General features: G+C 64.0%; 224 protein-coding genes and 5 tRNA genes (2 of these 229 cut by a window edge). 107 read left to right on the top strand and 122 right to left on the bottom strand.

Annotated elements, in window-relative coordinates; all coding sequences use genetic code 11:
* From I2488_RS04770 to I2488_RS04750, 5 genes are all read left to right on the top strand, one after another.
* Positions 1–854: the final stretch of a penicillin-binding protein 1A gene (locus tag I2488_RS04770; protein WP_196274655.1), read on the top strand. The gene continues 1,681 nt to the left of window position 1, outside the view; 854 of the gene's 2,535 nt are visible here — the last part of the coding sequence; its start codon lies beyond the left edge, outside the window; it ends in the stop codon at positions 852–854.
* A 70-nt stretch (positions 855–924) separates the two neighbouring features.
* A complete protein-coding gene (locus I2488_RS04765) occupies positions 925–1,476 on the top strand; it encodes a peroxiredoxin (RefSeq protein ID WP_196274654.1) in 552 nt (183 codons plus the stop codon).
* An 89-nt stretch (positions 1,477–1,565) separates the two neighbouring features.
* Positions 1,566–2,693 carry a peptide chain release factor 2 gene (prfB, locus tag I2488_RS04760; protein WP_196274653.1) on the top strand — a complete coding sequence of 376 codons (1,128 nt, stop codon included), beginning with the start codon at positions 1,566–1,568 and terminating at the stop codon, positions 2,691–2,693.
* Positions 2,693–3,463 carry a class I SAM-dependent methyltransferase gene (locus I2488_RS04755; RefSeq protein WP_196274652.1) on the top strand — a complete coding sequence of 257 codons (771 nt, stop codon included), beginning with the start codon at positions 2,693–2,695 and terminating at the stop codon, positions 3,461–3,463. Before prfB ends, I2488_RS04755 begins: the two co-directional genes overlap by 1 nt.
* Positions 3,463–4,872 carry an NAD(P)H-dependent flavin oxidoreductase gene (locus tag I2488_RS04750; RefSeq protein ID WP_196274651.1) on the top strand — a complete coding sequence of 470 codons (1,410 nt, stop codon included), beginning with the start codon at positions 3,463–3,465 and terminating at the stop codon, positions 4,870–4,872. Before I2488_RS04755 ends, I2488_RS04750 begins: the two co-directional genes overlap by 1 nt.
* Here I2488_RS04750 and I2488_RS04745 read toward each other — a convergent pair.
* The 5 genes from I2488_RS04745 to I2488_RS04725 all read right to left on the bottom strand — a co-directional run bounded on the left by I2488_RS04745 (position 4,859) and on the right by I2488_RS04725 (position 9,317).
* On the bottom strand, positions 4,859–5,416 hold the full coding sequence (locus I2488_RS04745; protein WP_196274650.1) for a YkgJ family cysteine cluster protein: 558 nt from the start codon (positions 5,414–5,416) through the stop codon (positions 4,859–4,861). The two genes, I2488_RS04750 and I2488_RS04745, sit on opposite strands and share 14 nt — an antisense overlap.
* Before the next feature lie 110 nt (positions 5,417–5,526).
* A complete protein-coding gene (locus I2488_RS04740) occupies positions 5,527–6,075 on the bottom strand; it encodes a YkgJ family cysteine cluster protein (protein ID WP_214652188.1) in 549 nt (182 codons plus the stop codon).
* A 146-nt stretch (positions 6,076–6,221) separates the two neighbouring features.
* On the bottom strand, positions 6,222–6,764 hold the full coding sequence (locus I2488_RS04735; RefSeq protein ID WP_196274648.1) for a YkgJ family cysteine cluster protein: 543 nt from the start codon (positions 6,762–6,764) through the stop codon (positions 6,222–6,224).
* 71 nt (positions 6,765–6,835) lie between these two features.
* Positions 6,836–8,146: an ammonium transporter gene (locus tag I2488_RS04730; protein WP_196274647.1), complete on the bottom strand. Its 1,311-nt coding sequence runs from the start codon at positions 8,144–8,146 to the stop codon at positions 6,836–6,838.
* Positions 8,147–8,297: 151 nt separating this feature from the next.
* Positions 8,298–9,317: a 2-hydroxyacid dehydrogenase gene (locus I2488_RS04725; protein WP_196274646.1), complete on the bottom strand. Its 1,020-nt coding sequence runs from the start codon at positions 9,315–9,317 to the stop codon at positions 8,298–8,300.
* A gap of 115 nt (positions 9,318–9,432) precedes the next feature.
* Here I2488_RS04725 and I2488_RS04720 point away from each other — a divergent pair, with 115 nt between their 5' ends.
* Positions 9,433–9,921, top strand: coding sequence for an SH3 domain-containing protein (locus I2488_RS04720; RefSeq protein WP_196274645.1), 489 nt, complete (start codon positions 9,433–9,435; stop codon positions 9,919–9,921).
* Positions 9,922–9,997: 76 nt separating this feature from the next.
* On the opposite strand, the gene I2488_RS04715 is transcribed toward I2488_RS04720, so the two are convergent.
* On the bottom strand, positions 9,998–11,194 hold the full coding sequence (locus I2488_RS04715; RefSeq protein ID WP_196274644.1) for an acetyl-CoA C-acyltransferase: 1,197 nt from the start codon (positions 11,192–11,194) through the stop codon (positions 9,998–10,000).
* Positions 11,195–11,308: 114 nt separating this feature from the next.
* Between I2488_RS04715 and I2488_RS04710 the strand changes: the two genes are divergently transcribed.
* From I2488_RS04710 to I2488_RS04595, 24 genes are all read left to right on the top strand, one after another.
* Positions 11,309–12,094 (top strand): prepilin peptidase, encoded by a 786-nt coding sequence (locus tag I2488_RS04710; RefSeq protein ID WP_196274643.1) that lies wholly within the window; start codon positions 11,309–11,311, stop codon positions 12,092–12,094.
* A 24-nt stretch (positions 12,095–12,118) separates the two neighbouring features.
* A complete protein-coding gene (locus I2488_RS04705) occupies positions 12,119–13,552 on the top strand; it encodes a coniferyl aldehyde dehydrogenase (RefSeq protein WP_246465476.1) in 1,434 nt (477 codons plus the stop codon).
* Positions 13,553–13,713: 161 nt separating this feature from the next.
* Entirely contained in the window at positions 13,714–14,088 is a 375-nt protein-coding gene (locus I2488_RS04700) for an NADH-quinone oxidoreductase subunit A (RefSeq protein WP_039331365.1), read from the top strand.
* Positions 14,085–14,639, top strand: a complete 555-nt coding sequence (locus tag I2488_RS04695) for a NuoB/complex I 20 kDa subunit family protein (protein WP_425492355.1) — start codon at positions 14,085–14,087, stop codon at positions 14,637–14,639. Before I2488_RS04700 ends, I2488_RS04695 begins: the two co-directional genes overlap by 4 nt.
* A gap of 13 nt (positions 14,640–14,652) precedes the next feature.
* Positions 14,653–15,630, top strand: coding sequence for an NADH-quinone oxidoreductase subunit C (locus I2488_RS04690; RefSeq protein ID WP_196274642.1), 978 nt, complete (start codon positions 14,653–14,655; stop codon positions 15,628–15,630).
* Positions 15,627–16,838: an NADH-quinone oxidoreductase subunit D gene (locus I2488_RS04685; protein ID WP_196274641.1), complete on the top strand. Its 1,212-nt coding sequence runs from the start codon at positions 15,627–15,629 to the stop codon at positions 16,836–16,838. Before I2488_RS04690 ends, I2488_RS04685 begins: the two co-directional genes overlap by 4 nt.
* Positions 16,835–17,185 carry a nuclear transport factor 2 family protein gene (locus tag I2488_RS04680; RefSeq protein WP_196274640.1) on the top strand — a complete coding sequence of 117 codons (351 nt, stop codon included), beginning with the start codon at positions 16,835–16,837 and terminating at the stop codon, positions 17,183–17,185. Before I2488_RS04685 ends, I2488_RS04680 begins: the two co-directional genes overlap by 4 nt.
* Positions 17,182–17,379 carry a hypothetical protein gene (locus I2488_RS04675; protein WP_196274639.1) on the top strand — a complete coding sequence of 66 codons (198 nt, stop codon included), beginning with the start codon at positions 17,182–17,184 and terminating at the stop codon, positions 17,377–17,379. The genes I2488_RS04680 and I2488_RS04675 overlap by 4 nt, the downstream gene beginning before the upstream one ends.
* Complete coding sequence (locus tag I2488_RS04670) at positions 17,372–18,040, top strand: complex I 24 kDa subunit family protein (protein ID WP_196274638.1); 669 nt, start codon at positions 17,372–17,374, stop codon at positions 18,038–18,040. The genes I2488_RS04675 and I2488_RS04670 overlap by 8 nt, the downstream gene beginning before the upstream one ends.
* Before the next feature lies 1 nt (position 18,041).
* Positions 18,042–19,340 carry an NADH-quinone oxidoreductase subunit NuoF gene (nuoF, locus tag I2488_RS04665; RefSeq protein WP_196274637.1) on the top strand — a complete coding sequence of 433 codons (1,299 nt, stop codon included), beginning with the start codon at positions 18,042–18,044 and terminating at the stop codon, positions 19,338–19,340.
* Positions 19,340–21,349, top strand: a complete 2,010-nt coding sequence (gene nuoG / locus I2488_RS04660; RefSeq protein WP_196274636.1) for an NADH-quinone oxidoreductase subunit NuoG — start codon at positions 19,340–19,342, stop codon at positions 21,347–21,349. Before nuoF ends, nuoG begins: the two co-directional genes overlap by 1 nt.
* Complete coding sequence (gene nuoH, locus I2488_RS04655; protein ID WP_196274635.1) at positions 21,346–22,389, top strand: NADH-quinone oxidoreductase subunit NuoH; 1,044 nt, start codon at positions 21,346–21,348, stop codon at positions 22,387–22,389. Before nuoG ends, nuoH begins: the two co-directional genes overlap by 4 nt.
* Positions 22,389–23,183, top strand: a complete 795-nt coding sequence (locus tag I2488_RS04650) for a hypothetical protein (RefSeq protein ID WP_196274634.1) — start codon at positions 22,389–22,391, stop codon at positions 23,181–23,183. The genes nuoH and I2488_RS04650 overlap by 1 nt, the downstream gene beginning before the upstream one ends.
* A complete protein-coding gene (gene nuoI / locus I2488_RS04645) occupies positions 23,180–23,665 on the top strand; it encodes an NADH-quinone oxidoreductase subunit NuoI (RefSeq protein WP_343070981.1) in 486 nt (161 codons plus the stop codon). The genes I2488_RS04650 and nuoI overlap by 4 nt, the downstream gene beginning before the upstream one ends.
* 12 nt (positions 23,666–23,677) lie before the next feature.
* Positions 23,678–24,295, top strand: a complete 618-nt coding sequence (locus I2488_RS04640; RefSeq protein ID WP_196274632.1) for an NADH-quinone oxidoreductase subunit J — start codon at positions 23,678–23,680, stop codon at positions 24,293–24,295.
* Positions 24,295–24,600: an NADH-quinone oxidoreductase subunit NuoK gene (gene nuoK, locus I2488_RS04635; protein WP_011445933.1), complete on the top strand. Its 306-nt coding sequence runs from the start codon at positions 24,295–24,297 to the stop codon at positions 24,598–24,600. The genes I2488_RS04640 and nuoK overlap by 1 nt, the downstream gene beginning before the upstream one ends.
* Before the next feature lie 4 nt (positions 24,601–24,604).
* The gene (gene nuoL / locus I2488_RS04630) at positions 24,605–26,671 is read left to right on the top strand and encodes an NADH-quinone oxidoreductase subunit L (RefSeq protein WP_196274631.1); all 2,067 of its coding nucleotides are present in this window, start codon (positions 24,605–24,607) and stop codon (positions 26,669–26,671) included.
* A complete protein-coding gene (locus I2488_RS04625; protein WP_196274630.1) occupies positions 26,668–28,200 on the top strand; it encodes an NADH-quinone oxidoreductase subunit M in 1,533 nt (510 codons plus the stop codon). Before nuoL ends, I2488_RS04625 begins: the two co-directional genes overlap by 4 nt.
* Positions 28,200–29,663, top strand: coding sequence for an NADH-quinone oxidoreductase subunit NuoN (nuoN, locus tag I2488_RS04620; RefSeq protein ID WP_196274629.1), 1,464 nt, complete (start codon positions 28,200–28,202; stop codon positions 29,661–29,663). The genes I2488_RS04625 and nuoN overlap by 1 nt, the downstream gene beginning before the upstream one ends.
* Before the next feature lie 4 nt (positions 29,664–29,667).
* A complete protein-coding gene (locus I2488_RS04615) occupies positions 29,668–30,399 on the top strand; it encodes a biotin--[acetyl-CoA-carboxylase] ligase (RefSeq protein WP_196274628.1) in 732 nt (243 codons plus the stop codon).
* Positions 30,383–31,168 (top strand): type III pantothenate kinase, encoded by a 786-nt coding sequence (locus tag I2488_RS04610; protein ID WP_196274627.1) that lies wholly within the window; start codon positions 30,383–30,385, stop codon positions 31,166–31,168. Before I2488_RS04615 ends, I2488_RS04610 begins: the two co-directional genes overlap by 17 nt.
* Positions 31,165–32,817 carry an MBL fold metallo-hydrolase RNA specificity domain-containing protein gene (locus I2488_RS04605; protein ID WP_196274626.1) on the top strand — a complete coding sequence of 551 codons (1,653 nt, stop codon included), beginning with the start codon at positions 31,165–31,167 and terminating at the stop codon, positions 32,815–32,817. The genes I2488_RS04610 and I2488_RS04605 overlap by 4 nt, the downstream gene beginning before the upstream one ends.
* A gap of 5 nt (positions 32,818–32,822) precedes the next feature.
* Positions 32,823–33,095, top strand: coding sequence for a DUF1467 family protein (locus tag I2488_RS04600; RefSeq protein ID WP_196274625.1), 273 nt, complete (start codon positions 32,823–32,825; stop codon positions 33,093–33,095).
* 74 nt (positions 33,096–33,169) lie between these two features.
* Positions 33,170–34,603 carry a glycosyltransferase family protein gene (locus tag I2488_RS04595; RefSeq protein WP_196274624.1) on the top strand — a complete coding sequence of 478 codons (1,434 nt, stop codon included), beginning with the start codon at positions 33,170–33,172 and terminating at the stop codon, positions 34,601–34,603.
* Between the two features lie 3 nt (positions 34,604–34,606).
* Here the strand turns inward: I2488_RS04595 and phoB are convergent, their stop codons facing one another.
* The 18 genes from phoB to recJ all read right to left on the bottom strand — a co-directional run bounded on the left by phoB (position 34,607) and on the right by recJ (position 50,971).
* Positions 34,607–35,296, bottom strand: a complete 690-nt coding sequence (gene phoB, locus I2488_RS04590) for a phosphate regulon transcriptional regulator PhoB (protein ID WP_196274623.1) — start codon at positions 35,294–35,296, stop codon at positions 34,607–34,609.
* Positions 35,297–35,372: 76 nt separating this feature from the next.
* Positions 35,373–36,059, bottom strand: coding sequence for a phosphate signaling complex protein PhoU (gene phoU, locus I2488_RS04585; protein WP_196274622.1), 687 nt, complete (start codon positions 36,057–36,059; stop codon positions 35,373–35,375).
* Between the two features lie 9 nt (positions 36,060–36,068).
* Positions 36,069–36,884 (bottom strand): phosphate ABC transporter ATP-binding protein PstB, encoded by an 816-nt coding sequence (gene pstB, locus I2488_RS04580; RefSeq protein WP_196274621.1) that lies wholly within the window; start codon positions 36,882–36,884, stop codon positions 36,069–36,071.
* Position 36,885: 1 nt separating this feature from the next.
* On the bottom strand, positions 36,886–38,142 hold the full coding sequence (gene pstA, locus I2488_RS04575; protein ID WP_196274620.1) for a phosphate ABC transporter permease PstA: 1,257 nt from the start codon (positions 38,140–38,142) through the stop codon (positions 36,886–36,888).
* Positions 38,143–38,149: 7 nt separating this feature from the next.
* A complete protein-coding gene (gene pstC / locus I2488_RS04570) occupies positions 38,150–39,532 on the bottom strand; it encodes a phosphate ABC transporter permease subunit PstC (RefSeq protein ID WP_196274619.1) in 1,383 nt (460 codons plus the stop codon).
* Positions 39,533–39,555: 23 nt separating this feature from the next.
* Positions 39,556–40,596, bottom strand: a complete 1,041-nt coding sequence (locus tag I2488_RS04565; RefSeq protein ID WP_246465475.1) for a substrate-binding domain-containing protein — start codon at positions 40,594–40,596, stop codon at positions 39,556–39,558.
* Positions 40,597–40,685: 89 nt separating this feature from the next.
* On the bottom strand, positions 40,686–41,870 hold the full coding sequence (locus I2488_RS04560) for a sensor histidine kinase (RefSeq protein ID WP_196274617.1): 1,185 nt from the start codon (positions 41,868–41,870) through the stop codon (positions 40,686–40,688).
* 130 nt (positions 41,871–42,000) lie between these two features.
* Positions 42,001–42,363, bottom strand: coding sequence for an adenosylmethionine decarboxylase (gene speD / locus I2488_RS04555; protein ID WP_196274616.1), 363 nt, complete (start codon positions 42,361–42,363; stop codon positions 42,001–42,003).
* A complete protein-coding gene (locus I2488_RS04550) occupies positions 42,363–43,976 on the bottom strand; it encodes a flavin monoamine oxidase family protein (protein WP_196274615.1) in 1,614 nt (537 codons plus the stop codon). The genes speD and I2488_RS04550 overlap by 1 nt, the downstream gene beginning before the upstream one ends.
* Positions 43,966–45,516 carry a polyamine aminopropyltransferase gene (locus I2488_RS04545; RefSeq protein WP_196274614.1) on the bottom strand — a complete coding sequence of 517 codons (1,551 nt, stop codon included), beginning with the start codon at positions 45,514–45,516 and terminating at the stop codon, positions 43,966–43,968. The genes I2488_RS04550 and I2488_RS04545 overlap by 11 nt, the downstream gene beginning before the upstream one ends.
* Complete coding sequence (locus I2488_RS04540; RefSeq protein ID WP_196274613.1) at positions 45,509–45,718, bottom strand: DUF350 domain-containing protein; 210 nt, start codon at positions 45,716–45,718, stop codon at positions 45,509–45,511. The genes I2488_RS04545 and I2488_RS04540 overlap by 8 nt, the downstream gene beginning before the upstream one ends.
* A 27-nt stretch (positions 45,719–45,745) precedes the next feature.
* The gene (locus tag I2488_RS04535) at positions 45,746–45,892 is read right to left on the bottom strand and encodes a hypothetical protein (RefSeq protein ID WP_196274612.1); all 147 of its coding nucleotides are present in this window, start codon (positions 45,890–45,892) and stop codon (positions 45,746–45,748) included.
* Positions 45,889–47,139, bottom strand: a complete 1,251-nt coding sequence (locus I2488_RS04530) for a DUF4178 domain-containing protein (protein ID WP_196274611.1) — start codon at positions 47,137–47,139, stop codon at positions 45,889–45,891. Before I2488_RS04530 ends, I2488_RS04535 begins: the two co-directional genes overlap by 4 nt.
* On the bottom strand, positions 47,136–47,762 hold the full coding sequence (locus I2488_RS04525) for a DUF4178 domain-containing protein (RefSeq protein ID WP_343070980.1): 627 nt from the start codon (positions 47,760–47,762) through the stop codon (positions 47,136–47,138). Before I2488_RS04525 ends, I2488_RS04530 begins: the two co-directional genes overlap by 4 nt.
* 66 nt (positions 47,763–47,828) lie before the next feature.
* Entirely contained in the window at positions 47,829–48,815 is a 987-nt protein-coding gene (locus tag I2488_RS04520) for an SPFH domain-containing protein (protein WP_196274609.1), read from the bottom strand.
* 93 nt (positions 48,816–48,908) lie between these two features.
* A tRNA-Glu gene (locus I2488_RS04515) sits at positions 48,909–48,983 on the bottom strand.
* Between the two features lie 60 nt (positions 48,984–49,043).
* Positions 49,044–49,118, bottom strand: a tRNA-Glu gene (locus I2488_RS04510).
* An 80-nt stretch (positions 49,119–49,198) separates the two neighbouring features.
* On the bottom strand, positions 49,199–50,971 hold the full coding sequence (gene recJ / locus I2488_RS04505; RefSeq protein WP_196274608.1) for a single-stranded-DNA-specific exonuclease RecJ: 1,773 nt from the start codon (positions 50,969–50,971) through the stop codon (positions 49,199–49,201).
* 146 nt (positions 50,972–51,117) lie between these two features.
* On the opposite strand from recJ, the gene I2488_RS04500 reads away from it, so the two are divergent.
* From I2488_RS04500 to I2488_RS04485, 4 genes are all read left to right on the top strand, one after another.
* Positions 51,118–52,362: a hypothetical protein gene (locus I2488_RS04500; protein WP_246465474.1), complete on the top strand. Its 1,245-nt coding sequence runs from the start codon at positions 51,118–51,120 to the stop codon at positions 52,360–52,362.
* Positions 52,352–52,855 carry a flavodoxin family protein gene (locus tag I2488_RS04495; RefSeq protein WP_196274607.1) on the top strand — a complete coding sequence of 168 codons (504 nt, stop codon included), beginning with the start codon at positions 52,352–52,354 and terminating at the stop codon, positions 52,853–52,855. Before I2488_RS04500 ends, I2488_RS04495 begins: the two co-directional genes overlap by 11 nt.
* Positions 52,856–53,007: 152 nt before the next feature.
* Positions 53,008–53,700 carry a hypothetical protein gene (locus I2488_RS04490; protein ID WP_196274606.1) on the top strand — a complete coding sequence of 231 codons (693 nt, stop codon included), beginning with the start codon at positions 53,008–53,010 and terminating at the stop codon, positions 53,698–53,700.
* A complete protein-coding gene (locus I2488_RS04485; RefSeq protein ID WP_343070979.1) occupies positions 53,691–54,230 on the top strand; it encodes an AHH domain-containing protein in 540 nt (179 codons plus the stop codon). The genes I2488_RS04490 and I2488_RS04485 overlap by 10 nt, the downstream gene beginning before the upstream one ends.
* A gap of 7 nt (positions 54,231–54,237) precedes the next feature.
* Here I2488_RS04485 and I2488_RS04480 read toward each other — a convergent pair whose 3' ends face one another.
* From I2488_RS04480 to leuA, 3 genes are all read right to left on the bottom strand, one after another.
* On the bottom strand, positions 54,238–55,218 hold the full coding sequence (locus I2488_RS04480; protein ID WP_196274605.1) for an NAD(P)H-dependent flavin oxidoreductase: 981 nt from the start codon (positions 55,216–55,218) through the stop codon (positions 54,238–54,240).
* Positions 55,219–55,295: 77 nt separating this feature from the next.
* Positions 55,296–56,342 (bottom strand): amidohydrolase family protein, encoded by a 1,047-nt coding sequence (locus tag I2488_RS04475; RefSeq protein WP_196274604.1) that lies wholly within the window; start codon positions 56,340–56,342, stop codon positions 55,296–55,298.
* A 123-nt stretch (positions 56,343–56,465) separates the two neighbouring features.
* A complete protein-coding gene (leuA, locus tag I2488_RS04470) occupies positions 56,466–58,136 on the bottom strand; it encodes a 2-isopropylmalate synthase (protein ID WP_196274603.1) in 1,671 nt (556 codons plus the stop codon).
* 207 nt (positions 58,137–58,343) lie between these two features.
* Between leuA and I2488_RS04465 the strand changes: the two genes are divergently transcribed.
* On the top strand, positions 58,344–59,477 hold the full coding sequence (locus tag I2488_RS04465; RefSeq protein ID WP_196274602.1) for an epoxide hydrolase family protein: 1,134 nt from the start codon (positions 58,344–58,346) through the stop codon (positions 59,475–59,477).
* A 4-nt stretch (positions 59,478–59,481) separates the two neighbouring features.
* Here the strand turns inward: I2488_RS04465 and I2488_RS04460 are convergent, their stop codons facing one another.
* The 6 genes from I2488_RS04460 to miaA form a co-directional block, all read right to left on the bottom strand.
* Positions 59,482–60,141: a YceI family protein gene (locus tag I2488_RS04460; RefSeq protein WP_196274601.1), complete on the bottom strand. Its 660-nt coding sequence runs from the start codon at positions 60,139–60,141 to the stop codon at positions 59,482–59,484.
* Positions 60,142–60,260: 119 nt separating this feature from the next.
* Complete coding sequence (locus I2488_RS04455) at positions 60,261–60,515, bottom strand: I78 family peptidase inhibitor (RefSeq protein ID WP_246465496.1); 255 nt, start codon at positions 60,513–60,515, stop codon at positions 60,261–60,263.
* Positions 60,516–60,734: 219 nt separating this feature from the next.
* Positions 60,735–61,754 (bottom strand): ketol-acid reductoisomerase, encoded by a 1,020-nt coding sequence (gene ilvC, locus I2488_RS04450; protein WP_196274599.1) that lies wholly within the window; start codon positions 61,752–61,754, stop codon positions 60,735–60,737.
* Positions 61,755–61,800: 46 nt separating this feature from the next.
* Positions 61,801–62,316: an acetolactate synthase small subunit gene (ilvN, locus tag I2488_RS04445; RefSeq protein ID WP_196274598.1), complete on the bottom strand. Its 516-nt coding sequence runs from the start codon at positions 62,314–62,316 to the stop codon at positions 61,801–61,803.
* Positions 62,317–62,330: 14 nt separating this feature from the next.
* Positions 62,331–64,079, bottom strand: a complete 1,749-nt coding sequence (locus I2488_RS04440) for an acetolactate synthase 3 large subunit (protein WP_196274597.1) — start codon at positions 64,077–64,079, stop codon at positions 62,331–62,333.
* Positions 64,080–64,266: 187 nt separating this feature from the next.
* On the bottom strand, positions 64,267–65,229 hold the full coding sequence (gene miaA, locus I2488_RS04435; RefSeq protein ID WP_196274596.1) for a tRNA (adenosine(37)-N6)-dimethylallyltransferase MiaA: 963 nt from the start codon (positions 65,227–65,229) through the stop codon (positions 64,267–64,269).
* On the opposite strand from miaA, the gene serB reads away from it, so the two are divergent.
* The gene (gene serB, locus I2488_RS04430) at positions 65,222–66,106 is read left to right on the top strand and encodes a phosphoserine phosphatase SerB (RefSeq protein WP_196274595.1); all 885 of its coding nucleotides are present in this window, start codon (positions 65,222–65,224) and stop codon (positions 66,104–66,106) included. The two genes, miaA and serB, sit on opposite strands and share 8 nt — an antisense overlap.
* Here serB and I2488_RS04425 read toward each other — a convergent pair whose 3' ends face one another.
* Positions 66,107–66,691: a hypothetical protein gene (locus tag I2488_RS04425; RefSeq protein WP_196274594.1), complete on the bottom strand. Its 585-nt coding sequence runs from the start codon at positions 66,689–66,691 to the stop codon at positions 66,107–66,109.
* Between the two features lie 144 nt (positions 66,692–66,835).
* Here I2488_RS04425 and I2488_RS04420 point away from each other — a divergent pair, with 144 nt between their 5' ends.
* Positions 66,836–67,645, top strand: a complete 810-nt coding sequence (locus I2488_RS04420) for a Coq4 family protein (RefSeq protein ID WP_196274719.1) — start codon at positions 66,836–66,838, stop codon at positions 67,643–67,645.
* 3 nt (positions 67,646–67,648) lie between these two features.
* On the opposite strand, the gene I2488_RS04415 is transcribed toward I2488_RS04420, so the two are convergent.
* From I2488_RS04415 to I2488_RS04405, 3 genes are read right to left on the bottom strand one after another with little or no spacing between them, the layout of a single operon-like run.
* Positions 67,649–68,395, bottom strand: a complete 747-nt coding sequence (locus I2488_RS04415; RefSeq protein WP_196274593.1) for a DUF72 domain-containing protein — start codon at positions 68,393–68,395, stop codon at positions 67,649–67,651.
* Complete coding sequence (gene purL, locus I2488_RS04410) at positions 68,392–70,551, bottom strand: phosphoribosylformylglycinamidine synthase subunit PurL (protein ID WP_196274592.1); 2,160 nt, start codon at positions 70,549–70,551, stop codon at positions 68,392–68,394. The genes I2488_RS04415 and purL overlap by 4 nt, the downstream gene beginning before the upstream one ends.
* Before the next feature lie 42 nt (positions 70,552–70,593).
* Positions 70,594–70,989 carry a DUF2177 family protein gene (locus I2488_RS04405; protein WP_196274591.1) on the bottom strand — a complete coding sequence of 132 codons (396 nt, stop codon included), beginning with the start codon at positions 70,987–70,989 and terminating at the stop codon, positions 70,594–70,596.
* A 70-nt stretch (positions 70,990–71,059) separates the two neighbouring features.
* Between I2488_RS04405 and I2488_RS04400 the strand changes: the two genes are divergently transcribed.
* The 5 genes from I2488_RS04400 (at position 71,060) to queA (ending at position 74,597) form a co-directional block, all read left to right on the top strand.
* Positions 71,060–71,323, top strand: a complete 264-nt coding sequence (locus I2488_RS04400; protein ID WP_196274590.1) for an exodeoxyribonuclease VII small subunit — start codon at positions 71,060–71,062, stop codon at positions 71,321–71,323.
* 14 nt (positions 71,324–71,337) lie between these two features.
* The gene (locus I2488_RS04395; RefSeq protein ID WP_196274589.1) at positions 71,338–72,234 is read left to right on the top strand and encodes a polyprenyl synthetase family protein; all 897 of its coding nucleotides are present in this window, start codon (positions 71,338–71,340) and stop codon (positions 72,232–72,234) included.
* Complete coding sequence (coaD, locus tag I2488_RS04390) at positions 72,234–72,746, top strand: pantetheine-phosphate adenylyltransferase (RefSeq protein ID WP_196274588.1); 513 nt, start codon at positions 72,234–72,236, stop codon at positions 72,744–72,746. Before I2488_RS04395 ends, coaD begins: the two co-directional genes overlap by 1 nt.
* Before the next feature lie 97 nt (positions 72,747–72,843).
* On the top strand, positions 72,844–73,524 hold the full coding sequence (locus tag I2488_RS04385) for a peptidylprolyl isomerase (protein ID WP_196274587.1): 681 nt from the start codon (positions 72,844–72,846) through the stop codon (positions 73,522–73,524).
* Positions 73,525–73,565: 41 nt separating this feature from the next.
* Positions 73,566–74,597, top strand: coding sequence for a tRNA preQ1(34) S-adenosylmethionine ribosyltransferase-isomerase QueA (gene queA, locus I2488_RS04380; protein ID WP_196274586.1), 1,032 nt, complete (start codon positions 73,566–73,568; stop codon positions 74,595–74,597).
* Positions 74,598–74,613: 16 nt separating this feature from the next.
* On the opposite strand, the gene I2488_RS04375 is transcribed toward queA, so the two are convergent.
* Complete coding sequence (locus I2488_RS04375; RefSeq protein WP_196274585.1) at positions 74,614–75,633, bottom strand: hypothetical protein; 1,020 nt, start codon at positions 75,631–75,633, stop codon at positions 74,614–74,616.
* Positions 75,630–76,670 (bottom strand): GNAT family N-acetyltransferase, encoded by a 1,041-nt coding sequence (locus tag I2488_RS04370; protein ID WP_196274584.1) that lies wholly within the window; start codon positions 76,668–76,670, stop codon positions 75,630–75,632. The genes I2488_RS04375 and I2488_RS04370 overlap by 4 nt, the downstream gene beginning before the upstream one ends.
* Before the next feature lie 224 nt (positions 76,671–76,894).
* Between I2488_RS04370 and I2488_RS04365 the strand changes: the two genes are divergently transcribed.
* Positions 76,895–78,085 (top strand): cytochrome P450, encoded by a 1,191-nt coding sequence (locus I2488_RS04365; protein ID WP_196274583.1) that lies wholly within the window; start codon positions 76,895–76,897, stop codon positions 78,083–78,085.
* On the opposite strand, the gene I2488_RS04360 is transcribed toward I2488_RS04365, so the two are convergent.
* Positions 78,082–78,864, bottom strand: coding sequence for a TSUP family transporter (locus tag I2488_RS04360; protein ID WP_246465472.1), 783 nt, complete (start codon positions 78,862–78,864; stop codon positions 78,082–78,084). The two genes, I2488_RS04365 and I2488_RS04360, sit on opposite strands and share 4 nt — an antisense overlap.
* A gap of 62 nt (positions 78,865–78,926) precedes the next feature.
* Between I2488_RS04360 and tgt the strand changes: the two genes are divergently transcribed.
* A complete protein-coding gene (tgt, locus tag I2488_RS04355; RefSeq protein ID WP_196274582.1) occupies positions 78,927–80,051 on the top strand; it encodes a tRNA guanosine(34) transglycosylase Tgt in 1,125 nt (374 codons plus the stop codon).
* Here tgt and I2488_RS04350 read toward each other — a convergent pair.
* On the bottom strand, positions 80,048–80,245 hold the full coding sequence (locus I2488_RS04350; protein ID WP_196274581.1) for a hypothetical protein: 198 nt from the start codon (positions 80,243–80,245) through the stop codon (positions 80,048–80,050). The two genes, tgt and I2488_RS04350, sit on opposite strands and share 4 nt — an antisense overlap.
* A gap of 148 nt (positions 80,246–80,393) precedes the next feature.
* The gene (gene rpsD, locus I2488_RS04345) at positions 80,394–81,005 is read right to left on the bottom strand and encodes a 30S ribosomal protein S4 (RefSeq protein ID WP_039331270.1); all 612 of its coding nucleotides are present in this window, start codon (positions 81,003–81,005) and stop codon (positions 80,394–80,396) included.
* A gap of 246 nt (positions 81,006–81,251) precedes the next feature.
* On the opposite strand from rpsD, the gene I2488_RS04340 reads away from it, so the two are divergent.
* Positions 81,252–81,512, top strand: coding sequence for a chorismate mutase (locus I2488_RS04340; RefSeq protein WP_196274580.1), 261 nt, complete (start codon positions 81,252–81,254; stop codon positions 81,510–81,512).
* A gap of 2 nt (positions 81,513–81,514) precedes the next feature.
* Here I2488_RS04340 and I2488_RS04335 read toward each other — a convergent pair whose 3' ends face one another.
* Genes I2488_RS04335 through rpiB form a run of 5 tightly spaced genes read right to left on the bottom strand, consistent with a single transcriptional unit; the run spans position 81,515 to position 84,711 of the window.
* Positions 81,515–82,267 (bottom strand): RNA methyltransferase, encoded by a 753-nt coding sequence (locus tag I2488_RS04335; RefSeq protein ID WP_196274579.1) that lies wholly within the window; start codon positions 82,265–82,267, stop codon positions 81,515–81,517.
* A gap of 2 nt (positions 82,268–82,269) precedes the next feature.
* Positions 82,270–82,734 carry a transcriptional regulator NrdR gene (gene nrdR / locus I2488_RS04330; protein ID WP_196274578.1) on the bottom strand — a complete coding sequence of 155 codons (465 nt, stop codon included), beginning with the start codon at positions 82,732–82,734 and terminating at the stop codon, positions 82,270–82,272.
* 4 nt (positions 82,735–82,738) lie between these two features.
* Positions 82,739–82,945 (bottom strand): hypothetical protein, encoded by a 207-nt coding sequence (locus tag I2488_RS04325; RefSeq protein WP_196274577.1) that lies wholly within the window; start codon positions 82,943–82,945, stop codon positions 82,739–82,741.
* A gap of 4 nt (positions 82,946–82,949) precedes the next feature.
* Positions 82,950–84,260, bottom strand: coding sequence for a serine hydroxymethyltransferase (glyA, locus tag I2488_RS04320; RefSeq protein WP_196274576.1), 1,311 nt, complete (start codon positions 84,258–84,260; stop codon positions 82,950–82,952).
* Positions 84,261–84,273: 13 nt separating this feature from the next.
* Positions 84,274–84,711, bottom strand: coding sequence for a ribose 5-phosphate isomerase B (rpiB, locus tag I2488_RS04315; protein WP_196274575.1), 438 nt, complete (start codon positions 84,709–84,711; stop codon positions 84,274–84,276).
* Positions 84,712–84,910: 199 nt separating this feature from the next.
* On the opposite strand from rpiB, the gene I2488_RS04310 reads away from it, so the two are divergent.
* Complete coding sequence (locus I2488_RS04310; protein WP_196274574.1) at positions 84,911–86,203, top strand: flavin-dependent oxidoreductase; 1,293 nt, start codon at positions 84,911–84,913, stop codon at positions 86,201–86,203.
* A complete protein-coding gene (locus I2488_RS04305) occupies positions 86,200–86,655 on the top strand; it encodes a DUF3237 family protein (RefSeq protein ID WP_196274573.1) in 456 nt (151 codons plus the stop codon). The genes I2488_RS04310 and I2488_RS04305 overlap by 4 nt, the downstream gene beginning before the upstream one ends.
* Before the next feature lie 9 nt (positions 86,656–86,664).
* Here the strand turns inward: I2488_RS04305 and I2488_RS04300 are convergent, their stop codons facing one another.
* From I2488_RS04300 to I2488_RS04285, 4 genes are all read right to left on the bottom strand, one after another.
* Positions 86,665–87,270 (bottom strand): DUF2059 domain-containing protein, encoded by a 606-nt coding sequence (locus I2488_RS04300; protein WP_196274572.1) that lies wholly within the window; start codon positions 87,268–87,270, stop codon positions 86,665–86,667.
* Between the two features lie 14 nt (positions 87,271–87,284).
* Entirely contained in the window at positions 87,285–89,288 is a 2,004-nt protein-coding gene (rpoD, locus tag I2488_RS04295; protein WP_196274571.1) for an RNA polymerase sigma factor RpoD, read from the bottom strand.
* Positions 89,289–89,352: 64 nt separating this feature from the next.
* The gene (gene dnaG / locus I2488_RS04290) at positions 89,353–91,215 is read right to left on the bottom strand and encodes a DNA primase (RefSeq protein WP_196274570.1); all 1,863 of its coding nucleotides are present in this window, start codon (positions 91,213–91,215) and stop codon (positions 89,353–89,355) included.
* A 7-nt stretch (positions 91,216–91,222) separates the two neighbouring features.
* Positions 91,223–91,678: a GatB/YqeY domain-containing protein gene (locus tag I2488_RS04285; protein ID WP_196274569.1), complete on the bottom strand. Its 456-nt coding sequence runs from the start codon at positions 91,676–91,678 to the stop codon at positions 91,223–91,225.
* 160 nt (positions 91,679–91,838) lie between these two features.
* On the opposite strand from I2488_RS04285, the gene carA reads away from it, so the two are divergent.
* Together carA and I2488_RS04275 are read left to right on the top strand one after the other, a co-directional pair.
* Positions 91,839–93,014: a glutamine-hydrolyzing carbamoyl-phosphate synthase small subunit gene (gene carA / locus I2488_RS04280; protein ID WP_196274568.1), complete on the top strand. Its 1,176-nt coding sequence runs from the start codon at positions 91,839–91,841 to the stop codon at positions 93,012–93,014.
* Positions 93,011–93,424, top strand: coding sequence for a hypothetical protein (locus I2488_RS04275; protein WP_196274567.1), 414 nt, complete (start codon positions 93,011–93,013; stop codon positions 93,422–93,424). The genes carA and I2488_RS04275 overlap by 4 nt, the downstream gene beginning before the upstream one ends.
* 66 nt (positions 93,425–93,490) lie before the next feature.
* Here the strand turns inward: I2488_RS04275 and I2488_RS04270 are convergent, their stop codons facing one another.
* Both I2488_RS04270 and I2488_RS04265 read right to left on the bottom strand, forming a co-directional pair.
* Positions 93,491–93,904, bottom strand: coding sequence for a PIN domain-containing protein (locus tag I2488_RS04270; protein ID WP_196274566.1), 414 nt, complete (start codon positions 93,902–93,904; stop codon positions 93,491–93,493).
* Positions 93,901–94,167 (bottom strand): FitA-like ribbon-helix-helix domain-containing protein, encoded by a 267-nt coding sequence (locus tag I2488_RS04265; RefSeq protein ID WP_246465471.1) that lies wholly within the window; start codon positions 94,165–94,167, stop codon positions 93,901–93,903. The genes I2488_RS04270 and I2488_RS04265 overlap by 4 nt, the downstream gene beginning before the upstream one ends.
* 56 nt (positions 94,168–94,223) lie before the next feature.
* On the opposite strand from I2488_RS04265, the gene carB reads away from it, so the two are divergent.
* Both carB and greA read left to right on the top strand, forming a co-directional pair.
* Entirely contained in the window at positions 94,224–97,547 is a 3,324-nt protein-coding gene (carB, locus tag I2488_RS04260) for a carbamoyl-phosphate synthase large subunit (RefSeq protein WP_196274564.1), read from the top strand.
* 129 nt (positions 97,548–97,676) lie between these two features.
* Positions 97,677–98,153, top strand: coding sequence for a transcription elongation factor GreA (greA, locus tag I2488_RS04255; RefSeq protein WP_062342191.1), 477 nt, complete (start codon positions 97,677–97,679; stop codon positions 98,151–98,153).
* 63 nt (positions 98,154–98,216) lie between these two features.
* Here the strand turns inward: greA and I2488_RS04250 are convergent, their stop codons facing one another.
* The 5 genes from I2488_RS04250 to I2488_RS04230 all read right to left on the bottom strand — a co-directional run bounded on the left by I2488_RS04250 (position 98,217) and on the right by I2488_RS04230 (position 100,312).
* Positions 98,217–98,438: a DUF4170 domain-containing protein gene (locus I2488_RS04250; protein WP_196274563.1), complete on the bottom strand. Its 222-nt coding sequence runs from the start codon at positions 98,436–98,438 to the stop codon at positions 98,217–98,219.
* 91 nt (positions 98,439–98,529) lie between these two features.
* Positions 98,530–99,042: a hypothetical protein gene (locus I2488_RS04245; RefSeq protein ID WP_196274562.1), complete on the bottom strand. Its 513-nt coding sequence runs from the start codon at positions 99,040–99,042 to the stop codon at positions 98,530–98,532.
* A gap of 1 nt (position 99,043) precedes the next feature.
* Positions 99,044–99,328 (bottom strand): hypothetical protein, encoded by a 285-nt coding sequence (locus I2488_RS04240; protein ID WP_196274561.1) that lies wholly within the window; start codon positions 99,326–99,328, stop codon positions 99,044–99,046.
* Complete coding sequence (locus I2488_RS04235) at positions 99,325–99,705, bottom strand: phage holin family protein (protein ID WP_196274560.1); 381 nt, start codon at positions 99,703–99,705, stop codon at positions 99,325–99,327. The genes I2488_RS04240 and I2488_RS04235 overlap by 4 nt, the downstream gene beginning before the upstream one ends.
* A 28-nt stretch (positions 99,706–99,733) precedes the next feature.
* Positions 99,734–100,312: a hypothetical protein gene (locus I2488_RS04230; RefSeq protein WP_196274559.1), complete on the bottom strand. Its 579-nt coding sequence runs from the start codon at positions 100,310–100,312 to the stop codon at positions 99,734–99,736.
* Positions 100,313–100,536: 224 nt separating this feature from the next.
* On the opposite strand from I2488_RS04230, the gene eno reads away from it, so the two are divergent.
* Entirely contained in the window at positions 100,537–101,823 is a 1,287-nt protein-coding gene (gene eno / locus I2488_RS04225; RefSeq protein WP_196274558.1) for a phosphopyruvate hydratase, read from the top strand.
* A gap of 60 nt (positions 101,824–101,883) precedes the next feature.
* Here eno and I2488_RS04220 read toward each other — a convergent pair whose 3' ends face one another.
* Positions 101,884–102,411 carry a helix-turn-helix domain-containing protein gene (locus tag I2488_RS04220; RefSeq protein WP_196274557.1) on the bottom strand — a complete coding sequence of 176 codons (528 nt, stop codon included), beginning with the start codon at positions 102,409–102,411 and terminating at the stop codon, positions 101,884–101,886.
* Between the two features lie 217 nt (positions 102,412–102,628).
* The gene (locus tag I2488_RS04215; RefSeq protein ID WP_196274556.1) at positions 102,629–102,886 is read right to left on the bottom strand and encodes a hypothetical protein; all 258 of its coding nucleotides are present in this window, start codon (positions 102,884–102,886) and stop codon (positions 102,629–102,631) included.
* 82 nt (positions 102,887–102,968) lie between these two features.
* Here I2488_RS04215 and I2488_RS04210 point away from each other — a divergent pair, with 82 nt between their 5' ends.
* Genes I2488_RS04210 through I2488_RS04195 form a run of 4 tightly spaced genes read left to right on the top strand, consistent with a single transcriptional unit; the run spans position 102,969 to position 106,315 of the window.
* A complete protein-coding gene (locus tag I2488_RS04210; protein ID WP_246465470.1) occupies positions 102,969–104,114 on the top strand; it encodes a phosphotransferase family protein in 1,146 nt (381 codons plus the stop codon).
* Positions 104,114–105,205 carry an Rv3169 family protein gene (locus I2488_RS04205; RefSeq protein WP_196274555.1) on the top strand — a complete coding sequence of 364 codons (1,092 nt, stop codon included), beginning with the start codon at positions 104,114–104,116 and terminating at the stop codon, positions 105,203–105,205. The genes I2488_RS04210 and I2488_RS04205 overlap by 1 nt, the downstream gene beginning before the upstream one ends.
* A complete protein-coding gene (locus I2488_RS04200) occupies positions 105,195–105,794 on the top strand; it encodes a DUF1214 domain-containing protein (RefSeq protein WP_196274554.1) in 600 nt (199 codons plus the stop codon). Before I2488_RS04205 ends, I2488_RS04200 begins: the two co-directional genes overlap by 11 nt.
* A complete protein-coding gene (locus I2488_RS04195; protein ID WP_196274553.1) occupies positions 105,791–106,315 on the top strand; it encodes a DUF1254 domain-containing protein in 525 nt (174 codons plus the stop codon). The genes I2488_RS04200 and I2488_RS04195 overlap by 4 nt, the downstream gene beginning before the upstream one ends.
* 16 nt (positions 106,316–106,331) lie before the next feature.
* Here I2488_RS04195 and ribH read toward each other — a convergent pair whose 3' ends face one another.
* Positions 106,332–106,751, bottom strand: a complete 420-nt coding sequence (gene ribH / locus I2488_RS04190) for a 6,7-dimethyl-8-ribityllumazine synthase (protein WP_196274552.1) — start codon at positions 106,749–106,751, stop codon at positions 106,332–106,334.
* Positions 106,752–107,127: 376 nt separating this feature from the next.
* Between ribH and I2488_RS04185 the strand changes: the two genes are divergently transcribed.
* A complete protein-coding gene (locus I2488_RS04185) occupies positions 107,128–110,058 on the top strand; it encodes a TonB-dependent receptor (protein WP_196274551.1) in 2,931 nt (976 codons plus the stop codon).
* A gap of 72 nt (positions 110,059–110,130) precedes the next feature.
* Here the strand turns inward: I2488_RS04185 and I2488_RS04180 are convergent, their stop codons facing one another.
* From I2488_RS04180 to I2488_RS04145, 8 genes are all read right to left on the bottom strand, one after another.
* Positions 110,131–110,472 carry a putative quinol monooxygenase gene (locus tag I2488_RS04180; RefSeq protein ID WP_196274550.1) on the bottom strand — a complete coding sequence of 114 codons (342 nt, stop codon included), beginning with the start codon at positions 110,470–110,472 and terminating at the stop codon, positions 110,131–110,133.
* Positions 110,473–110,552: 80 nt separating this feature from the next.
* Positions 110,553–110,628 (bottom strand) — tRNA-Lys (locus I2488_RS04175).
* 46 nt (positions 110,629–110,674) lie between these two features.
* A tRNA-Lys gene (locus tag I2488_RS04170) sits at positions 110,675–110,750 on the bottom strand.
* A gap of 78 nt (positions 110,751–110,828) precedes the next feature.
* On the bottom strand, positions 110,829–111,944 hold the full coding sequence (gene rodA, locus I2488_RS04165; RefSeq protein WP_196274549.1) for a rod shape-determining protein RodA: 1,116 nt from the start codon (positions 111,942–111,944) through the stop codon (positions 110,829–110,831).
* Entirely contained in the window at positions 111,944–114,022 is a 2,079-nt protein-coding gene (gene mrdA, locus I2488_RS04160; RefSeq protein WP_196274548.1) for a penicillin-binding protein 2, read from the bottom strand. Before mrdA ends, rodA begins: the two co-directional genes overlap by 1 nt.
* Positions 114,023–114,024: 2 nt before the next feature.
* The gene (locus tag I2488_RS04155; RefSeq protein WP_196274547.1) at positions 114,025–114,576 is read right to left on the bottom strand and encodes a rod shape-determining protein MreD; all 552 of its coding nucleotides are present in this window, start codon (positions 114,574–114,576) and stop codon (positions 114,025–114,027) included.
* Positions 114,576–115,481 (bottom strand): rod shape-determining protein MreC, encoded by a 906-nt coding sequence (mreC, locus tag I2488_RS04150; protein ID WP_196274546.1) that lies wholly within the window; start codon positions 115,479–115,481, stop codon positions 114,576–114,578. The genes I2488_RS04155 and mreC overlap by 1 nt, the downstream gene beginning before the upstream one ends.
* A 75-nt stretch (positions 115,482–115,556) precedes the next feature.
* Positions 115,557–116,603 (bottom strand): rod shape-determining protein, encoded by a 1,047-nt coding sequence (locus I2488_RS04145; RefSeq protein WP_144907129.1) that lies wholly within the window; start codon positions 116,601–116,603, stop codon positions 115,557–115,559.
* A 188-nt stretch (positions 116,604–116,791) separates the two neighbouring features.
* Between I2488_RS04145 and mutL the strand changes: the two genes are divergently transcribed.
* Positions 116,792–118,588, top strand: a complete 1,797-nt coding sequence (gene mutL / locus I2488_RS04140; protein WP_196274545.1) for a DNA mismatch repair endonuclease MutL — start codon at positions 116,792–116,794, stop codon at positions 118,586–118,588.
* Positions 118,588–119,082, top strand: coding sequence for a hypothetical protein (locus I2488_RS04135; RefSeq protein ID WP_196274544.1), 495 nt, complete (start codon positions 118,588–118,590; stop codon positions 119,080–119,082). The genes mutL and I2488_RS04135 overlap by 1 nt, the downstream gene beginning before the upstream one ends.
* 4 nt (positions 119,083–119,086) lie before the next feature.
* On the opposite strand, the gene I2488_RS04130 is transcribed toward I2488_RS04135, so the two are convergent.
* Genes I2488_RS04130 through I2488_RS04120 form a run of 3 tightly spaced genes read right to left on the bottom strand, consistent with a single transcriptional unit; the run spans position 119,087 to position 121,199 of the window.
* Complete coding sequence (locus I2488_RS04130) at positions 119,087–119,533, bottom strand: MaoC family dehydratase (RefSeq protein ID WP_196274543.1); 447 nt, start codon at positions 119,531–119,533, stop codon at positions 119,087–119,089.
* Positions 119,534–119,576: 43 nt separating this feature from the next.
* Complete coding sequence (locus I2488_RS04125) at positions 119,577–120,380, bottom strand: DUF1206 domain-containing protein (protein ID WP_196274542.1); 804 nt, start codon at positions 120,378–120,380, stop codon at positions 119,577–119,579.
* Positions 120,381–120,437: 57 nt separating this feature from the next.
* Positions 120,438–121,199, bottom strand: coding sequence for a MauE/DoxX family redox-associated membrane protein (locus I2488_RS04120; RefSeq protein ID WP_196274541.1), 762 nt, complete (start codon positions 121,197–121,199; stop codon positions 120,438–120,440).
* Positions 121,200–121,243: 44 nt separating this feature from the next.
* On the opposite strand from I2488_RS04120, the gene I2488_RS04115 reads away from it, so the two are divergent.
* Positions 121,244–121,639 (top strand): MerR family transcriptional regulator, encoded by a 396-nt coding sequence (locus I2488_RS04115; RefSeq protein WP_196274540.1) that lies wholly within the window; start codon positions 121,244–121,246, stop codon positions 121,637–121,639.
* A gap of 3 nt (positions 121,640–121,642) precedes the next feature.
* Here I2488_RS04115 and ychF read toward each other — a convergent pair whose 3' ends face one another.
* Positions 121,643–122,743, bottom strand: a complete 1,101-nt coding sequence (ychF, locus tag I2488_RS04110) for a redox-regulated ATPase YchF (protein ID WP_196274539.1) — start codon at positions 122,741–122,743, stop codon at positions 121,643–121,645.
* 113 nt (positions 122,744–122,856) lie between these two features.
* Here ychF and I2488_RS04105 point away from each other — a divergent pair, with 113 nt between their 5' ends.
* Complete coding sequence (locus I2488_RS04105) at positions 122,857–124,362, top strand: tetratricopeptide repeat protein (RefSeq protein WP_196274538.1); 1,506 nt, start codon at positions 122,857–122,859, stop codon at positions 124,360–124,362.
* A gap of 60 nt (positions 124,363–124,422) precedes the next feature.
* Here I2488_RS04105 and I2488_RS04100 read toward each other — a convergent pair whose 3' ends face one another.
* A complete protein-coding gene (locus I2488_RS04100) occupies positions 124,423–125,139 on the bottom strand; it encodes a cistern family PEP-CTERM protein (RefSeq protein ID WP_196274537.1) in 717 nt (238 codons plus the stop codon).
* Between the two features lie 173 nt (positions 125,140–125,312).
* Here I2488_RS04100 and I2488_RS04095 point away from each other — a divergent pair, with 173 nt between their 5' ends.
* Positions 125,313–126,839, top strand: coding sequence for a tetratricopeptide repeat protein (locus tag I2488_RS04095; RefSeq protein WP_196274536.1), 1,527 nt, complete (start codon positions 125,313–125,315; stop codon positions 126,837–126,839).
* Positions 126,840–126,875: 36 nt separating this feature from the next.
* Here the strand turns inward: I2488_RS04095 and I2488_RS04090 are convergent, their stop codons facing one another.
* The 7 genes from I2488_RS04090 to I2488_RS04060 form a co-directional block, all read right to left on the bottom strand.
* The gene (locus I2488_RS04090) at positions 126,876–127,325 is read right to left on the bottom strand and encodes a PEP-CTERM sorting domain-containing protein (protein ID WP_196274535.1); all 450 of its coding nucleotides are present in this window, start codon (positions 127,323–127,325) and stop codon (positions 126,876–126,878) included.
* 154 nt (positions 127,326–127,479) lie between these two features.
* Positions 127,480–128,049 carry an aminoacyl-tRNA hydrolase gene (pth, locus tag I2488_RS04085; RefSeq protein ID WP_196274534.1) on the bottom strand — a complete coding sequence of 190 codons (570 nt, stop codon included), beginning with the start codon at positions 128,047–128,049 and terminating at the stop codon, positions 127,480–127,482.
* 135 nt (positions 128,050–128,184) lie between these two features.
* Positions 128,185–128,790: a 50S ribosomal protein L25/general stress protein Ctc gene (locus tag I2488_RS04080; RefSeq protein WP_196274533.1), complete on the bottom strand. Its 606-nt coding sequence runs from the start codon at positions 128,788–128,790 to the stop codon at positions 128,185–128,187.
* 119 nt (positions 128,791–128,909) lie between these two features.
* The gene (locus I2488_RS04075; RefSeq protein ID WP_196274532.1) at positions 128,910–129,827 is read right to left on the bottom strand and encodes a TraB/GumN family protein; all 918 of its coding nucleotides are present in this window, start codon (positions 129,825–129,827) and stop codon (positions 128,910–128,912) included.
* On the bottom strand, positions 129,824–130,741 hold the full coding sequence (locus I2488_RS04070) for a TraB/GumN family protein (RefSeq protein ID WP_196274531.1): 918 nt from the start codon (positions 130,739–130,741) through the stop codon (positions 129,824–129,826). The genes I2488_RS04075 and I2488_RS04070 overlap by 4 nt, the downstream gene beginning before the upstream one ends.
* Positions 130,742–130,801: 60 nt before the next feature.
* Positions 130,802–131,461: a hypothetical protein gene (locus I2488_RS04065; protein ID WP_196274530.1), complete on the bottom strand. Its 660-nt coding sequence runs from the start codon at positions 131,459–131,461 to the stop codon at positions 130,802–130,804.
* Complete coding sequence (locus tag I2488_RS04060) at positions 131,439–131,642, bottom strand: helix-turn-helix transcriptional regulator (RefSeq protein WP_039331181.1); 204 nt, start codon at positions 131,640–131,642, stop codon at positions 131,439–131,441. Before I2488_RS04060 ends, I2488_RS04065 begins: the two co-directional genes overlap by 23 nt.
* Positions 131,643–131,784: 142 nt before the next feature.
* Here I2488_RS04060 and I2488_RS04055 point away from each other — a divergent pair, with 142 nt between their 5' ends.
* The 3 genes from I2488_RS04055 to ppdK all read left to right on the top strand — a co-directional run bounded on the left by I2488_RS04055 (position 131,785) and on the right by ppdK (position 137,710).
* Positions 131,785–132,702 (top strand): glycine--tRNA ligase subunit alpha, encoded by a 918-nt coding sequence (locus I2488_RS04055; protein WP_196274529.1) that lies wholly within the window; start codon positions 131,785–131,787, stop codon positions 132,700–132,702.
* Positions 132,699–134,969 carry a glycine--tRNA ligase subunit beta gene (glyS, locus tag I2488_RS04050; RefSeq protein WP_196274528.1) on the top strand — a complete coding sequence of 757 codons (2,271 nt, stop codon included), beginning with the start codon at positions 132,699–132,701 and terminating at the stop codon, positions 134,967–134,969. The genes I2488_RS04055 and glyS overlap by 4 nt, the downstream gene beginning before the upstream one ends.
* Before the next feature lie 77 nt (positions 134,970–135,046).
* The gene (ppdK, locus tag I2488_RS04045) at positions 135,047–137,710 is read left to right on the top strand and encodes a pyruvate, phosphate dikinase (RefSeq protein ID WP_196274527.1); all 2,664 of its coding nucleotides are present in this window, start codon (positions 135,047–135,049) and stop codon (positions 137,708–137,710) included.
* A gap of 69 nt (positions 137,711–137,779) precedes the next feature.
* Here ppdK and I2488_RS04040 read toward each other — a convergent pair whose 3' ends face one another.
* A complete protein-coding gene (locus I2488_RS04040) occupies positions 137,780–138,511 on the bottom strand; it encodes a methyltransferase domain-containing protein (RefSeq protein ID WP_425492354.1) in 732 nt (243 codons plus the stop codon).
* 123 nt (positions 138,512–138,634) lie between these two features.
* On the opposite strand from I2488_RS04040, the gene I2488_RS04035 reads away from it, so the two are divergent.
* The 4 genes from I2488_RS04035 (at position 138,635) to I2488_RS04020 (ending at position 142,540) form a co-directional block, all read left to right on the top strand.
* The gene (locus I2488_RS04035; protein WP_196274525.1) at positions 138,635–139,423 is read left to right on the top strand and encodes a ComF family protein; all 789 of its coding nucleotides are present in this window, start codon (positions 138,635–138,637) and stop codon (positions 139,421–139,423) included.
* Positions 139,424–139,864: 441 nt separating this feature from the next.
* Positions 139,865–140,200 carry a phosphoribosyl-AMP cyclohydrolase gene (gene hisI, locus I2488_RS04030; protein WP_246465493.1) on the top strand — a complete coding sequence of 112 codons (336 nt, stop codon included), beginning with the start codon at positions 139,865–139,867 and terminating at the stop codon, positions 140,198–140,200.
* Positions 140,201–140,231: 31 nt separating this feature from the next.
* Positions 140,232–140,708: a MerR family transcriptional regulator gene (locus I2488_RS04025; protein WP_196274523.1), complete on the top strand. Its 477-nt coding sequence runs from the start codon at positions 140,232–140,234 to the stop codon at positions 140,706–140,708.
* A gap of 29 nt (positions 140,709–140,737) precedes the next feature.
* A complete protein-coding gene (locus I2488_RS04020; RefSeq protein ID WP_196274522.1) occupies positions 140,738–142,540 on the top strand; it encodes an acyl-CoA dehydrogenase C-terminal domain-containing protein in 1,803 nt (600 codons plus the stop codon).
* Between the two features lie 33 nt (positions 142,541–142,573).
* Here the strand turns inward: I2488_RS04020 and I2488_RS04015 are convergent, their stop codons facing one another.
* From I2488_RS04015 to I2488_RS03990, 6 genes are all read right to left on the bottom strand, one after another.
* The gene (locus I2488_RS04015) at positions 142,574–143,278 is read right to left on the bottom strand and encodes a dienelactone hydrolase family protein (protein ID WP_196274521.1); all 705 of its coding nucleotides are present in this window, start codon (positions 143,276–143,278) and stop codon (positions 142,574–142,576) included.
* A gap of 5 nt (positions 143,279–143,283) precedes the next feature.
* On the bottom strand, positions 143,284–144,201 hold the full coding sequence (gene cysK, locus I2488_RS04010) for a cysteine synthase A (protein ID WP_196274520.1): 918 nt from the start codon (positions 144,199–144,201) through the stop codon (positions 143,284–143,286).
* A gap of 54 nt (positions 144,202–144,255) precedes the next feature.
* Positions 144,256–145,551, bottom strand: coding sequence for an MFS transporter (locus tag I2488_RS04005; protein WP_343070978.1), 1,296 nt, complete (start codon positions 145,549–145,551; stop codon positions 144,256–144,258).
* 89 nt (positions 145,552–145,640) lie between these two features.
* The gene (locus I2488_RS04000) at positions 145,641–145,979 is read right to left on the bottom strand and encodes a PilZ domain-containing protein (RefSeq protein ID WP_196274519.1); all 339 of its coding nucleotides are present in this window, start codon (positions 145,977–145,979) and stop codon (positions 145,641–145,643) included.
* A 141-nt stretch (positions 145,980–146,120) separates the two neighbouring features.
* Positions 146,121–147,350, bottom strand: a complete 1,230-nt coding sequence (tyrS, locus tag I2488_RS03995) for a tyrosine--tRNA ligase (RefSeq protein ID WP_196274518.1) — start codon at positions 147,348–147,350, stop codon at positions 146,121–146,123.
* 65 nt (positions 147,351–147,415) lie between these two features.
* Positions 147,416–147,991, bottom strand: a complete 576-nt coding sequence (locus I2488_RS03990) for a hypothetical protein (protein ID WP_196274517.1) — start codon at positions 147,989–147,991, stop codon at positions 147,416–147,418.
* Between the two features lie 35 nt (positions 147,992–148,026).
* Here I2488_RS03990 and I2488_RS03985 point away from each other — a divergent pair, with 35 nt between their 5' ends.
* On the top strand, positions 148,027–148,563 hold the full coding sequence (locus I2488_RS03985; RefSeq protein ID WP_425492352.1) for a DOMON-like domain-containing protein: 537 nt from the start codon (positions 148,027–148,029) through the stop codon (positions 148,561–148,563).
* Positions 148,560–149,756: an exo-beta-N-acetylmuramidase NamZ family protein gene (locus I2488_RS03980; RefSeq protein WP_196274515.1), complete on the top strand. Its 1,197-nt coding sequence runs from the start codon at positions 148,560–148,562 to the stop codon at positions 149,754–149,756. The genes I2488_RS03985 and I2488_RS03980 overlap by 4 nt, the downstream gene beginning before the upstream one ends.
* Positions 149,757–149,770: 14 nt before the next feature.
* Here I2488_RS03980 and I2488_RS03975 read toward each other — a convergent pair whose 3' ends face one another.
* The 6 genes from I2488_RS03975 to I2488_RS03950 all read right to left on the bottom strand — a co-directional run bounded on the left by I2488_RS03975 (position 149,771) and on the right by I2488_RS03950 (position 155,989).
* Positions 149,771–151,045, bottom strand: a complete 1,275-nt coding sequence (locus I2488_RS03975) for an MFS transporter (protein WP_196274514.1) — start codon at positions 151,043–151,045, stop codon at positions 149,771–149,773.
* Between the two features lie 72 nt (positions 151,046–151,117).
* Positions 151,118–151,708, bottom strand: a complete 591-nt coding sequence (locus I2488_RS03970) for a twin-arginine translocation pathway signal protein (RefSeq protein ID WP_196274513.1) — start codon at positions 151,706–151,708, stop codon at positions 151,118–151,120.
* A 106-nt stretch (positions 151,709–151,814) separates the two neighbouring features.
* Entirely contained in the window at positions 151,815–153,368 is a 1,554-nt protein-coding gene (locus I2488_RS03965) for a tetratricopeptide repeat protein (RefSeq protein ID WP_196274512.1), read from the bottom strand.
* Between the two features lie 86 nt (positions 153,369–153,454).
* Positions 153,455–154,234, bottom strand: a complete 780-nt coding sequence (locus I2488_RS03960; protein ID WP_196274511.1) for an enoyl-CoA hydratase — start codon at positions 154,232–154,234, stop codon at positions 153,455–153,457.
* Positions 154,235–154,251: 17 nt separating this feature from the next.
* The gene (locus I2488_RS03955; RefSeq protein ID WP_196274510.1) at positions 154,252–155,433 is read right to left on the bottom strand and encodes a VWA domain-containing protein; all 1,182 of its coding nucleotides are present in this window, start codon (positions 155,431–155,433) and stop codon (positions 154,252–154,254) included.
* A gap of 136 nt (positions 155,434–155,569) precedes the next feature.
* Positions 155,570–155,989 (bottom strand): GFA family protein, encoded by a 420-nt coding sequence (locus tag I2488_RS03950; protein ID WP_196274509.1) that lies wholly within the window; start codon positions 155,987–155,989, stop codon positions 155,570–155,572.
* 92 nt (positions 155,990–156,081) lie between these two features.
* Between I2488_RS03950 and I2488_RS03945 the strand changes: the two genes are divergently transcribed.
* A complete protein-coding gene (locus I2488_RS03945; RefSeq protein WP_246465469.1) occupies positions 156,082–156,825 on the top strand; it encodes a glutathione S-transferase family protein in 744 nt (247 codons plus the stop codon).
* Positions 156,826–156,867: 42 nt separating this feature from the next.
* Here I2488_RS03945 and I2488_RS03940 read toward each other — a convergent pair whose 3' ends face one another.
* Positions 156,868–157,713, bottom strand: coding sequence for an AAA family ATPase (locus tag I2488_RS03940; protein WP_196274507.1), 846 nt, complete (start codon positions 157,711–157,713; stop codon positions 156,868–156,870).
* A gap of 241 nt (positions 157,714–157,954) precedes the next feature.
* Here I2488_RS03940 and I2488_RS03935 point away from each other — a divergent pair, with 241 nt between their 5' ends.
* Entirely contained in the window at positions 157,955–158,734 is a 780-nt protein-coding gene (locus tag I2488_RS03935; RefSeq protein ID WP_196274506.1) for a hypothetical protein, read from the top strand.
* Positions 158,735–158,813: 79 nt separating this feature from the next.
* A complete protein-coding gene (locus tag I2488_RS03930) occupies positions 158,814–159,299 on the top strand; it encodes a cupin domain-containing protein (RefSeq protein ID WP_196274505.1) in 486 nt (161 codons plus the stop codon).
* A 36-nt stretch (positions 159,300–159,335) separates the two neighbouring features.
* On the opposite strand, the gene parE is transcribed toward I2488_RS03930, so the two are convergent.
* Positions 159,336–161,336 carry a DNA topoisomerase IV subunit B gene (gene parE / locus I2488_RS03925; protein ID WP_196274504.1) on the bottom strand — a complete coding sequence of 667 codons (2,001 nt, stop codon included), beginning with the start codon at positions 161,334–161,336 and terminating at the stop codon, positions 159,336–159,338.
* A gap of 83 nt (positions 161,337–161,419) precedes the next feature.
* A complete protein-coding gene (locus I2488_RS03920; RefSeq protein ID WP_196274503.1) occupies positions 161,420–162,598 on the bottom strand; it encodes a penicillin-binding protein activator in 1,179 nt (392 codons plus the stop codon).
* Between the two features lie 50 nt (positions 162,599–162,648).
* On the opposite strand from I2488_RS03920, the gene rsmI reads away from it, so the two are divergent.
* Both rsmI and I2488_RS03910 read left to right on the top strand, forming a co-directional pair.
* A complete protein-coding gene (gene rsmI / locus I2488_RS03915; protein ID WP_196274502.1) occupies positions 162,649–163,485 on the top strand; it encodes a 16S rRNA (cytidine(1402)-2'-O)-methyltransferase in 837 nt (278 codons plus the stop codon).
* Complete coding sequence (locus I2488_RS03910; protein WP_196274501.1) at positions 163,482–163,838, top strand: YraN family protein; 357 nt, start codon at positions 163,482–163,484, stop codon at positions 163,836–163,838. The genes rsmI and I2488_RS03910 overlap by 4 nt, the downstream gene beginning before the upstream one ends.
* A 9-nt stretch (positions 163,839–163,847) precedes the next feature.
* Here I2488_RS03910 and I2488_RS03905 read toward each other — a convergent pair whose 3' ends face one another.
* Complete coding sequence (locus tag I2488_RS03905; RefSeq protein WP_196274500.1) at positions 163,848–164,036, bottom strand: hypothetical protein; 189 nt, start codon at positions 164,034–164,036, stop codon at positions 163,848–163,850.
* A 113-nt stretch (positions 164,037–164,149) separates the two neighbouring features.
* On the opposite strand from I2488_RS03905, the gene gshB reads away from it, so the two are divergent.
* From gshB to I2488_RS03890, 3 genes are all read left to right on the top strand, one after another.
* Positions 164,150–165,097: a glutathione synthase gene (gene gshB, locus I2488_RS03900; protein WP_196274499.1), complete on the top strand. Its 948-nt coding sequence runs from the start codon at positions 164,150–164,152 to the stop codon at positions 165,095–165,097.
* A 146-nt stretch (positions 165,098–165,243) separates the two neighbouring features.
* The gene (locus I2488_RS03895; protein ID WP_196274498.1) at positions 165,244–165,846 is read left to right on the top strand and encodes a DedA family protein; all 603 of its coding nucleotides are present in this window, start codon (positions 165,244–165,246) and stop codon (positions 165,844–165,846) included.
* An 82-nt stretch (positions 165,847–165,928) separates the two neighbouring features.
* Positions 165,929–166,147 carry a hypothetical protein gene (locus I2488_RS03890; RefSeq protein ID WP_196274497.1) on the top strand — a complete coding sequence of 73 codons (219 nt, stop codon included), beginning with the start codon at positions 165,929–165,931 and terminating at the stop codon, positions 166,145–166,147.
* 58 nt (positions 166,148–166,205) lie between these two features.
* Here the strand turns inward: I2488_RS03890 and accC are convergent, their stop codons facing one another.
* From accC to I2488_RS03865, 5 genes are all read right to left on the bottom strand, one after another.
* Complete coding sequence (gene accC / locus I2488_RS03885; RefSeq protein WP_196274496.1) at positions 166,206–167,552, bottom strand: acetyl-CoA carboxylase biotin carboxylase subunit; 1,347 nt, start codon at positions 167,550–167,552, stop codon at positions 166,206–166,208.
* Positions 167,553–167,562: 10 nt separating this feature from the next.
* Positions 167,563–168,051: an acetyl-CoA carboxylase biotin carboxyl carrier protein gene (gene accB, locus I2488_RS03880; protein WP_246465468.1), complete on the bottom strand. Its 489-nt coding sequence runs from the start codon at positions 168,049–168,051 to the stop codon at positions 167,563–167,565.
* A 101-nt stretch (positions 168,052–168,152) separates the two neighbouring features.
* Complete coding sequence (gene aroQ / locus I2488_RS03875; RefSeq protein ID WP_039331122.1) at positions 168,153–168,605, bottom strand: type II 3-dehydroquinate dehydratase; 453 nt, start codon at positions 168,603–168,605, stop codon at positions 168,153–168,155.
* Positions 168,606–168,680: 75 nt separating this feature from the next.
* Complete coding sequence (locus tag I2488_RS03870; RefSeq protein WP_196274495.1) at positions 168,681–169,052, bottom strand: hypothetical protein; 372 nt, start codon at positions 169,050–169,052, stop codon at positions 168,681–168,683.
* A 133-nt stretch (positions 169,053–169,185) separates the two neighbouring features.
* Positions 169,186–169,262: transfer RNA gene (locus I2488_RS03865), tRNA-Pro, on the bottom strand.
* 215 nt (positions 169,263–169,477) lie between these two features.
* On the opposite strand from I2488_RS03865, the gene yajC reads away from it, so the two are divergent.
* Genes yajC through secF form a run of 3 tightly spaced genes read left to right on the top strand, consistent with a single transcriptional unit; the run spans position 169,478 to position 172,435 of the window.
* Positions 169,478–169,807 (top strand): preprotein translocase subunit YajC, encoded by a 330-nt coding sequence (gene yajC, locus I2488_RS03860; protein ID WP_196274494.1) that lies wholly within the window; start codon positions 169,478–169,480, stop codon positions 169,805–169,807.
* Between the two features lie 27 nt (positions 169,808–169,834).
* Positions 169,835–171,442 (top strand): protein translocase subunit SecD, encoded by a 1,608-nt coding sequence (secD, locus tag I2488_RS03855; RefSeq protein ID WP_196274493.1) that lies wholly within the window; start codon positions 169,835–169,837, stop codon positions 171,440–171,442.
* Positions 171,443–171,457: 15 nt separating this feature from the next.
* A complete protein-coding gene (secF, locus tag I2488_RS03850) occupies positions 171,458–172,435 on the top strand; it encodes a protein translocase subunit SecF (protein ID WP_196274492.1) in 978 nt (325 codons plus the stop codon).
* A gap of 36 nt (positions 172,436–172,471) precedes the next feature.
* On the opposite strand, the gene I2488_RS03845 is transcribed toward secF, so the two are convergent.
* The 3 genes from I2488_RS03845 to I2488_RS03835 all read right to left on the bottom strand — a co-directional run bounded on the left by I2488_RS03845 (position 172,472) and on the right by I2488_RS03835 (position 176,161).
* Positions 172,472–173,659 carry a glycosyltransferase gene (locus I2488_RS03845; protein ID WP_196274491.1) on the bottom strand — a complete coding sequence of 396 codons (1,188 nt, stop codon included), beginning with the start codon at positions 173,657–173,659 and terminating at the stop codon, positions 172,472–172,474.
* A gap of 1 nt (position 173,660) precedes the next feature.
* Entirely contained in the window at positions 173,661–174,233 is a 573-nt protein-coding gene (locus I2488_RS03840; RefSeq protein WP_196274490.1) for a helix-turn-helix domain-containing protein, read from the bottom strand.
* Positions 174,234–174,364: 131 nt separating this feature from the next.
* Entirely contained in the window at positions 174,365–176,161 is a 1,797-nt protein-coding gene (locus I2488_RS03835; RefSeq protein ID WP_196274489.1) for an ABC-F family ATP-binding cassette domain-containing protein, read from the bottom strand.
* A 110-nt stretch (positions 176,162–176,271) separates the two neighbouring features.
* On the opposite strand from I2488_RS03835, the gene I2488_RS03830 reads away from it, so the two are divergent.
* The 4 genes from I2488_RS03830 (at position 176,272) to I2488_RS03815 (ending at position 179,559) form a co-directional block, all read left to right on the top strand.
* On the top strand, positions 176,272–176,568 hold the full coding sequence (locus tag I2488_RS03830; RefSeq protein WP_039331477.1) for a PepSY domain-containing protein: 297 nt from the start codon (positions 176,272–176,274) through the stop codon (positions 176,566–176,568).
* A gap of 96 nt (positions 176,569–176,664) precedes the next feature.
* Complete coding sequence (locus tag I2488_RS03825) at positions 176,665–177,342, top strand: response regulator transcription factor (RefSeq protein ID WP_196274488.1); 678 nt, start codon at positions 176,665–176,667, stop codon at positions 177,340–177,342.
* A 69-nt stretch (positions 177,343–177,411) separates the two neighbouring features.
* On the top strand, positions 177,412–178,737 hold the full coding sequence (locus I2488_RS03820) for a sensor histidine kinase (protein ID WP_214652204.1): 1,326 nt from the start codon (positions 177,412–177,414) through the stop codon (positions 178,735–178,737).
* 51 nt (positions 178,738–178,788) lie between these two features.
* Positions 178,789–179,559 (top strand): hypothetical protein, encoded by a 771-nt coding sequence (locus tag I2488_RS03815; protein ID WP_196274486.1) that lies wholly within the window; start codon positions 178,789–178,791, stop codon positions 179,557–179,559.
* A gap of 4 nt (positions 179,560–179,563) precedes the next feature.
* Here I2488_RS03815 and I2488_RS03810 read toward each other — a convergent pair whose 3' ends face one another.
* From I2488_RS03810 to rph, 4 genes are all read right to left on the bottom strand, one after another.
* A complete protein-coding gene (locus tag I2488_RS03810; protein WP_196274485.1) occupies positions 179,564–180,457 on the bottom strand; it encodes a tyrosine-type recombinase/integrase in 894 nt (297 codons plus the stop codon).
* Positions 180,454–181,605 carry a radical SAM family heme chaperone HemW gene (gene hemW, locus I2488_RS03805; protein WP_196274484.1) on the bottom strand — a complete coding sequence of 384 codons (1,152 nt, stop codon included), beginning with the start codon at positions 181,603–181,605 and terminating at the stop codon, positions 180,454–180,456. The genes I2488_RS03810 and hemW overlap by 4 nt, the downstream gene beginning before the upstream one ends.
* 9 nt (positions 181,606–181,614) lie before the next feature.
* Positions 181,615–182,283, bottom strand: coding sequence for an RdgB/HAM1 family non-canonical purine NTP pyrophosphatase (rdgB, locus tag I2488_RS03800; RefSeq protein ID WP_196274483.1), 669 nt, complete (start codon positions 182,281–182,283; stop codon positions 181,615–181,617).
* A gap of 140 nt (positions 182,284–182,423) precedes the next feature.
* On the bottom strand, positions 182,424–183,140 hold the full coding sequence (rph, locus tag I2488_RS03795; RefSeq protein WP_196274482.1) for a ribonuclease PH: 717 nt from the start codon (positions 183,138–183,140) through the stop codon (positions 182,424–182,426).
* A 77-nt stretch (positions 183,141–183,217) separates the two neighbouring features.
* Between rph and hrcA the strand changes: the two genes are divergently transcribed.
* Both hrcA and I2488_RS03785 read left to right on the top strand, forming a co-directional pair.
* Complete coding sequence (gene hrcA / locus I2488_RS03790; RefSeq protein WP_196274481.1) at positions 183,218–184,282, top strand: heat-inducible transcriptional repressor HrcA; 1,065 nt, start codon at positions 183,218–183,220, stop codon at positions 184,280–184,282.
* A complete protein-coding gene (locus I2488_RS03785) occupies positions 184,279–184,839 on the top strand; it encodes a nucleotide exchange factor GrpE (RefSeq protein WP_196274480.1) in 561 nt (186 codons plus the stop codon). The genes hrcA and I2488_RS03785 overlap by 4 nt, the downstream gene beginning before the upstream one ends.
* Positions 184,840–184,951: 112 nt before the next feature.
* On the opposite strand, the gene I2488_RS03780 is transcribed toward I2488_RS03785, so the two are convergent.
* Entirely contained in the window at positions 184,952–185,629 is a 678-nt protein-coding gene (locus I2488_RS03780; RefSeq protein WP_196274479.1) for a cysteine hydrolase family protein, read from the bottom strand.
* 164 nt (positions 185,630–185,793) lie between these two features.
* Here I2488_RS03780 and I2488_RS03775 point away from each other — a divergent pair, with 164 nt between their 5' ends.
* Positions 185,794–186,054 (top strand): YMGG-like glycine zipper-containing protein, encoded by a 261-nt coding sequence (locus I2488_RS03775; RefSeq protein ID WP_196274478.1) that lies wholly within the window; start codon positions 185,794–185,796, stop codon positions 186,052–186,054.
* On the opposite strand, the gene I2488_RS03770 is transcribed toward I2488_RS03775, so the two are convergent.
* On the bottom strand, positions 186,055–186,507 hold the full coding sequence (locus tag I2488_RS03770) for a vgr related protein (protein ID WP_196274477.1): 453 nt from the start codon (positions 186,505–186,507) through the stop codon (positions 186,055–186,057).
* A gap of 38 nt (positions 186,508–186,545) precedes the next feature.
* The gene (locus tag I2488_RS03765; RefSeq protein ID WP_196274476.1) at positions 186,546–187,127 is read right to left on the bottom strand and encodes a copper chaperone PCu(A)C; all 582 of its coding nucleotides are present in this window, start codon (positions 187,125–187,127) and stop codon (positions 186,546–186,548) included.
* Positions 187,128–187,294: 167 nt separating this feature from the next.
* Here I2488_RS03765 and dnaK point away from each other — a divergent pair, with 167 nt between their 5' ends.
* Positions 187,295–189,202 carry a molecular chaperone DnaK gene (dnaK, locus tag I2488_RS03760; protein WP_196274475.1) on the top strand — a complete coding sequence of 636 codons (1,908 nt, stop codon included), beginning with the start codon at positions 187,295–187,297 and terminating at the stop codon, positions 189,200–189,202.
* Between the two features lie 70 nt (positions 189,203–189,272).
* Entirely contained in the window at positions 189,273–190,406 is a 1,134-nt protein-coding gene (gene dnaJ / locus I2488_RS03755; protein WP_196274474.1) for a molecular chaperone DnaJ, read from the top strand.
* A 53-nt stretch (positions 190,407–190,459) separates the two neighbouring features.
* Here the strand turns inward: dnaJ and I2488_RS03750 are convergent, their stop codons facing one another.
* Positions 190,460–192,769, bottom strand: a complete 2,310-nt coding sequence (locus I2488_RS03750; RefSeq protein ID WP_196274473.1) for a patatin-like protein — start codon at positions 192,767–192,769, stop codon at positions 190,460–190,462.
* Positions 192,770–192,894: 125 nt separating this feature from the next.
* Here I2488_RS03750 and I2488_RS03745 point away from each other — a divergent pair, with 125 nt between their 5' ends.
* The 6 genes from I2488_RS03745 (at position 192,895) to I2488_RS03720 (ending at position 200,976) form a co-directional block, all read left to right on the top strand.
* Entirely contained in the window at positions 192,895–193,170 is a 276-nt protein-coding gene (locus I2488_RS03745; RefSeq protein ID WP_196274472.1) for a hypothetical protein, read from the top strand.
* Between the two features lie 204 nt (positions 193,171–193,374).
* A complete protein-coding gene (locus I2488_RS03740; RefSeq protein WP_196274471.1) occupies positions 193,375–194,760 on the top strand; it encodes a TIGR03013 family XrtA/PEP-CTERM system glycosyltransferase in 1,386 nt (461 codons plus the stop codon).
* Between the two features lie 9 nt (positions 194,761–194,769).
* Complete coding sequence (prsK, locus tag I2488_RS03735) at positions 194,770–196,905, top strand: XrtA/PEP-CTERM system histidine kinase PrsK (protein WP_196274470.1); 2,136 nt, start codon at positions 194,770–194,772, stop codon at positions 196,903–196,905.
* Positions 196,905–198,281, top strand: a complete 1,377-nt coding sequence (prsR, locus tag I2488_RS03730) for a PEP-CTERM-box response regulator transcription factor (RefSeq protein ID WP_196274469.1) — start codon at positions 196,905–196,907, stop codon at positions 198,279–198,281. The genes prsK and prsR overlap by 1 nt, the downstream gene beginning before the upstream one ends.
* A complete protein-coding gene (locus I2488_RS03725) occupies positions 198,247–199,842 on the top strand; it encodes a tetratricopeptide repeat protein (RefSeq protein ID WP_196274468.1) in 1,596 nt (531 codons plus the stop codon). Before prsR ends, I2488_RS03725 begins: the two co-directional genes overlap by 35 nt.
* A 72-nt stretch (positions 199,843–199,914) precedes the next feature.
* The gene (locus I2488_RS03720; protein ID WP_196274467.1) at positions 199,915–200,976 is read left to right on the top strand and encodes a CaiB/BaiF CoA transferase family protein; all 1,062 of its coding nucleotides are present in this window, start codon (positions 199,915–199,917) and stop codon (positions 200,974–200,976) included.
* Between the two features lie 4 nt (positions 200,977–200,980).
* Here the strand turns inward: I2488_RS03720 and I2488_RS03715 are convergent, their stop codons facing one another.
* Both I2488_RS03715 and panB read right to left on the bottom strand, forming a co-directional pair.
* Positions 200,981–202,048, bottom strand: a complete 1,068-nt coding sequence (locus tag I2488_RS03715) for a DUF475 domain-containing protein (RefSeq protein WP_196274466.1) — start codon at positions 202,046–202,048, stop codon at positions 200,981–200,983.
* 30 nt (positions 202,049–202,078) lie between these two features.
* Positions 202,079–202,948: a 3-methyl-2-oxobutanoate hydroxymethyltransferase gene (gene panB, locus I2488_RS03710; RefSeq protein WP_196274465.1), complete on the bottom strand. Its 870-nt coding sequence runs from the start codon at positions 202,946–202,948 to the stop codon at positions 202,079–202,081.
* Between the two features lie 205 nt (positions 202,949–203,153).
* Between panB and I2488_RS03705 the strand changes: the two genes are divergently transcribed.
* The gene (locus I2488_RS03705) at positions 203,154–204,692 is read left to right on the top strand and encodes an amino acid permease (protein ID WP_196274464.1); all 1,539 of its coding nucleotides are present in this window, start codon (positions 203,154–203,156) and stop codon (positions 204,690–204,692) included.
* A 74-nt stretch (positions 204,693–204,766) separates the two neighbouring features.
* Here the strand turns inward: I2488_RS03705 and I2488_RS03700 are convergent, their stop codons facing one another.
* Complete coding sequence (locus tag I2488_RS03700) at positions 204,767–205,249, bottom strand: pyridoxamine 5'-phosphate oxidase family protein (RefSeq protein WP_196274463.1); 483 nt, start codon at positions 205,247–205,249, stop codon at positions 204,767–204,769.
* A gap of 161 nt (positions 205,250–205,410) precedes the next feature.
* Between I2488_RS03700 and I2488_RS03695 the strand changes: the two genes are divergently transcribed.
* Positions 205,411–206,196, top strand: coding sequence for a hypothetical protein (locus I2488_RS03695; protein WP_246465466.1), 786 nt, complete (start codon positions 205,411–205,413; stop codon positions 206,194–206,196).
* Positions 206,087–207,682 carry a DNA polymerase Y family protein gene (locus I2488_RS03690; RefSeq protein WP_246465465.1) on the top strand — a complete coding sequence of 532 codons (1,596 nt, stop codon included), beginning with the start codon at positions 206,087–206,089 and terminating at the stop codon, positions 207,680–207,682. The genes I2488_RS03695 and I2488_RS03690 overlap by 110 nt, the downstream gene beginning before the upstream one ends.
* Here the strand turns inward: I2488_RS03690 and I2488_RS03685 are convergent, their stop codons facing one another.
* Complete coding sequence (locus I2488_RS03685) at positions 207,683–208,579, bottom strand: alpha/beta fold hydrolase (protein ID WP_196274462.1); 897 nt, start codon at positions 208,577–208,579, stop codon at positions 207,683–207,685.
* Between the two features lie 124 nt (positions 208,580–208,703).
* Between I2488_RS03685 and I2488_RS03680 the strand changes: the two genes are divergently transcribed.
* The 3 genes from I2488_RS03680 to I2488_RS03670 are packed head-to-tail and all read left to right on the top strand — an operon-like array spanning position 208,704 to position 214,803.
* Positions 208,704–209,951, top strand: a complete 1,248-nt coding sequence (locus tag I2488_RS03680; RefSeq protein ID WP_196274461.1) for a putative DNA modification/repair radical SAM protein — start codon at positions 208,704–208,706, stop codon at positions 209,949–209,951.
* Positions 209,948–211,387: a UdgX family uracil-DNA binding protein gene (locus tag I2488_RS03675; protein ID WP_196274460.1), complete on the top strand. Its 1,440-nt coding sequence runs from the start codon at positions 209,948–209,950 to the stop codon at positions 211,385–211,387. Before I2488_RS03680 ends, I2488_RS03675 begins: the two co-directional genes overlap by 4 nt.
* Positions 211,387–214,803 carry an error-prone DNA polymerase gene (locus I2488_RS03670; protein ID WP_196274459.1) on the top strand — a complete coding sequence of 1,139 codons (3,417 nt, stop codon included), beginning with the start codon at positions 211,387–211,389 and terminating at the stop codon, positions 214,801–214,803. The genes I2488_RS03675 and I2488_RS03670 overlap by 1 nt, the downstream gene beginning before the upstream one ends.
* Here the strand turns inward: I2488_RS03670 and I2488_RS03665 are convergent.
* On the bottom strand, positions 214,800–217,355 hold the full coding sequence (locus I2488_RS03665; RefSeq protein WP_196274458.1) for a hypothetical protein: 2,556 nt from the start codon (positions 217,353–217,355) through the stop codon (positions 214,800–214,802). The two genes, I2488_RS03670 and I2488_RS03665, sit on opposite strands and share 4 nt — an antisense overlap.
* A gap of 71 nt (positions 217,356–217,426) precedes the next feature.
* Between I2488_RS03665 and I2488_RS03660 the strand changes: the two genes are divergently transcribed.
* The 4 genes from I2488_RS03660 to I2488_RS03645 all read left to right on the top strand — a co-directional run bounded on the left by I2488_RS03660 (position 217,427) and on the right by I2488_RS03645 (position 221,526).
* Positions 217,427–217,732, top strand: coding sequence for an Hpt domain-containing protein (locus I2488_RS03660; RefSeq protein WP_196274457.1), 306 nt, complete (start codon positions 217,427–217,429; stop codon positions 217,730–217,732).
* Between the two features lie 148 nt (positions 217,733–217,880).
* Positions 217,881–219,143, top strand: coding sequence for a glycosyltransferase family protein (locus I2488_RS03655; protein WP_196274456.1), 1,263 nt, complete (start codon positions 217,881–217,883; stop codon positions 219,141–219,143).
* A 9-nt stretch (positions 219,144–219,152) separates the two neighbouring features.
* Complete coding sequence (locus tag I2488_RS03650) at positions 219,153–220,127, top strand: hypothetical protein (RefSeq protein ID WP_196274455.1); 975 nt, start codon at positions 219,153–219,155, stop codon at positions 220,125–220,127.
* Positions 220,128–220,146: 19 nt separating this feature from the next.
* The gene (locus I2488_RS03645; protein WP_196274712.1) at positions 220,147–221,526 is read left to right on the top strand and encodes a sensor histidine kinase; all 1,380 of its coding nucleotides are present in this window, start codon (positions 220,147–220,149) and stop codon (positions 221,524–221,526) included.
* A 4-nt stretch (positions 221,527–221,530) separates the two neighbouring features.
* Here I2488_RS03645 and I2488_RS03640 read toward each other — a convergent pair whose 3' ends face one another.
* The 3 genes in view from I2488_RS03640 to gltX are tightly spaced (at most 47 nt apart) and all read right to left on the bottom strand, a layout consistent with a single transcriptional unit that may run on beyond the window.
* Complete coding sequence (locus I2488_RS03640) at positions 221,531–221,722, bottom strand: hypothetical protein (RefSeq protein ID WP_196274454.1); 192 nt, start codon at positions 221,720–221,722, stop codon at positions 221,531–221,533.
* 28 nt (positions 221,723–221,750) lie between these two features.
* Positions 221,751–223,037, bottom strand: a complete 1,287-nt coding sequence (locus I2488_RS03635; RefSeq protein WP_196274453.1) for a citrate synthase — start codon at positions 223,035–223,037, stop codon at positions 221,751–221,753.
* A 47-nt stretch (positions 223,038–223,084) separates the two neighbouring features.
* Positions 223,085–223,416 carry the end of a glutamate--tRNA ligase gene (gene gltX, locus I2488_RS03630; protein ID WP_196274452.1) on the bottom strand. It continues 1,132 nt past the right edge of the window, so 332 of the gene's 1,464 nt are visible here — the last part of the coding sequence; its start codon lies off the right edge, out of view; the stop codon is at positions 223,085–223,087.

Genomic DNA, 223,416 nt, shown 5'->3' with positions numbered 1-223,416 from the left:
TGGTGCGCACGATCAAGGCGGTGGGGATCGGCGAGTACGAGCCGTATCTGTCGATGGCGCTCGGCGCGGGCGACACTACAGTGATGAAGATGGTCAACGCCTATGCCGCGCTGGCCAACCAGGGGCGGCAGCACAATCCCAGCCTGATCGACTATGTTCAGGACCGCAACGGCAAGGTGATCTGGCGCGCGGACAACCGCCGCTGCGACAACTGCTCGATGGCGCAGTGGGACGGCAGGCCGATGCCGCGCTTCAAGCCGACCGGAAAGCAGGTCATGGACCCGCGCACCGCCTATCAGGTGGTGCACATGCTTGAGGGCGTGGTGGTGCGCGGGACGGCAGTGACGCTGCGCGATCTCAACTTGCCGCTGTTCGGCAAGACCGGCACGACTTCCGGCCCGACCAACGTGTGGTTCGTGGGGGGATCGCCCGACATCATCGCGGGCGTCTATATCGGCTATGACCAGCCGCGAAGCCTTGGCGGCTACGCCCAGGGCGGGCGCATCGCGGCACCGGTGTTCAAGCAACTGGTGCAGGAAACCCGCAGCCGCTGGAAGGACATTCCTTTCGCGGTTCCCGAAGGCGTGCGCATGGTCAAAATCGACCGAGTTTCGGGCAAGCGCGTATTCGGCGGGACGCCGGAGGACGACGTCGCCAAGGCCTCGGTGATCTGGGAAGCGTTCAAGCCCGACACCGAACCAAGGCGCACGGCGCGCGAGGGCGAGGTCAGCGCGAAGCAGGCGGTGATCGATGCCTTGCGCAAGGCACGGGCAGCGCGTGGCATTCCCGATACGGGTGGCGAGGACGCGCCGGTGGAGCAGGACTTCCTCGAAGAGCAGGGCGGAATTTACTGATCTCCGGACTGCGAGGGCCTGTCCTCAAAGGCATTGGCGGGAGGGGGCGAGGTCTGTTAGCTTCGCCAGCATGACGATCCGCACCCTTGCCGCTGCCGCAGCAGCCTTCGCCCTGACCCTGAGTGCTCCGGCCTTTGCCGAATTGCCGACCGGTGCGCGAGCGCCAGACTTTGCGGCGCCGGGCGCGCTGGCAGGCAAGCCGTTCTCGTTCAAGCTGCATCAGGCGCTGAAGAAGGGGCCGGTGGTCCTGTACTTCTATCCCAAGGCTTTCACACAAGGCTGCACGCTGGAAGCACATGCCTTTGCCGAGGCCACAGCGCAGTTCAAGGCGGCGGGCGCAACGGTGATCGGCATGTCGAATGACGACGTGGCGACGCTGCAGAAGTTTTCGACCGAAGCCTGCCGCGACAAGTTTGCCGTGGCCAGTGCCAGCCCGGACCTGATCAAGGCCTACGACGTGGACCTGCGCAAGCCGGACGGATCATCGACCGGGCTGACCAAGCGCACCAGCTATGTCATCGCGAAGAATGGAAAGATCGTGATGGTCCATTCCGACATGGACTATCGCGACCATGTGAAGATGACGCTTGCCGCCGTGCGCAAGCTCAAGAAGTCTGTCTGACAGCAGACGCATTTCACGCTTGGGCTTTACATGCCTGCCCGCTTCGCTAAGCGGCGCAGTTCGTTTTGCGTTTGATCGGAGCTGTTTCCATGCGTGCCGAAGGGCAGGCCCACATCGATCGCATCAATGCCGCGCTGGCACTGGTGCGCAAGTTCCTCGACTGGGACCGCGCCGTGCGCCGTCTCGACGAGTTGAATGCTCGCGTCGAGGACCCCAAGCTGTGGGATGATCCCAAGAAGGCCGAAGAGGTGATGCGCGAGCGCCGTCGCCTCGAAGCCTCGATCGGCGCGGTGAACCAGATCTCCGCTGAAATGGCCGACGCCATCGAGTTCATCGAACTGGGCGAGATGGAAGATGACGAGGGCACCATCAACGAGGGCCTCTCGACTCTCGCAGCCCTCGCCGAACGCGCCGACAGCGACAAGATCCAGGCGCTGCTGGCGGGCGAGGCGGATGCCAACAACGCATTCCTCGAAGTCCATGCCGGTGCTGGCGGCACCGAGAGCCAGGACTGGGCCGAGATGCTGCAGCGCATGTACACGCGCTGGGCGGAGCGTCATGGCTACAAGGTCGATCTGGTCGACTACCATGCCGGTGAAGCGGCGGGCATCAAGTCTGCCACGCTGCTGATCAAGGGCGAGAACGCCTATGGCTATGCCAAGACCGAAAGTGGCGTGCATCGCCTGGTGCGCATCAGCCCCTACGACAGCTCGGCGCGGCGGCATACGTCGTTCAGCTCGGTCTGGGTCTATCCCGAGATCGACGACAACATCGAGGTCGAGATCAACCCGGCGGACCTGAAGATCGATACCTATCGCGCTTCGGGCGCGGGCGGTCAGCACGTCAATACGACGGACTCGGCGGTGCGTATCACCCACGTGCCGACCGGAATCATCGTCGCCAGCCAAAATGATCGCAGCCAGCACAAGAACCGCGCGACCGCGATGGGCATGCTGAAGGCACGCATCTACGAGGCCGAATTGGCCAAGCGTGAAGCTGCGGCGAGCGGCGAATATGCTGCCAAGACCGAGATCGGCTGGGGCCACCAGATCCGCTCCTATGTGTTGCAGCCCTATCAGCAGGTGAAGGACCTGCGCACCGGCGTGGTCAGCACCAACCCCACCGAGGTTCTCGACGGGGCGCTCGATCCGTTCATGGCGGCGGCGCTTTCGCAGAAGGTCACTGGCGAGAAGGTGACCGTGGAGGACGACGACTGATGCGCCGGGCTTCGGCCCATTGCTCAGTCGCACTCGCCGTTCTGGCATTGCTTGCGCTTGGCGCATGCAAGCCTGAGGTTGACGACAAGCGTCCCGAAACCGCGCGGGAGTTCCCGACCGCCGACCGGCCGGTTTCGGGCGTGGTCAGCAATGCCTTTTCCAACGAGCAGGAGCGTGACCGGCTTGGCGAGGCCGACATGGTCATGAACCTGGCCGGAATAAAGCCGGGCATGAGCGTGGCCGACATTGGCGCAGGCGAGGGCTACTACACGGTGCGTCTTGCCGAGCGCGTCGGCGACAATGGGCGCGTGCTGGCGCAGGACATCGATGGCGATGCGCTGCGGCGGCTGGGATCGCGCGTCGAGCATGACCGGCTGGACAACGTCTCGATCAAGCCGGGCGGAGTGGACGATCCGCGCCTGCCCGAACGCAGCTTCGATCGCGTGCTGATGATCCACATGTACCACGAGGTGACCGAGCCTTACGCTTTCCTGTGGCGGATGTGGCCATCATTGAAGGCGGGGGGCAAGATCGTGGTGGTTGATCTCGACCGTTCGACCGATCGCCATGGCATTCCTCCGGCACTGCTGATCTGCGAACTGGAAGCGGTGGGCTTTCGCTTGGATGAATTTCACCGTAAACCGGAGATCGCGGGGTATTACGCGCAGTTCGTGGCGGAGAAGAGCCGTCCCGAGCCGGGCGACATAAAGCCGTGCCGCCTGAAGGCGGCCAAGGGTGCGAGCGCGACGAGCGCGTTGAAAGGAAATTGATGTCTGCGTTCAAGGGGTTGAAGCCAATTCTCTATGGTGGCCGTGAGGTTTGGCCACTGGTCGAGGGCGGCAAGGGTGTGGCGGCGACCAACCACATGAGTTCGGGCGCCTGGGCTGCAGCCGGCGGTATCGGCACGGTCAGCGCGGTCAATGCCGACAGCTACGATGCCGAAGGCAAGATCATTCCACAGGTTTATAATGCTCTCACGCGCAAGGAACGCCACGAGGAGCTGATCAAGTACGCCATCGACGGTGCGGTCGAGCAGGTGAAGCGCGCCTATGACATTGCCTCGGGCAAGGGCGCGATCAACATCAACGTGCTGTGGGAAATGGGCGGCGCGCAAGCGGTCCTCGAAGGCGTGCTGGAGAAGACTCGCGGGCTGGTCACCGGCGTGACCTGCGGTGCGGGCATGCCCTACAAGCTTTCCGAGATCGCGGCCCGGTTCAATGTAAACTACCTGCCGATCGTCTCGTCGGGCCGAGCGTTCCGCGCACTGTGGAAGCGGGCCTATCACAAGGTCTCGCACCTGCTGGCGGCGGTGGTCTACGAAGACCCGTGGCTGGCTGGCGGACACAATGGCCTTTCGAACGCCGAGGATCCGCGCAAGCCGGAAGATCCCTATCCGCGCGTGAAGGCGCTGCGCGACGTGATGCGCGCCGAGGGCGTTTCGGACGACGTGCCGATCGTGATGGCCGGCGGCGTGTGGTTCCTGCGCGAATGGAACGACTGGATCGACAATCCGGAGCTTGGCGCAATCGCCTTCCAGTTCGGCACGCGGCCGCTGCTGACCGAGGAAAGCCCGATTCCGCAGGGGTGGAAGGACCATCTTCGCACGCTGGAGCCGGGCGACGTGCTGCTGCACCGCTTCTCGCCGACGGGGTTCTATTCCTCGGCCGTGCGCAATCCGTTCCTGCGCGCACTGGAAGCGCGGTCGGAGCGGCAGATTCCCTACTCGCGCGTCGAGGCGGGCGAGCATACCGCGCAGCTTGACGTGGGCGTGCGCGGCAAGAACTTCTGGGTGACGCCGAACGATCTGGCGCGGGCGCGCGAATGGCATGGCGCGGGTTTTGTCCACGCCCTGCGCACGCCTGACGACACAATGGTGTTCGTGACGCCGCAAGAGCGCGACGAGATCCAACAGGACCAGAAGGACTGCATGGGCTGCCTGTCGCACTGCGGGTTCTCGTCGTGGAAGGACCATGACGATTACACCACCGGTCGCCTCGCCGATCCGCGCAGCTTCTGCATCCAGAAGACCCTGCAGGACATCGCGCACGGCGGCGACATCGACAAGAACCTGATGTTCGCAGGCCACGCGGCCTATCGCTTCAAGCAGGACCCGTTCTATTCCAACAACTTCACCCCGACGGTGAAGCAGCTGGTCGACCGGATCCTTACCGGCGACTGAGTGCCGGAGCGCCTTGCGCGGTTGCGCGCAGGCGCTCTTCGCCTTGCTTGCGGAAGTGCCGGTCCAGCATCTTCTCAAGCACGAACAGCTTCACTGCTGTCTTGGCATCCTGCGGATCCAGGGTTCCACCGGACTTGACCACGGTCTCGAACCGCTCACGCGCCTCGGCCATTGTCTCGCCGGGGCGAAGGGCTTCGCGCAACTGGTCACTCGACTTGAGCGTAGCTGCGATCGTTTCGAGCGCTTGCGCTTCGGTCATCTCGTCAGCCCCGACCCGTTCCTGCAGGGTGCAGAAGTATTCTCCGCATACTCGCGGCCGCCAACGGTCGTAGATCGTGCAGGCCTTGCCGTCGAGGTGGCTGCAAGGGAAGTCGAACGCATCGGCTCCGTTCGGAGCAGTGCAAGCCCGGAAGCCATTGGCGACGGCGGTCGGGATTTCGTCGTGGTCGAGCCGGGCCACGCCATAGACCGTGCCATCGCAGCACATGCCACACGCCAGGCACAGACGGCTGGCAGTGGAAAGATCGGCATCGGCGCGGGACATTGCGCCACTCTAGGAAGCGGCCTCGTAAATCTCCATATGTGGAAGGAGATGCATTAGCCCTAAGGAAAGTAATATAAGCGGGTTCTGGAGGTTATGGCCCCAGGCAGGCTTCAAGCTTCCTTCGGACCTTCTTTGCCCGCTGGGAGATGTCCATGGTCGGCGCCTCTGAATTCGGCATCAAGGTAACGCTCGAGCGTGAACATCTTCACGACGAACCGGCTTTCTTCCGGCGTGAGGTTCGGGTGCATGCCGGCGAGTCTCCTGAATTCGTGACGGGCCTGCGACATCGGCATACCGTCCGGCAGCAACGCCTTGACCTCCTCGGCCATGCGACGGGCATTGGCAATTCGCGCGAAGGCCTGCTCTTCGGTAAGGTCCTGCTTCTCGGCCCGCTTCTGGACGCGACAGAAGTAATCGCCACAGATCGAAGGTCGCCACTGCGTGTAGCGGGTGCAGGCGGCTCCATCCAGCCAGTTGCACGCCATCAGGAAAGCAGGGGATTTGTCCATGGTGCGCATCGTGTTCATACCGATCCGCGCCGCTTCTTCCACCTCATCCTCGCGGATGATGGCATAACCATAGACGGTGCCATTGCAGCACAAACCGCAAGCCAGGCACAGCCTGCTGGCCAAGGGCAATTCCAGATCCGATCTAGCCATGGCGACGAAAATAGAGGCTGGATGCTCGTATAACTACTTATCTTCAGTCAGGGTCATGGCAAAAAATAGTTATAACTCTGCACTAACATGCAGCAGGGTTCGGGAGGTGCTAACCTAAGAGCCGAAGGCCTTCGATCGGGCGAATTTCAATCCGCAGCCGCCTTGCCGGGGCTTCTGCTGAACATCTGCTGGCCCTTGTCGCGGAAATAGCGGTCAAGCAGCAGGTCAAAGGCAGTGAGCTTGAGCAGAAAGGCCATCTCTTCCGGTGTTCGTGCCGAAGCCTGCGCGACCTTCTGTCGCCGGTCGCGCGCTTCGGCGATGGACTCGCCTATCTCCATCATGGTCTTGAGCTGTTCGCGCGATGCCAGCATTTCGCGTACGCGGCGAAACGCCTCGGCGCTGTCGATTTCACCCTTGTGCATCGCATAAAGCGTCTTGCACCGGAATGAGCGGCAGGTTTGCGGGCGCAGCGCGTAGATCTGGCAGCGCTGGCCCACCGAGTGCGGGCAGGGCTGGTGGAAGATTGCGTCGTCAGCGCGCGTTTCGAGTGTCAGCAAATCCGAAAGGGCTGCCTGCTCTTCGCGGGTGACGGGGACATAGGTGAACATGGTCCCGTCACAACACGCCGCGCAGCCGGTGCAGAGATCCTGTTCCAGCAACGGAGGGTCGGCGGCAGCTTCTGCAGTCATGCAGAGTGCTTATGGTTCCGCTCACGCAGGCGCAAGGGGTGCGGAACACCCGCCCCCTCGCGCAATCACCGTCAGTCGAACTCCCAGGCGCGCTCGCCATGGCTGGTGATGTCGAGCCCTTCGCGCTCCTCGTCTTCGCTAACGCGCATCGGAATGACCATCGACACCATCAGGGCGCAGATCACGGTCGCGATCGCGCTCCACGCTGCGACAATGCCGACGCCAAGGACCTGACCGACGAGCTGGCGCGCTAGGTCCATGCCTTCGGCAAAGCCGGTACCGCCGAACGAGGGCGAGATGAATACGCCAAGAAGGATCGAGCCAACCATGCCGCCGACGCCGTGGACCGCGAAGACGTCAAGCGAATCGTCGATCTCCAGCCGCTGCTTGACGATCTGGATCATCGGATAACAGATGCCCGCGGCAACCACGCCGAGCAGCATCGCCGAGCCCGGCGCAATGAAGCCGGCGGCCGGGGTCACCGTGGCCAGACCCGCGACGGCTCCGGTGGCGAAGCCGACCGACGTGGGCTTGCCGACGGTCATCTTTTCGATGACGAGCCAGACCAGCGCTGCGACGCAGGCGGCGAGGTGGGTGTTGATGATCGCAGCGGCTGCATCATCGTTGGCGGCGAGAGCCGAACCACCGTTGAATCCGAACCAGCCCACCCAGAGCAGGGCGGCGCCGGCCATCGTCAGCGCAGGGCTGTGCGGCAGCATGAGAGTCTTGGGGAAGCCCGCCCGCTTGCCCAGCAGCATGGCAACGACCAGCGCCGAGACGCCTGCAGTGGTGTGGACGACGATGCCTCCGGCGAAGTCCAGCGTGCCGAAGCGGGTGGCCAGCCAGCCGCCGCCCCAGATCCAGTGGGCGACAGGCGCGTAGACCAGTAGGTTCCACAACGCCGTGAAGGCAACAACCCAGCCGAAGCGCGCGCGGTCAACCCAAGCGCCGACCATGAGCGCAGGGGTGATGAGCGCAAAGCACATCTGGTAGAGCGCATAGGCGTTTTCGGGGATGGCGGTATTGGCACGCACGTTGCCGAGGTTGAGCAGCATCCAAGCGTTGCCGCTCCCGAGCCAGCCGCCCGAGACATCTCCGAAAGCCAGTGTGTAGCCGACCATGACCCAGAGGATGGAAGCAACGGCGGCGATTGCGCCGACTTGCACGAGAACTGCAAGAAAGCCCTTGGCGCGGACGAGGCCACCGTAGAACAGCGTGAGGCCCGGCATCGCCATCATCAGCACAAAGGCCGAGGAGACCAGAATCCAGGCTGTGTCGCCGGTATCGGCCACGTCCTCGACACTTACTGCACCCTGGGCGTGTGCCAGCACCGGCAGCAGCGCTGCCCCGAGGGCGACTGCCGTCGCCAGAATTCTACGCATGCAAATCACTCCCCCTCGTGCAGCGCTGCTGCACCAGATCCTCTCCGCGCGGGGCCATAAAGCAACAATGCGGCAGCGCACAAGCGCGCGCGCAAACGTTTGTTGTGCGAAATGCGACGAACGGTTTCAGTTTCGCGCGTCTGGAACGCGCTCAGACCAGCCCTTCGAGCACCTGGTCCGGCGGTCGGTGGCCGTCCGCCCAGAAGCGGATATTGGCAATGACCTTGTCGCCTGAGGCGATGCGCCCCTCGAATGTGGCGCTGCCCATGTGTGGCAGGATCGCGACGTTGTGATGGGCAAGCAGGCGGGCATCGACCTGTGGTTCGTGCTCGAAGACATCAAGCCCGGCACCACCGATACGCCCATCGACCAGCGCGGCGATCAGCGCCTCTTCCTCGATCAGCTGGCCGCGCGCGGTGTTCACGATGTAGGCGTGCGGCTTCATCAGAGCGATGCGGCGGGCATCGATCATGTGATGCGTTTCGGGCGTGGCGGGGCAGTGCAGCGACAGGATATCGGCCTCGGCCACCAGCCGATCGAGATCTGGTTCGAAGGTTGCGCCGAACATCGTCTCGAGCGCTTCCGGCAGGCGGTGGCGGCTGTTGTAGAGGACATTGAGGCCGAAGGCGCGCGCGCGGTGGGCAACCGCCTGGCCGATGCGGCCCATGCCGACGATGCCGAGAGTCTTTCCGGCAAGGCGGTGGCCGAGCATTGTCGACGGCGCCCAGCCTTCCCACTTGCCTGCGCGCAAGGTGCGTCCGCCGTAGTTGAGTCGGCGAGCTACCGATATGATCAGGGCGATGGTCATGTCGGCGGTATCGTCGGTGAAGACGCCGGGGGTGTTGGTGACGATGATCTTGCGGGCGCGGGCGGCGGCGAGGTCGATATGTTCGGTGCCTGCGCCGAAATTTGCGATCAGCCCGAGCTGCGGGCCAGCATCGGCGATCAGCGCAGCATCGATCCTGTCGGTGACGGTGGGAACGAGAACGTGGGCCGCCTGCATTGCCGCGACCAGTTCGTCGCGCGTCATCGCCTTGTCATCGCGATTGAGCGAAACATCAAACAGTTCGCTCATCCGCGTTTCGGTCTCGGGCAAGAGGCGCCGCGTGACGGCAACCCGAGGGGTGCCTTCGACACGGCGAGTAGGGCGATAGTCGGCAGAGCTCGGCATAGTGCAAAAGCTAGGCCGGGCGCAGGCTTCCGGTCAAGCATGGCGATGGCCACTCGTAGTGGACAGTAACCATCACGGTGTTGCTCTTGCCCGGTATTTTTGCGACGGCTGGGGCATGACCATGCGTTATGTCCGTGCCATTTCCTCCGGTATCGCCTCTGCTGCGCTGGCAGCGGCCGTTGTCCCGGCTTCTGCGCAAGATGCGGATGAGGGCGTGCCGTACTGGGTTTCGACTCGCAAGGACACGGCCAACATGCGTGTCGGGCCGGGGCGCGAATATCGCATCAGCTGGACCTACACCCGCAAGGGCGTGCCGATGAAGGTACTGCGCGTCATGGGTGGCTGGCGTCTGGTCGAAGATCCGGACGGAGCCCGGGGCTGGATGCTGGCCCAGTTCCTCAGCCGCGACCATACCGGCGTGGTCAAGGGCAGCATCACGGCAATGCGCGAGAACAAGGACGGCACCGGGCGCCTGCTCTGGCGCGTGGCTCCGGGCGTCATGGGCAAGATCGGCGACTGCAAGGCGGGTTGGTGCAGCTTCGACGTCGATGGACGCAAGGGATACATCAAGGCAGCGACGGTCTGGGGGGCTGGTCAGCCCTGACACGCTGACGCGACGAGTTGACACGAAAAGACCCCGGCCTCGCGACCGGGGTCTTTTGTTTATGCTGTCAGGAAGATCAGACCAGTTCGACAGCCAGCGCGGTGGCTTCGCCGCCGCCGATGCAGAGGCTGGCGACGCCCTTGGTCTTGCCGTGCTTCTTGAGCGCGGCGATCAGCGTGGTAACGATGCGAGTGCCCGAAGCGCCGATCGGATGACCTAGAGCGGTCGCGCCGCCGTGGACGTTGATCTTCTCGTGCGGGATGCCGAGGTCGTGCATTGCGAACATGGCTACGCAGGCGAAGGCTTCGTTGACCTCGAACAGGTCAACGTCCGCAATCGACCACCCGGCCTTTTCGAGCACCTTGTTGATCGCGCCGACAGGGGCGGTGGTGAAGTCCTTGGGTTCCTGCGCGTGGGCAGCAAGAGCGACGACCTTGGCAACAGGGGCAAGGCCAGCGGCCTTGGCGACGCTTTCGCGGGCAAGGACGACAGCCGCTGCACCGTCCGAGATCGACGACGAGGTAGCGGCGGTGATCGTCCCGTCCTTGGCGAAGGCGGGCTTGAGCGAGGGGATCTTGTCGGGGCGGCCCTTGCCCGGCGCTTCGTCGGTGTCGACCGTGACTTCACCGGCGCGCGTCTTGACGGTGACCGGGGCAATCTCGTCCTTGAAAGAGCCATCGGAAACAGCAGCCTGCGCCCGGCGCAGCGATTCGATGGCGTATTCGTCCTGCACTTCGCGGGTCAGCTGATACGCATTGGCGGTGTCCTGGGCGAACGTGCCCATGGCGCGGCCGGCCTCGTAGGCATCTTCGAGGCCATCGAGGAACATGTGGTCATAGGCCGTATCATGGCCGATGCGCGCGCCCGAGCGGTGCTTCTTGAGCAGGTAGGGAGCGTTGGTCATCGATTCCATGCCACCCGCAACGACGACATCGACGCTGCCCGAGGCGAGGGCTTCGGCGCCCATGATGATCGTCTGCATGCCCGAGCCGCAGACCTTGTTGACGGTGGTGGCCTGAACCGACTTGGGCAGGCCGGCCTTGATTGCCGCCTGGCGGGCAGGGGCCTGACCGAGGCCCGCGGGCAGAACGCAGCCCATGTAGATGCGCTCGATGCTGTCAGGCGAAACGCCCGCGCGTTCCACCGCAGCCTTGACGGCGGTGGCGCCAAGGTCGGTGGCGGCGACATCGGCGAGGGTGCCCTGCATCGCGCCCATGGGCGTGCGGGCATAGGACAGGATGACGACGGGATCGGCTGACGAGAACTGTGCCATGGCTTGACGGCCCCTTGCGTTTGGGTGCTGATGCGCGGGCTTGTGCGCTCCCGCGTTCATCGGCGTACATAGTGCTGCACTGCAGCGAAGGCAAATGGGGCATTGGTCCAACGCATGCTTGAACCCGCATTCTCGGCGCTGCCTGCCGGAGTTCCGCTGGTCGGTTCGGCCATTCTGGGCGCGATCGTGGGAAGCTTCCTTGGCGCGGCGCTGGAGCGATTGCCGAACGGCCGTTCGATCGTGACTGGTCGGTCGACATGCGACGGGTGTGGCAAGGCACTGACTATACCTGAACTTTTGCCGGTGCTTTCGTGGCTTATGCAGCGCGGCAAGTGTCGCGCCTGTGGTAGCAGCATCGGCGGCGGGCAACTCGCCTGCGAGCTTGGTGGTGTAGCGGTCGGGATCGGTTCGCTGTTGCTGTCGCGTGAAGGACTTGTGCTCCCCGCGATGGTACTGGGGTGGCAGTTGCTGCTGCTGGCATTGCTCGATCTGCGGCATCTGTGGCTGCCGCGCCTGCTGGTCGGGTGGCTGGCGGTGAGCGGTCTGATCGTCGCATCCGCCAAGGCCAGGGTGACGGACGATGCCTCAGTGCTCGGGATCAGCATCGCCGGCGGCGCTCTCGGCTTCCTGCTGCTCTGGCTGATCGCGCGGTTCTATCTGAAGGCACGCGGGCGCGAAGGGATGGGTTCGGGAGACCCGCCGCTGCTGGGTGCGATCGGTCTTTGGATCGGGCCGCTCGGCGTGGTCGAGACCATGCTGGGCGCCAGCATTATCGGGATCGCGGCGGCTATTGTCATGCTTGTAAGCAAGCGTAAGATCGATGCCGACACGGCTCTGCCGCTGGGAACCTGCCTTGCCGCTACGGCATGGCCGATCTTCCTGCTGCAGGGGCTGGGATAAGCCGATTCGGGGGAGTGAGGCGAGATGTTCAAGGAAACCGCGCGCGACGAGATGATGGCCGCGCTGGGCGAGCAGCGCGAGGCCTTCACGGCAGCGCGGCCCGAGTCGCTGTCAACGCGCCATGACCGGCTGGAGCGTTGCGCGAAGATGCTGCTGGCGCATGGCGAGGACTTTGCCAGGGCAATGAGCGCCGACTTTGGCCATCGTAGCCACGAGCAGTCGATGCTGACCGATATCATGCCCTCGATGAGCCTGATCCGCTATTCGCAGAAACGGATGAAGGGGTGGAGCAAGCCGGAGAAGCGACACGTCAACTTCCCGCTCAACCTGCTCGGGGCGCGGGCCGAGGTGCGGTACGAGCCGAAGGGCGTGATCGGCATCGTCGCGCCGTGGAACTTCCCGGTCGGGCTGACGATGGGGCCGCTGGCGCAGGCCTTTGCGGCGGGCAACCGCGCGATGCTGAAGCCCAGCGAGTTCACCGAGCGGACCTCCGAACTGATGGCGGAGCTTTTCCCGAAGTTCTTCGGCGAGGACGAAGTGGCGGTGATCCTCGGCGGGCCGCAGACGGGGCAGGACTTCTGCTCGCTGCCGTTTGACCACCTGCTGTTCACCGGAGCCACCTCGATCGGCCGCCACGTGCTTCATGCAGCGGCGGACAATCTGGTGCCGGTGACGCTGGAACTGGGCGGCAAGTCGCCCACGATCCTCGGACGCAGTGCCGATGTTGCCAAGGCGGCGGAGCGGATTGCATTGGGCAAGATGATGAACGCCGGGCAGATCTGCCTCGCGCCGGACTACATGCTGGTGCCTGAGGAACTGGAGCACAAGGCGATCGGCGCGGTGCAGGCGAGCGTGGCGCAGATGTATCCAACGCTGCTGGCGAATGACGACTATACCTCGGTGATCAACCGCCGCCATCGCGACCGTCTGGCGGGTCTGATCGACGATGCCGTGGCCAAGGGCGCCGAGGCGATCGTGGTCAATCCCGGGAACGAGAAATTCGAGGGATCGAACGGCAACAAGATGCCGCTGACGATCCTGCGCAACGTCAACGACGACATGAAGGTCATGCAGGACGAGATCTTCGGGCCGGTCCTGCCGGTGAAGACGTATTCGCGGATCGACCAGGCCATCGACTACGTCAACGTGCACGACCGGCCGCTGGGGCTCTATTACTTTGGCGAGGATTCGGTCGAGCGCGAGACGGTGTTGACCCGGACGATTTCCGGCGGCGTCACCGTCAACGACGTTATTTTTCATGTCTCGGCGGACGACCTGCCGTTCGGCGGAGTGGGGCCTTCGGGCATGGGCAGCTATCATGGCATCGAGGGCTTTCGCTCGTTCAGCCACGCCCGCGCAGTCTACAGCCAGCCGAAGATCGATCTCGCCAAGATTGCGGGCCTGAAGCCGCCCTATGGCGCCGCGACGGCGCGCACCCTCAAGATGCAGCTGAAGTAAGCAAGGCATACGAAAGGACGGACGGCCAGCGCGGTTCGTCCTTTCGCACGAGACGGGGAAAAGGGCGGGCAATTCCGCCCTTACCGCAATGCACACCACTTGCGCACGGGCGCTGTCGGGACTAGGGCGCACCCGAACCTGCAGCTTCGCGAGTCAGCCCTTTGGTCGATCTGTCTCAATACCTGCCGATCCTGATCTTCCTCGGGATCGCCCTGGCGCTTTCCTCGGCATTCGTGTTCCTGCCGATGGGCGTTTCCCGCTTGACCGGGGCCCACAATCCCACGGCGGAAAAGCTCAGCGAGTATGAATGCGGCTTCCCCGCGTTCGAGGACCCGCGCAGCCAGTTCGACGTGCGATTCTATCTCGTCGCGATCCTGTTCATCATCTTCGATCTCGAAGCCGCGTTCCTGTTTCCGTGGGCGGTAAGCCTGAAGGAAACCGGTTGGGCCGGGTGGACGACCATGATGGTCTTCCTCGGCGAACTGGTTATCGGCTTCATCTACGCCTGGAAGAAGGGCGCGCTGGACTGGGAATGAGCAACATGGCCACTAACCCGCTCGTTACTGCCGGTCAGGGTGCGGTTACCGCGCCCGATCAGGCGTTTTTCGACAGCCTCAATGCCGAGGTGAATGACAAGGGCTTCCTCGTCACCAGCACCGAGGAACTGTTCCAGTGGGCCCGCACCGGCTCGCTGTGGTGGATGACCTTCGGCCTTGCCTGCTGCGCGGTCGAGATGATCCACGTCAACATGCCGCGTTATGACATGGAGCGCTTCGGCGTCGCCCCGCGCGCTTCGCCGCGCCAGTCGGACGTGATGATCGTGGCCGGCACGCTGTGCAACAAGATGGCCCCGGCACTGCGCAAGGTCTACGACCAGATGTCGGACCCGAAGTACGTGATCTCGATGGGGTCGTGCGCCAATGGCGGCGGCTATTATCACTACAGCTATTCGGTGGTGCGCGGGTGCGACCGCATCGTGCCCGTGGACATCTACGTCCCCGGTTGCCCGCCGACTGCTGAAGCGCTGCTCTATGGCGTGATGCAGCTGCAGCGGAAGATCCGCCGCGCCGGCACGATCGAGCGCTGAGGAGCCAGGAACAATGACCGTTCTCCACTCCGCACCGCGCTGGTCCTCGAACGAGGGCGTGAAGGACGCGCTGGCGGCTTCGCTCGGCGCCATGCTGGTCAAGGCTGACGAGGAGCATGGCGAGATCCTGCTCACCGTGGCGCGTGACAGTGTGGCAGATGCCTTGCGTCTGCTTCGTGACGAGCACGAATACCAGCAGCTGATGGACATAGCGGGCGTCGACTACCCGAGCCGGGCCGAACGCTTCGACGTTTGCTATTGCCTGCTGTCGGTGACCAGGAACCATCGTGTGATCGTGAAGGTTTCGACCGACGAGGCGACGCCGGTGCCGACCGTGACCACGCTCTGGCCCAACGCTGGCTGGTACGAGCGCGAAGTCTACGACATGTTCGGCGTTCTCTTCGCCGGCAATTCGGACCTGCGCCGCATCCTCACCGACTATGGCTTCCAGGGGCATCCGTTCCGCAAGGACTTCCCGCTGACCGGCTATGTCGAACTGCGCTACTCGGAAGAGGACAAGCGCGTGGTCTATGAGCCGGTGCAACTGGCACAGGACCTGCGCCAGTTCGACTTCATGAGCCCGTGGGAAGGCGCGGACTACGTGCTGCCGGGTGACGAGAAGGCCGCGACCCCGCCGCCTGCACCCGCTCCGGTGGCGACAAAGCCTGACACCAAGGGCGATGCCAAGGCCGACGTGCCGAAGACGACCGACAGCAAGGCCGATACCGGCGCTGGCGAGAAGGCGAATGCCGAAGCGGCCAAGCCGGTTTCGGATTCGACGGCGACCGGCGGCACGGTTGCCGGGCAGGGACAGGGCGAACCGGTTCCGGTGAAGACGGACGCTGATGCTCCCGACGCGCCCGAGCCGACCGAGGCACGCCCCGCCAAGAAACCTCGCGCAAAGAAGACCGCCGACACCGACGGCGCAACCGAACCGGCCGACAAGCCCAAGCGGACGCGCGCGAAGAAGACCGATGGAGAAGGCGCATGAGCCTGAGCCTCGAACAGTCGCCGACCACCGGCGACGAGGTCATCACCAACTACACGATCAACTTCGGGCCCCAGCACCCGGCGGCGCACGGCGTGCTGCGCATGGTGATGGAGCTTGACGGAGAGATCATCGAGCGCATCGATCCGCACGTCGGCCTGCTGCATCGCGGCACCGAAAAGCTGATCGAGCACAAGACCTACCTGCAGGCGCTGCCCTACTTCGACCGGCTCGACTACTGCTCGCCGCTCGGCATGGAGCACTCCTATGTGCTCGCGGTCGAAAAGCTGCTGAACATCGAGGTGCCGCTGCGCGCCCAGTACCTGCGCGTGCTGTTTGCCGAGCTGACCCGCATCTGCAACCACATGCTCAACCTCGGGTCGCACGTCATGGACGTCGGCGCGATGACGCCTAACCTGTGGCTGTTCGAAATCCGCGAGGACTGCCTCAACTTCTTCGAACGCGCATCGGGCGCGCGCATGCACTCAGCTTGGTTCCGCCCCGGCGGCGTGCACCAGGACGTGCCGCTCAAGCTGCTGACCGACATCGCGGACTGGATCGACGAGCGTCTGTTCCCGCTGTTCGAAGACGCGATGAGCCTCGTCGTCGACAACCGCATCTTCAAGCAGCGCAATGTCGACATCGCTATTGTCTCGAAGGAAGATGCGCTGCGCTGGGGCTTCTCGGGTCCGATGATCCGCGGCTCGGGCATTCCGTGGGACTTGCGCAAGAGCCAGCCCTACGACGTCTATGACCGCATGGACTTTGCCGTGCCGGTGGGCACCAACGGCGATTGCTATGATCGCTTCATGGTCCGTGTCGAGGAAGTGCGCCAGTCGGCCCGCATCATGAAGCAGTGCATTGCGCAGATGCCCGAAGGCCCGATTGCCAGCACCGACCGCAAGGTGGTGCCGCCCAAGCGTGCCGAGATGAAGCAGTCGATGGAAGCGCTGATCCATCACTTCAAGCTCTACACCGAAGGCTTCCACGTTCCGGCGGGCGAAGTCTACGTGGCGACCGAAAGCCCCAAGGGCGAATTCGGCGTCTATCTGATCTCGGACGGTTCGAACAAGCCATACCGCTGCAAGATCCGCCCGACCGCGTTCAGCCACCTCCAGGCGATGGACTTCATGAGCGTAGGCCACATGCTGCCCGACGTGACCGCGATCATTGGCGCGATCGACGTGGTGTTTGGGGAGTGTGACCGGTGAGCAATCTCGAAACAGCCAAGGCGATGATCGCCGCCTACAATGCGCAGGACGTGGATACCTACGTCTCGTACATGACCGACGACGCCTGCGAGGCGAACTATCGCGGGGATGTGGTGCGTGAGGGCAAGGAGGGCACGCGCTCTGGCCTTGCCGCCGCGTTCGCGCGCTGGCCGCAGAACCATGCCGAGATCGTCGAGGCCCAAGCCATCGGCAACTACGTGCTGATGCGCGAGCATGTGACGCGCGGCCCCGCGACCGATGGTTCGGCGCTGGTCGAGCCGTTCGATGTGATCGCAGTCTATTCTTTCGAGGGCGACAAGTGCTCTCGGGTGGAGTTTATCCGGTGAAGTCCACGTTTGACCTCATGCGCCTGTGGGCCATGCTGACGGGCCTCGCGCTCGCCGCGTGGTACTTCGGCGAACTCTGGCTCGGCGCGAAGGCGACCGAGACGCTGCCCATGCTGATCGCTGCGATCGGCGGGTTCGAGCTGTTCCACTACGCGCAGGACATCCTGATCAAGCGGGGGCGGACCAATGGCTGATCGCTTCATTGAACCGGACAGCCCGGAACTGCGCGCCCGCTGGGGCGGCTTTGAATGGACGGCGGAGAATGCCGAGAAGGCCAAGCAGATTGTCGCGCGCTACCCGGCAGGGCGTCAGCGTTCGGCAGTGATGCCGCTGCTCGATCTGGCGCAGCGCCAGGTTGGGGCGGAACTGAACACCCAAGGCTGGCTGCCGATCCCGGTGATGGAATACATCGCCAAGTACCTCGACATGCCGGTGATCCGCGTGGTCGAGGTGGCGACGTTCTATACGATGTACAACATTGCGCCGATTGGCCGTTTCCACGTGCAGGTCTGCGGCACCACGCCGTGCATGTTGCGCGGGTCTGACGACATCCTCGCTGCCTGCAAGGGCAAGGGGCTGAAGAAGGGCCACACGACGGCGGACGGCATGTTCACGCTGACCGAGGTCGAGTGCATGGGCAACTGCGCCTCGGCCCCGATGGTCCAGATCAACGACGACAACTACGAAGACCTTACCGCCGCCGACATGGAGCGCATCCTTGACGAGCTGGCAGCGGGCAAGCAGCCGAAGACTGGCACGCAGCTTCCGGGTCGTTATACGGTGGAGCCGGCGGGAGCGCTCAGCAACCTGACGGCGATGGTCGATGCCAACCACGACTATCGAGGGGAGTGGTAAGATGGCCCTTCAGGACAAGGATCGCATCTTCACCAACGTCTACGGCTTCCAGCCGTGGAACCTTGCCGCTGCGCGTCAGCGCGGGGATTGGGATAATACCAAGGCCCTGATGGAGCGCGGGCAGGACGCGATCATCGAGGAAATCAAGGCTTCGGGCCTTCGCGGTCGCGGCGGTGCGGGCTTCCCCACCGGCATGAAGTGGTCGTTCATGCCCAAGGAAAGCAAGGACGGCCGTCCGAGCTTCCTGGTGATCAACGCCGACGAATCCGAACCCGGTTCGTGCAAGGACCGCGAGATCATCCGCCACGATCCGCACAAGCTGATCGAGGGCGCGCTGATCGCGGGCTATGCGATGCGCGCGCGCGCCGCCTACATCTACATTCGCGGCGAATATATCCGCGAGGCCGAGACGCTGTTCGCTGCCGTGCAGGAGGCCTATGACGCCGGCCTGATCGGCAAGAACGCGAGCGGTTCGGGCTACGATTTCGACGTCTTCGTCCATCGCGGCGCGGGCGCCTATATCTGCGGTGAAGAAACCGCGATGATCGAGAGCCTTGAAGGCAAGAAGGGCCAGCCCCGCCTCAAGCCGCCGTTCCCGGCAGGCGCAGGCCTCTATGGCTGCCCGACCACGGTCAACAACGTGGAATCGATCGCGGTTGCGCCAACCATCCTGCGTCGCGGAGCTTCGTGGTTCTCCTCGTTCGGGCGCGAGAACAACAAGGGCACCAAGCTTTTCCAGATCAGCGGCCACGTGAACCGGCCCTGCGTGGTCGAGGAAGAGATGAGCATCCCGTTCAGCGAGTTGATCGAGAAGCACTGCGGCGGCATCCGTGGCGGCAAGGACAACCTGCTCGCGGTGATCCCCGGTGGTTCGTCGGTTCCGCTGGTCCCGGCTGCCGAGATCTGGGATGCGCCAATGGACTTCGACGGTCTGCGCGCGCTGGGCTCGGGCCTTGGCACCGCGGCCGTCATCGTCATGGACAAGTCGACCGACATCGTCCGCGCGATCAGCCGCCTGTCGTACTTCTACAAGCACGAGAGCTGCGGCCAGTGCACGCCATGCCGCGAAGGAACCGGCTGGATGTGGCGCGTGATGGAACGCCTGCGCACCGGCGATGCCGACGTTGAAGAGATCGACATGCTGTTCAACGTGACCAAGCAGGTCGAAGGCCACACCATCTGTGCCTTGGGTGACGCGGCCGCTTGGCCGATCCAGGGCCTGATCCGCCACTTCCGCCCGGAGATCGAGCGCCGGATTGCCGAGAACGCTCGGCCAGCACTGTCAGAGGCAGCTGAATAATGCCCAAGGTCAAAGTCGACGGCGTAGAACTCGAAGTCCCGGCAGGCGCTACCGTCCTGCAGGCATGCGAGCTGGCCGGCAAGGAAATCCCGCGCTTCTGCTATCACGAGCGGCTGAGCATTGCCGGCAACTGCCGCATGTGCCTCGTCGAAGTGAAGCCGGGGCCGCCCAAGCCGCAGGCTTCGTGCGCGCTGCCCGCAAGCGAAGGCCAGGAGATCCGCACGGATTCCGAGATGGTCAAGAAGGCGCGGGAAGGGGTGATGGAGTTCCTCCTGATCAACCACCCGCTCGACTGCCCGATTTGCGATCAAGGCGGCGAGTGCGACCTGCAGGACCAGTCAGTTGCCTATGGCCGCGGGGCCTCGCGCTATCACGAGAACAAGCGCGCGGTGACCGAGAAGTACATGGGCCCGCTCATCAAGACGACGATGACGCGCTGCATTCACTGCACCCGCTGCGTACGCTTCTCTGAAGAAGTGGCGGGCGTGGACGAAATCGGCGCGCTCTATCGCGGCGAGACGATGCAGATCTCGACCTACCTCGAGAAGGCTGCCGCGCACGAGCTTTCGGCCAACGTGATCGACCTCTGCCCGGTCGGCGCGCTGACTTCGCGCCCCTATGCGTTCGAAGCGCGTCCGTGGGAGCTGAAGAAGACGCTGTCGATCGACGTTTCCGACGCGATCGGCTCGAACATCCGGCTCGACAGCCGTGGTCGCGAAGTGATGCGCGCCCTGCCGCGCGTCAACGACGACGTGAACGAGGAATGGCTGTCCGACCGCGGTCGCTACATGGTCGACGGGCTGACCCGCCGCCGCCTCGACAAGCCGTGGCTGCGTCGCGACGGTAAGCTGGTCGCTGCGACCTGGGCTGAGGCATTTGCGGCTGTTGCCAAGATCAATCCGGGTTCGTCAGTTGCCGTGATCGCAGGCGATCTGGTCGATTGCGAGACGATGTTCGCGGCAAAGAAGCTGGCCGGTGCGCTGGGTTCCTCGCTGCTTGAAGGCCGCCAGACCGGCTTGGCCTATGACGCGTCGAACCTTGCGGCGGTGAACTTCAACTCGACGCTGGCAGGCATCGAGGATGCCGACGCCGTGCTGATCGTCGGATCGATGATCCGCGACGAAGCGCCGCTGCTGAACACTCGCCTGCGCAAGGCGGTGAAGAAGGGCGCGAAGGTGTTCATCGTCGGCCCGCAGTGGGACCCGACCTATCCGGCGACGTTTCTGGGGGACGATCTGGCGGTGCTGGGCAACCTTCCGGCCGAAGTCAGCGATGCGTTCGGCACGGCGCAGAAGCCTGCGATCATCATCGGTGGCGCGGCTCTCGGCAAGGGCGCTCTCGGCGCTGGTCTGGCCTTTGCCGAGCAGTTCATCCTCGTGCGTGAAGGCTGGAACGGCTTCAACGTCGTGCACATGGCAGCAAGCCGCATGGGTGGCTTGATGCTCGGCTACGCGCAGACGGGCGGCATTGCCGATCTGGTTGCGGCCAAGCCGAAGATGGTGATCTCGCTGGGCGCGGATGAGGTGGACTTCACGAAGTTTGCTGGCTCGATGATCGTCCACATCGGCCATCATGGCGACAAGGCCGCGCATGCTGCCGACGTGATCCTGCCTGCCGCTGCGTTCAGCGAGAAGGACGGCACTTACGTCAACACGGAAGGCCGCGTGCAGTATGCCGAGAAGGCCGTGTTCGCGCCGGGTGATGCCCGCGAGGACTGGACGATCCTGCGCGCCATGGCAGATGCGCTTGGCGTCTCCGTCGGCTTCGACAGCTTCGAGCAGCTTCGCGCGGCGATGGTTGCCGAAGTTCCGGCATTGGGCGTTGAAGGTCTGGCCGATTACGGTTCGCTGCCTGCCGCTCCTGCCGGAGCCAAGGCCGAGGGCGTGATCGCGGGCTATCCGATCAGGGATCGCTACCTGACCAACGCCATCGCCCGTTCCAGCCCGACGCTGCAGCGCTGCTCGGCGGAACTGCTCCACGGTGAAAGCTTCGCGGAGGCCGCGGAATGACCGAGTTCTTCATGGGTCTTGGCCTCTCGTACGAGTGGGCTTGGGGCATTGCCACCATTTGCGGGATCCTGCTGATCGCATTCCCGCTGATGCTCGGCGTTGCCATGATCATCTATGCCGACCGCAAGATCTGGGCGGCGATGGCGCTGCGCAAGGGGCCGAACGTGGTGGGGCCGCTGGGCCTGCTGCAGTCGTTCGCCGACGGCTTGAAGGTGTTCCTGCAGGAAACCATCATCCCCTCCGCCGCGAACAAGGGCCTGTTCCTGATTGCGCCGATCATCACCTTCACTGTTGCGCTGATGGCCTGGGCGGTGATCCCGTTCAATTCGGGCGCGGTGCTGGCCAACATCAACGTGGGTCTGCTCTATGTCCTCGCGATCTCGTCGCTGGGCGTTTACGGCGTGGTGATCGCGGGCTGGTCGTCGAATTCGAAGTACCCGTTCTTCTCGGCGATGCGCGCCTCGGCGCAGATGATCTCCTATGAAGTCTCGATCGGCTTCATCCTGATCTGCGTGGTGCTGTGGGCCGGGACGTTCAACCTCAAGGACATCGTCGAGGCGCAGCGCGACCATGTCTGGCTGATCAACGGCTTCGTCGCGAACCCGCTGCTGTTCCCGATGTGGGTGATGTTCCTGATTTCGGGCATGGCCGAAACCGCACGCGCGCCGTTCGACCTGACCGAGGCGGAATCGGAACTGGTCGCAGGGTATCAGACCGAATATTCGTCGATGGCCTTCGCACTCTACTGGCTCGGCGAATATGCCAACGTGCTGCTGATGTGCGCGCTGAACGCCGTGCTGTTCTGGGGCGGATACCTGCCGCCGCTCGACATTCCAGTGCTGTACCTGGTGCCGGGCGTGGTCTGGCTGCTGCTCAAGATCCTGTTCTTCTTCTTCATCTTCAGCTGGGTGAAGGCAACCGTCCCGCGCTATCGCTATGACCAGCTGATGCGCCTGGGCTGGAAGGTCTTCCTGCCCGTATCGCTGCTGTTCGTGTTCCTCGTCAGCGGCTACCTCATGGCGACGAGGTATGGGGTGTAATGCCTTCACTTCTCCCTTTGATGTTGGCTGCAACCAGCTCGCCGGAGGCGGTCCAACTTTCACTGAATTGCAGTGCGTTAAATCCGCAAGCTCAGCACAAGTCGATTCAGATAGATTTAGACGAGCGAGGAGCGGGGCGCATCCTCGTGCGCTATTCAATTGACGGTGAAAAAGTTCTTGTCGCTGACAAAGTCGCTGAAACTGCACGATTTGTCGAACGTGAGGGTATGGATCGAAATTACGTTATCAATGACCCCCGCGAACCGTTAGGCATGACGCTTATAAATCGCGGAGATGAATGGGCCGTTGATCTTTACCCTGCATCTTGGAAGGCAGCATATGGCCCTTTAATTACTGGCCGCTGTATTCATGCTCAACGTACCGATGTGCCCATGTCGCAATTAGTTAGCACTACTGACCTTCCGATTGTGGTTCCACTTTTAGGGCCAGTTTCGCCGGGTGTTCGTTGGCCCTCAGTGGCCTATTCGGCAACCTGTCAGGTTACAGACGGGCGCGATGAGCAAACGATACCTTTGACAGTTTCTGTGAATGGCGATCTTAAATTTGGAAGCTTTGAGGGCAGCATGCATGGCGGCCTGGGTCTTCGGGCTGGCGGAATGACTGTCGTTCACAACAAGCTGACGAAAGATCTGCCAAATGGAGAGCAAGAAGTGCTGACGATTGTTGTCCGGCAGAGTGAGTTTTGGGTGGATTGGACAAAGGGCGCGACCGGAGGCGCTAAAAGCTGGTTTCGCGGGGTCTGCGCGGAATGGAAGCAGGAGGAGGCCCAGTGACTGCCGCCCAACTCATCAAGAGCTTCACCCTGTGGGAGTTCGTGAAGGCGCACTGGCTGACCTTGAAGTATTTCTTCAAGCCCAAGGCGACGATCAACTACCCGTTCGAGAAGAACCCGCTTTCGCCGCGCTTCCGTGGTGAGCATGCCCTGCGCCGTTATCCCAACGGCGAGGAGCGTTGCATCGCGTGCAAGCTGTGCGAAGCGGTCTGCCCGGCGCAGGCGATCACCATCGAGGCCGAACCGCGTGAGGACGGCAGCCGCCGCACCACGCGCTACGACATCGACATGACCAAGTGCATCTTCTGCGGCTTCTGCCAGGAAGCCTGCCCGGTCGATGCGATCGTCGAGGGGCCGAACTTCGAATACGCGACCGAAACGCGCGAAGAGCTGCTTTACGACAAGGCCAAGCTCCTTTCGAACGGGGACAAGTGGGAGCGGGCGATTGCCGCGAACCTTGAAGCCGATGCGCCGTATCGCTAGGGGGCCGCGCTCATGATCCAGGTGTTTGCCTTCTACCTCTTCGCCACGCTCTGCATCTTCAGCGGTGCCGTCACGATCCTCGCGCGCAATCCGGTGCATTCGGTGCTGTGGCTGATCCTCGCGTTCTTCAACGCTGCCGGCCTCATGGTGCTGGTGGGCGCAGAGTTCATCGCGATGCTGCTGGTCATCGTCTATGTCGGTGCGGTCGCGGTGCTGTTCCTGTTCGTGGTCATGATGCTCGATATCGACTTTGCCGAACTGCGCGCCGGGTTCGTGAAGAACTTTCCGCTGGGCCTCGCGCTCGCGGCGGTGCTGTTCGTCGAACTGTTCGTTGGCCTGATCGTGCGTGGTGCGGGTTCGGTGGCGCTCGGCAAGGCCGATGGCGCTTCGGCGCAGGCGGCTGATGCCTCGAACATCGAAGCGATCGGCGCGCTGCTCTACAGCCGCTACCTGTTCCTGTTCGAAGCGGCGGGCATCGTCCTGCTGGTTGCGATGATCGGCGCGATCGTGCTGACCCATCGCCAGCGCAGCGACACGCGCGGTCAGAACATCTCCAAGCAGAACGCGCGTCGCCCCGAAGAGGCGACCGTCAATCTCCAGCCGGAAGTGGGCAAGGGGGTCCAGATCTGATGATCGGCATCGAACATTACCTCGTCGTCAGCTCGATCCTGTTCGTGCTCGGCGTGCTCGGCATCTTCCTCAACCGGAAGAACGTGATCATCATCCTGATGGCGATCGAACTGATCCTGCTTTCGGTGAACCTCAACCTCGTCGCGTTCAGCGCGTTCCTGCACGACCTTGTCGGCCAGGTCTTCGCGATGTTCGTGCTGACGGTGGCTGCGGGCGAGGCCGCGATCGGGCTTGCCATCCTCGTCATCTACTTCCGTGGCCGCGGCACGATTGCCGTCGACGATGTCAACCGGATGAAGGGCTGAACCAATGTCTTCCATCCTGATCATCGTATTTCTGCCGCTTCTGGCAGCGATCATTGCAGGCCTCGGCAACAAGAAGCTCGGCGCGGTGCCTTCGAAGGTCGTGACGACCGGCGCGCTGTTCATCTCCTGCGCACTGTCGTGGCCGATCTTCCTCTCGTTCATCGGCGGGACCGCCGAGGCGAGCGTGACCCCGGTGCTGCACTGGGTGAAGTCGGGCGCGCTCGACTTCTCGTGGGCGCTGCGGGTCGACACGCTGACGGCGGTCATGCTGGTGGTCATCACCAGCGTCTCGGCGCTCGTCCACCTTTACTCGTGGGGCTACATGAGCGAGGAGCCGGACCAGCCGCGCTTCTTCGCGTATCTCTCGCTGTTCACCTTCGCCATGCTCATGCTGGTGACCGCCGACAACCTCGTGCAGATGTTCTTCGGTTGGGAAGGCGTGGGCCTTGCCTCGTACCTGCTGATCGGCTTCTGGTTCCGCAAGCCGAGCGCAAACGCCGCCGCGATGAAGGCCTTCGTGGTCAACCGCGTGGGCGACCTTGGCTTCATGATGGGTATTTTCGGGACGTTTCTGGTGTTCGGCACCGTGTCTATCCCGGCAATCCTTGAAGCCGCGCCCGGCATGGCCGGATCGACCATCGGGTTCCTGGGCTATCGCCTCGATACGATGACCGTTCTGTGCATCCTGCTGTTCATCGGCGCGATGGGCAAGTCGGCGCAGCTTGGCCTTCACACCTGGTTGCCCGATGCGATGGAGGGGCCGACCCCGGTTTCGGCCCTGATCCACGCGGCAACGATGGTGACCGCTGGCGTGTTCATGGTCTGCCGCCTTTCGCCGATGTTCGAAGTCAGCCCGACGGCGCTCGCCTTCGTGACATTCATCGGCGCCATGACTTGCATCTTTGCGGCCACGGTCGGCACAACGCAGACCGACATCAAGCGCGTGATCGCTTACTCGACCTGTTCGCAACTGGGCTACATGTTCTTCGCGGCGGGCGTTTCGGCCTACGGCGCGGCGATGTTCCACCTGTTCACGCACGCCTTCTTCAAGGCGCTCCTGTTCCTTGGCGCAGGATCGGTGATCCACGCAATGCACCATGAGCAGGACATGCGGTACTATGGCGGCCTGCGCAAAAGCATTCCGCTGACGTACTGGGCGATGATGATGGGCACGCTGGCGATCACCGGCGTCGGCGTTGTCGATGTGTTCGGCTTTGCGGGCTTCTATTCCAAGGACGCCATCCTTGAGGCGGCCTATGCCAAGGGCACGGAACTCGGTCACTTCGCTTTCTTCATGGGCATCTTCGCCGCGCTGCTGACCAGCTTCTATTCGTGGCGTCTGGTCTTCCTGACGTTCTTCGGCAAGCCGCGCTGGGAACAGTCGGAGCACATCCAGCACGCGGTCCATGACGCGCACGGTCATGGCCATGACGATCATGCGCACGGCCACGATGACCACGCGCACGCGCATCACGGCGAGCATAGCGACGGCATTCACAGTGATGGAACCGGGGGCTATCACCCGCACGAAAGTCCGCTGAATATGCTCGTTCCGCTGGGTGTGTTGTCGGTGGGCGCGGTGCTGGCGGGCTTTGTGTTCCACCACAGCTTCGTCAGCGAAGGCATTGGCCACTTCTGGAAGGGTTCGCTGGTGTTCGACGAACACCTGATACACGCGATGCACGAAGTGCCGACGTGGGTGAAGTGGGCGCCGTTTGGCGTGATGGCCACCGGCCTGCTCATTGCCTGGTATGCCTATATCAAGAATACAAAGTTCCCGGCGGCGTTCGTCGATCAGTTCGGGTTCCTCTACAAGTTCCTGCTCAACAAGTGGTACTTCGACGAACTTTATCACTACGTGTTCGTCGTTCCCGCGATTTGGCTGGGCCGGGTGTTCTGGAAGGTTGTCGATCAAGGCGTGATCGATCGCTTCGGCCCGAACGGTGCCGCATGGGTCGTGGCCCAAAGCAGCCGTGCTGCCGCCAAGCTCCAGTCGGGGTATCTCTATAGCTATGCGCTGGTCATGCTCGTCGGCCTTGTCGGCGCGATCAGCTGGGTGATCGCACAATGAACGGTTTTCCGATCCTCTCGCTGATGCTGCTGGTGCCGCTGGTTGCGGCAGTGGCCTGCCTCGTCGTGCCGCGCGAACAGGCGCGCTCCGTCGCGCTCGTCGCAACGCTGATCGACTTCGTGCTCGGGGTGATTCTCTGGGCGCAGTTCGACATTGGTGGCGCGCAGTGGCAGTTCACGGAAAGCGCCGCCCTGTTCGCTGGCTTTTCGTGGAAGCTGGGCATCGATGGCATTGCCCTGCTGCTGATTGCGCTTACCGTGTTCCTGATGCCGGTGTGCATCGGGGCCAGCTGGACGTCTATCGACAAGCGGCAGGGCGAATATTACGCGGCGTTCCTGCTCATGGAAACGCTGATGATCGGCGTTTTTGCGGCGCAGGATATCTTCCTGTTCTACATCATGTTCGAAGCCGGCCTGATCCCGATGTACCTGATCATTGGCGTGTGGGGCGGAGTGGACCGCATCTATGCCAGCTACAAGTTCTTCCTCTACACGCTGCTCGGCTCGGTGCTGATGCTGATCGCGATGTTCTGGATGGTGAACGAGGCAGGCACGACCGACATTCCGACGCTGATGGCCTACAACTTCCCGGCACAGGCGCAGACCTGGCTGTGGCTGGCGTTCTTTGCGAGCTTTGCGGTGAAGATGCCGATGTGGCCGGTGCACACCTGGCTGCCCGACGCGCACGTGCAGGCGCCTACCGGTGGTTCGGTGATCCTTGCAGGCGTGCTGCTGAAGATGGGGGGCTACGGCTTCATCCGCTTCTCGCTGCCGATGTTCCCGGAAGCTTCGGCACAGTTCGCGCCGCTGGTGTTCTTCATGTCGATGGCGGCGGTGGTGATCACCTCGCTGATCGCGCTGGTGCAGACCGACATGAAGAAGCTGATCGCCTATTCGTCGGTTGCGCACATGGCGATTGTGACGGTTGGCCTGTTCGCCTTCAATCAACAGGGCCTCGAAGGCTCGATGCTGATCATGCTCAGCCACGGTCTGGTGGCAGGCGCGCTGTTCCTCAGTGTGGGCGTGATTTACGATCGCCTGCACACGCGTGAGATTGCGCGTTACGGCGGGTTGTCGATCAACATGCCCTATTACGCCGTGTTCTTCCTGCTGTTCACGATGGCCTCCATTGGCCTGCCGGGCACGAGTGGGTTTGTGGGTGAGTTCCTGTCGCTGCTGGGGATCTACCAGATTTCCAGCTGGGTGGCGCTGATCTGCACCACCGGGATCATCCTCGGAGCAGCGTACATGCTCTACCTCTACCGTCGCGTGGCCTATGGTGAGCAGAAGAACGCCGATGCCGCCGCGATGCCTGATCTCGACAAGCGCGAGTGGGCGATGATGGTGCCGCTGGCCGCCGTGGTTCTGTGGATGGGGGTTTACCCCGAAAGCTTCATCGCCCCGATGCGCAAGGACATTGCCGCGCTCGACGCGCGCCTTGCGCAGGCCAAGCCCAAGGGCGATGCCCAACCAACTGCTGGAAAACCGATGGCAATTGCCCACGAAGCGGCGCACGGGGAGGCACACTGATGGACTTCGCCCGTTCGCTGGCGCTGACTGCGCCTGAAATTCTGCTGTCCGTATCGGGCCTTGTGCTGCTGATGGTGGCGGGATGGGGTGGCGACAAGGCCTCGCGCCTGATCTCGATTGCAGCCGTGGCCGTGTTGACGGCTTGTGCGTTCCTGACCGCGCCGACGCTGTGGGGACAGGCGATGGGGGCTGAGGTTTCGGCCTTTGGCGGGCAGCATCGGGCCGATACCTTTGCGGCGTTCGCCAAGCTGCTGATCTATGCCAGCGCTGGCGTGACGCTGATCATCGCGCAGCCGTTCTTTGACAAGGCGCGGGCGATGCGCGCGGAATTCCCGCTGCTCGTGCTTTTCGCCTCGCTCGGCATGGGGATGATGGTCTCGGCAGGCGATCTGCTGGCGCTGTACATCGGCCTCGAATTGAACAGCCTTGCCTCTTATGTGCTGGCATCGTCGCTGCGCACCGATGAACGTTCGGCGGAATCGGGACTCAAGTACTTCGTGCTGGGTTCGCTCGCTTCGGGCATTCTGCTGTTCGGCATGAGCCTGACGTATGGCTTCACCGGCACGACCAGCTTCGCCGGGATCAACGCGGCGCTTGCGGGCGGGCTGCCTACGGGCGCGACCTTTGGCCTGATCTTCATGCTGGCAGGCCTGGCCTTCAAGATCAGCGCCGCGCCGTTCCACATGTGGACGCCCGACGTTTACGAAGGCGCGCCGACGCCGGTGACCACGTTCTTTGCGACGGCATCCAAGGTTGCGGCGCTTGGTCTGCTGATGCGCGTGGCGTTCGAGGCGTTTGGTGGGCAAGCGCAGGCTTGGCAGCAGGTCGTGATCTTCATGGCGCTGCTGTCGATCGTGATCGGTGCGCTGGGCGCGATTGGCCAGAACAACATCAAGCGCCTGATGGCTTATTCGTCGATCAACAATGTCGGCTTCATCCTGATCGGCCTTGCCACGGCGACCCGCGCCGGGGCCTCGGCGATGCTGGTCTATATCGCGATCTATGTGGCGATGTCGGTAGCGGGCTTCGTTGCCGTTCTGCTTCTGCGCGACGAAAACGGCGAGCAGGTCGAGGCAATTTCCGATCTGGCTGGTCTTTCCAAGACCCGTCCGTGGATTGCGCTGGCGATGGCATCGGTGATGTTCAGCCTTGCCGGCATTCCGCCGCTGTTCGGCTTCTGGGGCAAGTTTGTTGTGTTCCAGGCTGCGGTCCAGGCAGACATGATCGTGCTCGCCGCGATCGGTATCGCTGCCTCGGTGATCGGCGCGTTCTACTACCTCAAGGTCGTCAAGGTCATGTACTTCGACGAACCGGCTGACGTGGTGAAGGGCGCAGGCGAAACGTCGCACACGGTGCTGCTGGTCCTGTCGACGCTGGCGATTTCGCCGCTTGGCTACCTCGGAACCAAGTGCGTCGGCACGTTGGCGAACTACGCTGCTGCAGCGCTGTTCCCGGTCGGCTGATCAGTTGATCGAAACCGTCGCCGACATTGCCTCGACAAATGGTGCGCTGCTCGCGCGCCTTGGCGGGGGAGAGTCCTTGGCCGAGGGTGGCTGGCTGGTGGCGGACCGGCAGAGCGCCGGACGCGGGCGGGCAGGGCGTGCGTGGAGCGACGGCTTCGGCAACTTCATGGGCTCGACCGTCGTCAATCTGCGCGGTTCGGATCCGCTGCCGCAGACGCTGGCGCTGGTTGCCGGGCTGGCTGTGCACGAGACTGTCAGTGCAATTGCTCCGGCCTTGGCAGATCTCCGGCTGAAGTGGCCAAACGATCTGCTGGTTGGCAAAGCCAAGCTGGCAGGCATTCTTCTGGAGCGCCAACGCGAAACGGTTGTCGTCGGGATCGGCGTCAATCTGGCGCAGGCTCCGCAAGTGCCCGACCGTGCGACCGCTGCGTTGCGCGATTTCGGCATCGAGATTTCGCGGGACCAGTTTGCCGCCGATCTTGCGGCGCGGTTGCGCGATGCGGTGGATCGCTGGCACTTTGGCGAATGGCCGCTGCTGCGCCAGCAATGGATTTCGCGAGCCTTGCCCACAGGGACGCTTGTTTCGGTGAAGGATAGCGACCACGGCACTATCATGGGGGCTTTTGCCGGGATCGATGATGACGGTGTTGCCCTTCTTCGCTTGGCGGACGGGGCGGTCCGTGCCATCCACGCGGGCGACATAGATATGGTGGGTTCCCATGCTTCTGGCGGTTGACGTCGGCAATACCAACATCGTCTTCGCGCTGTTCGAGGGCAGGGAGATCAAGTCGCGCTGGCGCGTGGCCACCGATCCTCGCCGGACGGCTGACGAGTACGCGGTTTGGTTGTTGCAGCTCATGCAGTTGCAGGGCTTCGATCCAAAGGCCGTGAGCAGGATCATCATCTCGACAGTCGTGCCACGTGCGCTGCACAACCTTGAGGTGCTGTCGCAGAAGTACTTCGGGCTTGACCCGCTGATCGCCGGTCAGGCGCCGGTCGAATGGGGTTTTGAGGCTGACGTTGATGAACCGCGCTCATTGGGCGCCGACCGTGCGGTCAATACCGTAGCGGCTCACGCAAAGTACGCCGGCGATCTGATCGTCGTCGATTTCGGCACGGCAACGACCTTCGATGTCGTCGACTTCAACGGAGCGTACAAGGGCGGCATCATTGCGCCGGGGATCAACCTGTCGCTCGATGCGCTCGTGACCGCAGCCGCTAAGCTGCCGCGGATTGCGATCGCTCCTCCACAGGGCAATAATCGCAGAGTCATCGGGCGAAATACCGAGGACCAGATGCAGATCGGCGTGTTCTGGGGCTATGTCGCCATGATGGAAGGCCTGATCTCGCGCCTGCGAGCGGAGATCGGCAGACCAGCCAAGATTATCGCGACAGGCGGGCTTGCCGTGCTGTTCGATGAGCATACCGAGATTTTCGATCACGTGGATACCGACCTGACACTGGACGGCCTCGCGATCCTTGCTGAAAGAGTGCCTGTTTCGTGAAGCCTGCCAAGGAACTCCTTTTCCTCGCGCTCGGCGGATCGGGCGAGATCGGGATGAACGTCAACCTTTACTGCTGTGACGGCAAGTGGCTGATGGTCGATCTCGGCATGACCTTTGCCGATCCGTACTATCCAGGCATCGACCTGGTCTTTGCCGATCTCGACTTTATCGAGCAGCGGCTCGACGATCTCGTCGGCATTGTGCTGACCCACGCGCACGAAGATCACATCGGTGCAGTGCCGTACTTCGCGCAAGACCTGGGTGTGCCGCTCTACGCGACGCCATTCACGGCCAAGCTGGTGCACGAGAAGCTGGTCGAGGCGGGGATCGAGGACGAGGTCGAACTCAATGTCATCGACCATCTTGACCGCTTCGAGCTGGGACCGTTCGGCATCCGCTATGTGCCGCTGGCGCACTCGATTGCCGAGGGCAATGCACTGCTGATCGATACGCCCCATGGCAAGATCTTCCACACCGGCGACTGGAAACTGGACGACGAGCCGCGCATCGGCACTCCGGCGACCGAAGAAGAGCTGACCGCGATCGGCGACGAAGGCGTGCTGGCTCTGGTCTGCGATTCCACCAATGTGTTCAATCCCAAGCCATCCGGTTCGGAAGGCGAGGTGCGGGCGGGGCTGCTCGAAGCGGTCGGAGCGCAGAAGGGGCGTCGCGTGGTCGTCACCACCTTTGCTTCGAACGTTGCGCGCCTGCAGACGCTGGGCGAAGTGGCGGAAGCCACCAACCGCAAGCTGTGCGTTGCTGGACGTTCACTGGATCGCATCATTCGCGTTGCGCAGTCCTGCGGCTACCTCAAGAACTTCCCGGACCTCGTCCATATGGACGATGCGATGGACATTCCACGCGGCGAACTGCTGGTGCTGGCGACCGGTGGGCAGGGTGAGCCCCGTGCAGCCTTGGCGCGTATCGCCGGCGATCAGCATCCGGTGCGGCTTGAGAAGGGCGATGTCGTCCTGTTCTCGAGCCGCCAGATTCCCGGAAACGAACTCGCCATCGGTCGCATCCAGAACGTGCTGGTGGAGAAGGGCGTGCGGATCGTGACCGACAGGCAGTCGATGATCCATGTCTCCGGCCATCCGGGCCGCCCCGAGCTGGTCGCGCTCTATGACTGGATCCGGCCCGAGATACTCGTGCCAGTGCATGGCGAAATCCGCCACATGGCCGAGCAAGCCCAGTTGGGGCTGGACGAAGGCATCCCCAAGGCGATCCTTCAGAAGAACGGTGATCTGATCCGCCTCGCACCCGATGGGCCAAAGAAGTTGTCGGAAGAGCGTGCCGGGCGTCTGGTGCTCGACGGAGATATCATCGCGCCTGCCGATGGCGAGGGCGTCGTCGCACGGCGGAAGCTTTCGCAGAACGGCCTGATCACTGCTGCTTTGGCCGTGCGCCACGATGGTCAATTGGTTTCCGACGTCGAAGTGGCCTCGATCGGTATTCCGCTGGATGAGGACATGGAAGCCTTTGTTGCCGAGGCCAAGGTCGAGGCGGCGCAGGCGGTGAAGGGCCTCAAGGGTGACCGCAAGCGCGACCGCGTGGCGGTAGCCGAAGCTGTCAGGTTGGCGGTCCGCCGCACTGGACAACGCTGGTCGGGCAAGAAACCTGTCGTGCAAGTGCTGCTGCGGGAAAGCTGAAGCCCATGAAGATCACGTCGATCATCGCCATCTATGGTCTTTTCTGGGTCATGGCCGCATTCATCGTCCTGCCATTCGGCGTGCGCACGCATGATGAGCTCGGCCAGGATAAGGTGCTCGGCCAGGCTGACAGTGCACCCGGCAACTTCGATCCACGCAAGATATCCATCCGCGCGACGATCCTTTCGGCAGTCATGTTCGTGTTCTTCTATGCGAACTATTTCAATGGCTGGATCACCGTAGCCGACCTTGATCTGACGACCTACTTCTCGCACTGACCGTGGCTGGGGGGGCTGGCAGCAACGGCGGGATCAGGCAGCGGCGGATAGACCCGGCGCTGGCGTGGCTGCTGGTGCTTGCCCTCGCGCTCCGCATTCCGATCTCGCTGTTCACGGTCTATCACCACGCCGACGAGATCTGGCAGTACATCGAGCCGGCCTACGGCCTGATCACCGGCGACTGGATCCGCACGTGGGATATCCGGCTCGGCATTCGCAGCTGGTTCATTCCGCTCGTCATGGTCGGGCCGGTATGGCTCGGGCATGCGCTCGACCCTGCGGGCGAACTGCATCTGGTGCTGCCGCGCTTGTGTATGGCGCTGGCTTCGTTGGGAACGGTCTGGGCCGGGTGGTCGCTTGGCGCCCGGATCAGCAAAACGCATGCCATAACGGCCGCGTTCGTCGCAGCAGTCTGGGTAGATTTCGCCTACTTTGCTTCGCGCACGTCAAGCGACACCTTTTCCGTTCTCGCGATCCTGCCGGGGTTGGCGCTGCTTGTGCAGTTTCGCGACACGGCAGAACGGCGCGATGCCCTGGCCGGAGCGTTCCTGCTCGGGCTCGGCTTCATTACGCGATTTCCACTGGGACCAGCGCTGGCCATTCCGTTCCTCTGGGCAGGTCGGGGCGATTTCCGACGCGTTTGGCCTCCGCTTCTGATCGGCGCAGCGGGCGGCGTCCTGTGCGATGCGCTGGCCAACCTTGCCATGGGCGAAACGCCGCTGCTGTGGATCTATAACAACGTCTTCGCCAACGTTGTTGCGGATCGCAGCCATGATTACGGCGTGGAGGCGCCGCAGTGGTATCTGCAGGTGCTCGTCTGGCAGTGGCAGTGGATTGCAGTCCTGCTGGTGCCTTCTGCGCTGCTTGGGCTGAAGCGCTATCCGATGCTCGGCGCAACAGCGCTTGCAGTGATCGCTATACACTCGGCGATTGGCCACAAGGAGTATCGGTTCATTTTGCTGGCAGTCCTGCTGATCGTATTGCTGGCAGCAATTGGTTCGGTGGACTTGGCTCGGCAGATCGCGACCTGGCGCAAGCGCGAGCTTGGCCGGACGGGAGTTGCTGTCCTCCTCGGCCTGTGGCTTGCGGCTTCGGTGCAAGTGGCTGCAACCGAACCCTTCGTGATCAACTGGGGAGTCGGCAAGGCGCCCCTGCGGGCGATGCGGACCGTGCGCAGCCAGCCGGGCTTCTGTGGGCTCGCGACCTATCGCATCCGCGACGTTCCGTTCGTTTCGCGCGCGGTGCTCAACCGCAAGGGGCAGGTGCTCCTGATCGACGGACTGGATGCCCCCAGGATCGCGATTCAGGCGCAGGCGCGTTATAATGTCGCCGTAGCGCCCGCCGAGCATATGGGCGAGTTACCCTCAGCCTACCGTTTCGTCGGCTGCATGTCGCCGAAGAAGCCGTTGTTCGAGCAGCAGTATTGCGTGTTTCGGCGCGAAGGGCCTTGCACCGAACCATCGGGCGATCTTGATTATAACGCCCAGCTGATCCGGATCGACAAGTAGGCGTCAGACGCCTTCAAGCGCGTAACCGGCGGAGCGTACGGTGCGCACCGGATCGGCCGCGCCGGGAATGGCAATGGCCTGGCGCAGGCGGCGGATGTGGACGTCCACCGTGCGCAGTTCGATGTCGCTGCCGCTGCCCCACACGGCATCAAGCAGCTGTCCGCGCGAGAACACGCGACCGGGGTGCTCCATGAAGTGCTTGAGCAGGCGGAACTCGGTAGGGCCGACCTTCATCGGTGAGCCGCGGCGCATCACGCGGTGAGCGGTCGGATCGAGCGAGAGATCGCCGACAGTAATGATTTCGCCTGCCAACGCCGGGCGAACACGGCGCAGCACGGCTCCCACGCGCGCGATGAGTTCGCGGGGAGAGAACGGCTTGGTGACGTAATCGTCCGCGCCGATCTCGAGCCCGCGAATGCGGTCGTCCTCGTCCGAACGGGCGGTGAGCATGATGATCGGAACGTGCGCCGTTGCCTTGTTGCGGCGCAGGCGGCGACACACTTCGATGCCGCTGGTGCCACCGATCATCCAGTCGAGCAGGACGAGGTCAGGCGCGTCCTCGGCGGCGAGGAGCAGGGCTTCGTCGCCATCGTCAGTGGTGCGAACGTCGTAGCCTTCGCCGCGAAACCGGTACTCGACCAGTTCGGCAAGGGCGGTATCGTCTTCAACCAGCAGCAACTTCGGAGCAGGCACGCAAACCTCCTTGACGGTCAGCTTGCCAAGACACGACGAATGTTACCGCGTTGTGACTGCACAGGAAAAGGTGCGATCACGCCGGAGGCAACACTTCCTCGCGGTCAGGCAGGTTTGCCCCTGTGGCGGCGTAATAGACCATTTCCGCGATATTCGTGGCATGGTCGCCAATACGTTCGATGTTCCGAGCTACGAACAGGAGCTGCGCCGCGCTGCTGATCGTGGCGGGGTTCTCGACCATGAAGGAAACGAGATTGCGGAAGATCGAATCGTAGAAGGCATCCACCTTTGCATCGCGCTGCACGATTTCCGCCGCAGCGACAGGGTCACGTGCAGCAAACGCCGTCAGCACATCGTGGACCATCTCGGCGGCCAGATCGTTCATTGCCGGGATCAGGGTCAGCGGCTCGAAGCGCTTGCGCCCCTCGATGATGCCGACGCGCTTGGCGATGTTCTTAGCATAATCGCCGATGCGTTCGATCACGCCGGCGATCTTGAGCGCGGCAATGACTTCGCGCAGGTCGTCCGCCATCGGCGCGCGCAAGGCAAGCACGCGGATGGCGAGCTTGTCGACTTCGGCCTCGAGCTGGTCGATGCGCTTGTCGCGCGCGATGACGCCAGCGGCCAGGTCATGGTCGCCGCGTAGCAGCGCGTCCATGGCTTCTGATACGGACAGTTCGGCCAGGCCGCCCATTTCCGCGACCAGGCCGCGCAGCCGGGTGATGTCCTCGTCGAATGCCTTGACGGTATGTTCGGCCACCATCTCTTCCCCTTACCCGTAACGCCCGGTGATGTAGTCCTTCGTCCGTTCCTCGCGCGGATTGGTGAAGATGTCGGAAGTCTTGCCGTATTCGACGATCTTGCCAAGGTGGAAGAACGCCGTACGTTGCGAAACGCGCGCTGCCTGCTGCATCGAGTGGGTGACGATGACGATGGCATAGCGGCCGCGCAGTTCGTCGATCAGTTCCTCGATGCGCGCCGTGGCGATCGGGTCAAGCGCCGAACAGGGTTCGTCCATCAGGATCACTTCGGGATCGACGGCGATGGCACGGGCGATGCACAGGCGCTGCTGCTGACCGCCGGACAGTGCAGTGCCGCTGTCGTTCAGGCGATCCTTGACCTCGTCCCACAGACCGGCGCGACGCAGCGACTGCTCGACGATCTCGTCAAGCTCGGCCTTGCTGCCGGTGATGCCGTGGATTTTCGGCCCATAGGCGATGTTCTCGTAGATCGACTTGGGGAACGGGTTCGGCTTCTGGAACACCATGCCTACGCGGGCGCGCAGTTGCACCACGTCCATGCCCGACTTGTAGATGTCCTCGCCGTCGAGCAGGATGTCGCCTTCGACCCGCGCGCTGGCGATAGTGTCGTTCATGCGGTTGAGGGTGCGCAGGAAGGTCGACTTGCCGCAGCCCGATGGGCCGATGAAGGCAGTGACATAACGCTGCGGGATCTCGATCGATACGTCGTCGATCGCGCGCTTTTCGCCGTAGAAGACAGAGACGTTCTTCGCGCTCATCTTCGACGGCGCGTCGAAGTAAGGCTTGTCGTCGGCCTTCACCGCTGTCTGGATCGCTTCAGCGTTCATTTTACCACCGCTTTTCGAAACGGTTGCGCAGGTAGATCGCAAGGCCGTTCATCAGGAGAAGGAAGACGAGCAGGACGACGATCGCGGCGCTGGTGCGCTCGACGAAGCCGCGGTCGATCTCGTCGGACCACAGGAAGATCTGCACCGGCAGCACCGAGGACGGTGCGGTGAAGCCCGAGGGCGGGCTGGCTACGAACGCGCGCATGCCGATCATCAGCAGGGGCGCGGTTTCGCCCAGCGCACGGGCCATGCCGATGATCGTGCCGGTAAGGATGCCGGGCAGGGCGAGCGGCAGGACGTGGTTGAACACGACCTGCACCTTGCTCGCGCCGATGGCGAGCGCGGCGTCACGGATAGAGGGTGGAACGGCCTTGATCGCATTGCGGCCCGAGATCACGATGACCGGCATGGTCATCAGCGCCAGAGTCATGCCGCCGATCAGCGGGGCCGAGCGGTAATGCGGGAACAGCGCGAGGAACACGGCCAGGCCGAGCAAGCCGAAGATGATCGAGGGGACGGCGGCAAGGTTGTTGATCGAGATCTCGATCCATTCGGTCCAGCGGTTCTTCGGCGCATATTCCTCAAGGTAGAGCGCCGAGAGCACGCCGACCGGGAAGGCCAGGACGAGCGTGATGAACATCGTCAGGATCGAGCCCTTGAGTGCCCCCCAGATGCCGACGGATTGCGGGCTGGTGGCATCCGAGCGACTGAGGAAGCCCTTGTCGAACACACGGACCAGCTTGCCTTCGCTGGCCAGCTTCCGGGCGAGCTGCTGCATCGCCGGTTCACCTTCGCCGCGCTGGGCGCTGGCAAGATCATCGCTTGCCGGAAGCGACGCCTTGTACGTGCTGCCAAGTAGCGAGGGATCCTCGATTATTGCCGTTGCGACTTCGCGCCACGCACCCTGACCGACAAGATCATCCGCTTCAGGGCCAAGAGCGTTCTTCGCTGCGCTTTCGACGACCTTCTCCAGTCCGGCAAGTTCGAGCCCGCCCATCGGATCGGGTTGGGCGAGGCGCTTCGCGTCGATCTGCATCGCGCCCGCCAACGGAATGTCGAACCGCACTTCGCTGCGCTGGAACCCGGCGATGCCGGCCGAACTCATTTTGATAAGCAGGAACGCCAGCATCAGCGCAGAAAAAGCGACGGCGGCAAAACCAAGCCAGCGGAAGCGCTTGTCGGCGGCGCGGCGACGCGCCAACCCCTTGTCCATCAGCGCCCGCCTGCGCGCCTGAACGTCTGAAAGAGTCTCGGTCATCGCAGGCTCACTCATAGGCTTCGCGGTAGCGCTTCACCACGCGCAGGGCGATGAAGTTCAGCGTTAGGGTGACAAGGAACAGGACCATGCCGAGCGCGAACGCGGAGAGCGTTGCCGGATGGTCGAAGCTGCCTTCACCGGTCAGCATGGCAACGATCTGGAACGTCACCGTGGTCATGCTTTCAAAGGGATTGGCGGTAAGGTTGGCCGAGGCGCCCGCAGCCATGACGACGATCATTGTCTCGCCGATTGCCCGGCTGACGGCCAGCATCACGCCCGCGACAATGCCGGGGAGCGCGGCCGGGATCAGCACCTTGCGGATCGTTTCGGAAGTCGTCGCGCCCATGGCCAGGCTGCCGTCGCGCATGGCCTGCGGCACGGCTGCGATGGAATCGTCAGCCATCGAGGAGACGAACGGGATGATCATCACGCCCATGACGAGGCCTGCCGCCACGGCGCTTTCGGTTGAAGCGCTTGAAATGCCGATGGCTTGTGCCGCATCGCGCACCATCGGAGCGACAGTCAGCGCGGCAAAGTAGCCGTAGACCACGGTGGGCACGCCTGCGAGGATTTCGAGCAGCGGCTTCATCACCTTGCGCACGCCGTTGCTGGCATACTGGGTGAGGAAAATGGCGCTCATCAGGCCGAGCGGGATGGCGACGATCATGGCGATGATCGCACCGATGTAGATCGTGCCCCAGAACAGCGGGATAGCGCCGTAGTCGGCTCCGTCCGGCGTGCCCGAACTCATCGGATCGGGCGACCAGTGCGTCCCGAACAGGAAGTCCAGTGGCGAGACCATGCCGAAAAAGCGGACGGTTTCGAACACGAGGCTGACGATGATGCCGATCGTCGTCAGGATCGCGACCAGCGAGGCGATCAGCAGCAGCCCCATGACCGCGCGCTCGACGCGGGTGCGGGCCGTGAAATCAGGCTTAAGGCGCAGGAAAGCGAAGGCGCCACCAGCGAATGCGACGAGGATCGTCACTACAAGGCCGATGGAGTCGTAGAGTGTGATGGCAGCGCGGTAGGGCGCGACCAGGCCCTGCGCTTCTTCGTTGAAGACGCCGAAGGCGCGGCCCTCGGCGACCGCACGGGCCTCAGCCAGCATTGTCTCGCGCTCGAACCCGAAGCCGGGCAGCAGCGACGCTGCAGGATCGGCCATGACGTGGCTGGTGATCAGCATCGGGCTGATCGCATTCCACAGCACGGCGAAAAGCAGGGCTGGCACGCCGATCCAGAGCGCGACGTACCAGCCGTGGAAGTTGGGAAGCGAATGGAGGCGGGTGCCGGGGGCGGCCTTGCGGAAAGCCCAGGCACGGGAACGTGCCGCCAGCCAACCGAAAAGGCTCAACCCGAAGGCGAGCAAAAGCAGGATGGCTGGCGACATGACCCCGGTATTACCCCCAATTCTTACTTCAGCTGCGAACCATCAAGGACCGGAAGGTCGTTAACAGCCTTCGCGCTGCCCGCAAGCACATCGTCCGGTGCGACCACCATGCCGAGCTTGGCAAGCGCGCCATCCTTGCCCCAAAGCTTTGACCATTCGGTGACAAAAGCCTGCAGGCCCGGAATTGCCTTGAGGTGCGCCTTCTTCACGTAAATGTAGAGCGGACGCGCGCCCGGATAGCTGAAGTCCGAGATCGTCGCGTAGGTAGGCTCGACGCCCTTCATCGTCAGACCCTTGATGCGGCCCTTGTTCTCTTCGAGGTAGGAATAGCCGAAGATGCCGATAGCCTTCGGGTTGGCCTCGATCTTCTGGACGATCAGGTTGTCGTTTTCACCGGCGTCGACATAGGCGCCGTCATCGCGCACTTCGCCGCAGACCTTGTCATGCTTGTCCTTGTCGCTGTCCTTGAGCGCCTTCATTTCGGCGTTCTCGTCGCAGCCCTTTGTCAGGATCAGTTCCTTGAGCGCGTCGCGCGTGCCCGAAGTCGACGGCGGACCATAGACGAGAATCGGTTCGTCCGGGAGCGAGGGGTTCACGTCCTTCCAGGTCTTGGCGGTGTTGGGCTTGCCATAGGGGTTCTTGGCGAGCGCCTTGTAGACGTCTTCCGGGGTCAGCGCGATGCCGGGACCACCCTGTGCTTCGGCAAAGGCGACGCCATCGAGGCCGACCTGGATCTCGACGATGTCCTTGACGCCGTTCTTCTGGCAGTCCTCGAATTCGGACTTCTTCATCCGGCGCGAGGCGTTTTCGATGTCAGGGTGCTGCGCGCCGACGCCGGCGCAGAACAGCTTCATGCCGGCGCCGGTACCGGTCGACTCGATGATCGGCGACTTCAGCGACGGGTCAGACTTGGCGAGCGATTCGGCAACCGCCTTCGCGAAGGGGTAAACCGTGGACGAGCCGACGGCGCGAACTTGGTCGCGGGTGGCCGCTTCCTGGCTGCCGCAACCGGCAAGGGCAAGCGCGCCGAGAGCGGCGGCGGAGAGCGAAATGATGCGAATCATCGACATGGGTCTGTAGCCTTCATCCGTGTTGGCAAGGGCCCAATGCGACGGTTCCATGACAGGTTTATGACAAGTCGTGGAAGGCGGCGTCAATCTTCAGAAACATTTGTCGCGGGCGCCAGCGGGATGCGCACTGTTACGGTGGTGCCCACGCCAAGGGTCGAGGCGATGTCCAGCTTGCCGCGATGGCGTTCTACGATGTGCTTCACGATGGCAAGGCCAAGCCCGGTGCCGCCTGCGGCACGGCTGCGGCCGGGATCGGTGCGATAAAAGCGGCGGGTCAGATAAGGCAGGTGATCGGGATGGATGCCTTCGCCCTTGTCGGTCACGACGAGTTCCGCTTCGGTGCCATGGACCGCAAGATCGACGCTGACCGGTTGTGCCGGATCCCCGTACTTCAGCGCGTTGTCGATCAGATTGCGGACGAGCTGGTCAAGCTGCTGCCGGTCTCCAAGAACGACACCTTCGTCCGCCCGGGCGATCACGCGTCCTTCGCCCATGGTCATAGCCGTTTCGCTCGCGATCGTTCCGACCATCTGGCCGAGATCGATCCGGTCGCGAGGCAGTTCATGCTTCTCCGCCTCGATGCGCGAAAGCGACATCAGGTCCTCGACAAGGCTCTGCAGGCGGCGGGCTTCGCGCAGCACGGTGGCGTGGAACTTCGCTGTAGTGGCGGCATCGACCTTGGCATCCGGGTCCGCCAGCGTCTCGATGTAGCCGATGATCGAGGCGAGCGGCGTGCGCAGTTCGTGACTGGCGTTGGCGACGAAGTCGGTATGCGCGCGGCTGATGTCCGCCTCGGCGGTACGGTTGATCATCTCGATCAGCGAGAACCGTTCGTCGATCGGCACGCGGCTGACCTGCCAGATCGAACGTGCGCCGGTCAGTCCACGCACCAGAGCGCGCCCTTGCGGCTTCTTGAGCAGGTTGATCGCTTCAGGATGGCGCAAGGCGACCCGGGCGTCCTGCCCCACGATGTGCGCGCCGAGTTCCTCGCGTGCTGCAGCATTGGCTGCAGCAATGCGCTGGCCATCGAGCATGAGTACCGGCAGGCCAAACGGCTCGACCAGTTCGACCATCGCCTGACGCGACACGCTGCCGTCGTCCCGGTCGAGCGTTTCCACGACCGGTTCGGGGCGCGCCAGCCATAGTGTTGCCAGCCAGACCACGAGAATGGCGAGCGACATCCAGAAGCCTGCGCCGCCGAGGAACATGACAACGCTCGCGCACAAGGCGACGAAAATGCTGGGAAGAGGCAGCGACAGGCCCTTCATCGAATCATGCCGTGTGGATTGTTGTTGCCCGCGAATCGCCGATCCTTGTGTCGGCTTCGTTGCAGTGCGGATAGGCGAGAGGAGGTAGCGGGCGCAAGCTGTGGCGGGCGAGTGTCACAATCGTCCCGTTTCAACCTGCTGAACTTTCAAGTCTTCGCACCGCGTGGCGCGCGACGATGGTGCCGTGAAGCATTCTGGCCATTGCCACCAAACCCGCGTCGGCATCGGCGGACTTGCCGCATACGAAGAGATCGACGGCTGCTACCCCGGTCTCCGGCCAAGTGTGAATAGAGATGTGCGACTCCGCGAGAACGGCAACGCCGGTCACGCCCATGCCCGGGCCGAAATGGTGAAGGTGGACCCCCACCACCGTAGCGCCCGCCGTTTCGGCCGCAGCATGGAGGACCTCTTCGATATATGAGAGATCGTCCAGCTTCTGGCATCCAGACAGGTCCGCGATCAGGTGAATGCTGGTGCCGGGCGGGTGGGCCATCAGACGAGGCTTTCGAACGGATGCGAGAGATGCGCCAGCACGCTCTCGGCGGCAACCACGCCGCGATAATGCGCTTCCTCGAACAGGGAAAGCCCGGAGAGGTCCGAGTGTGCGAACCAGACCGGCCCCGAACTTGCGGTGGCAGCCAAGCGGGCGGGTTCCGACAGGAAGCCCGGCGTCGGCCGAACCATTGCATGCCCCCATTGCCACACGTCGATCCGCTCGATGGCTCCGGCAAGGTCGGGGTTCATGGCGAGCAGGTCATCCCGCACGACCTCCTGCCACGCTTCCAGCGAGCGTGTCATCAGGATCTTCCGCGCCTGCCTCGGGGTCTCGCGGCTGAGCGGAAGATACCAGGTCAGCACGGTCGGTCCGCCGTCGGCCGATGAGGTCTGATGCGTGGCAACGACGTAGCCGAGGCTTTCGCTTGCCGCCGAGACGTTGTCCCACGCCAGGGGCGCCCCTTTGCCCTCGGGCGGGCGGTTCACCGTGACGTTGGCGACGACCCAAGGGGCGTAGCTGAAATCGCCCTTGGCAGCGAATTGCGGTGCAACGCGTTGAGCCACGAAATGCGGCATGGCCAGAACTGCGGCTCTGGCGCGAATGCGTCGCGTCCGACTGATGCCATGATCGAAGGCGTGAACGACGACCCCGGCATCAACCCGTTCAACACGGAACACGGAATGCCCGGTTCGTATTTTTCCGACAATCCGCCTTGCCATCAGGCCCACGAGGCGACCGTTCCCTTCGGGCCATGTCAGTTCGCGGTCGCCGTCCTCGCCCGCGGCCCAGCCACGACGACCGGCGAAATAGTGGATGCCCGCCCAGGCCGAGACATGCTCGGGTTCGCTGCCATAATCATCGCGACAGCAGTAACGCAGATAGGCACGCAGCAGAGACGATCGGTAGCCGTTGGCATCCAGCCACTGCGCAAAACTCTGCTGGTCAAGTGCACGAAACTGGGGGTCGGAACTCGACAATGCCATCGGCAGGGCGAAGGCGGGCTTGCCATCGGCGCCCTTGGCTGCTCGGAAAGCTGCCATCCCAGCAGTGAATCGCGCGTATTGTTCCTTGTCGTCCGCGGAAAGTGCGGTTTGGGGAAACAATCCTTCCTGCCACTTGCCGCGCCAGAGCAGGCGCTCCTCGAGATCGGCGCAGAGTTGCAGCGGGTCATAGACCGGCGCACCCCTTTCCTCGCCCACGATCATCCCGAACTGCTTGAGCATATGGTGCAAAGCGCGCGCTTCGCGGTTGGGCACGGGCAAGTAATGCGCGCCAAGCGGATAAGCGCTGGTGGCGTTACGGCCCGAGCGCGCGTTGCCGCCGGTCCTGTCTTCCAGTTCGAGCAAGGTGAAGCGTGTGAACCCCGCCTCCGCCAATCGCCAGCCCGCGGCCAAGCCCGATACGCCGCCCCCGGCAATGAGGACGTCGACGTCCTCGATTGGGCCAGTGGCTTCAGGAAACTTTCCGTCGCGCACCAAGTGGCCTCGCCGCCAATCCGCGCCAGAAAGCGAGCCTGGAAGAGCGCTGGCCGCACAACCTCCCAGGAGCATGGCTCCGCCGCCCAGTGTCGCCGCTTCCAGCACCTGACGCCGGGTCGGCTCAACCTTCATAGCGGCCCCATTCCTCGGCAAAGCTGCGCACCAGTGCCTGGTTGTCGAGCCGGTTCACCGGGGCAGGGCGCCGCGCCATGTCGGGCTGGAAGTCGAACATTGCGCGCTCGCTGGCAGCCGTCAGGTAGCGCAGGTGCGCAGGCAGGCGCACTCCATCGCTGATGGGCGCGTGCGCAGCCATGGTGAAGCCCCATTCGCCGAAGCTGGGCACATAGGCGTGATATCCGCGCACGGTCAGGCCGGCGGCCTCAAGTGTGCTGGCAACCGTCCAGTAGGAGCGCGGTGCAATAAGCGGCGAGGTGCTCTGCACGGTCATCACGCCATCGCGTGCCAGAAGCCGCGCGACCTCGCGGTAGAAGCTCTCCGTGTAGAGCTTGCCGAGCGAGAATTCGGTCGGGTCGGGAAAGTCAATGATGATCGCATCGAATTGCCCGGTTTCCTCGCGCACCCAGCGAAAGGCATCGGCGTTGACCATGGTCAGGCGAGGGGAGGCAAGAGAGCCGGCATTGAGCTGTGCCAGTTGCGGCGTGTCGCGGAAAAGCCGCGCCATTTCGGGGTCGAGATCGACCAGCGTGACATGGCCAACCCGGGCATCACGCAGCACCTCGCGCGCGGCAAGGCCGTCTCCTCCGCCCAGGATCAGGACCTGCCGGGGAGCGGCGACGCGCCCCAGCACGGGCCAGACCAGCGCTTCGTGATAACGGTACTCGTCGCGCGTGGAGAATTGCAGGTTGCCATTGAGATACAGCCGCAGATCGCCGCCCTGCCGCGTCAGCACGATGCGCTGGTATGGCGTCGAGCGGGCATAGACCACCGGTTCGTTGTAGAACGCCACCTCGCTCCAGCGCTGCAGCCTGTCGGCAAAGGCGAGGCCGGTCAGGAGCGAGGCCGTGACGACCAGCGCGGCCACCATGTCGCGCCCCACGCGCTCCTGCCGTCGCAGCGCGACGAGCAAGGCGATGGCCACGCCGACATTGGCGAGGCCGAAGACGAAGCCGGTGCGGATCATGCCCAACTTGGGCACGAGGATCAGCGGGAACAGCAGTGAGGCAACCAGGGCGCCGACGTAGTCGTAAGTCAGCACGTTCGAGACGAGCTCGCGAAAAGCGAAGCGGTGGCGCAGGATGCGGATCAGCAGCGGAATCTCGAGTCCGACCAGCACGCCGATGGCCATGACCAGCGCATAGAGAGCGACGCGGAAGTCGCCGACCAGCGGGAACAGCAGGAACAGCCCCGCCGCCGACCACCCGCCCAGCGCGGCGATCAGGATCTCCACCCGCACGAACACTGTGATCTCGTTCGACCGGACGTGACGCGACAGCCAGCTGCCGACCCCCATCGCGAACAGATAGGTGCCGATGACGGTCGAGAACTGGGTGACGCTGTCGCCCAGAAGGTAGCTCGCAAGGGTGCCGGCCAGCAGTTCGTAGATCAGTCCGCAGGTGGCAACGACGAGGACCGAGATCAGCAGGATGACCGCAAGCGAGGCAGGAGCAGCTCTCTCGCCATCCTCGCCCGCAGCAACGGGTGCTTCATCCATGCACGGCAGCGGCAATGATGTTCGAAATACCGATGGCAACCGCGCCCGCCAGCAGGGCCACTGCCATGTTCTTGCGCTCGATGATCTCGCGCCACAACTCGCCTGGAGTCAGCCGGTCGACCAGCACGAAGCTGACGATAAAGATGACGATGCCGAGTGCGGCATAGATCATCGTGGCAAGAAAGACATCGAGGGTGAGCATGGACAGGCTCCTTTCAGGATCCGGTTATCACTTGTGGGTGGGGCCGGCGTGGCCGGAGGCGACGGGGCGATCCTCGTCATCGCTGAAGAACGAGTAAGCGTTGAAGGCTGCGTAGAGCGCTGCGGCGAGCAGGCAAAAGCAGAGCGCGGCAAAGAGAAGAAGCCGTCTGGTCATTTGTCGCGATGCCTCCACCACAGGATCGTGACCGGCCATGCGAACAGCGCGATGACCAGAGTCCACCACATGCCCCACGACATCGTACCGGTCTCTGCCTCGACCCAGACATTGATGGTTTCTACCTGCCCCCAAGCATCGTTGGGGAGTGGGTCGACCGGCCAGCCGTGGGCCGAGCCGCTGACGTAGACATCGTAGGTCCCCTGCGGGACATGTCCGAACATGGTGTCGCCGTGGTGGCTACCCTCGGTCCACGGACCATCCGAATCGCTTCCCGCGTAGTGCTCGACGAGGCCATACGCGTCGATCGATTGCTCGCTCGAACGGTCGACCAGGTTGTATTCGAGATCGACCCAGCGGTTTTCGAACTGGTTCGTATCGGCGTTGACCGTCACGAACTGCCACGGCCTGCGAACCGTGATCGTCCCGACCTTGATCGGCGCTATCTGCCCGCCGACGGGCACTTGGACCATCGTGCTCGTCCTGGTGCTTGGCCCTGCCAGCACGGCCATGGCAATTGCGGCCAGTATCGCTGCGGCGAATGCCAGCAAGAACATGCGACCAAGGTCATCCTGCTCGAGGCCCGGCTCGGCCTTGAACTGCATCAGCCCGCTCGGTGCCTTGCGCTTCGGCAGCCGGCGCCGGTCGAGGCCGAATGATTGCTCGATGTCGGATTGCTCGACCGGAACGAGTTGCGTCCAGTTCTCTTCGCCTTCCGAGATCTCGCGCGAGAGGAATGTCTCGCCAGACTGGAACAGCGTCGCCGTCGCAGTATCGCCAGCTTTTACGCGCCAGTAGAATTCGCCTGCCACTGCCGTCGTAGAAAACGTCTGGTCGCGGCCGAGGCGGCTGAAGCTGTCGGAGCGCCAGAACACGCGGTTCCTGTCTCCCTGCGGACGATCGGCGAGGGGCGTTCCGAACTGCCATTCGCCATCTGCCGCGACGAGCCAGCGATAGCCGAGGTAGGGATTGAACAGCAGGAATTCCTGCCAGATCGCGATCTGATCCTTGCGCCGCAGCGCGCCGACCACTTCCCATTCCTGCCCGAACAGCGTGCCCCGCTTCCCGATCTCGATCGCGAAGCGGGTCCGCGCCCTCTCGTGACGCCGGATCAATACCACCTCGGGGCGCGAGACATCGAGGATCGAGCCGCAATTCTGACAAACCAGATTGACCGAGAACCCTGCCGCCCGCACTTCGATGGTGCCGCCACAGGCCGGGCATGTAATTGCCTTGCCGCCGGTCAACGCATCTCTCCGGGGATTGTCCACCCTTCGATTGCACGCAAGTTGCCAGGCTTCAAGCTGACAAGGTCCCAGCTATCCCCGAACCAGGCCGTGGTACTGCGCTCGTCGCGCTGGAGCGAGAGCACTTCGCCGCTGGCGGAACGGTAATCGACGCTGGTCATGCGTGTGCCGATCTGCGTCGGGATCGGCAAGTCACCCTCGCTTCCGAGGCATTCGACTTGCTTCACGTCGCTGGCAAACAACTGTCGACCCTCGACCTCGATCGCGTCGCCAGTGTTGATGGTGCCGCCATTCGCAAAAGCCTGCACCTCCGGTCGATCCAGCAGTTGGGGCCATTCGGCGGTGAGCATGAAAGTCCCGGCGGCTTCTGCCAGCCAGAACTGCGCACCTGTCTCTGCCAGCGCCAGCCACTCGTTCCATGATCCGCCGTCCCATGCCCAGCGCACACGGCCAACCACGGTCAGCTTTCGACCTTCCGCGCCGATTGTGGTGCCAAGCTGGATCGGCGAGACATCGAACGGAAGGACGGCAACCTTGCCGATCTCCTCGACATTCAGGCCCTGTCGCAGGATCAGCGTCCGGCAGTAGGGGCAGGTGGCATAGGGCAGGGAGGCCCCCCGCACCGGCACTTGCGCTCCACACGACGGGCAGTTCAGCACGTGTCGCTTTCCCCCAAGGCGCGGGCGCGATCAGCGGATGCGCGCGAGCAGTTCGGCCTTCTTGGCATCGAATTCCTGCTGGCTCAATGCGCCAAGGGTAACGAGCCTGTGGAGCTTCTCGATCGTGGCGAGGGGGTCTTCTTCCGGAGCAGAAGGTCCAGGCGCGGACTGGCCAAGGCCTTGCGCCATTGCCCCGCCCAATGCCGTGGCTGCAGCCACGCCGGCGCCAATTCCGGCCATCCCGCCGCCGTCCTGATTGGCCACATCCTCGATGGCCTCTGCAGCCTGGAAGCGAGTGTAGTTGCCAAGATCGCCGAGCACGCGCATCGAACTGGCCTTGTCGAGATGGGCCTGCACCTCTTCCGGCAGCGAGACGCTCTCGACGTAGAACGACAGGCAGGTCAGGCCCCACTGCGCAAAGGCCTTGTCGACTTCGGCCTTGATCCGATCCGACAATGCCTGCTGATTGGCCGCGAGATCGAGGAAGGCGATCCCGCTGCCGCCCAGCGCTGTGGCCATCGCCGTCTGGATCGCGGCGCGCAACTGCGGTTCGAGCGATGCCACCGCCACGCCCTCCAGCGTCCCGAGCACGCGCGACACGAACGGCGGCACTTCATTCACGCGGAACGAATAGGAGCCGAACGCGCGCAGGCGAAGTGCTCCGAATTCGGCATCGCGCACCGTCACCGGCTGGGCAGTTCCCCACTTCAGCCCGTGCTGCTCCTTGAGCGACAGGAACACCACGTCAGACTTGAACGGCGATTTGAACGCCTTGTCCCAGTTCATCAGATTGGACAGCAGCGGCAGATTTGCGGTTTCGAGCGTGTGCAATCCTGGCCCGAAATAGTCGGCCACGCGCCCTTCGTTGACGAAAGCCGCAATCTGGCCCTCGCGTACCGTCAACTGTGCGCCGTGTTGAATTTCGCGATCGGCGAAAGGCACGCGCCAGGCAAGTTCGCCCGGTTGTTCAAGCCATTCGATAACGTCGACGAACTGCTTGCGAAGAAAATCGAACATTGCGCACCTCTGCGATGAGGCGGTGAGCCTAATCGAAGCGTTCTGGTCGGCAAGTGCTAATGGAGATACCAAGCATCGGTCGCGCAACGACAGTGGTGACCCCTACGGGAATCGAACCCGTGTTTCAGCCGTGAGAGGGCCGCGTCCTGACCGCTAGACGAAGGGGCCATTCCGCTGGAAGGCCATGGCGTTGCGCTGCCGCTTCACCTTCCGGAGAAGGGAAGCAAGTGGTGACCCCTACGGGAATCGAACCCGTGTTTCAGCCGTGAAAGGGCCGCGTCCTGACCGCTAGACGAAGGGGCCACTGGGCTTGCGCCGCTGGGCAGGTCCGCGCCTCTAAGGGGAGTATCGCGGGGCGTCAAGCATCGAATTGCAGAAAAATTTCAGTCGGCGAATGCGGCGTCTTCGACATGGAGTTCGGCGGCGGGCCGGCTGCCCCAATCGTCGATCTTCGCGCGCCCTGCGAGCCAGAACGTACGACCGCGAGAACCATGCAGCAGGGCCTGGCCCATCTCGCTTTGCGCCGCGCGAAACGCGATGGCCTTGAACGAATGCCCGTCAGCCCCGGCGGCGACCATGCGGACGTGGTCGGTTCCGACAAGGTCGCATTTGACCAGCCGGACCGGACCCACTGCGACACGCGGTCCGGGCCAGCCGATGCCGAAGGGGCCTGCAGCTTCCAGCGTCTCCACCAAAGAAGGCCTCAGCCCTCCCGGAGTGAGCGAAAGATCGAGCAACAACGATTGCGAGGCGCGCGCGCCGATAACGTCGCGCGCCAGGCGCTCGTCCAGCCAGTCGGCCAGCGAATCAAGTCGGGCCGGATCGATCGTCAGGCCGCAAGCCATGGCGTGGCCGCCGCCGGCTACAAGCAGGCCTGCCTCTCGCGCGGCGATGATCGCCGCGCCAAGGTCCACCCCGGCGATGGACCTGCCCGAACCCTTGCCGTGCCCCGCCTCGTCAGCATCAAGCGCGATGACGAGCGAGGGCTTGCCGGTCTTCTCCTTGATTCGCCCGGCCACGATGCCGATCACGCCGGGGTGCCAGCCGTGCCCGGCCAGAACCATGACCGCACGGTTGTGTTGCGAGGCGATCTGCGCCTCGGCAGCCTCCTGCACTTCCTGCTCGATCGCGCGGCGCTCTTCGTTGAGGCGTGACAGCTGTGCGGCAATCTCGCGAGCCTCGTCCGGGTCCTGCGTCGTCAGGAGGCGCACCCCCAGCGTTGCCTCGCCCACGCGCCCACCGGCATTGATGCGCGGCCCGAGGGCAAAGCCTAGATCGCTGCAGGTTGGCGCGCGCGAAAGGCGGCTTGCGTCGATCAGGGCGGACAGGCCCACGTTCTCGCGCCTCGCCATGATCTTAAGGCCTTGCGCCACGAACGCACGGTTGAGGCCCTTGAGCTGTGCAACGTCCGCCACGGTGCCCAGCGCCACCAGATCGAGCAGGCGCATCAGGTCTGGTGCGGGGCGGCTGGCAAAAAAGCCACGCCCGCGCAATTCGCGGACCAGCCCGACGGCCAGCAGGAAGGCAACGCCGACCGCTGCAAGATGACCGTGCGCCGCCGCCTCATCGCATTCGTCCAGCCGGTTCGGGTTCACCAGCGCGGCCGCCAGAGGGAGTTCGGCCGGGCACTTGTGGTGATCGACGACGATCACGTCGACACCGGTCTCGGCCGCAGCAGCGAGAGCATCGTGCGCCATCGCTCCGCAGTCGACCGTCACGATCAGCTCGCTGCCTTCCTGCGCCAGCTTGACCAGGGCCTCGCCCGAGGGGCCATAGCCTTCAAGCAGGCGGTCCGGAATGTAGTGACCCGCGTCCACGCCCAGATCGCGCAGCAGCAGGATCAGCAGCGCCGCGCTGGTCGCCCCGTCAACGTCGTAGTCGCCGTAGATCGTTATCTTCTCGCGGCGCTCGATGGCATCGGCAATGCGGCGGGCGGCGCTGTCCATGTCGCGGAACAGCGAAGGGTCAGGCAGAAAATCCCGCAAGGTCGGGCGGCGATGGCGCTCCAGATCGTCGATCGAGACCCCGCGCGAGAGCAGAAGCTGGGTGACGATGGCATCGTCCGCACCTCCGCCCAATCCGAGGTCCATGTTGCCGCCGCGCCAGCGCCAGGCTTGTCCAGAAAGGGAGTGCGTAATCGCAGTGACCGGAATCATCGCTTTGCGCTATACCATGGCGCTGTCTGCGGAAAGGGGCGGGGTGTGTCGAAGCGCACCACCCGCAACGAGTCCCCGGCGCATAGGGTCGCACTGAGTCTGCTGCGGTCGGAAAACGGCCGCAAGTCCTTCAGGAGGATGCCGAAATGCGTGTCAGAACTGGATATCTCGCTTCTGCCGGAGTGTTGCTGTGTGGAGTTGCGGTCGGGGTGTTCGCCCAGCAGTCCAGCGCTCCGGTTGCGCGATACGAAATGCGGGCAGAGACAATGTCGGGCTTCGGCGCAATGGGCGCTGGTGGTGGCGGAATGGGTGCGGCCATGGCCATGGCGATGGGCGGGAGTCCACGGGCCCAGCACATGCTGTGGCTCGATCTCGGTTCGTCGCGCGCAGCCGCGGACGGGAAGCCCAAGGCTGAGCATTTCATGCCGGCCGGAGCAAAGCTCGGCAAGTCGGTCCTGCTCAAGACGCCAGTCACTAAGCCAGCCGAGCCCGGAAACGCGGAATTCCAGCGACCCAAGGGGCGCATGCTTATCTTCTGGGGATGTGGCGAACATGCACCCAAAGGCCAGCCCGTCGTGATCGACTTCAGCAAATTGGCTGCAGGGCAAGTCCCGCCCGGTTTGTGGTCGACTGCCGTGCCTGTTGATCGCTGGGTCTCTCCCGCATCGAGCAAGACTTACGGCACCTGGCCGAGCGACGATGGCAAATCCGCCAAGCCCGATTCGGCCTTGCCCGGAGCGCATCGGATCGTGTCCAACTATGCGCCGGAGTTGAGCTTCAGCCTGACCAGGGACTTTATGGGTCCCCTCAATGCCTCGAGCAGCGCGATCGGGTCTGGCGCCACATTGCTGCGCTGGGGCGCAGTTGCCGAAGCGACCGGGTATTATGCCATGATCATCGGCGGAAAGCAGGCACCGAAAGGGCAGGACATGGCCGACATCGTCTGGTGGTCGTCGAGCGCGACAAGGCAGTTCGGTGGTGGCTTGTCGGACTGGCTCGCACCATCGACAGTAGCGCGGCTGGTGGCCGACAAGACCGTGATGTCGCCACAGACCACCACCTGCACCGTCCCGGCCGAGGTGAAGGCCGCCGCCCCGGATTACATGTACGGCACGCTTCACGCCTATGGGCCGGAGGAGGGCTTCGCCTATCCGCCACGGCCAGCCGATCCCAAGGCAAAGTGGGTGCCCGAGTGGACCGCGCGCATCCGCCATCGCTCGACGACCGGTTTCCTCGTCGGCGTGGAAGGCTTTCCCGGCGCCAATTCCGCAACAGGGCAAGAGCCTCCCAAGCCCCAATGCAAGCCAAAGAAGAAGGGGCTGGGCGGCTTGCTCGGCGGGGCGGTAGGCGGCGCACTCGGCATTCCGGGCGGGAGTGGCGATGGCTGTTGAAAGCTCTGACGCCGCATTGCTGATCGTCTGGCACAGTCGCACGGGCGCGTCGCGGGCGATGGCTACGGCGGCAGCAGAGGGCGCGCAGGCCGCAGGTGAGTGTCGTCTGGTCGAGGCAGCCGAGGCGGGGCCGGAGCATCTCCTGTCGGCATCGGGCTATCTGTTCTGTTGCCCGGAAAACCTCGGCACGGTGACAGGCGAAATGAAAGCGTTCCTGGACCAGTGCTACTATCCGCTGCTCGGCCGGATCGAGGGGAGGGCTTACGGCACGATGATTGCCGCCGGTTCGGATGGAACCGGTGCCACCCGTCAGATTGACAGAATTGCCGCAGGTTGGCGGCTGCGACGTGTGACCGAACCGATGATCGTCTGCACGCAAGCGCAGACTCCCGAAGAAATCCTTTCCGAAAAGACCTTGTCCTCGCAAGTTCTGCAAGACTGTCACAATCTGGGACAGGCGTTGGCGGCCGGTCTGGCGCTGGGGGTATTCTGAAACAATTCGGTCTAGACTGCCGAACGGATCGTTTCTGGACCGGGTGCGACTCGACGGTTCCGGAACGCTGTGCAAGTCGTGTGGCATGACTGAAAGGTGGGCTAGTGAACGCGAGTGACCGGTCTGCAGATTGCGCGCCCGTCGCAGCGCTCATGTACGAGCCTGAAAGGCTGCCATCATTGGCAGAAGTCTTGGCCGGACCCGATACCGGCCTTAGGTACTTTGTGTCGCATGCCCCGGAAAAGTCGGAGGGATGGGCAGAGGTTCTCGGCAATGGCCTGACCTTCGACCTTCGCGGCCTGCGTGAAGGTAACCCCGCTTCAGCGCCAGACATCCGCAGTGCGGTTGGGTTGGGATTGCAGGATGTTGCGGGAAAGCACTGGCTCACCCTGGCACCCGGTCCGCATCTTGCCGGAGCAGACCGCCTGCTGCCCGTGATTAGAATCGCGGCAATGCTTCTGAACGAACTTTCGAAGGTCGGGCCAGCCCTCGCAATCTCGTGGATTCCCGCCCATTTGGTCATAAAACCGGATCTTTTTGCTCGCGCGATCGGCCCTTGGCTTGAAGGCGGGCCGTTCCCTGCACCTGCGTTTGTGGCCATGCATCGGGAGAGCGACGGCTCCTTGCGCACTGAAGGCCTCAACTTTCTGATGGGGCAGGAGTTTTTGCTTCTGCCCGCTCATCCGGCCAGCGCCCCAGAGCTTGCACGAATTGCCATGAGGCTGGTTGATTGGCTGGTGGCGCACGGACCAGTGGTGCAACCTTCTCAAGCAGTTCTTGCCGGTTCGGGGACAGTCCTTCTTGAGGTGGAAGGGGGTGACCGTATCGTTGCACGGTGCGCTTGAAACTGGACCATTTCCGGACAGAACGGGATGGCCTGCCCTTCGGGAAGGTCAATGTCCCTGGAGATTCAAGCTACCAGCCGGAACAGCAGCGACACCACCTGATCCCGCGCCAGGTCCTGCAACTGGGCGGGTTGCGCCAGATGATCGGCGCCCTTGGCATCGAACGTGCCGCAATTCACGATTTCCGTCGGAACGGGCAGTTGCTGCCGTCGTCCGAACGGGAAGCGATGCGTGTTGGTCTGCCGCTCCATCGTGGTCCGCATCGGGCCTACAACGAACTCGTAATCGAACGAATTGGCCAGATCGAGGCGGACTGGTCGCGTGAGAGAACCCGGAACCGGAACGCAGACTATGCCGCGCTGATGCGGTTCGATCTCTTGCAGCGAGCGTTGCGCCGACGTTTTCTTGATCCGCGCAACTGGTCGCGGGTGCCATTGAACACCCGCGATCCAGCGCTCGATTTTCGCCACCTTGACGAAATGGCAGACCTGTTCTGGTCAGACACTGCCACTGTCGCTCTGGCGAGTTAGGCCTCGATCACTTGAGAAACGGCGCAGATGCCGACGAGAGCGCGGCAGAAGCTTCGCGATACTGCTTTTCCAGCCGGTCTACCCTGACAGCGACGGGCTCCACTGCCGAGACGGCGCCGATACCCTGACCAGACCCCCAGATGTCCTTCCAAGCCTTCGCTTCGGTATTGCCGCCGGATCCGAAGTTCATCTTGCTGGGATCGCTTTCGGGCAGGTTGTCGGGGTCGAGCCCTGCATTGACGATCGAGGAGCGCAGGTAGTTGCCGTGCACGCCGGTAAAGAGGCTGGAATAGACGATGTCGTCCGCCCGGCTGTCGACAATGGCCTGCTTGTAGGCTGCATTGGCGTTGGCCTCCTCAGTGGCGATCCAGGCCGAGCCGATATAGGCGAAGTCGGCGCCAAGAGCCTGTGCGGCAAGCACCGAGCGGCCATGTGCGATTGCGCCTGACAGGGCGACAAGACCGTCGAACCACTCTCGGATTTCCTGCATCAGGGCGAATGGTGATTGCGCTCCTGCGTGGCCCCCGGCGCCGGCGGCGACCGGAATCAGGCCGTCCGCACCTTTCTCGATTGCCTTGCGGGCAAAACGATCGTTGATCACGTCGTGCAGCACGATGCCGCCCCAGCCGTGCGCAGCGCTATAAACGTCCTCACGTGCGCCGAGCGAGGTGATCAGCATCGGCACCTGCCACTTGGCGCACAGCGCCATGTCCTCGTCGAGGCGATTGTTGGTCTTGTGGACGATCTGGTTGACGGCGAACGGCGCGGCGGGGCGATCCGGGTTCGCGCGGTTGTGGGCTGCCAGTTCCTCGGTGATCTGGTGCAGCCATTCGTCGAGCTGGCTGATCGGCCGCGCATTGAGCGACGGGAACGAGCCGACGATGCCTGCCTTGCACTGCGCAATCACCAGCTCCGGGCAGGAGATGATGAACAGCGGCGAGGCGATGACGGGCAGACGCAGGTTGGCGAACAGCGGGGGAAGAGGCATTCGGCTCGTGTCCTTGAGGATGCGTTTAATCGGTTGGTTAAGTGGCTAGGTCAAGCGGCGGCGCTTGTCAAAGGCGGTTATGGCAGCACGTCCTCTATGCCGTAGAACCGGGCGGCCGTGCCTGCAAACAGCGCGCGCTTTTCCGCGTTCGAGGCACCGTGCGCCAAGCGCTTGAACGTGTTCCACAGCACGTTGTAGCTCGCGCCCCACTTGTCGACCGGATAGTTACTTTCGAACATTGCACGATCTGGCCCGAAGGCTTCGATGCAGGTCTCGATGTAGGGACGCCACATCGCTGCGAGAGTCTCGGAGGACAGTCCTGCCATCGGTCCCTGCTCGGGAAGGCCGCAGAACGCCATGGCCAGCCCGCCAAGCTTGATGGTGACATTGGGGCATTCCGCGATCTGCCGGATCATGCTGCGCCAGATGTCGAAGCGTTCGTGCAGCTTGCCGTGGTAGCTCGACATGCCGAGCGGGGTGCCGCAGTGATCGAGGCAGATCGGCTGATCCGGGAAGGCGCGGGCAAGGTTGAGGGCATCGCCGAGCTGTGGCTCCAGCAGCCAGGCATCGAACGTCAGGCCAAGTTCGCCGAGGTGGCGGAAACCTTCCCGGAACCTGTCCGAGAGATAAAGCTCGGGCGGAGCATGGAACGGCGGACCGAGCACGTCTGGATTGGCATCCCAGGCGCCCTGATGGCGAATGCCCCGAAACCGTCCGTTGCCTGCTTCTGTAAGGGCTTCAAGAACCGGCCGTGCTCCGTCGCCCAGTTGCAGGTCGGCATGACCGACAATCGCGGCGCAGGGGCGGTAACTGCCATAGAGTCCGCTCGCCCCCTGAGCGGCAACACCGTTGACGAACTCGACTTCGCCCACCGGCTTCATCGCCGGTTCGGCGCTGGCACGATAGAACGCGCCGCATTCCATGTAGACGGTGGCGACGACATTGTGCCCGCCCCGGGCGTCGGCCAGCAGTTGGTCGAACGTGTAGTACGCCGAATGCGTCAGCGTCTCGATGAACGGGTGCCGTGGCTCGGGAAAGGCCGCGATCAGCGGCCGCAGGTCCCACAGGTGGTGGTGCGGATCGACGATCGGCAGATCGGGTTCGAGAATCGCTTCTTCGGCCATAAGTCCTGTCCCGTTGCGCGCCTCTTGCGGGCACGGACTGGACTATGGCGCATAGGTTGGCGCGGGCAAGCCTGATTTAACTGCCCGATTGAACAGGCGGCCCGGCGGACCGCCTGCACAAGGTCAAGCTGCGGCGTTTGCAGCGCTGAGGACGGCGCGGACACTCGCGGTGGCGACGTCCTCGTCGATGCCGACGCCCCAGATCGTGCGACCATCGGCGGTCTTGCACTCGACATAAGCGGCGGCTCGCGCATTGCTGCCGGCGCCCATGGCGTGTTCGGAGTAGTCGGTGATGTCGATCTCGACGCCGAAGCCATCCTTAAGCGTGGCGACGACCGAAGAAATCAGCCCGTTGCCACGACCCGAGACCGACTGCAGCTTGCCATCGACCTCGATCTTGCCGGCGAAAATCCGCGTACCGTCCGGACCGCGCGCTTCCTCGTAGTCGACCAGCTGGAAGTGCTGCGGCGCATCCAGGCGATAGGCCTTGCGGAACACGCCCCAGATGTCTGCGGCCTGCAGTTCGCGGCCCAGTTCGTCGGCCAGCTCCTGCACATGGCGCGAGAAGTGGGCCTGCATCTTTTTCGGCAGCTTGAGGCCCTGATCCTGCTCGAGCACCCAGGCAAAGCCGCCCTTGCCGGACTGCGAATTGACGCGGATCACCGCTTCGTAGCTGCGGCCGAGGTCGGCTGGATCGATCGGCAGGTAGGGGATGGCCCAGAGCTCGTCGTTGCGCTGCTCCTGCGCGGCAAAACCCTTCTTGATCGCGTCCTGGTGGCTACCCGAGAACGCCGTGAACACCAGTTCGCCGCCATAGGGATGGCGCGGGTGTACCGGCAGCTGGTTGCAGTACTCGACCGTCTGGATCACCTCGTCGATGTCCGAGAAATCCAGCTCCGGGTCGATCCCTTGCGTATACATGTTGAGGCCGACCGTGACGAGGCAGCAGTTGCCCGTCCGCTCGCCATTGCCGAACAGGCAGCCTTCGACGCGATCCGCGCCCGCCATCAGGCCCAGTTCGGCCGCTGCCACGCCGGTGCCCCGGTCATTATGGGTGTGCAGCGAAATCACCGCGCGGTCGCGGTTCGGCAGATTGCGGCAGAAGTACTCGATCTGGTCGGCATAGATGTTGGGCGTCGCCGCCTCGACCGTTGCGGGCAGATTGAGGATGATCGGCTTGTCGGTTGTCGGCTGGAGAATTTCCATCACCGCCTCGCAACATTCGATGCTGAAATCGAGTTCGGCGGTGGAGAACGTCTCCGGGCTGTACTCGAAGTGCCAGTCCGTCTGGGGGAAACGGGCAGCCTGATCGCGCAGGTGCTTGGCACCGGCAATGGCGATCTCGCGCACGTCCTTCTTGTCCATGCCGAACACCACGTTGCGCCACAGCGGCGATACCGCGTTGTAGACGTGGACGATGGCCTGCTTTGCGCCTGCAAGGCTCTCGAACGAGGTCTTGATCAGGTCCTCGCGCGATTGGGTGAGCACCTGCACGAACACGTCGTCGGGGATGCGCCCGGAATCGACGAGTCCGCGGATGAAGTCGTACTCGGTGGCACCGGCCGAAGGGAAGCCGACCTCGATCTCCTTCAGACCCACTTTCAGCAGCAGGTCGAAGAAGCGGCTCTTCTTTTCTGCATCCATCGGATCGATCAGCGACTGGTTGCCGTCGCGCATGTCGGTCGAGAGCCAGCGCGGCGCCTTGGTGATCGTCTGGCTGGGCCACTGGCGATTGGGCAGGTCGATCAGCGGGAACGGACGGTACTTGGCCGAAGGGTTCTTGAGCATGGTCATGGAATTACTCGAATGATCTGGATTTCGTCGGTTCTGGTTTTCAACCCCTGGGCGCCGTGCGCGCCGGGACGGACCGACGCGTCAGCTCACGCCCAAGGGCGGATAAGTCGCAGGGTAAGGTCCAGTCGAGCGATCATGCGACAAGCCTATGGTGAATCGCGAGCCGCTTGTCCAGAATGAATGCGAACAATCCGGGAGAGAGAAGCCATGAATATTGCGCCGTTCGTCGTGGATGTACCGCACAGCGCGATCGACGACCTGCATCGGCGCATCGACATGACCCGGTGGCCAGAGCAGGAAACGGTCGACGATTGGTCGCAAGGGACGCCTCTGGCTGCCCTGCAGGATATCGTTGCCTACTGGCGTAACGGTTACGACTGGTACCCCTGTCAGAAGATGCTCAACGAATGGGGCATGTTCGAAACCGAGATCGATGGCGTGATGATCCGGTTCCTGCATGTGCGCTCACCCCATGCCGAAGCCCGGCCGCTGCTGCTTACCCATGGCTGGCCCGGATCCATTCTCGAATTTCGCCGCTGCATCGCCCCGCTGACCCGGCCCGAAGAGCACGGGGGCACAGCGCAGGATGCCTTCCATCTCGTGATCCCGTGCCTGCCGGGTTACGGTTTCTCGGGCAAACCCACCGTCAAAGGCTGGAGCGTTCAGAAGATCGCGCAGAGCTGGGGCGTGCTGATGGCGCGGCTCGGCTACGGCAGCTGGCTGGCACAGGGCGGTGATTGGGGCTCTGCCGTTACGACGGCGATCGGTGCGATGAAGGTTGAAGGGTGCAGCGGCATCCACCTGAACATGCCAATCGCACGCCCATTGCCCGAGGACCTCGCCGCACCGGGAGCGGATGAACTCAAGGCGCTGGCAGGCCTGAAGCATTATCAGGACTGGGATTCCGGCTACTCGAAGCAGCAGTCCACGCGGCCACAGACGGTCGGCTACGGGCTTGTCGATTCCCCGGTCGGCCTCGCCGGCTGGATCTACGAGAAAATGTGGGCCTGGACCGACAATGCTGGTCGCGCAGAAGACGCACTGAGCCGCGACGACATGCTCGACAACCTGATGCTGTACTGGCTGACAGCGGCAGGCGCTTCCTCGGCGCGGCTCTATTGGGAAAGCTTCGGCAGCTTCGCGCCGGTGCAGATCGACCTGCCTGTGGCAGCGAGCGCATTTCCCAAAGAGATCATTCCCGCTCCCCGGAAATGGTTCGAGCGGACGTGCTCAAACCTCGTATACTGGGGCGAACTGGAAAAGGGTGGTCACTTTGCCGCATGGGAGCAGCCCGAAGCTTTCGTGAATGAACTCCGGGCTGCGTTTTCCCTGATGCCTTAGGCGCTTACTTCTTCTCGAAGGCCGCCGTGATATCGAGCTTCACTTCGTCCGAAACGAAGGGAATGCCGTACTTCACGTTGAAATCCGAACGCTTGATCGTGGCCTTGCCGTGAAAGCCGACTGTTGCGGCCTTGGAGAACGGGTTGGTCCCAGCACCGGCGAAAGTGGCGTCGATGGTCACCGGCTTGGTCACGCCGTTGAGCGTGAGGTCGCCGGTGATCTTGGCGCTCATCCCGTCGGCGCCGGGGGCGACGCTGGTCGAAACGAAGGTGGCATCGGCAGGCGCCGCGCCGAAGAAATCAGCGGGCTTCCCGTCGGCGGCAGGCTTGAGCAGGTGTGCGGTCAGCGCCTGATTGACGGTTACAACCTTGCTGACCGGGATCTTGACCGAGACCTTGGCTGCCGCAGGGTTTGCCGGATCGATATCGAGCGTGCCGGTCACGTCGCCGAACAGGCCGAAGTAGTCGTTGAAGCCGAAGTGGTTGACGCGCCAGCCGACCAGCGAGTGACCAGCGTCCGCAGTATAGCTGCCTGCAACGACGCGAGCCTTGTCTGCCTTGCCGGGCGCTTCGGGCATTTGCGCAACCATCGGGGCAGCAACAGCGGCAAGGGCGAGAGGCAGAGCGAGCATGAGGGCGCGCGGCATGCGCGTAAGCTTCGGCATGGGGATCTCCTTGGGGAGGCTAAGGAGCGCTTTGGTTGCCAAAGTGCTATCGCGGACGCAAGCAAAACTCCCGCCGTCGTAGCGGCAACGCAACCATACGTGAGACTTCAGCAAGCGCCTTAACCGCAGCGCGCGGTCAGCAGACGTCCGCTGTCATCAACGATCAAATTCAGCCGGTCGCTGCGCAAGTCCTGGGTGATGATGGAGCCAGGGCGTATCACACGGATACGGTCGTGACCGACAGCCCGGACAAGCGTGGTTCTGGCCTGCGGCGTGACCACAGTTCCGAGCAGGCGTTTCGCTGGTCCTTGTCCGCAGGTGTCCTGCGATGGTGGTTCTGCCCTTGCGGGTGGCGCTGCCGGTCGAGAAGCCATGTCCCTGCCAGCCGCCAAAGCCTGAGCGGGCAGGGTGAAGACTGCAGTCAGCGAGATCGCTGCGAGCGCAAAGGGGTAGAATCGTGTGATCATTATCTCCGGATCGGAGTGATATAGATCACATTTTCGGCGTCCACTGCATTCGTCGATGCGAGTGGGCCATTAATGGAAAGGGCGGCCGAAGCCGCCCTTTCACCTGTTCCACAAAGTCTGGTGCGATCAGTTCTTGGACTGGTCGACCAGCTTGTTCGCGCCGATCCACGGCATCATTGCGCGCAGCTTCGAACCGGTTTCCTCGATGAGGTGGCGCTTGGCGAGGCCGCGAGCAGCCTTGAGTTCCGGCTGGCCGGCGCGGTTGTCGAGCACGAAGTCCTTGACGAAGCGGCCTTCCTGGATGTCGGCGAGGACGCGCTTCATTTCCTTCTTGGTCTCTTCGGTGATGATGCGCGGACCGGTCTTGATGTCGCCGTATTCGGCGGTGTTCGAGATCGAGTAGCGCATGTTGGCGATGCCGCCTTCATAAAGCAGGTCGACGATCAGCTTCAGTTCGTGGAGGCATTCGAAGTAGGCCATTTCCGGCGCGTAACCGGCTTCGACCAGAGTTTCGAAACCGGCCTGGATCAGCGCGGTGGTGCCGCCGCACAGAACGACCTGCTCACCGAACAGGTCGGTTTCGCATTCCTCGCGGAAGTTCGTTTCGATGATGCCCGAGCGGCCACCGCCAACGCCCGAGGCATAGGCGAGGGCAACGTCATGGGCATTGCCAGTCACGTTCTGGTGGACGGCGATCAGGCAGGGCACGCCGCCGCCACGCTGGTATTCGCTGCGCACGGTGTGGCCGGGGCCCTTGGGGGCAATCATGATCACGTCGATGTCGGCGCGCGCTTCAATCAGGCCGAAGTGGATGTTCAGGCCATGGGCGAAAGCCAGGGCTGCGCCGGGCTTCATGTTGGCGTGCAGGTCGTCGGCGTAGATCGCGGCCTGGTGCTCGTCAGGTGCGAGAATCATGAGCACGTCGGCCCAGGCAGCCGCGTCGGCGTTGGCAAGGACCTTGAAGCCGGCGGCTTCAGCCTTCTTGGCGCTGGCCGAACCCGGACGCAGCGCGATGGCCACTTCCTTCACGCCCGAATCGCGCAGGTTCTGCGCATGAGCGTGGCCCTGCGAACCGTAGCCGAGGATCGCGATCTTCTTGTCCGTGATGAGGTTCAGATCGCAGTCTGCGTCGTAAAAGACCTTCATGTCGTTCCCAATCTTTGATGAATTCGTGAATGGATGAGTGAATGGTTCAGGCGGCAGTTGCGCCGCGGATCATGCCGACGATGCCGGTGCGGCCGACTTCGACGAGGCCAAGCTCCTTCATCAGCGCGACGAAGCTGTCGATCTTGTCCGGCGCTCCGGTCAGTTCGAAGATGAAGCTCGAGGTCGTGGTGTCGACCACCTTGGCGCGGAACACGTCGGCCAGACGCAGCGCCTCGACGCGGTTCTCGCCTTTGCCCGAGACCTTGATCAGGGCCAGTTCGCGCTCGACGAAGGGGCCGACCTCGGTCAGGTCGGTGACCTTGTGCACAGGGACGAGACGCTCAAGCTGCGCGCGGATCTGGTCGATGATCGGCGGCGGGCCGTGGGTAACAATGGTGATGCGGCTGACATCGTGCCCGTCGGTGATGTCGGCCACGGTCAGGCTGTCGATGTTGTAGCCGCGCGCCGTGAACAGGCCTGCGATCTTGGCGAGGATGCCGGCCTCGTTGTCGACCGTGATGGTAAGGACGTGGCGCTCCTGCGCCTCTTGGGCAATGTGCATCATCTCAGGGGTCCTCACACCAGCGCCTTGGCTTCGTCGTCCATGGTGCCTGCCACTTCGTCCCCGTAAAGGATCATGTCTGTGTGCGCAGCCCCCGACGGGATCATCGGGAAGCAATTGGCTTCCTTCGCGACGAGGCAATCGACGAAGACCGGACCGTCATGGTCGATCATCGCCTGGATACCTGCGTCGAGCTCGCTCTCGTCGGTGATGCGGATGCCCTTCCAGCCATAGGCTTCGGCAAGGCGCACGAAGTCGGGCAGGCTGTCCGAGTACGAGTTCGAATAGCGGCTTTCGTAGGTCAGTTCCTGCCACTGGCGGACCATGCCCATCCATTCGTTGTTGAGCACGAAGACCTTCACCGGCAGGCGATACTGCGTGGCGGTGCCCAGTTCCTGGATGTTCATCTGGATCGAGGCATCGCCGGCGATGTCGATCACCAGCGTATCGGGGAAGCCGGCCTGCGCACCGATCGCGGCGGGAAGGCCGTAGCCCATCGTGCCCAGACCGCCCGAGGTCAGCCACTTGTTCGGCTTCATGAAGTGGAAGTACTGCGCCGCCCACATCTGGTGCTGGCCGACTTCGGTCGAGATGATCGGGTCGTGCGCCTTGGTCAGTTCGTACAGCCGTTCGACCGCGTATTGCGGCATGATCAGCTTGGACTTGCGCGGATAGGCAAGGCTCTTGCGGCCGCGCCACTCGTCGATGCGGGCGTACCAGCCGGTCAGGTCCTGCGCCTTGTAGCCGCGCTCCAGCCAGGCTTCGATCAACTGGCCGAGCACCTTGCCGCAATCGCCGATCACCGGCAGGTCCACACGCACCGTCTTGTTGATCGAGGCGCGGTCGATGTCGATGTGGATCTTCTTGCTGTTCGGCGCGAAGGCATCGAGGCGGCCGGTAACGCGGTCATCAAAGCGCGCGCCAACGCAGACAATCAGGTCCGCCTGATTCATCGTCAGGTTGGCTTCATACGTGCCGTGCATGCCAAGCATGCCGAGCCACGCCGGATGATCCGCCGGAAATGCGCCAAGGCCCATCAGCGTGGAGGTCACCGGCGCGCCGGTCAGCGACTGCAGTTCACGCAGCAGGCGCGCGGCTTCGGGACCCGAGTTGATCACGCCGCCACCAGTGTAGAACACCGGAGCCTTGGCCTTAGCGATCATCTCGATAGCCTCGGCGATCTCGCTCGCGCCACCTTCGGTCTGCGGAGAATAGCGGTTGCGCTGCTGCGGTGCCGCGCTGCTCCACGCCGCCGTGGCGATCTGGACGTCCTTGGGAATGTCGATCACGACCGGGCCGGGGCGGCCCTCGGTAGCGATGCGGAACGCCTCGTCGATCGTCGCGGCGAGCTGCGAAGGGTCCTTCACCAGATAGTTGTGCTTGGTGCAGTGGCGCGTGATGCCGACCGTATCGGCTTCCTGAAACGCGTCGGAGCCGATCAGGCCGGTCGGAACCTGACCGGTGATGACCACCATCGGGATCGAATCCATGAAGGCATCGGCAATACCGGTGACGGCATTGGTCGCACCCGGGCCCGAGGTGACCAGCACGACGCCGGGCTTGCCGGTGGCACGCGCATAGCCTTCGGCAGCATGTGCCGCGCCGGCCTCATGGCGAACGAGGATGTGGCGGATGCGTTCATCGCCGAACAGCGCATCGTAGATCGGCAATACCGCGCCGCCGGGGTAGCCGAACACGAATTCGACGCCCTTGGCGACAAGGCTTTCGACCAGGATCTCGGCGCCGCTGCGCTCGCTTGTCACGTTACTTCATCCTTCTTCGCGTGCCGGGCCGATACCCCCGATGCAACGCCGGAAAAACAAAAATTTCGGCCCGGCTGCAGTGTTAACCGCGCCGGGCCGTCTCTCCCTTTCGGGTGCTTGATCGACATGCAAGATGGATCAGGCAATTGACGGTTTGCTACTTGACACAAAATGTGGTGTCAAGCGGCTAAATGCGCAATAAACTTGCTGCGGTGGCGAAGTCAATGGAATTTTCGTACGCGATTCGTGGCCAGTCACCCGGATTCTGGTTCCTCAGCCAGGTATATTGCCGCTTGGCGTAGTTGCGGGTGGCCTGCTGACCCGCCGCCATGGCTTGTTCGCGAGACATTTCCCCGCGCAGGAATGCCGCGATCTCGGGCACGCCGATGGCCCGCATGACCGGCAGCGATTCGGGCAGGCCTCGTGTGAGCAGGGCCTCGACTTCAGCAACAGCACCGCCATGCCACATCAGTTCGAACCGAAGATCGCAACGCTGATAGAGCCATTGGCGCTCCGGCAGGAGAATGATCGGCGCAAGGTCCACCGCATCGCCAATCCCGCCGACCCGCTGTTGCTGCCAATGCGCCAGCGAATGCCCTGTAGAACGCACCACTTCCAATGCCCGGGTCACACGCTGCACATCGGCGCGGCCGAGCAGCGCGGCGCGCGCCGGGTCCTCTTCGCGCAGCGCTGCATAGGCCATCTCGACAGGCAAGGCCCGCACCTCGGCACGAACGATCGGGTCGATCTCCGGCACCGGAGCAATGCCGTGGAGCAGCGTATTGATGTACATGCCGGTCCCGCCAACAAGGATCGGCATGGCATCGCGCGCATGGGCCGCAGCGATCTCTGCCTTGGCCGCGTTGGCCCAGTCAGCTGCCGAACAGGCCTGCGCGCCATCCCATGCGCCGAACAGGACATGCGCCACGCCCTGCATCTCCTCCTCTGATGGCCTTGCGCTCAACACGCGCAGATCAGCATAGACCTGCGCGCTGTCGGCGTTGATGACCACCGCCGTGCGGCCTTCTGCACGAAGCTGCAGTGCCAATTTTACTGCCAGATCGCTCTTGCCGCTTGCCGTCGGCCCTGCGATTAGCGCCACGCGCGGCTTGCCCGCTGCCTCAGTCGAAAAGGATTCCCCGTTGATCATCGCGCGCCTGATAGCAGACCCGGAGACGCTTGGTGACAATCTCTCGCTCGCGATGGAGATGATCGAGGCGCGTGATTGGGAAGTGGCCGGTGCAGGGATGCTCGACATTTGCGACGACGTGCTCGAACTCGAAGTGGTTGAGGGCAATCCGGTCGGCATCCGCAAGATACTCGACCAGTGCTTCCCCGAGAGCGACCTGCTGCTGTCCGATGGCCTGATCGAAGTGCCCAACCTCTTCGTCTCGGACATGGATTCGACGATGATCGGGCAGGAATGCATCGACGAGCTGGCCGATTTCGCGGGCCTGAAGGACCGCATCGCCGCCATTACCGAACGCGCGATGCAGGGCGAGCTCGATTTCGAATCCGCCTTGCGGGAACGCGTAGGCCTGCTCAAGGACCTGCCCGAGGCCGCGATCACCCAGTGCCTCGACGAACGCATCCGCCCGATGCCCGGCGCGCGCACGCTGGTCTCCACGCTCAAGTCACGCGGCTGTCACACCGTGCTGGTGACCGGAGGTTTCCACTCCTTTGCCGATCCCGTGGCAGAACTGCTCGGTTTTGACCGGGTTGTCGGCAATCGCCTCGGCCTCCATGAAGGTGTGCTGACCGGCGGCCTAGTCGGCGGGATCGTTGACAGCTCGGTCAAGAAGAAGGTCCTGCTCGAAGAGACCGAGCGCCTGGGCGGCGAAGTCTTCAGTCTTGCCACCGGCGATGGCGCCAACGACATCCCGATGATCGAGGCAGCCAGCTATGGCATCGCCTATCGCGCCAAGCCCAAGGCGCGTGCCGCGGCAGATGGCTGGATCGATCGGGGCGATCTGACCTCGGTCCTCTCCCTGCTCGGCATTGCTCGCCAGGACTGGGTCTTCGACTGATCAGGCGAATGCGGGCGCCCCGCGACGCTTCCGCGCCATCAATCGAAGCAGCAGGGCGGCGAGTGCGAGAGTCGTCATGGTGAGCCCGATGGCCCGCGTCTCCGGCACCGGTATGCGCTTGGCATAGGCCAGCGTGAAGATCAGCCAGATCACGTGGATGCCCGCCGTGTGCAGGCGCTTCCAGTTCCGTCCCATGGCACGCATCGCCGCGTTGCTCGAGGTCAGCGCCATGGCGAGGATAAAGACATAGGCTGTGCCGCCCGGGATCAGCGATGCGAACGTGCGCGGCTCCGGGTCGAGGCTGGTGGCTATGGTGAGCGCCACAAGATGCACCGAATGGCTTGCTGCAAATCCTAGCCCCCACCACCTTCGATCGCGCGCCAGCGCCCGGCTCCACGGGGCAGGGGAGAGCCGCAGAAGCGACGAGGCGAGGTAGGTCATCAGAAAGATCGGAAAGCCGACGCGGGCGGTCCATCGCGCCGCAAGGTGCCAGCTTTCATGTTGCGTTGTCCCCACTTCCAGACCGGCCATCAATGCCAGCAACGAAAGTGCCAACCCGACCGCCATCGGCCACTTGCGAGCCATGTGCCCGTCTCCCCGCGTTTTCCGCAGTCTGCACCGCCGATGTTTCGCAGGCAAGCGTTGCGCCAGCGCAGGCGATTGACGATCTATTTACAGGGCTGTTAGTATTGCCGGGACAAGAATTCCGGGAGAATCGCCGTGAACGCCATGACCGGTGCGTTGAGTGCCGACCTGCCCATTTACGACGAGCGTCGTCCGCAGATGCGGATGCAGCCGCTCAAGGCGTGGCATCACTTCCAGAACCTCCTGAAGGACAAGGAAAACACCGAAGAGGTGTTCCACATCTTCGAAGCGCTGCCGTGGCGGAACCTGCGCGGGCGGGCCGAGGCTTTCCTGCGCAGCGAGCGTGGTCAGGCGCTTCGTGCGACCGAGCCCTATCTTCCGGCGATCCTCGACGATCACGCTGCCCTGCGCCAGACGCCCAAGGGATCGCTCGCCCACGCCTATTGCGACTTCATGGAAAGTGAAGGCCTGACCGCCCAGGGGCTGGTCGACGAGTTCGACCGCTTTGCCGCGAAGCGCGAGCACTTCGAGGACCAGTTCCTGTGGTACCTCAATCGTATGCGCGACGTGCACGACATGCTGCACGTCCTCACCGGTTATGGCCGCGATGCGCTGGGTGAGGCTTGTGTGCTTGCCTTCACATACGGACAGCAGCCAAGCCCCGCGCACTTGTTCATCGGCTACCTCGCGGGGTTGAACATCAACAAGCAGACCCGCCGCAGCGCCCCGGTGTTGCGCGCCGTCCGCGAAGGCCAGCGCCTCGGCAAGGCCTGCCCACGCCTGTGCGAACAGTCGATCACCGAACTGCTGCCTCTGCCGATCGAGGAAGTGCGCAAGCGCCTGAACATCACCCCCGCCAGGCGCTACAAGGAAGCCCATGCCATCTGGCACGGCATGGGCATCGATCCCTATGACCTGCTGGGCAAAAACGCAGCGACAAACCTCGCCGCCTGACAGTCAGAGCGCTGCGATCAGCGCCTGCGCGGCGGCAGGGTTGCGATGCTTCGCGCCGGCGATGAACAGGACGTAGGCGTCGCGGCCATTCCGCACCCAGTCCCGGCCGCGCTTTGCCCACTCGTCAATCGCGGCGAGGGCGTAGCCGGTCTCGCAACCCTCATGCGACTGCTGCAGCCGCGCGTATGAGAAATCCGCGGTCTGCTCGTCGATCTGCGGAAACTCTGCACTGTCGGTGGATGCCACAGCGAAGTTGCGATTGCGGCAGAGGTCGAGGAAGGCCGGATCGCAGAACGATTGGTCGCGCACCTCGATCGCATGCCGCAGGTCTACACCGTCCTGCCGATCCGGGATCAGATCGAGAAAACGCGCAAAGTCCTCGCGTTCGAACCGCTTCCCCTCACGGAACTGCCAAAGGATCGGGCCTAGCCGCTCGCCGAGTGCCGTGAACCCCTGGTTCAGGAACTTGTCGACGATCTCCTTGCTGTCGGCCAGCACCTTGCGCCGCATGGTGTATTGCAGCGCCTTCAGGCTGAAACGGAAACCATCGGGCGTTGCGGCTGCCCAGCGGGCAAAGCTCTCCGGCTTCTGCCGCCGGTAGTAGGTCGCGTTGATCTCGATGCAGGTCAGCTTCGAAGCTGCAAACTCAAGCTCGCGCCTATGGGGCAGGCCTTCCGGATAGAAGGCCCCGCCGCGCCAAGGTTCGTAGGTCCATCCGCCGATGCCGACGCGGATGGACCCGCGCGTCACGCTTCCATCCAGTCCCGGAAGAACGCTTCGTTGGCCTCGCGCAGCGTCGCCAGTTCGACGCCCGCCACTTGCGAACCGCCAACGGTGCCAAGCTTCGTTGCGCCTTCCAGCACGTCGCCAGCCTTGGTCGTCACGACATAACGCGACTGGTCCTCGCCAAACGCCGCCGCCGTGTTCAGCGTGACGTCAAGCGAGCAACCCTTTCCACCGGCCAGCGCCATTTCGGTCAGCGCCACCAACAGGCCACCGTCCGAGATGTCATGAACTGCGGTCAGCTTGCCCGCCGCGATCCACTCGCGCACCTGCTCGCCGTTCTTGCGCTCCACCGTCAGATCGACCGCAGGCGCATCGCCATCTTCGCGGCCAAGCACTTCGCGCAGGTAAAGCGACTGGCCAAGGTGCGATCCTTCGCCACCCACCAGCCAGATCACGTCGCCATCGTCCTTGAACGCGACCGTGGTCATGATTTCGTGATCGAGCATCAGCCCGACACCACCGATCGCAGGTGTCGGGAGAATGGCCGAGCCACCGCCGGTGGCCTTCGATTCGTTGTAGAGCGAGACGTTGCCCGATACGATCGGGTAATCAAGCGCACGGCAGGCATCGCCCATGCCGTTGAGCGCCTGAACGATCTGCGCCATGATCTCCGGGCGCTGAGGGTTGGCGAAGTTCAGGCAGTTGGTGATCGCAAGGGGGCGCGCGCCCACGGCGCAGATGTTGCGCCAGGTTTCGGCCACGGCCTGCTTGCCGCCTTCGTAAGGATCGGCATAGCAATAGCGCGGGGTGCAGTCGGTGCTGATCGCCAGCGCCTTCTTCGACCCATGGATGCGCACCACGGCAGCATCGCCGCCCGACTTCTGCAGCGTGTCTGCGCCAACCTGCGAATCGTACTGCTCGAAGATCCAGCGACGGTTGGCGAGGTCCGGGCAGCCGATCAGCTTGACCAGATCAGCGCCAAGGTCTGCGCTCTCCGGCACCGAACCCAGCGGCGCGACGTTGGCCCAAGCCTTGTAATCTGCCAGCGACAGGGCAGGGCGGTCATAGAGCGGTGCGTCTTCGGCCAGCGGACCCAGCGGAATGTCGCAGACCGTCTCGCCCTTGAACTTCAGCACCATGTGGCCGGTGTCGGTGACTTCGCCGATCACGGCAAAGTCCAGCTCCCACTTGCGGAAGATAGCCTCGGCCATGGCTTCCTTGCCGGGCTTGAGCACCATGAGCATGCGCTCCTGGCTTTCCGACAGCATCATCTCGTAAGGCGTCATGCCCTCTTCGCGACACGGCACCTTGTCCATGTCGAGAATGATGCCGGCCTTGCCATTGGTCGCCATCTCGACCGATGAGGAGGTGAGGCCAGCCGCGCCCATGTCCTGGATCGCGACGATCGCATCGGTCGCCATCAGCTCGAGGCAGGCTTCGATCAGCAGCTTTTCGGTGAAGGGATCGCCCACCTGCACGGTCGGACGCTTCTCGTCGGACTTCTCGTCGAAGTCGGCGCTGGCCATGGTCGCACCGTGGATGCCATCACGCCCGGTCTTGGAGCCGACGTAGACGATCGGATTGCCGAGGCCGGTTGCCGCCGAATAGAAGATCTTGTCGGTATCGGCCACGCCCACGGTCATCGCGTTGACGAGGATGTTGCCGTCATAGGCCTTGTGGAAGTTGGTCTCGCCGCCCACCGTCGGCACGCCCACGCAGTTGCCATAGCCGCCGATGCCCGCGACGACGCCCTGCACGAGGTGCTTCATCTTCGGATGGTCGGGTCGGCCAAAGCGCAGCGCGTTCATGTTCGCCACTGGGCGCGCGCCCATCGTGAACACGTCGCGCAGGATGCCGCCAACGCCGGTCGCCGCGCCCTGATAGGGTTCGATGTACGAAGGGTGGTTGTGGCTCTCCATCTTGAAGATGGCGGCCTGACCGTCGCCGATGTCGATCACGCCCGCATTCTCGCCAGGACCGCAGATCACCCAAGGCGCCGAAGTCGGCAGCTTCTTGAGATGGATGCGGCTCGACTTGTAGGAGCAATGCTCCGACCACATGACCGAGAAGATGCCGAGCTCGACAAGGTTCGGCTCGCGCCCGAGCGCGTTCAGGACGCGCTGGTACTCTTCCTCGGACAGCCCATGGGCGGCGACGACATCTGGCGTGATTTCGGACATGGCGCGCGCCTTAGCGATGTGGCGCGCCTTAGGCTAGTCCTGTCAGGCGAACTTGAGTGCCACCCATGTCGCGACCGTAGCCGCCACTGTCGTTGCGAAGGTCCCCCAGATCACGTCGATCACCGTCACGTGGACGGGCCACCGCGCCAGCACGGCCTGGCTGGTCAGGTCATAGGTCATGTAGCACATCGCACCGAGGATCGCGGCATTGAGTGCCGTTGCGCCAAGCCCCTGCGAAAGGCCCGGCCGGACCGCGAACCACACCATCCCGGCGAGATACAGCACATAGAACACGACCGCCGGTCCCGCCCGGAACTGCGGCGCCAGCAGATCGCCCAGCGCAGGCCGATAGAGCTTCGACCCGGCCCAGCCCAGCCACACGGCATCCATCGCGCCAAACACCACGGCGGCTGCGACATAGGCGATTACGTATTGCATGGCCTCGGGTCCCCGGCTTGTTGCGGATCGAAGCTTGACCGCGCCCCATGGCCCCGTCAATGCTGCCCCAATGGGAACCGGACCTGACATTGCATCAAATCTCGCTGGCCTCAGCTTCGAAGAGGCGCTGAAGGAACTCGAAACCGTCGTTCGGCGGCTGGAAAGCGGCGATGCCCCGCTGGATGAATCCATCGATCTCTACGCCCGCGGCGATGCCTTGCGAGCGCACTGCCAGGCGCGCCTCGATGCGGCGCAGGCACGGATCGAGGCCATCGTCGCCGACCGTGACGGAAAGCCGCAGGGCCTGCGCCCGTTCGACGAAACCCAGGGTTGATCGGAGCACCCGCCATGGCCGAAACCGGTCTGCTCAAGCCTGCGCTGAAGGCCATCGCCGAAGACATCGACAAGAGCTTCGACCTGCTCCTGCCCGTTCCCGGTGACCCGCGCGACCGGCTGGTCGAGGCCATGCGCTATGCCACCATCGGCGGCGGCAAGCGCGTCCGCCCACTACTGGTCTGCGCAACCGCCTCGTTGTTCGGCGTGTCCCGAGATGCCGCCGTGCGCGTCGGCACCGCGGTCGAGGCGATCCACGTCTATTCGCTGATCCACGACGATCTGCCCTGCATGGACAACGACGCCCTGCGTCACGGCAAGCCCACCGTCCACCTCGCGTTTGACGATGCCGCCGCCGTCCTCGCAGGCGATGCGCTCCACGATTTCGCGTTCGAGGTCCTGTCCGATCCCGCCACCAGCGGCGATCCGTTCACCCGCATCGAACTGATCCGGACGCTCGCCACCGCCAGCGGCATGAACGGCATGTGCGGCGGGCAGATGATGGACATCGTCGCCGAGACCTCCAGCTTCGATCTCCCCACCGTCACCCGCCTGCAGCAGCTCAAGACCGGCGCGCTCCTGTCGGCCTCGGTGGAAATGGGCGCAATCCTCGGCAAGGTGCCGCCCGAAGGCCGCACGCACTTGCGGGGCTACGCCCGCGACATCGGCCTCGCCTTCCAGATCGCCGACGACCTGCTCGATGCCGAGGGCGACGAAGCCGCCGCCGGCAAGGCGCTCCGCAAGGACGAGGCCCAGGGCAAGGAAACCTTCCTGTCGCTGCTCGGTGCCGAACGCGCCCGCGAACAGGCCCGCATTCTGGTTGATCAAGCGATCGAGTTTCTGGCGAGCTACGGCCCCGAAGCCGATCTCCTGCGCGAACTGGCGCGCTTCATTGTCGAGAGGAATCACTGATGGTGCAGCGCATCGGCGTCTATCCGGGCACGTTCGACCCGATCACGCTAGGCCACCTCGACATCATCCGGCGCGGCGCCAAGCTGGTCGACAAGCTGATCATCGGCGTCACCACCAATCCGTCGAAGAACCCGATGTTCACGCCGGAAGAGCGCATGGCCATGGTCACCCGCGAAGTGGCCGAGCAGGGCATCGACAACGTCGAGGTCGTCGGCTTCAACGCCTTGCTGATGAAGTTCGCCCGCGCCCAGGGCGCCTCGGTGATCGTGCGCGGCCTGCGCGCGGTGGCTGACTTCGAATACGAATACCAGATGGCCGGCATGAACCAGCAGCTCGATTCGGAAATCGAGACCGTGTTCCTTATGGCCGACGTCAGCCTGCAGCCGATCGCCTCGAAGCTCGTCAAGGAAATCGCGCTGTTCGGTGGCGAGATTGCCGATTTCGTGACCCCGACCATCCGTGACGAGGTCGTTGCCCGGGTAGAGCAGCGCGGTCGCCTCGGCGACTACTGACCCGTCTTCTTTCCAGACATAGAACGGCAATCGTTCATTGCAGGGACAGCGCGAGAAGCCTATCGGCGCTGCAGACTATCCGGAGTTCGACTGTTCCATGGTTTCGCGCTTTCTCACCGCACTCGCGCTTGGCGCTGCCCTGATTGCCTCGCCTGCCATGGCCAAGGACAAGCAGGAAGAAGCTGCCGCGCCCGCGCCAAAGCCCCTGAACTATGTCGTCAACGCCGATCAGACAGTTGACCGCGAGAACATCGTCTATCTCGATCTGTCGAACGGTGGCCGCGTCGCCATCCGCCTTATGCCCGAATGGGCGCCCAATCACGTCGAGCGGATCAAGACTCTGGTGCGTCAGGGCTTCTACAACGGCATCATCTTTCACCGCGTGATCGATGGGTTCATGGCGCAGACTGGTGACCCGACCGGTACCGGGCAGGGCGGTTCACCGCTCCCGGATCTCACGGCTGAATTCAACGCGATCCCGCACGTCCGCGGCTCGGTCTCGATGGCCCGCACGAACGAGCCGAACACGGCCAACAGCCAGTTCTTCATCGTGTTCTATCCGCGCTTCGCGCTGGATCACAAGTACACGAACTTCGGCCGCGTGATCGCCGGGATGGACTACGTTGACGCGATCGTGCGTGGCGAACCGCCGCAGAACCCGACCAGGATCGTCCAGGCATCGATTGCCGCTGACAACAAGGCAGCCCCGGCGCCCGTCGCGCCAGCAGCGCCTGCCGCAATCACGGCCGACATGCTCAGCAATTCTAAGTCAAACTAAGGGGTCTCGAATCCTCGCCCGATTGCGGCTAGGGCGCGCCCATGCGCGTTGACCTTTTCGACTTCGAACTGCCTCAGGAAAACATTGCCCTGCGTCCGGCTCGGCCTCGCGATTCCGCGCGGTTGCTTGGCGTGGGGGCGGAAGGCGCGTTCAGGGACCTGACCGTGCTCGACCTGCCGTCGTTGCTCAACCCCGGCGACGTGCTGGTGTTCAACGATACGCGCGTCATTCCCGCCCAACTCGAAGGTCAGCGTGGCGAAGCCCGTATCGGCGCCACCCTCCACAAGCGCATTGACCTGCGCCGTTGGCAGGCTTTCGTCCGCAACGGCAAGCGCCTGCGCGAGGGCGACGAGATCCGCTTCGGCGCTGGCGTCACCGCTCACGCCGAAAGCCGCTTTGCCGATGGCAGCTGGACCCTGTTCTTCCCCGGCGAAGAGCCGGTCGAAGTCCTGCTCGAGCGGGCAGGGCAGATGCCGTTGCCGCCCTACATCGCAGGCAAGCGACCGACGGACGAGCAGGATCGTGAAGACTACCAGACCATGTTCGCGGCCAAGGACGGGGCCGTCGCCGCCCCCACCGCCGCGCTCCACTTCACCCCGCGCCTGATGGAAGCGATTGCGGCCCGAGGCATCTGCACCGAAACCCTCACCCTGCACGTGGGCGCCGGTACGTTCCTGCCGGTGAAGGCCGACGACACCGCGGATCACCAGATGCACGCCGAATGGGGCACGATCGACGCCGCCACGGCAGATCGCCTCAATGCGGCGCGCGCGGCGGGAAATCGCGTGATCGCCGTCGGCACCACCTCACTCCGCCTGCTCGAAAGCGCAGCGGGCGAGGACAAGGTCATCCGCCCGTTTGAAGGCGACACCTCGATCTTCATCACCCCCGGCTACACCTTCCGCGCCATCGACGGGCTGATGACCAACTTCCACCTGCCCAAATCTACGCTGTTCATGCTGGTCAGCGCGCTGATGGGGCTGGATCGGATGCAGGCGGCCTATGCCCACGCCATCGCGCATGGCTACCGCTTCTACAGCTATGGCGATTCCAGCTTGCTGCTGCCTGCGTGAACAAGCCTGCCGGTTTTCAGACGGGCTGATCTTCCTCCCGCTGAAATCTGAACTCCAGTATCTCGCTTTCGAAGGAGATGGCCCTGCAACGCCTCCGAAAGTCGAGCAGCCCTTCGCCGGTCTTGCCGTCATGCAGGTGGGGATAGAACGAGCCCAGAATCACCCGGCCATTCGGGTTCCGCTCCCACGCATCCTTGAAGGCCTGGATCGTCAGCCACCACGCCGGGCTGGGCTGCATATGCGTTGCCGCCCCGGCGGCGTAGTAGCGATCACTGCCGAAATCGACATGGTATTGCGTTGCCAGCGCCTCGCTCCCTGATGCGGCAGTGAACATCACGGTCGAGGTCCGCAGCGTAGCCGTGGACAGGATGAGGCTCAGAACCTGTCGCAACTCGGCCAGCCGACGCCCCTTGCGGTGTGGCTGGCGATGCAACTGCAGGACAAATCGTCCGATTGCCCGCCAGATGCCGCGGCCAGACGTGGCGACGAGTTCGAGATCGTGCCTTGTCTCGGCACGGCGGCATTCGTTGCGGATGCCCGGCTTGAGGTCGTAGAGATACTCGTTCCAGCTCCCATACCGGCTGAAATCCACGGCCTGGACCGCGTAAGGCTTCGCATCGGTAATGCTCACGCCCGAGACAAGACCAAGCTCTGACGCTCTGCTAGGTGAGACCGAACTTGATGGGCCATAGCGATAGGTGCCGCTGCCAATGTGCTCCAGCACCGCAGACAACGCAGGCGCCCACCACATTTCCTGTCCCGGAAACAGCAGCAGCCTCTCGCGCAAGGTGTGAATATTGTCGCGGGAATGCACGATGCACAGCCCCGCTTCCTGTCCGCTCGCCAGCAGCTTCAGCACGCGGACCTTGGCGCCACGCGCCCGCTGCGACCGGCGCCAGATGGACAGGCGCCGATGTGCTAGCAGGTAACTCCCTCTCGCCGACTGGATGGCCGTGTCCCACTCCGTGGCGGAGACTGCACCCCAGTCGATCTCTTCAACCCTGAAACTGGGCGCATTGCGGGGCAGGGCGCTCATCGTGCCATAGCCCTGCGCAAGCCGTTCCGGTACAGGCGTGACAGCCATCGCCTGACGTCCCTCATGTAGAGTTTTGGTAAAGCCATCAAGCCAGGGACGCTATTGGCGAACGTAACGGTGAAGCTTGGGGCAAACTCGTCGATCCATCGCATCTTGTAGGGATCATGGGTGATCCGGAAGTCGAAATCGCAGCCTTGCTCGATAGCGCGCGCAACGCACAGGCCGGTCAGGACGTGTCCGGGCGAATGCTGTGCGTAAACAGGATCGTATGCGGTCACCATGTAGTCGTGGACCTTGCCTTCCAGGCACAATCCACCAGCCACCAGCCGAGCGCCTTTCCAGATCGCATGTCCCGCCAGTCCCGTCTGCGGATCGGCCATCGCGGCCTTGGCGAACCGGCGTGCCTGCGGAGTCTGCAGCCAGGAACTCCGCGCCGTCCGTTCCGAGAGCCACTGACACTTCAGTTCGAACAACTGGTCCACGAAATCGTCGATCTCGGCGAGTTCGACCTTGCCGAAACGCACGTCCCCAAGCGCGGCCAAGCGGCGTTTCTGCCAGCGCCAGCCCTGTCGGAAGCTTCGCGTTCTGCCGGCAAGCCACCGGTCCCACGAACCAGCCTCGCTGCATCGCGCTACCGGTGAGAGAACAAGCGCAGCGTGCGCCCGCCAGCCCTTCGCCGCCCGCACCAACGGCGATTCCGGACTGACATTGGTGGCATGAAGGACATCGCAAAGCCCACGCGCCGTCTTCAGCATCGCAGTGATGGCGGCATCATCGCAAGCCAGAGGCCCGGCATACTCCTCCGACGAGCCGTTGCCGACATGCCGTGCGATCTTGCGCCCGCTTTCGTTCACCAGCCACATGGGCCAGATGCCGCAGAGTTTACCCTCTTTCCGTGCTGTCACGAACGCTGGCGAGGCGTTTTCCGGCAAGGCGAGCGAGAGGGCCAGCAGACAATAAGCGGGGCTCGTCGACTGCAATCCGCTGCCATGCCTTGCGTGCAATTCTTCCCATTCTGCCCGGATTCCAGGCAGCATGGATGGTTCGCGAAGAACAGTTACATCCAAGGCGCAGCCCCCCGCCGCATTGCCCAGCCACGTTTCTCGTTGTGAGAAATGTTTTGTCGCTGTCAAGCAACGGCTTGTCGTTTTTGTGGCTGCCCTTCCTGTCTCGACTGCTTCGTTCGCATGCCTGCCACAAAGCGCAGTTTGCGGTCCTCTCCGGTCCATTAGCCTGCAAGCAGAGAATACGGGAGGATAGCATGATTCCGGCACACGTTCCGGCCGACCGCGTGGTCGATTTCGATATCTTCAATCCGCCGGGCGTGGAGAGCGATTACTTCGCGGCGTGGAAGACTTTGCTGGACGGTCCCGGTCTGGTGTGGACCACGGCCAACGGCGGCCACTGGATCGCGGCGCGCGGAGACGTTGTACGCGAGCTGTGGGGCGATGCCGAAAGGCTGTCCAATCAATGCCTTGCGGTGACGCCAGGGCTGGGGGAAGTCATGCAGTTCATCCCGCTGCAGGAGGACGGAGCGGCACACAAGGCCTATCGCACCCCGGTGATGAAAGGCCTCGCCTCCCGCTTCGTCGTCGCGCTCGAACCCAAGGTGCGCGAAGTGGCCCGTGAACTCATCCAAGGCCTGCGTCCGCGCGGAAAGTGCGATTTCGTCAGCGATTTCGCCGAAATCCTGCCCCTGAACATTTTCCTCACCCTGATCGACGTCCCTCTCGAAGACCGCCCGCGCCTGCGCCAGCTCGGCGTCCAGCTCACGCGCCCCGACGGATCGATGACGGTGGAGCAGCTGAAGCAGGCCGCCGACGACTACCTCTGGCCCTTCATCGAGAAGCGCATGGCTCAGCCCGGCGACGACCTGTTCAGCCGCATCCTGTCCGAACCGGTCGACGGCAGGCCGTGGACCGTGGACGAGGCGCGGCGCATGTGTCGCAATCTTCTGTTCGGTGGACTCGACACAGTCGCTGCGATGATCGGGATGGTTGCGTTCCATCTGGCAAGGCATCCCGAGGACCAGAAATGGATGCGCGATCACCCCGGAGAGTTGCCCGGAGTTGCCGATGAGTTGATGCGGAGATACCCGACAGTTGCCGTGAGTCGCAATGCAGTTGGAGATATCCGGATTGACGGCGTCACCATCCGGACAGAGGACCTCGTCTACCTCCCCAGCGTGCTCCATAACCTTGATCCGAAAAGCTTTTCCGCGCCGGAGGAGGTCCGTTTCGACCGTGGCATGGCCCCGATCCGCCACACCACGATGGGCGTCGGCGCCCACCGCTGCGTCGGCGCAGGCCTTGCGCGGATGGAAGTGATTGTATTCCTTGAAGAATGGCTCGCGGGCATGCCCGAGGTCAGGCTCGATCCGAACAAGCCGGTCACCATGAAGGGCGGCAACGTCGGTGCCTGCACCGCGATCCCGCTGGTCTGGAATCCCTAGGAAAACCAACCCCATACAAGGCGAGCCGTAAGTCCGATGCTGACCACCACCAGCAGCGGACGGATAACCTTCGCGCCGAATTTCGTGGCGTAGTGCGAGCCAATCCACGCCCCGGTCATCGCGCCAGCGCCCATGCATAGGCCGAGGATCCACATCGCCTGCCCGCCGATGCTGAACACGATCACACTGGCTATGTTGCTGGTGACGTTGAGGAATTTCGTAAGCCCAGTCGCGCGTGTCAGTCCCATGCCGCGCAAGCCGACCAGCGTCGTCGCGAAGAACTGCCCGGCGCCGGGGCCGAAGAATCCATCGTAGAACGCAACGCCCGCCCCCACCGGCATGTAGCCGCGTTCTGACAGATGTCCCTTGCGATCTTCGTCGGTCATGCCGGGCGAGAAGACGGTGTAGAGGGCTACTGAAATCAGCAATACAGGCACGACCAGCTTGAGGACATCGGCGCTAAGGTGCTGAATCGCCAATGATCCTGCCATCGCTCCGGCAAAGACCAGTGCCGCGGTCGGTGCGCTCTTGCGGAAGCTGAACAGGCCCGCCTTGTGGTAACGCCACGTCGCCATCGAAGTGCCGCACATCGACTGGATCTTGTTGGTGCCGAGCACGACATGCGGGGGCAGGGGGGTGGACAGCAGCACCGGCATCATCACCAGCCCGCCGCCGCCCGCCACGGCGTCGATGAAGCCCGAGAGCACCGCAACGCACGTCAGCGCCGGATAGAACCAGAGGTCGAGGTGGGCGGGTTCAAGCAACAGCAGGTCTGGCATTTGCGCGCTTTGGCGATTGCGCCTAAGGGCCGCAACACTCTTTTTGCCGAGATTGCCGCACGATGACCCGCTTTGCCTTCGATATCCACGCCACCGACGGAAAGGCGCGCATCGGGACTATCCGCATGATGCGCGGCGACATTCGCACGCCCGCGTTCATGCCGGTCGGCACCGCTGCGACGGTCAAGGCAATGAAGATGGAAGACGTCCGCGCCAGCGGGGCCGACATCATCCTCGGCAACACCTACCACCTGATGCTGCGCCCCGGAGCCGAACGCGTTGCGCGGCTTGGCGGTTTGCACAAGTTCGGCGGGTGGGATCGCCCGATACTGACCGACAGCGGCGGGTATCAGGTGATGAGCCTTTCGGACCTGCGCAAGATCACCGAGGAGGGCGTGACCTTTGCCAGCCACCTCGACGGATCGCGCCATCTGCTGAGCCCGGAACGTTCGATGGAGATCCAGCGGCTGCTGGGCTCCGACATCGTCATGTGCTTCGACGAGTGCCCCCGCGCCGATCAGCCACGCGATGTCATTGCCAGGTCGATGGAAATGTCGATGCGCTGGGCAAGGCGCAGCCGCGACGCTTTTGATGCTGGTGGCGAACATGCCGAACGTGCGGCGCTGTTTGGCATCCAGCAAGGTGCGCTCGATGAAGGCCTGCGCAAATACAGTGCCGATGCTCTGACCGACATCGGTTTTGATGGTTACGCCATCGGCGGCCTGGCCGTGGGCGAGGGGCAAGAGGCGATGTTCGCGACCCTCGACTTTGCGCCGCAGCAGCTGCCGGCTGACCGTCCGCGCTACCTCATGGGTGTCGGCAAGCCGGACGACTTGGTGGGAGCGGTCGAGCGCGGCGTCGACATGTTCGACTGTGTGCTGCCCACACGTTCTGGGCGAAACGGGCAGGCGTTCACCTGGAATGGTCCGCTCAACATGCGCAACGCGAAGCATGCCGAAGACACTTGTCCGCTTGACGAGCGTTGCCCATGCCCGACCTGCACGAAGTACAGCCGCGCCTACCTGCATCATCTGCACAAGTCGGGTGAGATGCTCGGTGCGATGTTGCTGACGGAACACAACCTGTGGTTCTATCAGCAGCTGATGGCAGGCATGCGGGCGGCAATCGCCGAAGGACGCTTCGCTGCCTTTGCTGCAGATTTCCGGCGGAACTATTTCGCGCGCTAGGCGGCGATACCCTCTGACCCTTCATGCATGATGGGGTCATGCGTCTCAAGCCGCGTGTCCCTGTACGCGTAGAACTCGCCAGTACGCTCATCCAGAAAGCCTGCGCCGATGGCGAAGGCCTGCTTCTGTGCCGTAAGCAGGTCCGGATACCATTTGCCGATGCGATGTGGGGTGACGAAACGATAGAGAGGCATGCCTCTCCAATGGCCAGAACCCTTGCGGGTTCCCCGCAGATCCGCAAATTTCAGCCGCGAAACGACACGTAACATCCTGTTTGCAAATATGAAAAAGGCGGAGCTTGCGCCCCGCCTCTTCCGTGTTTCGCAGTGGTTGGAAAACCGATCAGCGCGAGTAGAATTCGACGACCAGGTTCGGTTCCATCTTCACCGGATAAGGCACTTCGTCCAGCGTCGGAACGCGGGTGAAGGTGGCCTTGTCGCCTTCGGCGGCGACGTAGTCGGGAACTTCACGCTCGGGCAGCGACTGCGCTTCGGCGATGAGGGCCATTTCCTTGGCCTTCTTGCCGAGGCTGATCACGTCGCCGGGGCGAACGCGACGCGAAGCGATGTTGCACTTCACGCCATTGACGTAGATGTGACCGTGCGAAACGACCTGACGGGCCGAGAAGATGGTCGGCGCGAACTTGGCGCGATACACGACCATGTCGAGGCGCTGTTCGAGCAGGCCGATCAGGTTCTGACCGGTGTCGCCCTTCATCTTCGACGCTTCCTGGTAGGTGCGCTTGAACTGCTTCTCGGTCACGTCGCCGTAGTAGCCCTTGAGCTTCTGCTTTGCGCGGAGCTGGATGCCGAAGTCCGAGACCTTGCTCTTGCGGCGCTGGCCGTGCTGGCCGGGGCCATACGAGCGGCGGTTCACCGACGACTTGGGACGGCCCCAGATGTTCTCGCCAAGACGGCGGTCAATTTTGTACTTGGATGCCTTGCGCTTGGACATGCGCTGCCTTTCAATCTGCATTGCACCGGCAATGCGCCGATGCTTCAAGTCCCGGACACGCACCACTTTGCCGATTGCGAAGTGCGGCCACCGCTTCACCGGGAGTGCAGGGCCAATTGCGAAGCTCGGCCAAGAACAGAGAATTAGGGCTTTGTCAAGGGCACCAGCCATAGACAGGGCGGCGAATCTGGAGTGCAATCGAGAATGATGCACGAGAGGCCGCCTCGTCCCGACCAGTCACAACCGTTGGAAAGCGTTTCCGACGGGGTGGAGTCGATCGACCTGCAGATACTTTCCCTTTTGTCACAACGGTTTGGTTTGGCTGCCGAAGCTGGTGGTGCGACAGCGGCTTCGGATGATCAGCGCAAGATGCAGCTTTCGCTGATTCGCAGGCGTGCTTTTGAACTCGGCATTCCGGTCGCCCTCGTCACGGATTTCTGGGACCGCCTGATGGATGCCTCGGAAGCCATCCAGGCACAACGAAGCAATCGCGCGATCAACGACTGAAGTCAGTTGCGCGGTTCGTCGCCTGGCTTCGAGCCTTCCTTGCGGCGAAGTGCGCTCAGCACGCCCCGCATCGTCCGCACCTCGAGATGGTTCCAGCCGGGCTTGGTCAGCATCGTGCGCAAGGTGCGGCGGGTTGCTGCAGCGCGAGCTTCGGGTTCGAAGTAGCCGCGCGGCTCCAGCATGGTGCACAGCTGTTCGAACATGCCCTCGAACTCCTCCTGCGGGGCAGGGGGCAGCATGTCCTCGACCGTGGGTTGCACGAGATCGACGTGCTTGGACCATTCGTAAGCGCACAGGATCACGGCTTGGGCGAGGTTCAGCGAACCGAACTCGGGGTTGATCGGCACGGTGATGATGGCGCGGGCAAGCGCGACGTCGTCGGTCTCGAGGCCGGAGCGTTCGGGGCCGAAGATGATCGCGCTGCGGCCCGGCGCTGCGATGACGTCCTTCGCGGCCTGTTCCGGGGTCAGCACCGGCTTGGTAACGCCCCGCTTGCGCACGGTCGTGGCGTAGACGTGGGAGCAATCGCTGACCGCCTCAGCCAGCGTTTCAAAGACTTGTGCGTTCTCAAGCACCCTGTCGGCACCAGCGGCGGCTGGGCCTGCTGACGGGTTGGGCCAGCCATCGCGCGGAGAAACCAGCCGCATTTCGACGAGCCCGAAGTTCAGCATGGCGCGCGCGGCCTTGCCGATATTCTCGCCCAGCTGTGGACGGACCAGCACGATGACCGGTTGACGCTGCTCGGCTTCACTCATGATCAGGTGCGCCCACTCACTTCCTGAACGCTCGAGGCGAATTCCTCGAAGTCGCGCGCCTCGGTGAAGTCGCGATAGACGCTGGCGAAGCGGATGTAGGCGACGCTGTCGAGCTGGCGCAGCCCTTCCATCACCATTTCGCCGATCATCTTGGACGGAACTTCGGCGTCGCCCATCGTCTCGATCTGGCGCTGGATGCCCGAAACGAGCTGATCGAGCCGTTCTTGCGTCACCGGGCGCTTGCGGCAGGCGAGCGAGACCGATTGTTCGATCTTGGAACGGTCAAACGGCTCGCGCCGCTCTCCGCTCTTGACCACGACGACCTCGCGCAACTGCACGCGCTCGAACGTGGTGAACCGCGCCCCGCAGCCTTCGCACTGGCGGCGCCGGCGGATCGAGGTGTTGTCCTCGCTCGGCCGGCTGTCCTTTACCTGGCTGTCATCGTGGGCGCAGAACGGGCATCTCATGCGATCAGCGCTTGATCCGCTGCCAGAAGGCGAAGCCTGCGCCGACGGCGAGGCCGAGGGGGAGTGAAACGACCGGGAGGAGCGCACCGGCGACGGCACCGATCGCCGCACCGGTCAGCACCGGCTTGGTCGATGGGTGGGCCATGCCCTGCTTGGCCATGCCGGAGATTTCCTCCTTGGCGCGGGCGGCGAGATCGTCCTGGTCGTTCATAGGCTTACAGCTCCGGATAGATCGGGAACTGCGCGCAAAGCTCCGCCACGCGATCGCGCACGCGCTGTTCGACCTGACCATCGCCCTCTTCACCGTTGCGTGCAAGACCGTCGACCACTTCGACGATCAGCTTGCCGATGGTGCGGAACTCTTCCTCGCGGAAACCGCGGGTGGTGCCCGCCGGCGTGCCGAGGCGAATGCCCGAGGTGACGAAGGGCGAGCGCTTGTCGAACGGCACGCCGTTCTTGTTGCAGGTGAGCCAGGCGCGATCGAGACCCTTTTCGGCAGCCTTGCCGGTGACGTCCTTGGGCGTCAGGTCGACCAGCATCAGGTGGTTGTCGGTCCCGCCCGAAACGATGCCGAGACCTGCGTCCTTGATGCTTTCGGCCAGAGCCTTGGCATTGCTGACGATCTGGTGGGCATAGGCCTTGAATTCCGGACGCAGCGCCTCGCCGAAGGCGACAGCCTTGCCGGCGATGACGTGGACCAGCGGGCCGCCCTGCATGCCGGGGAACACGGCGGTGTTGAACTTCTTGGCGAGATCCTCGTCATTCGTCAGGATCACGCCCGAACGCGGACCGCGCAGCGACTTGTGCGTGGTGGTGGTGACCACGTGGGCGTGCGGGAACGGCGAGGGGTGCGCGCCACCGGCGACGAGGCCGGAGATGTGCGACATGTCGACCAGCAGCCACGCACCGATTTCATCGGCAATGGCGCGGAAGGCAGCCCAGTCCCAGGTGCGCGAATAGGCGGTGCCACCGGCGATGATCAGCTTGGGCTTGTGCTCGCGGGCGAGGCGGGCAACCTCGTCCATGTCGATCAGGTGATCGTCCGGGCGCACGCCATAGGGGATCACGTTGAACCACTTGCCGCTCATGTTGACCGGCGAACCGTGGGTGAGGTGGCCGCCCGAGTTGAGGTCAAGGCCCATGAAGCTGTCGCCCGGCTGAAGCAGGGCGAGGAACACGGCCTGGTTCATCTGGCTGCCCGAGTTGGGCTGGACGTTGGCGAAGTTGCAGCCGAACAGCTTCTTGGCGCGCTCGATCGCAAGATTCTCGACGATGTCGGCGTACTCGCAGCCACCGTAGTAGCGCTTGCCCGGGTAGCCTTCGGCATACTTGTTGGTGAAGACCGAGCCGGTCGCCTCGAGCACGGCGCGGCTGGTGATGTTTTCCGAAGCGATCAATTCGATCTTGGTCTGCTGGCGGTGCAGTTCGCCCTTGATCGCGGCGAAGACCTCAGCATCTGCCGTCTCGAGATGCTCGGTAAAGAAGCCGGCTTTACGGATTTCCGGCGCTGTCGTGGCGGTGGTCATCTCTGTGGCTCCTTCAGATTGCGGGGTTGGAAAGCTTTTCGACGCGGCCAGCATGGCGGCCACCGCCGAATTCGGTGGAGAGGAAAGCATCGAGGCAGGCCTTGGCCATGTCCACGCCAGTCAGGCGTGCGCCCATGGCGATGACGTTGGCATCGTTGTGCTCGCGGGCGAGAGCGGCTGAAAGCGGCTCGGAAACCAGGGCGCAGCGGCAGGCCGGTTCGCGGTTGACGGCAATCGAGATGCCGATGCCGGAGCCGCACAGCGCGACCCCGCGCTCCGCGATGCCTTCCGCGATGACCGACGCAAGTTTGTAGCCGTAGTCGGGATAGTCCACCCGGTCGGCGGTCTCAGGTCCAAGATCGGCAACTTCGTGGCCGAGGCCGATCAGGTACTCGCTCAACTCGGCCTTGAGGTCGACGGCGGCATGATCGGAAGCGATGGCGATACGCATGGGGATCGTTACTCGACAGCGGTATTCGGGGATTCGTTGGCGCGCCTTTAGGCTCTTGCAGCGCAACAAGCCACCGCAAATCGCGGGGGGAAATCTGCCCGATGGGGCTCATCCTAACAGGTGGGAGCTTCGTGCCGGTTGCGGGCGGCGCTCCGTGCGCCTAGAGCCGCCAAATTCGGGATCGGACAGGGTTGGCGGAATGCGCGGGGAACATGTGCTCATAGCAGGCGGCGGCATCGGCGGGCTGACGCTTGCACTGACGTTGCACCAGATCGGCGTCACCTGCACGGTGTTCGAATCCGTGCGCGAACTGAAGCCGTTGGGCGTCGGCATCAACCTGCAACCCAACGCGGTGCGCGAACTCGAGGACCTCGGGATCGGCGAGGCGGAGATGGACGCGGTCGGTATTCCCGCGCGTGAATGGGCGCTGGTTGGGCTCAATGGTCGCGAAATCTATTCGGAGCCGCGCGGCAAGCTCGCCGGCTATAACTGGCACCAGTATGCCGTGCACCGTGGCGAGTTCCACATGATGCTCTACCGCAAGGTTATCGAACGGCTGGGCGAGCATGCGGTGCGGCTGGGCAGCAAGGTGACCGGCTATCGCAAGGCGAGTGATGGCGGCGTCACCGCATTCGTCGAAGATCGATCCGGGTCGGTCGAAGAAGTGAACGGGACGCTGCTGTTCGGTGCAGATGGCATCCACTCCTCGATCCGCGCGCAGATGCATCCGGATCAGCCCCCGATCCACTGGGGCGGCACGATCATGTGGCGTGGAACGGCCAAGGGGGTGCCGATTCGCTCTGGTTCGTCGTTCGTCGGCCTCGGCACGAGTCGGCATCGCGTGGTGATCTACCCGATCTCGCACCCGGACGCCGATGGCCTGTCCGACATCAACTGGATCGCCGAACAGACCTTTGACACCAGTCACGATTGGTCGAAGTCCGGCTGGTTCCGCCCGGTCGGGCTGGCCGAGTTCGCGCACGAGTTCGACGGCTTTGTCTACGACTGGCTCGATCTGCCTGCGCTCTTGGCGAAATCGGACGTGGCCTACGAGAACCCCATGATCGACCGCGATCCCCTGCCGACTTGGGTCGATGGACCGGTTGCACTGATGGGGGATGCGGCGCATCCGATGTACCCCACGGGATCCAACGGCGCGTCCCAGGCGATCGTCGATGCACGGCAGATCGGGCGGATCATGATCGAGCAGGGTGTCGCAGCCGAGGCACTGGCGCAGTTCGACGCAGAGTTCTGCGGCCCCATTGGCCAGGTCGCCATGCGCAATCGCGGGGCAGGGCCATTCGGTCTGCTCAACATGGTCGACGAGCGTTGCGGCGGACAGTTCGAGAACATCGACGATGTCATACCGGCAGCCGAGCGCAGCGCCTTCATGCTGGCCTATCAGCAGGCAGCGGGTTTTGCGAAAGACAAGCTGAACGCCGCCCCCCGGACGATACCTGAAGGCGCAAAAGTAGCGCGGGTGCCTGCGTGACGATTTCGCTGAGCCACGCAACCGACCTCGTTGTCGAACTCTCGCGCCCGCATGAGATGGGCGATTGTCCGCCCGGCGTGCGCCGGATCATTCCGATCGTGGGCGGCAGTGCCAGTGGGCCGCTGCTGTCGGGCCGGATCTTGCCGATAGGCGCGGACTGGCAAACTGTCTCGACCGACGGGATCGCTGACCTCGACGCGCGCTATGCTATCGAGACCGCCGAGGGCGCTGTGATCGAAGTGATCAGCCAGGGCATCCGCCATGCCTCGGCAGACGTTCACGCGCGCATCGCGGCGGGTGAACAGGTCGGTCCTCGCGAATACTATATGCGCACAGCCATCCGGCTGGAAAGCGGCCATCCGGAATACCGCTGGGTAAACCGCGCGCTGTTCCTTGCCCATGGCGGCAAGGTTGCGAACACGGTCCGCCTTTCGGTTTATAGGGTCGATTGAGCGAAGTTCTCAGCTACCTGACGACGGCTTGGGCGGATTCTTCGCAAAATATGCCGTAAGATCGCGGACGATCGCATCGCGCATCTTGTCGATCGTGGGCATGAGCTCGCGCATGTAGGCTTCGTTCGCGGCCCGGAAGCTCGGATCGCTCAGGACGGCGGAATTGCGCAGGAAGAAATGCTGGCCTGCTGGCGTGTCCGCAAAAGCCTTGAGTTCGGTGAGTTCGGCAAGGGAGAACTCACGCGAATAGGCTTGCGCCATGGCATCCATCAGCGCTGGAATGTGCCCGTTCAGAATGGTCTTGCTTTCGCCAATGAAGCTGTCGACCTTTGCGTTCACCAGCTTTTCTGCGCCGGGATCGTTCTTCAGCGATGACAACATGGTCGAACGCATCTGCACGAGCATCGCGTCAATGGCGTTGCTGAAGATCGCTTCGCGTTTGTCGACCGGATAGCCAGTGGCGATGATCTGCCGCGCTACCTCCAGCTTCGCAGGATCAAGCGCGTCGGATGGTGGCGCTGTGGATGCTGCCGGCTCGGCAGCCGTGGCGGCAGGAACGACAATGGCCGACAGCATTACGCTGCCGGCCATTGCGAAGGTCTTGAACAAGGTCATTCGTGTTCGCTTGCTCACTGATCCAGGAACGAGCGCATCTTGCGCGAGCGTGACGGGTGCTTGAGCTTGCGCAGCGCCTTGGCTTCGATCTGACGGATGCGTTCGCGGGTCACCGAGAACTGCTGGCCGACTTCTTCCAGCGTGTGATCGGTGTTCATGCCGATGCCGAAGCGCATGCGCAGCACGCGTTCCTCGCGCGGGGTGAGGCTGGCAAGGACGCGGGTGACCGTTTCCTTGAGGTTTGCCTGGATTGCCGCGTCCACCGGGATGATCGCGTTCTTGTCCTCGATGAAATCGCCGAGGTGCGAATCTTCCTCGTCGCCAATCGGCGTTTCCAGAGAGATCGGTTCCTTGGCGATCTTCATCACCTTGCGAACCTTCTCGAGCGGCATCGACAGACGCTCGGCCATTTCCTCGGGCGTCGGCTCGCGGCCCTGCTCGTGCAGGAACTGGCGGCTGGTGCGGACCAGCTTGTTGATCGTCTCAATCATGTGGACCGGGATGCGGATCGTGCGGGCCTGGTCCGCGATCGAGCGCGTGATCGCCTGCCTGATCCACCAGGTGGCATAGGTCGAGAACTTGTAGCCGCGGCGGTACTCGAACTTGTCGACCGCCTTCATCAGGCCGATGTTGCCTTCCTGAATGAGGTCGAGGAATTGAAGCCCACGGTTGGTGTACTTCTTGGCGATCGAGATCACGAGGCGCAGGTTTGCCTCGACCATTTCCTTCTTGGCGATGCGCGCCTCGCGTTCGCCCTTCTGGACCATGTTGACGATGCGGCGGAATTCGCCGAGCGACATGCCGGTTGCAGCGGCAATGTCAGCGATTTCGGCGCGGATGCGCTCGACCGGAGTGGCCTCGTTCGCGGCAAACGCAGCCCACTTCTTGTCGCGACCGGCCAGCGCCTGCAGCCAGCCGTCGTCGAGCTCGTGCCCGACGTACATGTCGAGGAAGTCCTTGCGCGGCACCTTGTGGCGCTCGGCCAGGCGCAGCATCTGGCCGCCAAGCGTCGTCAGGCGGCGGTTGAAAGCGTAGAGGTTGTCGACGAGGTATTCGATCTTCGATGCGTGGAACTGCACTGATTCCACTTGCGCGGTCAGGTCTTCGCGCAGCTTCTGGTACTGCGTTTCCTTGGCGGCAGGGAAATCGTTGCCATTGCCAAGGGCATCGAGGCGTTCGGCCTGAATCTTTTCGAAGGCGCGGAACAGCGAGGTGATTTCAGCGAATCGCTCAAGGGCGGCAGGCTTGAGCTGTGCTTCCATCTGGGCGAGGCTGAGGGTGTTGTCCTCTTCCTCTTCCTCGGCCGGCCGGGCGCGGCGCTCACGCAGTTCGTCGTCCTCGTCGTCGGAGGCTTCCTCCTCCTCGACGTCTTCCTCTTCCTTGAAGGTAGGGCCGGCGGTCGCCTCGCTGATTTCGGGCTCGGCTTCCTCGCCGTCTTCGGACAGGTTCTCGGGCTGCGGTTCCTTGGAAAGCATCGCGTCGAGATCGAGAATCTCGCGCAGTTGCATCTCCCCGGCATTCAGCGCGTCGGACCACTGGATGATTGCGTGGAAGGTGATCGGGCTTTCGCATAGCCCCATGATCATTGTGTCGCGACCGGCTTCGATGCGCTTGGCGATGGCGATTTCGCCCTCGCGGCTGAGCAGTTCGACCGCGCCCATCTCGCGCAGGTACATGCGCACAGGATCGTCGGTGCGCTCAACCGTTTCCTTGCGCTTGATGACGTCGGGGCGATCCTCGACGGTTTCGGCCTCGTCAAGCTCGTCGTCCTGCGCACGCTCTTCGGGATCGACCGCGTCCTCGTCACTCTCGACGATGTTGACGCCCATTTCCGAGATCGCGGCCATGATGTCCTCGATCTGCTCGGAAGACATCTGGTCCTGGGGCAGGGCCTCGTTCAGCTCGTCATAGGTGATGATCCCGCGGCGCTTGGCGCGCGCGATCAGCTTCTTGATCGATGCATCGTTGAGGTCGATCAGCGGAGCATCGCCGCTATCGGTCTTGTCGTTCGAAGCCATTTAACCCCGGTACCACCATCTGAGAGCCGGGCCTTGGCAGACCCGGTTGCGCCTATTGCTATAATTATAACGCAGCACGAGCACGGCCCATTTGCCCCAAACGGGCAAGCAATGCCAGCCTTCGCTGCAACAATCTCTGCTGCTCGGCAAAGCTTTCGTCGGAAAACTCCGCTTCGTGGCGTTTTGTCGCAGCTCCCAGCGCCTCTTCGACGGCTGGTAGCTCGACAAGGAGGGCAATTGCCTCGGCAAGTTCATCGCCTGCCGAATCACCACCGCTGCCAAGAAAGCCGAATCGCATTCCGGCGTAGTCCTGCGCCGACGGGAGCCGAAGCCCTCGTTCCAGCAATATGGTGCGCAAGGCCTTGCTTTCAAGCGGTTGGGCACCATCCGCCTGGACGAGGAGCGCATCGATCAATGCGCAAGTGTCTGGATTGTCTGGCTGAAGTCGCGCGAGCGCGTCGGAATGCCGCGCAATATGCTGCGGGTGGCAGATCAGTCCATCGATCACTGCGGCGAGCAGGCTGGTGCTTGGCCCTGTGCCGATGCGCAGCATCCGGGCCTTGTCCTGTTCGGCGAGCGGGGGAGGGGCAGGCTTCCACAGCTGACCCTGGCCGCGAGGTGCATTGCCTTGCCGGGATTGGAACGGCGCGCGTTCCTTGCGAGCAAAGGCGAGTTCGCCGAAACGCTCGGTCAATTCGCGGCGGTAGAGCGACTTGATGTCGGGATGCTGGATCGTCTCGCAGTGCGCGAGCAGGCGGGCCTTGAGACCTGCCTTGTCCTCCGGGGTCGCGAGCGGCGCAGCATCGCGCTCGGCTTCCCACAGCACGTCGACGAGGCTGCGGGCCTCTGCCAGCAGCTGTTCCATTGCTGCGGACCCCTGCTTCTTGACGACGTCGTCCGGGTCCATGCCTGCGGGCAAGGTGACGATGCGCAATGAGTGGCCGGGGCGCAGCAAGGGCAGGGCGCGGGTGATGGCGCGCATCGCGGCACGCTGCCCGGCGCTGTCGCCGTCGAAGCACAGCGTCGGCGTCTCGACGAGGCGCCACAGACGTTCGATCTGATGCTCGGTCAAGGCGGTGCCGAGCGGGGCGACAGCCTCGCCAATTCCGGCTGCAGCAAGAGCGACGACATCCATGTAGCCTTCGACCACAACCACCCGCCCGCTCTGGCGTGAGGCAGGACCAGCGCGGTGCAGGTTGTAGACGGTGCGGCCCTTGTCAAAGAGCGGCGTGTCTGGCGAGTTGAGGTACTTTGGCGCGTCCGTTTTTTCAGCCGTCAGGATACGCCCACCGAACGCAATCACCCGCCCGCGCGGGTCCAGGATCGGCAGCATCAGGCGTCCGCGAAAGCGGTCATAGGGTTCCTTGCCCTCGACCACGATCCTCAGCCCTGCCTCGATCAGCATCTCGTCGGAGAATCCGGACAGCGCTTCCTTCAGCGCGGTGCGGCTGTCCGGCGCGAAGCCGAACCCGAAGTCCCGCACGATCTGCGCCGGGAACCCGCGCGAGGCGAGATAACGCCGGGCCTCGCTGCCGCGCTCTTCGGCCAGGCAACGCACGAAGAAGTCCTGCGCCGCCTGCATCACATCGTGCAATGACTTCTGCTGCTCGGCCTTCTTCGCCGCGCGCGGATCGGGGGCGGGGACTTCCATGCCGGCCTGCAGCGCCAGTTCCTTGACCGCTTCCATGAAGGGCAGGCCCTGATGGTCGGTCATCCAGCGGATGACGTCGCCATGGGCACCGCAGCCGAAGCAGTGGTAGAAGCCCTTCTCGTCGTTGATCGTGAAGCTGGGCGTCTTCTCGTTATGGAACGGACAGCACGCCTTGAACTCCCGCCCCGCCTTGGTGACGCGAACGCTCCGCCCAATCACGCCCGAGAGCGAGATGCGGGTCCGGAGTTCGTCCAGCCATTGCGGGGTGAGAGCCATGTCGGGATCAGGCCGAAAGCGCCGCCTTCACCAGACCGCTCGCCTTGCCCATGTCTAGCTGCGTCCCGTGCTTTGCCTTCAGTGCGGCAACTACTTTGCCCATGTCCTTCATGCCGGCAGCGCCGGTCTCGGCGATGATTCCGGCGATGGCGGCCTTGGTGTCGTCCTCGCTCATCTGCTGCGGCAGGAATTCCTCGATGACCGCGAGTTCGGCCTTCTCGACGTCTGCCAGTTCCTGCCTGCCACCCTGTTCGTAGAGCGTGATCGATTCGCGGCGCTGCTTGGCCATCTTCTGCAGCACGTCGGTGACCAGCACGTCATCCTCAGGCACCGCCGAGGCCGTGCGCAGTTCGATGTCCTTGTCCTTGAGCTTGGCGAGGATCAGGCGGACGGCGGCGAGGCGGGGTTTGTCGCCCGCTTTCATGGCAGAAACCTGCGCGGCCTTGATGGTATCGCGGATCATGTAATCGTATTTCCCGTGGAGTTGTCCGCCGGAAAGGCGGGAAACCTCCTATCTAGGCCAAACTTTCGGGAATCGCTAGGTTGACGCTGCGGCAATGCAGGTCTAACCGCCGCCCCTTAGCAACATCGCCAGAACCCCTGCCAACGGAGCGCCCCATATCATGGCCGACCCCGCACTTTCGCACGCGCCTCAACCAGATGGTGCGACGGGAGTCCTTGTTTTAGCCGATGGGTCTGTTGCCTGGGGACGTGGTTTCGGCGCTGCCGGCGCAGCCGTTGGCGAGGTGTGCTTCAACACCGCGATGACCGGCTATCAGGAAGTGATGACCGATCCGTCCTACGCGGCGCAGATCGTGACCTTCACTTTCCCGCACATCGGCAACGTCGGCACCAATCCGGAAGACATGGAAAGCCATGACACGCCGGGCGCTGTCGGCTGCGTGGTGCGCGAGGACGTGACCGCTCCGGCCAACTTCCGCGCTGCCGGCACCTTCCAGCAGTGGATGGAAAAGCAGGGCAAGATCGGCATTGCCGGGCTCGACACCCGCGCGCTCACCCGCCGCATCCGCATGAGCGGTGCGCCCAACGCGGTGATCGCGCACGACCCCAAGGGCGAATTCGACATTCCTGCGCTGATCGAGCGCGCGAAAACCTGGCCGGGCCTTGAAGGCATGGACCTTGCCCGCGTCGTCACGCGTGACGGGCAGGAGAGCTGGGAAGGCTCGGTCTGGCACCTCGGCAAGGGCTTCGGCCGCAGCCCCCACGACAGGCGCCCGCATGTCGTCGCTATGGACTTCGGCGCAAAGGACAACATCTTTCGCAATCTTGTGAAGGCGGGCGCGGCGGTGACGGTGGTTCCGGCCGAGACCTCGCTCGAAACGATCCTCGCGCTCCAGCCCGATGGCGTGTTCCTGTCGAACGGTCCCGGCGATCCCGCGGCGACCGGCGCCTATGCCGTCCCGGTGATCCAGAAGCTGCTTGAGGCCGACATGCCGATCTTCGGCATCTGCCTCGGCCACCAGATGCTGGCGCTCGCTGCCGGTGCCCGCACCACCAAAATGCATCAGGGCCATCGCGGCGCGAACCACCCCGTCAAGCGCATGGCAGACGGCGTGGTCGAGATCACCTCGATGAACCACGGCTTTGCGGTGGATAACGCACCGGGCGCGCTGGGCGAGAACGTGATCGAAACGCACGTTTCGCTGTTCGATGGCTCGAACTGCGGCATCGCGGTGAAGGGCAAGCGGGCGTTCGGGGTGCAGTATCACCCGGAGGCTTCGCCGGGGCCGCAGGACAGTTTCTATCTGTTCGAGAAGTTTGTGGGGATGTTGGGGTGACCAATCGGCGTGTTATCCTGATGATGGTGCTGACTTCGGTTCTGTCAGGATACATCGGTTGGTTATACGCCAAGAATGCTAATCCCTATTCAGGTTCTGCAATTCAGATCCGTGGACAGGCATGGAATGAAGCGGCGCCAAAAATAGACGGAACAAGGCTTGAGCAGCACACTCCAACAATGGCTGTCGCCAAGTGCAAGATAGCGAAATTTCAAATTGATTCGGCAACGGAAGGTATGGAGCAGGCGAGTGTCCGGCTTGAGGATATGTCGGCTAGCGAATTCCAATGTTTGCTCGACGAAGCACAAGCGTCTGTGAAAGGTGAGCCCCCTCCATCGCCGCTTTCGAATATGGCCTCTGAGCCTACGTACCGCCCCCTTTATATGACTTTTGAGCCGGTGAACCAATAATGCCCAAACGCACTGACATCTCCTCGATCCTGATCATCGGCGCCGGGCCGTTGACGGACGGGTGTGTCATGCGTTCCACGGATCGATCAGTGCTGCGCCGGTCCAGGCAAAATCACTTTGGTTTCTCGTCGCCACGGGGCAGTCATGGGCAAGTGCGATTGCGGCGATATAGCTGTCGTTTGCAGGGCAGTGTTTGCCAGCAGCCTTCAAGTGTGCGCGCATTGCGCCGTGGGCTTCCGCAGATGATTGGTCAAAGGCAACAATTCGGTCCGAGAATTGTATTGTCAGGTTCGCCAGCCACGCTTCCAATTCCCGGCGCTTGTTCGATTGCGGCAGCTTTTCGCAGCCATAGCGCAGTTCGGCCAGCACTGGCGTTGGTATATAGAGCTTTGACAGGTTTGCGGCGATCCACCGGAGTACCTGCTGGTTTGGGCGAAGGCTGGCGGTCTCGCTCAGCACATTCGTGTCTGCAAGGATCAAAGGTCGAATTCCCGCAGTTCTTCGTTTTCGACTTCATCAAAGACGCCTTCACCCGCGCCGTTGGCAACCTTGATCAAATGGTCAACGAATTCCGCACCGCTCATAGCCTTGATGCGCGCTACATGGGCGTCGTGCGCCTCGGCATAGGTTCGTTCAAGCAGCGCGCGCAATTCGGCCTCCAGCGAACGGCCATTCGCTGCAGCGGCCAGCCGCGCGTTGCGTTTCACCGCGTCGGCAATATTGCGGATCGTCACACTACCCATCGCTTACCTCGACTGATTGCACTGCAATCAATGTATACAACGATATCGGATTAACAATGCCCAAACGCACTGACATCTCCTCGATCCTGATCATCGGCGCCGGGCCGATCATCATCGGCCAGGCTTGCGAGTTCGATTATTCGGGCACGCAGGCGGTGAAGGCGCTCAAGGAAGAGGGCTATCGCATCATCCTGGTCAACTCGAACCCCGCGACGATCATGACCGATCCGGACATGGCGCACGCGACCTATGTCGAGCCGATCACGCCCGAGGTCGTCGCCAAGATCATCGAGAAGGAGCGCCCCGATGCGCTGCTGCCGACGATGGGCGGGCAGACCGCGCTGAACACCGCGCTGGCGCTGTTCAACGATGGCACGCTCGAGAAGTATGGCGTGCAGATGATCGGTGCGAACGCCGATGCCATCGACAAGGCCGAAGACCGCCAGCGATTTCGTGAAGCGATGGACAAGATCGGCCTCGAATCCGCGCGCTCGGGCGTGGCGCACACCATCGACGAGGCGCTTGCGATCCTTGAGCGCACCGGCCTGCCTTCGATCATCCGCCCCAGCTTCACCATGGGCGGCACCGGCGGCGGCATTGCCTACAACAAGGAAGAGTTCGTCAAGATCGTGAAGGGCGGCCTCGAAGCCAGCCCCACGACCGAAGTCCTGATCGAGGAATCGCTCCTCGGCTGGAAGGAATACGAGATGGAGGTTGTCCGCGACAAGAAGGACAACTGCATCATCATCTGTTCAATCGAGAACGTCGATCCGATGGGCGTCCACACCGGTGACTCGATCACCGTCGCCCCGGCACTGACGCTGACCGACAAGGAATACCAGATCATGCGCAATGCATCGATCGCGGTGCTCCGCGAGATCGGCGTGGAAACCGGCGGTTCGAACGTGCAGTTCGCGGTGAACCCCAAGGACGGCCGCCTGATCGTCATCGAGATGAACCCGCGCGTGTCGCGTTCCTCGGCGCTGGCCTCGAAGGCCACCGGCTTCCCGATCGCCAAGGTCGCGGCGAAGCTTGCCGTGGGCTATACGCTCGACGAGATCATGAACGACATCACCGGGGCCACCCCGGCCGCGTTCGAGCCGACCATCGACTACGTCGTCACCAAGATCCCGCGCTTCGCCTTTGAAAAGTTCAAGGGCGCTGAGCCGCTGCTCGGCACTGCGATGAAGTCGGTTGGCGAGGTCATGGCGATCGGTCGCAATATCAAGGAATCGATGCAGAAGGCTCTGCGCGGCCTTGAAACCGGCCTTGACGGCTTCAACCGTGTCGTCGGCCTTGAAGGCGCCAGCCGTGACGAGATCACCGCCGCACTCGCCCGCGCCACGCCCGATCGCCTGCTGGTGATCGCGCAGGCGTTCCGTGAGGGTCTGTCGGTCGACGAAGTCCATGCCGTCACCAAGTACGAGCCGTGGTTCCTGCGCCACATCCACGAGATCGTGGAAGCCGAGCAGATCATCCAGCGCGATGGCCTGCCCAACGATGCGGCTGGCCTGCGCCGCTTGAAGGCCATGGGCTTTTCGGACAAGCGCCTCGCCACGTTGGCCGTGCGCGGCATCGGCGTTGCCGGTGGTCTGGGTGAGACCCAGGCCAAGCGCTCGGGCCTGCTGCACGATGTGCTTTCGGCCATGGCCGGCGCCACCAGCGAAAGCGAAGTGCGCAGCTTACGCCACAAGCTCGGCGTGCGCCCGGTGTTCAAGCGGATCGACAGCTGCGCGGCCGAGTTCGAAGCAGTCACGCCCTACATGTACTCGACTTACGAAGGCGCGCTGTTCGGCGAGCCGGAGAACGAGGCCGCGCCCACTGACCGCAAGAAAATCGTCATCCTCGGCGGCGGTCCGAACCGCATCGGGCAGGGCATCGAGTTCGACTACTGCTGCTGCCACGCCTGCTTCGCGCTGGGTGATGCCGGGTTCGAGACCATCATGGTCAACTGCAACCCCGAAACCGTCTCGACCGACTACGACACCTCGGATCGTCTCTACTTCGAACCGCTGACGGCCGAAGACGTGCTGGAGATCCTCGCCGTCGAGCAGTCGAAGGGCGAACTCGTTGGCGTGATCGTGCAGTTCGGTGGGCAGACCCCGCTCAAGCTGGCGCAGGCGCTGCAGGACGCAGGGATCCCGATCCTCGGCACCTCACCGGACTCGATCGACCTTGCCGAAGACCGCGAGCGTTTTGCCGCTCTGGTTGCCAAGCTTGGCCTCAAGCAGCCCAAGAACGGCATCGCGCGCAGCCGCGACGAAGCCGTCGCCGTTGCCAGCCGCATCGGTTACCCCGTGCTGATCCGCCCGAGCTACGTCCTCGGCGGTCGCGCAATGGAAATCGTCGACAGCCAGGCGCAGCTTGACGACTACATCGCCACCGCCGTGCAGGTCTCGGGCGACAGCCCGGTCCTGATCGACCAGTACCTGCGCGATGCGATCGAGTGCGACGTCGATGCGCTGGCCGATGGCACGGACGTGACCGTCGCCGGTGTCATGCAGCACATCGAGGAAGCCGGCATCCACTCGGGCGACAGTGCGTGCACCCTGCCGCCTTACAGCCTGCCCGCCGACATCATTGCCGAGATGGAGCGTCAGGCCGTCCTGCTCGCTCGCGGTCTCAACGTGCGTGGCCTGATGAACATCCAGTTCGCGATCAAGGACGGCGAAGTCTACCTCATCGAGGTCAACCCGCGCGCCAGCCGCACCGTGCCGTTCGTGGCCAAGGCCGTCGGCACGCCCATCGCCAAGATCGCCGCGCGCGTCATGGCGGGCGAGAAGCTGGCCGATCTGCCCGCGATCAAGCGTGAGATCGACTACATGGCGGTCAAGGAAGCCGTGTTCCCGTTCGCACGCTTCCCCGGCATCGATCCGGTGCTCTCGCCGGAAATGAAGTCGACCGGCGAAGTCATGGGGGTGGACAAGACCTTCGCGGTCGCCTTCGCCAAGTCGCAGCTGGGCGCGGGCACTAAGCTGCCGCAGGGTGGGACGATCTTCGTCTCGGTCAAGGACAGCGACAAGCCGGTTATCCTGCCCGCCGTGCGCAAGGCCATCGGCCTCGGCTTCAAGATCGTCGCGACCGGCGGCACCGCGCGCTATCTGACCGACGCGGGCCTGATCATCGAACGCGTCAACAAGGTCGCCGAGGGCCGTCCGCACATCGTCGACCGGATCATCGATGGCGACATCGCCTTGATCTTCAACACCACCGAAGGCTGGCAGAGCCACAAGGACTCGCAGTCGATCCGCGCGTCCGCGCTCAACTCGCGCGTTCCGTACTTCACGACGGCGGCTGCTTCGGTAGCCGCGGTCGAGGCGATCGAGGCACTTCGCTCTGCCGAACTTGAAGTACGTTCGTTGCAGGACTATTATGCTTGAACCTTATTAGTCCCCCGGCATTGTCATGAGACTGGTCCGGCTCGGCGCATGCGGCGCCGGTCGGCGGGGGCAGGTTTTCCCTCGGTTGCCGTAGCGGCAGCCGGGGCGTGACAGGAAAGAGAGTTGCGAATGGCGAGTGTGGAAAAGCTGCCGATGCTTGCGGAAGGCTACGAAAAGCTGACTGCCGAGCTGAAAGCGCTGCGCGAGGAGCGGCCGCGGATCGTCGACGCAATCGAAGAAGCCCGCGCTCACGGCGACCTTTCGGAAAACGCCGAGTATCACGCCGCCAAGGAACGTCAGGGTCAGGTCGAGGCGACCATTGCCGACCTCGAAGATCGTGTCAGCCGCGCGCAGATCATCGATCCTGCGACGCTCTCAGGTGACAAGATCATCTTCGGTGCCACCGTGACGCTGCTCGATGACGACGAGAAGCCGGTGAAGTACCAGATCGTCGGCCCGTACGAGGCGGACGCGAAGAAGGGCATGATCAGCTACAACTCGCCGCTCGGCAAGGCACTGATCGGCCGCAAGGTCGATGAGGAGATCGAGGTCACCGTGCCCTCGGGCGACAAGTTCTACCTTGTCCAGAAGATCGAGTTCATCTGAGCGATCGGCAGCCGCCAACAAAAAAGGCCCCGGAGCGATCCGGGGCCTTTTTCGTGAACCTGCTCAGTCCTTCGGCAGTGCCGGTTCGAGCAGGCGATGGAGGTGCACGATCACATAGCGCATCTCGGCATCGTCCACCGTCTTTTGCGCGGCCCCGCGCCAGGCTTCTTCGGCACTGGCATAGTCAGGGAATACGCCGACAACGTCGATCGCCTTCAGGTCTTGGAATTCGAGGCCCTGGGGGTCTTTGACCCGCCCGCCCATAACGAGGTGCAGCTTTTGCATTGGCGACTTTCCTTTGGGGAGGATTCGTGTGCGCCACTGACAAAAAGACGAGCCGCGCGCAAGTCGTGCGAACGTCGCAATTGCCGCCTTTTTAAGGCTTCACGCGAGATGCGAGTTCGTTGACCTTGCGCAGCGCCGCTTCGCTGGCTTCAATGGCTGCGGAACGGATGATTTCCGAAAGGTCGCTGGCCTTCCGGCGGGCATCGTCGGTGCCTTCGAAAATCTTCTCGCCGACAACGCCGCCGACTTCCTCGACCTTGTGCAAGCCATCCCGGCCTGCTTCACGCGCGCGCATCGCGTAATCGACGGCAAGCTTTCCGGCGACGGCAGCCAGCCCAGTCGCACTCTTGCGTAGCGAGTTTGCCGCATCATCCGCGGCATCTTTCGCCTTGCTGCCACCGCGGCCAAGCGAGGGAAGCGCCTTTGCGACGAGCGCGCCGAGCAGGATGCCGGCAGCAACCGAAGCGACCGGATGCTCCTCGATCAGGCCCTTCACGGTCTGTACCGATTTCGAACTGGCCGTACGCTCCGCCAGTCGCGACTTCGCCGCATCGACCTTGTCGCGCAGGCTTTCCGCGCCGTTTGCTTGCAGTTCTTCGCTCATTTCAATCTCCAGATCGGACTTTGTCGATCAGGCGCTCGGCAAGCTCCCGGATCGGCTCGCGAAAGAACCAGCCCAGAAGTGCGGCCAGGGTCGCCCCGATGACTGCCTTGTTTTCTTCCGCAATCGCCCGAGCGCTGTCGAGCATCTCAACGGCTTCGTCCATCGCGCGTTCCTTCACGCGTCCCGGAGAAACCTCCAGTTTGGCGATCTCGAGATCGCCTTTGAAAACCGCAAGCGCATCGTCGCGGAGGGCCTTTGCCGAAGCCACTGCTGCCGGGGCGCTCATGCCGCACTCCCGCCGCTCAGGGCTGCTTTTGCGGTCTTGATCCGCTTCAGGGCCCGGGCGAGGCAAAGCGCGGCAAGAATAGCCAGTCCGCCGCCGACAATGGCCAGAGAGCCCCAGACCCCGACATAGTGGGCAAGCGCCAGCAACAGTCCCACGACGATCGCCAGCAACGTGAAAAATCCGAAGGCCAAGCCGAACAGCAACAATACGACAATCGTCTTGGCCTCGCCGAGGCCGTAGGCGGCTTGCGCCTTGCGATAGGCAATCTCTGCCTCGACCAGGGTTTGACCGTCCTCGATCAAGGCTCTGATGGCTGGCCCGATCCCTTCTTCAGCCGAAGGGGGATCGGGCGTCCAGATATTGTCCTGTTCGCTCATCGCATCGGCACCGAGACGCCCGGCGCCGTCAGTCGTCCGATCCGCCAGAGAGCATGCGGGCAATGGCAAAGCCGGCAATGGCAGCCACGCCGATGGCCACGCCGGGGCTCTTCCGGACGAATTCCTTCACGTCGTCGCCCAGTTCGGCGAGGTCCTTGGCTTCCAGCTTGGCCGCCGTCTCCTGTAACGAGCGGGCGGCGGTACGAGCGTAGTCGCCGTACTGCACGCCAAGCTTCTCATCGATGGTTGCCGCAGTGTCGGATATCGTCTTGCCGAGCGTACCGAGCGCATCGCTCGCGCGAGCCTTGCCTTCGACGGCCAGGGCGGCACCCTTTTCCTTGGCCTGCCCGGCATAGACCTTGGCTTCGTCGACCCAGTCGGCAGTCGTTCCGCTGACCTTGGCCTTGTAGGCAGCGCCCTTTTCCAGCGCTTCGCCCTTGAGCGCCTCGGCACCAGCCTTTGCCTCTTCGATCGCCTTGGTAAAGCGGCCCTTGGCGGATTCAACGGTGGCGTCGACTGCAGGGGCAGTTGCGGCAACCTGTTCGACAGCCTTCTTCGAAGAGCGCTTCTTGGGGGCGTCTGCGGGGTTCATCGTGGTGTCGGCCATGTTGCTTTTCCCTTCGGCTGTTCTCGCGAGTCTGGACCCTCGATATGGGCAGTCTGCGCCATCTTGCTAGAGCCTTGCAGGCGAATGCAAGGGCCTTGGCGCAATTCCTTGGCCCGGATAGGTATGTTGCACTGCAAACGCGGCTTGCCTGTCACGGTTCCAGCCGATAGGAGCCGCGCCAAACTTTGGCGAACGCTTTTCGCCAATCCTGCAGGGAGCAGACCATGACCGCGATCATCGACATCCATGCGCGTGAAATTCTCGACAGCCGTGGCAATCCCACCGTCGAAGTCGACGTTCTTCTCGAAGATGGCAGCTTCGGTCGCGCCGCAGTTCCCTCGGGCGCCTCGACTGGCGCGCACGAAGCCGTCGAACTGCGCGATGGTGACAAGGCGCGCTACCTCGGCAAGGGCGTGACCAAGGCCGTCACTGCGGTCAATTCCGACATCGCCGAATGCATTCTGGGCATGGACGCCGAAGACCAGCGCGATATCGATCTGGCCATGATCGAGCTGGACGGCACCGAAAACAAGGGTCGCCTCGGCGCCAACGCGATCCTTGGCACCAGCCTTGCCGTGGCCAAGGCCGCTGCCGATGCCCGCGGTCTCCCGCTGTACAGCTATGTCGGCGGTGTTTCTGCTCACGTCCTGCCGGTGCCGATGATGAACATCATCAACGGTGGCGAGCACGCTGACAATCCGATCGACTTCCAGGAATTCATGATCATGCCGGTCGGCGCGCCGTCGCTGGCCGAAGCGGTGCGCTGGGGCGCGGAAGTGTTCCATACCCTGAAGAAGGGCCTGCACGAGAAGGGTCTTGCCACTGCAGTGGGCGACGAGGGCGGCTTCGCACCGAACCTTGCCAGCACGCGCGACGCGCTCGATTTCGTCATGGCCTCGATCGAGAAGGCTGGCTTCAAGCCGGGCGAGGACATGATGCTCGCGCTCGACTGCGCCGCGACCGAGTTCTTCAAGAACGGCAAGTACGAGATCAGTGGCGAAGGCCTCTCGCTCTCGCCCGACGCCATGGCGGACTACCTTGCCGCCCTGTGCGACGCCTACCCGATCATCTCGATCGAAGACGGCATGAGCGAAGACGATTTCGAGGGCTGGGCCGCGCTCACCTCGAAGGTCGGCAAGCGCGTGCAACTGGTGGGTGACGATCTCTTCGTGACCAACCCCAAGCGCCTCGAGATGGGCATCGGCAAGGGCCTCGCAAACTCGCTGCTGGTAAAGGTCAACCAGATCGGCTCGCTGACCGAAACGCTGGAAGCCGTGTCGATTGCGCAGCGCAACGGCTACACTGCGGTCATGTCGCACCGTTCGGGCGAGACCGAGGATGCGACGATTGCCGATCTCGCCGTCGCCACCAACTGCGGCCAGATCAAGACCGGCTCGCTTGCGCGGTCCGACCGTCTTGCCAAGTACAACCAGCTTATCCGCATCGAGGAAGAGCTCGGCGTTTCGGCCCGTTACGCAGGCAAGGCCGCGTTCGGCCGCCTCGGCGCCTGATCGATCGCTAATCGCTAAGGAAGGGGCGGCTCTCACGCGGGAGCCGCCCCTTCCTGCTTTTCAAAGCGCAGCTTTCAGCGCGGCAAACTGCAGATCGTCATCGTTGCGCTGTTCCCTCGCCATTTCCGCGAAGTAGCTGACCATCTTTTCGTAGCCGTCTGACGACAGCCGCACGAAGACCCGACGCGCATCGCTCAGGTCGTTCTCGCGAACGATCAGGCCCTTTTCTTCCAGCACGGTCAACCACCGCAGCGCGGTCGTGGCAGGTACCGCTGCGCCAATGCAGGCACTGGTCACGGGCAGGCGCTTGCGCTCCTTGGCGGCAATGAACAGGTCGAGCAGGATGTCCCACGCCGGTTCACCGAACAGCGTCGGGTCGCCGAAGATGTTGGATCGCCGCCTACGGTCGCGATAGGCAGATCGCGCAAGGTCGGCCCACGAGGGATTGTCCTTGGGCAACTGGACCGCCACGGGCTCATCCTGCAGCCCGTCGCACTCCCTTGCTTCAAGTTCGTGCGCGAGTGCCAACAGTTCGTTCGCCACGCCGATCAGGCGCCGCGCTCTTGCTCTCATCTGTTCCTTGCCCATTCACATTTCCCTGCTGCGCATTCCCCAAGGCGCTGTTCGGGACCGATCGACCTGCGGCCTCAATTAAGACATCGACCGGGCAAATGGCGGTAACCATCCGGTATTGGGCTAAGGATTTGTCCTTATCTGCGGGTCGTTTGCGGCAAAAAGTATATGGAACAGTGTCTTGCAGAGTGATTGTGTGAACTGCTCGCGCCAATTTGGAGCAATCTCCGGGTCATTTACCTGAGTTCGCGCCGCGCTCCGGATTAAGCAGATAACGCCACACGCCCCATGCGTTGATGATCACGAGTGCGCCGTTCTGAATGACCAGGGAAGCCGCGCCATTGATCATGCCGGATGCGATCCATGACAGCGCCACGGCCACGAAAAGCACGAAGCCCCAGCCTGTCCAGCGGCGGCCGATATCTGCCGCAACCAGGCCTGCCGCAATTATCTTTCCGATGGCCGCGAACCACTCAATCGGGCCGTCCATGCTTGGCTCCTGAACCGGGATATGGACCTTTCCGAACCGGCGGGTCGGCAACCGGTTCCTCCAGCATGACTTAATCGGTCATTTGAATTCCACTTCCAAAGCCTTGCTCTCTCTGTCAGCCTGCCGGTGGGAGAACGAGATGGCTGATTTTCCAACGCGACCCGACGAGGTCGATGCGGTCTGGCTCGAAGCGCAGCTTTCTCGCGCGGGAGTGCTGGGCGATGCGCGTATTGCCCGCTTCGCATGGCAATCGATCGGCACGGGGCAGGTGGGTGATACCGCGCGTTTCACACTGGAGTACGCCGGACTGAGCAAAGGTGCGCCTGCGAGCGTCGCGATCAAGTTTCCCTCCAGCGATCCGACCAGCCGGCAAACCGCCGCCGCATTCTCGCTCTACTCGCGCGAGGTCATGTTCTACCGCGAGGTCGCTTCGCTGACCAAGATGCGGGTTCCGCGAACCTATGCGGCGATGCTTGACCCGAACGGCTGCGACTTCGTCCTGATGTTCGAGGATCTCGGTCCCTGTGAAGCGGGCAATCAACTTGAAGGTTGTACCCTTTCTCAGGCTCGTGATGCGATGATTCAGGCGGCCGCTCTGCATGCGCCGACGCGGAATCACGCAGTTCTGGATGCGGAATGGCTGCAGCCCGATCCGCAAGCCAGCGCCAGTCTAAGGGCGCTCTACCCACAAGCGCAGACCGTCTTTCGCGAGCGCTACGCCGATTTGCTTGCACCCGAACTCATGGCGGTGTGCGAAGCGCTGAACGACAACCTCGATCTCTGGTTCGACCGCCAGCATTCGAGCCGCTGCTTCCTCCACGGCGACTTTCGGCTCGACAACATGCTGTTCGGAATTCGCGGGGGAGCGGAACCGGTTGCTCTGGTCGATTGGCAGACATCGGCGGTCGGCTGCGGGCTGACCGACATCGGCTATTTCCTCGGCTGCGGGATCGGCTCCGAATTACGGCGCCCCAATGAGCGGGCGCTTCTCGAAGCCTATTGCACAGAGATGACCCGGCTTGGCGTCCCGCTGACGGTCGACGCGATCTGGGACGATTACTGCATCGGCGCACTGCACGGGGTGTCCACAGCCGTGTTCAGCGCCGCCTTCGTCGTCAGGACCGAGCGCGGGGACGCCAACTTCCTCTCGATGGCGCGAGGAGCCTGTGAGCTTGCCCTCGAACATGACAGTCTCGGCGCCCTCAAGCGTCGCATGGAGCATGCCTGATGCTGACCAAAGGTGATGATTTTCCGCTCCACCAGACGCCGGAGCCGGTGGCCTATGCCGGAACCGACCGGAACTTCTACGATCGCTACTTCTTCAACGGCTACGCGCCTGATGGCTCCGGCTTCTTCGCGGTCGCCTTCGGCATCTATCCGCATCTCAATGTAGCCGATGCGCATTTCTCGTGCATCCGCGACGGCGTTCAGCACAATCTCCACGCCTCGCGCGAACTGCAGATGGAGCGGTTTGACCTCACCGTAGGCCCCATCAGCATCGAAGTCGTCGAGCCGCTCAGGGTCCTTCGCGTCAAGGTCAGCGGGGAAGGGCTGAATGCCGAGTTGACCTTCACCGGCCGCGCCTTCCCGATCGAGGAACCGCGCTTTACCTACCGCATCGGTCCGCGCACGTTCATGGACTACACGCGCCTCACTCAGAACGGCCACTACACCGGCTGGATCGAGGTCGACGGCAAACGTATCGACCTTGCGCCCGGCACGTGCGGGACGCGAGACCGCAGCTGGGGCGTGCGTCCGGTCGGCACATCGGATGCCCAGCCGCACGGCCACGGGGTGGTCAGCAGCTTTTTCTGGCAATGGACCCCGGTCAATCTGCCGGATCGCAGCCTGTTCTTTCACGTCAACGCAGATCGCCACGGCGCGCCCTGGAACACGCGGGCGGTGATTGCGCCCGACGGGGCAGGGCATGATGGGTTCTACGAAACGCCCTCTTGCACCCTGTCGTCTCCCATGCAGCCGGGGACGCGCTGGCCGGCCGGTGGCACGCTGACAGTGCAACGCCCCGAAGGCCCGCTCGAAGTCACGTTCGAGCCCTTGGTGCGATTCCAGATGCGCGGCTTGGGCTATACCAGCCCGAAATGGGGGCATGGCCTGCACCACGGCGTGCTGGCGGTCGAGCGGGAAGACCTCCTGCTGGCGACGCTCGATCCGATGGCCCCAAGCCTCGAGAACCTTCACGTACAGATGATCTCGCGCGTCACCACCAGCGATGGCGAAACCGGCATCGGCGGGTTCGAGCAACTGGTGATCGGGCCTTACGAGCCATGGGGGCTGAAGGAGTACTTCGATGCCGGCTAGCGCGCGGAAGGCGGCTATCAGATTTGCGGGCGTGGTTGCGCTTGGCCTTGCGGTCGGCGCAGCGTCGGCATTCGTCTCGATGAAGCACTTCGGCATGGGCAGCGAGGAGCACATGGGCTGGGCCGGCAGTCGCGTGACAGGATCGAGCGAGGCTGGCCCCCTGCTAAGGGCGCGCGTGGCGCTGACCGGCCTGCTTGCGCTCAACCGCAGCCAGGCAATCTATTTCACGCGCAAAGTCGACGATCTGGGCGAGCCATTGCGCGAAGGCTGTCATTACCGGCTTTCAGGCGGACCATTGCCGGGACGCTGGTGGTCGATCACCGCCTACGCGGCCGATGACTACCTTCCGCAGAACTCGGACGATGCACTGTCCGTCGACGCATCCGAAGTCCGGCCCGATGCAAGCGGCGCTTGGGAAGCCGAAGCCGGACCAGCGCGGAATCCCGCAATGCCATGGCTTTCTACTCGCAAGGCCGGCAACTTCGACTTGACCTTGCGGATCTACAATCCGTCCGAGCAAGCCCAGCGGGACTTCGGGACGATCGCTTTCCCCAAGGTCGAACGCCTATCCTGCGGAGAACCGCAATGAAGCCGGGACTGCGCTATCTGCTGGCTTTCGTCGCAGCCGTCGGCGTCGGGCATGTGGGCACGATACTGGCAGCACCGAACGCCATCATGCATCTGGCGATGAGCAAGCTGTCCGAGGACGGCAAGCTCATCAACGCGTTCCGCTTTTCGGACCGTACGACCTCGGCCTCGCGCTGGGTGGTAAGGCCGTCACCAGACCTGGCCTATGCCAGCTGCGTATACGATCTGTCGAAGGGACCGATCCTCGTCGATGTGCCGGCAACCCCGGGCGGGGGTTACGTGTCGGTATCGGTCTTCGCCGGGAACACCGACAATGTCGCGGTCATGGATTCCATCCACAGTCCGCAAGGCATCCGGTTCATCCTCCAGAAGGAGCGCAAACTGGTGCACCCGGGGGATGACCCCGTAATCTACACCCCGACGACCCGAGGCATCATCCTCGACCGCAGGCTGGCGCCGACGCAAGCCGCGTTCGAGGTGGCCGACAAGGCGCGCCGGGGCGATTCCTGCGCGCCTCTCTAGGTCCTGACCCTGGGCTTCAGGTCCAGCGTTCGCGCAAGGCGAGGAGGGCCACTGCAGCCTTGGCCGCCTCGCCACCCTTGTCCTTCTGCGCCGGGTCGGCGCGGACCAGAGCCTGCGCTTCGTTCTCGACCGTGAGAATGCCGTTGCCGATGGCCATCCCGTCCATCGTCAGGGCCATGATGCCGCGCGCGCTTTCTCCGGCAACGATTTCGAAGTGATAGGTCTCGCCGCGGATGACGACGCCGATCGCGACATAGCCGTCATAGTCTCCTGACTGGTCGGCCAGAGCGATCGCGCCGGGAATCTCCAGCGCGCCGGGAACGGTCACGACTTCAGCCGAATGACCTGCAGCTTTCAGGGCAGCCTTGGCGCCGGCAACGAGCATATCGTTGAGATGGTCGTAGAAACGGGCTTCGACGATCAGAAACTTCGCCATGTCACTTGGTCCTCGAATACTGCGGAACTGATACGGTTGCAGCGGTTCCCTTAGTGGCACTCAACCGCGATGGCCATGGCCTTCCGCATGCATCCGGATGTCGAAAGCGCGGCTGACTGATTCGCAGAGCGTCCGTTTTTATTGCCATGATCTGTCAAGTTTGACATCATGGTGTTGTCAGTATCGTTGCGCGCGCATCATGATGTGATGCGTTTTCATGCGAAACGTCGATGATTTGGTCGCGCATGCAACCAGCTTCCCCTACGGAATGCCGTATTTTTAATTATCCGGTTGACAAAGAATTGCTGAAGTTATGTCCTGTCCTCCAGGCCACCCGCGATCAATGACGGGGGCCGCTGGAGAGAGAGGTCTGACAATGAGGGGCAAGCTTTCCCTGCTTGCGGGCGTGTGCGCCGCAGCCGTCGCAACACCGGTTTTCGCCCAGAATGCACCGCAGTCCGCCGATGAAGGCGTCGGTCTGCAGGAAATCATCGTTACGGCACAGCGCCAGGCGCAGTCGCTTCAGGACGTGCCGATCGCGGTCTCCGCCTTCTCTGCCGAAAACCTGACCAAGCAGCAGATCCAGAACTCTTCCGACCTGCAGCTCTCGCTGCCGAACGTCACTTTCACCAAGACGAACTTCACGTCGTCCAGCTTTACCATTCGCGGCATCGGCGATCTTTGCGTCGGCGTCTCGTGCGACGCGGCGACCGGCATTCACCTCAACGACATGCCGATGGTCTCCAGCCGCCTGTTCGAAACCGAGTTCTTCGACCTCGAACGCATCGAAGTCTTGCGCGGGCCTCAGGGCACCCTGTTCGGTCGCAACGCGACGTCGGGCGTGGTCAACATCATCACCGCCAAGCCCGACCTTTCCGGGTTCGGCGCGGCTGGCGAAGCTGATTACGGCAAGTACAACTCGGTCCGCGTCAAAGGGATGCTCAACGTGCCGCTCGGCGAAACGCTCGGCGTGCGCGTGTCGGGCATGTACAACCGCCGCGACGGTTACACCTACAACATCGGCACCAACAGCCGCATTGACGGTCGCGACATGTACGCGCTGCGTGGCTCGCTGCGCTGGGAGCCGAGCCCGGACACCACGATCGATCTCTCGGCCTACTATTTCCGCGAGAACGACAGCCGCAGCCGCGTTCAGAAGCAGCTCTGCCATCGTGATCCGACCGGCGTTCTCGGATGCTTGCCCGACAAGCTCGCCAATGAAACGACCAATGCGGACTCCACGCTGGCCGCGCTTCTCTCTTCGCGCGAGTTCTTGGGGATCGCCGTCTCGCCGGCATTCCGTCCGCTCGGGCTGGGCAGCATCTACGCCGATGATGGCGACAACTTCTCGGGCGCGGTCAATCCTGCCGACGTCCGCACCGTCAACATCGACTATCTGCCCACCTATTTCGCCGAGGAAGAGGTCTACCAGGGCAAGCTGCAGCAGTCGCTTGGCGAAGGCCTGACGCTTAACGTCACCGCAGGATACTCGCGCAACGAGGTTCGCAGCCGCACTGACTACAACCTTGCTGTCGAGCGGAGCCTCGTCGGCAATCCGGGCCTGTTTGCGCTCGCTGCTTTCGCCCAGAACCCGGCTCTCGGCTTTGCTTTCGCACCGATCGCGGCGCGTCTGATCCCGAACGGCCCGACCGGCAAGATCTGCCAGTCCGACATCGACCCGAACAACGTCGGCGTCTACGGTGCCGGTAACAAGGCAATCTGCGCCAACACCTCGCTCGATTTCGATGAATCCAGCCAGACCTACCAGCAGTACGCCGGTGAAGCGCACATCGACTCCGACTTCGACGGAATGTTCAACTTCCTGATCGGCGCGAACTACCTTCGCGGCGTGACGACCAACAACAGCTACTACGTCAACTCGTTTGGACTAGATTACGCTGCCGGTCTCCTCGGCGCTGCTGCTGCAAGCACCGGCGCGTTCGGACCCCAGGCTGTGTTCCGTCCTTCGCCGTTCTTCCGCAGCAATACCGACAAGGGTATTCTCGACAGCTACGGCATCTTCGGCGAGACCTACTTCAAGTTCAACGACAAGGTTAAGCTGACTCTCGGCCTTCGCTACAACCACGACAAGAAGTTCACCCGGGCTCGAACCACCTTGCTCAGCGACGGTCTGTCGAGCGAATTTGCCGGTGGTAATGCGATCTACGCCGTCGTCGGTGCGGAATCGCTTGAGAAAGCCCTCAACTACGCCACGGCTGACTTCGACAAGGGGACAGCAGGCGTTCAGCCGTTCCAGGAGCGCTCGGTAAGCTTCGGTCGCTTCACCGGTCGTGCAGTGCTCGATTACCAGATCACTCCTGACAACCTCGTCTACCTTTCCTACTCGCGTGGCTACAAGTCGGGCGGCATCAACCCGCCGCTCTCGGTCGGTTCGGTCAATGACTCTTTCAAGCCTGAATCGGTCGATGCCTTCGAAATCGGTTCGAAGAACCGCTTCGGTGCGCTACAGCTGAACCTCTCGGCGTTCTACTACCGCTACAAGGACCTTCAGCTCAGCCGCATCACCGCGCGTACCTCGGTCAACGACAACATCGATGCCAACATCTACGGCGTCGAGGCCGAAGCCATCATGGCGCCGACCCGCAACCTGCTGGTCAACATGTCGGCCAGCTACCTCAAGACCAAGGTGGTCGGGGATCAGTTCTTCGTCGATACCCGCGATGTCTCGGCGGGCCGCTCCGATACGGTGATCATCAAGGACATCACGCTCGGTTCGAACTGCGCCGTTACCGGTGCCAGTGCGGCGGCGGCGAATGGTTTCGTCAACGCCATCAATGCGGGCATTGGTCTGCGACCCACGACCCCGATCCCCGGCACAAACACGACCGGCGCGTTTTCCATCTGCGGCGCTCTTGCAGCGCAGGCTGCCGGTGCCGCAGGTGCAGCCTTCGGTGGCATCCGGGTCAGCTCGGGCATCGAAAAGAACGTAAAGGGCAACGAACTGCCGCAGGCGCCCGAGTTCAAGTGGTCGGCCGGTATCCAGTACACGCTGGAAATGGGCGACATGACGATCGTGCCGCGCTTCGACATCAATTACACCGGCGAGAGCTACGGCACGATCTTCAACGGCAACATCAACCGGATCAAGGGCTATTCGGTCATGAACGCCCAGATCCAGCTGAACGGCAAGGAAGACCGCTGGTACCTCCGGGGCTACATCCAGAACATCACCAACAACAACGCCACGACCGGTCTCTACGTGACCGACCAGTCTTCCGGTCTGTTCACCAATATCTTCACGCTGGAACCGCGTCGCTACGGCGTCGCCGCCGGCTTCAAGTTCTGATCTTCGACGTCGAACCAGACGCGAAAACCTTGCGCCGGGACCCAGCGGGTTCCGGCGCTTTTTATGGTCAACTCAATCGAATGACGCCTTGGGAAGGCCCGATCCGTCGTAGACCGGCTGCTTGCGCACAGCGAGATACTTGTCGACCTCGGCGCCAGTCATGCCGGCGTCGGCCAAGTAGCCAGCCATCGCGCGATAGAGCGGTCCGGCAAGGTGATCTGCCAAAGCGCCTACGGTTTCCCATTCCTCGTAGACCCAGATACGATCCGGCTTGAGCGGATCCGCGTTCCAGACATAGTGGATGCAGCCCGGCTCCTCGTAAGTGGGTAGAATGTATTGCGCGCCACCACGTACAATCTCGGCGGCATCCTTCCCTTCGAAATCGATCCAGCCCCACAGCGTAACCCGCTCCATGCACACTCTCCTGTTCGTTGTGCAGGAGGTCTAGGCGTGGAAAATCGCGGCGGTAATTGGCGTTAGGGAGAGGTGGAGGATGGTGGACGCACTAGGGCTCGAACCTAGGACCCGCTGATTAAGAGTCAGCTGCTCTACCAACTGAGCTATGCGTCCGTACCCGTCAAGAAGCCGCTTGGTGGCGGCGAGGGAAAAGCGATGGTGGTGGACGCACTAGGGCTCGAACCTAGGACCCGCTGATTAAGAGTCAGCTGCTCTACCAACTGAGCTATGCGTCCATGCCATCAGGCATTCCCGTTCGGGAGCCGCCCCAATAACGATTTTATCGGCCCTGCCAAGCCCCAATTTTGCGTTTTTCAGGACAGGCTTCGCGGACCGGCGCGGCTCCACCGTTCCACGGCCATGATCGTGCCGACGCAGATCATGTTGGTCATCATCGAAGAGCCGCCATGGCTCATCCACGGTAGCGGGATGCCGACCACGGGCGCCAGGCCCATGACCATCATCAGGTTGATGCACATGTAGAAAAAGATGGTCATGGTCATGCCCGCCGCAAGCAGGCGCGAGAAGCGGTCTGGGGCGTTGCGGGCGACCTTCAGGCCCCAGCGGAAGATCAGCCAGAACACGACGAGCACGAACAGTCCGCCAAGCATCCCCCATTCCTCGGCCATGGTCGCGAACACGAAGTCGGTGTGCGATTCAGGCAGGTAGTTGAGATGGCTTTGCGATCCGTTGCCGAAACCTTTTCCGATCAGCCCACCAGAGCCGATGGCGATCTTTGACTGGGTGATGTGATAGCCGGTGCCCAGCGGATCGCTTTCCGGATCGAGAAACACCAGCACGCGGTTGCGCTGATAATCATGCAGCAGGAAGAAGAAGGCGAGGGGGGCCGCCACCAGGCCAGCCGCGCCTGCGCCAAGAAACCAGCGCAGCGGAAGGCCCGCCAGGAACATCACGACGACCGCACCGAAACTGATGGCGAGGCCTGTTCCGAGGTCCGGCTGCAGCATGACAAGCCCCGCCGGAATGCCCAGCAGCACCGCCGCCGGAAACAGCGCCCGCCAGCTCTGCGTCTCCCCGATCGGCAGCACCGAATAGAACCACGCCAGCACCAGCACGATGCCGGGCTTCATCAGCTCCGAAGGCTGCAGCGTCATGAACCCGAGGTTGAGCCAGCGCTGGCTCCCGCCGCCAATCCCGCCGATCAGTTCCACCAGCACCAGCAGCAGGCACAGCACCCCGTAAACCGGCAGCGCCATCTTGCGGAACAGTTCCTGCGGCAACCGCGCGATGACCATGGCCATGATCAGGAACACGACAAAGCGCAGCAAGTGCGACATCGACCACGTCTCGAAGCGTCCACCAGCCGCCGAATCCAGCACCGCAGCGCCAAAGCTGACGAGAGCCATGAGCGGAAGCAATACGCCCCAGGGCTGACGGGCGATGGCTGCAGGGACGTAGGCTCTTGGCATCACTGGCCTCCTGCTGGCGCGGTGGCCGGAGGGGCAGGCGGTGGCGGTGCGGCAACCGCGGGGGCAGGCTGTTCAGGCTCGGGGGGAGGTGCTGCAGCGTCGGTCTGCGCAGTCGCCGGCTCTTCGGCCGGCTTGCGCCCCTCCTCGACCTGCTCGGTCAGATCCTCGTCGTCCGGCACCGGCTTGGGTGCAGACTCGCCATACTTCGCCGCAAAGCTGTTGTAGCGGGCGGCCATGCGCTGTTGCACGTTGCCGCCCCACTGCTTCTCGAACTCCTCCAGTACGGCCATCGCCTTGTCCGGGGCGAAGATGTAGGTCATCACGTCGCGCGCAATCGGATAGGCTGCGCCCGATCCGCCGCCATGCTCGATCACCACGGCGCAGGCATACTTGGGCTTGTCGAACGGCGCGAAGCAGATGAAGTGCCCGTGGTCGCGGTACTTCCAAGCGCCGCTCTTGCCATTGGCGATGTTGAGGCCGACGACCTGCGCCGTCCCGGTCTTGCCCGCCAGCAGCACGTTGTCGACCGGAATGCGCGCCTTGCCAGCTGTCCCGCGTCCGTTGACCACTTCGCTCATCGCCGCGTGGATGTAGTCGAGGTGCTCCTGCGAGAAACCCATGGACTTCACCGGCGGCGCATTCCGGTCCAGCAGCAGCTTCGGCATCACCTGGCGCCCCGAAGCGATCCGCGAAGCCATCACCGCCTGTTGCAGAGGGTTCACCAGCATGTAGCCTTGCCCGATGGTGGCGTTGACGGTGTCGTAAACCGCCCACTCCTTCTTGTACTTGCGCAGCTTCCACGCCGGATCGGGCACGGTGCCGTAGGACTGGCCGGGATAGGGCATCGGGAATTCCTGCCCCAGTCCCAGCCTGCGCGCCATTGCAGCGATCTTGTCCATCCCGATCTGCTGCGCGAAGTGGTAGAAGTACACGTCGCACGATTGGTAGATGCCCTTGGCCATGTCGACCGAGCCATGGCCGCGACGGTTCCAGCAATGGAACACGCGGTTGCCCACACGGAGGCCACCAGCGCATCCGACGCTAGCATTGGGGTCGAGACCAGCTTCCAGAAACGACAGCGCGACCATCGGCTTTACCGTCGAACCCGGCGGGTAAAGGCCGCGCAGCACCTTGTTGCGCAACGGTACGTGGTCGTCCTCGGACAGCATCTTCCATTCGACGCGGCCGATGCCGTCCGAGAAGCTGTTCGGATCGAAACTCGGCATCGAGGCCATGGCGAGAATATCGCCGGTCTCGCAGTCCATCACCACGACCGAGCCGGACTCCAGACCGATGCGGCGCGCCGCATAGTCCTGAAGCCCGGCATTGATCGTCAACGCGATTGGCTTGCCTGGTACGTCTTCGCGGGTGCCAAGGTCCCGCACGATGCGGCCAGATGCCGTGGCCTCCACGCGGCGCGCTCCCGGCACGCCGCGCAAGCGCGCTTCGAAGTGCTTCTCAAGACCGTCCTTGCCGATCTTGAAGCCCGGCGTGATCAGAAGCGGATTGCGCTCCTTTTCGTAGTCTTCGGCCGACGCCGCACCGACATAACCAACGAGATGGCCTACCGAAGCTCCTGCCGGATAGTACCGTGAATAGCCCCGCTGCGGAATCACGCCCGGCAATTCGGGCAGTCTAACGCTCACCGCAGCAAACTTGTCCCAATCAAGGCTCGATGCCACTTCGACGGGCTGGAACCCGCGAGCCTTGTCGAGCTTGTCGCGGATGTCGCGCACCTTGTCGGGCGGCAGCGAAAGCAGGCCTGCGAGCGTCGCCATCGTCTTGTCGGGATCGTCGACGCGATCGGGGATGAGGTCGACGCGAAAGTCTGCGCGATTAGCGGCGAGTGCGTTGCCAAAGCGGTCGAGCACCCAACCGCGCCGTGGCGGTATCAGCGTAAGGTTGACCCGGTTGCTCTCGGACGCCGCCTGGTACTTCTCGTTCTGGGCAACGGCGAGATAGCCCAGTCGCGCCGCCAGAAGCAGGCCAACCCCGCCCTGCAGTGCGCCAAGCACGAAAGTTCGCCGCTCGAACCGGTTGGTCAGGATTGCCGATGTCACCGGCAGCTTCTGCCGCATCGTCAGATCCTTTTCAGCGGCAGCAGACGGACACGGTCCAGCAGCGCTACCAGACGCGTCACCACCGGATAGAGGACCAGCGACATCAGCAATTGCGGCACGATCACGATGGGCAAGGGATAGCCTGTGGCAATTCCTGCCAGAACCGAACTCAGGAACAGGTACGCTGTAATCAGCGCACTCGCCGCAAGCCAGTCCTGGGCAAACCCACGCCACAGAAACCGCTCGTCAACGACTTCCATCGCCAGCATCGTCGCCGACCACAGCACAATTCCCGATCCGAACGGCATACCGGAATAGAGGTCGTCGAAGAAGCCGAGCGGCAGCCCGACCCACAAGGGCAGCATTCCTGGCCGCATCATGCGCCAGGCAAGCAGCATCATGTAGGCGAGGGGAGGCATGACCGGGGCCGAGGAGATCACCGGCGAGAAACTGGCCATGGAAGCAAGCATGATCGTGGCCCACGGCAACCCGGTTGCCAGCACCGGCCACGGTTCGCGGTTGATCCGCTTGCGCGCGATTTCCTCAGGCGTGCCCCGCAGTGGGCCGAGCATCAGGGCTCGCCTGCGGCATTCTTCGCGCCGTCCTTCTCGATCTGCTCGATAAGCGCGCGGGCTTCACCGCTGTAGGCCGGTTCCACGATCACGAATTCGTTGTCCGCGGGATCGGCAGCGAGATGTCCGGTTGCGCCGTCACGGTGGGGCTCGGTTGCCACCGCAACCGGTATGCCGGGGGGATAGAGACCGCCCGAACCGGAGGTGACGAAGACATCGCCCTGCTTCACGGGATTTACGCCCTGGTTGATCAGGCGGATGTCGATCCTGCCGTTCGATGCTCCTTGCACAAACGCGGTCAGCCCGTCGCGCGCGCGCTTTACCGGAACGACGTTGTCAGGGTCCGTCACCAGCAGAACGCGTGCCGTCCCCGGACCCGCCTCGATCACGCGGCCGATCAGTCCTGACGCGGCGCGGACTGGCTGGCCGGGACGCACGCCGCTCGATGTCCCGGCATCGATGATGGCAAAGCGCCGCGTGCTGGAAGCGGTCGAGCCGATCAGACGCACGGTGGCGACAGGCTGGCGCTGCGGTTCGACAATGCCGAGCAGCGCCTTGAGCCGACGGTTCTCGTCGCGAAGCGATTGCATCGAGATCGCATTGGCGCGCGCAGCTTCCACTTCCCGGCGGAGTTCGGCGTTCTGCCGTCCGGCGTTGAAGTAGGCACCGATCGCAGCGAACACGCCCTGTCCGGTGGACCGGCTCTCGGCGCCGGCTTCGCCCAGCGGGCGAGCCGCTTCGGCAGCGGCGCTGCGGGCGAATGAAAAGGCATCCGGATTGACCAGCGAGGTCACGAGCACGGCAACTCCGGCCACGACGCCAAGAATGGCGACAACGTAGCCGGTGAATATGCCGTACTGCGCCCTGCGCGAATAGCCCGGGCGCCGGTCCTGCGACCGCGCCATCCGTCAAACCCCTTCAATCCGGCGCTCAGACATGCGCCGCGATGCAACCCGTATGCTTGCGATACCCGAAAATCGTCAGGCGGTCATCAGCACGCCGCGATAGATCGGATCTTCCATCGCGCGGCCGGTCCCGAGCGCGACGCACGACAGCGGATCTTCGGCGACGCTGACCGGCAGGCCAGTCTCCTCGCGCAGATGCTCGTCCAGACCGCGGATCAGCGCGCCGCCGCCCGTCAGCACGATGCCCTGGTCGACAATGTCCGCGGCCAGCTCGGGCGCGGTATTCTCCAGCGCGATGCGCACGCCTTCGACGATTGCGCCGATCGGTTCGGACAGGGCTTCGGCAATGTTCGCCTGCGTGATCGTGATTTCCTTGGGCACGCCGTTGACGAGGTCGCGACCCTTGATGTGGATCGTCTCGCCGATGCCGTCGGCCGGAGCCGTGGCGATACCGTAGTCCTTCTTGATGCGCTCTGCCGTGGCTTCGCCGATCAGCAGGTTGTGATGGCGGCGCACGTAGGAGACGATCGCCTCGTCCATCTTGTCACCGCCGACGCGGACCGAGGTGGTATAGGCAAGGCCGCGCAGCGACAGCACGGCGACTTCGGTCGTGCCGCCACCGATGTCGACCACCATCGAGCCGACCGGTTCGGTCACCGGCATGTCGGCCCCGATCGCCGCAGCCATCGGCTCGAGGATCAGGTAGACCTGGCTTGCCCCGGCATTGCTCGCCGCGTCACGGATGGCGCGCCGTTCGACGCTGGTCGAGCCCGAGGGGACGCAGATCACGATTTCCGGATAGCGCAGCAGGCTCTTCGAACCGTGCACCTTGCGGATGAAGTGCTTGATCATCTCTTCGGCGACTTCGATGTCGGCGATCACGCCGTCGCGTAAGGGGCGGATCGCTTCGATGTTGTCGGGCGTCTTGCCCATCATCATCTTGGCATCGTCGCCCACGGCCTTGACCCGCTTGATCCCGTTGATCGTCTCGATGGCGACCACGGAAGGTTCGTTCAGCACGATGCCGCGATCCTGCACATAGACCAGCGTGTTGGCGGTGCCGAGGTCGATCGCGATGTTCTGGGAACCGAACTTGAAGAATCGGGAAAAGATCGAAGCCATCTAAGAATCCGTGATAATCTGCGGTTTGGCGCACGGGCTAGCGCCAGACCCCTCCAGAAAGTGCGCCCGGGAAGGCGGCTTCCTAGCAGGCGATTCGCGCAAAGCCCATGGGTTTGTGCGGGTTTGGACGGATAACTTCACCGCTTGTCTCGAAATAAATCGGCTTCGGCGCTAGGCTCGATCAGACCATGCGAGTCATCCGCCGCCTCCCCGAAACCCTGATCAACCGCATCGCTGCCGGAGAGGTGGTCGAGCGCCCTGCCAGCGCGCTCAAGGAACTCGTCGAAAACGCCATCGACGCGGGCGCGAGCCACATCCACGTGCGCCTGTCCGAGGGCGGCCTCGCCATGATCGAAGTCTCCGACGACGGCTGCGGCATGCGCCCGGACGAGATCGAACTGGCCCTTGAACGCCACGCCACCTCGAAGCTCCCCGATGAAGCGATCGAGATGGTCGAAACGCTCGGATTCCGAGGAGAAGCCCTCCCGTCCATCGCGTCTGTCGCCCGCGTCACTATCGAATCCCGGCCACAAGGCAGCGCCGATGGCTGGAAGCGTGTCGTCGACAATGGCGCTTTGGTCGCCGAAGGACCAGCCGCTCTTCCACCGGGCACCCGCGTGCGGGTCGAACAGCTGTTCGAGAAGATCCCCGCCCGCCGCAAGTTCCTGCGCAGCCCGCGCTCGGAATGGGCCGCCGCATCGGACGTGGTCCGTCGCCTTGCGATGGCCCGGCCTGACCTGGGCTTCACGCTGGAACACGATGGCCGCCGCGCGCTGCACGTGCAGGCCGGCGAAACCCTCGAAGCCCGCGTGGCCCAGCTTGTCGCCCGCGAACTCGCCGGCAATTCGGTCGAGGTCGATCTCTTCCGCGGCGATTATCACCTGACCGGCATCGCCGGCCTGCCGACCTACAACCGCGGCGTGGCCGACCACCAGTACCTGTTCGTCAACGGCCGTCCGGTGAAGGACCGCCTGCTCATCGGCGCAGTGCGCGGCGCCTATGCCGACATGCTCGCGCGTGACCGCCACGCGGTGCTCGCGCTGTTCCTGCAGGTTCCGGCCAGCGAGGTCGACGTCAATGTCCATCCCGCCAAGTCGGAAGTCCGCTTCCGCGATCCGGCACTGGTGCGGGGCATGGTCGTCTCGGGGCTGCGTCACGCCCTGTCGACCGGCGACCAGCGCAGCGCACAAGCTCCCTCGGCCAGCGCGATGGCAGCATGGCAGGCCGAACCCATCGCTCCGCCGCCGCCTGCCTCACAGGGCAGCATGTTCAGCCAGCCATGGCGGCCCGAGGCGCGCGTTTCCGACGCCGGACAGGCCTGGCGCGGCTACGAGCAGTCGGTCCTGGCCCCGCTGCAAGGACGAGCCGAAGTCGCTGCCGAACCCGTCGTCGACGCGACAAGTCATCCCCTCGGCATCGCCCGAGGCCAGATATCCAACACCTACATTGTTGCAGAGGCAGAGGACGGCCTGGTCATTGTCGACCAGCATGCCGCCCACGAACGTCTCGTGCTCGAACGCCTGCGCGCTGCCGGGGCAGGGCAGGGCACCGCGTCCGCGCAAGCCCTGCTGATCCCCGAGGTCGTGGAACTGGAAGAAGTCGCCTGCGACCGGCTTGAGGAAGCCGCGCCCAAGCTTGCCGAGTTCGGCCTCGCTCTCGAACGCTTCGGCCCCAACGCCATGCTCGTGCGCTCCGTCCCTGCTGCTCTGGCCAAGGGCGATCCGGCCAAGCTCGTTGCCGACGTCGCTGATGACCTTGCCCACCACGGCGACGCGCTGCTGCTCAGCGAAAAGCTCGACCTGGTCCTCGCCACCATGGCATGCCATGGCTCGGTCCGCGCAGGCCGCCAGCTTTCGGTAGCCGAAATGAACGCCCTGCTGCGCGAAATGGAAGTGACGCCCCGCTCCGGCCAGTGCAACCATGGCCGCCCGACGTGGGTCAAGCTGGCGCACGGCGACATCGAGAAGCTGTTCGGGAGAAAGTGATGCTGCACGGACGTCTGGCCCTGATTTCGCTGTCCATCTTCGCCTTGGCCGCCTGCTCCGAAAAGGAGCCGACCGACGCCGAAGCGATTGCCGCCGTCGAGGCCGCGCAGGACGGCAAGCCTCCGGTCAAGCCGCTGCAACTCCAGCCAATCCTCTACCCCGATATCACCATCAACAAGCTCCACGGCACCGGCTGCGCTTTCGTTGCCGACGGTGGCGGTCTCGGCGCTGTGCTCCTGGCGCAGGACAAGCGTGGCGTGATCAAGTACGGCGATCACGTTCAGGTTCTCGCGCCCGATGCCGGTTCCGCAAAGCTGCCCAAGGGCAGTTTCTCGCGCTACACCGGCAAGGAGAATGCCGTCACGCTGACCACGACCGGGCCGGTCACGCCGGTCGGCACGACCGAGCAGTTCAAGGGCAAGATGGTCGTGACCGATGCCTTCGAACGTCCGGTCTACGAGGCGACCGGCGACGTGCAGTGCAAGGCGATCTGAAGCGTCAGGCGTCCCTTGTGCGGATCAGGCCGATCGACTTCATCGTCATCACCACCACGCCGTCCTGATTGTAGACCCTGACGTTCGAGCGGAAGCTGCCCATCTCCGGGCGCGATGAACTGCGCTTCTTGTCGACGATCTCGGTCTCCACGCTGAGCGTGTCGCCGGGATAGACCGGCTTGAGCCAACGGATCTCGTCCAGCCCCGGCGAACCGAGGCCCGCCTGCTTGCGCTCCTTCAGGTTCTCCACCAGCATCGCCATGGTCATCGCGCAGGTGTGCCAGCCGCTTGCCGAAAGCCGCCCGAAATGGGTCTTGGCCGCGGCTTCGTCGTCAAGGTGGAAAGGCTGGGGGTCATACTTCGAGGCGAAGTCGATCACTTCCTCGCGGTTGACGGCATAGCTTCCGAACCGCTGGATCGCGCCGGGCTCGATATCTTCGAAGTACATCATCGGTGCAGGTTCGACGCTCCGAAACGCAAAGTCAATCGCGCGATTAAATCCGGATTGCGCGCAAGCCCTTCATGGGCGGAGCGGGATCGGGAATGATGCGATAACGCGCGGTAATCAGGCTGAAAATTCCGAACAGCAGCAGGCCTGCTGCGACGAGATGGAATCCGAGGCCCATGTCCCGCAGATTGTTGATGGCCTTTCCCAGCGACACGACTTCCCGGCTTTGCCCTACCCACGCCGAGCGCAGCAGGGACCATCCGATAAGCGCCATGACCACGGCGCGTGCGGCATGTCCTGCGCGCCCCACCCAGCACGTGAACGCAGGCGCGCGGGACGAGACATGCCGCATGAACCCTGCCGTCACCGCATTGCGCGCCTGAAGCAGCGCGGCCATGAGCAGGCCCGCGCCGACAACGCCCAGCAGCGTCTCGCCAAAGGGAATGTCGAGCACGCCACCGGCCATCTGCGCCGACGAATCCTTGCCCGCCCCACGCGCGCCGCTGGCGATGCGCGTCGCCGTCCACGCCATGACCAGATGCACCACGGCGCTGGCCAGATAGCCGACACGGGCGGCGCGCCCTTTCCACGAGGTGCCCTTGCGCTCGATATCGAACAGCGCGGCCGACAACCTGTAGAGCGCATAGCCGACCAATCCCGCCGCTGCGACATACAGCACCACCGGGCCACCGGGGATGGCATTCAAGACGCGGAAGGTATCCCCTGCGCCATCGTCGACGTCAGCTTTGCGCGCGGTCAGGGCAAGATAGCCCAGCAGCAAATAGACCAGACCGCGCACGGCAAAGCCCACCCGAGCCAGCCACACCACCTTCTCCGACTTGTCGACCACCAGCGCGCTCCTCTTTCCCGGTTCGGGCAAGGAACGCGCCGACAGCCTTGCGGTGCCTCAACTCATCGCGGGCATCAGCAGCATCCACAGCGCCATGCCGACCATGACCACGTTCTCGGTCAAGGAGACGAAGCCCAACGGGACGCGGCCCGAACCGCCGACGCAGGCGCATTTCAGTTCACGCTTCTGGACATAGACGGCGTAGAACACCGAAACGCCACCAATCGTACCGATGAACAGCGCGATCGGGATGGAAAGCCAAGGCAGGGCCCGCGCTGCCATCAGCACGCCCGCCAGCGCCTCGCCGAACGGATAGAGGTAGGCATAAGGCACCCATCGCCGCGCCAGGAGATCATAGCCGAGGAACATCGTCGCAAAGCGGTCGACGTCCTGCAGCTTGAGCATCGCCAGCAGCGCCATCGCGAAGGCCACGAACCATTCGACCGCGCGCCCCGTGAAGGGCGTGCCGAACAGCGTGAAACTCACGGCAAGGGCAAGCGCACCGGCAATGGCAAAGACGGCGAGCACCGGCACGTAGCTCACTGCATCCGGGTCGGCGACTTTCAGGCCAAGGAAGCGGCGCGTGTCGTCATGGCCGCCGATGCGCTTGCCATCAATGAACACCTGCGGCGTGGTCTTCACACCATGCGCCGCCTTGAACGCGTCGGTTTCCTCGCGCGTGCGCAGCCAGTGGTCCTCCACCTTGTAGCCTTGCCGTTCCAGCAGGTGCTTCACCTTCACGCCATAGGGGCAGACGTGTTTGGGCATGACCATGCGATAGAGCACGGCGGTTCGATTCGGGGTCTGTGCGTTTGTCATGCGAGGACCTATAACCTGCGTACCACGGTACGGAGTCAAGCGGCATGGCAATGACGATTTCCGAGCTCGCCAAGGGCGCCGCCGTCGGCGTCGAGACAGTGCGCTTCTATCAACGCAAGGGATTGCTTGACGATCCCCGGCCCAGCCGCAGCGGCCGACAGGGCCAGAAACACTATGGCCCCGATGACCTGCGCCGCTTGCGTTTCGTCCGCAGCGCGCAAGGCGCAGGCTTCACCCTTTCCGAAATCGCCGAATTGCTGGCTCTGGATGCAGGGCACGACCGTCCGCGCGCTCGCGAAATGGCGCGGACCCGGCTTGAAGCCATCGATCAGGAGATTGCGCGCCTCGAAACCGCCCGCCAGTCGCTGCGCAAGCTAGCCCGCGAATGCGCCAGGGGCGACGCCGGGCCATGCCCGATCATCGCCGCTTTCGAAGCCTGAGGATCAGACGTTGAACTTGAAGTGCAGGACGTCGCCGTCCTTCACCACGTATTCCTTGCCTTCCTGCCGCAGCTTGCCCGCATCGCGCGCCGCGCTTTCGCCGCCGAGGCTGACGAAGTCGTCATAGGCGATGGTCTCGGCGCGGATGAAGCCGCGCTGCATGTCGGAGTGGATTTCACCTGCCGCTTCGGGCGCCTTCGCCCCCAGATGCACCGTCCACGCGCGCGCTTCCTTGGGGCCGACGGTGAAGAAGGTGATCAGGTGGAGCAGTTCGTATCCCGCGCGGATCACGCGGGCGAGGCCGGTCTCGTGCAGACCCATTTCCTCGAGGAAGACCGAGCGCTCTTCGGGATCCATTCCCACAAGTTCGGACTCGATGGCGGCCGAGACGATCACCGCATTGGCGCCCTCTGCCTTGGCCTTCTCGAATACGCGGGCTGAAAACGCATTGCCGTTCGCTGCGCTCTCTTCCTCTACGTTGCAGACATAGAGGACCGGCTTGGCGGTCAGCAGCTGCGCTTGGCGGAACACGCGCGCTTCCTCGTCGTCCTTGGGCTGTGTCAGACGCGCGGGCTTGCCTTCGCGCAGCAGTTCGAGCGCCTGCCCAAGCACGGAGGCGATGATCTTCGATTCCTTGTCGCCGGCCTTGGCCTTCTTTTCGGCGGCAGGAACGCGCTTCTCAAGGCTTTCGAGGTCCGAGAGCATCAGTTCGGTCTCGACCGTCTCGGCGTCGGAAATCGGATCGACCTTGTTGTCGACGTGCTGGATGTCATCATTCTCGAAGCAGCGCAGCACGTGAACGATCGCGTCCACTTCACGGATGTTGCCGAGGAACTGGTTGCCAAGGCCTTCGCCCTTGGACGCACCACGGACAAGCCCTGCGATGTCCACGAAGCCAAGCTGCGTCGGGATGATCTTCTGGCTTCCGGCAATCGCCGCCAGCTTGTCCAACCGCGGGTCAGGTACGCCGACATTGCCGACGTTCGGCTCGATCGTGCAGAACGGATAGTTCGCCGCCTGCGCCGCCTGCGTCTCGGTCAGCGCGTTGAACAGCGTCGACTTGCCGACATTGGGAAGGCCGACGATCCCGCAACGAAAACCCATCTTCAAACTCCTTGGCTGGCCGCGCCTTTAGCGGGCCGCACGGGATTTGGAAACCTTCACGGAAATTTCAGGGATTGGGCGCACTAAGCCCTTCACGCGTGGAGAAAATTGCGATGAAGAAGCTGGCGTTCCTGACCCTGCCGCTCCTGCTGGCGGCCTGTACCGACAGCCCCCAGGAGCGCGCAGACCGCGCCCGCAAGGCCTTCGATGCGCACGATTATCGCGCCGCACAGGTCGATCTTGCCGCCGCACTTGAGTCAAATCCACAGGATCCGGCGTTGCTCGAACTCCACGCCCGCAACGCCTTGGCCATGGGCGATGGCATCGCCGCCGAGGCGTCCCTGACCAAACTCCCCGAAGGCAAACGCCCTGCCGACTTCGCCCTGCTACTGGGCGAGGCGAACCTTTTGCGCGGCATGGCGGACGAGGCGCTCACCGTCCTCGGCTCCGATTCCTCGGCCAGCGCACAACGCCTGCGCGCGCTTGCACTGCTGGCCAAGGAAGACCGCGAAGGTGCGGCCAAGGCCTTCGCGGCCGGTGCCGCCGGTAAGCCCGATGCCCGCCTGCTCTCGGACTATGCCCGGTTCATGCTGATGGGCGGTGATGTCAAGCAGGCCCGCGCTCTGGCTGACCGCGCCAAGGCAGCCGACCCGGGCCTGATCGATACGCTCCTCGCCGATGCCGAAGTCGCCACCGCCGAAGGCCGCCTGGCGCAGGCACTCGCGGGCTACGAAGCCGCCGTCGATGCCTACCCCGGCAATCTCGCTGCGTTGGCGGGCAAGGCGGCAGTGCTGGGCGATCTCGGTCGCACGGCCGACATGGAGGGCGTGTTGAAAGCCTTGGCCGAGGTCAAGGGCGGGGGGCAGGTTGCCTATCTCCAGGCCCGGGCCGCCGCGGCCCGCAGCGACTGGCAGACCGTCCGCAGCGTGCTGCAGGCCAACGAAGCTTCGCTGGTCGGCAAGGACGAGGCGACCGTGCTCTATGCGCAGGCCTTGGTTCAGCTGAAGCAGCCCGAACAGGCCCGCGCCAAGCTCCAGCCCCTGCTCACCCGCAATCCCGGCAGCGCAACGCTGCGCCGCGAACTCGCCAAGGCGCAACTTGCCGCAGGCGACCCGCGCGGCGCGGTCGAGACGATGCGCCCCTTCGCCGAAGTCCAGACTGCCGATGCCGAGGACTTGCGCCTGCTGGCCAAGGCGGCAGAAGCCTCCGGCGATCCCGATGCGGCAAAGCTGGCGGAGAAGGCAAAGTTCCCCTCCGCGCAGGCGATGGCAGCAACGCTCGCGCAAGCCGACACCGCGATGAAACAGTCCAACTGGGGCAACGCGATCGCCGCCTACGAACGCCTGCTCGCCGTCACCGACGGCAAGAACCCGCTCGTCCTCAACAACATGGCCTATGCGCAGGGCATGGTCGGCAACAAGACCAAGGCGCTCGAGTTCGCAGAGCGCGCCTACAAAGTTGCCCCGACCAGTGCCTCGGTGATGGATACGCTGGGCTGGCTGCTGGTCGAGAGCGGCAAGGACCCCGCGCGCGGCCTGTCATTGCTGCGCGATGCTGCGTCCAAGGCTCCGGGCAACGCCACGATCGCTGCCCATTTGCGCAGCGCCGAAAAAGGCTGAGCACAAACGAAAAGGGAGCCAGCTCGCGCCGACTCCCCTCCGAGAACCGTTGCAGTGCGCTCAGGCGGCGAGGGCAAGCCGCTGCGGTGCCGACTGGCGACGGCGTGCGAGAGCCAGACCGACAAGGCCCGCACCGAGCAGGCCGAGCATGCCCGGCTCCGGAACCGGCGTACCACCGGTCGAGCCACCCGTGCTGCTGAGCGTGCCCGAACCGCTGGCCGAGCTGATGCCGGGCACGCCCGCGATCGACTGGTAGCGGACATAGAAGTCGCTCAGCGTAAGCGAGCTGACCGGCTGCGAGAAGCTCAAGGTGAACGAGCCGGTGCCGGTCTGGCCAAGGGTCAGGCCACCGCTGCCACCGCCCGCACAGCTGCCGGTCTGCGCATCCTTGAAACAGACATCGACCGTGCCGATGCCGTTCGGGTAGTTAGACGACAGCGTGGTGTAGGAAAACGCCCCGGTGCTGGTCGCCGACGAGATGTTCGGATCGGTGTTGAACGCGAAGCTCGAGATGCGCGAGTCCGTCACCGGGGCCGAGCTGGTGTTCGAAACCGAGTAGTCGAACGTGTAGTCGTTGCCCGAGATCCCGGTCAGCTTGAACGTCGTCGAGCCGGTCAGCCCGTCGATCGTCGTGCCGCCTGAAAAGCCGTTGTAATTGAGCGTGAAGCTGGTGCCGATGTCGCCCGAGCCGAGCGTCACGGAATCCGCAAAGGCAGGCGATGCGATCGCCATTGCCGCGCTGGCAGCAAGGCCGGCAAGAACTTTCCTGAAGGTCATCGAAACTGCTCCCATGAACCGGAATTCGGTTAACCGTTACTAACGCAATGACTGTGCCAACTGCGAAATTCAGCCATTTGTAATGATTAACGATGTGTCGAGCGTAAGCATTTCCGACAGGTGCACCGCCGCTCTCGCCACCCGCTTTCACCAAAGATTCAGCGCTCGCTGGCATGACTCGCGCAATGCGCACTCGTCTTGCCCTTGCCCTGTTCCTGACCTTGTCCGCCTGCGGGGAAAGTCCCGCCGACCGCATAGCCCGCGCGCGGCAGGAAATTGCGGGAATGGAACTGGCTGCAGCGCGCGTCGATCTCGTGGCGGCACTGGCCGAGCAAGGCGACGACCCTGCTACCCTGCGCCTGCTCGCAGACGTGCAATTGCGGTTGGGTGACGGCGAAGGGGCTGCGGCGACAGCCGATCGGCTCGAGCGGGCAGGAGCCACGCCTGCGGACCTCATGCCGATCCGGGCCGAAGCCGCACTCCTGCGCGGCAATCCCGACGCAGCCCTGGCCCTGCTCGGCTCTGCGGCAAGCTCGCATGCGGAGCGCGTGCGCGCCGCCGCTCTGCTCGCAAAGGAGGATGCTTCGGGCGCGCTGGCGGCCCTGCGCCGTGGCGTTGCCGTCGGCGCCGACCCGCTGCTGCTGCGAGACTATGCCCGCTTCCTGATCGGCGCTGGCGACTTCGATGGCGCCGCCAGTCAGATCGCCGCTCTGTCGCGGCTCCAACCGGATGGCTTCGATGCGCTCATGCTCGGTGCGGACCTTGCAGCGCGGCGCGGCCGCCATGCCGAGGCGCACGGTCTGCTCGAAAAGGCCGCCGCGCGCTACCCCAAGGTGCCCGACGCCCTTATCGCGCGCGCAACCGTGTTCGATCTCGAAGGCAAGCTCGACGAAGCCGTGGCCATGACCAACCGCGCCGCCACGATCGCGCCCGACGATCCGCGCGTCCGCGACCTCAAGGTCCAGTTCGCCGCGATGAAGGGGGACTGGTCGACGGTGCGGTCATTGCTCGCGAGGGAGGAGCGCACGCTCGATCCCTTGTCGGCCAACGGCCTGAGCTATGCCGAGGCGATGCTGCGCACCGGCCATCCCGAGCAGGCCAGGGCCCTGTTCCAGCGCGCGCTGACCCGCTCGCCCAACAATCCGTTCTCGCGGCTCATGCTGGCCGAAGCGCAACTGGCCACCGGCGATGCCCGCGCTGCCCATGCCACGGTCGTGCCGCTTGCCAGCAGCGTCATGGCAGAGCAGCGCGAACTGGAACTTGCTGCAAAGGCGGCGGAAGCGGCCGGTCTTCCCGAAGCAACGGCCTATCGAGCGCGTCTTGCCGATGCCCGTCGAGGCATGGTCAAGGCGCTCTCTGCCGAAGGCAATGCCGCGCTCGTCCGTGAGGACTGGCCCAAGGCCGTCGACGTGTTTTCCCGTCTTGCACAACAGGGCGAGGATGCCGAAGTGCTCAAACGCCTCGCCCTGGCCTTGAGCCATCAGGGCAGGGCGGACGAGGCGATCCGCACTGCAGACAGAGCCAGAGCGCTCAGGCCGGACGATCCGGATACGAGCTACATGGCCGGTCTGGTTCGGGTCAGGGCGGGGCGAGACGTGCCCGCCGCAATTGCGATGTTGCAGCAGGCCGTGCAAGCTGCACCGGACAACGTCATCTTCCGGCAGGCACTGGCCCGCTATCACCTGCGCGAAGCATCATGACCGCGAGCCAGACTGCGCATACCTTACCGTAGCCGGTCAGGCGCGCGGCTTGATCCGGCGCGAGCGGGCATAGCCCACGCCGAGCAGCCCGAGCGCCATCATGCCCAGCATGCCGGGTTCAGGCACCTGAGTGCCACCGGAGGTGCTCGTCGTGGTCCCGCCAGAGGTCGTCGTGGTGCCGCCCGACGTGGTGGTGGTGCCGCCCGACGTGGTGGTGGTCCCGCCCGAAGTGGTGGTGGTGCCACCTGAGGTCGTCGTGGTCCCGCCCGAGGTCGTGGTCGTACCGCCCGACGTGGTTGTGGTAGTGCCTCCCGAAGTGCTGGTCGTGCCGCCCGATGTCGTAGTGCCACCGCACAGGCTCGACCCGCCACTGTGGCCGCAATTGCAATAATGCTTGTGCTTCAGCCACCACGTCGCCTGCGCGGGCGTGGCTGCGGAAATGGCGGCAAGGGTGACTGCGGCAATAGCGGTTGAGCGAATGTTCATTTTAACCCCCGTTGGTAAATTACGGTCTGGTCGATGCTCTGCAAAACCGGTGCCAACTCTTGTTTTTCAGGATTTTGCGTGGTTAACGCCAAATTGTGCCGGAGCCTGTGTAAGCCAAGGCGACGAATTGTGTTTCGCTATTGTTTCCCGCCGGTCAGTGCTGCTGTCTCAAGGCCACGTCGTTCATGAAGCGAACGTCATCTTTCGCCGCCAGCCAGTTCGCCTCTGACGCTATCGCACCCAGCATGTCGACCAGGTCGTCCTGCTCGGCCTTGGCGAAGGCCCCGAGCACGTATCCGGTCACGCGGTCCTTGTGCCCCGGATGGCCGATGCCGAGCCGCACCCTGCGAAAGTCCGCGCCGAGATGCTGGTCGATCGAGCGCAACCCGTTGTGCCCCGCCGTGCCGCCACCCTGCTTCACCTTGACCTTGAACGGTGCCAGGTCCAGCTCGTCATGGAACACCGTCAGCGCGTCCATGCCCAGCTTGTAGAAGCGCATCGCTTCGCCCACCGAACGGCCGCTCTCGTTCATGAAGGTGGCAGGCTTGAGCAGCAGCACCTTCTGGTTGCCGATCCGGCCTTCCTGCAGCCAGCCCTGGAACTTCTTCTGCACTGGCCCGAAGTTGTGCACCTCGGCAATCGTGTCCAGCGCCATGAAGCCGACATTGTGCCGGTGGAGCGCATATTGCGGTCCGGGATTTCCGAGGCCGACCCAGAGTTGCATGTGCGTAAGGTTTCCTTGGTTGCGAGGCCTGTGTGCCCTGCCAGATTACGACACACAAAAAAAGAACCCCTCCCGCACGCGGCGGAAGGGGCTGCTTTTTCACGCGCCTGCCGGAGCGGGACCCAAGTCCGGCTATCAGCCTTCCTTGGTGGTGTCGCCTTCTTCGCTCTTCAGCGAGGAGGGGGCAACGATCGTCGCGATGGTGAAGTCGCGGTCCGAGATCGCGGGCTTCACGCCTGCGGGCAGGGTGACGGCGCTGATGTGGATCGAATCGCCGACTTCGTAACCCGAAACGTCGACGATGATGTCGTCGGGGATCGCGTCAGGAGCGCAGATCATTTCCAGCTCGTGGCGAACGACGTTGAGAATGCCGCCCTTCTTGAGGCCCGGCGACTTCTCTTCGTTGATGAAGGCCACCGGCACGTCCACGTGAACGACCGAGTCCTTCGAAACGCGCAGGAAGTCTGCGTGCTGCGGACGGTCGGTCACCGGGTGGAAGGCGACGTCCTTGGGGAGGGTGCGGATGGTCTGGCCACCGACAGTGAGCTCGACGACCGAGTTGAAGAAGTGGCCGGTGCCCAGCGCCTTGTTGAGCGCCTTTTCTTCAAGGTGGATCGCGATGGGTTCTTCGTTGCCGCCATAGATCACGGCGGGGGTGCGGCCTTCGCGACGCAGTGCACGGGAGGCTCCCTTGCCAGCCCGATCGCGCGTCTCGGCCGACAGATGCAGCGTTTCGCTCATTGTCAGTACCTTCAGCTGAGTTAATCACACTTCCTCCGCCACGCCTCCAGGGATGACCATGACAGGGGAGCGGCGGCCCTTAGCGGGTTTGGCCGGAAATGCAAGAAATCAATCCCCGCCTAAGGCACCCGCTTGATCGTCCATCCACGCGCCATCATCAGGCGCTGAAGGCTGTCCGACCCCGAAAGGTGCGCCGCGCCCACCGCCACGAAGGGCTTCGCGCCCCCCTTCAGCATTGCGTCCAGCTGATCCGCCCAGGCCCGATTGCGGTCGGTCAGCAAAGCCTGATGCAGCCCGGCATCGGCCAGAAAACCCTCGTTCGCCTCGCGCGCAATGCCAAGGTCATCGCCCTTGAGCCACAGCGCGACCATGTCGGCCTCTTCGTCCTTGTCGCTCGCCGCCTCGACCGTGACTTCCTGCAACAGCACCTGCTGCTGGCGAGGGGGGAGGGCGTCGAACACGCCGAACTGGCTGTGGATCGTCTCGAACCCCGCGACAGGCTTGTTTCCGGCCAGCTTGCGCAAGGCTGGCTCCGCGCCGCTGTCAGGATCGGCGCCTGCCTTCTGCCCGGCAATCGCCGCCAGTTGCAGCGCCACCGCCCAGCTTTCCGTATTGGCAAAGTCCGCATCCGAAAGGCCAAGCTTGCGATAGACCTCGGCCAACTTGGCGCGATAGGCAGGCGCAAGGCGCTGCGAGGGCGGAGGCAGCCCTTCCGTTCCTGCCAGATCCGCCAGCGCCTCGCCTGCCACTTTCTGGTTCAGCGGCTCGGCAATCTCGAGCACCAGCCGGTCCGCCTTCGCCAAGGCCTCGCCGATGGCCGGACGCAGCCATTGCGTGTCAGGGGGCAGGGCATGGACGGTGCCGAACATGTAGCCGCGCACCGCCCCGGTCTTGTCCTCGATCTGCCACAGCGCCACGCGCGTATCCGGCGCGGGCGCAGGCTTCCCGTGCTCCAGCCACGCCACCGCCATGCCCAGCAGCAGCGCCGGAACCACCGCCCACAGCAGGCGTGGAAGAAAGCGCGAGATCTGCTTCATTGCACGCGGGTAGCGACAAGGCCTTGCGCCTTGAGCAGGTCCTGCACGCTTCGCGCCCCCGCCAGATGCCCCGCGCCCACCGCGATGAACACCGTTCCCGGCTGATCGAGCCGCTTGGCGATCCACGAAGCCCAGTTGCGATTGCGCTGGTAAAGCAGCGTCTCGGCCAGTTCGGGATCGTCCATGTTCTCGTTGATCAGCTTGCCCAGGCCTTCGGGATCGCCTGAACCCCATTCATCGGTCATCGTGCCGATGATGGCAAAGCTCTTGTCGAAATCGCGCACCGCCTCGCCGAGGAACTTGAGCTGCGCCTCGCGCGGCAACTGGTCGAACAGGCCGAGCTGGTACTCGACCGTCTCCAGCGCGCCAAGCTTCGTGCCCTTGGCCACCGCCGCCTTGCGCAGCACCGCCTCGACGCCATCCTCGGCGCCGTATCCGGCCAGCTTGTAGGGCAGGACGCCCAGCGTGATCCCCGCCAGCCACGGCTCCATCGGATCGAGCGCTTCTGCCGGGATCTTCAGCTTGGTCAGCAGCGCCTCATAAGCCGCCCGATCGGCATCGGGCATCATCGAGCGCAGCGTCTCGCCCTTGAGCAGGCCCAGCGCCATCACCGTCTTCTGCTGCTCGGCCGCCGGAACCTCCGGGATCTCGGTGACCAGCTCGCCCGAACTGTCGAGCGCCTTGCCTACCGGCCCGTCAAGCCACACCAGTCCCTTGGGCAGGGCGTGGATCGTGCCGAACAGGTAGATCGTCGTGTCCGCATCGGCGACCTTCCACAAAGCGGGCTTCATCTGCTTGGGCGCTGGGGCGGCGGCAGCGGGCTTGGCTGCAGGTGCCTCGGCGTGAACCGTCCCGGCAAAGGCAAAGGCGGCGAGCGCGATTGCGGCAGTGAATGTACGATAGGCGCGTTTCATCATCAGGCTCCTTGTGCCCGTAAACAGGTTGCAGGGAAATGAAGGTTTGCGAGTGTCGCGTCAGAGATGGCGCTGGCGGAACCAGACCACGCCCCACACAGCCATCGTCGCAAGGTAGATCGTCATTCCATCGGCCGCGGGCAGGAACCCGCCACGGTTGCCCAGCCACCAGATCGGCGCGGCCGCACTGTAGAAGTAGAGCGCGATCAAGGCCCCGGTGCGGTAGGACTGCTCCTCATGCTCGTCGATGTTGCGGTGCCAGAACCACGTGACCGGCGCGATGACGAGAACGATGACGGCGATAAGCGCCGCAGCAACGCCTGCGGGCAGAGGCCCGGCGGCTACGTCGAACGGCTGGTCCGGCGCGTCGCCCGCGAAGCTCATCCACACTCCCATTACGAGCCCGATTCCGCTTGCCACCACCGCGCTGATCGTCGCGCGCCGTGCCCGAGGCGAAAGCGGGCCGTTCTCGCGATAGTAACGTCGCGCGCTGACCCAGGCGAACCAGAACGCGCCAAGCGTCAGGGCAACGAATACGCCCATGATCACCCAGCCGATCGGCTTGACCTGCTCCTCCCTGCCAAGCGCATCGATCAGGCCGACCGCAGCGCCGGAAAAGAACACTGCCGCCACCGTCGCGCCGAACATGCGCATGGCAAGCTTGCCGAGGCTCATCGCCGGCGGGTCGATCTGATCGTCAGTCATGTTGGAAACCATCATCGAAGATCTCCTCGATACGAAGCTGGAACAGGCGCGCGATGCGGAAGGCGAGGGGGAGCGAGGGATCGTGCTTGCCCGTCTCGATCGCGTTCACCGCCTGGCGCGACACGTCGAGCTTCAGGGCAAGGTCGGCCTGGCTCCACTGCCGCTCCGCGCGCAAAACTCTCAATCGGTTATTCATGTCATGCTGACCTGTCCATATGTCAGGTTGTGCTGACAATATGTCGCGATTCGCTGACTAATGTCAAGATAACCTGACATGGCGGCCGAGGTGGTGGTTCCCGGTTGATTTGGCGGCCCTCATCGGCCAAAGCCGCGCGACCATGGCCGACACAAAACTCATGCCTCCCCGCGCCCCCCTGAGCCTGCAGGACATGATCCTGCGCCTCCACGCTTTCTGGAGCGAGCAGGGCTGCCTGATCCTTCAGCCCTATGACATGCGCATGGGGGCAGGGACCTTCCACACCGCCACCACCCTGCGTGCGCTCGGGCCCGAGCCATGGAACGCCGCCTTCGTGCAGCCCTGCCGCCGCCCCACCGACGGCCGCTATGGCGAGAATCCCAATCGCCTGCAGCACTACTACCAGTACCAGGTGATCCTGAAGCCGAGCCCCGAAAACCTGCAGGAGCTTTACCTGCAGTCGCTCGCCGAGATCGGCATCGACCCGCTGGTGCACGACATCCGCTTCGTCGAGGACGACTGGGAATCCCCCACATTGGGCGCATGGGGCCTCGGCTGGGAAGTCTGGTGCGATGGCATGGAAGTCACCCAGTTCACCTATTTCCAGCAGATGGGCGGCTTCGATTGCAAGCCCGTCGCAGGCGAACTGACCTACGGCCTCGAACGCCTCGCCATGTACATCCAGGGCGTCGACAACGTCTATGACCTGAAGTTCAACAATCACGACGTTACCTACGGCGAGGTGTTTCTCGAGAACGAGAAGCAGATGTCGAAGTGGAACTTCGAAGTCGCCGATACCGACAGCCTGTTCGAAGGCTTCCGCCGCGCCGAGGAAGAGTGCAAGCGCAGCCTCGATGCCGGCGTCCCCATTGCCGCTTATGAGCAGGCGATCGAAGCCAGCCACCTGTTCAACCTGCTGCAGGCCCGCGGCGTGATCTCGGTGCAGGAGCGCGCCAGCTACATGGGCCGCGTCCGCGATCTCGCGCGCGGTTCGTGCGAGGCCTACATGGAAAAGAACGCCGATCAGTGGGCGGCGAAGTATCCGGAGTGGAGCAAGTGACCGATTTCCTTCTCGAACTGCGCAGCGAGGAAATCCCGGCCCGCATGCAGGCAGGCGCCCGCGCCGATCTTGAAAAGCTGTTCCGCAAGCAGCTTGACGCCGCGGGTCTCAAGGCTGGGGACATCACCGTCTGGTCCACCCCGCGCCGCCTCGCGCTGATCGCCCGCGATTTGCCGCTGGCCACCGAGGCCGTGTCCGAGGAAACCAAGGGCCCCAAGACCTCCGCGCCCGAACAGGCGCTCGCAGGCTTCCTGCGCAAGACCGGCTTGACCCGTGACCAGCTGACCGAGCGCGACGGCGTGTGGTTCGCCGTCACCGAAAAGCCTGGTCGCGCCACCAGGGACGTGCTCGCCGAAGCCGTCCCCGCGATCATCCGCGCCTTTCCCTGGCCCAAGAGCCAGCGCTGGGGCGCGGCATCGCTTTCCACGGAAAGCCTGCGCTGGGTGCGCCCGCTCTCCGGCATCGTCGCCATCCTCGGCGAAGATCTGGTCGAGTGTGAGATCGGTGGCATCAAGTCCGGCTACGCTACCCTTGGCCATCGCTTCCACCATGCGGGCGAGATCACCATCGGCAGTGCCAGCGACTACGCCGAAAAGCTGCGCGCCTGCCACGTCATCGTCGACCATGTCGAGCGCGAGGCCATGGTGCGCGAGAAGGCCAAGGCCGCTGCAGAAGCCGCAGGGCTCGTGCTGGTCGAGGACGAAGGCCTGGTGATCGAGAACGCCGGCCTCACCGAATGGCCCGTCCCGCTGCTCGGCCGCTTCGACGAAGCCTTCCTCGACGTTCCGCCCGAAGTCATCCAGCTCACCGCGCGCGTCAACCAGAAGTACTTCATCTGCCGCGACAGCGCCGGAAAGCTCGCCAACGCCTTCGTCTGCACCGCCAACATCGAGGCCAAGGACGGCGGCGCCGCCATCGTCGACGGCAACCGCAAGGTCCTCGCCGCGCGCCTTTCAGACGCCCGCTTCTTTTGGGAGCAGGACAAGAAGAAGCCGCTCGCCGAGCAGGCGCAGAAGCTTTCCCGCATCACCTTCCACGAAAAGCTCGGCACCGTCGCCGACAAGGTCGAGCGCGTCGCCAAGCTGGCCCGCTGGCTGGTCGAGGAAGGCATCGTAAAACCAGAACTCGCCAACCAAAACCTTCGTCATTCCCGCGAAGGCGGGAATCCAGCGTCAAACACAGCGCCAGAGTGGACCCCCGCCTCCGCGGGGGTGACGAAGGAAGAGTTGGCCGACCAGGCCGAACTCGCCGCCCGCCTGTGCAAGGCCGATCTCGTCACCGAAATGGTCGGCGAATTCCCCGAACTCCAGGGTCTGATGGGCGGCTACTACGCCCGCGCCGAAGGTCTGCCCGACGCCGTAGCCGACGCCATCCGCGATCACTACAAGCCAGTCGGCCAGGGCGACGACGTGCCGACTGCGCCGGTGACCGTGGCCGTAGCTCTGGCGGACAAGCTGGATACGCTGTTTTCGTTCTTTGCTGTCGGCGAACTGCCCACTGGATCTAAGGATCCGTTCGCGTTGCGACGTGCAACTTTGGGCATTCTTTCCCTGCAAATCCAACTCGGTCTTCGTTGGTCGATCGAGGGCCTTTACCGAGGTTGGGCAAGCATTGGCGGACACAACTGGTTGGCAGTCGCAGACGGCCTTGAGCATGTGCGGCAATTCTTCGCCGACCGCCTCAAAGTCCAGCAACGCGAAGCAGGCGTCCGCCATGACCTGATCGACGCCGTGTTCGCGCTGGGCGGCGAGGACGATCTCGTCCGCCTGCTCGCCCGCGTCCACGCGCTGCAGGCCTTTGTCGGCACCGAGGACGGCACCAACCTCCTCGCAGGCTACAAACGCGCCGCCAACATCCTCAAGAAGGAAGGCTTCGCCGCCAACCCCAACGCCGGGTCCGAAGGCGAGGGTGTCGTGCCTCCAACCGGCGAGGAAGACCCGCTCGTGCTGGTCGATGATCCCGCCCTCGAAGGCGTTGCCGCGCAGTTCTCGCATCCCGAATGCAACTACGCCCGCGAGCCTGCCGAACAGGCGCTGGTCGATGCGCTGAACTCTGCCGAACCGCAGGCCACAGGGGCAATCGCTGCGGAGGACTTCACTGCAGCAATGGCTGCGTTGGCGACCCTGCGCCGGCCGATCGATGCGTTCTTTGATCAGGTGACGGTCAATGATGCAGACGCTAACAAACGTTCCAGTCGCTTGGCGCTGCTTGACCGTTTTCGTGCTGCAGTGCACAAAGTTGCGGACTTTTCGCGAATAGAAGGGTAAAGGCCAAAAATCGGCGACGCGCCGAATCCGGCCCTATCCGGCAAGAACAGACTGACGCAGGGAGCCTTGGTGGCGAAATGAGCGCATACGTATTCCACTTCGGCGGCGGCGCATCGTCTTCGGACGCGCGGGCCAAGGACAAGACCATCGTCGGCGGCAAGGGCGCGAACCTTGCGGAAATGGCGGGCATCGGCCTGCCGGTCCCCCCGGGCTTCACCATCACCACCGAAGTCTGCACGGCCTACAACGCCAGCGGCAAGACCTTCGACGATGCCCTGCGCGCAGGCGTCGCCAATGGCGTCGCCCATATCGAAAAGGCCACCGGCCGCACTTTCGGTGATGCCACCAACCCGCTGCTCGTCTCGGTCCGCTCGGGCGCACGCGTCTCGATGCCGGGCATGATGGACACGGTCCTCAACCTCGGCCTCAATGACCAGACCGTCGAAGGCCTCGCCGCAGGCTCCGGCGATCCGCGCTTTGCCTGGGACAGCTACCGCCGCTTCATCCAGATGTATTCCGACGTGGTGCTCGGCCTCGATCACCACCGCTTCGAAGACGCCCTGGAAATCGTCAAGGAAGACAACGGCTTCTTCAACGATGTCGAACTCGGTGCCGAACACTGGCAGGCGCTCGTCGGCGAATACAAGGCCATCGTCGAAGACCAGCTCGGCCGCCCGTTCCCGCAGGACGTGCACGAACAGCTCTGGGGTGCCATCGGCGCCGTGTTCGACTCCTGGGAGAGCGACCGCGCCAAGGTCTATCGCAAGCTCAACGACATCCCGCACGACTGGGGCACCGCCGTCAACGTGCAGGCGATGGTCTTCGGCAACATGGGCGATACTTCGGCCACCGGCGTCGCCTTCACCCGCGATCCGGCGACCGGCGAGAAGGCCTACTACGGCGAATGGCTGGTCAATGCCCAGGGCGAGGACGTCGTCGCCGGCATCCGCACCCCGCAGTACCTGACGCTCGCTGCCCGCGAACGGGCCGGGGCCAAGCCGCTGTCGATGGAAGAGGCGATGCCCGCGGCCTACGCCGAACTCGCCGCCGTCTTTGAACTGCTCGAAAAGCACTACAAGGACATGCAGGACATCGAGTTTACCGTCGAGCAGGGCAAGCTGTTCATGCTGCAGACCCGCTCGGGCAAGCGCACCGCCAAGGCCGCGCTCAAGATGGCGGTGGACATGGTGGCTGAAGGCCTGATCGACGAGGCGACCGCGATCAAGCGCATCGATCCGATGGCGCTCGACCAGTTGCTGCACCCCACGCTCGATCCCAAGGCGCCGCGCGACGTCCTGACCAAGGGCCTCCCCGCATCGCCGGGCGCGGCTTCGGGTGCAGTGGTGTTCGACGCCGATACTGCACAGGCCCGCGCCGAGCGGGGCGATGCCGTGATCCTCGTCCGCGTCGAAACGTCGCCCGAGGACATCCATGGCATGCACGCGGCCAAGGGCATCCTCACTGCGCGCGGCGGCATGACCAGCCACGCCGCCGTGGTCGCGCGCGGCATGGGCCGTCCTTGCGTCTCGGGCGCATCGGGCGTTTCGATCGACATGGCCAGCCGTACCGCGAAGATCGGCAACCGCGAGGTCAAGGAGGGCGATATCATCACCCTCGATGGCTCGAACGGCGATGTCATGGCGGGCCTCGTGCCCACCGTGGAGCCGGAACTGGTCGGCGACTTCGGCACGCTGATGGTCTGGGCCGACAAGCACCGCCGCATGAAGGTGCGCACCAACGCGGAAACCCCGCTCGATTGCCAGGTCGCGCGCCAGTTCGGCGCCGAGGGCATCGGCCTGTGCCGCACCGAGCACATGTTCTTCGAGGCAGGTCGCATCAGCGCCGTCCGCCAGATGATCCTCGCCGAGGACGAGGCAGGCCGCCGCGCTGCGCTCGCCAAGCTGCTGCCCGAGCAGCGCAGCGACTTCCAGTCGATCTTCGAGGTCATGGCGGGCCTGCCCGTCACGATCCGCCTGCTCGATCCGCCGCTGCACGAATTCCTGCCCCACGCCGATGCCGAGTTCGCCGAACTTGCCGAAGCCACCGGGCTCGGCGTTGAGCACCTGAAGCGCCGCGCCGGGGAACTCCACGAATTCAACCCGATGCTCGGCCATCGCGGCTGCCGCCTCGGCATCACCTTCCCCGAAATCTACGAGATGCAGGCCCGCGCCATCTTCGAAGCTGCCTGCGACGTCGCCGACAAGAGCGGCGAGGCGCCGATCCCCGAAGTGATGATCCCGCTCGTCGCCACGCGCAAGGAACTCGAGATCCTTCGCGCCTTGGTGGACCGGGTCGCGCTCGAGGTTTTTGCCGAGAAGGGGCGGACTTTGGAGTACATGGTCGGCACCATGATCGAACTGCCGCGGGCGGCGCTGATGGCGGGTGAGATTGCCGAGGAGGCGAAGTTTTTCTCGTTTGGAACCAATGACTTGACCCAGACGACGCTGGGCGTGAGCCGCGACGACGCCGCGCGCTTCCTCAACCCCTACGTCGACCAGGGCATCTACCCGCGCGACCCGTTTGTCAGCCTCGACATCGAAGGTGTCGGCCAACTCGTTGAATTGGCTGCAGAACGTGGCCGCAAGGCGCGTCCCGACATCAAGCTTGGCATTTGCGGCGAACATGGCGGCGACCCGGCTTCGATCGCGTTTTGCGAGAAGACTGGCCTCGATTACGTCTCGGCCAGCCCCTATCGCGTGCCGATTGCCCGCCTTGCCGCGGCGCAGGCAGCACTGAGCTGATAACCTATTTGGAGTGTTTCCCCGGGGAAACACTCCAACGTGGCCTTCTGAAGCTTCCCCGAAGTCCGCTCAGAACTTGGGCGGACGGAGAGTCTTGGCCCAGCCGCTCAGCGTCAGGATCTCGAACCGCTCGGTCACCTTGCCGTCCGCATCCCTGCGCGCATCGAAAGCTGCCTGGGCGCGGGCAAGGGCGGCCTTGCCCAGCGGTGTTCCGGGCCGGGCAAGGCTGTTGCTCAGGCCCTGCGCGCGGATGTCGGCGATCATCCCCGCGAACGAGCGGAAGCGCACGTCGATGTGGTGGCTGTCGATCACCGGATCGGCAAAGCCTGCACGCTGCAGCAATTGGCCCCCTGCGCGCACGTCCACTTGCGGGTGGATGCGTGGCGAGGGGCGGTCGTCATCGGCTTCGAGCATCATGCTCCGCAGCGTCGGCAAGGACCCCGCCCCGAGGAAACAGGCGATCATCAGTCCGCCATCGGCAAGAGCGCGGCGCAGATGCACCAGCGCCCCGGGCAGGTCGTTGACCGTGTCCAACGTGCCGATGCTGGCGATGAAGTCGTACCCGGCAGGGGCAGGGTAGGGCGCTTCCTCGTCGACGAGCCGGTCACCGAGTGCCGGATCACGGCGGTCGACAGTTACGCCGGTGGCCTCAAGCGCGGCGCCGATCGCATGCGTCCAGTCGCCGATCACGAGCGCCCGGCGCGGCTCGTGCCGCAGGAAAGACAGGCGCTCCAGCACGTCCTCGGCCATATCCCCGTGGATATAGCGTGGGGCGTCCGGCGCCATCTGCAGGTGCGCCATGCGGCGGCGGACGGCATTCCGCCGTTCTGGAGCAAAAATAACGGGAGGTGTACTGGCCATTTCCGGGCAGTGCCCTTGTCCGCCCGTCTTGCCAAGAGGGGCATTCGTGCGACGATACCGCCCATGCAGCTTTCAACCATTCTCACGCCTATGGTGGACTTCGTATTCCCGCCGCGTTGCCCGCTCTGCGGCAGTCCGGTCGCGGCGCATGGTGGGCTTTGCCTCGCGTGTTGGGATACGCTGGTTGTGCCGACGGGAAGCTGCTGCAAGCTGTGCCAGCGACCGATGGGCGAGCAGCACGGCATCGAAGCCGATCTGATCTGTGCGCCCTGCATGGCCGAGCCGCCGAAGCACTCCGGCATCGCAGCGGCGACGCTCTACAACGAGCCATCGCGGGCGCTGGTCCTGGCGTTGAAGCATGGCCGGAAGATTGGTCTGGTGCCGATGATGGCGCGGATGATCTTGCCCCGGCTTGGCGGGCTGGAGGGCGACTGGCTGGTGGTGCCTGTGCCGCTGCATCGCTGGCGCCTGATGCAACGCGGGTTCAACCAGTCGGCCTTGCTGGGCAGGGAGGTGGCGCGGCTAACTGGCAAGCGCTTGCTGGTAGACGCTCTCGTCCGTGCCAAGGCGACGCCTTCGCTGGGTGGCCTGAACCGCAAGGCTCGCGCCCGCGCACTGAGCGGCGCGATCCAGTGCAATCCTCGCTGTCTGGCCGAGCTGGCGGGAGCGCGCGTGCTGCTGGTCGACGACGTGATGACCAGCGGCGCGACGACCGACGCCTGCATGGTTGCCCTGCGCAAGGCCAAGGTGGCGGAAGTGCGGATCGCCTGCTTCTCGCGCGTCCTTGATGAAGCGCTTGACGGTCTTCGCGAAGCGCCTCTCTCAGCGGGAGGATACGAAAGCGAGGGCTGATTCAAAAGGAAACGCCCGGAACCGAAGCCCCGGGCGTCCTCGTGACGAAAATCTTGCGGCGTCCGCGTTGACCGCGATACCGACGGCCCCCTGACCGTCCCGCTTTTTACCCTCACCTTCCGGTCCGGCTTCCCGCGGCCCTTTGGGCCTGCGGCGAGGCGGCTGACCGGCCCCTCATCAAGTGTTCCCTGAACGTTGGCGCTACGTCCATTGCCGCCCGGTTGCGGGCTGGCGGTTCAGTTCGCAGTTCCCTCAAACCGCTGTCTCTTCATCACCCATTCATGCGGCCAGCGAAAGCGGATTGTGCGCGGCCTTATGGATTTTGCCACCCTGTGTGGTTATCCTGCAACAAATCCGCCACGCAATGGCGGTCCAGAAAAGGCAGTGATCATCTTGTCCACCACCAGCGATACCGCCTTGCGCGAGCAGGGTACTGAATTGATGCCGAAATTCGATGCAAACGGGCTGCTTACGGCGGTGGCTGTCGACCATGGCACGAATGCCCTGCTGATGTTGGCGCACATGAACCGCGAGGCGCTCGACAAGACGCTCGAGACGGGGTTTGCGCACTTCTTCTCCCGCTCGCGCGGCAAGCTGTGGATGAAAGGCGAGAGTTCCGGGCACGTGCTGCGGATTGTCGAGATTCGCGTGGACTGCGATCAGGACGCATTGGAGCTTCGCGTGGAGGCGGCGGGTCCGGCCTGCCACACATTGGCGCCGACGTGCTTCTACCGGCGGGTTACGCCCGAGGGGACGCTGGAACGCATAGTCGATTGACGCTTACGTAAAGGTTAGTTAGCTTGGCGACATGTCACAGCATGCCGCCACAGCGACTCGCGATCCGTCTGTACAGAACGAGCATACCGGGCATCTCGATCAGCCCGATGCGCTCAAGCGTGACCAGTTCACCATCTCCGACCTCTCGGGCGAGTTCGGGGTGACGGCGCGCGCCCTGCGGTTCTACGAGGACGAGGGCCTGATCGCGCCGGAGCGGATCGGCCTGTCGCGCATCTATTCCAAGCGGGACCGTGCCCGGCTTGCCTGGATCATGCGCGCCAAGAACGTGGGCTTCAGCCTCGCCGAAATCCGCGACATGATCGACCTCTACGACATGGGTGATGGCCGCGCCGAACAGCGCCGCGTCACCATCGCCAAGTGTCGCGAGCGGATCGAGAACTTGCGCCGTCAGCAGGCGGACATTGCTGCGACCATCGATGAACTGACCAGCTTCGTCGATCTCGTCATCGCCAAGGAGCGGTCAGAAGGCCGCGATCCGACGGCCTGAAGGCCGGACGCTCAAAGGGACAGGACCACATGCCGATCTACACCGCGCCCACCCGCGACACCCGCTTCGTCGTCAACGAACTGATCCGCCTGGAAAGCTACGGCAACCTGCCGGGCTTCGAGAGCGCGACACCGGACATGACCGATGCGATCATCGAGGAAGCCGGACGCTTCGTTTCGGAAGTCATCGCGCCGCTCAACCTTTCGGGCGACAAGGAAGGCTGCACCCGTCATCCCGATGGCAGCGTGACCACGCCGACCGGCTTCAAGGATGCCTACCGTCAATACGTCGAAGGCGGATGGGGCACGCTCTCCGCGCCTGAGGCATATGGCGGGCAGGGCCTGCCGCACGTGATGGGCTTCATCATGGAGAAGTACCTCGCCACAGCCAACCAGGCCTTCGCGATGTACCCCGGCCTTGCCAACGGCGCGATCTCGGCAATCATCGCCAAGGGCTCGCCCGAGCAGCAGGCCAAGTACCTGCCCAAGATGGTGACCGGCGAATGGCTGGGCACGATGAACCTGACCGAGCCGCACTGCGGCACCGACCTCGGCATGATCCGGACCCGCGCCGAGCCGCAGGCCGATGGCTCCTATGCGATCACCGGCACCAAGATCTTCATTTCGGCGGGCGACCATGACCTGACCGAGAACATCATCCACCTCGTCCTTGCCAAGACACCGGGTGCGCCGGAATCGAGCAAGGGCATCTCGCTGTTCATCGTGCCGAAGTTCATCGTCAATGACGACGGCTCGCTGGGCGAGAAGAACGGCGTCTCGGTCGGCTCGATCGAGGAGAAGATGGGCATCCACGGCAACGCCACCTGCGTGATGAACTACGACGGGGCGAAGGGCTGGATGGTCGGCGAGGAGAACAAGGGCCTTGCCGCGATGTTCATCATGATGAATGCCGCGCGCCTTGGCGTGGGCATGCAGGGGCTGGCGCAGGCTGAAGTCGCCTACCAGAACGGCCTTGCTTATGCGCTCGACCGCCGCCAGGGCCGCGCGCTGACCGGGCCGGCAGACCCGCAGGCCAAGGCCGATCCGATCATCGTCCATCCGGACGTGCGCCGCATGTTGATGGACGCCAAGACCTTCATCGAGGGCATGCGCGCGCTGTGCCTGTGGGGCGCCCTGCAGGTCGACCTTTCGCACAAGGCGGCAACGGCGGAAGAGCGCCAGATGGCCGACGACCTGATCAGCCTGCTGACGCCGGTGATCAAGGGTTATGGCACCGACATGGGCTACAAGGTCGCCACCGACATGCAGCAGGTCTGGGGCGGCCATGGCTACATTGCCGAGAACGGCATGGACCAGTTCGTGCGCGATGCGCGCATCGCCATGATCTACGAAGGCACCAACGGCGTTCAGGCGATGGACCTCGTCGGCCGCAAGCTGGCGCTGAATGGTGGTCGTGCGATCCAGGCGTTCTTTGCGCTGATCGATGCCGAGTGTGCGGAGGAGACTTCGGACGAGACGGTGAAGCTGGTGGCTGAGCGGCTTGCCAAGGCGAACGGCGAACTCAAGGCGGCGACGATGTGGTTCATGCAGAACGCCATGGCCAATCCGAACAACCTTGGCGCGGGCGCCTATGCCTACATGACGCTGACCGGCATCGTCTCGCTCGGCCTGATGTGGCTGCGCATGGCCAAGGTTGCGGCTGCGGCGATTGCCGATGGTGCCGAGGACAAGGCGTTCTACGAGGCCAAGCTGACCTGCGCCCGCCACTGGGCGACGCGCTACACCACCGAAGCGGGGGCGCTGCGCCGTCAGGTGGAAGCCGGCGGCGAGACGATCATGGCGCTGACGCCGGAACAGCTGGCGATCGCCTAATCGTAGGCAGGGAGGCGCCAAGCGCCTCCCTGATCAGTCGAGCACTTCGTCCAGCAGTTCCATCAACGCTGACCAGCTCTGGCGGTCGGCGCTGGCGTCATAGCCGATGGCGGCCATGCCACGGGCGTCGCTGCCGGGATCGGTGAAACCGTGCTTGACCCCGCTGTAGCTGTGGAAGTGCCAGTTGGCTGCGGCCGCGTCCATTTCCTCCCAGAATGCCATGACCTGGCTGCGCGGCACCATCGGGTCGGCGTCGCCATGGCAGACGAGGATGCGCGCCTTGACCGCGCCGGGCCGGGCAGGGGCTTGCGTATCGAGCAGGCCGTGGAAGCTGGCGGCGAGGACGATATCGGCGCCATCGCGGGCGAGTTCCAGCGCGGCTTGCCCGCCCATGCAAAAGCCGATGGCGGCAACCGGCAGGCCTTGCGCTTCCGCTAGTGCGGTCAACGCGTCGAGGCCTGCGTGCAGGCGCTGGCGGTAGCCTTCGCTGGTGGCGCGCAAGGGGCCTGCCAGTTCACGAGCGTGATCGAAGTCGCGGACCTGCACGCCGTAGAAGTCGGCAATCATCGCCAGATAACCCGCCTGCGCCAGCATGTGGGCGCGGCGGATCATCGGGGTGTTGCAGTTGGCGATGGTCGGCAGGACGAGCACGGCGGCGCGGGGCGGGCCCTCGGGCTTTACCAGAAAGCCGGTGAGGGCCACGTCGCCGTCGGCGTAATCGACCTGTTCGACCGCCATCGGACTTACTCCGGCAGGAAGTCCGGCACCGAGAGATAGCGTTCGCCCGTATCGTAGTTGAAGCCGAGGACGCGGGTTCCGGCGGGCAGGCTCTGCAGCTTCTGGGCAATCGCCGCCAGGGTTGCGCCCGAGGAGATGCCGACGAGGATGCCTTCCTTGGCCGCGCACTGGCGGGCCATTTCCTTGGCATCGGCCGGATCGACGGTGATCGCGCCGTCGATCGACTTGGTGTGCAGGTTGCCGGGGATGAAGCCAGCGCCAATGCCCTGGATCGGGTGCGGGGCGGGCTGGCCGCCGGAGATGACTGGCGAGAGGGTCGGCTCGACGGCATAGGCCTTGAGCGAAGGCCAGTGCTTCTTGAGTTCCTCGGCGCAACCGGTGAGGTGGCCGCCGGTGCCGACGCCGGTGATCAGCACGTCGATCGGTTCGCTGGCGAAGTCCTTGAGGATTTCCTGCGCGGTGGTGCGAACGTGGACGGCGACGTTGGCCGGGTTGTCGAACTGCTGGGGCATCCATGCGCCTTCGGTCGATTCGACGAGTTCGCGGGCACGCTCGATCGCGCCCTTCATGCCCTTTTCGCGCGGGGTGAGGTCGAAGGTGGCACCATAGGCGAGCATCAGGCGGCGGCGTTCGAGCGACATCGATTCGGGCATGACGAGGACGAGCTTGTAGCCCTTGACCGCGGCCGCCATGGCGAGGCCGATGCCGGTGTTGCCCGAGGTCGGCTCGACGATGGTGCCGCCGGGCTTGAGGCTGCCATCAGCCTCGGCAGCCTCGATCATGGCGAGGCCGATCCTGTCCTTGATCGAGCCGCCGGGATTGGCGCGCTCGTTCTTCACCCATACCTCGTGGTCGGGAAACAGGCGGGACAGGCGAACATGCGGGGTGTTGCCGATAGTGGCGAGGATGGAATCCGCTCTCATGTCGCTTGCTCCTTTGGTGAAGGGATTGGTTGGAGTCTGACTTACAGCCTAGGACTATCTGTATCGCGCTGCAAAGGTTCGTGCGTTCTTCAATTCGGGGAAAAGGAAGAACCATGCGCCCGTAACGACTATAGCCGAAACGCCGCCGAAGATGACGGCTCCGACCGCGCCGATCAGTGCCGCTGCCACGCCGGATTGCATTTCGCCCAGTTCGTTCGAGGCCGAGATCGCAAGGCCTGAGATCGACGAGACGCGGCCGCGCACGTCGTCCGGCGTGTGCAGCTGGACGAGCGTGTTGCGGATGAACACCGAGACCATGTCGCCTGCACCGACGCCCATCAGCATCAGCAGCGACAGGTAGTAGTTGGTCGAAAGACCGAAGCCGATGGTGAACAGGCCGTAGACGACGACGCCGAGCAGCATCTTGTTGCCGACGTTGTGGGCGATGGGGCGCTTTGCCAGCACCAGGCCGACCAGCACCGCGCCGAGGCTCGGCATGGCGCGCAGGAGGCCGAGGCCGTCCGCGCCGACCGGCTTGCCGTCAAGGAACAGGATGTCTCGGGCGAACACCGGGAGCAGCGCGGTCGCGCCGCCGAGGAGGACGGCGAACAGATCGAGCGTGACGCAGCCGAGCAGGAAACGGTCGTTCCAGACGAAGCTGAGGCCATCGCGGATCTGGCGCAGGGGATGCGTGTCGCGGTTGCCGGGCGGCGGCGGCAGCTTGCGGATGCCGAAAATGCAGAAGGCGGCCAGCGCCAGCAAGACCGTCGCGGTCCAGTAGGGCAGGGAGGCGTGGCCGGCGAAGAGGAGCCCGGCAAGAGCCGGCCCGAGGACCGAGCCGGTCTGCCAGGCCATCGAATTGATGGCCACCGCCTTCGGCATCAGTTCGGCCGGCACGACATTGGGCGCCACCGAGGAAAGCGCCGGGCCGATGAACACGCGAGCAGTGCCATGCAGCGCGCCGAGGCCGAACAGCAGGGGCAGCGTCAGCAGGTCGAGGTAGGTGCAGCTGGCCAGAGTCAGCGCAATCGTCAGGTCGATGCAGGTGGAAAGGCCGGCAACGTTGCGCCGGTCAAACCTGTCCGCCACGACGCCGGCGACCGGGGTCAGCAGGAACAGCGGCAGGAACTGGGCAAGGCCGAGCAGGCCGAGCTGGAATGCCGCCTGCGCGATGGACATGCCGTACTGGCCGCGCGCCACATCGTAAAGCTGGTAGCCGAGGATGACGACCATGCCCGAAGTCGCGAGGACCGAGAAGAATCGGGCGATCCAGAAGCGCCGGTAGTCCGGAATGGCGAGGGGGGAGCCGGGTAGTGTCGGCGCGGCAGGATCGGGTGTCAGGCTGGTCACCCGCGTGCAATGCCAGCCCTTTGCCGCGATGCCAAGAAAGCAAAAATTTGGGGTTCGTCAGCGTTTCGCAGGGTGGATCCGGTGGCGCGTCAGCCCTGGCTGCGCGAGCGGGGACCGGGCTGGAGCGAGCGGATCATCTTGTTGAAATCATCGAGGCGGATGATGCGTTCAAACTGGAATCCGGCGCGATCGCCGTCGGTCCAGACCAGAAATGCCTCGATGCGGCCGACTACGGGCAGGCGAACCGTGACGCGCTCTCCGCGGCCGAGGTCCTGCGCGCCATGCGCCATGAACCCGGTGGTCGAGATATTGGCGAAATGCAGCATGATGTCACCGAGCGCGCGATGCTCGCCGATCACGGGCAGATTCACCGGATGCCGCGTCGAACGGCGCAGATCGGTGACTGAAAGCTGGGCTCCGCCGCGCATCGTTCCTCCTAGCGCATGAGTGACTGTGCCAAAGGATATAGCTCCGAATTGGCGAACAATTCGTAAAGCCCCGGCAAAGGCTTGCCGGAACCGGCAGGCTTTTGCCGTTATCGAATGCGAAACCGGAGCCTCTGCCCAGCGTCAGGTGCGGCGCAGGATGCCGTGCTTCTTCTTGCCCGAAGAGATGCGAATTTCGCCTGAAGACAAGGAGATAACCTGGCCTTCATCAGTCACGGCCTGACCATCGACCTTGGCGCCGCCACCGGCAATGAGGCGCTTGGCCTCACCCCGGCTGGCAGCAAAGCCGATCCCGACCAGCGCATCGATGATGCCGATGCTGTCTTCGGATAGGTCCAGAACGGGAAGGTCCTGTCCGAGTCCCCCGCCCGCGAAGGTGGCGGAAGCGGTGGCCTCGGCAGCCTTGGCAGCCTCTTCGCCACGGACGAGCCGGGTCACTTCGTTGGCCAGAACGACCTTGGCGGCGTTGATCTCGCTGCCCTGAAGCGATTCGAGGCGCACGATTTCGTCAAGCGGAAGGTCGGTGAACAGGCGCAGGAACTTGCCGACGTCGCGATCATCGGTGTTGCGCCAGAACTGCCAGAAGTCCCAGGCGGGCAGGGCGTCTTCGTTGAGCCAGACCGCGCCGGCGGCGGTCTTGCCCATCTTCTTGCCGTCCGCCGTGGTCAGCAATGGAGTGGTCAGCCCGAACACTTCCTTGCCGTCCTTGCGGCGGGTCAGTTCGATGCCGTTGACGATGTTGCCCCACTGGTCCGAGCCGCCCATCTGCAGGCGGACGCCCATCTCCTTGTTGAGATGGCGGAAATCGTAGCCCTGCAGGATCATGTAGTTGAATTCGAGGAAGGTCATCGGCTGTTCGCGCTCGAGCCGCAGCTTGACCGAATCGAAGGTCAGCATGCGGTTGACCGTGAAATGCGTGCCGACTTCCTGCAGCAGTTCGATGTAGCCGAGCTTGCCGAGCCAGTCGTGGTTGTTGACCATGACCGCGTCGGTCGGACCATCGCCGAACTTGAGGAGCTTGTCGAAGACCGTGAAGATCGAGGCAATGTTGTCCTCGATGGTCTGGTCGGAGAGCATCTTGCGGCTCTCGTCACGACCGGTGGGATCGCCGATCCGCGTCGTGCCGCCGCCCATCAGGACGATCGGCTTGTGCCCGGCCTGCTGCAGGCGGCGCAGCATCATGATCTGCACGAGGCTGCCGACGTGGAGCGACGGCGCGGTCGCGTCAAAGCCGATATAACCCGGCACCACGCCCCCGCTGGCCAGCTTGTCGAGCCCTTCGGCATCGGTCAGCTGGTGGATGTAGCCGCGCTCGTCGAGCAGGCGGAGGAGCGATGAGGTGTAGTTCGTCATAGTGCGGCGCGCCTAGCACGACCGTACGTGCAAACAAAGTGCCCGGCTGGGGTTGGATGGCGGGATTACTGTGCGCCCACTTCGAAGATGGCGGCGACCGCTTCCTGATGGCCGGCACTCTCGCAGCTTTCGGAGGCGATCGAGACGTTGTGGATTGCTGCGCCGAGCCGGATCGTACCGGTGGTGACGCAGCCGGTAGGGTACCCCGGGGCGACATTGAAACCCGCACCGGGCTTGGGGTGAAGCGTGACATAGGCCCGCACCGTATCGCCGTTGCGGTGGACGGTTGGAACCGGCTCGGCTTCGGCGGCCTGCGAGCCGTAGATCGTCTTTGCCGACTTCGCGACGTTTGCACCGTCGTCGATGGCGACGTCCTTGGCGGGCTTGTCGGTCTTGAACTTCATGTAGGAGACCAGCACGCCGGAGCCGGGGCCGCGCAGGCGGCTTTCGGTGGCATCGTCCATCATGTCCTTCATGCCGGGGAAGCGCATTGCCGGGTTCTGCATCGACGTGCCGGTCCAGCTGTCACCGAGGGTGATCCTGATCCCGCCGCCGATAGGGAATTCGCGCGCCACCGCCTCGCCGGCGGAAAGCGCCAGCGCGGCACCGCAAAGAGTGGTGAATGTGCGAAGTCCCGTCATTGCAATGTCTCCCGTCCTCCGCTTACTCCATGCTTGTGCCAAGCTTGTCCAGCCATCCCTCTCATCCGCCTGTTGCAGTTGCCTCGGTCGAGGCGCGGGTCCTTTCCGTTGATGCGCAGTGGTTGACGCTGCGCTGGCGGGTGGAAGGGGCGCAGCGGCTTGTGCTTCCTGCCTTCGCGGGGCGCGCGCGCGCAGACGGGTTGTGGCAGGCGACCTGCTTCGAGCTTTTCGTCAGGGCTCCTGATGGCGAGGGCTATGCGGAGTTCAATTTTTCCCCGTCGCAGCAATGGGCGGCCTACGATTTTTCGGGCTACCGCGAGGGCATGGCGGAAAGGGCGATGCCCCGCGCGCCGGTGTGCACGCCGCGCCGGGGGCAGTCAGTGCTGATCTTCGACGTTGCCATGCCGACTGCCGCGCTGTCGCGGCTTCCGGCAAAGATCGGGTTGACGGCGGTGATCGAGGAGGAGGGCGGGCACAAGTCCTACTGGGCCATCGCGCACCGCGAGGACCGGCCCGATTTCCACCACGGATCTTGCTTCGCAAGCCACCTTGAGGCACCGAGCGCGCCATGAAATTCGGTATCGACCGGCTGCTTGCCGACCCCGCCCTGAGGAAGCCGCTTGAAGGCAAGCGCGTTGCGCTCGTTGCCCATCCGGCTTCGGTGACCGAGGGCCTTGTCCATTCGCTCGACGCGCTGATCGCGGCGGGGGTGAACGTGACTTCTGCTTTCGGGCCGCAGCATGGGCTGAAGGGCGACAAGCAGGACAACATGGTCGAGACGGCGGACGAGCTGGACCCGACTTATGGGATTCCGGTGTTCAGCCTTTATGGCGAAGTGCGCCGCCCGACCGCGCAGATGATGGACACGGCGGACGTGTTCCTGTTTGACCTGCAGGACCTGGGCTGCCGCATCTACACCTTCGTCACGACGCTGCTCTATCTGCTCGAAGCTGCGAGCGGGACAGGCAAGGCGGTGTGGGTGCTTGACCGGCCCAATCCGGCGGGTCGCCCGGTGGAGGGGACCACGCTGCTGCCGGGGTGGGAGAGCTTCGTCGGCGCAGGGCCGATGCCGATGCGGCACGGGATGACGCTGGGCGAGATGGGCGCGTGGTTCGTGAAGCACTTCGGGCTCGACGTGGATTATCGCGTGATCACGATGCAAGGTTGGGAGCCTGAGGGCGCCGGTTTCGGTTGGCCCCAGAGCCGGATCTGGGTCAACCCATCGCCCAATGCCGCCAGCCTTAACATGGCGCGGGCCTATGCCGGGACGGTGATGATCGAGGGGGCGACGCTTTCCGAAGGGCGCGGGACGACGCGACCGCTGGAAGTGCTGTTCGGTGCGCCGGATGTGGATGCCAAGGCCGTGCTTGCCGAAATGCGCGCCTTTGCGCCGCAGTGGATGCAGGGCTGCGCGATCCGCGAATGCTGGTTCGAGCCGACGTTCCACAAGCACGCCAAGACTTTGTGCAGCGCGCTGATGATCCACGCCGAGGGTGCCTTCTACGATCACCACGCGTTCCGTCCGTGGCGGCTGCAGGCGCTGGCGTTCAAGGCGATCCGCAGGCTCTATCCCGACTACCCGATCTGGCGCGACTTCCCTTACGAGTACGTGTTCGACAAGCTGGCGATCGACGTGATCAACGGCGGCACGGCGCTGCGCGAATGGGTGGACGATGCGGCCAGCGTTCCCGCTGATCTGGATGCGATTGCGGGGGCCGATGAAGCGGCGTGGATCGAGGAGCGGGGGCGCTTCCTGCTCTATTGATCAGGCCAGATTGATCAAACGGGGGCAGCCTTGCTTCGGGCGGGGGCGCTCTCGTGGATCAGGACCATGGCCAGCAGCGCAACGCAGGCCGAGCCCGCCATGTACCACGCGACGGCCATCGGATTGCCGGTGACCTTGAGCAGCCAGGTGATCACCAGTTGTGTCGAACCGCCGAGAAACGTGACGGGCAGGGCATAGACCAGTGCAAAAGTGCGGGCGCGGCTGGCCTTGGGCAGGCTTTCGGCAATGGCGGCGTAGATGGCGCCGCTCGGCAGCGTCGAGACGAAGGCGAGCAGGCCGTTGACGGCAATGAACATTGCCGGATCGTGCGCGCCGGTCAACGTGACGTAAGCGGGGACGATCGCCAGCGTGAAGGCGAGTGTCGGCCAGATCATCAGCGGTCTGCGCCCGAAACGGTCGCTCATCCAGCCGCCGAGCAGGATCGAGAAGAAGCGCGCGACGTTGACCGCTAGCGTGCTGCCCAGGGAGACGCTGGCGGAATAGCCGAGCGTGTTCTGGCCGTAAGTCGCCATGTAGTTGAACAGGTAGGTGGCGATGGTGGCGCCGGAGATCATCATCGCGCCGAGGATGACCGTGCGCCACACTCCGGCAGGAACGTGGCCGGCGGGCAGATGGTCCGGTGCGTGGATGGTTTCGGGCAGAGAGCGGCGGATCCACAGCGAGAACGGGACGATTACCGTGCCGAGCAGCAGCGCCACGCGCCAGCCCCAGTCGGTGAGTTGTTCGGGCGTGAGGACCAAGCTGAGACCTAGGCCGACCAGCGATCCGGCGGAGGAGGCAATGGCCTGGCTCGCGCCTTGCCAGCTGATCGACCAGCCGCGGCGATGATCCTGCGCGGTTTCCAACATGTAGGTCGTGGCCGAGCCGACCTCGCCGCCAAGCGCAAAGCCCTGCATCAGGCGCGCCAGCACCACGATCACCGGGGCTGCTGCGCCAATGCTGGCATAGGACGGGGTGAGGGCAAGCACGGCCACCGACAGCCCCATCAGGGTCATGCTCAGCAGCATCGCGGGCTTGCGGCCATGCCGGTCGGCCCATGCGCCAATTGCCCATGCCCCGAGCGGACGACCGATGAAGCCGACTCCGAACGTGGCGAGCGAGGCCATCAGGCTGACGAAAGGGTCTTCCGAGGGAAAGAACACCTTGCCGATCTGGATGGCGAAAAAGCTGAAGGTGATGAAATCGTAGAATTCGAGCGCGTTGCCGGTGGTCGCGGCAATGACCGCGCGGCGCGCCAGCTTGCGGTCTTCCAAGGTATGCCCTGCCACGATCACCCCCGCTGATCGATCCGGGCGAAGGCTGGCAGATGCTTTGAGGGAGTCAAGGATTTGGCGGATGGGCTATTGTGCCTTGCGAGGAACCAGCGCGTCCCAATGATCCCAGCTGATCGTGCGGCCGGGATAGGCGACTTTCGCGAAGGGCCAGTCCTTTGTCATCCACTGCATGACCCACGCCTGCAGCTGCGCATCGAAACCGGCGTCGTATTCCGCCTTCGTCACCCACATCCGCACTACCGCGCCGTAGCCGGGGACCGGGCTGGGCTGGACATAGACGCAGCCGCGCTCGCGCTTGCCGTCGGGCGTGAGGACCGCATAGGCGAACGACTTGCGGTGGGCGAAGCGGGCTTGCTCGGTCTCCATGTCGACCATCGCTTCGGCGTCGGTGATGCCGGGATGCGGCCAGGCGGTGCTGCGGGTGAAGGTCTGCTGCAGGTGCTCGATCGAGGACATGTAGGCCTCGAAATCGATCTTCACGAGATCGGGGCCGAGGGGGACGAGCCTGAAGCCGGGGCCGATGGTCTCGACAGGGACCCTGAAATCCGGAGCGACCAGCGGCTTCGCTGCCGACACAACCTCCTGCGCCGAGACCGGAGCCGGACCGGCAGCGAGGATGGTCAGGCACAGGCAGGCAGCAGCAAGGCGGCGCTTCATCGTCCAGGTCTCCGGCAACCGTTTCGGGTTTTGCCGGAGAATGGAGATCAGGCGTCGATGGGCAATACGCGTTTTGTGCGCGCTAAGGCTTTGGGGGCCGGGATCGTTACTTCTTCACAGGCTGCGGAATCAGCGGGGAGAGGGCGGCAATGACCTTGTCCGGATCGTAGGCCATTTCGGCAAAGACCTTGCCATCGCCCGGCGTGCCGGTGCGGAACATGCCGCGATAGACCGTGGACTGGGCCGGCATCATCATGAAATGGCTGTGGCCGCGAGCCTTGGTGAGCAGCGCCAGATGCAGCAGCAGGGCATAGCCTGCGGGCGTGCCGGTGCCGTTGCGGGAGGTGTCGACGAATTCGCCGTACTCGATGTCCTTCTTCGGCGTGGTCACGTAGCGCGACTTGTCGGTCTTCCAGACGTTTGCCGCAAACTTGCCGAAGTCGGTCTGGGCGAAGGCCCAGCGATAGGTATCGAACCGGTCGGAGTTGTCATCGCCGGTGTTGTTGATCTGCGCGGCGACGCGGGCCTGATCGGCGGCAAGAACTTCCTTGGCCGTGGGGATCGGCGTGTTGGCGCGCTCTGCTGCGGTGCCGACCGTCTCGAGCCTCGCTGCGACCCCGGCCACGAGACCGGCAGAAATGGTCGGCCAGCGCGTGCGCGCAGAGAAGAGTGTGCGCGCCCGCATCGCCTGGCCTGAATCGAGCGCTACGAGAATGGCGTAGAGATCGTTCGCCTCGTTGGCGGCGGTGACCGGGGTATCGGTCTTGCCTTGGGCGGCATCGGCTTCGGCGGCGGCGAGGGCGAGCTTGAGGAGCTTGTCGCCCTCGGTGGCATTCCCGCCGAGGCGATAGGCGATGGCCGAACGCGCGAGCGAGGGATAGCCGCGCGCCTTGGGGATGCTGCCGACGAGGTCGGAGAAGGCCTTGTAGTCGGACGCCGCTTCGAGGAACCGCCCATCGACGGCGCGCGCCGCTGCACGATCCAGCAGGGCGAGCGGGAAGGCGCGGCTGGCCTGATCGTAGACGACCATCTCGGCGGGACCGTAAGAGCGCGCCAGGGCAAGATACTGCAACGACGACAATTGCGCCTTGATGTCGAAGGGAGCCTGATTGGCCAGTTCGAGGCCGAGGGCGTGGGCACCGGCGAAATCGCCCTTGCCGGTCAGCGCCATGGCGCGCAGCTCGATCGCGGTCAGGCCGAGGCTTTGCTTGTAGGCAAGCGTGGCGGTGAGATCGGGTTGGTCGGTGCTGACCGAGTTGATATCGGCGATTGCGCCGTCCCAGTCCTGCATCTCCATGCGGTGGATCGCGCGGCCGAAGATCAGTTCGATGCGGCGACCACCGTCCTTGGCCGGTTCGGCACCCGACAGCGCTTCGTCGCAGGCCTTCACGCCATCCGCGCCATTTTCGCGCTTCTTCGGATCATAGGCTTCGCGTTGCGGCAGCAGCAGGCCGATCACTGCGGTAATGGCGACGAGGCGGGCGACGGTCCCGAGTGTCGAGGCCTTGTTGGGGAAGCCGTCGCAACGTACGAAGGCCGAAGGGCCGACGGGGGCCTTGGCGGTTGCCGGGGGAGGCGGGGCATCTGCTGCCAGCGCGGCCACGGGTTGCAGAACCAGCGAGGCCGCAGCAAGGCACGCCAGAGTATTCTTCAGCTTCATGGAAAATCCCCCTCAGTCATGCCGACGAGTAACGGGATTTCCGGTGGGAACAATACAAATTGCCAACGATCTGGACAGTTCTGCCGTCAGTTCTTGCGCCAGACTGGCGGGCGCTTTTCAAGAAATGCGTTTATGCCCTCGTCGGTGTTCTCGTCCATCATGTTCTGCGCCATGACTTCGCAGGCAAGGTCGTAGGCTTCACGGCGCGGGCGTTCGCGCTGGGCATGGAACAGCGCCTTGCCGCGACGGATGGCGTCGGGGTTCTTGGCGACGATCGTGGCCACGAGATCGTCGACCGCAACATCAAGGTCCTCGGGGGCGGCTACAGTGTTGACGAGGCCCCAGTCTGCGGCGGTGCGGGCGTCGATGAATTTGCCGGTGACCAGCATCTCGAACGCACGCTTGGCGGGCACGTTGCGGCTGAGTGCGACGGCTGGCGTCGAACAGAACAGGCCGACGTTGATGCCCGAGACGGCAAAGCGCGCGGTTTCGGATGCGACGGCCAAGTCGCACGCGCCAACCAGCTGGCATCCTGCCGCCGTAGCCACGCCGTGGACGCGGGCGATGACCGGAACAGGCAGCGCGGTGATCGCTTCCATGACTTCGGTACAGGCGGCGAAGAGCTGGCGATACGCATCGAGGCGGCGGTCGGCCTGCATCTCGGCTAGGTCATGTCCTGCGCAGAACGCCTTGCCTGCGCCGGAGATGACGACGACGCGCGCGCCATCGTCTGCGGCGATGTGGGAGAGCTCCGCCTTCAGTGCGGCGAGGACGGATTCGGACAAGGCATTGAACTTGTCGGGGCGGTTGAGCACGAGGTCATGGCGACCCTCCGCCGTGCGTGTCGAGAGGATCGCTTCGCTCAACTCTTGCCTCCGGGAGTTCAGTGTTTCTTGCGGGTGAGTTCGCGCATGGCCCCGTCGAGTCCCTCGAGAGTCAGGGGGTACATGCTGCCGCCGATCAGGTCCTTGATCATCTTGGTGGACTGGGAATAGGTCCACTGCTTTTCCGGCACGGGATTGAGCCAGACGGTGGCCGGGTAGGTCTGCGCCACGCGATGCATCCACACCGCGCCCGCTTCCTCGTTGAAGTGTTCGACGCTACCGCCGGGATGGCTGATCTCGTAGGGGCTCATCGCCGCGTCGCCGACGAATATCACTTTGTAATCGTGGCCGAACTTGTGGAGGATGTCCCAAGTCTTGGTGCGGTCCGACCAGCGGCGCTTGTTGTCCTTCCACACGCCTTCGTAGAGGCAGTTGTGGAAGTAGAAGAACTCCATGTTCTTGAATTCCGCGGTGGCGGCGCTGAACAGTTCCTCGACCAGCTTGATGAACGGGTCCATCGATCCGCCGACATCGAGGAACAGCAGGAGCTTGACCGCATTGCGCTTTTCCGGGCGCATCCGGATGTCGAGCCAGCCCTGCCGCGCAGTGCCTTCGATGGTGCCGTCGAGATCGAGTTCGTCGGCCGCGCCTTCACGGGCAAAACGGCGCAGGCGGCGCAGCGCAATCTTGATGTTGCGGGTGCCGAGTTCGCGGGTGTTGTCGAGATTGGCGAATTCGCGCTTTTCCCAGACCTTTACTGCGCGCTTGTGCTTGCTTTCGCCGCCGATGCGGACGCCTTCGGGGTTGTAGCCGGAATTGCCGAACGGGCTGGTGCCGCCAGTGCCGATCCACTTGTTGCCGCCTTGGTGACGCTTTTCCTGCTCCTCGAGACGCTTCTTGAGCGTCTCCATGATCTCCTCCCACGAACCGAGGGACTTGATCTTTTCCATCTCTTCTTCGGACAGGAACTTCTCGGCGACGGCCTTTAGCCAGTCCTCGGGGATGTCGACCGGACGCTGGCCATAGTCGGTGAGCAGGCCCTTGAAGACCTTGTTGAACACCTGGTCGAAGCGGTCCAGCAGGCCTTCGTCCTTCACGAAGGTGGCGCGGCTGAGGTAGTAGAAGGCTTCCGGCGTCTGCTCGATCACGTCCTTTTCCAGCGCCTCGAGCAGCACGAGGTGCTCCTTGAAGCTGGCCGGAATACCAGCGGCGCGCAGTTCGTCGACGAAATTGAAAAACACCGGAGCCGCTCCTTTGACTTAACCGGATGATTAAGCGGTGCGGGAGCGATGGGCAAGGCCTGCTTTTGACCTGTGCAGCAACGGACAACACGCGCCGAACTTGGCAGGGAGGCAAGTGCCCAGCCGGCCTCTTGGCTCAGTTCGTCGGCGGCGCGGGGGGCTGTTGCGGCCAGCTTTCCAGTGCCGGATCGATCACGGCCCACGCGGGCGCATCGTCGGTCCAGATCACCACTTCGGGCTTCAGGCCATGGCCTGCATCGAGAGCGCCGAAGCGGACTGTCTTGAGATGCAGGCGTGCCGAGCTTTGCCCGAAGATCTGCGTGCCGCAGGACGGGCAGAAGTGGAAGGTCAGCGTGTTGCCGCTGGCAGCGGGCCAGGCGTTGTGGGCCAGTTCGCCGGAGATCGACACGTCATCGGCCCGGAAGATGGCATTGTTGGTCGGGCCGCCGGTCGCGATCTGCTGGCATTGGCGGCACCAGCACTGGCGCGTGGCGATGGGCTCGCCGGTGATTTCGAGGCGGACGGACCCGCAAGCGCACTGGCCGGAGTAGGGCATGGGACAAGCTTCCTTTGCGTCTTTCGGCGATTGGGTATTGTTAGTGTTACATACAATTGTTTATGGTGGGTCCATTCGGAGAGGATAACGCCATGACGCTCAAGCTCTACAGTTTCGGACCCGCCGCCAATTCGATGAAGCCGTTGCTGACGGTGTTCGAAAAGGGCCTCGATGTCGAGAAGCATCGGCTCGATCCCGCCAAGTTCGAGCACCACACCGACTGGTTCAAGGCGATCAATCCGCGCGGGCAGGTGCCGGCACTTGTCGATGGCGACAAGGTCGTCACCGAGTCGACGGTGATCTGCGAGTACCTTGAGGACGAGTATCCGACCGAAGTCTCGCTACGGCCTGCAGACAGCTTTGGCCGCGCGCAAATGCGGATCTGGACGAAGTGGGTCGACGAGTACTTCTGCTGGTGCGTCTCGACGATCGGCTGGCACCGCTATGTCGGCAACATGGTCAAGGGCCTGAGCGATGCCGAGTTCGAGGAGAAGGTGAAGGCGATTCCGGTCGTGGAGCAGCAGGTGAAGTGGCGGCGAGCGCGCGAAGGCTTCCCGCAGGACATGCTCGACGAGGAAATGCGCAAGATCAGCTATTCGGTACGCAAGCTGGACGACCATCTTGCCGATCACGAATGGCTGGTGCCGGGGCAATACACGCTGGCCGACATCTGCAACTTCGCCATCGCCAACGGCATGCAGTTCGGTTTTGCCGAGCTGGTCAACAAGCAGGACACGCCGCACCTGGTGCGCTGGATCGAGCAGATCAAGGCGCGGCCGGCAGTTCAGCAGATGTTCGAGCAAGTCGAGCTGGAGCAGCTCGGACGGCGCGATTGATCTTGTGGCGTCCCCACCGGCAACGGTGGGGACGTATCAGGATCAGTTCCCCGGCCGGCGCGACATGAAGGCGAGGCGTTCGAACAGCATGATGTCCTGCTCGTTCTTGAGCAGGGCACCGTGCAGGGGCGGGATCGCCTTGGTCGGGTCGCGGTTCTGGAGGACGTCCAAGGGCATGTCCTCGTTGAGCAAGAGCTTGAGCCAGTCGAGCAGTTCGGAAGTGCTGGGCTTCTTCTTGAGGCCGGGCACTTCGCGGATTTCGTAGAACACTTCCATCGCCTTGCTGACCAGCGTCTTCTGGATGCCGGGGAAGTGGACGTCGATGATCGCCTGCATCGTCTCGCGATCGGGGAACTTGATGTAGTGGAAGAAGCAACGGCGCAGGAAGGCGTCGGGCAGTTCCTTCTCGTTGTTCGAGGTGATGACGACGATCGGGCGTTCCTTGGCCTCGATGCGCTCCTGCGTCTCGTAGACGTCGAAGCTCATGCGATCGAGTTCCTGCAGGAGGTCGTTCGGGAACTCGATGTCGGCCTTGTCGATCTCGTCGATCAGCAGGACGGGGAGCTTGGGCGCGGTGAACGCTTCCCACAGCTTGCCCTTCTTGATGTAGTTGCTGATGTCATGGACGCGCTCGTCGCCAAGCTGGCCATCGCGCAGGCGGGCGACGGCGTCGTACTCGTAAAGGCCTTGCTGCGCCTTGGTCGTGGATTTCACGTTCCATTCGATGAGCGGCGCGTTCACCGCCTTGGCGATTTCATGGGCAAGCACGGTCTTGCCGGTGCCGGGTTCTCCCTTGACCAGCAGCGGACGGCGCAGCAGCACGGCTGCGTTGACGGCGACCTTGAGATCTTCGGTAGCGACGTAGTTGCTGGTGCCTTCAAAGCGCATCGGCGGTTCCTGTGTGCTTAATCGTTCGGTTAAGCGATAAGGCGGCCCGCCGCTCTGCGCAAGGGGGGATGCTTTCCTGAACCTTGTGTCAGTTTTGGTGCCGGTAGATGACGGAGGTGTCAGGAACAGGCTGTTTATCTGACGCTGGCGTCACCTTAAACAAGTGTCAAATTGTCGCCGCACGCTCACCGGCGGTCTTGCCGATTGCCGCCGCAATTCGGGGCGTGTAGCGAGGCGCGCAATGGTCGCGTCGCGCAATCTTCTGGCAAAGCAGGGCTATCAGGCCTCCCCGCGCGAGCGGGCGGGGGCGATGGCCGTGGCCGCAGTCACGACCTTGCTGGTGTTCCTGATCATGTGGCGGATGGGCGCCGTTACCGGGTTCGGAGACGGCAAGGGTTCGCACCTGACGGCGATCGACCTTTCGGCGGACGGTCAGGACAAGAAGAAGGCCGAGAAGCAGGAGCAGAAGCAACAGAAGCAGGCGCAGAAGGCGGTGGCGGCCGCCGCCCAGCCGGTGAATGCGCCGCCGCCGGTTCCGGTGCCGGGCAAGGTGGAATGGCCCGAGGGTTTCATCGAACTTTCGCGCAACGATTACCGGGCGACAGACATCAGCAGGATGAAGCGCGCGGATTCCGGCGGTGGGCAGCAGGCGAGTGCAGGCGCTCCGGGCGATTCCGCCAGCGTCGGGCAGGGACCGGGCGGGGTGAGGCTCTATGCTGCGCAATGGTATCGCGAACCGACCGATGCCGAGATCGGCCCCTACCTGCCGCAGCGCCGGATGCAGGGCGACTGGGCGATGATCGCGTGCAAGACCATCGACAAGTATCACGTCGAGGATTGTCAGGAGCTTGGCGAAAGTCCGCCGGGGTCAGGCCTTGCGCGCGCGATCCGGCAGGCGAGCTGGCAATTCCTGGTGCGCCCGCCAAGGGTGAACGGGAAGCCGCAGATCGGCGAGTGGGTGCGGATACGGTTTGATTTCCGGGCGAAAAAGGCCGATCCTCTGCAACAGGCAGACGGTTGAGCGCGAATGCGCCGTGGTCCGGAACCGGACCTGTAGCAGCGGGTTTTGCGGTCGCACTGTAACTCGGAAGGATCGTTTCATGGCGGACGGTGGAGAGCGGATCGAGGACATTGGCCCCAAGGCTCAGGCATTCGACATCGAAGAGGCGACAAAGGCCAATCGCGATTATCGCTCCGTGGCCTGGACGGGCCGGTACTTGCAAGTCACCCTGATGTCGATCCCGGTGGGCGGCGACATCGGACTGGAAGCGCATCCTGAAACGGACCAGTTCCTGCGCATCGACGCAGGCAAGGGCCGGGTGCAGATGGGGCCCTCCGAACACGAACTGACGTTCGAGCAGGAGGTGTCAGACGGCTGGTGCGTGTTGGTGCCGGCGGGCACCTGGCACAACGTGACCAACACCGGGGACGAGCCGATCCAGCTCTATACGATCTATGCGCCGGTCCATCACGCCGCGGGGCGGGTGCATCCTACCAAGGATGCCGCAGAAGCCGACGAGCCGAATGACAACCCGCCGGAATGGACCGTGCAACCTGAGAATCTGGCGCAAGACAAGCATGGCTGACGCTGTTCGTTTCCCCGGATCGGGAAAGCGAGCAAACTAAGCGTCAATCAACTCCGGATCGATCTCGCTCGCGCGGTTCTGGATGAACATGAAGCGCTGGGCGGGATCGCGGCCCATCAGGCGGTCGACCAGCTCCTTCACCGCCGCCCGACCTTCGTATTCGGGCGGCAGGGTGATGCGGATGAGGTTGCGGGTGGCAGGCGCCATGGTGGTTTCGCGCAACTGCTGCGGGTTCATTTCGCCGAGGCCCTTGAAGCGGCCGACTTCGACCTTCTTGCCCTTGAATTTCGTGGCTTCCAGTTCGGCGCGGTGGGCATCGTCCTTGGCGTAGGCCGAGGTGCTGCCGCTGGTCAGACGGTAGAGCGGAGGCTGGGCGAGGTAGAGGTGGCCGCGCCGCACCAGCTCGGGCATTTCCTGGAAGAAGAACGTCATCAGCAGCGTGGCGATGTGCGCACCGTCGACGTCGGCGTCGGTCATGATGATCACGCGGTCATAGCGAAGCGCATCGGGATTGCAGTCCTTGCGCATCCCGCAACCGAGCGCGAGCGCGAGGTCGGCGATTTCCTGATTGGCGCGAATCTTGTCGGCCGTGGCGCTGGCGACGTTGAGGATCTTGCCGCGGATGGGCAGGATTGCCTGCGTCTTGCGGTCCCGCGCCTGCTTGGCGCTGCCGCCTGCCGAGTCACCCTCAACGATGAACAGTTCGGTCTCGCCTTCGCCCTCGCCGGAACAGTCGGTGAGCTTGCCGGGAAGGCGCAGCTTGCGGGCGTTGGTGGCGGTCTTGCGCTTGACCTCGCGCTCCGCCTTGCGGCGCAGGCGTTCGTCCATGCGCTCCATCACCGCGCCGAGCAGGGCCTTGCCGCGGTCCATGTTGTCGGTGAGGAAGTGATCGAAATGATCGCGCACGGCGGCTTCGACCATGCGTGCCGCTTCGGGGCTGGTGAGGCGGTCCTTGGTCTGGCTCTGGAACTGCGGATCACGGATGAACACCGAGAGCATGATCTCGCTGCCGGTGATGATGTCCTCGGGCGCGATGTCCTTGGCCTTCTTCTGGCCGATCAGGTCCGCGAAGGCGCGGATGCCCTTGGTCAATGCCGCGCGCAGGCCCTGTTCGTGGGTGCCGCCATCGGGCGTGGGAATGGTGTTGCAGTACCAGCTGTAGGAACCGTCGGACCAAAGCGGCCAGGCGATGGCCCATTCGACGCGGCCGTTCTCCTCGCCATTCGGCCCGAGCGGGAAGTCCTGTCGGCCCGCGAAGGGCACCGAGGTGACGCATTCGCGGCCCGAGACCTGCTCTGCGAGGTGATCGGCAAGACCGCCGGGGAACTGGAACACCGCTTCAGAGGGCACCTCTTCGCTGACCAGCGAGGCAGCGCACTTCCAGCGGATCTCGACGCCGGCGAAGAGATAGGCTTTCGAGCGGACCAGCCGGAACAGGCGGGCGGGCTTGAACTTCGCGTCTTCGCCGAAGATCTCGAGGTCGGGGATGAAGGTGACCTGCGTGCCGCGCCGGTTGGGGGCATTGCCCACCTTCATCAGCTTGGTCGTGGGATTACCGCGTGAAAACTCCTGCGCGTAGAGCTCCTTGTTGCGCGCCACCTCGATGCGGGTGAGCGAGGAGAGGGCGTTGACGACCGAGACGCCGACGCCGTGCAGACCGCCGCTGGTGGCGTAGGCCTTGCCGGAGAACTTGCCGCCGGAATGCAGCGTGGTGAGAATGACCTCGAGCGCGGACTTGCCGGGATACTTGGGGTGCTCGTCAACGGGGATGCCGCGACCGTTGTCCGAAATGGTCAGCCGGTTGCCTTCTTCGAGCGTGACCTCGATGCGGTTGGCGTGACCGGCGACCGCTTCGTCCATCGCATTGTCGAGCACTTCGGCGGCGAGGTGGTGCAGCGCGCGCTCGTCCGTGCCGCCGATGTACATGCCGGGGCGGCGACGGACCGGTTCGAGGCCTTCAAGGACCTCGATGGCCGAACCGTCATAGGCTTCGGCGGCGCTGGTGGCGGGGAGCTTGTCAAAAAGGTCGTCGGACATGCGAACGGGTATAGAACGCCGCCGAATCCGCACGCAAGCGGGGAAGCCGCCTTATCCGGCGAAATCCCCGCCTTTCGGACCTCTTAGAACTTCGCAGGTGCAGGCGATACGGTGGCGAAGGTGCCCGCGCCCACCTCGCGCACTTCCATCGCACGTTCGGCCATGCCGCTGGCGGTGAAGCGGAAAACGCCGTCGAGGCCGATGAAGCCTTGTGGATCGTAGAGCTTGCCGGTGGGGAAGGTTGTGCCCGGCTTCCAGTTGCGGGCAACGTTCAGCGTCAGCAGGATGCTGTCGTATCCGAGCGTAGCAAGGCGCGAGGGCGTTGCGCCGAAGCGGGTGGTGTAGCTCTTTTCGAACTGGCCGAAGCGGCCATCCGAGACCGAGGCGAACCACGCACCGCGCATGGCCGGTGATTTCGCAATGGCTCCTTCACCGCTCCACAGTTCAGTACCCAGCAGTTTGACGCCCTTTGCCAGAGGGCCTGCCTGAAGGGCGATGCGGCTGCCGTCCGCAATGAGCAGGGCATCGAACTTGCCCTTGTCTTTGGCGCGGCGAACCGCGCTGGCGACCGAGGTGTTGCCGCGATCGTAGGTTTCGATGGCGGTGACAGCGACGCCATTGGCTCGCGCGGCCTGGGTCAGTCCGGCGGTGGCGCGCTGGCCGTAATCGCCGGTCGGGATGATCGCGGCGACGGACTTGATGCCGCGTGACTTGGCGAAGCCGAGGACGCGGGCGATCGATTGTCCGGGGGCCTGCCCCATCACGAAGACATCGCGCGATGCGACTGCGCTGTCGTTCGAGTAGGTGATCATCGGCACCTTGGCGGGGCGCGCCACGTTCGAGACCAGGACGACGTCGTCCGACAGCAGCGGGCCGAGGATCAGCTTGTTGCCATCGGCAATCGCGCGCGAGGCCGCAGATCCTGCACCCTGCGCGGTGTCATAGGTGGTGATGCGCAGATTGGCAGCGTTGGTATCGAGCACCGCCATCGTCGCAGCGTTGGCGATCGATTGCCCGACAGATGCGTTGGGCCCGGTCATCGGCACGAGCAGGGCGACGCGATGCCGTCCTGCATCGGTGGGCAGGACGTTGGCGTCGGGGGCCTTCTCGGTCGGCTCGGTGATGGGGGCCGTGCCCTTCGGGATGACGGTACAGCCTGCGAGGAGAGCGAGCGTTCCGGTAACCACCCACCTGCGCGACAGCGCGCCGGTCGATTGGCGAAGGCCCGAGATGCGGCTTTCGCCAGATTGTCCGTTGTTCATTCCCGCAGCACCCTCTTGTCGCTCTGCTCTGCCCGGTCCATTGGAAGCCCATGGACACGTCACCACTACCACCCGGTCTGTATATTGTAGCCACGCCGATTGGCAATCTTGGTGACATGACCCGTCGCGCGATCGACACGCTTGAGCGCTGTGATCTGGTGGCCTGCGAGGATACGCGGGTCACTGGCAAGTTGCTGAATCTGCTGGGCTTGCACAAGCCGATGCGGCGTTACGATGATCATGCGAGCGAGGGCGCGCGAGAGGCGCTGCTGGCGGAGATGGCGGTGAAGGCGGTGGCGCTTGTTTCGGACGCCGGCACGCCGCTGATTTCGGACCCTGGCTACCGATTGGTGCGCGAGGCCAAGTCGCGCGGCATTGCCGTCACCTCGCTGCCGGGCGCCAGTGCGGTCGTCACCGCTTTGTCGATGGCGGGACTGCCAACCGACCGGTTCCTGTTCGCGGGCTTCCTGCCGAACAAGGACAAGGCCCGCGGCGATGTGCTTGGCGAGCTCGCCAGCGTTCCGGCGACACTGGTGTTCTACGAGACGGGACCGAGGCTGGTGGCGTCGCTGGAAGCGATTGCCGAGCGCCTGCCGGGCCGCGAAGTGGCGGTGGCGAGGGAACTGACGAAGCTGCATGAGGAATGCCGATCCGGCTCTGCTGCCGATCTCGCAGCGCATTATTCGGCACAGCCGCCCAAAGGCGAAATCGTGCTCCTTATCGGCCCGCCGGGTGAAGCTGATGCGCCCGAGGACGATGTGATCGAAGCGGAATTGCGTGCGGCTCTGGCCGAGATGTCGACCTCGCAGGCCGCAGGAAAGGTCGCCAAGGCATATGGGCTTGATCGCAAGGCGCTTTACGCGCGGGCGATGGCGCTGAAAGGATGAAGCGTGCCGAGGCCGAACAGCAAGGCCGGCGGGCCGAATGGCTGGCGGCGTGGTGGCTCCGGCTGCGAGGGTGGCGCATCCTCGCCGAGCGGGTGAAGGTCAAGGCGGGCGAGGTGGACCTGATTGCGCGCAAGGGCCGGACGGTTGCGTTTGTCGAAGTGAAGTGGCGCAGCGATGCCTGGCAACTGGGCGGGGCAATCGATTCGCACCGTTTGCGGCGAGTGGCGCGGGCTGCCGAAATTCTGGCGGGAAAGTATACGGGGCCGGGTGACGATGTGAGGATCGACGTGATCCTGATGGCCCCCGGAAAGTGGCCGCACCGGATCGCCAATGCCTGGCAACCCGGCGCTTGAAGCCAGCGGTCAGTGGGCGGGCTTGTGTTCTTCCTTGTGCTCGCTGTCGTGGTGGTCGTCCTTGTGCTCGTCCTTCTTGTCACCCTTGTGCTCGTCATGCGGGGCAGGGGTCGGGTGCGGATCGGGGTTGGCGATGCCCTGCGACGACCAGCCGAGAACGGCGATTCCGGCGGCGGCGACGGTGAACAGCTTGCGCATCAATGGCTCCTTGAAGGTGTGGCGCCAGGACGGCGCGGGGCGAAAATGGTCGCGCTGCCGGTAAAGTGGCTTTAAGGCGCGGGTGAGAGAAACCCCTGAGGCCAAGTTCACGCATGACCCTTCGCGTCGCCGTCCAGATGGACCCGCTCCATTCGATCAACATTGCCGGAGATTCGAGCTTCGCGCTCATGCTGTCGGCGCAGGAGCGCGGCCATGAGATTTACCATTACGACGTCGGCTCGCTCACGCTCGACGAGGATGACCGGCTGATCGCGCACGCCCGGCCGGTGACGGTGCAGCGGGTGGTCGGGGATCATTACAAGGCAGGCGAGGTCCGCCGCCTTGACCTCGGGCGCGATATCGACGTGGTGCTGATGCGGCAGGACCCGCCGTTCCACATGGGCTACATCACCGCCACGCACATGCTGGAGCGGATCGAGGGGGAGACGCTGGTCGTCAACAACCCGCGCAGCGTTCGCAATGCGCCGGAAAAGGTCATGGTGCTCGATTACCGGCGCTTCATGCCGCCGACGATCGTGACCCGCTCGGTCGAGGAAGTGCGGCTGTTCCAGAAGAAGCATGGCGCCATCGTCGTGAAGCCGATCCACGGCAATGGCGGCAAGGCGATCTTCCGCGTCGGGCCTGAGGGCGAGAACCTCGGCGCGCTGTTCGAGGTGTTCAACCAGACCTGGCCAGAGCCGCACATGGTGCAGGCGTTCCTTCCCGAAGTGGCCAAGGGCGACAAGCGCATCGTGCTGGTCGACGGCGAGATTGCCGGGGCGATCAACCGCAAGCCGGGCGAGGGCGAATTCCGCTCGAACCTCGCTGTCGGTGGCTATGCCGAGAAGACCGAACTGACGGCGGAGGAGCAGGAAATCTGCGCGGCGCTGGGGCCGGAACTCAAGCGGCTCGGGCTGATCTTCGTCGGCATCGACGTGATCGGTGGCAAGTACCTGACCGAGATCAACGTGACCTCGCCGACCGGGATCGTGGCGATCGACAAGTTCAATGGCACCGATACGCCGGGGATGATCTGGGACGCGATCGAAGCGCGGCTTTGATCGTTCTCCCCCTCTTCTTCAGAGGAGGGGGCCGGGGGGTGGTGTTTACTCTCCAACCCCTTGCTGAAGTCCACCATCCCCAACCCCCTCCTCTGAAGAGGAGGGGGCTTTGAACCTCAATGCTGGAATTGAGCGTTACCCCACTCATGAATGACTGGATCGTCCACCTGATCGAAGGCGGCGGCTATTGGGGCATTGCGTTCCTGATGGTCATCGAGAACGTGTTTCCGCCGATCCCGTCAGAGGTGATCATGGGGCTGGGCGGCATTGCCGTGGCGCGGGGGCGGATGGAGTTCTGGCCGCTGATGCTGGCGGGAACGGTCGGCTCGACGCTCGGCAACTATTGCTGGTATCTGCTGGGACGCTCGCTCGGCTATCAGCGGTTGCGACCGTTCGTGAGCCGGTTCGGGCGCTGGCTGACCGTGGAATGGGAGGACATCGAAGCGATCGTCCGGTTCTTCCGGCGCCATGGGCAATGGGTAGTGTTTGCGGTGCGGTTTGCGCCGTTCATGCGGACGATGATCTCCTTGCCGGCGGGCCTGACGCGCATGGGGCATGTCCGCTTCCTGCTGTTCACGTTCGCGGGAGCGGCGATCTGGAACGCGATCCTCAGTGGTGCCGGGTACTTCCTCGGGCGCAATTTTGGCGAGATCGAGAAGTACACCGGACCGATAGCCACGGGCACGCTGGTGATCGTGGCTATCGCCTATGTGTGGCGCGTGCTGACATGGAAGCCGCGTGGGGGTTGACTAACCCTGGCAGGGCGGCTTTGCGTTGTCCGGTCCGCTGCTTGCGGGCGATACTGTCAATCTATCAAACCAAGGTATTCCCATGGCTGTCAAAGCGATGTGCATCGTAACCAGGAGCGAGGAAGGGCGCGGCGCCTACGCCGTGCGCATGGACAACGACGAGAACGTCTACTTCCCGCTGAGCGTGACCGACGCTCTGGAACTGGAAGAGTTCGACGAGGTCGAGGCGATTCTGGTCAAGAATGACCGGCCCGAACCGGCATGGCGGGCGATCAGGGCAAGGCTGCCGGTCGAAGAGTAAGCGCGAAAACAGAAAAGCCCCCGCACCGCGGGGGCTTTTTGTTGGCGCCGTGGCTGGATCAGGCGTCCTTGGCCAGCCATTCCTCGAGCCACTTGATCGTGTAGTCGCCCGAGAGGAAGTCCGGCTCGTTCAGCAGGCGCTGGTGGAGCGGGATCGAGGTCTTGGGGCCTTCGATGACCATTTCCTCAAGCGCGCGCTTCAGGCGCATGATGCAGCCTTCGCGGGTGCGACCGTAGACGATCAGCTTGGCGATCATCGAGTCATAGTACGGCGGGATCTTGTAGCCGGCATAGAGCCCGGAATCGACGCGGACGTGCATGCCGCCAGCAGCGTGGTAGCTCTTCACCAGACCCGGCGATGGGGCGAAGGTGAACGGGTCTTCCGCGTTGATGCGGCACTCGATCGCGTGGCCCTTGAACTCGATCTCGTCCTGGCGGACCGAGAGCGGCTTGCCATCGGCGATGCGGATCTGTTCGCGGACGAGATCGACGCCGGTGATCGCTTCGGTGACGGGATGTTCCACCTGCAGGCGGGTGTTCATCTCGATGAAGTAGAACTCACCGTTTTCCCAGAGGAACTCGATCGTGCCGGCGCCGCGATAGCCCATGTCGGCCATCGCCTTGGCGACGATGCCGCCCATGCGGTTGCGCTCTTCGGTGGAGATCACCGGCGAGGGCGCTTCTTCCAGCACCTTCTGGTGGCGGCGCTGCAGCGAGCAGTCACGCTCACCGAGATGGATCGCGTTGCCGTTGCCATCGCCGAAGATCTGGAACTCGATGTGGCGCGGGTTGCCGAGATACTTCTCGATATAGACGGTAGCGTCGCCAAACGCGGCCTTGGCTTCGCTGCCGGCCTGCTGGATCAGCGTTTCGAGCTGTTCCGGGCTGTTGCAGACCTTCATGCCGCGACCGCCGCCGCCCGAAGCGGCCTTGATGATCACCGGGTAGCCGGCCTTCTCGGCAATGGCCTTGGCCTCTTCGAGATCCGAAACCGCACCGTCCGATCCCGGCACCAGCGGCAGGCCGAGCGCGCCAGCGGTCCGCTTGGCCTCGATCTTGTCGCCCATCGTGCGGATGTGTTCGGGCTTCGGGCCGATCCAGGTGATGTCGTGCGCTTCGACGATCTCGGCGAACTTGGCATTCTCAGAGAGGAAGCCGTAGCCCGGGTGGATCGCGTCGGCGTGGGTGATCTCGGCTGCCGAGATGATCGCCGCGACGTTGAGGTAGCTGTCCTTGGCCGCGGGCGGTCCGATGCAGACGGCATGGTCGGCAAGGCGCACGTGCATCGCATCGGCATCAGCGGTGGAGTGCACCGCGACCGTCTCGATGCCCATCTCGTGGGCGGCGCGATGGATGCGCAGCGCGATTTCGCCGCGGTTGGCGATAAGCAGGCGCTTGATGGCCATTGCCGGGCCTTTACGCGATCACGACCAGCGGCTGGTCGAACTCGACCGGCTGCGCGTTCTCGACGAGGATCGCCTTGACCACGCCAGCGGCGGGCGCAGTGATCGGGTTCATGACCTTCATCGCCTCGATGATCAACAGGGTTTCGCCCGCCTTCACGCTCTGGCCAACGGACACGAAGTTCGCAGCGCCCGGTTCGGCGGCGAGGTAGCAGGTGCCGACCATGGGCGACTTGACGGCGTTGGCGTGGTCTTCAACCGGGGCCGCAGCGGGAGCGGCAGGGGCGGCTGCGGGAGCAGCGGCGGCAACCGGAGCGGGAGCCGCGACGGCGACCTGTGCGACCGGAGCTGCGGTCAACTGGCGAGCGACGCGGATCTTGCGCTCACCGTCTTCGACTTCGATCTCGGACAATCCGGTTTCGGCAAGAAGCTCTGCCAGTTCGCGCACCAGCTTGCCGTCGATCGCCATGTTGTCGGCCTTGTCGCCGCGTTCGTGACCCATTGGAATTTCCTCGCGGGGTATGAATTCAGACCGCGCGCCATGCCCCCAACAGGATGGACTGGCAAGTGGCAGCGGGCAGTGAAAGTGGAAAAACGCCTATTTCAAAGGCGCGAAACGGCATCCAATGCCGCAAGGTAGCTGTTCGCACCGAAGCCGCAGACCGTGCCAAGCGCCGCCATCCCGACATAGGAATGGTGCCGGAAGGCCTCGCGCTTGTGCGGATTGGACAGATGTACCTCGATCACCGGCACCTTGATCGACTTTATCGCATCGTGGATGGCGACCGAGGTGTGGGTGTAGGCACCGGCATTGAGCAGGACGGCCTTGACGCCTTCGGCCTGCGCCTCGTGCAGCCAGTCGATCAGGTGGCCTTCGTGGTTCGACTGGCGCATGTCGATCTCGAGACCAAGTTCGCGGCCCCGGTCTTCAAGCATTCCCGCTATGTCGTCGAGCGTCTGCGAGCCATAGATTTCAGGCTCGCGCAGGCCGAGCAGGTTGAGGTTGGGGCCGTTCAGCACGTAGACCGTCGTGCCCTGGCCGGAAGCTTGCGTCATCAGATCCCCCGATCGCGATTTCGCAACCGTGATAGACGTTGCAGGCAAAGGCGCAAGGGCGAGTGACCGAGGAGCTCAGTTGCCGGGAGCAATCGCGGGGGCGACTGGCGCTTCGATGGTATTGTCGAACAGCGCGCTGTCGGGAGAGTCGTCCGTGACACCCGGATCTTGCGCTTCGCCGTAACCCGGGTCTGTACCCACGTCTGCAACCGGGGCCGGATTGGATTGCGCGGCCATGTTCAAGGCCTGCCGTGAACGCTGTTCTGCAGCATCAGCTTTCGCTTCGAGCGCTGCCAGGCGAGCCTCGAGCTTCTCGTCGTGTTCCTTGCTGCAACCCGAGAGCATCACCGCCAGCGGCAGGAGCAAAGTGCTGAACGCCACCATGCGCTGTCCGCGCGGCGAGTGGGAGGGCGCGCTGCTGCAAAGTCTGGCCGGCCTGATCGTCATGCGGCGGAGCAATAGCAGGCGGAAGTTACCAGAAACTAACCAAGATCGCGCGGGATTGCCTCCGTGCGACGGTTTGCGACCCGCCGGAATACAAAAAAGCCCGCAATTGCCGAAGCATCGCGGGCTTTTTGATTGGTCGGGACGAGAGGATTCGAACCTCCGACCCCCACACCCCCAGTGTGATGCGCTACCAGGCTGCGCTACGTCCCGACCGGAAGCGCGCCTATAGGCAGCACTTTTCAGGATGGCAAGCGCGAGATTGGCGAAAGGTTCCAAGGGCGGGCCGTGGCGCAAGTCAGCGTCAGATTGCCTTGGTCATTCCAAACTGCTAACCGCCCCGCTTCATATGGCCGAGGCCGGTGAATGCGGGAAAACCGCAGCCGGTCCGGTTGTAATCCTTGCCTTGCGATCCCAGAAACGGACCCATGATGCTCAGCACTCTTTCCGCCGCCGCCGCCAATGCCGGTCAGCCGCCCGCCTGGATGACCTTCATGCCGCTGGTGGCCATGGGCTTCATCTTCTGGTTCCTGATCCTGCGCCCGCAGATGCGCCAGCAGAAGGAGCACAAGGCCAAGATCGCAGGCATGAAAAAGGGCGACATGGTTGTGACGGCAGGGGGCCTGATCGGCAAGGTGATCAAGCTCGACGATCACTATGTCGAACTCGAACTCGGGCCGAACGTTCGCGTCAAGGCCGTGCGGGCCACCATTGGCGACATCGTGCCGCCGGCCGGTTCCGCTCCGGCGAACGACTGATCTCACTTTCCTGAAGGCTGACCGCCCATGCTCGAATTTCCGCGCTGGAAGGTGATCTGGCTCTGGCTGGTAACGCTGGTCTGCGTTGCTGCCGCGATCCCCTCGCTTACCGCCACCATGGGCCTGAACTGGCCGACCGCACTGCCCGAACCCAAGGTCAATCTCGGGCTCGACCTTGCCGGTGGCAGCCACATCCTGCTCGAGGCCGATCCATCCCAGGTGCGCCAGCAGCGCATCGAAGGCATGGAGGAATCGGTCCGCAACAAGCTGAAGCAGGATGGGAAAGATATCCGCATCAGCGACATCTCCAACCGCGACGGCGCGCTGACGTTCGTCGTGGCCGATCCCTCGCAGGTCGATGCCGTGCGCGAGGCCGTGCTGCCGCTGACCAATGGCGCGGGGCTGACCGGCCAGCGTGATTGGGACATCAACGTCGTCGACGGCAACCGCTTCGTCCTCAAGCCCACCGACGCCGGGATCAACCAGGCCGTCACCCAGGCGATGGACACGGCGGTCGAAGTCGTGCGCAAGCGCATCGACGCGCTCGGCACCAAGGAGCCGACGATCATCCGCTCCGGCCCGACGCGCATCGTCGTGCAGGTGCCGGGTCTGCAGGATCCGCAGGCGCTGAAGAACCTGCTGGGCCAGACCGCCAAGCTCGAATTCAAGCTGCTCGACAGTTCGGCACTGCCGTCCGACGTTGCCCGCGGGATTGCGCCTCCGGGCAGCGAGATCGTGCCATATGCCAACGCAACCGAAGGCGGCGGCGCGCCTGCCGAAGCGGTCAAGCGCCTTGGCGGCATCCGTGGCGATCAGCTGACCAATGCGCAGCAGACCAACAACCAGCAGACCAACGAACCGGTCGTCAACATCACCTTCAATACCGATGGTGGCGCCAAGTTCGCGAAGCTGACCACGCAGAACGTGGGCAAGCGGTTTGCGATCATCCTCGACGGCAAGATTCTCTCGGCCCCGACGATCAACGAACCGATCATGGGCGGCAGCGCGATCATCTCGGGCCGTTTCACCACGGAAAGTGCCAACGCGCTGGCGATCTCGCTGCGCTCGGGCGCGCTGCCGGTGGACCTCAAGGTCGTGGAAGAACGCACTGTCGGGCCAGACCTCGGCGCCGATTCGATCCGCAAGGGCGTGATCGCGATGGGCGTTGGCACGCTGGCGCTCGCGATCTTCATTCTTGGGACTTACGGCCGCTTTGGCGTCTATGCGAACCTTGCGGTCATCATCAACGTGCTGATGATCCTCGGCATCATGGGCATCATCGGCACCACGCTGACCCTGCCCGGCATCGCCGGCTTCGTGCTGACCATCGGCGCGGCGGTTGACGCCAACGTGCTGATCAACGAGCGCATCCGCGAAGAGCGCCACCGTGGGCGCAAGGTCGTCCAGGCGGTGGAGCTTGGCTACAAGGAAGCCAGCCGCGCGATCTTTGACGCCAACATTACCAACGTCATTGCGGCGGTGCTGATGTTCGCGTTCGGCTCCGGCCCGGTTAAGGGGTTCGCGGTCGTGCTGATGATCGGCATCGCCACTTCGGTGTTCACCGCCGTCACGCTCACCCGCATGTGGGTGGCGCAGTGGATCCGCCGCGCCCGCCCGACCGAAATCGCATTGTAAGAGGAGGATGAAGCGATGAAACTCCTCAAGCTCGTTCCCGACAATACCAACATCCACTTCCTCAAGTGGCGTGTCCCGTTCTACGTGATCAGCATCATTCTGATGGCTGCGTCGTGGGGTCTGGTGCTGACCAAGGGCCTCAACCTTGGCGTCGATTTCATCGGCGGCCAGATGATCCGCGTGACCTTCGAACGCAGCGCCGAGGCGCCTGTGGGCGAATTGCGCGATCAGGTCGCCAAGCTCGGCTATGGCGAGCCGATCATCCAGCGCTACGGCAAGCCGAACGAGATCTCGATCCGGATGAAGCTGCCGGAAGGTGCCGGGCAGGAAGCGGCGCTGGCCGACAAGATGGCCCGCACGATTACGGCGGACATCAAGAAGAACCATGCCGACGCCCGCATCGACGGCGTCGATTCGGTCTCGGGCAAGGTTTCGAAGGAACTGGGCTGGGACGCGTTCAAGGCCCTCGGCCTCGCCTCGCTGGCGGTGGCAGCTTATATCTGGCTGCGCTTCGAATGGCAGTTCGGTGTCGGCGCTTTGTTCGCGCTGGTCCATGACGTGACGCTGACGCTCGGACTGTTTGCGATAACCGGCATGGAGTTCGACCTGAACATCGTGGCGGCATTGCTGACGCTGATCGGCTATTCGTTGAACGATACCATCGTGGTCTATGACCGCATCCGCGAGAACATGAAGAAGTACCGCAGGATGCCGATGCCGGAACTGCTCGATCTGTCGGTCAACGAGACGCTGCACCGTACGATCGTGACTTCGCTGTCGATGCTGATCACGCTGGTGGCGCTGCTGCTGCTGGGCCCGGACGTGATCTTCGGCTTCACCGCCGCCATCACGCTCGGCATCTTCGTCGGCACCTACAGCTCGATCTACATGGCCGCGCCGATCCTGATCTGGCTGAAGGTCAACCCGAACAGCTTCGTGCCGACCGAAACCGCCCTCGAAAAGCAGGAGCGGCTTGCGCGCGAAGGCGCATGATCGGCCTGACCTGAGAAAATCCAGCGGCGGCGAGGCTCAGCGCTTCGCCGCCGCTTCTTCGTATATGGCCGCCAGCGATGCGGCGTTGGCGTCCCAGCTGAAGCGCTCTGCATTGGCGGCAACGGCCTCCTGCGCAGGCGGTGACTCAAGCAGATCTGACACAGCCCGGGCAATCGCCTCGGGAGTGCGTTCGACGATCCGTCCGGCGCTGGCATCGCGAACCACTTCGCGTGCGCCGCCGATATCGGGAATGATCACCGGGGTTCCACAGGCCAGCGATTCGATCCAGGCGTTGGCGAGGCCTTCGCGTTCCGATGGCAGGACCATCACGTCGGCGGCGCAGAGCAGGTGCGGCAGAACGTCGTGCTCGACAGTGCCGAGGAAGTGCACCCGCGCCTCCAACCCCAACTGCTGCACCAGCCGGCGCAGCGCCACTTCATCCGTGCCGGTTCCGGCGATGGCGAGCCGCACGTCCTCGGGCAGCGACGTCAGCGCGCTGATGGCCAGCGCCTGTCCTTTGATCGGCAGGAGGGCGCCAACGCAGAGCAGCAGCCTGCCTTCCGACCAGATATGAAGCGAGGGCAGGGCGGAAACCAGCTGTCTTGCCGCTTGCCGCTCCAGTGGGCGAAAGCGTTCCCGGTCCAACCCGGTATAATGCACCCGAATGCGTTCGCCCGGCATGCCGAGTTCGACCATGTCGTTCGCCAGCGCCTGCGAGACTGCGAGCAGCACGGTAGATTGCCGCGCCGCCTCGATCATCTGCCGACGCGGCCAGGACCGATTGCCCCACAGATGAATGTCCGACCCGCGCGCCTTGATCGCCAGCGGCAGTTCCAGCGCGCGCGCAACCTTGGCGGCGGCCGGGCCGTCGGGATAGAAGAACTGCGCATCAACCAGATCGAACGGCTGCTCTGCATGGAGGCGTTTGGCGAGCGGCAGCACCGCATGGGCGATCAGCGCCGGGTTGACCGGGCCCGACAGGCCGGGGACCAGAAGAAAACGGGGATGGTGGATCGTCACCGGCCCCTGCTGTTCGCATTCCGGCACGCTCTTGAGCGAGGCATAGCGCTTCATCGGCACGGGCGGCATGCCGAGTGGATTGATGACGGTGACGTCCCAATCTCCGCGTGCCCCAAGCGCCTGCATCTGACGCCCGACGAACCGGCCGAAGCCGGGCCTTCCTGTTGCGGGGTAGAGCGTCGAGATCGAGAGGAGGCGCCTCACGTCAGAGTTTGCGCACGAGCATCTCGGCAACCCCCAGCCAGGCGGGGCGATCGATCACGACCTGACGCTGGCCGGGACCGGGAGGAAGCAAGGCTACGCGACCGTCGCGCTGATCGATCAGCCTGCCGAACGCGAAGCGCCCGCCGGTTCGCGGGGCAAGAACGTCGCGGTTGAAGGCGCGGCCAAAGTCCTCGGGATCAATCTCGCGCAGCCACACCTGATCGCCGGCGCGGTACTCCCCGGCGCTGGCTTCGACGGCCAGAGCCATCAGGCGCGCAGAACCGTCCAGCGCGACGGGCAGGATCGCGTCCATCGGCTTGGCCAGTGCCTCCGCGCCATTGGGGCCGAGGCGGGCGACGAGATGAGTCGGGCTGTCTTCCTCGGCCTTGACCAGCAATTGCGGATCGACGCCAAGGGCGGCTCCGATGCGGTTCATCCAGGTGAGCGAAAGGCTGCGCGTGCCGGTTTCGAGGCGGCCGATCGTCTGGGCCGTTGTCGGCGGATCGCACCGTTCGGCAACGTCAGCCAGCGTCATGCCCTTCTGGCGGCGAATATCGCGGATTCGGTTGATCATGCGCGCGACCCTTGTCCATCTCCGTCTTAACCGCAACGGTGATTTTTGCTTAACGGCAACGGAAGGGGTCAGGCAAGGCCTTTGCGAGATCCTTTAGTACAAGTGCGGGCAGATGGACTTGACCGATGCCATCAGCCCTCGACCATTTCCGCCAGTTCCAGCCAGCGCTCTTCCGCCGCGTCCTTCTCGCCGCGCACTTTCTCAAGCGCGGCCATCAAAGCGTCGAACTTCTTGGGGTCCTTCGCATAGAGGTCCGGATCGGCCAGCTGCGCCTCGCCGCGCGCGATCGCCGCGTCCAGTTCCTCGATGCGCTTGGGCAGCAGTTCGTAGTCGCGCTGGTCCTTGTAGGAGAGTTTGCCCTTCTTTGGCGGCTGCGGGGGCGGAGGCGTCGCGGCCTCGGTCTTTTCGGAACCGCTGCTCTTCGCCACCGGCTTGCCGGCCAGCCGCTGCTTCCTGATCTTCTCCCAGTCGGCATAGCCACCGGCCACGATATCGACCTTGCCGGTGCCATCCATGCCAAGCGTGATCGTTACCGTGCGATCGAGGAAGTCGCGGTCGTGGCTGACGATCAGCACGGTGCCATCGTAGTCCGAGATCACTTCCTGCAGCAGATCGAGCGTTTCGAGATCGAGGTCGTTGGTCGGCTCGTCGAGCACCAGCAGATTGGAGAAACGGGCAAATTCGCGCGCCAGCAGCAGGCGCGAACGCTCGCCGCCCGAAAGCGTACCGACCCGTGCCTCGACCAAACCCGGATCGAACAGGAAGTCCTTGAGATAGCCCTGGATGTGCTTGCGTACGCCGCGCACGTCGATCCAGTCGCTGCCATCGGCCAGCACGTCGCGCACGCGCTTGTCCGGCGCCATCAGGCTGCGCTGCTGGTCGATCATCACGCCCTGCAGCGTCTTGGCGAGGGTGATGGTCCCGCTGTCGGGTTCCAGTTCGCCGGTCAGCAGCTTGAGCAGCGTCGTCTTGCCGGCGCCGTTGGAGCCGACCACGCCGATGCGGTCCTTGCGGGTGATGCGCAGGGTGAAGTCCTTGACGATCGGGCGCTCACCGAACGACTTGTTCACGTGGTCCGCCACGATCACCGCCTTGCTCTTGGCATCGTCGCTAGCGATGGCGAGCTTGGCCGTGCCCTGCGGGCTGAGCATGGCAGCGCGCTGCGCCCGCATTTCCCACAGCTTCTCGAGACGTCCCTGGTTGCGCTTGCGCCGTGCGGTCACGCCGCGCTCGAGCCAGTGCGCCTCGATCTTCAGCTTGGCATCAAGCTTGTCTGCGGCGCGGGCTTCCTCGGCATAGACCTGTTCCATCCACGCTTCGTAGCCGCCGAAACCGATGTCCTTGCGGCGCAGCGAGCCGCGGTCTAGCCACAGCGTCGCCTTGGTCAGGCGCTCGAGGAAGGTACGGTCATGGCTGATGACCACGAAGGCGCCACGATAGCGCTGCAGCCAGTCTTCCAGCCAGTCGATCGCAGCAAGATCGAGGTGGTTGGTCGGTTCGTCGAGCAACAGCAGATCGGGTTCGCTGGCGAGCGCGCGGGCAAGGGCGGCACGGCGGCGCTCGCCACCGCTGGCGCTGTCAGCCTTGCGGGAAAGGTCTATGCCAAGCTGGCCCGCGATGGATTCGACCTCGTGCCGCGGGGGCGCATCCTTTCCCGAAAGCGCGAAGTCCATCAGCGTATCGAAGCCGGTGAAGAACGGATCCTGCTCCAGCGTCACGATCTTCGTGCCCGGCTGGATCGAACGCGTGCCCTTGTCGGCATCGACTTGCCCGCCCAGCAGCTTGAGCAGCGTGGTCTTGCCCGCGCCATTGCGCCCGATCAGCGCGAGCCGATCGCGCTGCTGGATATGAATGTCTAGGTCCTGGAAGAGCCAGCCATTGCCCTGGACGAGGCCAAGGCCTTCCCAGCTGAGTATCGGTGCCGCCATGCCGCGCGCTTAGCCGCACCGTTGCGGCCACGCAACGCCCGACGCTGAACAATAACGCCGCTTCGCATTCACCGCTTGTTCAATGGCTCCTGCTTATGCATGCGCACATCATGAACCGCGCCATTGCCCTTCTTGCCGCATCGCTGGCTCTCCTGCCCGTCACCTCGCATGCCCAGCAGCGGCCTGACGAGCAGAACGAGGCCCGCCGCGACCTGCGCGCAGGCAACGTGCGCTCGCTGCGAGATATCGAACGCCGCGTGCTGCCGACCAAGCCGGGTATGCAATACCTTGGCCCGGAATATGATCCTTCGGCAATGGTCTATCGTCTGAAGTTCATCCGCGATGGCAGGGTCATGTTCGTGGATGTTGACGCGCGCACCGGGCAGGTCCTTGGCGAAAGCCGCTGAACGCAAGCTTTCGCGCCAGTTCCTTGACCGTTCAGGTTTCCCGCCCCATCTAGCCGTTCAGGTTATGGCGCCAACGCGCGCAACAAGGGGCAAGAGATGCGCATTCTGATCGTCGAGGACGAACCCACGCTCGGCAAGCAGCTCAAGAACACGCTCGAACAGAACGGCTATGCCGTCGATCTTTCGGTCGATGGCGAGGACGGGCACTTCATGGGCTCGACCGAGGAATACGACGCGGTTATCCTCGACCTTGGCCTGCCCGAAATCGACGGCCTGACCGTGCTGGGCATGTGGCGCAAGGAAGGACGCAAGTTCCCGGTGCTGGTGCTGACCGCGCGTGACAGCTGGTCCGACAAGGTTGCCGGCCTCGATGCCGGTGCCGACGATTATCTCGCCAAGCCCTTCCAGACCGAGGAACTGATCGCCCGCCTGCGCGCTCTGATCCGCCGTGCCTCGGGCAATTCTTCGTCCGAGCTGACGGCTGGCGACGTGCGCCTCGATACCCGTTCGGGCCGCGTCACATTGAATGGCGAGCCGGTCAAGCTCACTGCGCAGGAATACAAGCTTCTGTCCTACCTGCTCCACCACAAGGGCAAGGTCGTCAGCCGGACCGAACTGATCGAGCACATCTACGATCAGGATTTCGACCGCGATTCCAACACGATCGAAGTCTTCGTCACCCGCATCCGCAAGAAGCTTGGCCCCGATGTGATCACCACGATCCGTGGCCTCGGCTACAGCCTTGACGATCCGGCTGGTCCCGGTCGCGGCTGATAGGTGCTAGAGTCGAGCAGCAACGCAACGCCGCAGCCAGCGCCGCACACCGGCTCGCTGGCGCGGCGCATGCTGCTTATCGCGGCGGGCTGGATCACGGTGCTGCTGCTCGGCGGCGGTCTGGCACTTGATCAGACGCTGACCGGCCTCGTCACACGCAACTTCGACGAACAGCTTGGCTATATGCTGACCGCGATGGTCGCCTCGGCCGAGATCGGGCCGGACGGCGAGGTGTTTTTCAACCGTCCCCTCGGCGACCAGCGCTTCCTCGAGCCCAACAGTGGTCTTTACTGGCAGATTTCCGGGCAGGGGCACGAGGATTTCCCGTCGCGCTCGCTGTGGGACCGCTCGCTCCGCTCCGATCTTGACCAGAACTACGTCGATCCGAAGATCGCCGACTCCGACCAGTTCGAAGGCGAACGGCTGCGCATCATCAAGCGTTCGGTGATCCTGCCCGGCGCCAATACGCTGTGGGAATTCCAGGTCGCCGCCAGCCGTGGCGAGATCGATGCGCAGATCCGGCGGATCCGCTCGATCCTGATCTGGTCGTTCCTTGCGCTCGGCCTCGGCCTGTTCACCATGGCGGGTCTGCAGACTTTCTACGGCCTCGGCCCCTTGCGCCGCGTGCGCCTTGCCATCGCCCGCATGCGCGAAGGCGAGGCAAGCCGTGTGACCGAGCCCTTGCCGCTGGAAGTCCAGCCACTTGTCGTCGAACTCAATGCCCTGCTCGAACATTCCGAGCGCCAGGCTGAGGAAGCGCGCACCCATGCCGGCAATCTGGCCCATGCGCTCAAGACCCCGCTTACGGTGGTGATGAACGCGGCAACGGCCAAGGCCGACGATCTTGCCGATACGGTGATCCGCGAGGCTGCGGTCATGCGGCGGCAGGTCGACCATCACCTTGCCCGCGCCCGCGCCGTGGGCAGGCGCGCGGTGGGCATGTCGCGCGCGCAGGTATGGGAAAGCGCCGAGGCCGTGGAGCGGGCGGTGGTTCGGCTCTATCCCAACGTCCGTTTCGACATGGACGGCAACCGCACAGCGGAAGTCTCGATCGAACGGCAGGACCTTGACGAAATCCTCGGCAACCTGATCGAGAACGCCGCGAAGTATGGCGGCGGTTCGGTGTTCATCACGGTCGATGCGGCACCTGCCGATCCAAAGTTCTGCGAAATCTGGGTCGAGGACGATGGCATGGGCATCCCCGAGGACGCACGCGAACGCATATTTGATCGCGGTGCGCGCCTCGATACGGGCAAGCCCGGCACCGGCCTCGGCCTCGCCATCGTGCGCGATGTGGCCGAAATCTATGGCGGCAAGGTGGAACTCAGGGAAAGCGAGGACCTTGGCGGATTGCTGTCGGTCCTGCGGCTGCCCCGCTCGCTCAGCGTGAAGTAGCTTCGCCCATCACGCTCTTGCCAGAGTTCCCGAAATGCCCGATCCCACGCCATGGACGGCATGGGCCGCATGAAGGGGGCAGAGCAGATGAAGGCACGTTTCGGCTTGGCAGTGGCAGCGTTGTGCCTGTCGCAAGCGCAGGTGGCGCAGGCGCAGGAGGGTGCGGCTGCGCCGGCAGCACCGGCGACGTCGGCAAAGCAGGAGTGCGAACTCCACGTCTTCCCCACCGAGAACTACATCGGTTTCAACAGCGGCTTGTTGTCAGGCTTCGGCCTTGTCGGCGCGGTGGCGGACCAGGAAGTCCACAAGGACAAGGTTGCCTCGGTCAACAGCCTGATGAAGGACTATCTCGGCCCCGACATCCAGTTGGCCGAGCTTGAGAAGATCAACTACCGCACCCGCCTCGGCGTTCAGGACTGGAAGGTGATCATCGAGCCGCCGACGCCCTCGAACGAGGCCGTGAAGGCTGATCCTGAACTCAAGGCCAAGGTCAGGCTGCTCAACGCCGATCTCAAGGCGGGGCGGCGCATCACCTCGTCCACCAACCCCTGCTATGCCGAATTCGTCCTGCTCAGCGTGTTCTACTTCAAGGCGATGATGTACGGCAGCAACCTGCTCGTCGGCACGCAGTTCCGCGATTTCAGCAAGGGCGGGGCGCCGATCATCTCCATCGGCGCGGTGAAGAACCCGCTCGAAGTCTTCCCGCCCAAGAAGCCCGAGGATGTCGAGGCCGCCAAGGCCGAACTGCGCGATGCCTTCACCAAGGACTTCATCGAGTGGGCCGACAAGAAGCTCAAGGAAGACAAGGCGGGCAAGAAGTAAAACCTCAGGCGCGCGGGTGGGCGTTGCGGTAGACGTCGAGCAACGTTGCCGCATCGACCTTGGTGTAGATCTGCGTCGAGGACAGGCTGGCGTGGCCGAGCAGTTCCTGCAGGGAGCGCAAGTCCGCGCCCGCGCCCAGTAGGTGCGTGGCGAACGAATGGCGCAAGGCGTGGGGCGTGGCGGTTGCCGGCAGGCCGAGCGACACGCGGGCTCTGGCCACCGCACGCTGGACAAGGCCTTGCGCAAGCTGGCCGCCCTTGGCGCCACGGAACAGGGGGAGGTCCTTGTCGAGCGGCCAGGGGCACAGGCGGGCATACTCCGCCACCCCGTCGCGCACGATCGGCAGGATCGGGACGACCCGCTGGCGGCCGCCCTTGCCGGTGATGACCATGGTTTCACCCAAGGGCAGGACGCCGGCCTTCAGGCCCAGCGCCTCGGCAATGCGTAGGCCCCCGCCATAGAGCAGGAGCAATACTGCGCGGTCGCGGGCGGCGATCCATGGCGCTGTGGCATCTTCGGCGACGGTCTCGGCCAGGTTCACTGCCTCATCGGGCGTGACAGGACGGGGCAGGCCCTTTTTCACGCGTGGCCCGCGCAGGCGAGGGCGGGTTGCGTCGATGTCGCCCGCCTGTTCGCGCGCAAAGGCGATGAAGGTCTTGAGTGCCGACAATTCGCGCGCCGCCGAAACATTGCCGAGGCCGCCAGCGCGCCGCTCAGCCAGATGGTTGCGCAAGGTGGCCGCATCGATCCGCGCCAGCGACTGCCAGTCCTGCTCGCCCTCCAGCGCATGGAGAAGGCGGGCGACGGTGGCGGCGTAGGCGCGGACAGTGTGCGGAGAGCGGCGGCGCGAGAGCGCCAGATGAGCGTTCCAGGCTTCAAGAATTTCCGCCGTCGTCACGCGCTGACCAGCGTGTCGGGGACGAGTTCGGCCAGCAAAGCCTCGAGCAACGGCGCGCCCTGTTCGGTGACGCGCAGCCGTTCGCCGTCTTGAGCGAGGTGGCCGATGCGCAGGTAGAACTCGCGCTTGGCTGGATCGATCAGGTCATTGGCGGTAAAGCCGAAGCGTGCGGCGAGCGTTGCCGGGTTGATGCCCTCGTTCAACCGCAGACCCATCAGCACCGCTTCCATCGCCTGATCGCTGGGGATCAGGACGCGTTCCTCGGCGATGCCGTGGCGCAGTTCGTCCACCGCGCGCAGGAAGTTCTCGGGCTTCTTGTGTCGCACCGTCGCCGTGCCGAGCCTGCGCCCATGCGCGCCGGGGCCGATACCGACGTAGTCCTGATAGCGCCAGTAGGTGAGGTTGTGGCGGCTCTCCTCGCCGGGGCGGGCGTGGTTGCTGGTCTCGTAGGCGGGGAGGCCGGCTGCCGCTGTTATCTCGCGGGTCATGGTGAACAGGTCCGCAGCATGATCGTCGTCGAGTGGGGTCAACTTGCCCTCGCGGACCAGCGTGGCGAAGCGGGTGCCGGGTTCGATCGTGAGTTGGTAGAGGCTGAGATGGCCGGTGCCGAAACCTAAAGCGCGGTTGAGTTCGGCTTGCCACTGCTCCGGCGTCTGCTCGGGCCGTGCGTAGATCAGATCAAAGCTGATGCGGGCGAAATTCCGCTGCGCAACGTCAAGCGCGGCGAGGCTTTCGCTGACGTCATGCAGTCGTCCAAGGAATTTCAGTGTCTTGTCGTCGAGCGCCTGCAGGCCGAGCGATACGCGGTTGATCCCGGCGCTCGCCAATGCGCTGAAATTCGCAGCCTCGACCGAACTTGGATTGGCCTCGAGCGTGATTTCGATTTCCGGTTCGAAGCCCCACAGCGCTTCCGCTTCGCGCAGCAAGCGCTCAACCAGCGCGGGCGGCATCAGCGAGGGCGTGCCGCCGCCAAAGAAGATCGAGGTGAGCTTCCGGCCCGAGGTCAACTGCGCTTCATGGCGCATGTCGGCCAGCAGCGCGGCTTCCCATGCGGACATGTCCGTCCGCTCGCGGACATGGCTGTTGAAGTCGCAGTAGGGGCACTTGGCGAGGCAGAAGGGCCAGTGGATGTAGAGGGCTAGCGCCATGCGCCAGCCTTAGGCGGAAAACTGGTCTGCCACCAGCTTTGCGAAGGCATCGGCGCGGTGGCTGATGGCGTGCTTTTCGGCAGGATCGAGTTCGGCAAAGGTGCGCGTGTCGCCCAGCGGCACGAACACCGGGTCATAGCCGAAGCCCAGAGTGCCGCGTGGCGGCCACGTCAAAGTGCCGTGGGCGCGGCCTTCGTAGACGGCGTGGGAGCCATCGGGCCATGCGATTGCGAGCACGCAGGCGAAGTGGCAACTGCGATCCAACTCTCGTGGACTCTCCCCGGACTCTGCCGCAACTCTCGCGAACTCGGCGGCAACTCCGGCAAGCTTTCCCTCAACCTTGCCCATCGCCATGTACCAGTCGCGACCGGGGCCGCCCTCGAACCTGCCCGCCTCGGCCCAATCCGCCGTATAGACCCCGGGCGCTCCGCCGAGGGCATCGACGCACAAGCCGGAGTCGTCGGCGAGGGCGGGGATCTGCGAAGCTTCCGCCGCTGCCCGCGCCTTGATCAGCGCGTTCTCGACGAAGGTCGTGCCCGTCTCGGCCGGCTCCGGCAGGCCGAGCGCGCCTGCGGACACGCACTCGATCCCGTAGGGCGCGAGCAGGGCCTGGATTTCCTTGAGCTTTCCGGCGTTGTGCGTGGCGATGACCAGCTTGCCGGTGCCGAGACGGGGCATGTCTTGTCCTTTTTCTCGTCATCCCCGCGAAGGCGGGGATCCATTCTGGCGTAGTGCTATTGGATTCCCGCCTTCGCGGGAATGACGAAGGGGGCTGGAATGACGAAGGGGTGGGCCGGGAACGCCGACTTTTCTTTTGGTTAGCCGCGAACCGCCTTTTCCTGCGCTGCGAAGATCTCGTTGCAGCCGATGCGGGCGAGGCGGAGGAGGCGCAGGAGGCCTTCCTCGTCGTAGGTCGCGCCTTCGGCGGTGGCCTGTGCTTCGGCGATCTTGCCGCCTTCGATCAGGACGAAGTTGGCGTCAGCGTCTGCCGAGGAATCCTCGATGTAGTCAAGGTCGAGCACCGGCTGGCCGTTTACGATGCCGCAGGAGATCGCGGCGACCTTTTCGGTCAGCGGATCTTCCTTGATCGCCCCGCTGGCCATAAGCTTCTGCACGGCGAGGCGCAGGGCGACCCATGCGCCGGAGATCGAGGCGGTGCGGGTGCCGCCGTCGGCCTGGATCACGTCGCAGTCCAAGGTGATCTGGCGTTCGCCGAGCTTCTTGAGATCGGTGACGGCGCGCAAGCTGCGGCCGATCAGGCGCTGGATTTCCTGGGTGCGGCCCGACTGCTTGCCCTTCGCGGCCTCGCGGCTGCCGCGCGTGTGGGTGGCGCGGGGGAGCATCGAGTATTCCGCCGTGACCCAGCCTTCGCCCTTGCCGCGCAGGAACGGCGGCACACGCTCTTCCACCGAGGCGGTGACGAGCACCTTGGTATCGCCGAAGCAGATCAGGACCGAACCTTCAGCGTGCTTGGTGAAGGCGGTTTCAATGATGATGGGGCGCATTTCATCGGGCGCACGGCCGGAAGGTCGCATGGATTTTCCCTCAAAAGTTTGGCCAGCCTCTGGCGCATCGGGCTTGAGCCTGCAAGAGCGTGGATTAGATTGTCACCATGCACGGCCCGAACCTTTCCGATCTGACCGACCGCGCGCGCGAGATTTTCCGTCTCGTGGTGGAGGGTTACATCGCCAGCGGGCAGCCGATGGGGTCAAAGGCGCTTGCCGGTTCGGGGGGCGTGAATCTTTCGCCTGCGTCAATCCGGTCGGTGTTGCAGGAGTTGCAGGACGCCGGACTGCTCGCCGCGCCGCATACCAGCGCGGGGCGGATGCCGACCGAGGTGGGGCTGCGGCTGTTCGTCGACGGGATCATGCAGGTGGCCGAGCCGACGGTGGCCGAGCGCGCTCAGATCGAGCGCGGGCTGGCCCATGGCGGGACCATCGAGAATGCGCTGGCGGCGGCGAGTTCGGCGCTGTCCGAGCTTTCGGCGGGGGCTGCGGTGGTGATGGTGCCCAAGCGCGAGCCGCGACTGGTGCAGATTTCGTTCGTGCCCTTGTCGCCGGTGCGGGCGCTGGCGGTGCTGGTCAGTGAGGATGGCGGGATCGAGAACCGGATCATCGACTTGCCCGAGCCGGTCGGTGCGGCGGTGCTGGAGCAGGCAGGCAATTACCTGACGAGCCGGTTGCATGGGCGCACGCTTGGTGAGGCTTCAGGGCTGGTCCGGGCGGAGATCGTCGGCGGGCGGACCGCGCTGGATGCGGCCAGCGCCGATCTCGTGCAGCGCGGGCTGGTGGTGTGGACGCAGGACGCGGCAGCGCGGCCGGTGATGGTCGTGCGCGGGCAGGCCAATCTGCTCGACGAGGCGGCATTGAGCGACATCGAACGCGTGCGGCAACTTCTGGAAGAGCTGGAAAGCGCCGAGGCGATCGCGCGGGTGCTCGATGCGGCGCGCGAGGCGCAGGCGACGCGGATCTTCATCGGCAGCGAGAACCGGTTGTTCTCGCTTTCGGGCTCTTCGGTGATCGCCTCGCCATGGCGCGACAGCGACGGGCGGGTGGTCGGCGTGGTCGGCGTGATCGGGCCAACGCGGTTGAATTATGCGCGCGTCGTCCCCATGGTTGATTTCACCGCCCAGACGCTGGGCAGATTCATCGGACAAGACGGATTTTCGAGAAAATGAGCGATAACGAGACGCGCCCCACTGACGCTGAAGTCGAGGCGGAACTGAAGGGTGTGCCCGAGGACATGATCGACCAGCCTTCTTCAAACGATGAAGCGGCCAAGCTGCGAGAGGAGCTTGAGGCCGCCAAGCAGGACGTGCTCTATGCCAAGGCCGAGACGCAGAACGTCCGCCGCCGCTTGGAGAAGGACATCGCCGACGCCCGCGCCTATGCCGCGACCGGCTTTGCCCGCGATATCCTGTCGGTGGCCGACAATCTTGCCCGCGCGCTGGAATCGATCCCGCCCGACCTGCGCGAGGACGACAAGTTCAAGAACCTCGTGGCGGGCCTCGAAGCCACGGGCCGCGAGATCGAGAAGGTCTTCGGCAGCCATGGAATCGTGCGCATCGCGGCGATGGGCCTGCCGCTCGACCCGCACCAGCACCAGGCGATGATCGAAATGCCCTCGGCCGATGCCGAGCCGGGCACGGTGATCTCGGAGCTGCAGGCAGGCTACATGATCAAGGACCGCCTGCTGCGTCCGGCGATGGTGGCCGTGGCGAAGAAGCCGGATTGATTTGAAGCGCTGGGCGTCCTCGCGAAAGCGGGGACCTCGGTGTTGTTACGGAACACTTCGGCAAACCGACCGAGGCCCCCGCCTTCGCGGGGGCGCAGTGTTCATGGGCAGGCTATTGCCCGAGCAACTTCACCACCTCGTCGGTCGAGTGAAGATCGGCAAACACGAACGCCATGTTGTGAAGCGTGGCGGCGTGTTCCTCGTCTGACAGGGCGGCGTTGGCGTCGGCGATCATGATCACGCGGTAGTTGTGCTGCATCGCGTCGCGGGCGGTGCTTTCGCAGCAGCAGTTGGTGAGGGTGCCGGTGATCAGCACGGTGTCGATGCCCTTTGCCTTGAGGGCTTCGTTGAGCGTGCAGGTGCCGGGGCTGAAGCCGCTGAAACGGTGCTTGTCGATTACGGTGTCTGCCTCGCTCACGTCGAGAGTCGGCCAGAGCTGCCAGCCGTGGTTGTTTGGCGTGAACGCCTCCCGGTGGCCTTGCGCGCTGGCTCCCATGCGGACCATGAAGTTCGACCAGCTCGGGCCGCCATTGGGCGGGGTGGTGTAGCGCAGGAACAGGTTGTGGCCGCCGCTGGCGCGCACGGCGGCGCTGATGCGGTTGATGTTGTCGACGATTGTGCGCGCCATCGGCACTTCGACCGGGGCGCCTTCCTCCATGAAGCCGTTCTGCATGTCGACCACGATGTGGGCGAGGCGCGTGGGGTCGATGTCGTGGAAGATGTTGCCATCGCCATCGCGCGAGGCGGCAAAGCGGGCGAGGATGGCGTGGTGATCAACGGCGTGGGGCATGGCGGGCATCCTTGGGTTGACCGCATTGTGCCGCGTGGCTTGCGCCTTGTCCTCAACCGGGTTTGCCGGTTTCGACAGGCGAAACCTTCGTCTGCCTCGCTTCATCGCAATGTGCGGAACGCCTCGCCTGCCCGCTCGTCGTCTCCGGGAAACGGAGACACATCATGCGCAAGATCATCATTGCATCGCTTATCATGGGTTCGGCCGTCACGCTGGGCGGCTGCGCGCGCAACTACGCCGGCGAAGGCGCGGCAGTGGGTGCGGCGGTGGGTGCCGGTATCGGCGCGGCTACGGGTGGCGACGTCGTTCAGGGCGCTGCGATTGGCGGCGCGGTTGGCGCCGTGGGCGGTTCGCAGATCCGCAAGCACGACAACCGCTGCTGGCAGGTTGACCGCTACGGCCAGGAATACGAGGTTCGCTGCTGATCAGGCGGCGGCGAACGGAACGAGCGCTTCGAGCGCTTGAAGTGACGGGGCGGCCGGTGACGGTGCGCCCCGTCTTGCCATGAACAGGTGGCGGACCAACTCGGCCTGTTGTTCGATGCCGTAGCGATCGAACGGGCGGGCAGGGTCGTAGGTGTAAGCGTAGCGGCAGAAGGGGTGGCGCATGAGGGGGAGCCACCAGCGTCCGCGCGTCTGGGTTTGCCAGACATGGACCATTTCATGGATGAACAGGCCCTGCGCAGGCAAAGAGGCCTGCGCGAAATCATGCTCGTAATGAGGGCTGGCCGGGGCGAAGTGGAGATGGCCCATCGGTGCCATGACCGTGCCGGTCGGCTGGAACGGAAACCAGCGGCGGCGACGGATGCGAACGGGGGCTGTATCGATGGCCGCGCCGAAGACTTCGGCGACCAGAGCGCATTCCCCGGCTGTTAGCACGCGCTCCCCGCCGGGCGGGCAGGGAGCGCTTTCATCTCTCACATCTTGCTCATGTCGTGGCCGCTCATGTCATGGCCGCTCATGTCATGGCCGGAGTGGTCCATGCCTTCCATGGCCTCGCCACCGCTGCCGCCGCCGAGGGTTTCGACCTTGGCCGGGACGCTGACCTTGTCGCCATTGTCGAGGGTGATGGTGAGTTCGGTGGTGGTTCCGGCCTTCAGCGTATCGGCCACGTCAAACAGCATGACGTGAAGGCCGCCGGGCTTGAATTCGGCGCTCTTGCCCGCTTCGATCGGCACGTCCTTGACCTGCTGCATCGAGGAGATGCCGTTCTTCGTGACGGTTTCATGCATTTCGGCGCGCTCGGCGCCTTCGACATGGACTGCGGCGATCTTGCGCGGGGCACCGCTGCCCTGCGAGACGGTGAAATAGGCAGCGCCGGGCCTGCCGGGGACGGCGGGGAGGCGGACCATGGCGTCGGTCACCACCACGCCGGGCGCCGCTTCCGGTCCGGCTGCGGCGGTGTCGCTTGCCTCCCCGGACGGAGCCTCGGCCTTCTGCCCGCAGGCGGCAAGGGACAGGGCGAGGGCGGAAAGTCCAAGGATTGCAAGCTTGCGCATGGGGGCGACTCCGGTTGCCGATATGGCTCGTGAAGTAAGCGCGCGGGGGCCTTGTGCCAAGAAGAACCCTACCTATATCGCGGTCAATCGAGCCGCATTCGGCGGTCTGCCCGGCAGGGGGATCGCTTTCCCACGCGGTGTCTTGAATGGAAGGAACTGGGGAACTCATGGCTAAAGTTATCGGCATCGACCTTGGCACGACCAACAGCTGCGTTGCTGTGATGGACGGGGGCACGCCCAAGGTCATTGAAAACTCGGAAGGTGCGCGCACCACGCCGTCGATCGTCGCATTCACCAAGGATGGTGAGCGCCTGATCGGCCAGCCGGCCAAGCGCCAGGCGGTGACCAACCCCGACAACACGATTTTTGCGGTGAAGCGCCTGATCGGCCGCCGCTTTGACGATCCGCTGACCCAGAAGGACACGGAACTCGTCCCCTACAGCATCACCAAGGGCAAGAATGGCGACGCATGGGTCAAGGCCGGTGGCCAGGACTACAGCCCGTCGCAGATCTCGGCCTTCACCCTGCAGAAGATGAAGGAAACCGCCGAGGCCTATCTCGGCGAGACCGTGACGCAGGCGGTCATCACCGTGCCGGCCTACTTCAACGACGCGCAGCGCCAGGCGACCAAGGATGCCGGGCAGATCGCGGGCCTCGAAGTGCTGCGCATCATCAACGAGCCGACCGCGGCGGCGCTGGCCTATGGCCTCGACAAGCAGGACGGCAAGACGATCGCGGTCTATGACCTTGGCGGCGGCACCTTCGACATCTCGATCCTCGAGATCGGCGATGGCGTGTTCGAGGTGAAGTCGACCAACGGCGACACGTTCCTGGGTGGCGAGGACTTCGATACGGCGCTGGTGGAATTCCTTGCCGACAAGTTCAAGTCGAAGGAAAACATGGACCTGCGCGGCGACAAGCTTGCCCTGCAGCGCCTCAAGGAAGCCGCGGAAAAGGCCAAGATCGAGCTGTCGTCTGCCCAGACGACCGAGATCAACCTGCCGTTCATCACCGCCCGCATGGAAGGTGGCAGCACCACCCCGCTCCATCTGGTAGAGACGATCACCCGCGCCGATCTGGAAAAGCTGGTTGCAGGCCTGATCCAGCGCACGCTCGATCCCTGCAAGAAGGCTCTGGCTGACGCCGGTCTTTCGGCCAAGGACATCGACGACGTCGTGCTCGTCGGCGGCATGACCCGCATGCCCAAGGTCCGCGAAGTGGTGAAGGACTTCTTCGGCAAGGATCCGCACACCGGCGTGAACCCGGACGAAGTTGTCGCCATGGGCGCTGCCATTCAGGCAGGCGTGCTGCAGGGCGACGTCAAGGACGTGCTGCTGCTCGACGTGACCCCGCTGTCGCTGGGCATCGAGACGCTGGGCGGCATCATGACCAAGATGATCGACCGCAACACCACGATCCCGACCAAGAAGAGCCAGGTCTATTCGACTGCCGAGGACAACCAGCAGGCGGTGACGATCCGGGTCTTCCAGGGCGAGCGCGAGATGGCGCAGGACAACAAGCTCCTTGGCCAGTTCGACCTCGTCGGCATTCCGCCCGCACGGCGCGGCGTGCCGCAGATCGAGGTGACGTTCGACATCGACGCCAACGGCATCGTCAATGTCTCGGCCAAGGACAAGGGCACCGGCAAGGAGCAGCAGATCCGCATCCAGGCGTCTGGTGGTCTGTCGGATGCGGACATCGACCAGATGGTCCGCGATGCCGAGAAGTTCGCTGAAGAGGACAAGAAGCGTCGTGCCGAGGCGGAAGCCAAGAACAACGCCGAAAGCCTCATCCACGCGACCGAGCGCCAGCTTGAAGAGAATGGCGACAAGATCGACGCTGCGCTGAAGGCCGAGATCGAGGCTGCCATCGCCGAGGCCAAGACGGCTGTCGAAAGCGGGAACGCTGACGAGATGACCGCCAAGACCCAGGCGCTGACGGACAAGGCCATGAAGATGGGCCAGGCGATCTACGAGAAGGAGCAGGCTGCTGCGGCTTCTCCGGGCGCCGAGGCTCCGAAGGCCGATGACGACGTGGTCGACGCCGAGTTCTCGGAAGTCGACGACAACAAGTGATGTTGCGATGAAACCGGCCCGCCGCTTGCGTGAATACGCTGGCGGCGGGTCTTCGCGTTAGGGAAGCGCAATGTCGGCCGAGATCGATTTCTACGAATTGCTCGAAGTGGAGCGGACTGCGGACGAGAAGGTCCTCAAGTCTGCATACCGCAAACTCGCCATGAAGTTCCACCCGGACAAGAATCCGGGCTGTGCCGAGAGCGAGGCCAAGTTCAAGCAGATCAACGAGGCTTATGCCTGCCTGTCGGACCCGCAGAAGCGGGCGGCTTATGACCGTTATGGCCATGCCGCGTTCCAGCAGGGCGGCGGCGGTGGAGCCGGTGGTGGCTTTGGCGGCGGGGACTTCGGGGACATCGGCGATATCTTCGAGACGATCTTCGGTGGCGCGTTCGGCGGCGGTGGTCGCCAGCAGGCACGGCGCGGGGCGGACTTGCGCTATGATCTGGAGATCAGCCTCGAGGATGCATTCCATGGCAAGGAGACCGAGATCGCGGTCGAGGTTTCGCAGAAGTGCGAGCCTTGCGGAGGTTCGGGCGCGACGCCGGGGACTTCGGCGCGGCGCTGCAACCTGTGTGGCGGGCACGGCAAGGTGCGTGCGCAACAGGGCTTCTTCATGGTCGAACGGGCCTGCCCGAACTGCCATGGCCGCGGCGAGGTGATCGAGAGTCCGTGCAAGAGCTGTCGGGGCGAAGGCCGCGTCGATGCCGAGCAGCGGCTGCAGGTGAACATTCCGGCAGGTGTCGACAACGGCACGCGCATCCGCTTGGCGGGCAAGGGCGAGGCGGGGCCATTCGGCGCGCCTCCGGGTGACTTGTATCTGTTCCTGCATATCCAGCGCCACAAGGTGTTCGAGCGCGAGGGGACGACGCTGCTGACGCGTTGCCCGATCAGTTTCACCACCGCCGCATTGGGCGGCGAGATCGAGATTCCGGGGCTGGACGGCAAAGTCCATGCCATCGAGATTCCGGCTGGCATCCAGTCGGGCAAGCAACTGCGCAAGCGCGGCGGCGGCATGCCGGTGCTGCAGGGGCGTGGGGTTGGCGATCTGGTGGTGGAAATCCACGTCGAGACACCGACCAAGCTTTCGGCGCGGCAGAAGGAAATTCTGCGCGAGTTTCAGGCTACCGAGACCGGGGAGGAGTGCCCGCAGTCGAAGGGCTTCTTCGAGCGGATCAAGGATGCCTGGACGGATCTGACCGAGTGAGATTGCTGCGCTCCCTCTGCTGACGCGAGGGGCGCAGTGTCTTTGGGGGACCGCTAATCGAAGGCTGCGACGACTTCGGCGCGTACGCGCTCGACGAGTCCCGGTTCTGCAACAAGTCTTCCCTGTTCCTCCTCGAGTATCGCGAGGAAAGCGTCGCGCTTGAAGGCGGCGATGACTTCCGGCGCCAGCGGTTCCTCAACAGTCGAGCAGATCAGGTCGATCGTGCGCTCGGCGCCGTGGAGACGACCCCACAGGTAGTCGTTCTCGCGATAGGCGCGGCTGAAGAAGGCGCCGAAGTTGAAGAACTCGACGCCGCGCAGGCAGGCGAAAGTGCCGCCCTTGCGGATCGAAGTGGCGTCGTCGGGCGAGATGCGGTCAACCTTGACCGGATCAAACTCCCCCATGCCTTCGCCCTGCAGCAGCGGCAGCGTTGCGGTGTCATAGAACGGGAAGCCGAGATAGGCGTGGAGGAAGCGGCGGCGCAGCGGCTTGTCCATCTTTTCCAGCGCGGCGACGAGCATCATATCGACCTGAAGATCGAGCCCGACCAGATCGCGCCGCGTCGCGATGGCGTTGAGGACCGCGCCGGGGTCCACGGTGGCAAGTGCGGCCGTCTCGGCAAAACCGGGGCCGAGGCCCTCGGCGGTTTCGCGGCCCTGATAGAGGGCTTGCGCACGGTAGACGGCATCGCGGGCGGCTTCACGGTCGGCGGGGCTGACGTTCTCGCCCTCTTCCCAGTCGTGCGTGAGGCGTCGGGCGAGCAGCTTGAGGCGGCGGATGCGGAACGCGATGTCGTGGGTGCGGAAGAAGACGATGGCCTTGTCGGTCGCGCCGCCGCGCAAGGCCGAGAGGCGATCCAGCCCGGTCTGGGAGAGGTGGTCCCATAGCGCCGCTTCGACTTTGCCGGCAGGCGCCGCGTCCGGCGCGGCTTCGTGGATCAGGGCGGCGAGTTCGGCGACGATGCCGGCCAGCTTGATCTGGGCATAGCCATGGAAGGCGAAGCCGGCGCGCTGGGCGGCGGCTTGCTGGGCTTTGTTGCGCCACGAGGTGAGGCGGCGCTGGTTGGGGTGATCGAAGAAGAGCGTTCGCCCGAACAGGGCTTCCACGGTTTCCTCGATCTCGGGACGTAGTGCATCGACAATGGCGCGCAGGCGCTGGCGCTGGCGCGACTGGCGTTCGAGGGATTCGAGATTGTCACGGATCGGCTGCTCGCGGGGGATCGAGGAGAGCGAGCCGAAGATCGCGGAGAAGAAGCCGATGGTGCGACCGCCTTTTGGAGCGATGCGCATGTGATCCGGGCTGGGATCGACATAGACGAAGCGGCGGTCGACCTCGCGCCGGGCGGGGCGGTCACGCAACACGCCTATCGCCTGGGCGAAGGGGCGGTTTACCAGCACGGCACCATCCACGAGGGCGACCGCATCGACGTCACCGCGTTTCCAGTGGCTGGGCATGATGCGCTGCAGGAACTGCGCGCGGCCTGGCCATTTCTGGCGACGCTCGGCAACCAGTGCATCGATCTCGTCGATCACGAGCGGCGGGAAGGCGCCGGGGAAGCTGGCGGTGGACCGGGCGGCGAGGACCAGTTCGGGGCAGGCGGCTAGATCGCGCTCGCCGACGCGAGAGGTCGCGCGGCGGAAGCCGATGGACAGGCGATGTTCGCTCTCTACGACCGTTTCCGGGCTGTTGAGGCGCAGTTCCTCAAGGTGGCCGTTGAAGTCGGTCGCGGTGACGAGGAGGTCGATGGGGTGACCTTCGGGCAGGAGCGGATCGCCCATCGGACTTGCTGCCATGGCATCGAGCGCATCGGCGATCATGCGCGAGAAGCCGATGCCGCTGAAGGGCGGGGCGAACCAGCGCGCGCGGATCAGGCGCGAGACCTTGCGCCGGACTTCCGAGCGCGTTTCGGGCGCGACGGTGCTGCTGACGACGTTGCCCGGTCGCTTGAGCACGAACCACACCAGCGGCTGCGCCCAGAACTTGGCGAAGCGGCTCCACGGCTTGGCATCGGGATCGAGCAGGGCGTCGATGTCGGCGCGTTCGAGCCACATCGCGGTCAATGGTTCGAGGCTCTGTCCGGTGGCGATGGCCTGGGCGAGGAAGACGCCATTGATGCCGCCTGCACTGGCTCCGGATATGATGTCGGGCAGGAGGCGCAGGCGCAGGTCGCGGGTGAGGGCGATCTCCTCGAACAGGCGCAGATAGACGGATTCGACGCCCGTCGAGTGCGGCTCGTCCGGGCAGTGGAAAGCGCGGCTGGCGCGGGTGGCGTGCCACAGCTCCTTGGTCACGCCGTGCATGTAGACGGCGAGGCTGATGCCGCCGTAGCAAACCAGAGCGAGGCGCAGTTCTTTCTGCCGCATGGTCATACTCTGGCATGGCAGCGACGCTCCGACCAGTGGCTTTGGCGAACGGCCACCGGAAGATGAAAGGAACGTCATCTTTGGCAAAGCGTTGGAAGACCAATCCAATCTCACGAGGACATGCCATGGTCGAGGAACGTGTTGTCGAAGTGCGCGAGCCGGCAGGCTCAACCCATACCCATACTACGGTCTATGACGACCGCCCGCGCAGTGGCGGTGGCAGTGGCTGGCTGATCGCGGTGATCCTGCTCATCGCCCTGGTTGTTGGCGGCTATTTCCTGATGAACATGTCCGATAGCCGCACCAGCCGCGACAATGCGATCGAGCGTGCGGCGGACAACGTCGGCAGCGCTGCCAAGGACATCGGTAACGCGGCGAAGGATGCAACCGACGGGAAGTAAAACTGCCGCCCTCCGGCTGAGAAAATGTAAGCCTCACCGACAGATGGATTTCTGCGGTGGGGCTTTTTGTATGAAATTCAGATATTTAGATTTGTGCGGCTGTTTAGTGGTCGGTGTCAGGGTAACCGACGCTTTACCCTTTGCGGTGTAAGGCTTTTCACCAAGGGACCCATTCCGGGCCCGACGGGTGACAAGTCCGGGCACATGATCCGCCTGTTCAAGCATTACATACCGCACTCGGTCCTGCTGCTGGGCCTGCTCGATTTCGTGCTGCTGATCGGTGCGGGCGAGATTGGCTGGCAGTTGCGTGCGCACCAGATCGGCATCGATCCCGGCGTTGTGCCGATGCGCGCCACGCCGCTGCTGCTGTTTGCGGTTCTGGTGCAGTTGGCGATGATTGCTGTCGGGGTCTATGGCTCGGATGCCTTGCGTTCGATGCGCTATGCCACGGCGCGCCTGCTGGTGGCGGTGAGCCTTGGCATCATTGCGCTGTCGGTGGTCTACTTCATGCTGCCGGGGCGCACGCTGTGGCGCTCCAACCTGTTCTACGCGATGTTCATAGCCATGGCACTGCTGGTGATGATCCGGCTGCTGCTGGGGGGATTGCTGGGCACCTCCGCGTTCCGTCGTCGCGTGCTGGTGCTGGGCGCCGGGGCCCGGGCGGACCGCTTGCGCAAGCTGGGCGAGCGGCCGGAAGCGGGCTTTGCCATTGTCGGCTACATCGGCATGAGCAGTGCTGCGCCGGTGGTCGAGGAAGCGATCCACCGCGATGCGATCAACAACCTGACGCGCTATGTCGAGAACCTTGGCGTCAGCGAGGTGGTGCTGGCGCTGGAAGAGCGGCGCAATGCCCTGCCGCTCAAGGACCTGCTGCGGATCAAGACGACTGGCGTCCACGTCAACGATTTCTCGACCTTCATGGAGCGTGAGACGGGCCGCGTGGATCTCGATACGGTCAACCCGAGCTGGTTGATCTTCTCGGACGGCTTTTCTTCCGGGCGGGCGCTTTCGAGCGCGGCCAAGCGCATCTTTGACGTGAGCGCCAGTTTGCTGCTGCTGGTTCTGACGCTGCCCGTGATCGTGTTGTTTGCCGTGCTGGTGAAGATCGACAGCCGGGGGCCGGCGTTCTTCCGCCAGCGCCGCGTCGGGCTTTACGGCGAGACCTTCGATGTGATCAAGCTGCGCTCGATGCGCACCGATGCCGAGGTGAACGGGGCACAGTTCGCGCAGGAGAACGACCCGCGCGTGACCCGCATCGGCAGGTTCATCCGCAAGGTGCGCATCGACGAACTGCCGCAGACCTGGAGCGTCCTCAAGGGAGAAATGAGCTTCGTCGGCCCGCGCCCGGAGCGTCCCGAATTCGTCGCCGAACTCGAAGAGCAACTGCCCTATTACGCCGAGCGCCACATGGTGAAGCCCGGCATCACCGGCTGGGCACAGATCAACTATCCCTATGGCGCCTCGCTGGCGGATTCGCGGCACAAGCTGGAGTATGATCTCTACTACGCGAAGAACTACACGCCCTTCCTCGATCTGCTGATCCTCCTCCAGACCCTGCGCGTCGTGCTGTGGCACGAAGGCGCGCGCTGAGGCGGGCCGGTGCAGAGTCCTCTTTCCTGGACCGGCTTCGGGCAATGGGCGTTTCTTGCCGCTGCGTTCGCGTTCCTGCTGCTGACCGGCTGGCGCTGGGATCGGCGGCGCAGCGAGCAGGCGGGCGCTGCCCGGGCAGAGATTGCGGCGTTCACCCTGACCGGCGCGTGGGCTCTGGTCGTTGCGGGGACGGGATACGAAACGCTGGCCTCGCAGGCCTTCGAGACACTGCGCAGCCTTGCCTGGCTGAGCCTCGCATTCGCGATGTTCTCGCGCGATGGACGCCATACCAGCGTGGCGCCGATCCGGCCGGTGATGGCGGCGCTGGTGTTTGTCGAGATGCTGCAGTTCCTGCTGCTCATGATGAACCTGCAGTACGGCGGCAATGCGGTGACGCAGGCGATGATCTTCCAGATCTCGGTCCTGTTCCGCCTGCTGGTGGCAACAGGCGCGCTCGTTCTGGTGCACAACCTCTATGCCGGTGCGATGGCGCAGCAGCGGGTGGCGTTGCGCTGGACCTGCATCGCCATGGCGACGGTCTGGGGCTACGATCTCAACCTCTACACGATCGCCTACCTTGCCCATGGCCTTCCGGTAGAACTCGAAGCGATGCGCGGCCTAGCCCAGATCGGCGTGGCGGGGTTGCTGACGATCGGGGCTGTGCGCGGACGTTCGGCCTTGCGCTTCTCGCCATCGCGCGCGGTGGCCTTCCAGTCGCTCTCGCTGCTGGTGATCGGCGCCTACATGATCGTGATGGTCGGTGCGGCCCAGTCGCTTGCCTGGCTGGGCGGGAATGCCGGGCAACTCGCGCAGCTTGGCTTCGTCTTCGTGACGAGCGTGCTGGTGCTGGCGATCCTGCCTTCGGGGCGCTTGCGCGGCTGGATCAAGGTCATGCTGGCCAAGCACTTCTTCCAGCATCGCTATGACTATCGTGCCGAATGGCTGCGGTTTACCCGGACGATCGGTCGTGCGGGCACCCACGCGCCTTCGCTGCATGAGCGCGTGGTTCAGGCCGTGGCCGACATTACCGACAGTTCGGCTGGCCTGCTCCTTTGCCAGGCCGAGAGCGGCGAGATGGTGCTGTCGGCGCGGTGGCAGTGGCCGACTGCCGATGTGCCTGCCGAGGCAATCGCGGCAGACAAGGTGAGCTTCTTCGAGAAGCGCGGCTTCATCGTCGATCTCGACGAATTGCGCGCCGGGGTCGAGCATCAGGGCGAGAGGTCTGCCGTGCCGCAGTGGCTGGTAGAGGAGCATTCGGCCTGGGCGCTGGTGCCGCTGCTGCACTTCGACCGGCTGGTCGGGCTCGTCGTGCTGGGACGGCCGTCGGTGGCGCGCAAGCTTGACTGGGAGGACTTCGACCTGCTGCGCGTGGTGGGGATGCAGCTGGCGAGCTACCTGGCCGAACATGCCGGGCAATCCGCGCTTCTGGAAGCCAGCCGGTTCGAAGAGTTCAACCGGCGCATGGCCTTCGTCATGCACGACATCAAGAATCTGGCGAGCCAGCTCAGCCTGCTGTCGCGCAATGCCGAGAAGCATGCCGAGAATCCGGCGTTCCGCGCCGACATGCTGATCACGCTGCGCAATTCGGCCGACAAGCTCAACGCGCTGCTGGCGCGCCTGTCCCGTTATGGCGGCAACGCGGCCGAGCGGGTCGAGGATATCGATGCCAGCGAGGTGATCCGGACGGTGGCGGGGCGTTACAATGCGCCGGGCATGCTGCAGGTCCATGTGACGCACGACGCGCCCTGCCGGGTTCTGGCCAATCGCGAGGTGCTGGAGCAGGTGATGCTGCATCTGGTGCAGAACGCGATCGATGCCAGCCCCGAGGGCATGGCGGTGTTCCTGCAATGCAACGTCGACGGGCTCTATGGAACCATCGAAATCATCGACACGGGATGCGGGATGAGCGCCGAATTCATCCGCAACCGCCTGTTCCGGCCCTTCGTCTCGACCAAGCAGGGCGGCTTCGGCATCGGCGCCTACGAGGCGCGGGAAATGGTGCGCGCGATGCGCGGCAAGCTCGAGGTCGAGAGCCGGGAAGGGCTGGGCAGCCGTTTCATGGTGCGCCTGCCGCTGGCAGCTACGCAGGGACTGATCGATTCTATCGAAGGGGACAGCGGCTCCCCAGGGAAAAAGGTGGCGTGATGAGTGAGGCGAAAGCGGGGCAGCGACCAGTGCTGCTGATCGTCGAGGACGATCCGGGACTGCAGGCGCAGCTCAAGTGGGCCTACGAGGATTTCGAGGTGGTGATTGCCGGCGACAGGGCCAGTGCGCTGACGTTGCTGCGTTCGGAAGAGCCGGCTGTGGTCACGCTCGACCTTGGACTGCCGCCAGACCCTGACGGGACGACCGAGGGCTTTGCGGTGCTCGACGAGATCATGGCGCTGCGGCCGCAGACCAAGGTGATCGTGGCTTCCGGCCACGGTGCGCGCGAGTCTGCCTTGAAGGCGATCGAGAAGGGCGCTTACGACTTCTACCAGAAGCCGGTGGACATCGATGCACTGGGTCTGATCGTGCGGCGGGCGCTGCACCTCTCGCAGATCGAGGCCGAGAATCGTGTGCTGGCAACGCGCGCATCGACCGACAACAAGGTGCTGGGCCGCATGGTCACGGCGGCGCCGGAGATGATCAAGGTGGCGCGCACGATCGAGCGCGTGGCCAATACCAATGTCTCGGTTATGCTGCTGGGCGCGAGCGGAACCGGCAAGGAACTGCTGGCGCGCGGTCTGCACGATTCGTCCGGCCGGGCGCATGGCTCGTTCGTCGCGATCAACTGCGCGGCGATCCCCGAGAACCTGCTGGAAAGCGAGCTGTTCGGCCACGAGAAGGGCGCGTTCACCGGGGCGGTCAAGACCACCGAAGGCAAGATCGAACTGGCCAGCGGCGGCACGCTGTTCCTCGACGAAGTGGGCGACATTCCGCTGCAGCTTCAGGTCAAGCTGCTGCGCTTCCTGCAGGAGCGCACGATCGAGCGCATCGGCGGGCGCCGGTCCATCGAGGTCGACACGCGCATCGTCTGCGCCACGCACCAGAATCTTGAGGCGATGATCGCGGACGGGCGTTTCCGCGAGGACCTCTACTATCGTCTGGCCGAGATCGTCGTTCGCATTCCCGGGCTGGCTGAACGGCCGGGCGATGCGACGCTGCTCGCCAAGACGTTCCTCCTGCGCTTTGCCAAGGAAATGAACCCCGCGGTGAAGGGCTTTGCTCCCGATGCGCTGGCCGCCATCGACGGGTGGAACTGGCCGGGCAACGTGCGCGAGCTGGAGAACCGGGTGAAGCGCGCGGTGATAATGGCCGATGGCAAGCTGGTCAGCGCCGCCGATCTCGATCTGCCATCCGCAGATCCGCAGGAAGCCTCGCCCCTGAACCTCAAGACCGCGCGCGAGGTGACGGATCGGAAAGTCATTCGTCATGCCCTCGCACGCAGCGAGGGCAATATCTCCAGCACGGCGCGCCTGCTCGGCATCAGCAGGCCGACGCTTTATGACCTGCTCAAGCAGTACGATCTCCATAGCTAGGATCGCGGCGGCGGCGCTGGCGGCACTGGTCCTTGGCGGGCCGGTGCGCGGCGATGTGCCTGCCGGCCTGCTGGCCAAGGCGCGCGCGGCAATTGCCAAGCGCGACGGTATCGCCGCCGAAGCACCGTTGCGTGCGGCGATGCGGCTGGGGGCGTCTGTGGATGACGTGCGCGCGGAACTGGGCGAAGCGCTGCTGCTTCAAGGCGACCGCCGCGAAGCGCGCCGGGTGCTCTTTGGCGGAGACTTTCGGCCCGAGAGTGCGGCGCATGGGTGGCAGTTGCGCGGGCGGATCGAACTGATCGAGGGCCGTCTCGCGGCAGCGGGACAGGCGTTCGACCAATCGTGGGGGATTGCGCCGGACAATGCCTCGCTGTGGGTGGACATCGCGCGACTGCGGTTCAGCGGTGGCGAGCAGGCACAGGCCATTGAGGCCGCCGAGCGCGCGGTGAAGCTCGACCCCAAGGATCCGCGCGCGCTCGAACTGCGCGGGCTGCTCGTGCGCGAGCAATTCGGTCTGCAGGCAGCACTACCGTGGTTCGAGGCTGGGTTGCGGGTAGCGCCTGATGATGCGGGGCTGCTGGGAGAATATGCGGCGACACTGGGTGACATGGGCCAGTATCGCGCGATGCTGGTGGTCTGCCGCAAGCTGGCCAAGGTCGATCCCGGCAATGTCCGCGCGCTTTATCTCCAGGCGGTTCTGGCGGCGCGTGCCGGGCAGACCGACCTTGCCCGCAAGATCCTGCTGCAGACCGGCACGGCTTTGCGCGACATGCCGGCGGCGATGCTGCTCAACGGCATCCTCGAATATCGCGCCGGCAATGCCAATCTCGCCGTGGGGCACTTCGACCGGTTGTTGCGCGTGCAGCCGGACAACCTGCAGGCGCGGATGCTGATGGTGCGCGCGCTCGAACGGCAAGGGTTGCACCAGCAGGCGAGCGAGATCGCTGCCGGTTGGGCCAGGCAGAGCTTTGCGCCGCCTTACCTCTTGGCGCTTGCAGCCGATGCCGAGGCGGGGCTGGGGCGCAAGGGGACAGCTGCATCTTTCAGGGAAAGAGCCAAGGTGGTCGGGCAACGCGCGGCAATGCCGATTGGGGCGGGCCAACCGCTGCCGGTGCTGGCGCTTGCCTATGGCGATGCACCCAACTTCGCTGCCAATGCGGTGCCCTACATTCGCGGGCTGATCGAAAGTGGCAATACGGCGCAGGCTGTCGGCGTGGCTGATCGCTTGCGGTTGGCCAACCCGGGAGCGGCCGAGGCCTGGCTTCTGGCGGGGGATGCGAGGCTGATGTCGGGGGATAGGGCCGGGGCGCTCGATCAATACGGGCGCGCGGCGCTGATCCGCTTCAATCTGCCGACGCTGCAACGTATCGATCATGTGATGCGGCTGCTTGGCAAGCCGGCAGAGGCCAACGGGATGGTGGCGCGCTATCTCAGGCAGAATCCCGCCAGTCCGCAGGCGCTGAAGCTGCTGTCGGCAGGCAGAGCCGCGCTAGGCGATGGTGCCGGGGCAGGCCGGATCGAATCCGTGCTGGCGGAGCGGGGCTTGCGCAATCCGTCATGAACTCTGCGCTCGACAAGGGTCGGTCTGCGCCGTAATCGAAATTCAATCGAACGATTAAACGCGGAGAAGGTCATGGCAGGCGCGCTCGAAGGGCTGACGGTACTCGAATTCGCAGGGATCGGCCCCGGACCCTTTGCCTGCATGATGTTGGCCGACCATGGTGCGCGCGTCATCCGCATCGACCGTCCGGCGAAGGGCGACCGGGTTGGCGACAGCGGCAACCGTGACATCCTCAATCGCAATCGCGAACGGATCGAGCTTGATCTGAAGGACCCGGCTGCCATTGCCAAGATCCGGGAACTGGTGAAGGAAGCCGATGCCATCATCGAAGGCTACCGCCCTGGCGTGATGGAGCGGCTTGGCCTCGGCCCGGAGGTGCTGCTCGCCGACAATCCGAAGCTCGTCTATGGCCGCATGACGGGTTGGGGCCAGGAAGGCCCGATGGCGCCGCTTGCGGGCCATGACATCAATTACATTGCTCTTGCAGGCGCGTTGCACAGCTTCGGGCAGGCGGGGAGCAAGCCGCAGTTTCCGGTCAACCTCGTCGGCGACTTCGGTGGCGGCGGGATGCTGATGGCGTTCGGCGTGATGGCTGCGGTGTTCTCGGCGCAGCGCACCGGCAAGGGGCAGGTTGTCGACTGCGCGATGGTCGATGGCGCGGCGATTCTCTCGGCCATGACTTACACGTTCCTTGGGCTTGGACGCTGGAAGGACGAGCGCGGCGTCAACCTTCTCGATGGCGGTGCCCACTTCTATGACACGTATGAAACCAGCGATGGCAAGTGGATATCGATCGGTTCGATCGAGCCGCAGTTCTATGCGCTGCTGCTGGAAAAGACCGGGCTCAAGGACGATCCTGCCTTCGCCCCGCAGATGGACCCGCGCGTCTGGCCGGATCTGAAGGCGCGACTGACGGCGCTGTTCCTGACCAAGACGCGCGACGAGTGGTGCGCGATCATGGACGGCACCGACATCTGCTTCGCGCCGGTGCTCAGCCTGCGCGAAGCCCCGAAGCATCCGCACAACACCGCGCGCGAGACGTTCGTCGAGGACGAGGGAATGGTCATGCCTGCGCCGGCACCGCGCTTCCTCGGCACCCCCGCCCCCAAGCCATCGCTGGCCGGGCGCGGCTGAGCGCTCAGTCGGCGCGGACGGCGTCGTCCAGTTCCGCGTCCGGATACTTGCGCTTGTGGCGGATCGACCACCACAGCGACAGGCCGATCAGGGCCGCGCCGACGAGGCCGGTGATCGTCTCGGAGATGTGGAACCGGGCCGAGAGGAGCATGATCGCGGCCAGGGCGATGATGGCCCAGAACGCGCCATGTTCGAGGTAGCGGTACTCCGAGAGAGTGCCTTTCTTGACCAGCATGATGGTCATCGAACGCACGAACATCGCGCCGATCGACAGGCCGAGCGCGATGATCACCATGTTGTTCGACAGGGCAAACGCGCCGATCACGCCGTCGAAGCTGAACGATGCGTCGAGGACGTTGAGGTAGAGGAAACCGCCGAGCCCGGAGCGGACGACAAGGCCTGCCGCTTTCTGCGCTTCGTCGCGCATCTCGAGGATCGTGCCGAGCGCTTCCACGCCGATGAAGGTTACAAGGCCGAGCACGCCCGCAACGAGGAAGGTCATGCCTTCATCCTCGGGCAGGAGGAAGGTCATGCCGTAGAGCGCCAGCAGCAGCAGTGCGATTTCCGCCGCCTTGATGTTCGAGACTACCGCCAGTTTTTCCTCGATCCACTTGATCCAGTGAACTTCCTTCTCCCCGTCAAAGAAGAACGAGAGGCCGACCATGGCAAGGAAGGCGCCGCCAAACCCGGCAATGCCGACATGGGCGCTGCTGACGATTTCTTCATATCGCTTGGGCTCGTTGAGCGAGAGCTTCAGCGCCTCGACAGGCCCAAGCCCTGCCGCAATGGCGACGATCGCCAACGGGAAGACGATGCGCATGCCGAACACGGCAATGACCATGCCCCAGGTCAGGAAGCGCTTCTGCCAGACGTCGTCCATGTCTTCGAGCACGGCGGCGTTGACCACCGCGTTGTCGAAGGACAGCGAGACTTCGAGGATCGAGAGGACGAACACGATCCACACCAGCGACATCGTGCCGCTGGCCGTGCCCGTCTGCATCCAGCCATAGGCGACGGCCATGGCGAGGCAGACGAGCGTGAAAAGAATCGAACCCTTGTAGAAGCGGAGCAAGCGGAATTCCCCTGTTGAGCCCGAGTGCGCTTACTTGGGCTGGTAGGTCTGTTCAATGCCGGGGAACGCACGAGAGCGCACTTCGGCTGCATAAGTGGCGGCAGCGCCGGAAATGGTGTCGGCGATGTTCTCGTAGACCTTCACGAAGCGGGGCACGCGTTCGAACATGCCGAGCATATCCTCGGTGACCAGCACTTGCCCGTCGCACTGGGCGGATGCGCCGATGCCGATGGTGGGGCAGGGCACCGCTTGCGTGATGGCGATGGCAATGGGTTCGACCACCCCTTCGATCACGATGGCGAATGCGCCGGCCTCGGCCAAGGCTTGCGCATCGCCGACGATCTTGGCCGCTTCGGCCTCGCTGCGGCCGCGCGCGTTGTAGCCACCGAGCACGTTCACGGCTTGGGGGGTGAGGCCAACGTGACCCATCACCGGAATGCCGCGCTTCGTCAGGAACGCGACGGTTTCGGCCATTGCCTCGCCACCTTCGAGCTTTACCGCCGCGCAGCCGGTTTCCTTCAGCAGGCGCGATGCGCTCTCGAAGGCCTGCTGCGGCGAGGCTTCGTAGGAGCCGAATGGCATGTCGACCACGACGGCAGCGTGATAGGAGCCACGGACCACCGCCGCGCCATGCGCTGCCATCATGTCGAGCGTGACCGGCACCGAGGAGGGCAGGCCATAGATCACCTGACCCAGCGAATCCCCCACCAGCAGCAGGTCGCAATGGGCATCGAGCAGCTGCGCCTGCCGTGCGGTATAGGCGGTGAGCATCACCACCGGCTCCTTGGTCACGCCATCCTTCTTGCGCTGGCGGATCGCAGGGATCGTCAGCCGCTTCATTGGCGCCGGCGTGGGGTTGGCGCGGCTGGTTGCGGTGTCGAGCTGGAAGGTGGTGGACATCGTTGCGCATCCTCTGAGGCGGGCAGACGCTTCTACTTGCTTGGCAAAAACCCGCAAGGTGGCTCGATGTCCGGCCCATCTTTGATGCAAGTCTGGGGAAAAATGGCTTGCGCGATAGGCCGTTCCCGCTAGCGTTGCGGCGCATAACCTGGTTTCCGGCGCAACCGTTTTGGTTTCAGGTGCCGGACCAAGGCGGGAGAAATTCATGTTCGGTCGCGTCAAACCGCTCGACGCCATTCTTGCTACTGCAGAAAAGAAATCGCTGCATCGCTCGCTGGGCCCGGTCCAGCTCACCCTGCTCGGCGTCGGTGCCATCATCGGCACCGGCATCTTCGTGCTGACGGCCGAGGCCGCGCAGAAGGCCGGTCCCGGCATGATCTGGAGCTTCATCATCGCCGGCTTCGTCTGCGCGGTGGCAGCTTTGTGCTATTCGGAACTGGCCTCGATGGTGCCGGTCTCGGGCTCGGCCTATACCTATACCTATGCGGTGATGGGCGAGCTGCTGGCCTGGATGGTCGGCTGGGCGCTCATCCTCGAATACGCGGTGGCAGCTTCGGCGGTCTGCGTCGGCTGGTCGGGCTACTTCGTCGGACTCTTGCGAGATTACATAGGGTTGGAGATACCTGCGACGCTGGCCAACGGTCCTTTCGCGGGCGGCGTGGTCAACCTGCCGGCGCTGGTGATCGGCCTGCTCGTCACCTGGCTGCTGATGATCGGCACCTCGGAAAGCGCCAAGGTCAACGCGGTGCTCGTTGCCATCAAGGTCGGTGCGCTGTCGCTGTTCGTCTTCGCCACGTTCAAGTACCTGAACAACGGCCCGAACTTCACCCCGTTCACCCCGAACGGCTGGGGCATCATCGGCGTCGGCGGCGCGGCAGCTTCGATCTTCTTCGCCTATGTCGGCTTTGACGCCGTTTCGACCGCAGCCGAGGAGACCAAGAACCCGCAGCGCAACGTGCCGATCGGCCTGATCGGCAGCCTTGCGATCTGCACCGTGTTCTACATTCTCGTCGCTGGCGGCGCGATCGGCGCAATCGGCGCGCAGCCTGTCACCGGCCCCGGCGGCGAAGTCCTCGCTCCGGGATCGACCGCACTGGCCGATCAGTGCGCATCGCTTGCCGCGCTCGGCAAGGAGCCGCTGGCCTGCTCGAAGGAAGCTCTCGCGCACGTCCTCAAGGAAATCGGCTGGACCAAGCTGGGCGGCGTGATTGGCCTTGCCGCGGGCCTTGCCCTGCCGTCGGTCATCCTGATGATGCTCTTCGGCCAGACCCGCATCTTCTTCGTGATGGCGCGCGACGGCCTGCTGCCTGAAAAGCTCGCCACCATTCACCCCAAGTGGAAGACCCCGCACATCGTCACCGGCATCACCGGCGTGTTCGTCGCGGCTGCTGCGGCATTCCTGCCAGTGGGCAAGCTGGCCGACATCTCGAACTCGGGCACGCTGTTCGCGTTCTTCATGGTCGCCATCGCCGTGCTGGTGCTGCGCCGGACCGAGCCCAACCGTCATCGCCCGTTCCGCACGCCGCTGATCTGGCTGACGGCGCCGCTCGCCATCGTCGGCACTTTCGCGCTTTACCTGCTGCTGCCGTTCGATGCGAAGATGGTGCTGCCGGTGTGGGGTGCGCTCGGCCTGCTGATCTACTTCGGCTACAGCCGCAGCCGCAGCCACGTGGGCCGTGGTCTCGTGGAAGTGCACGAGGAAGACGCCGACGCACCGCCGCAGCCGGTGCCGCCGATCAACTGATCCGGCGAAGGCGCAAAAGAGCAAGGGCCGCTCCTTCCGGGGCGGCCCTTTTCGTTGGCTGGCAATGGCAGTGCTTAGAGTTTGGTGTCCGTGTAACCGCCCTTGACGTCGTCGGTAACGTCCATGCCCAGCGCCATCTTGGCAGTGCCTATCAGGCCGAGTTCGCCCGCCCAGATCGAGGCGTCGCCAAGGTTCATGCGCATGAACAGCAGGTTGGGGGAATCCGGACCGCCCGGAAACCAGGCTTCGACGAAGTTGTTCCAGTGCTCCTCCAGCACCGCGCGGTCGGTTTCCTCGACCAGCACGCCATGGAAGCGGGCGAACACGTCGTGGCCCTTGGAGGAGAACGTGGCGGTGGCGCCGCCCATTTTGGCAAAGCGGTTGTCGCGGCTGGTGAAGAACCAGATGGCACTGTTGGCGTCCTTGTCGAGCTGCGCTGTCATCGGCGCGGCCGAATCCGGATCGTCGTCCAGCTGGAGCATGACGTAGGGCGACGAGGACATCGCCTTCCAGAATTTTTCGCGCAGCTCTTCGGGATTGCCCTGATCGTACTTCATCGCAGGAATGTCCTTTGCTTGTCGGGAGTTGCCTGATGAACGGGAGGGGGCAGGGGAGGTTCCCCCCAGACTTTTCCCCAAGGCTGTGCACAAAGGGGAAACCTGAGGTGGATTGCGCGTTTCGAAAAACGGAACATAATAAGAACAAAGGAACGAATCGCATGATCGATCACGCCCCCATTCGCGATCCTGTCGCGCCCCTTATCGCTCTGGCTCCCGGTCTGGTGCGCGGCATCGGTGCGTCTGCACGCACGCCGCGCTGGCAGCCGGGGCTGGCACTGGATTGCCCCCATGCCGAACTGTTCGCCCCGGCCCGTGATGCTTGCGGGGCGGGGATGGCATTGGCGCTTGCCCGCGATGCCCTGCGTCTGCAGCAGGCCGCAGAAGTGCCCGATCGTCGCCCCTTCCTGTGGGTTCAGGACAAGGCTGCGTTGCGCCTGTCCGGCCGACCTTACCTGCCCGGGCTGCCTGCGGACCTGCGCCATCGCCTGATCCACGTTGCCGCCGCTACGCCCGAAGATGCCCTGTTCGCGCTGGAAGAGGGCCTGCGATGCCGTGATCTCGCTTTCGTGATCGGCGAGATCGCGGGCAATCCCAAGGCGCTCGATTTCACCGCCTCGCGCCGTCTCAGCCTTGCGGCAGAGAAGCATGGCGTACGGCTGTGGCTGGTGCGGCTCGACGCCCGGCGCGATCTCGGCGCGGCACGGATGCGCTGGGAAGTGGCGCCAGCGCCATCGCCCAAGCCACACTGGAACGCCCATGCCCCGGGCAAGGCAACATGGCGGGCCGACCTGTTCCGCGCCCACACCTTCCACCCCGGACAATGGACCTTGCGCGATGACGACGCTCTCCTCGTCGCCGAACCTGCTGCCACCCAAAGCTCCTCGGCGCCGGATCATGGCGATCTGGTGCACGGATCTGGCGATCGATCGCTGGCGACTGGCTGAGGGGACCGCGCGGAGGGAGGGGCTCGACGCTGCCCCGCTGGCCTTGATCGAGGATACCGCGCACGGCCCCCGCATTGCCGCTGCCAACCCCGCTGCCCGTGCTGCCGGGGCTGCACCGTCGATGCGCCTCACCGATGCGCGCACGCTCTGTCCGGCCCTTGCCGTGCGCCCGGCCGATGCTGCGGGCGACCTCGCGTTCCTTGAGAACCTTGCCCTGTGGGCGCAGCGCTGGGGACCGTGGAGTGCGCTCGATCCGCCCGATGGACTGCTGGTCGACACCAGCGGCGTGGCTCACCTGTTTGGTGGTGAGCGGGCGCTGATAGCGGATGTGCTGGCCCTGCTGGAAAGGCGTGGCCTTGCTGCCCGCGCCGCGCTCGCTCCTACGGCAGGCGCGGCATGGGCGCTTGCGCGCCATGGACCGCCAGCTGTGATCCAGCCCCCGGAGGCAGACCCGCACACCTTTCTCGCCGACCTTCCGGTTGCCGCGCTGCGTCTCGATGCCGATGTGATCCTGCTGCTGCGCCGCCTCGGCCTCAAGCGTCTGGGTCAGATCGAAGGGCTGACACGCGAGAACCTTGCCCGACGCTTTCGCAATCACCGCTCGGCCGCCGCCAATCCACTGCTGCGGCTCGACCAGATTTTCGGCTTGCGGCCGGAACCACTGTTGCCTGTCGTGGGCGTGCCCGCGCCGCTGGTCCAGCGCCGGCTGATGGAGCCGATCCGCCACCGCAGCCTGCTCGATCGCGTGGTCGAGGACCTCGCCACCGACATGGCGCGCCTGCTCGAAGGGCTGGGGCAGGGGGCCCGTCGCCTGGAACTGGGGATGTGGAAAGTCGATGGCGAAGTCCTGGTGCGTCGCCTCGAGATGGCCGCCGCCTCGCGCGATCCGGCCCATATCTGCCGCCTCTTTGCCGCCCGGCTTGACGATCTCGATGCGGGGTTCGGCATAGAACTGGTGCGCCTGCGCGTGCCTTGGGCCGAGCCTTTGCACTTGTCCCAGGCCGATCTCGATGCCGCAGCAGAGCGTCATGGCACCAGCCTTGCCGCCTGCATCGATCGCCTGACTGTGCGCCTTGGGCCGGAGGCGGTGCGGTGCCCGGTCGCCCATGCCAGCCACTTGCCCGAACGCGCCCAGCGCTGGCAGCCGCCACTGGCTGACTTGCCCTCTTCACAGGAAGAATTGCGTTTCCATCACAGGCCGCTGAAACTTCTTGATAAACCTGAGGCGGTTGCGGTCGTTTACGAAACCCCGGATGGTCTCCCCCGGCAGTTCCAATGGCGCGGCCAGCTGCACAAGGTCACCCGCGCCGAAGGGCCCGAGCGTATTGCGCCGGAATGGTGGCGCGAACGCTCCACGGTGCGCTTGCGCGATTACTACCGGATCGAGGACGAGGCCGGCCGCCGCTACTGGATCTACCGCCACGGCGTGATCGGCGACGGGCGCGGCGGAGCCCCCGAATGGTTCATCCAGGGGCTCTTTGCCTGATCAGATGGTGGGCGCGACGATGGTCTGCGCGGTCAGCGTATCGATCACTTCCTGCGGCATCGTTTCGGCCGGACGGCCGGAGAGGAAATCGAGCAGGTCCTTGGTCAGCCGCTCGGTCTGCGTCGCGAACAGGCCATGCGGCTCGCTATCGTACTCGATCAGCGTGGAATGCGGCACCGCCTTCGCCACGGCGCGTCCGGTTGCCTCGATCGGCACGGTGGCATCCGACGTTCCATGGATCACCAGAGTCGGCACGCGGAACGAGGGCAGGTCTCCCCGAAAATCGGTGGTGGCAAAGGCCTTCGCCGAAAGCAGCGTGGGCCTCAGGCCCGCCTGCATCGCTGTCACCCACGACAGCTTGAGCGTCTCGTCGCTCACCGGCCTGCTCAGCATGCCCACGCCATAGAAATCGCGGAAGAAGCCGGTGAAGAACTTGGCGCGGTCCTCCAGCATGCCATCGGTCATTTCATCGAAGGTCGATTGCGGCACGCCGTCGGGATTGTCGTCGTTCTGGAGCATGTAGGGCACGACCGAAGACACCAGCGCTACCCGCGAAACGCCGCGTCCTTCGTAGCGCGACATGTAGCGCGCGATCTCGCCGCCACCCATCGAGAAGCCGACCAGAGCCGCATCATCGCGGACATTCATTGCCGCCATGACGTCAGCCAGATCATCGGCAAAAGTATCGTAGTCATAGCCGCCCGAAGGCTGGTCCGACCGTCCGAATCCGCGCCGGTCATAGGCAATCGCTCGGAAGCCTTCATCGGCCAGTGCATTGCTCACAGGGTCCCAGCTGTCGCCCGAAAGCGGCCAGCCATGGATCAGCACCACCGGCGGACCGTCGCCCCACGCCTTGGCATAAAGACGGGTCCCGTCACGGGTCTCAATCATCGGCATCAACTGTCTCCTCGGGTCCCGCCCGTGTGATGCCTGAACGGCTCGTCCCGTTTCGCGTTCCTTCCCTCAGCCTGTCCACAGGTACGGGCTGGCGAAGTGCCTGGAAAGAACATATAAGGAACATATGTCGCAGTTGTCCGTCCTCGAACGCCTCGAGATCCTCGCCGATGCCGCCAAGTACGATGCCTCCTGCGCATCGTCGGGCACCACCAAGCGCAACAGCAAGGGCGGAAAAGGCATCGGGTCGACCGAGGGCATGGGCATCTGCCATGCCTATGCCCCCGATGGCCGCTGCATCTCGCTGCTCAAGATCCTGCTGACCAACCACTGCGTGTTCGATTGCCACTATTGCGTGAATCGCAAGAGTTCGAACACTCGCCGCGCGCGCTTTACCCCGCAGGAGGTGGTGGACCTGACGCTGTCGTTCTACCGCCGCAACTACATCGAGGGGCTGTTCCTGTCCTCGGGCATCGTCAAAAGCTCCAGCCATACCATGGAGCAGTTGATAGAAGTCGCCCGTATCCTGCGGGAGGAACACGATTTTCGTGGGTACATCCATCTCAAGACAATCCCCGAGGCCGATCCCGAACTTGTCGCCCAGGCCGGGCTCCATGCTGATCGCGTCTCGATCAATGTCGAACTGCCCACGGTGGCTGGCCTGACCCGTCTCGCGCCAGACAAGTCCGCGCCGCAGATCGAAGGCGCGATGGGGTCGCTGAAGGAAGCGATCGTCGAGGCCAAGGATGCTCGCAAGCGCTTCCGCCATGCGCCGAAATTCGCGCCTGCCGGCCAGTCCACCCAGATGATCGTTGGTGCCGATGCCGCGACCGATGCCGATATCGTCGGCCGCGCCAGCACGCTTTATGATCGCTTCCGCCTGCGCCGCGTCTATTACTCTGCTTTCAGTCCGATCCCCGATGCCAGCGCGGTCCTGCCGCTGAAGCGCCCGCCCTTGATGCGCGAACACCGCCTCTACCAGTCCGACTGGCTGATGCGCTTCTACGGCTACGCCCCGCACGAGGTGCAGCAGGCAGCCGGCAACGATGGCATGCTTCCACTCGATATCGACCCGAAGCTCGCCTGGGCTCTGCGCTTTCGCGGGGATTTCCCGGTCGATGTCAACCGCGCCCCGCGCGAGAAGTTGCTGCGGGTGCCGGGGCTGGGGGTAAAGGCGGTCAACGCTCTCATCGCCGCGCGCCGCCAGCGCCGCCTGCGCCTTGCCGATGTTGGCAAACTCACCGTTTCGCTCGCCAAGGTGCGCCCGTTCATCGTCACCGAGGATTGGCGCCCGCTGCTGCTGACCGACCGGGCCGATCTGCAAAGCCTGCTGGTGCCAAGCGCCAAGCCCACGCAGATGGAACTCTTCGCATGAAGCCGTTCCGCGACATGCGCCTGGCAGAAGCGTTCCGCATCCAGCTTGCCGCGCCGGACGATTTCGAGGGCTGGCGCGATGCCGCGCGCCGCATGGTTCGCGCCGACGTGCCGCCTGATCGGATCACATGGGAATCCCCCGCCGATCAGGGCGGGGACCTCTTCGCCCATGGTGACCGCCGCCTGCCATCGCCCCCTGCCGATGCCCCGCAGCCCCGCGTTTCAAGAGACTTCCTGCAACTTGCGCAGAGCGTGATCCTTCATTCTGACTCTACACGCTTTTCTCTCCTCTATCGTACCCTGTGGCGCTTGCAGTCGCGCCCGCGCCTGATGGACGACAAGGCCGATGCCGATGTCCGCGCCATGGAGGATCTCGCCCGGCAGGTGCGGCGAGACATTCGCAAGATGCGCGCCTTCGTCCGCTTTCGGGTGGTGGAGGGTGAAGAGGGCGAACACTACGTCGCCTGGTTCGAGCCCGAGCACCATATCCTGCGCGCCAACGCCGGGTTCTTCGTGCGCCGCTTCACCACCATGCGCTGGTCGATCCTCACCCCGCGCGGGACGCTGCACTGGGATGGCGAGGCGCTGCAGGAAGGCCCGCCCGCCACGCGTGCCGATGCGCCCTCGGGCGATCCGGTCGAGGCGCTATGGCGCAAATACTATGCGTCGATCTTCAATCCTGCGCGTTTGAAGGTCGGGGCCATGCTCAAGGAAATGCCCCGCAAGTACTGGAAAAACATGCCCGAAGCGGCGCTCATCCCCGAGCTGATCGCAGGCGCGCAAGCACGCGAGGCGCAGATGGTGAAGGCGGGCGAACAGGACTTCGGCGAACGGCCGCAAAGCCTTGGCGCGATTGGCGAGGCGATCCTCGGCTGCCGCCGTTGCGAGATCGGCTGCAACGGCACCCGCGCGGTCATGGGCGAAGGGCCTGCATCCGCCGCGCTGATGATCGTGGGCGAGCAGCCGGGCGATAGCGAGGAGGAGCAGGGCCGCCCGTTCGTCGGTCCGGCCGGCCGCCTGCTGCGCTCGCATCTCGAAGAAGCGGGGATTTCCGACGAACGAACCTACGTCACCAACGCGGTCAAGCACTTCAAGTTCGTCCCTCGCGGCAAGCGGCGCCTGCACCAGAACCCTACGGCCAAGGAAATCGACGTCTGCCGCTGGTGGCTGGATGGCGAGCGCGCGCTGGTGCAACCCCGGCTGATCCTTGCCTTGGGCGCAAGCGCCGCGCGTAGCCTGCTGGGCAAGACGGTCAGCGTGCAGAAGGTGCGAGGCGAGCCGCATCGGCTCGAAGATGGCAGTGAGCTGTGGATCACCACGCACCCCAGCTACCTCCTGCGTCTGCAAGATCACGGTCGTGCTGAGGAAGAAGCCAAGTTTGCGAATGACTTGCATCGGGTATCACAGAGACTTTCGGAACTTTCGGGCGCAGTCTGATGCCCGAACCCGCGTTGACGCCGCCGCGGCGCCATGTCGCGCCATTCGAAGGGCCGCCACCGTCACCAGCGGCCTTTGTAGAACTGGGGCTGGCCACGTGCTTCTCGTTCCTGCGCGGTGCCTCGGATGCCCGGGATCTGATCAAGGCGGCACGCGAACTGGGCTACGATGCGCTGGGGATTGCCGATGCCAATACCCTGGCGGGCGTTGTGCGTCTGCACACCGAAGCCGACGGGGCGGGTATGCGTCCCGTCATCGGCTGCCGGATCGAGACCGTGGAGGGACTTGCCTTCCTCGCCTATCCGCAGGATCGCGCGGCCTATGGCAGGCTGTGTCGGCTCATCTCCACTGGACGAATGCAAACGCTGGCGGGGGAATGGCAGGCCAAGGGCGTCTGCGAGATCGATTTGGCCATGCTCGCCGACCACGCCGAGGGCGTTCATCTGATCGTCGTGCCACCTGCCGATCTGGATCAAGCATTTACGGTCGAAAGCGAAAGCAATGTCTACGCTTTTCCAAGTGGAGAATCCCCAGCTCTTCCACCGGTCGCGAACAGCCTGTCCCTCCCTTTCCCCGAGCTTCTCCCCCGGCTTGTCCACAGCCTGCCGACCATGCGCCATCTGGCAGCGAGCTATCTCTACATTGGTGACGACATTGTCCGGATCGAACGGCTGAACGGTCTCGCACGGAGCAATGGCCTGGGCCTGCTGGCTACCAACGACGTGCTCTACGCGACGCCGGACCGTCGCCCGCTTCAGGACGTGATGACGGCAATCCGCCACAAGACCACCGTGGCCAAGGCCGGGCACTTGCTCGAACCCAATGCCGAGCGGCATCTCAAATCGCCGGAAGAGATGGTGCGTCTGTTCGAACGCTGGCCTCACGCGATCCACGCCACGCGTGAAGTGGCGGACTCCTGCCGTTTCAACCTCAAGGAACTGAGCTACGAATACCCCGAGGAGATCTGTCCCGAAGGCCACGATCCGCAGTCATGGCTGGAAGCGCAGACCTGGGAAGGGGCAAGGGGACGTTATCCCGACGGCATACCCGACAATGTGGCCGAGACCTTGCGCCGCGAGCTTGACCTGATCGGCAAGCTGAACCTCGCAACCTACTTTCTGACCATCAAGGATATCGTTGACTTCGCACGTAATTGCGATCCACCGATCTTGTGCCAAGGACGTGGCTCGGCTGCCAATTCCGCGGTTTGCTACTGCCTCGGCATCACTGCCGTTGATCCCGCCAAGCACGCGCTGCTGTTTGATCGCTTCATTTCCGAAGAGCGCAAGGAGCCGCCCGACATCGACGTCGATTTCGAGCATGAGCGGCGCGAGGAGGTCATCCAGTATATCTATCGCCGCTTTGGCCGTGCGCGGGCGGGGCTTTGCGCGACGGTCATTCACTACCGTCCGCGCATGGCGATCCGCGAAGTGGGCAAGGCGATGGGCCTGTCCGAAGATGTCACGGGTGCGCTCGCCCGCACCGTCTGGGGCAGCTGGGGCACCGAGGTGGGCAAGAGGAACGTCAACGAAAGCGGGCTGGATGGTACCGATCCCTATCTCAGGCGGGTTATCGCCATTGCCCAGCAAATGATTGGCATGCCTCGGCATCTTTCCCAGCACGTCGGCGGTTTCATCCTGACGCAGGGACCGCTGACCGAGACCGTGCCGATCGGTAATGGCGCCATGGCCGATCGCAGCTTCATCGAATGGGACAAGGATGACATCGACGCGCTCGGGATCCTCAAGGTCGATGTGCTGGCATTGGGCATGCTCACCTGCATCCGCAAGTGCCTCGACCTGCTGGGCACGCACCACGGCCGCGAGCTGACGCTGGCCACGGTCCCGCGCGAGGATCCGGCGGTTTACGACATGCTGTGCAAAGGCGATTCCCTCGGCGTGTTCCAGGTGGAAAGCCGCGCGCAGATGAACATGCTGCCGCGCCTGCGACCTCGCCAGTTCTATGACCTCGTCATTCAGGTCGCCATTGTCCGCCCCGGCCCGATCCAGGGCGACATGGTCCACCCCTATCTCAAGCGCAGGCGGGGCGAGGAGAAGGTGGAGATACCCGCGCCCGGCCCCGAACATGGTCCAGCCGACGAACTGAGCTCGATCCTGAACCGCACGCTGGGCGTGCCGATCTTTCAGGAGCAGGCGATGAAGATCGCGCTCGATGCGGCGCAGTTCTCCAGCCTCGAAGCCAACCGCCTGCGCAAGGCCATGGCCACGTTCCGCTCCCGGGGGATGGTGCACGAGCTTGAGGACATGATGGTCGGCCGCATGGTCAAGCGCGGCTATGATCCCGATTTTGCCGAGCGCTGTTTCAACCAGATCAAGGGCTTTGGCGAATACGGCTTTCCCGAAAGCCACGCGGCGAGTTTCGCCCACCTCGTCTATGTCTCGTCATGGCTGAAGTGCCATTATCCGGCGGCTTTCGCCTGTGCCTTGCTCAATTCGCAACCTATGGGTTTCTATGCCCCTGCGCAGATCGTCGGTGATGCGGCGCGGCATGGCGTACCGGTGTTGCCGGTCGATGTGAACCATTCGGACTGGGATTGCACGCTGGAGCAGGAGGGGCGCGCGCTTCGGCTTGGTCTCAGGCAGATCGATGGGTTTCCTGAACATGCTGCGGCAATGCTCGTTGCGGCGAGGGGCGAGGGCGGTGCCTTCACCGATGCCGCCAGCCTCAAGGAACGGGCAGGGCTGTCTCCGGCGCTGGTCGAGCGGCTTGCTGCGGCAGATGCGCTGGGCTCGCTCGGCCTTTCGCGCAGACAGGCACTGTGGGATGCGCGCAGCCTTGTCGCGCCCAAGGAACTGCCGCTGTTTGCCGCCATGACGTCACGCTCGGAAGGGGAGGAGCGGATCCGTGCCGTGCTGCCGATGATGCCGTTGTCGGAAGAGGTTGTGGCCGATTATCAGACGCATCGCCTGTCGCTGAAAGCCCATCCCATGGCGTTCCTGCGGCCGATGCTGGGAGAGCGTGGCTTCGTGCGGGCGGCAGATCTCCGCAGCCACAAGTATCGCGCCACGGTGCAGGTGGCTGGCGTGGTGCTGGTGCGCCAGCGTCCCGGCAGCGCCAAGGGCGTCTGCTTCATCACGCTCGAGGACGAGACCGGTGTGGTCAACTTGGTGATCTGGCCCGACCTGATGGAGAAGCAGCGCAAGGTGATCATGGGCGCGCGACTGATGGAGGTGCGCGGACGGGTGGAGTATGACGACGAGGTTATCCACGTCATCGCCATGCACCTGACCGATGCCAGCGCCAGTCTGGACGCGCTGTCCGATGCCGACCGGCTCATGCCGCCGATTGCCCGGGCCGACGAATGCAATCGCCCGATTCCGGAACGCGCAGGGCCAGGCGCACGAACTCACCCGCGTGACGTGAGGATCATCCCCAAGTCACGCGATTTCCACTAGGTCCGCAGGCGTTCGATCCCCTGTGCCAGCGCAACATAGAGCTTGCCCATGTCGGAAGAGAGTAACGTAACGCCCAGCGCGTTACCGTCACGCGTGGAAAGCAACTGGCGGAGCATCGATTCGAAGTCGTGGATGTAGCGGTTCACGTGTTCGCGGAATTCGCTTTCCGCTTCGTAATGCGCCTGCACCGCCTTGGCCTCGGCGCTTTCGAGGAGTGATACGGCACGGCGGGTGAAGATGCCGCGATCGCCGCGCAAGTACGAAGCCCATGCGGTTTCCGAGACATCGGTCGAGAGCGCCTTGGCGATGTCGATGGCCGAGGAATTGAGCGATTCCGTAATCAGCGCAGCGCGACGGGCGAAATCGTTGTCGACCTTCTCCTCCGCCTTTTCCCGCACGCGCTCAACCCGGGCTTCGAGATTTCCCGCCAGTTCGTCGACCTTGGTAAGTTGATCGCGCATCTGGATCGCGGTGTCGCGGCTTGCAGCGGCGGCGGCATCGATGGCTTCCTCGAGGCGTCCGACCAGTTCGGCGGCGCGCCCCTGCAGGACCCGCGCAATCGCGGCGCTGCTTTGCTCGCCCAGCTTTTCGGCCAGACCTTCGATTTCGCCTGCAGTGCTGGAGCGCAGATCATCGCCGGCTTTGATGGCGGCATCGTTCAAGCTGCCGATTGCACCGGACAGCCTGCTTTCGATCTCTTGCGACAGAGCCTCGCTTTGCGCACGCACTTCGGAAAGCACTTCCCGCAAGGTAGCAAGTTGCTTCTCGCGTTCAGCAGCCTGTTCAGAAAGGGTCTTCTGAGCCTTCTGCAATTCCTTGATCGTGGTCGAAACTTCACTGCGAGCACTGCCAACGGTCTCCGACAGGTTGCGCCCGCCATCGCCCGCTTCGCGCAATGTGTCGCGCAAGGTGAAGACGCGATCCTCCAGCCCCTTGAGCCCGGCTTCGGTGCTGCGCAACGCCTCCGGAATCTGGGTGCGGGTATGATCGCCACCGGCCTGGATCAGTTCGAGCAGGCGCACGGCGGAATCGGTAAGCTCACCGATCTGCAGGTCCGTGCCCGACAGAGCATGGCGCATCTCGCCAAGGCGCGCGTTGAGATCGGCCATGGCCTTGTCGACCTGCGAGGCAGTCTGTTCGCCTTGCTCACCGGAACTGCGAAGAACACCCGAGAAGGCGCTGACCTTCTTGCCAATATCCTCGCAGCGCTCCGCCAGCTTCTCTGCTGCGGCTGCCTGCATCAGGCGCTGCGCTTCGATCGCATGATCCATCTCGGCAAGCTTTGCCGCCAAGGCTTCGGCGGCAGAGGCTGCGGCATGCTCCATCGCCGCGCGACGTTCGGCCACCGCCTCGTCGATCTCGGCAAGGCGCTGTTCGAGCGAGGCGCGCTGTTCGGCAGCGCTGGCTTCGGCCGATGCGCGGCGACGTGCGAGTTGCTCTTCGAGATCCCGGCCCTGAGCCTCGAGCATGGCCGTGAGCGAGCGCGCCGCCTCTTCGAAACGTGCGAGACGTCCGGCAGAGTCGGCCAGGAGTCCTTCGTGCGCATCGCCGAGTTCGGCTAGAGTTCGCTGGAGTGCTGCGGCCTGTGCTTCGCTGCGTTCGCGCCAGGATTCAAGTGCAGCCTGCTCGGCCTCAGCGGTCAGGGTGGACTGCTCCGTGGTTCGCTGAACGAGCGCATCAAACCGGGATTCAGCAAGATTTCCAAGCTCTTCCGATGCCTTGGCAAACCCTTCAAGCGCCGTATCGACGCGGTCGCGGAAGGAGATCACCTGACGCTCGCTGGCAAGGCCGAACTCGTTGAGGCGCTGGAAGCCGGACACCAGTTCTTCAAGCTGAAGATGCGCGGTGCGGCCGGCGTTGCCGATATTGTTGGTCACGTCCTTCGCGGCATTGGCGATTACCGGCAACTGTCCGCGCAGCTTCTCCATGTTGTCGAGCGCGGCCGAGGAAACTTCTGCGATGCGATCGATCTGTGTCCCGTTGCGATTGATCAGGCCATCAAGCTGCGCCGCGCTGCCGGAAAGACGTTCGACCGCCACGCGGCCCAGCGAATCGAGGTCACGGCCCTGCGCAGCGATGAAATCCCGTGCCAGCGCAAGTTCGGTGTTGATCGTGACCAGACGCCTTTCGAGATGCGCGGATTCGCGCGAGAGCAGCAAAGCGGCATCGGCGAAGCGTGCGGCTTCCCGCCGGCTTGCCCGCATGATGACGAGGAGAAGCACAAGCACCAGCAGGACCGGCACACTCCACTGTGTCGTCCACCATGCCCATTGCTCGGCCTCGATCGGGCCGGTCTGGCGCAGGATGACGGCCCATGCAAAGAAAGCCGTCCAGGCCGCGATCGCCAGAACGGCAAGCGCGGGCGCTATCCAGCTCCTGTCCGTTGCTGGTGTTTCCTCGACGTCCCAATCACTTGCCGATGCTTGTTCAAGAAATGGCGGAGGCGTGTAGGTCGCGTCCGATTCCTCCGGCACGCTGGCTCCGGCCATGCTTGCTCCTGCGGCGGCCTCATCGGCGCCATCGATCGGAATGATCCGTCTTCCCCCGTTCATGCACCTGTCATATCACGATTTGATCCGGTCCATAAACCCCGCCTTAACGCTTCGGCCCGTAGCAGTTTCGCATGGCCTACGAAGGTGCCTCGCTCGACGCTAATCTGGCAGCTGCCGCCGGGCACGATGAGGCGCTCGTGCGCGAACTGCGCGCCGCATTTCTGGAAAGCGCGGAGCGGCAGGTCGATCTGCTCGGGCGCGCGCGATGCGATGGCAACTGGCATGTGGCAGCGATGCGGCTGAAAGGCCTTGCCGCCAGCTTCCACGCCGACGGTCTGCTTGATCTTGCCGAGCAAGCCATTGATGGCGCTCCCGGTGATCCGGCCATCCTGCGGCGGCTGCGCCAGATGCTCGATGATCTTGCAGTAAGCTCTTAACCCCTGCCAAGTCCGCTGCCCGCCTTGGCAGCGTGGCCGCCAGTCCCTACGATGGCGTGACAGGAGGCATTGTTTGCGGGTCGCAGTTCTATCACTGATTGAAACCACCAGCCGGGGCACGGAGCCTGCGGTGCCGACAGCGTCCGGCGTGGCTTTCCCAGGAACTGCCAATGCTGCGCAGGGGGCCGGGCTTCGTGGCTACCTGCAGATCGGCGGCCGGACGCTGCTTCGCCATCAGATCGGGCTTGCCCTGTCCCTCGGTGCCAAGCGCATCATCGTCATGGCCGAGGGCATCAGCGGAGAACTGGTGTCGTTGCAGCACGTTGCCGAGGCTGGCGGGGCGCAATTCCACGTTGTCGCCACTGCGCGCGGACTTGTTCCGCTGCTGCCGCCTGAAGACGATGTGATCGTTCTGGGTGACGGTCTGCTGGCAATGCCCGAAGCATTCCGGGACTTGATCGAGCAGGGGCCGGTGGTGTTGACCTTGCCTGTGGAAACGGCTCTCCCATTGGGTTTCGAGCGCATCGACATCAACAATGCCTTTGCTTCGGCGATGCGGATCCCCGGCCGCATCGCTGCCGGCCTGGCAGACTTGCCGCCGGAGTGGAACGCGCAGTCGGCGCTGCTGCGGCTTGCAGTGCAGGCGCGCGTCAATATGCGCGGCGTGCCGGTGGCGATGCTGGGAGACGGTCGCTGGAGCATGATCCGCGACGAGGACGATGCTCATGTGACCGAACGGCAATGGGTCAGATTGCACACCTCTCCGGCAGATGCAGGTAACGGTTCGCTGGGCGAGATCCTGGCGATGGCGTTTGTCCGACGCTTCGGGCCATCGCTGCTTCATGCTGGGACGCGGCCTTCTGTAATCGGAATTGCGGCAGGCGTAACGGGCCTGCTTGGTGGCGGCCTCGCCTGGCTGGGCAATTTTGCCACCGGTTTTCTGCTGCTTGGCCTTGCCTGGCTGATCGAACGCATCGGCAGCCTCCTGGGACAGGTCGAGCGGGACTCACTCCTGGCCTCGGGCCTTGCGCGGCGCAGCGTGGCATTCTTCCACCTCCTGATCGATGCCGGACTTGTCTCCGTGGCGGCATGGCGCAGCGAACTGCCGGTAACCAGCGCGCTTCCGTTCGGTCTGAACGTCTTTGCCCCGCTCCTGCTCGTCGGCGGCGCGCGACTGGCCCGTTTGATACTGGCACACACGCGCGGTGCGCATTGGCTTGAGGATCGCCTGGCGCTGGGAACGCTCCTTGCCATTGTAAGCATAGTCTTGCCGTTTGACGCCGCGATCATGCTGGCGGTTTTGACGCTGCTCGGCACTTGCCTGCTCATGCTTCAGTTCGGCACCGCACCTGCGGTAGCAAAGGCGCAGGCGGGCGGTTCGCCTAACCCGCAGTTAACCAGTCGGCCGTAAGAGCGATCCATGGCAACGACCGCACAACCCGGGACTGATACCAGCGCAATCGAGATGCTCCTGCGGGACGACCTGACGCATGCCGATCAGGTGATGGTGCACATGGGCCCGATCCTGCGCCACCTCCTGCAGAATGACGACAGTTCGATTTTCAGCGACGAGATCATTGCGCGTGTGCGGGGCATGCTGGCCGACATCGCCCGGCAATTGATCGAGGCAATCGACAAGGCCTCGGACCTTGGTTCGCCTCTGGCAGGGAAGGCCGAACCTGCCGCAAGACTCGCCGAGATGCTGGGTGGTAGCCAGGCTTTGCTCCATCATCTTCATATGCTCGCCGTCGAATGGCAGCTGACGGAGAAGCTTCGCGTACGGATCGGCTTGGATCCGGTTCTCACGCCATTGCTACAGGACCTCATCGCATCGGCAGATCCGGATGTGGCGGCGCGCGGCATCAATCTGCTGGCGGCTCAGGCCCGGTTCGGGCAATGCATGCGCCGGATGCAGATTCCGCTTTCGGAGTTGCCAAGGGACCTGCACCACATCGCCATGATGACGATGCAGGCATTGATTGCAGACGATGCTGCCGGCCTAGCCGTTGCGGGAACCGCGCAGGCAGCCTTGCGTCAGAACCGCTCGACAAGTGTGTCGCGACTGGATCTGCTCGACCACCTGACAAGGCAACTGGGTGGAGACATACCTTTGGCCCTTTCGCCTGACCGCGCCGGCGTAGCCTTGTTCCTTACTGCTCTAGCCTTCGGTGCCTCCGTGTCGCGCGAGATGGCAACCATGTGTACGACCGAAAGCCAGATGGCGCGCCTTGCGCTTGCGCTTTGCGCTGCCGGCAGTGGTCGCAGCGGACTCCTTGGCGCTTTCTCCGTGATTCATCCGGATGTGGCACTGCCTGAAGCAGTCGAAAGCATTGTGCCCGACAGAGCTGCGGCGATCCTTGCCTCGTCGCTGTCCAGTAATGGGGCACTGGCCTGATGCGCACCCCGGAGCGCCAATGACGACGGCGGGGCAAATCAGCGCCCGGTGCGATGCGGCGGATCGCCTGATCGAAGCTGACGAGGCACTCGCAGCGCTTCAGGTCCGCATGGGCGGTTCCTATCCGGGGACGCTGGCCATTCCCGAACTGTTGGCGCTCGTCAGGCGCTCGCGGATGGGAGGCCTGGCGCTGTCGAGCCGACTCACCGTGGGAGATGAGGGGCAACCGCTGTCCTTCTCGGCACGCGTAGCTCCCGATGAGAGTGGCACCCGACTGGAGATTGCCGACTGGAAGGTTGCGGAACAGGCGTGGCAAGCCGATGCTGCGGTCGGCGCGGACGACGGCCTGCTTCGTACGCTGGCCGAAGCGCATGTCGTCCTCGATGCCGAACAGCGCGTTGTCTCGGGTGTCGTTGATGGCGCCGATCTGGCGGAGTTCGCAGCGGCGCTGAATCAAGGCTTCGGTCGCTACTGGACCAGCCTGGTCGAGGTCGAGGGCAATCTTCACAGGCAGCCGCTTCACTGGCGTTTGCTCGACGGCGTTCGGGTGCGTGTTCCCGGATCGGGGCGCCTTTGGCAGGCAAAGCTGTTACCGCTGCGGGCGGGCGGTTTTGAACTCCTGCTGGTTGCGGAGACCGTTCTTGCAACGAATCCGGCCCCCGAAGGTCATCGACCAGCCGCAACAGGCGAGATTGGCGGATGGAAGGGGCTGCTGGGGCAAAAGCTTGCGCCAGCCTTGCGCATGCCGATCAACCGGATCATCGCCAATGCCGAGACGATCAGAACCCGTCTGGCGGGACCTCTGGACGACCACTACGCTGGCTACGCGGCAGACATTGCCGAGGCCGGACGACATCTGGCTGCGTTGGTCGAGGATCTTGCCGATCTCGAAACGGTCGAAGACAGCGATTTCACGCTGGCAGTCGAACCGGTTGACCTGGGTGACTGCGCAAGGCGGGCAGCGGGCATTCTGGGCGTGCGCGCGCAGGAAAAGGGCATCGCGCTGGTACTGCCTGGTTCGGACGAATTCCATGGCGCGATGGGCGAGTTTCGCCGCGTCCTGCAAATTCTGCTCAATCTGATCGGCAACGCCATCCGCTATGCTCCGGGGCAGACGACGGTGCGAATACAATGCGGGGGCGAGGGCGATTCCGCGTGGATTGCGGTCGAAGACGAAGGCGATGGGATTGCGCCCGGTCAGGCCGAGAAAGTCTTCGAGAAGTTCGAACGCCTTGGCCGCAGCGGCGATGGCGGAAGTGGCCTCGGGCTCTATATCTCGCGGAAGCTGGCTCGCGCGATGGGCGGGGACCTTTCTGTCGGCAAGAGTCCCGCCGGTGGTGCGCGGTTTGTGTTGCAATTGCCCGCAGCGGGGACCGGCCAGATCAGCGCCGCGGGCTGAGGACTCAGCGGGGTCCTTTCGCCCGCCACAGTGCAAGAACCCCGATCAGCATGAGGCCGGCGCCAATATAGGCCCATTGTGTCTGAGCCAGCATGAAGCTGGAGGACGGCCACATGATCAGGCCAAGGCCCTGGCCTACCCACAGGCCGCCCATGAGCAGGGCGATGATGCCGAAAATCCTGAGAACTGTCGCCATCATCGCCTCTCCTGCTCCGATTAAATGATTAGCGGTCGCTCAGCGGCACGTAGTCGCGTGCGGTCGGGCCGGTGTAGAGCTGGCGCGGGCGACCGATCTTCTGGCCTGGATCGCTGATCATTTCGTTCCACTGCGCCACCCAGCCGACAGTGCGGGCAAGGGCGAAGAGCACCGTGAACATCGTGGTCGGGAAGCCGATCGCCGAGAGGATGATGCCCGAGTAGAAGTCGACGTTCGGGAACAGCTTCTTTTCCGCGAAGTAGGGATCGCTCAGCGCGATTTCCTCGAGGCGGAGCGCGGTCTCGAACAGCGGATCGTTGACCTTGAGCGCGTCGAACACTTCGCGCACGGTCTGCTGCATCACGGTCGCGCGCGGGTCGTAGTTCTTGTAGACGCGGTGACCGAAGCCCATCAGGCGGAACGGATCGTTCTTGTCCTTGGCGCGGTCGATGTAGTGCTGGATGCGATCGGGGGTGCCGATTTCCTTCAGCATGTTCAGCGCGGCTTCGTTCGCACCACCATGCGCCGGACCCCACAGGCAGGCGATGCCCGCCGCGATGCACGCAAAGGGATTGGCGCCCGACGAACCTGCCAGACGTACCGTCGAGGTCGAGGCGTTCTGTTCATGGTCGGCATGGAGGATGAAGATGCGGTCCATCGCCTTCTCGACGGCCGGAATCACTTCATACTCCTCGGCAGGGACGCCGAAGGTCATCTTCAGGAAGTTGCCGGTGTAGGACAGCTTGTTGTCAGGATAGATGAAGGGCTGGCCCACGGAGTACTTGTAGGCCATCGCCGCAATCGTCGGCATCTTGGCGATCAGTCGGTGCGAGCTGATCTTGCGGTGTACCGGATCAGCGATGTCGGTGCTGTCGTGGTAGAACGCCGAAAGCGCGCCGACCACGCCGCACATCACGGCCATCGGGTGCGCATCGCGGCGGAATCCGCGATAGAACGTGGCGAGCTGCTCATGCAGCATGGTGTGACGGGTGATGGTGCGGGTGAAGTCAGCGAGTTCCTGCTGGCTCGGCAGCTCGCCGTTGAGCAGCAGGTAGCTCACTTCCATGAACGATGAATGCTCGGCCAGCTGGCCGATCGGATAGCCGCGGTGCAGCAGCACGCCTTCGTCGCCGTCGATGTAGGTTATCGCGCTGTCGCAGCTCGCCGTCGAGGTGAAGCCCGGGTCATAGGTGAACATGCCCGTCTGGCCATAGAGCTTGCGGATGTCGATGACGTCCGGCCCGATGGTGCCGCTCTTGATCGGCATGTCCACGCTGTTGCCGCCCGCGGTCAAAGAAGCCTGGTTTTCGCTCACGCCTAAGCCCTCCTGTTTCTTCTGTCTTTACAGTCTATTGCCCGGGTTCAAGCCAGCTGATCGCGGATGCGCGCCAGCGACTCGTCCTTGCCGAGCAGTGCCAATACGTCGAAAATTCCCGGCGAGGTAGTCTGTCCCGTCAGGCTTGCGCGCAACGGTTGGGCAATTTTGCCCAAGCCTATCCCAAGCTCCTCGGCCATTTGTTTCAACGTGGCCTCCAGTCCCTCGATTGTCCAGCCGTTTTCGGCTTCGAGCGCAGCCACCACTTTGGCCAGTATCGCGCGGGAATCGTCGGTCAGCAGCGCCGCCGCCTTCTCGCTCACCGGGAGCGGGCGCTGGGCGAAGAGGAATACCGAGGATGCAGCCAGCTCGTTCAGGT

The sequence above is a fragment of the Novosphingobium jiangmenense genome (assembly GCF_015694345.1).
Lineage (GTDB): Bacteria > Pseudomonadota > Alphaproteobacteria > Sphingomonadales > Sphingomonadaceae > Novosphingobium > Novosphingobium jiangmenense.
Note: the sequence above shows the minus strand (reverse complement) of the source record. Positions and strands in the feature narration are given on the sequence as shown.

What these genes read in the sequence shown, in the direction of transcription:
- I2488_RS04765 (WP_196274654.1), top strand. Translation starts at nt 925, where the DNA reads ATGACGATCCGCACCCTTGCCGCTGCCGCAGCAGCCTTCGCCCTGACC.
- prfB (WP_196274653.1), top strand. Translation starts at nt 1,566, where the DNA reads ATGCGTGCCGAAGGGCAGGCCCACATCGATCGCATCAATGCCGCGCTG.
- I2488_RS04755 (WP_196274652.1), top strand. Translation starts at nt 2,693, where the DNA reads ATGCGCCGGGCTTCGGCCCATTGCTCAGTCGCACTCGCCGTTCTGGCA.
- I2488_RS04750 (WP_196274651.1), top strand. Translation starts at nt 3,463, where the DNA reads ATGTCTGCGTTCAAGGGGTTGAAGCCAATTCTCTATGGTGGCCGTGAG.
- I2488_RS04745 (WP_196274650.1), bottom strand. Translation starts at nt 5,416, where the DNA reads ATGTCCCGCGCCGATGCCGATCTTTCCACTGCCAGCCGTCTGTGCCTG.
- I2488_RS04740 (WP_214652188.1), bottom strand. Translation starts at nt 6,075, where the DNA reads ATGGCTAGATCGGATCTGGAATTGCCCTTGGCCAGCAGGCTGTGCCTG.
- I2488_RS04735 (WP_196274648.1), bottom strand. Translation starts at nt 6,764, where the DNA reads ATGACTGCAGAAGCTGCCGCCGACCCTCCGTTGCTGGAACAGGATCTC.
- I2488_RS04730 (WP_196274647.1), bottom strand. Translation starts at nt 8,146, where the DNA reads ATGCGTAGAATTCTGGCGACGGCAGTCGCCCTCGGGGCAGCGCTGCTG.
- I2488_RS04725 (WP_196274646.1), bottom strand. Translation starts at nt 9,317, where the DNA reads ATGCCGAGCTCTGCCGACTATCGCCCTACTCGCCGTGTCGAAGGCACC.
- I2488_RS04720 (WP_196274645.1), top strand. Translation starts at nt 9,433, where the DNA reads ATGACCATGCGTTATGTCCGTGCCATTTCCTCCGGTATCGCCTCTGCT.
- I2488_RS04715 (WP_196274644.1), bottom strand. Translation starts at nt 11,194, where the DNA reads ATGGCACAGTTCTCGTCAGCCGATCCCGTCGTCATCCTGTCCTATGCC.
- I2488_RS04710 (WP_196274643.1), top strand. Translation starts at nt 11,309, where the DNA reads ATGCTTGAACCCGCATTCTCGGCGCTGCCTGCCGGAGTTCCGCTGGTC.
- I2488_RS04705 (WP_246465476.1), top strand. Translation starts at nt 12,119, where the DNA reads ATGTTCAAGGAAACCGCGCGCGACGAGATGATGGCCGCGCTGGGCGAG.
- I2488_RS04695 (WP_425492355.1), top strand. Translation starts at nt 14,085, where the DNA reads ATGAGCAACATGGCCACTAACCCGCTCGTTACTGCCGGTCAGGGTGCG.
- I2488_RS04690 (WP_196274642.1), top strand. Translation starts at nt 14,653, where the DNA reads ATGACCGTTCTCCACTCCGCACCGCGCTGGTCCTCGAACGAGGGCGTG.
- I2488_RS04685 (WP_196274641.1), top strand. Translation starts at nt 15,627, where the DNA reads ATGAGCCTGAGCCTCGAACAGTCGCCGACCACCGGCGACGAGGTCATC.
- I2488_RS04670 (WP_196274638.1), top strand. Translation starts at nt 17,372, where the DNA reads ATGGCTGATCGCTTCATTGAACCGGACAGCCCGGAACTGCGCGCCCGC.
- nuoF (WP_196274637.1), top strand. Translation starts at nt 18,042, where the DNA reads ATGGCCCTTCAGGACAAGGATCGCATCTTCACCAACGTCTACGGCTTC.
- nuoG (WP_196274636.1), top strand. Translation starts at nt 19,340, where the DNA reads ATGCCCAAGGTCAAAGTCGACGGCGTAGAACTCGAAGTCCCGGCAGGC.
- nuoH (WP_196274635.1), top strand. Translation starts at nt 21,346, where the DNA reads ATGACCGAGTTCTTCATGGGTCTTGGCCTCTCGTACGAGTGGGCTTGG.
- I2488_RS04650 (WP_196274634.1), top strand. Translation starts at nt 22,389, where the DNA reads ATGCCTTCACTTCTCCCTTTGATGTTGGCTGCAACCAGCTCGCCGGAG.
- I2488_RS04640 (WP_196274632.1), top strand. Translation starts at nt 23,678, where the DNA reads ATGATCCAGGTGTTTGCCTTCTACCTCTTCGCCACGCTCTGCATCTTC.
- nuoK (WP_011445933.1), top strand. Translation starts at nt 24,295, where the DNA reads ATGATCGGCATCGAACATTACCTCGTCGTCAGCTCGATCCTGTTCGTG.
- nuoL (WP_196274631.1), top strand. Translation starts at nt 24,605, where the DNA reads ATGTCTTCCATCCTGATCATCGTATTTCTGCCGCTTCTGGCAGCGATC.
- I2488_RS04625 (WP_196274630.1), top strand. Translation starts at nt 26,668, where the DNA reads ATGAACGGTTTTCCGATCCTCTCGCTGATGCTGCTGGTGCCGCTGGTT.
- nuoN (WP_196274629.1), top strand. Translation starts at nt 28,200, where the DNA reads ATGGACTTCGCCCGTTCGCTGGCGCTGACTGCGCCTGAAATTCTGCTG.
- I2488_RS04610 (WP_196274627.1), top strand. Translation starts at nt 30,383, where the DNA reads ATGCTTCTGGCGGTTGACGTCGGCAATACCAACATCGTCTTCGCGCTG.
- I2488_RS04600 (WP_196274625.1), top strand. Translation starts at nt 32,823, where the DNA reads ATGAAGATCACGTCGATCATCGCCATCTATGGTCTTTTCTGGGTCATG.
- phoU (WP_196274622.1), bottom strand. Translation starts at nt 36,059, where the DNA reads ATGGTGGCCGAACATACCGTCAAGGCATTCGACGAGGACATCACCCGG.
- pstB (WP_196274621.1), bottom strand. Translation starts at nt 36,884, where the DNA reads ATGAACGCTGAAGCGATCCAGACAGCGGTGAAGGCCGACGACAAGCCT.
- pstA (WP_196274620.1), bottom strand. Translation starts at nt 38,142, where the DNA reads ATGACCGAGACTCTTTCAGACGTTCAGGCGCGCAGGCGGGCGCTGATG.
- pstC (WP_196274619.1), bottom strand. Translation starts at nt 39,532, where the DNA reads ATGTCGCCAGCCATCCTGCTTTTGCTCGCCTTCGGGTTGAGCCTTTTC.
- I2488_RS04565 (WP_246465475.1), bottom strand. Translation starts at nt 40,596, where the DNA reads ATGATTCGCATCATTTCGCTCTCCGCCGCCGCTCTCGGCGCGCTTGCC.
- I2488_RS04560 (WP_196274617.1), bottom strand. Translation starts at nt 41,870, where the DNA reads ATGAAGGGCCTGTCGCTGCCTCTTCCCAGCATTTTCGTCGCCTTGTGC.
- speD (WP_196274616.1), bottom strand. Translation starts at nt 42,363, where the DNA reads ATGGCCCACCCGCCCGGCACCAGCATTCACCTGATCGCGGACCTGTCT.
- I2488_RS04550 (WP_196274615.1), bottom strand. Translation starts at nt 43,976, where the DNA reads ATGAAGGTTGAGCCGACCCGGCGTCAGGTGCTGGAAGCGGCGACACTG.
- I2488_RS04545 (WP_196274614.1), bottom strand. Translation starts at nt 45,516, where the DNA reads ATGGATGAAGCACCCGTTGCTGCGGGCGAGGATGGCGAGAGAGCTGCT.
- I2488_RS04540 (WP_196274613.1), bottom strand. Translation starts at nt 45,718, where the DNA reads ATGCTCACCCTCGATGTCTTTCTTGCCACGATGATCTATGCCGCACTC.
- I2488_RS04535 (WP_196274612.1), bottom strand. Translation starts at nt 45,892, where the DNA reads ATGACCAGACGGCTTCTTCTCTTTGCCGCGCTCTGCTTTTGCCTGCTC.
- I2488_RS04520 (WP_196274609.1), bottom strand. Translation starts at nt 48,815, where the DNA reads ATGTTCGATTTTCTTCGCAAGCAGTTCGTCGACGTTATCGAATGGCTT.
- recJ (WP_196274608.1), bottom strand. Translation starts at nt 50,971, where the DNA reads ATGATTCCGGTCACTGCGATTACGCACTCCCTTTCTGGACAAGCCTGG.
- I2488_RS04500 (WP_246465474.1), top strand. Translation starts at nt 51,118, where the DNA reads ATGCGTGTCAGAACTGGATATCTCGCTTCTGCCGGAGTGTTGCTGTGT.
- I2488_RS04495 (WP_196274607.1), top strand. Translation starts at nt 52,352, where the DNA reads ATGGCTGTTGAAAGCTCTGACGCCGCATTGCTGATCGTCTGGCACAGT.
- I2488_RS04490 (WP_196274606.1), top strand. Translation starts at nt 53,008, where the DNA reads ATGTACGAGCCTGAAAGGCTGCCATCATTGGCAGAAGTCTTGGCCGGA.
- I2488_RS04480 (WP_196274605.1), bottom strand. Translation starts at nt 55,218, where the DNA reads ATGCCTCTTCCCCCGCTGTTCGCCAACCTGCGTCTGCCCGTCATCGCC.
- I2488_RS04475 (WP_196274604.1), bottom strand. Translation starts at nt 56,342, where the DNA reads ATGGCCGAAGAAGCGATTCTCGAACCCGATCTGCCGATCGTCGATCCG.
- leuA (WP_196274603.1), bottom strand. Translation starts at nt 58,136, where the DNA reads ATGACCATGCTCAAGAACCCTTCGGCCAAGTACCGTCCGTTCCCGCTG.
- I2488_RS04465 (WP_196274602.1), top strand. Translation starts at nt 58,344, where the DNA reads ATGAATATTGCGCCGTTCGTCGTGGATGTACCGCACAGCGCGATCGAC.
- I2488_RS04460 (WP_196274601.1), bottom strand. Translation starts at nt 60,141, where the DNA reads ATGCCGAAGCTTACGCGCATGCCGCGCGCCCTCATGCTCGCTCTGCCT.
- I2488_RS04455 (WP_246465496.1), bottom strand. Translation starts at nt 60,515, where the DNA reads ATGGCTTCTCGACCGGCAGCGCCACCCGCAAGGGCAGAACCACCATCG.
- ilvC (WP_196274599.1), bottom strand. Translation starts at nt 61,754, where the DNA reads ATGAAGGTCTTTTACGACGCAGACTGCGATCTGAACCTCATCACGGAC.
- ilvN (WP_196274598.1), bottom strand. Translation starts at nt 62,316, where the DNA reads ATGCACATTGCCCAAGAGGCGCAGGAGCGCCACGTCCTTACCATCACG.
- miaA (WP_196274596.1), bottom strand. Translation starts at nt 65,229, where the DNA reads ATGATCAACGGGGAATCCTTTTCGACTGAGGCAGCGGGCAAGCCGCGC.
- I2488_RS04425 (WP_196274594.1), bottom strand. Translation starts at nt 66,691, where the DNA reads ATGGCTCGCAAGTGGCCGATGGCGGTCGGGTTGGCACTTTCGTTGCTG.
- I2488_RS04420 (WP_196274719.1), top strand. Translation starts at nt 66,836, where the DNA reads ATGACCGGTGCGTTGAGTGCCGACCTGCCCATTTACGACGAGCGTCGT.
- purL (WP_196274592.1), bottom strand. Translation starts at nt 70,551, where the DNA reads ATGTCCGAAATCACGCCAGATGTCGTCGCCGCCCATGGGCTGTCCGAG.
- I2488_RS04405 (WP_196274591.1), bottom strand. Translation starts at nt 70,989, where the DNA reads ATGCAATACGTAATCGCCTATGTCGCAGCCGCCGTGGTGTTTGGCGCG.
- I2488_RS04400 (WP_196274590.1), top strand. Translation starts at nt 71,060, where the DNA reads ATGGGAACCGGACCTGACATTGCATCAAATCTCGCTGGCCTCAGCTTC.
- I2488_RS04395 (WP_196274589.1), top strand. Translation starts at nt 71,338, where the DNA reads ATGGCCGAAACCGGTCTGCTCAAGCCTGCGCTGAAGGCCATCGCCGAA.
- coaD (WP_196274588.1), top strand. Translation starts at nt 72,234, where the DNA reads ATGGTGCAGCGCATCGGCGTCTATCCGGGCACGTTCGACCCGATCACG.
- I2488_RS04385 (WP_196274587.1), top strand. Translation starts at nt 72,844, where the DNA reads ATGGTTTCGCGCTTTCTCACCGCACTCGCGCTTGGCGCTGCCCTGATT.
- queA (WP_196274586.1), top strand. Translation starts at nt 73,566, where the DNA reads ATGCGCGTTGACCTTTTCGACTTCGAACTGCCTCAGGAAAACATTGCC.
- I2488_RS04375 (WP_196274585.1), bottom strand. Translation starts at nt 75,633, where the DNA reads ATGAGCGCCCTGCCCCGCAATGCGCCCAGTTTCAGGGTTGAAGAGATC.
- I2488_RS04370 (WP_196274584.1), bottom strand. Translation starts at nt 76,670, where the DNA reads ATGCTGCCTGGAATCCGGGCAGAATGGGAAGAATTGCACGCAAGGCAT.
- I2488_RS04365 (WP_196274583.1), top strand. Translation starts at nt 76,895, where the DNA reads ATGATTCCGGCACACGTTCCGGCCGACCGCGTGGTCGATTTCGATATC.
- I2488_RS04360 (WP_246465472.1), bottom strand. Translation starts at nt 78,864, where the DNA reads ATGCCAGACCTGCTGTTGCTTGAACCCGCCCACCTCGACCTCTGGTTC.
- tgt (WP_196274582.1), top strand. Translation starts at nt 78,927, where the DNA reads ATGACCCGCTTTGCCTTCGATATCCACGCCACCGACGGAAAGGCGCGC.
- I2488_RS04350 (WP_196274581.1), bottom strand. Translation starts at nt 80,245, where the DNA reads ATGCCTCTCTATCGTTTCGTCACCCCACATCGCATCGGCAAATGGTAT.
- rpsD (WP_039331270.1), bottom strand. Translation starts at nt 81,005, where the DNA reads ATGTCCAAGCGCAAGGCATCCAAGTACAAAATTGACCGCCGTCTTGGC.
- I2488_RS04335 (WP_196274579.1), bottom strand. Translation starts at nt 82,267, where the DNA reads ATGAGTGAAGCCGAGCAGCGTCAACCGGTCATCGTGCTGGTCCGTCCA.
- nrdR (WP_196274578.1), bottom strand. Translation starts at nt 82,734, where the DNA reads ATGAGATGCCCGTTCTGCGCCCACGATGACAGCCAGGTAAAGGACAGC.
- I2488_RS04325 (WP_196274577.1), bottom strand. Translation starts at nt 82,945, where the DNA reads ATGAACGACCAGGACGATCTCGCCGCCCGCGCCAAGGAGGAAATCTCC.
- glyA (WP_196274576.1), bottom strand. Translation starts at nt 84,260, where the DNA reads ATGACCACCGCCACGACAGCGCCGGAAATCCGTAAAGCCGGCTTCTTT.
- rpiB (WP_196274575.1), bottom strand. Translation starts at nt 84,711, where the DNA reads ATGCGTATCGCCATCGCTTCCGATCATGCCGCCGTCGACCTCAAGGCC.
- I2488_RS04310 (WP_196274574.1), top strand. Translation starts at nt 84,911, where the DNA reads ATGCGCGGGGAACATGTGCTCATAGCAGGCGGCGGCATCGGCGGGCTG.
- I2488_RS04300 (WP_196274572.1), bottom strand. Translation starts at nt 87,270, where the DNA reads ATGACCTTGTTCAAGACCTTCGCAATGGCCGGCAGCGTAATGCTGTCG.
- rpoD (WP_196274571.1), bottom strand. Translation starts at nt 89,288, where the DNA reads ATGGCTTCGAACGACAAGACCGATAGCGGCGATGCTCCGCTGATCGAC.
- dnaG (WP_196274570.1), bottom strand. Translation starts at nt 91,215, where the DNA reads ATGGCTCTCACCCCGCAATGGCTGGACGAACTCCGGACCCGCATCTCG.
- I2488_RS04285 (WP_196274569.1), bottom strand. Translation starts at nt 91,678, where the DNA reads ATGATCCGCGATACCATCAAGGCCGCGCAGGTTTCTGCCATGAAAGCG.
- carA (WP_196274568.1), top strand. Translation starts at nt 91,839, where the DNA reads ATGGCCGACCCCGCACTTTCGCACGCGCCTCAACCAGATGGTGCGACG.
- I2488_RS04265 (WP_246465471.1), bottom strand. Translation starts at nt 94,167, where the DNA reads ATGGGTAGTGTGACGATCCGCAATATTGCCGACGCGGTGAAACGCAAC.
- carB (WP_196274564.1), top strand. Translation starts at nt 94,224, where the DNA reads ATGCCCAAACGCACTGACATCTCCTCGATCCTGATCATCGGCGCCGGG.
- greA (WP_062342191.1), top strand. Translation starts at nt 97,677, where the DNA reads ATGGCGAGTGTGGAAAAGCTGCCGATGCTTGCGGAAGGCTACGAAAAG.
- I2488_RS04250 (WP_196274563.1), bottom strand. Translation starts at nt 98,438, where the DNA reads ATGCAAAAGCTGCACCTCGTTATGGGCGGGCGGGTCAAAGACCCCCAG.
- I2488_RS04245 (WP_196274562.1), bottom strand. Translation starts at nt 99,042, where the DNA reads ATGAGCGAAGAACTGCAAGCAAACGGCGCGGAAAGCCTGCGCGACAAG.
- I2488_RS04240 (WP_196274561.1), bottom strand. Translation starts at nt 99,328, where the DNA reads ATGAGCGCCCCGGCAGCAGTGGCTTCGGCAAAGGCCCTCCGCGACGAT.
- I2488_RS04235 (WP_196274560.1), bottom strand. Translation starts at nt 99,705, where the DNA reads ATGAGCGAACAGGACAATATCTGGACGCCCGATCCCCCTTCGGCTGAA.
- I2488_RS04230 (WP_196274559.1), bottom strand. Translation starts at nt 100,312, where the DNA reads ATGGCCGACACCACGATGAACCCCGCAGACGCCCCCAAGAAGCGCTCT.
- eno (WP_196274558.1), top strand. Translation starts at nt 100,537, where the DNA reads ATGACCGCGATCATCGACATCCATGCGCGTGAAATTCTCGACAGCCGT.
- I2488_RS04220 (WP_196274557.1), bottom strand. Translation starts at nt 102,411, where the DNA reads ATGGGCAAGGAACAGATGAGAGCAAGAGCGCGGCGCCTGATCGGCGTG.
- I2488_RS04215 (WP_196274556.1), bottom strand. Translation starts at nt 102,886, where the DNA reads ATGGACGGCCCGATTGAGTGGTTCGCGGCCATCGGAAAGATAATTGCG.
- I2488_RS04205 (WP_196274555.1), top strand. Translation starts at nt 104,114, where the DNA reads ATGCTGACCAAAGGTGATGATTTTCCGCTCCACCAGACGCCGGAGCCG.
- I2488_RS04200 (WP_196274554.1), top strand. Translation starts at nt 105,195, where the DNA reads ATGCCGGCTAGCGCGCGGAAGGCGGCTATCAGATTTGCGGGCGTGGTT.
- I2488_RS04195 (WP_196274553.1), top strand. Translation starts at nt 105,791, where the DNA reads ATGAAGCCGGGACTGCGCTATCTGCTGGCTTTCGTCGCAGCCGTCGGC.
- ribH (WP_196274552.1), bottom strand. Translation starts at nt 106,751, where the DNA reads ATGGCGAAGTTTCTGATCGTCGAAGCCCGTTTCTACGACCATCTCAAC.
- I2488_RS04185 (WP_196274551.1), top strand. Translation starts at nt 107,128, where the DNA reads ATGAGGGGCAAGCTTTCCCTGCTTGCGGGCGTGTGCGCCGCAGCCGTC.
- I2488_RS04180 (WP_196274550.1), bottom strand. Translation starts at nt 110,472, where the DNA reads ATGGAGCGGGTTACGCTGTGGGGCTGGATCGATTTCGAAGGGAAGGAT.
- rodA (WP_196274549.1), bottom strand. Translation starts at nt 111,944, where the DNA reads ATGCCAAGAGCCTACGTCCCTGCAGCCATCGCCCGTCAGCCCTGGGGC.
- mrdA (WP_196274548.1), bottom strand. Translation starts at nt 114,022, where the DNA reads ATGCGGCAGAAGCTGCCGGTGACATCGGCAATCCTGACCAACCGGTTC.
- I2488_RS04155 (WP_196274547.1), bottom strand. Translation starts at nt 114,576, where the DNA reads ATGCTCGGCCCACTGCGGGGCACGCCTGAGGAAATCGCGCGCAAGCGG.
- mreC (WP_196274546.1), bottom strand. Translation starts at nt 115,481, where the DNA reads ATGGCGCGGTCGCAGGACCGGCGCCCGGGCTATTCGCGCAGGGCGCAG.
- I2488_RS04145 (WP_144907129.1), bottom strand. Translation starts at nt 116,603, where the DNA reads ATGGCTTCGATCTTTTCCCGATTCTTCAAGTTCGGTTCCCAGAACATC.
- mutL (WP_196274545.1), top strand. Translation starts at nt 116,792, where the DNA reads ATGCGAGTCATCCGCCGCCTCCCCGAAACCCTGATCAACCGCATCGCT.
- I2488_RS04135 (WP_196274544.1), top strand. Translation starts at nt 118,588, where the DNA reads ATGCTGCACGGACGTCTGGCCCTGATTTCGCTGTCCATCTTCGCCTTG.
- I2488_RS04130 (WP_196274543.1), bottom strand. Translation starts at nt 119,533, where the DNA reads ATGATGTACTTCGAAGATATCGAGCCCGGCGCGATCCAGCGGTTCGGA.
- I2488_RS04120 (WP_196274541.1), bottom strand. Translation starts at nt 121,199, where the DNA reads ATGACAAACGCACAGACCCCGAATCGAACCGCCGTGCTCTATCGCATG.
- I2488_RS04115 (WP_196274540.1), top strand. Translation starts at nt 121,244, where the DNA reads ATGGCAATGACGATTTCCGAGCTCGCCAAGGGCGCCGCCGTCGGCGTC.
- ychF (WP_196274539.1), bottom strand. Translation starts at nt 122,743, where the DNA reads ATGGGTTTTCGTTGCGGGATCGTCGGCCTTCCCAATGTCGGCAAGTCG.
- I2488_RS04105 (WP_196274538.1), top strand. Translation starts at nt 122,857, where the DNA reads ATGAAGAAGCTGGCGTTCCTGACCCTGCCGCTCCTGCTGGCGGCCTGT.
- I2488_RS04100 (WP_196274537.1), bottom strand. Translation starts at nt 125,139, where the DNA reads ATGACCTTCAGGAAAGTTCTTGCCGGCCTTGCTGCCAGCGCGGCAATG.
- I2488_RS04095 (WP_196274536.1), top strand. Translation starts at nt 125,313, where the DNA reads ATGACTCGCGCAATGCGCACTCGTCTTGCCCTTGCCCTGTTCCTGACC.
- I2488_RS04090 (WP_196274535.1), bottom strand. Translation starts at nt 127,325, where the DNA reads ATGAACATTCGCTCAACCGCTATTGCCGCAGTCACCCTTGCCGCCATT.
- pth (WP_196274534.1), bottom strand. Translation starts at nt 128,049, where the DNA reads ATGCAACTCTGGGTCGGCCTCGGAAATCCCGGACCGCAATATGCGCTC.
- I2488_RS04080 (WP_196274533.1), bottom strand. Translation starts at nt 128,790, where the DNA reads ATGAGCGAAACGCTGCATCTGTCGGCCGAGACGCGCGATCGGGCTGGC.
- I2488_RS04075 (WP_196274532.1), bottom strand. Translation starts at nt 129,827, where the DNA reads ATGAAGCAGATCTCGCGCTTTCTTCCACGCCTGCTGTGGGCGGTGGTT.
- I2488_RS04070 (WP_196274531.1), bottom strand. Translation starts at nt 130,741, where the DNA reads ATGAAACGCGCCTATCGTACATTCACTGCCGCAATCGCGCTCGCCGCC.
- I2488_RS04065 (WP_196274530.1), bottom strand. Translation starts at nt 131,461, where the DNA reads ATGATGGTTTCCAACATGACTGACGATCAGATCGACCCGCCGGCGATG.
- I2488_RS04060 (WP_039331181.1), bottom strand. Translation starts at nt 131,642, where the DNA reads ATGAATAACCGATTGAGAGTTTTGCGCGCGGAGCGGCAGTGGAGCCAG.
- I2488_RS04055 (WP_196274529.1), top strand. Translation starts at nt 131,785, where the DNA reads ATGGCCGACACAAAACTCATGCCTCCCCGCGCCCCCCTGAGCCTGCAG.
- ppdK (WP_196274527.1), top strand. Translation starts at nt 135,047, where the DNA reads ATGAGCGCATACGTATTCCACTTCGGCGGCGGCGCATCGTCTTCGGAC.
- I2488_RS04040 (WP_425492354.1), bottom strand. Translation starts at nt 138,511, where the DNA reads ATGGCGCACCTGCAGATGGCGCCGGACGCCCCACGCTATATCCACGGG.
- I2488_RS04035 (WP_196274525.1), top strand. Translation starts at nt 138,635, where the DNA reads ATGCAGCTTTCAACCATTCTCACGCCTATGGTGGACTTCGTATTCCCG.
- hisI (WP_246465493.1), top strand. Translation starts at nt 139,865, where the DNA reads ATGCCGAAATTCGATGCAAACGGGCTGCTTACGGCGGTGGCTGTCGAC.
- I2488_RS04025 (WP_196274523.1), top strand. Translation starts at nt 140,232, where the DNA reads ATGTCACAGCATGCCGCCACAGCGACTCGCGATCCGTCTGTACAGAAC.
- I2488_RS04020 (WP_196274522.1), top strand. Translation starts at nt 140,738, where the DNA reads ATGCCGATCTACACCGCGCCCACCCGCGACACCCGCTTCGTCGTCAAC.
- I2488_RS04015 (WP_196274521.1), bottom strand. Translation starts at nt 143,278, where the DNA reads ATGGCGGTCGAACAGGTCGATTACGCCGACGGCGACGTGGCCCTCACC.
- cysK (WP_196274520.1), bottom strand. Translation starts at nt 144,201, where the DNA reads ATGAGAGCGGATTCCATCCTCGCCACTATCGGCAACACCCCGCATGTT.
- I2488_RS04000 (WP_196274519.1), bottom strand. Translation starts at nt 145,979, where the DNA reads ATGCGCGGCGGAGCCCAGCTTTCAGTCACCGATCTGCGCCGTTCGACG.
- tyrS (WP_196274518.1), bottom strand. Translation starts at nt 147,350, where the DNA reads ATGACGAACTACACCTCATCGCTCCTCCGCCTGCTCGACGAGCGCGGC.
- I2488_RS03990 (WP_196274517.1), bottom strand. Translation starts at nt 147,991, where the DNA reads ATGACGGGACTTCGCACATTCACCACTCTTTGCGGTGCCGCGCTGGCG.
- I2488_RS03980 (WP_196274515.1), top strand. Translation starts at nt 148,560, where the DNA reads ATGAAATTCGGTATCGACCGGCTGCTTGCCGACCCCGCCCTGAGGAAG.
- I2488_RS03970 (WP_196274513.1), bottom strand. Translation starts at nt 151,708, where the DNA reads ATGAAGCGCCGCCTTGCTGCTGCCTGCCTGTGCCTGACCATCCTCGCT.
- I2488_RS03965 (WP_196274512.1), bottom strand. Translation starts at nt 153,368, where the DNA reads ATGAAGCTGAAGAATACTCTGGCGTGCCTTGCTGCGGCCTCGCTGGTT.
- I2488_RS03950 (WP_196274509.1), bottom strand. Translation starts at nt 155,989, where the DNA reads ATGCCCTACTCCGGCCAGTGCGCTTGCGGGTCCGTCCGCCTCGAAATC.
- I2488_RS03945 (WP_246465469.1), top strand. Translation starts at nt 156,082, where the DNA reads ATGACGCTCAAGCTCTACAGTTTCGGACCCGCCGCCAATTCGATGAAG.
- I2488_RS03940 (WP_196274507.1), bottom strand. Translation starts at nt 157,713, where the DNA reads ATGCGCTTTGAAGGCACCAGCAACTACGTCGCTACCGAAGATCTCAAG.
- I2488_RS03935 (WP_196274506.1), top strand. Translation starts at nt 157,955, where the DNA reads ATGGTCGCGTCGCGCAATCTTCTGGCAAAGCAGGGCTATCAGGCCTCC.
- I2488_RS03930 (WP_196274505.1), top strand. Translation starts at nt 158,814, where the DNA reads ATGGCGGACGGTGGAGAGCGGATCGAGGACATTGGCCCCAAGGCTCAG.
- parE (WP_196274504.1), bottom strand. Translation starts at nt 161,336, where the DNA reads ATGTCCGACGACCTTTTTGACAAGCTCCCCGCCACCAGCGCCGCCGAA.
- I2488_RS03920 (WP_196274503.1), bottom strand. Translation starts at nt 162,598, where the DNA reads ATGAACAACGGACAATCTGGCGAAAGCCGCATCTCGGGCCTTCGCCAA.
- rsmI (WP_196274502.1), top strand. Translation starts at nt 162,649, where the DNA reads ATGGACACGTCACCACTACCACCCGGTCTGTATATTGTAGCCACGCCG.
- I2488_RS03910 (WP_196274501.1), top strand. Translation starts at nt 163,482, where the DNA reads ATGAAGCGTGCCGAGGCCGAACAGCAAGGCCGGCGGGCCGAATGGCTG.
- I2488_RS03905 (WP_196274500.1), bottom strand. Translation starts at nt 164,036, where the DNA reads ATGCGCAAGCTGTTCACCGTCGCCGCCGCCGGAATCGCCGTTCTCGGC.
- gshB (WP_196274499.1), top strand. Translation starts at nt 164,150, where the DNA reads ATGACCCTTCGCGTCGCCGTCCAGATGGACCCGCTCCATTCGATCAAC.
- I2488_RS03895 (WP_196274498.1), top strand. Translation starts at nt 165,244, where the DNA reads ATGAATGACTGGATCGTCCACCTGATCGAAGGCGGCGGCTATTGGGGC.
- I2488_RS03890 (WP_196274497.1), top strand. Translation starts at nt 165,929, where the DNA reads ATGGCTGTCAAAGCGATGTGCATCGTAACCAGGAGCGAGGAAGGGCGC.
- accC (WP_196274496.1), bottom strand. Translation starts at nt 167,552, where the DNA reads ATGGCCATCAAGCGCCTGCTTATCGCCAACCGCGGCGAAATCGCGCTG.
- accB (WP_246465468.1), bottom strand. Translation starts at nt 168,051, where the DNA reads ATGGGTCACGAACGCGGCGACAAGGCCGACAACATGGCGATCGACGGC.
- aroQ (WP_039331122.1), bottom strand. Translation starts at nt 168,605, where the DNA reads ATGACGCAAGCTTCCGGCCAGGGCACGACGGTCTACGTGCTGAACGGC.
- I2488_RS03870 (WP_196274495.1), bottom strand. Translation starts at nt 169,052, where the DNA reads ATGACGATCAGGCCGGCCAGACTTTGCAGCAGCGCGCCCTCCCACTCG.
- yajC (WP_196274494.1), top strand. Translation starts at nt 169,478, where the DNA reads ATGATGCTCAGCACTCTTTCCGCCGCCGCCGCCAATGCCGGTCAGCCG.
- secD (WP_196274493.1), top strand. Translation starts at nt 169,835, where the DNA reads ATGCTCGAATTTCCGCGCTGGAAGGTGATCTGGCTCTGGCTGGTAACG.
- secF (WP_196274492.1), top strand. Translation starts at nt 171,458, where the DNA reads ATGAAACTCCTCAAGCTCGTTCCCGACAATACCAACATCCACTTCCTC.
- I2488_RS03840 (WP_196274490.1), bottom strand. Translation starts at nt 174,233, where the DNA reads ATGATCAACCGAATCCGCGATATTCGCCGCCAGAAGGGCATGACGCTG.
- I2488_RS03835 (WP_196274489.1), bottom strand. Translation starts at nt 176,161, where the DNA reads ATGGCGGCACCGATACTCAGCTGGGAAGGCCTTGGCCTCGTCCAGGGC.
- I2488_RS03830 (WP_039331477.1), top strand. Translation starts at nt 176,272, where the DNA reads ATGAACCGCGCCATTGCCCTTCTTGCCGCATCGCTGGCTCTCCTGCCC.
- I2488_RS03825 (WP_196274488.1), top strand. Translation starts at nt 176,665, where the DNA reads ATGCGCATTCTGATCGTCGAGGACGAACCCACGCTCGGCAAGCAGCTC.
- I2488_RS03820 (WP_214652204.1), top strand. Translation starts at nt 177,412, where the DNA reads ATGCTGCTTATCGCGGCGGGCTGGATCACGGTGCTGCTGCTCGGCGGC.
- I2488_RS03815 (WP_196274486.1), top strand. Translation starts at nt 178,789, where the DNA reads ATGGACGGCATGGGCCGCATGAAGGGGGCAGAGCAGATGAAGGCACGT.
- hemW (WP_196274484.1), bottom strand. Translation starts at nt 181,605, where the DNA reads ATGGCGCTAGCCCTCTACATCCACTGGCCCTTCTGCCTCGCCAAGTGC.
- rdgB (WP_196274483.1), bottom strand. Translation starts at nt 182,283, where the DNA reads ATGCCCCGTCTCGGCACCGGCAAGCTGGTCATCGCCACGCACAACGCC.
- rph (WP_196274482.1), bottom strand. Translation starts at nt 183,140, where the DNA reads ATGCGACCTTCCGGCCGTGCGCCCGATGAAATGCGCCCCATCATCATT.
- hrcA (WP_196274481.1), top strand. Translation starts at nt 183,218, where the DNA reads ATGCACGGCCCGAACCTTTCCGATCTGACCGACCGCGCGCGCGAGATT.
- I2488_RS03785 (WP_196274480.1), top strand. Translation starts at nt 184,279, where the DNA reads ATGAGCGATAACGAGACGCGCCCCACTGACGCTGAAGTCGAGGCGGAA.
- I2488_RS03780 (WP_196274479.1), bottom strand. Translation starts at nt 185,629, where the DNA reads ATGCCCCACGCCGTTGATCACCACGCCATCCTCGCCCGCTTTGCCGCC.
- I2488_RS03775 (WP_196274478.1), top strand. Translation starts at nt 185,794, where the DNA reads ATGCGCAAGATCATCATTGCATCGCTTATCATGGGTTCGGCCGTCACG.
- I2488_RS03765 (WP_196274476.1), bottom strand. Translation starts at nt 187,127, where the DNA reads ATGCGCAAGCTTGCAATCCTTGGACTTTCCGCCCTCGCCCTGTCCCTT.
- dnaK (WP_196274475.1), top strand. Translation starts at nt 187,295, where the DNA reads ATGGCTAAAGTTATCGGCATCGACCTTGGCACGACCAACAGCTGCGTT.
- dnaJ (WP_196274474.1), top strand. Translation starts at nt 189,273, where the DNA reads ATGTCGGCCGAGATCGATTTCTACGAATTGCTCGAAGTGGAGCGGACT.
- I2488_RS03750 (WP_196274473.1), bottom strand. Translation starts at nt 192,769, where the DNA reads ATGCGGCAGAAAGAACTGCGCCTCGCTCTGGTTTGCTACGGCGGCATC.
- I2488_RS03745 (WP_196274472.1), top strand. Translation starts at nt 192,895, where the DNA reads ATGGTCGAGGAACGTGTTGTCGAAGTGCGCGAGCCGGCAGGCTCAACC.
- I2488_RS03740 (WP_196274471.1), top strand. Translation starts at nt 193,375, where the DNA reads ATGATCCGCCTGTTCAAGCATTACATACCGCACTCGGTCCTGCTGCTG.
- prsR (WP_196274469.1), top strand. Translation starts at nt 196,905, where the DNA reads ATGAGTGAGGCGAAAGCGGGGCAGCGACCAGTGCTGCTGATCGTCGAG.
- I2488_RS03725 (WP_196274468.1), top strand. Translation starts at nt 198,247, where the DNA reads ATGACCTGCTCAAGCAGTACGATCTCCATAGCTAGGATCGCGGCGGCG.
- I2488_RS03720 (WP_196274467.1), top strand. Translation starts at nt 199,915, where the DNA reads ATGGCAGGCGCGCTCGAAGGGCTGACGGTACTCGAATTCGCAGGGATC.
- panB (WP_196274465.1), bottom strand. Translation starts at nt 202,948, where the DNA reads ATGTCCACCACCTTCCAGCTCGACACCGCAACCAGCCGCGCCAACCCC.
- I2488_RS03705 (WP_196274464.1), top strand. Translation starts at nt 203,154, where the DNA reads ATGTTCGGTCGCGTCAAACCGCTCGACGCCATTCTTGCTACTGCAGAA.
- I2488_RS03700 (WP_196274463.1), bottom strand. Translation starts at nt 205,249, where the DNA reads ATGAAGTACGATCAGGGCAATCCCGAAGAGCTGCGCGAAAAATTCTGG.
- I2488_RS03695 (WP_246465466.1), top strand. Translation starts at nt 205,411, where the DNA reads ATGATCGATCACGCCCCCATTCGCGATCCTGTCGCGCCCCTTATCGCT.
- I2488_RS03690 (WP_246465465.1), top strand. Translation starts at nt 206,087, where the DNA reads ATGACGACGCTCTCCTCGTCGCCGAACCTGCTGCCACCCAAAGCTCCT.
- I2488_RS03685 (WP_196274462.1), bottom strand. Translation starts at nt 208,579, where the DNA reads ATGCCGATGATTGAGACCCGTGACGGGACCCGTCTTTATGCCAAGGCG.
- I2488_RS03680 (WP_196274461.1), top strand. Translation starts at nt 208,704, where the DNA reads ATGTCGCAGTTGTCCGTCCTCGAACGCCTCGAGATCCTCGCCGATGCC.
- I2488_RS03675 (WP_196274460.1), top strand. Translation starts at nt 209,948, where the DNA reads ATGAAGCCGTTCCGCGACATGCGCCTGGCAGAAGCGTTCCGCATCCAG.
- I2488_RS03670 (WP_196274459.1), top strand. Translation starts at nt 211,387, where the DNA reads ATGCCCGAACCCGCGTTGACGCCGCCGCGGCGCCATGTCGCGCCATTC.
- I2488_RS03665 (WP_196274458.1), bottom strand. Translation starts at nt 217,355, where the DNA reads ATGAACGGGGGAAGACGGATCATTCCGATCGATGGCGCCGATGAGGCC.
- I2488_RS03660 (WP_196274457.1), top strand. Translation starts at nt 217,427, where the DNA reads ATGGCCTACGAAGGTGCCTCGCTCGACGCTAATCTGGCAGCTGCCGCC.
- I2488_RS03650 (WP_196274455.1), top strand. Translation starts at nt 219,153, where the DNA reads ATGGCAACGACCGCACAACCCGGGACTGATACCAGCGCAATCGAGATG.
- I2488_RS03645 (WP_196274712.1), top strand. Translation starts at nt 220,147, where the DNA reads ATGACGACGGCGGGGCAAATCAGCGCCCGGTGCGATGCGGCGGATCGC.
- I2488_RS03640 (WP_196274454.1), bottom strand. Translation starts at nt 221,722, where the DNA reads ATGGCGACAGTTCTCAGGATTTTCGGCATCATCGCCCTGCTCATGGGC.